Source organism: Pseudomonas sp. HP_01 (assembly GCF_055284355.1).
This window is the reverse complement of the sequence record NZ_JBTOPV010000089.1, coordinates 1-203,449: the sequence shown is the minus strand read 5'-3', so window position 1 is coordinate 203,449 and position 203,449 is coordinate 1. Positions and strand designations below refer to the sequence as shown.

At 59.9% G+C, this 203,449-nt stretch carries 193 protein-coding genes, 2 tRNA genes, 1 other RNA gene and 2 pseudogenes; 102 read left to right on the top strand and 96 right to left on the bottom strand.

The window, feature by feature from the left end:
• The first annotated feature begins 98 nt into the window (after positions 1–98).
• The 4 genes from alr (at position 99) to ACYAR8_RS25720 (ending at position 4,219) form a co-directional block, all read left to right on the top strand.
• Complete coding sequence (alr, locus tag ACYAR8_RS25735) at positions 99–1,172, top strand: alanine racemase (RefSeq protein WP_463581438.1); 1,074 nt, start codon at positions 99–101, stop codon at positions 1,170–1,172.
• A 159-nt stretch (positions 1,173–1,331) separates the two neighbouring features.
• A complete protein-coding gene (locus tag ACYAR8_RS25730) occupies positions 1,332–1,880 on the top strand; it encodes a cupin domain-containing protein (protein WP_074893135.1) in 549 nt (182 codons plus the stop codon).
• Positions 1,881–1,888: 8 nt separating this feature from the next.
• Positions 1,889–2,191, top strand: coding sequence for a DUF2845 domain-containing protein (locus ACYAR8_RS25725; RefSeq protein WP_463581437.1), 303 nt, complete (start codon positions 1,889–1,891; stop codon positions 2,189–2,191).
• A gap of 105 nt (positions 2,192–2,296) precedes the next feature.
• Positions 2,297–4,219 carry an acetyl-CoA hydrolase/transferase C-terminal domain-containing protein gene (locus ACYAR8_RS25720; RefSeq protein ID WP_463581436.1) on the top strand — a complete coding sequence of 641 codons (1,923 nt, stop codon included), beginning with the start codon at positions 2,297–2,299 and terminating at the stop codon, positions 4,217–4,219.
• Between the two features lie 570 nt (positions 4,220–4,789).
• On the opposite strand, the gene ACYAR8_RS25715 is transcribed toward ACYAR8_RS25720, so the two are convergent.
• The 4 genes from ACYAR8_RS25715 to rep all read right to left on the bottom strand — a co-directional run bounded on the left by ACYAR8_RS25715 (position 4,790) and on the right by rep (position 9,318).
• Positions 4,790–5,605, bottom strand: coding sequence for a sulfite exporter TauE/SafE family protein (locus tag ACYAR8_RS25715; protein WP_463581435.1), 816 nt, complete (start codon positions 5,603–5,605; stop codon positions 4,790–4,792).
• Between the two features lie 78 nt (positions 5,606–5,683).
• Positions 5,684–6,568 carry an MBL fold metallo-hydrolase gene (locus ACYAR8_RS25710; RefSeq protein WP_463581434.1) on the bottom strand — a complete coding sequence of 295 codons (885 nt, stop codon included), beginning with the start codon at positions 6,566–6,568 and terminating at the stop codon, positions 5,684–5,686.
• 131 nt (positions 6,569–6,699) lie between these two features.
• Complete coding sequence (locus ACYAR8_RS25705; protein ID WP_074892657.1) at positions 6,700–7,269, bottom strand: xanthine phosphoribosyltransferase; 570 nt, start codon at positions 7,267–7,269, stop codon at positions 6,700–6,702.
• A 39-nt stretch (positions 7,270–7,308) separates the two neighbouring features.
• Positions 7,309–9,318 carry a DNA helicase Rep gene (gene rep / locus ACYAR8_RS25700; protein ID WP_074892658.1) on the bottom strand — a complete coding sequence of 670 codons (2,010 nt, stop codon included), beginning with the start codon at positions 9,316–9,318 and terminating at the stop codon, positions 7,309–7,311.
• 201 nt (positions 9,319–9,519) lie between these two features.
• Between rep and ACYAR8_RS25695 the strand changes: the two genes are divergently transcribed.
• On the top strand, positions 9,520–11,190 hold the full coding sequence (locus tag ACYAR8_RS25695; protein ID WP_074892659.1) for a putative bifunctional diguanylate cyclase/phosphodiesterase: 1,671 nt from the start codon (positions 9,520–9,522) through the stop codon (positions 11,188–11,190).
• Between the two features lie 192 nt (positions 11,191–11,382).
• Here ACYAR8_RS25695 and ACYAR8_RS25690 read toward each other — a convergent pair whose 3' ends face one another.
• Positions 11,383–12,765: a NorM family multidrug efflux MATE transporter gene (locus ACYAR8_RS25690; RefSeq protein ID WP_074892692.1), complete on the bottom strand. Its 1,383-nt coding sequence runs from the start codon at positions 12,763–12,765 to the stop codon at positions 11,383–11,385.
• A gap of 165 nt (positions 12,766–12,930) precedes the next feature.
• Between ACYAR8_RS25690 and ACYAR8_RS25685 the strand changes: the two genes are divergently transcribed.
• Both ACYAR8_RS25685 and ACYAR8_RS25680 read left to right on the top strand, forming a co-directional pair.
• Positions 12,931–13,851 (top strand): LysR substrate-binding domain-containing protein, encoded by a 921-nt coding sequence (locus ACYAR8_RS25685; protein ID WP_074892660.1) that lies wholly within the window; start codon positions 12,931–12,933, stop codon positions 13,849–13,851.
• Between the two features lie 217 nt (positions 13,852–14,068).
• On the top strand, positions 14,069–16,045 hold the full coding sequence (locus ACYAR8_RS25680) for a methyl-accepting chemotaxis protein (protein ID WP_463581433.1): 1,977 nt from the start codon (positions 14,069–14,071) through the stop codon (positions 16,043–16,045).
• Positions 16,046–16,095: 50 nt separating this feature from the next.
• Here the strand turns inward: ACYAR8_RS25680 and ACYAR8_RS25675 are convergent, their stop codons facing one another.
• The 3 genes from ACYAR8_RS25675 to ACYAR8_RS25665 all read right to left on the bottom strand — a co-directional run bounded on the left by ACYAR8_RS25675 (position 16,096) and on the right by ACYAR8_RS25665 (position 18,221).
• The gene (locus ACYAR8_RS25675; protein ID WP_463581432.1) at positions 16,096–16,380 is read right to left on the bottom strand and encodes a type II toxin-antitoxin system RelE/ParE family toxin; all 285 of its coding nucleotides are present in this window, start codon (positions 16,378–16,380) and stop codon (positions 16,096–16,098) included.
• A complete protein-coding gene (locus ACYAR8_RS25670; protein WP_463581431.1) occupies positions 16,367–16,666 on the bottom strand; it encodes a type II toxin-antitoxin system RelB/DinJ family antitoxin in 300 nt (99 codons plus the stop codon). The genes ACYAR8_RS25675 and ACYAR8_RS25670 overlap by 14 nt, the downstream gene beginning before the upstream one ends.
• A 61-nt stretch (positions 16,667–16,727) precedes the next feature.
• Positions 16,728–18,221, bottom strand: a complete 1,494-nt coding sequence (locus tag ACYAR8_RS25665) for a YifB family Mg chelatase-like AAA ATPase (RefSeq protein WP_463581430.1) — start codon at positions 18,219–18,221, stop codon at positions 16,728–16,730.
• 116 nt (positions 18,222–18,337) lie between these two features.
• On the opposite strand from ACYAR8_RS25665, the gene ACYAR8_RS25660 reads away from it, so the two are divergent.
• Positions 18,338–18,871 carry a GNAT family N-acetyltransferase gene (locus ACYAR8_RS25660; protein WP_463581429.1) on the top strand — a complete coding sequence of 178 codons (534 nt, stop codon included), beginning with the start codon at positions 18,338–18,340 and terminating at the stop codon, positions 18,869–18,871.
• Positions 18,872–19,061: 190 nt separating this feature from the next.
• On the opposite strand, the gene ACYAR8_RS25655 is transcribed toward ACYAR8_RS25660, so the two are convergent.
• Positions 19,062–19,346: an accessory factor UbiK family protein gene (locus tag ACYAR8_RS25655; RefSeq protein ID WP_074892665.1), complete on the bottom strand. Its 285-nt coding sequence runs from the start codon at positions 19,344–19,346 to the stop codon at positions 19,062–19,064.
• 415 nt (positions 19,347–19,761) lie between these two features.
• Here ACYAR8_RS25655 and glnK point away from each other — a divergent pair, with 415 nt between their 5' ends.
• From glnK to sutA, 4 genes are all read left to right on the top strand, one after another.
• Positions 19,762–20,100, top strand: coding sequence for a P-II family nitrogen regulator (gene glnK, locus ACYAR8_RS25650; protein ID WP_002555808.1), 339 nt, complete (start codon positions 19,762–19,764; stop codon positions 20,098–20,100).
• Positions 20,101–20,134: 34 nt separating this feature from the next.
• Complete coding sequence (locus ACYAR8_RS25645) at positions 20,135–21,472, top strand: ammonium transporter (RefSeq protein ID WP_065987505.1); 1,338 nt, start codon at positions 20,135–20,137, stop codon at positions 21,470–21,472.
• 249 nt (positions 21,473–21,721) lie between these two features.
• The gene (locus tag ACYAR8_RS25640; RefSeq protein ID WP_463581428.1) at positions 21,722–22,165 is read left to right on the top strand and encodes a secondary thiamine-phosphate synthase enzyme YjbQ; all 444 of its coding nucleotides are present in this window, start codon (positions 21,722–21,724) and stop codon (positions 22,163–22,165) included.
• An 80-nt stretch (positions 22,166–22,245) separates the two neighbouring features.
• Complete coding sequence (sutA, locus tag ACYAR8_RS25635; RefSeq protein ID WP_074892667.1) at positions 22,246–22,575, top strand: transcriptional regulator SutA; 330 nt, start codon at positions 22,246–22,248, stop codon at positions 22,573–22,575.
• Positions 22,576–22,799: 224 nt separating this feature from the next.
• On the opposite strand, the gene ACYAR8_RS25630 is transcribed toward sutA, so the two are convergent.
• The 6 genes from ACYAR8_RS25630 to lptM are packed head-to-tail and all read right to left on the bottom strand — an operon-like array spanning position 22,800 to position 27,400.
• Complete coding sequence (locus ACYAR8_RS25630; protein ID WP_074892668.1) at positions 22,800–23,495, bottom strand: HAD family hydrolase; 696 nt, start codon at positions 23,493–23,495, stop codon at positions 22,800–22,802.
• Positions 23,485–24,390 carry a tyrosine recombinase XerC gene (gene xerC / locus ACYAR8_RS25625; protein ID WP_463581427.1) on the bottom strand — a complete coding sequence of 302 codons (906 nt, stop codon included), beginning with the start codon at positions 24,388–24,390 and terminating at the stop codon, positions 23,485–23,487. Before xerC ends, ACYAR8_RS25630 begins: the two co-directional genes overlap by 11 nt.
• A 2-nt stretch (positions 24,391–24,392) precedes the next feature.
• The gene (locus tag ACYAR8_RS25620) at positions 24,393–25,130 is read right to left on the bottom strand and encodes a DUF484 family protein (protein WP_463581426.1); all 738 of its coding nucleotides are present in this window, start codon (positions 25,128–25,130) and stop codon (positions 24,393–24,395) included.
• Positions 25,131–25,143: 13 nt separating this feature from the next.
• Positions 25,144–25,974: a diaminopimelate epimerase gene (dapF, locus tag ACYAR8_RS25615; protein ID WP_074892671.1), complete on the bottom strand. Its 831-nt coding sequence runs from the start codon at positions 25,972–25,974 to the stop codon at positions 25,144–25,146.
• A gap of 4 nt (positions 25,975–25,978) precedes the next feature.
• The gene (lysA, locus tag ACYAR8_RS25610; protein WP_108121184.1) at positions 25,979–27,226 is read right to left on the bottom strand and encodes a diaminopimelate decarboxylase; all 1,248 of its coding nucleotides are present in this window, start codon (positions 27,224–27,226) and stop codon (positions 25,979–25,981) included.
• Between the two features lie 9 nt (positions 27,227–27,235).
• On the bottom strand, positions 27,236–27,400 hold the full coding sequence (gene lptM, locus ACYAR8_RS25605) for an LPS translocon maturation chaperone LptM (protein ID WP_192171403.1): 165 nt from the start codon (positions 27,398–27,400) through the stop codon (positions 27,236–27,238).
• A gap of 287 nt (positions 27,401–27,687) precedes the next feature.
• Here lptM and cyaY point away from each other — a divergent pair, with 287 nt between their 5' ends.
• A complete protein-coding gene (gene cyaY, locus ACYAR8_RS25600) occupies positions 27,688–28,044 on the top strand; it encodes an iron donor protein CyaY (RefSeq protein ID WP_463581425.1) in 357 nt (118 codons plus the stop codon).
• Positions 28,041–28,274 (top strand): DUF1289 domain-containing protein, encoded by a 234-nt coding sequence (locus tag ACYAR8_RS25595; RefSeq protein WP_074892675.1) that lies wholly within the window; start codon positions 28,041–28,043, stop codon positions 28,272–28,274. Before cyaY ends, ACYAR8_RS25595 begins: the two co-directional genes overlap by 4 nt.
• An 82-nt stretch (positions 28,275–28,356) precedes the next feature.
• Here the strand turns inward: ACYAR8_RS25595 and ACYAR8_RS25590 are convergent, their stop codons facing one another.
• From ACYAR8_RS25590 to argH, 4 genes are all read right to left on the bottom strand, one after another.
• Positions 28,357–31,206 (bottom strand): class I adenylate cyclase, encoded by a 2,850-nt coding sequence (locus ACYAR8_RS25590; protein ID WP_463581424.1) that lies wholly within the window; start codon positions 31,204–31,206, stop codon positions 28,357–28,359.
• Between the two features lie 199 nt (positions 31,207–31,405).
• Positions 31,406–31,657: a TIGR02647 family protein gene (locus ACYAR8_RS25585; RefSeq protein ID WP_074892677.1), complete on the bottom strand. Its 252-nt coding sequence runs from the start codon at positions 31,655–31,657 to the stop codon at positions 31,406–31,408.
• A 170-nt stretch (positions 31,658–31,827) separates the two neighbouring features.
• Positions 31,828–32,121, bottom strand: a complete 294-nt coding sequence (locus ACYAR8_RS25580) for a hypothetical protein (RefSeq protein WP_074892678.1) — start codon at positions 32,119–32,121, stop codon at positions 31,828–31,830.
• Between the two features lie 63 nt (positions 32,122–32,184).
• The gene (argH, locus tag ACYAR8_RS25575) at positions 32,185–33,579 is read right to left on the bottom strand and encodes an argininosuccinate lyase (protein ID WP_463581423.1); all 1,395 of its coding nucleotides are present in this window, start codon (positions 33,577–33,579) and stop codon (positions 32,185–32,187) included.
• 146 nt (positions 33,580–33,725) lie between these two features.
• Here argH and ACYAR8_RS25570 point away from each other — a divergent pair, with 146 nt between their 5' ends.
• From ACYAR8_RS25570 to rsd, 8 genes are all read left to right on the top strand, one after another.
• Positions 33,726–34,808 (top strand): sensor histidine kinase, encoded by a 1,083-nt coding sequence (locus ACYAR8_RS25570; RefSeq protein WP_463581422.1) that lies wholly within the window; start codon positions 33,726–33,728, stop codon positions 34,806–34,808.
• On the top strand, positions 34,805–35,551 hold the full coding sequence (locus ACYAR8_RS25565; RefSeq protein WP_074892681.1) for a LytR/AlgR family response regulator transcription factor: 747 nt from the start codon (positions 34,805–34,807) through the stop codon (positions 35,549–35,551). The genes ACYAR8_RS25570 and ACYAR8_RS25565 overlap by 4 nt, the downstream gene beginning before the upstream one ends.
• Positions 35,552–35,711: 160 nt before the next feature.
• Positions 35,712–36,653, top strand: a complete 942-nt coding sequence (hemC, locus tag ACYAR8_RS25560) for a hydroxymethylbilane synthase (RefSeq protein WP_074892682.1) — start codon at positions 35,712–35,714, stop codon at positions 36,651–36,653.
• Entirely contained in the window at positions 36,650–37,423 is a 774-nt protein-coding gene (locus ACYAR8_RS25555; protein ID WP_463581421.1) for a uroporphyrinogen-III synthase, read from the top strand. The genes hemC and ACYAR8_RS25555 overlap by 4 nt, the downstream gene beginning before the upstream one ends.
• Positions 37,424–37,472: 49 nt before the next feature.
• Positions 37,473–38,615 carry a uroporphyrinogen-III C-methyltransferase gene (locus ACYAR8_RS25550; protein WP_463581420.1) on the top strand — a complete coding sequence of 381 codons (1,143 nt, stop codon included), beginning with the start codon at positions 37,473–37,475 and terminating at the stop codon, positions 38,613–38,615.
• Positions 38,612–39,859, top strand: a complete 1,248-nt coding sequence (locus ACYAR8_RS25545; RefSeq protein ID WP_463581419.1) for a heme biosynthesis HemY N-terminal domain-containing protein — start codon at positions 38,612–38,614, stop codon at positions 39,857–39,859. Before ACYAR8_RS25550 ends, ACYAR8_RS25545 begins: the two co-directional genes overlap by 4 nt.
• Positions 39,860–40,110: 251 nt before the next feature.
• Entirely contained in the window at positions 40,111–40,638 is a 528-nt protein-coding gene (locus ACYAR8_RS25540; protein ID WP_463581418.1) for a disulfide bond formation protein B, read from the top strand.
• Positions 40,639–40,820: 182 nt separating this feature from the next.
• Entirely contained in the window at positions 40,821–41,279 is a 459-nt protein-coding gene (gene rsd / locus ACYAR8_RS25535) for a sigma D regulator (RefSeq protein WP_463581417.1), read from the top strand.
• 94 nt (positions 41,280–41,373) lie between these two features.
• On the opposite strand, the gene ACYAR8_RS25530 is transcribed toward rsd, so the two are convergent.
• A complete protein-coding gene (locus ACYAR8_RS25530; RefSeq protein ID WP_463581416.1) occupies positions 41,374–42,051 on the bottom strand; it encodes an FKBP-type peptidyl-prolyl cis-trans isomerase in 678 nt (225 codons plus the stop codon).
• Between the two features lie 179 nt (positions 42,052–42,230).
• Between ACYAR8_RS25530 and ACYAR8_RS25525 the strand changes: the two genes are divergently transcribed.
• A complete protein-coding gene (locus ACYAR8_RS25525; protein ID WP_463581415.1) occupies positions 42,231–43,217 on the top strand; it encodes an AlgP family protein in 987 nt (328 codons plus the stop codon).
• Here ACYAR8_RS25525 and ACYAR8_RS25520 read toward each other — a convergent pair.
• Positions 43,214–43,681 carry a TIGR02444 family protein gene (locus tag ACYAR8_RS25520; protein ID WP_074892689.1) on the bottom strand — a complete coding sequence of 156 codons (468 nt, stop codon included), beginning with the start codon at positions 43,679–43,681 and terminating at the stop codon, positions 43,214–43,216. The two genes, ACYAR8_RS25525 and ACYAR8_RS25520, sit on opposite strands and share 4 nt — an antisense overlap.
• A 46-nt stretch (positions 43,682–43,727) precedes the next feature.
• Here ACYAR8_RS25520 and ACYAR8_RS25515 point away from each other — a divergent pair, with 46 nt between their 5' ends.
• From ACYAR8_RS25515 to ACYAR8_RS25500, 4 genes are all read left to right on the top strand, one after another.
• Positions 43,728–45,638, top strand: a complete 1,911-nt coding sequence (locus tag ACYAR8_RS25515; protein WP_108121176.1) for an ATP-binding cassette domain-containing protein — start codon at positions 43,728–43,730, stop codon at positions 45,636–45,638.
• A 139-nt stretch (positions 45,639–45,777) separates the two neighbouring features.
• On the top strand, positions 45,778–46,404 hold the full coding sequence (locus ACYAR8_RS25510) for a LysE family transporter (RefSeq protein ID WP_074892691.1): 627 nt from the start codon (positions 45,778–45,780) through the stop codon (positions 46,402–46,404).
• A gap of 644 nt (positions 46,405–47,048) precedes the next feature.
• A complete protein-coding gene (locus tag ACYAR8_RS25505; protein ID WP_463581414.1) occupies positions 47,049–48,941 on the top strand; it encodes an FTR1 family protein in 1,893 nt (630 codons plus the stop codon).
• Positions 48,942–48,969: 28 nt separating this feature from the next.
• Positions 48,970–49,452: a YaiI/YqxD family protein gene (locus ACYAR8_RS25500; RefSeq protein WP_074892563.1), complete on the top strand. Its 483-nt coding sequence runs from the start codon at positions 48,970–48,972 to the stop codon at positions 49,450–49,452.
• A 50-nt stretch (positions 49,453–49,502) separates the two neighbouring features.
• Here ACYAR8_RS25500 and elbB read toward each other — a convergent pair whose 3' ends face one another.
• Positions 49,503–50,183, bottom strand: a complete 681-nt coding sequence (elbB, locus tag ACYAR8_RS25495) for an isoprenoid biosynthesis glyoxalase ElbB (RefSeq protein WP_463581413.1) — start codon at positions 50,181–50,183, stop codon at positions 49,503–49,505.
• Positions 50,184–50,318: 135 nt separating this feature from the next.
• Positions 50,319–50,948, bottom strand: coding sequence for a DedA family protein (locus tag ACYAR8_RS25490; RefSeq protein WP_463581412.1), 630 nt, complete (start codon positions 50,946–50,948; stop codon positions 50,319–50,321).
• A gap of 518 nt (positions 50,949–51,466) precedes the next feature.
• Here ACYAR8_RS25490 and ppk1 point away from each other — a divergent pair.
• Positions 51,467–53,689, top strand: coding sequence for a polyphosphate kinase 1 (gene ppk1 / locus ACYAR8_RS25485; protein WP_463581411.1), 2,223 nt, complete (start codon positions 51,467–51,469; stop codon positions 53,687–53,689).
• Here the strand turns inward: ppk1 and ppx are convergent.
• The 5 genes from ppx to ACYAR8_RS25460 all read right to left on the bottom strand — a co-directional run bounded on the left by ppx (position 53,676) and on the right by ACYAR8_RS25460 (position 58,184).
• Positions 53,676–55,178 (bottom strand): exopolyphosphatase, encoded by a 1,503-nt coding sequence (gene ppx, locus ACYAR8_RS25480; protein ID WP_463581410.1) that lies wholly within the window; start codon positions 55,176–55,178, stop codon positions 53,676–53,678. The two genes, ppk1 and ppx, sit on opposite strands and share 14 nt — an antisense overlap.
• A gap of 163 nt (positions 55,179–55,341) precedes the next feature.
• On the bottom strand, positions 55,342–56,076 hold the full coding sequence (locus ACYAR8_RS25475) for an amino acid ABC transporter ATP-binding protein (protein ID WP_074892568.1): 735 nt from the start codon (positions 56,074–56,076) through the stop codon (positions 55,342–55,344).
• On the bottom strand, positions 56,063–56,713 hold the full coding sequence (locus tag ACYAR8_RS25470) for an amino acid ABC transporter permease (RefSeq protein ID WP_074892598.1): 651 nt from the start codon (positions 56,711–56,713) through the stop codon (positions 56,063–56,065). The genes ACYAR8_RS25475 and ACYAR8_RS25470 overlap by 14 nt, the downstream gene beginning before the upstream one ends.
• Positions 56,710–57,375, bottom strand: a complete 666-nt coding sequence (locus ACYAR8_RS25465; protein ID WP_074892569.1) for an amino acid ABC transporter permease — start codon at positions 57,373–57,375, stop codon at positions 56,710–56,712. Before ACYAR8_RS25465 ends, ACYAR8_RS25470 begins: the two co-directional genes overlap by 4 nt.
• A 23-nt stretch (positions 57,376–57,398) precedes the next feature.
• Positions 57,399–58,184 (bottom strand): transporter substrate-binding domain-containing protein, encoded by a 786-nt coding sequence (locus tag ACYAR8_RS25460; RefSeq protein WP_463581409.1) that lies wholly within the window; start codon positions 58,182–58,184, stop codon positions 57,399–57,401.
• A gap of 266 nt (positions 58,185–58,450) precedes the next feature.
• On the opposite strand from ACYAR8_RS25460, the gene ACYAR8_RS25455 reads away from it, so the two are divergent.
• From ACYAR8_RS25455 to ACYAR8_RS25425, 7 genes are all read left to right on the top strand, one after another.
• Positions 58,451–59,155, top strand: coding sequence for a FadR/GntR family transcriptional regulator (locus ACYAR8_RS25455; protein ID WP_463581408.1), 705 nt, complete (start codon positions 58,451–58,453; stop codon positions 59,153–59,155).
• Positions 59,156–59,277: 122 nt separating this feature from the next.
• Complete coding sequence (trxA, locus tag ACYAR8_RS25450; RefSeq protein WP_074892572.1) at positions 59,278–59,607, top strand: thioredoxin TrxA; 330 nt, start codon at positions 59,278–59,280, stop codon at positions 59,605–59,607.
• 228 nt (positions 59,608–59,835) lie between these two features.
• Positions 59,836–61,095 (top strand): transcription termination factor Rho, encoded by a 1,260-nt coding sequence (gene rho, locus ACYAR8_RS25445; protein ID WP_037016529.1) that lies wholly within the window; start codon positions 59,836–59,838, stop codon positions 61,093–61,095.
• A 94-nt stretch (positions 61,096–61,189) separates the two neighbouring features.
• A complete protein-coding gene (locus ACYAR8_RS25440) occupies positions 61,190–63,148 on the top strand; it encodes an acyltransferase family protein (RefSeq protein ID WP_463581407.1) in 1,959 nt (652 codons plus the stop codon).
• Positions 63,149–63,218: 70 nt separating this feature from the next.
• A complete protein-coding gene (ubiD, locus tag ACYAR8_RS25435; RefSeq protein WP_463581406.1) occupies positions 63,219–64,685 on the top strand; it encodes a 4-hydroxy-3-polyprenylbenzoate decarboxylase in 1,467 nt (488 codons plus the stop codon).
• Positions 64,685–65,653 (top strand): CDP-6-deoxy-delta-3,4-glucoseen reductase, encoded by a 969-nt coding sequence (locus ACYAR8_RS25430; protein WP_108121169.1) that lies wholly within the window; start codon positions 64,685–64,687, stop codon positions 65,651–65,653. Before ubiD ends, ACYAR8_RS25430 begins: the two co-directional genes overlap by 1 nt.
• Positions 65,654–65,865: 212 nt before the next feature.
• A complete protein-coding gene (locus ACYAR8_RS25425) occupies positions 65,866–66,540 on the top strand; it encodes a gamma-glutamylcyclotransferase (protein ID WP_074892576.1) in 675 nt (224 codons plus the stop codon).
• A gap of 162 nt (positions 66,541–66,702) precedes the next feature.
• Here the strand turns inward: ACYAR8_RS25425 and glpT are convergent, their stop codons facing one another.
• Entirely contained in the window at positions 66,703–68,052 is a 1,350-nt protein-coding gene (gene glpT / locus ACYAR8_RS25420) for a glycerol-3-phosphate transporter (protein WP_463581405.1), read from the bottom strand.
• Between the two features lie 296 nt (positions 68,053–68,348).
• Complete coding sequence (locus tag ACYAR8_RS25415) at positions 68,349–69,491, bottom strand: acyltransferase family protein (RefSeq protein WP_463581404.1); 1,143 nt, start codon at positions 69,489–69,491, stop codon at positions 68,349–68,351.
• Between the two features lie 253 nt (positions 69,492–69,744).
• Between ACYAR8_RS25415 and ACYAR8_RS25410 the strand changes: the two genes are divergently transcribed.
• Positions 69,745–70,380, top strand: a complete 636-nt coding sequence (locus ACYAR8_RS25410) for an energy transducer TonB (RefSeq protein WP_463581403.1) — start codon at positions 69,745–69,747, stop codon at positions 70,378–70,380.
• A gap of 65 nt (positions 70,381–70,445) precedes the next feature.
• On the opposite strand, the gene ACYAR8_RS25405 is transcribed toward ACYAR8_RS25410, so the two are convergent.
• Complete coding sequence (locus ACYAR8_RS25405; protein WP_463581402.1) at positions 70,446–71,423, bottom strand: NADPH:quinone oxidoreductase family protein; 978 nt, start codon at positions 71,421–71,423, stop codon at positions 70,446–70,448.
• Between the two features lie 135 nt (positions 71,424–71,558).
• Here ACYAR8_RS25405 and ACYAR8_RS25400 point away from each other — a divergent pair, with 135 nt between their 5' ends.
• A complete protein-coding gene (locus ACYAR8_RS25400; protein ID WP_205485272.1) occupies positions 71,559–71,969 on the top strand; it encodes a flagellar basal body-associated protein FliL in 411 nt (136 codons plus the stop codon).
• A gap of 17 nt (positions 71,970–71,986) precedes the next feature.
• Here ACYAR8_RS25400 and ACYAR8_RS25395 read toward each other — a convergent pair whose 3' ends face one another.
• Positions 71,987–72,436: an EVE domain-containing protein gene (locus tag ACYAR8_RS25395; RefSeq protein ID WP_463581401.1), complete on the bottom strand. Its 450-nt coding sequence runs from the start codon at positions 72,434–72,436 to the stop codon at positions 71,987–71,989.
• A gap of 194 nt (positions 72,437–72,630) precedes the next feature.
• Between ACYAR8_RS25395 and ACYAR8_RS25390 the strand changes: the two genes are divergently transcribed.
• Positions 72,631–72,780, top strand: coding sequence for a hypothetical protein (locus ACYAR8_RS25390; protein WP_108121165.1), 150 nt, complete (start codon positions 72,631–72,633; stop codon positions 72,778–72,780).
• A 51-nt stretch (positions 72,781–72,831) separates the two neighbouring features.
• On the opposite strand, the gene ACYAR8_RS25385 is transcribed toward ACYAR8_RS25390, so the two are convergent.
• The 4 genes from ACYAR8_RS25385 to ACYAR8_RS25370 form a co-directional block, all read right to left on the bottom strand.
• Positions 72,832–73,461: a 5-formyltetrahydrofolate cyclo-ligase gene (locus ACYAR8_RS25385; protein ID WP_463581400.1), complete on the bottom strand. Its 630-nt coding sequence runs from the start codon at positions 73,459–73,461 to the stop codon at positions 72,832–72,834.
• Positions 73,462–73,562: 101 nt separating this feature from the next.
• Positions 73,563–73,741: non-coding RNA, 6S RNA (gene ssrS / locus ACYAR8_RS25380), on the bottom strand.
• Positions 73,742–73,772: 31 nt separating this feature from the next.
• Positions 73,773–74,096, bottom strand: a complete 324-nt coding sequence (locus ACYAR8_RS25375; RefSeq protein WP_065987460.1) for a cell division protein ZapA — start codon at positions 74,094–74,096, stop codon at positions 73,773–73,775.
• Complete coding sequence (locus tag ACYAR8_RS25370) at positions 74,093–74,302, bottom strand: TIGR02449 family protein (protein ID WP_037016503.1); 210 nt, start codon at positions 74,300–74,302, stop codon at positions 74,093–74,095. The genes ACYAR8_RS25375 and ACYAR8_RS25370 overlap by 4 nt, the downstream gene beginning before the upstream one ends.
• Before the next feature lie 149 nt (positions 74,303–74,451).
• Between ACYAR8_RS25370 and ACYAR8_RS25365 the strand changes: the two genes are divergently transcribed.
• From ACYAR8_RS25365 to gcvH, 8 genes are all read left to right on the top strand, one after another.
• Entirely contained in the window at positions 74,452–75,009 is a 558-nt protein-coding gene (locus tag ACYAR8_RS25365; protein WP_074892585.1) for a YecA/YgfB family protein, read from the top strand.
• A gap of 81 nt (positions 75,010–75,090) precedes the next feature.
• Complete coding sequence (gene pepP, locus ACYAR8_RS25360) at positions 75,091–76,425, top strand: Xaa-Pro aminopeptidase (protein WP_074892586.1); 1,335 nt, start codon at positions 75,091–75,093, stop codon at positions 76,423–76,425.
• Complete coding sequence (gene ubiH, locus ACYAR8_RS25355; protein ID WP_074892587.1) at positions 76,422–77,609, top strand: 2-octaprenyl-6-methoxyphenyl hydroxylase; 1,188 nt, start codon at positions 76,422–76,424, stop codon at positions 77,607–77,609. The genes pepP and ubiH overlap by 4 nt, the downstream gene beginning before the upstream one ends.
• Before the next feature lie 49 nt (positions 77,610–77,658).
• Positions 77,659–78,879, top strand: coding sequence for a 2-octaprenyl-3-methyl-6-methoxy-1,4-benzoquinol hydroxylase (locus ACYAR8_RS25350; RefSeq protein WP_463581399.1), 1,221 nt, complete (start codon positions 77,659–77,661; stop codon positions 78,877–78,879).
• A gap of 274 nt (positions 78,880–79,153) precedes the next feature.
• Complete coding sequence (locus tag ACYAR8_RS25345; protein WP_108121160.1) at positions 79,154–80,155, top strand: extracellular solute-binding protein; 1,002 nt, start codon at positions 79,154–79,156, stop codon at positions 80,153–80,155.
• Positions 80,156–80,292: 137 nt separating this feature from the next.
• Positions 80,293–81,909 (top strand): ABC transporter permease, encoded by a 1,617-nt coding sequence (locus ACYAR8_RS25340; protein WP_108121159.1) that lies wholly within the window; start codon positions 80,293–80,295, stop codon positions 81,907–81,909.
• Positions 81,910–82,063: 154 nt separating this feature from the next.
• A complete protein-coding gene (gene gcvT / locus ACYAR8_RS25335; protein ID WP_074892591.1) occupies positions 82,064–83,146 on the top strand; it encodes a glycine cleavage system aminomethyltransferase GcvT in 1,083 nt (360 codons plus the stop codon).
• A 66-nt stretch (positions 83,147–83,212) separates the two neighbouring features.
• Entirely contained in the window at positions 83,213–83,596 is a 384-nt protein-coding gene (gene gcvH, locus ACYAR8_RS25330; protein WP_074892592.1) for a glycine cleavage system protein GcvH, read from the top strand.
• A 93-nt stretch (positions 83,597–83,689) separates the two neighbouring features.
• Here the strand turns inward: gcvH and ACYAR8_RS25325 are convergent, their stop codons facing one another.
• The gene (locus ACYAR8_RS25325) at positions 83,690–84,007 is read right to left on the bottom strand and encodes a DUF2388 domain-containing protein (protein WP_074892593.1); all 318 of its coding nucleotides are present in this window, start codon (positions 84,005–84,007) and stop codon (positions 83,690–83,692) included.
• Between the two features lie 275 nt (positions 84,008–84,282).
• Between ACYAR8_RS25325 and ACYAR8_RS25320 the strand changes: the two genes are divergently transcribed.
• Positions 84,283–85,053 carry a glucose 1-dehydrogenase gene (locus ACYAR8_RS25320; protein WP_463581398.1) on the top strand — a complete coding sequence of 257 codons (771 nt, stop codon included), beginning with the start codon at positions 84,283–84,285 and terminating at the stop codon, positions 85,051–85,053.
• 14 nt (positions 85,054–85,067) lie between these two features.
• Complete coding sequence (locus ACYAR8_RS25315; RefSeq protein WP_463581397.1) at positions 85,068–86,117, top strand: L-idonate 5-dehydrogenase; 1,050 nt, start codon at positions 85,068–85,070, stop codon at positions 86,115–86,117.
• A gap of 284 nt (positions 86,118–86,401) precedes the next feature.
• On the opposite strand, the gene tfpB is transcribed toward ACYAR8_RS25315, so the two are convergent.
• Both tfpB and ACYAR8_RS25305 read right to left on the bottom strand, forming a co-directional pair.
• Positions 86,402–88,186 carry a type IV pilus assembly ATPase TfpB gene (gene tfpB / locus ACYAR8_RS25310; RefSeq protein WP_074892596.1) on the bottom strand — a complete coding sequence of 595 codons (1,785 nt, stop codon included), beginning with the start codon at positions 88,184–88,186 and terminating at the stop codon, positions 86,402–86,404.
• 112 nt (positions 88,187–88,298) lie between these two features.
• Positions 88,299–88,646 (bottom strand): hypothetical protein, encoded by a 348-nt coding sequence (locus ACYAR8_RS25305; protein ID WP_463581396.1) that lies wholly within the window; start codon positions 88,644–88,646, stop codon positions 88,299–88,301.
• A 146-nt stretch (positions 88,647–88,792) separates the two neighbouring features.
• Here ACYAR8_RS25305 and ACYAR8_RS25300 point away from each other — a divergent pair, with 146 nt between their 5' ends.
• On the top strand, positions 88,793–89,263 hold the full coding sequence (locus ACYAR8_RS25300) for an Lrp/AsnC family transcriptional regulator (protein ID WP_065987447.1): 471 nt from the start codon (positions 88,793–88,795) through the stop codon (positions 89,261–89,263).
• A gap of 291 nt (positions 89,264–89,554) precedes the next feature.
• Here ACYAR8_RS25300 and ACYAR8_RS25295 read toward each other — a convergent pair whose 3' ends face one another.
• Complete coding sequence (locus ACYAR8_RS25295) at positions 89,555–90,922, bottom strand: CYTH domain-containing protein (protein ID WP_108122650.1); 1,368 nt, start codon at positions 90,920–90,922, stop codon at positions 89,555–89,557.
• 165 nt (positions 90,923–91,087) lie between these two features.
• On the opposite strand from ACYAR8_RS25295, the gene argE reads away from it, so the two are divergent.
• Entirely contained in the window at positions 91,088–92,236 is a 1,149-nt protein-coding gene (gene argE, locus ACYAR8_RS25290) for an acetylornithine deacetylase (protein WP_463581395.1), read from the top strand.
• A gap of 149 nt (positions 92,237–92,385) precedes the next feature.
• Positions 92,386–93,684: an amino-acid N-acetyltransferase gene (argA, locus tag ACYAR8_RS25285; RefSeq protein ID WP_074889985.1), complete on the top strand. Its 1,299-nt coding sequence runs from the start codon at positions 92,386–92,388 to the stop codon at positions 93,682–93,684.
• Between the two features lie 310 nt (positions 93,685–93,994).
• On the opposite strand, the gene gshA is transcribed toward argA, so the two are convergent.
• The 3 genes from gshA to ACYAR8_RS25270 all read right to left on the bottom strand — a co-directional run bounded on the left by gshA (position 93,995) and on the right by ACYAR8_RS25270 (position 98,486).
• Positions 93,995–95,581 (bottom strand): glutamate--cysteine ligase, encoded by a 1,587-nt coding sequence (gene gshA, locus ACYAR8_RS25280; RefSeq protein WP_463581394.1) that lies wholly within the window; start codon positions 95,579–95,581, stop codon positions 93,995–93,997.
• A 197-nt stretch (positions 95,582–95,778) separates the two neighbouring features.
• Positions 95,779–96,162 carry a PaaI family thioesterase gene (locus ACYAR8_RS25275; protein ID WP_074889979.1) on the bottom strand — a complete coding sequence of 128 codons (384 nt, stop codon included), beginning with the start codon at positions 96,160–96,162 and terminating at the stop codon, positions 95,779–95,781.
• On the bottom strand, positions 96,162–98,486 hold the full coding sequence (locus ACYAR8_RS25270) for a Tex family protein (RefSeq protein ID WP_463581393.1): 2,325 nt from the start codon (positions 98,484–98,486) through the stop codon (positions 96,162–96,164). Before ACYAR8_RS25270 ends, ACYAR8_RS25275 begins: the two co-directional genes overlap by 1 nt.
• Before the next feature lie 280 nt (positions 98,487–98,766).
• Here ACYAR8_RS25270 and ompR point away from each other — a divergent pair, with 280 nt between their 5' ends.
• Together ompR and ACYAR8_RS25260 are read left to right on the top strand one after the other, a co-directional pair.
• On the top strand, positions 98,767–99,507 hold the full coding sequence (gene ompR / locus ACYAR8_RS25265; RefSeq protein WP_065987440.1) for an osmolarity response regulator transcription factor OmpR: 741 nt from the start codon (positions 98,767–98,769) through the stop codon (positions 99,505–99,507).
• Between the two features lie 166 nt (positions 99,508–99,673).
• Entirely contained in the window at positions 99,674–100,987 is a 1,314-nt protein-coding gene (locus ACYAR8_RS25260) for an ATP-binding protein (RefSeq protein WP_065987439.1), read from the top strand.
• 81 nt (positions 100,988–101,068) lie between these two features.
• Here the strand turns inward: ACYAR8_RS25260 and rimK are convergent, their stop codons facing one another.
• The 3 genes from rimK to rimA are packed head-to-tail and all read right to left on the bottom strand — an operon-like array spanning position 101,069 to position 103,242.
• A complete protein-coding gene (gene rimK, locus ACYAR8_RS25255; RefSeq protein ID WP_065987438.1) occupies positions 101,069–101,974 on the bottom strand; it encodes a 30S ribosomal protein S6--L-glutamate ligase in 906 nt (301 codons plus the stop codon).
• Positions 101,971–102,453: a retropepsin-like aspartic endopeptidase RimB gene (gene rimB, locus ACYAR8_RS25250; RefSeq protein ID WP_065987437.1), complete on the bottom strand. Its 483-nt coding sequence runs from the start codon at positions 102,451–102,453 to the stop codon at positions 101,971–101,973. Before rimB ends, rimK begins: the two co-directional genes overlap by 4 nt.
• Before the next feature lie 15 nt (positions 102,454–102,468).
• The gene (gene rimA, locus ACYAR8_RS25245; protein WP_074889973.1) at positions 102,469–103,242 is read right to left on the bottom strand and encodes a S6 modification regulatory phosphodiesterase RimA; all 774 of its coding nucleotides are present in this window, start codon (positions 103,240–103,242) and stop codon (positions 102,469–102,471) included.
• A 118-nt stretch (positions 103,243–103,360) separates the two neighbouring features.
• Between rimA and ACYAR8_RS25240 the strand changes: the two genes are divergently transcribed.
• The gene (locus ACYAR8_RS25240) at positions 103,361–103,762 is read left to right on the top strand and encodes an RNA-binding S4 domain-containing protein (RefSeq protein WP_463581392.1); all 402 of its coding nucleotides are present in this window, start codon (positions 103,361–103,363) and stop codon (positions 103,760–103,762) included.
• A 65-nt stretch (positions 103,763–103,827) separates the two neighbouring features.
• On the opposite strand, the gene ACYAR8_RS25235 is transcribed toward ACYAR8_RS25240, so the two are convergent.
• Positions 103,828–104,637, bottom strand: a complete 810-nt coding sequence (locus tag ACYAR8_RS25235) for a phosphatase PAP2 family protein (protein ID WP_463581391.1) — start codon at positions 104,635–104,637, stop codon at positions 103,828–103,830.
• 98 nt (positions 104,638–104,735) lie between these two features.
• Here ACYAR8_RS25235 and hslO point away from each other — a divergent pair, with 98 nt between their 5' ends.
• Both hslO and ACYAR8_RS25225 read left to right on the top strand, forming a co-directional pair.
• A complete protein-coding gene (gene hslO / locus ACYAR8_RS25230; RefSeq protein WP_463581390.1) occupies positions 104,736–105,638 on the top strand; it encodes an Hsp33 family molecular chaperone HslO in 903 nt (300 codons plus the stop codon).
• 191 nt (positions 105,639–105,829) lie between these two features.
• Entirely contained in the window at positions 105,830–107,371 is a 1,542-nt protein-coding gene (locus tag ACYAR8_RS25225) for a phosphoenolpyruvate carboxykinase (RefSeq protein WP_463581389.1), read from the top strand.
• A 61-nt stretch (positions 107,372–107,432) separates the two neighbouring features.
• Here the strand turns inward: ACYAR8_RS25225 and ACYAR8_RS25220 are convergent, their stop codons facing one another.
• Positions 107,433–108,152 (bottom strand): hypothetical protein, encoded by a 720-nt coding sequence (locus ACYAR8_RS25220; protein WP_463581388.1) that lies wholly within the window; start codon positions 108,150–108,152, stop codon positions 107,433–107,435.
• A gap of 171 nt (positions 108,153–108,323) precedes the next feature.
• Positions 108,324–109,130 (bottom strand): hypothetical protein, encoded by an 807-nt coding sequence (locus tag ACYAR8_RS25215; protein WP_463581387.1) that lies wholly within the window; start codon positions 109,128–109,130, stop codon positions 108,324–108,326.
• A 244-nt stretch (positions 109,131–109,374) separates the two neighbouring features.
• Between ACYAR8_RS25215 and ACYAR8_RS25210 the strand changes: the two genes are divergently transcribed.
• Entirely contained in the window at positions 109,375–111,306 is a 1,932-nt protein-coding gene (locus tag ACYAR8_RS25210; RefSeq protein ID WP_463581386.1) for a RecQ family ATP-dependent DNA helicase, read from the top strand.
• Between the two features lie 52 nt (positions 111,307–111,358).
• Positions 111,359–111,787 (top strand): acyl-CoA thioesterase, encoded by a 429-nt coding sequence (locus ACYAR8_RS25205; protein ID WP_074889950.1) that lies wholly within the window; start codon positions 111,359–111,361, stop codon positions 111,785–111,787.
• A 70-nt stretch (positions 111,788–111,857) separates the two neighbouring features.
• Here ACYAR8_RS25205 and ACYAR8_RS25200 read toward each other — a convergent pair whose 3' ends face one another.
• The 4 genes from ACYAR8_RS25200 to ACYAR8_RS25185 form a co-directional block, all read right to left on the bottom strand.
• A complete protein-coding gene (locus tag ACYAR8_RS25200) occupies positions 111,858–112,319 on the bottom strand; it encodes a glycine zipper domain-containing protein (protein ID WP_463581385.1) in 462 nt (153 codons plus the stop codon).
• Between the two features lie 304 nt (positions 112,320–112,623).
• Complete coding sequence (locus ACYAR8_RS25195; RefSeq protein ID WP_175514167.1) at positions 112,624–114,954, bottom strand: FdhF/YdeP family oxidoreductase; 2,331 nt, start codon at positions 114,952–114,954, stop codon at positions 112,624–112,626.
• A 2-nt stretch (positions 114,955–114,956) separates the two neighbouring features.
• Positions 114,957–115,796, bottom strand: a complete 840-nt coding sequence (gene fdhD / locus ACYAR8_RS25190; RefSeq protein ID WP_074889944.1) for a formate dehydrogenase accessory sulfurtransferase FdhD — start codon at positions 115,794–115,796, stop codon at positions 114,957–114,959.
• 94 nt (positions 115,797–115,890) lie between these two features.
• Positions 115,891–116,778 (bottom strand): LysR family transcriptional regulator, encoded by an 888-nt coding sequence (locus tag ACYAR8_RS25185; RefSeq protein ID WP_108122668.1) that lies wholly within the window; start codon positions 116,776–116,778, stop codon positions 115,891–115,893.
• A 171-nt stretch (positions 116,779–116,949) separates the two neighbouring features.
• Between ACYAR8_RS25185 and lysM the strand changes: the two genes are divergently transcribed.
• A complete protein-coding gene (lysM, locus tag ACYAR8_RS25180; RefSeq protein WP_074889939.1) occupies positions 116,950–117,396 on the top strand; it encodes a peptidoglycan-binding protein LysM in 447 nt (148 codons plus the stop codon).
• Between the two features lie 161 nt (positions 117,397–117,557).
• Here lysM and yrfG read toward each other — a convergent pair whose 3' ends face one another.
• Positions 117,558–118,220 carry a GMP/IMP nucleotidase gene (gene yrfG / locus ACYAR8_RS25175; protein WP_463581384.1) on the bottom strand — a complete coding sequence of 221 codons (663 nt, stop codon included), beginning with the start codon at positions 118,218–118,220 and terminating at the stop codon, positions 117,558–117,560.
• 96 nt (positions 118,221–118,316) lie between these two features.
• On the opposite strand from yrfG, the gene nudE reads away from it, so the two are divergent.
• Together nudE and cysQ are read left to right on the top strand one after the other, a co-directional pair.
• Positions 118,317–118,883 (top strand): ADP compounds hydrolase NudE, encoded by a 567-nt coding sequence (gene nudE / locus ACYAR8_RS25170; protein WP_074889934.1) that lies wholly within the window; start codon positions 118,317–118,319, stop codon positions 118,881–118,883.
• Positions 118,880–119,728: a 3'(2'),5'-bisphosphate nucleotidase CysQ gene (gene cysQ, locus ACYAR8_RS25165; protein WP_463581383.1), complete on the top strand. Its 849-nt coding sequence runs from the start codon at positions 118,880–118,882 to the stop codon at positions 119,726–119,728. Before nudE ends, cysQ begins: the two co-directional genes overlap by 4 nt.
• 321 nt (positions 119,729–120,049) lie before the next feature.
• Here cysQ and ACYAR8_RS25160 read toward each other — a convergent pair whose 3' ends face one another.
• The 7 genes from ACYAR8_RS25160 to rfbB all read right to left on the bottom strand — a co-directional run bounded on the left by ACYAR8_RS25160 (position 120,050) and on the right by rfbB (position 127,157).
• Complete coding sequence (locus tag ACYAR8_RS25160; RefSeq protein ID WP_074889928.1) at positions 120,050–120,517, bottom strand: YiiD C-terminal domain-containing protein; 468 nt, start codon at positions 120,515–120,517, stop codon at positions 120,050–120,052.
• Positions 120,510–121,886 (bottom strand): sigma-54-dependent transcriptional regulator, encoded by a 1,377-nt coding sequence (locus ACYAR8_RS25155; protein ID WP_108122680.1) that lies wholly within the window; start codon positions 121,884–121,886, stop codon positions 120,510–120,512. Before ACYAR8_RS25155 ends, ACYAR8_RS25160 begins: the two co-directional genes overlap by 8 nt.
• Positions 121,883–123,697 (bottom strand): sensor histidine kinase, encoded by a 1,815-nt coding sequence (locus tag ACYAR8_RS25150; RefSeq protein ID WP_463581382.1) that lies wholly within the window; start codon positions 123,695–123,697, stop codon positions 121,883–121,885. The genes ACYAR8_RS25155 and ACYAR8_RS25150 overlap by 4 nt, the downstream gene beginning before the upstream one ends.
• 88 nt (positions 123,698–123,785) lie before the next feature.
• On the bottom strand, positions 123,786–124,667 hold the full coding sequence (gene rfbD / locus ACYAR8_RS25145) for a dTDP-4-dehydrorhamnose reductase (RefSeq protein WP_463581381.1): 882 nt from the start codon (positions 124,665–124,667) through the stop codon (positions 123,786–123,788).
• The gene (rfbC, locus tag ACYAR8_RS25140) at positions 124,664–125,209 is read right to left on the bottom strand and encodes a dTDP-4-dehydrorhamnose 3,5-epimerase (RefSeq protein WP_074889919.1); all 546 of its coding nucleotides are present in this window, start codon (positions 125,207–125,209) and stop codon (positions 124,664–124,666) included. The genes rfbD and rfbC overlap by 4 nt, the downstream gene beginning before the upstream one ends.
• Positions 125,206–126,081 (bottom strand): glucose-1-phosphate thymidylyltransferase RfbA, encoded by an 876-nt coding sequence (gene rfbA / locus ACYAR8_RS25135; RefSeq protein WP_074889916.1) that lies wholly within the window; start codon positions 126,079–126,081, stop codon positions 125,206–125,208. The genes rfbC and rfbA overlap by 4 nt, the downstream gene beginning before the upstream one ends.
• Complete coding sequence (gene rfbB, locus ACYAR8_RS25130; protein ID WP_463581380.1) at positions 126,078–127,157, bottom strand: dTDP-glucose 4,6-dehydratase; 1,080 nt, start codon at positions 127,155–127,157, stop codon at positions 126,078–126,080. The genes rfbA and rfbB overlap by 4 nt, the downstream gene beginning before the upstream one ends.
• Before the next feature lie 573 nt (positions 127,158–127,730).
• Here rfbB and aguA point away from each other — a divergent pair.
• The 6 genes from aguA to ACYAR8_RS25100 all read left to right on the top strand — a co-directional run bounded on the left by aguA (position 127,731) and on the right by ACYAR8_RS25100 (position 133,196).
• Positions 127,731–128,837 (top strand): agmatine deiminase, encoded by a 1,107-nt coding sequence (aguA, locus tag ACYAR8_RS25125; protein WP_296313843.1) that lies wholly within the window; start codon positions 127,731–127,733, stop codon positions 128,835–128,837.
• Positions 128,838–129,124: 287 nt separating this feature from the next.
• Positions 129,125–129,247 carry a hypothetical protein gene (locus tag ACYAR8_RS25120; RefSeq protein WP_281248173.1) on the top strand — a complete coding sequence of 41 codons (123 nt, stop codon included), beginning with the start codon at positions 129,125–129,127 and terminating at the stop codon, positions 129,245–129,247.
• A 242-nt stretch (positions 129,248–129,489) separates the two neighbouring features.
• Positions 129,490–130,758, top strand: a complete 1,269-nt coding sequence (locus ACYAR8_RS25115) for an OprD family porin (protein WP_463581379.1) — start codon at positions 129,490–129,492, stop codon at positions 130,756–130,758.
• 357 nt (positions 130,759–131,115) lie between these two features.
• Positions 131,116–131,892 carry an AraC family transcriptional regulator gene (locus tag ACYAR8_RS25110; protein ID WP_463581378.1) on the top strand — a complete coding sequence of 259 codons (777 nt, stop codon included), beginning with the start codon at positions 131,116–131,118 and terminating at the stop codon, positions 131,890–131,892.
• Positions 131,893–132,024: 132 nt separating this feature from the next.
• Positions 132,025–132,198 (top strand): DUF1427 family protein, encoded by a 174-nt coding sequence (locus ACYAR8_RS25105; protein WP_074889899.1) that lies wholly within the window; start codon positions 132,025–132,027, stop codon positions 132,196–132,198.
• Positions 132,199–132,236: 38 nt separating this feature from the next.
• Positions 132,237–133,196 carry a quinone oxidoreductase family protein gene (locus tag ACYAR8_RS25100; protein WP_463581377.1) on the top strand — a complete coding sequence of 320 codons (960 nt, stop codon included), beginning with the start codon at positions 132,237–132,239 and terminating at the stop codon, positions 133,194–133,196.
• A 32-nt stretch (positions 133,197–133,228) separates the two neighbouring features.
• Here the strand turns inward: ACYAR8_RS25100 and ACYAR8_RS25095 are convergent, their stop codons facing one another.
• From ACYAR8_RS25095 to ACYAR8_RS25080, 4 genes are all read right to left on the bottom strand, one after another.
• Complete coding sequence (locus tag ACYAR8_RS25095; protein WP_463581376.1) at positions 133,229–133,978, bottom strand: substrate-binding periplasmic protein; 750 nt, start codon at positions 133,976–133,978, stop codon at positions 133,229–133,231.
• Positions 133,979–134,117: 139 nt separating this feature from the next.
• Positions 134,118–134,438, bottom strand: coding sequence for a hypothetical protein (locus tag ACYAR8_RS25090; RefSeq protein ID WP_037016364.1), 321 nt, complete (start codon positions 134,436–134,438; stop codon positions 134,118–134,120).
• A 172-nt stretch (positions 134,439–134,610) separates the two neighbouring features.
• Complete coding sequence (locus ACYAR8_RS25085) at positions 134,611–135,102, bottom strand: P-loop nucleotide/nucleoside kinase family protein (RefSeq protein WP_463581375.1); 492 nt, start codon at positions 135,100–135,102, stop codon at positions 134,611–134,613.
• Positions 135,103–135,246: 144 nt separating this feature from the next.
• Positions 135,247–135,426, bottom strand: coding sequence for a hypothetical protein (locus ACYAR8_RS25080; protein WP_463581374.1), 180 nt, complete (start codon positions 135,424–135,426; stop codon positions 135,247–135,249).
• Positions 135,427–135,581: 155 nt separating this feature from the next.
• On the opposite strand from ACYAR8_RS25080, the gene ACYAR8_RS25075 reads away from it, so the two are divergent.
• Positions 135,582–137,387 (top strand): hypothetical protein, encoded by a 1,806-nt coding sequence (locus tag ACYAR8_RS25075; protein ID WP_463581373.1) that lies wholly within the window; start codon positions 135,582–135,584, stop codon positions 137,385–137,387.
• 199 nt (positions 137,388–137,586) lie between these two features.
• On the opposite strand, the gene ACYAR8_RS25070 is transcribed toward ACYAR8_RS25075, so the two are convergent.
• The 11 genes and pseudogenes from ACYAR8_RS25070 to ACYAR8_RS25020 form a co-directional block, all read right to left on the bottom strand.
• Entirely contained in the window at positions 137,587–138,456 is an 870-nt protein-coding gene (locus tag ACYAR8_RS25070; RefSeq protein WP_463581372.1) for a hypothetical protein, read from the bottom strand.
• A complete protein-coding gene (locus ACYAR8_RS25065; RefSeq protein ID WP_463581371.1) occupies positions 138,453–139,010 on the bottom strand; it encodes a hypothetical protein in 558 nt (185 codons plus the stop codon). The genes ACYAR8_RS25070 and ACYAR8_RS25065 overlap by 4 nt, the downstream gene beginning before the upstream one ends.
• Before the next feature lie 484 nt (positions 139,011–139,494).
• Positions 139,495–140,475 (bottom strand): annotated as a pseudogene (locus tag ACYAR8_RS25060) (integrase domain-containing protein).
• Positions 140,476–141,404: 929 nt separating this feature from the next.
• Positions 141,405–142,723, bottom strand: a pseudogene (locus ACYAR8_RS25055) (tyrosine-type recombinase/integrase).
• Positions 142,724–142,883: 160 nt separating this feature from the next.
• Positions 142,884–142,959, bottom strand: a tRNA-Thr gene (locus ACYAR8_RS25050).
• A gap of 295 nt (positions 142,960–143,254) precedes the next feature.
• Complete coding sequence (locus ACYAR8_RS25045) at positions 143,255–144,460, bottom strand: methyltransferase (protein WP_463581370.1); 1,206 nt, start codon at positions 144,458–144,460, stop codon at positions 143,255–143,257.
• Positions 144,461–144,727: 267 nt separating this feature from the next.
• Positions 144,728–145,417, bottom strand: coding sequence for an ABC transporter permease (locus tag ACYAR8_RS25040; RefSeq protein ID WP_463581369.1), 690 nt, complete (start codon positions 145,415–145,417; stop codon positions 144,728–144,730).
• Positions 145,414–146,109 (bottom strand): ABC transporter permease, encoded by a 696-nt coding sequence (locus tag ACYAR8_RS25035; protein ID WP_065987400.1) that lies wholly within the window; start codon positions 146,107–146,109, stop codon positions 145,414–145,416. The genes ACYAR8_RS25040 and ACYAR8_RS25035 overlap by 4 nt, the downstream gene beginning before the upstream one ends.
• A 67-nt stretch (positions 146,110–146,176) precedes the next feature.
• Positions 146,177–146,941 carry an ABC transporter substrate-binding protein gene (locus ACYAR8_RS25030; RefSeq protein WP_074889860.1) on the bottom strand — a complete coding sequence of 255 codons (765 nt, stop codon included), beginning with the start codon at positions 146,939–146,941 and terminating at the stop codon, positions 146,177–146,179.
• 13 nt (positions 146,942–146,954) lie between these two features.
• The gene (locus ACYAR8_RS25025) at positions 146,955–147,728 is read right to left on the bottom strand and encodes an ABC transporter ATP-binding protein (protein ID WP_463581368.1); all 774 of its coding nucleotides are present in this window, start codon (positions 147,726–147,728) and stop codon (positions 146,955–146,957) included.
• Positions 147,729–147,730: 2 nt separating this feature from the next.
• Complete coding sequence (locus ACYAR8_RS25020; RefSeq protein WP_146175888.1) at positions 147,731–148,225, bottom strand: hypothetical protein; 495 nt, start codon at positions 148,223–148,225, stop codon at positions 147,731–147,733.
• On the opposite strand from ACYAR8_RS25020, the gene gabP reads away from it, so the two are divergent.
• The gene (gene gabP / locus ACYAR8_RS25015) at positions 148,224–149,615 is read left to right on the top strand and encodes a GABA permease (RefSeq protein WP_074889854.1); all 1,392 of its coding nucleotides are present in this window, start codon (positions 148,224–148,226) and stop codon (positions 149,613–149,615) included. The genes ACYAR8_RS25020 and gabP overlap by 2 nt on opposite strands.
• A 174-nt stretch (positions 149,616–149,789) precedes the next feature.
• On the opposite strand, the gene ACYAR8_RS25010 is transcribed toward gabP, so the two are convergent.
• The 5 genes from ACYAR8_RS25010 to ACYAR8_RS24990 form a co-directional block, all read right to left on the bottom strand.
• Positions 149,790–150,413, bottom strand: a complete 624-nt coding sequence (locus ACYAR8_RS25010) for a cytochrome b (protein ID WP_463581367.1) — start codon at positions 150,411–150,413, stop codon at positions 149,790–149,792.
• A gap of 18 nt (positions 150,414–150,431) precedes the next feature.
• A complete protein-coding gene (locus ACYAR8_RS25005; protein WP_074889851.1) occupies positions 150,432–150,926 on the bottom strand; it encodes a hypothetical protein in 495 nt (164 codons plus the stop codon).
• Between the two features lie 64 nt (positions 150,927–150,990).
• Positions 150,991–151,650 carry a hypothetical protein gene (locus ACYAR8_RS25000; protein WP_463581366.1) on the bottom strand — a complete coding sequence of 220 codons (660 nt, stop codon included), beginning with the start codon at positions 151,648–151,650 and terminating at the stop codon, positions 150,991–150,993.
• Between the two features lie 140 nt (positions 151,651–151,790).
• On the bottom strand, positions 151,791–152,198 hold the full coding sequence (locus ACYAR8_RS24995) for a PIN-like domain-containing protein (RefSeq protein WP_463581365.1): 408 nt from the start codon (positions 152,196–152,198) through the stop codon (positions 151,791–151,793).
• Positions 152,195–152,782: a DUF433 domain-containing protein gene (locus ACYAR8_RS24990; protein WP_175514166.1), complete on the bottom strand. Its 588-nt coding sequence runs from the start codon at positions 152,780–152,782 to the stop codon at positions 152,195–152,197. Before ACYAR8_RS24990 ends, ACYAR8_RS24995 begins: the two co-directional genes overlap by 4 nt.
• Positions 152,783–153,445: 663 nt before the next feature.
• On the opposite strand from ACYAR8_RS24990, the gene ACYAR8_RS24985 reads away from it, so the two are divergent.
• Positions 153,446–153,865: a glycine zipper domain-containing protein gene (locus ACYAR8_RS24985; RefSeq protein WP_074889838.1), complete on the top strand. Its 420-nt coding sequence runs from the start codon at positions 153,446–153,448 to the stop codon at positions 153,863–153,865.
• A gap of 242 nt (positions 153,866–154,107) precedes the next feature.
• Here ACYAR8_RS24985 and ACYAR8_RS24980 read toward each other — a convergent pair.
• The 4 genes from ACYAR8_RS24980 to ACYAR8_RS24965 all read right to left on the bottom strand — a co-directional run bounded on the left by ACYAR8_RS24980 (position 154,108) and on the right by ACYAR8_RS24965 (position 158,010).
• Positions 154,108–154,183 (bottom strand) — tRNA-Phe (locus tag ACYAR8_RS24980).
• A gap of 102 nt (positions 154,184–154,285) precedes the next feature.
• Positions 154,286–154,558 (bottom strand): oxidative damage protection protein, encoded by a 273-nt coding sequence (locus ACYAR8_RS24975; RefSeq protein WP_074889835.1) that lies wholly within the window; start codon positions 154,556–154,558, stop codon positions 154,286–154,288.
• Positions 154,555–155,622, bottom strand: a complete 1,068-nt coding sequence (mutY, locus tag ACYAR8_RS24970; protein WP_463581364.1) for an A/G-specific adenine glycosylase — start codon at positions 155,620–155,622, stop codon at positions 154,555–154,557. The genes ACYAR8_RS24975 and mutY overlap by 4 nt, the downstream gene beginning before the upstream one ends.
• A 159-nt stretch (positions 155,623–155,781) precedes the next feature.
• Positions 155,782–158,010, bottom strand: a complete 2,229-nt coding sequence (locus ACYAR8_RS24965; protein ID WP_463581363.1) for an AsmA family protein — start codon at positions 158,008–158,010, stop codon at positions 155,782–155,784.
• 332 nt (positions 158,011–158,342) lie between these two features.
• On the opposite strand from ACYAR8_RS24965, the gene ACYAR8_RS24960 reads away from it, so the two are divergent.
• From ACYAR8_RS24960 to ACYAR8_RS24930, 7 genes are all read left to right on the top strand, one after another.
• Positions 158,343–160,004 (top strand): OFA family MFS transporter, encoded by a 1,662-nt coding sequence (locus ACYAR8_RS24960; protein ID WP_074889829.1) that lies wholly within the window; start codon positions 158,343–158,345, stop codon positions 160,002–160,004.
• Between the two features lie 283 nt (positions 160,005–160,287).
• On the top strand, positions 160,288–160,881 hold the full coding sequence (gene hisB, locus ACYAR8_RS24955) for an imidazoleglycerol-phosphate dehydratase HisB (protein WP_065987388.1): 594 nt from the start codon (positions 160,288–160,290) through the stop codon (positions 160,879–160,881).
• Positions 160,881–161,519, top strand: coding sequence for an imidazole glycerol phosphate synthase subunit HisH (gene hisH / locus ACYAR8_RS24950; RefSeq protein WP_074889826.1), 639 nt, complete (start codon positions 160,881–160,883; stop codon positions 161,517–161,519). The genes hisB and hisH overlap by 1 nt, the downstream gene beginning before the upstream one ends.
• Positions 161,519–161,779, top strand: coding sequence for a DUF2164 domain-containing protein (locus ACYAR8_RS24945; RefSeq protein WP_108122736.1), 261 nt, complete (start codon positions 161,519–161,521; stop codon positions 161,777–161,779). Before hisH ends, ACYAR8_RS24945 begins: the two co-directional genes overlap by 1 nt.
• 92 nt (positions 161,780–161,871) lie before the next feature.
• Positions 161,872–162,609, top strand: coding sequence for a 1-(5-phosphoribosyl)-5-[(5-phosphoribosylamino)methylideneamino]imidazole-4-carboxamide isomerase (gene hisA, locus ACYAR8_RS24940; protein ID WP_427683128.1), 738 nt, complete (start codon positions 161,872–161,874; stop codon positions 162,607–162,609).
• Between the two features lie 170 nt (positions 162,610–162,779).
• A complete protein-coding gene (hisF, locus tag ACYAR8_RS24935; protein ID WP_074889818.1) occupies positions 162,780–163,550 on the top strand; it encodes an imidazole glycerol phosphate synthase subunit HisF in 771 nt (256 codons plus the stop codon).
• 125 nt (positions 163,551–163,675) lie between these two features.
• Positions 163,676–164,431, top strand: coding sequence for a substrate-binding periplasmic protein (locus tag ACYAR8_RS24930; RefSeq protein WP_463581362.1), 756 nt, complete (start codon positions 163,676–163,678; stop codon positions 164,429–164,431).
• Positions 164,432–164,465: 34 nt separating this feature from the next.
• Here ACYAR8_RS24930 and ACYAR8_RS24925 read toward each other — a convergent pair whose 3' ends face one another.
• The 4 genes from ACYAR8_RS24925 to gpmI form a co-directional block, all read right to left on the bottom strand.
• Entirely contained in the window at positions 164,466–165,266 is an 801-nt protein-coding gene (locus tag ACYAR8_RS24925) for a divergent polysaccharide deacetylase family protein (RefSeq protein ID WP_463581361.1), read from the bottom strand.
• 1 nt (position 165,267) lies between these two features.
• Positions 165,268–166,599, bottom strand: coding sequence for a S41 family peptidase (locus tag ACYAR8_RS24920; RefSeq protein ID WP_074889810.1), 1,332 nt, complete (start codon positions 166,597–166,599; stop codon positions 165,268–165,270).
• 30 nt (positions 166,600–166,629) lie between these two features.
• Positions 166,630–167,952, bottom strand: coding sequence for a murein hydrolase activator EnvC family protein (locus ACYAR8_RS24915; RefSeq protein ID WP_463581360.1), 1,323 nt, complete (start codon positions 167,950–167,952; stop codon positions 166,630–166,632).
• 138 nt (positions 167,953–168,090) lie between these two features.
• The gene (gpmI, locus tag ACYAR8_RS24910; protein WP_463581359.1) at positions 168,091–169,626 is read right to left on the bottom strand and encodes a 2,3-bisphosphoglycerate-independent phosphoglycerate mutase; all 1,536 of its coding nucleotides are present in this window, start codon (positions 169,624–169,626) and stop codon (positions 168,091–168,093) included.
• 161 nt (positions 169,627–169,787) lie between these two features.
• On the opposite strand from gpmI, the gene ACYAR8_RS24905 reads away from it, so the two are divergent.
• From ACYAR8_RS24905 to secB, 3 genes are all read left to right on the top strand, one after another.
• Entirely contained in the window at positions 169,788–170,201 is a 414-nt protein-coding gene (locus tag ACYAR8_RS24905; RefSeq protein ID WP_065987378.1) for a rhodanese-like domain-containing protein, read from the top strand.
• 1 nt (position 170,202) lies between these two features.
• Positions 170,203–170,457, top strand: coding sequence for a glutaredoxin 3 (grxC, locus tag ACYAR8_RS24900; protein ID WP_074889802.1), 255 nt, complete (start codon positions 170,203–170,205; stop codon positions 170,455–170,457).
• Between the two features lie 76 nt (positions 170,458–170,533).
• A complete protein-coding gene (gene secB, locus ACYAR8_RS24895) occupies positions 170,534–171,028 on the top strand; it encodes a protein-export chaperone SecB (protein WP_074889799.1) in 495 nt (164 codons plus the stop codon).
• A 76-nt stretch (positions 171,029–171,104) separates the two neighbouring features.
• Here secB and ACYAR8_RS24890 read toward each other — a convergent pair whose 3' ends face one another.
• Entirely contained in the window at positions 171,105–171,560 is a 456-nt protein-coding gene (locus tag ACYAR8_RS24890; protein ID WP_037016260.1) for a tRNA (cytidine(34)-2'-O)-methyltransferase, read from the bottom strand.
• Between ACYAR8_RS24890 and ACYAR8_RS24885 the strand changes: the two genes are divergently transcribed.
• The 7 genes from ACYAR8_RS24885 to ACYAR8_RS24855 all read left to right on the top strand — a co-directional run bounded on the left by ACYAR8_RS24885 (position 171,559) and on the right by ACYAR8_RS24855 (position 178,419).
• Positions 171,559–171,999 carry a hypothetical protein gene (locus ACYAR8_RS24885; protein ID WP_463581358.1) on the top strand — a complete coding sequence of 147 codons (441 nt, stop codon included), beginning with the start codon at positions 171,559–171,561 and terminating at the stop codon, positions 171,997–171,999. The genes ACYAR8_RS24890 and ACYAR8_RS24885 overlap by 2 nt on opposite strands.
• A 1,018-nt stretch (positions 172,000–173,017) precedes the next feature.
• A complete protein-coding gene (locus ACYAR8_RS24880; protein ID WP_463581357.1) occupies positions 173,018–174,385 on the top strand; it encodes an OprD family porin in 1,368 nt (455 codons plus the stop codon).
• Between the two features lie 142 nt (positions 174,386–174,527).
• Positions 174,528–175,166, top strand: coding sequence for a peroxiredoxin (locus ACYAR8_RS24875; RefSeq protein ID WP_463581356.1), 639 nt, complete (start codon positions 174,528–174,530; stop codon positions 175,164–175,166).
• A 399-nt stretch (positions 175,167–175,565) separates the two neighbouring features.
• On the top strand, positions 175,566–176,531 hold the full coding sequence (locus ACYAR8_RS24870; protein ID WP_463581355.1) for a sulfonate ABC transporter substrate-binding protein: 966 nt from the start codon (positions 175,566–175,568) through the stop codon (positions 176,529–176,531).
• A 26-nt stretch (positions 176,532–176,557) separates the two neighbouring features.
• Positions 176,558–177,346 (top strand): aliphatic sulfonate ABC transporter permease SsuC, encoded by a 789-nt coding sequence (gene ssuC, locus ACYAR8_RS24865; protein ID WP_108122760.1) that lies wholly within the window; start codon positions 176,558–176,560, stop codon positions 177,344–177,346.
• On the top strand, positions 177,343–178,152 hold the full coding sequence (ssuB, locus tag ACYAR8_RS24860) for an aliphatic sulfonates ABC transporter ATP-binding protein (RefSeq protein WP_463581354.1): 810 nt from the start codon (positions 177,343–177,345) through the stop codon (positions 178,150–178,152). Before ssuC ends, ssuB begins: the two co-directional genes overlap by 4 nt.
• Before the next feature lie 51 nt (positions 178,153–178,203).
• A complete protein-coding gene (locus ACYAR8_RS24855; protein WP_037016233.1) occupies positions 178,204–178,419 on the top strand; it encodes a TOBE domain-containing protein in 216 nt (71 codons plus the stop codon).
• Positions 178,420–178,766: 347 nt separating this feature from the next.
• Here ACYAR8_RS24855 and ACYAR8_RS24850 read toward each other — a convergent pair whose 3' ends face one another.
• Both ACYAR8_RS24850 and ACYAR8_RS24845 read right to left on the bottom strand, forming a co-directional pair.
• Positions 178,767–179,405 carry a TetR/AcrR family transcriptional regulator gene (locus ACYAR8_RS24850; RefSeq protein WP_463581353.1) on the bottom strand — a complete coding sequence of 213 codons (639 nt, stop codon included), beginning with the start codon at positions 179,403–179,405 and terminating at the stop codon, positions 178,767–178,769.
• Positions 179,406–179,562: 157 nt separating this feature from the next.
• On the bottom strand, positions 179,563–180,939 hold the full coding sequence (locus ACYAR8_RS24845; protein ID WP_065987362.1) for a glutamine synthetase family protein: 1,377 nt from the start codon (positions 180,937–180,939) through the stop codon (positions 179,563–179,565).
• Positions 180,940–181,630: 691 nt separating this feature from the next.
• Here ACYAR8_RS24845 and ACYAR8_RS24840 point away from each other — a divergent pair.
• The 7 genes from ACYAR8_RS24840 (at position 181,631) to ACYAR8_RS24810 (ending at position 189,981) form a co-directional block, all read left to right on the top strand.
• The gene (locus ACYAR8_RS24840; protein WP_037016227.1) at positions 181,631–182,989 is read left to right on the top strand and encodes a glutamine synthetase family protein; all 1,359 of its coding nucleotides are present in this window, start codon (positions 181,631–181,633) and stop codon (positions 182,987–182,989) included.
• 81 nt (positions 182,990–183,070) lie between these two features.
• Complete coding sequence (locus ACYAR8_RS24835) at positions 183,071–184,435, top strand: aspartate aminotransferase family protein (protein ID WP_463581352.1); 1,365 nt, start codon at positions 183,071–183,073, stop codon at positions 184,433–184,435.
• A gap of 72 nt (positions 184,436–184,507) precedes the next feature.
• The gene (locus ACYAR8_RS24830; protein WP_108122768.1) at positions 184,508–185,605 is read left to right on the top strand and encodes a polyamine ABC transporter substrate-binding protein; all 1,098 of its coding nucleotides are present in this window, start codon (positions 184,508–184,510) and stop codon (positions 185,603–185,605) included.
• Positions 185,606–185,883: 278 nt separating this feature from the next.
• Positions 185,884–186,978, top strand: a complete 1,095-nt coding sequence (locus ACYAR8_RS24825) for a polyamine ABC transporter substrate-binding protein (protein ID WP_463581351.1) — start codon at positions 185,884–185,886, stop codon at positions 186,976–186,978.
• A 56-nt stretch (positions 186,979–187,034) separates the two neighbouring features.
• Complete coding sequence (gene potA / locus ACYAR8_RS24820) at positions 187,035–188,177, top strand: polyamine ABC transporter ATP-binding protein (protein ID WP_074889771.1); 1,143 nt, start codon at positions 187,035–187,037, stop codon at positions 188,175–188,177.
• Entirely contained in the window at positions 188,174–189,094 is a 921-nt protein-coding gene (locus tag ACYAR8_RS24815; protein WP_074889768.1) for an ABC transporter permease subunit, read from the top strand. The genes potA and ACYAR8_RS24815 overlap by 4 nt, the downstream gene beginning before the upstream one ends.
• Positions 189,091–189,981, top strand: a complete 891-nt coding sequence (locus tag ACYAR8_RS24810; RefSeq protein ID WP_074889765.1) for an ABC transporter permease subunit — start codon at positions 189,091–189,093, stop codon at positions 189,979–189,981. Before ACYAR8_RS24815 ends, ACYAR8_RS24810 begins: the two co-directional genes overlap by 4 nt.
• Before the next feature lie 863 nt (positions 189,982–190,844).
• Here the strand turns inward: ACYAR8_RS24810 and ACYAR8_RS24805 are convergent.
• Positions 190,845–193,262, bottom strand: a complete 2,418-nt coding sequence (locus tag ACYAR8_RS24805; protein ID WP_463581350.1) for a penicillin acylase family protein — start codon at positions 193,260–193,262, stop codon at positions 190,845–190,847.
• A gap of 164 nt (positions 193,263–193,426) precedes the next feature.
• Here ACYAR8_RS24805 and bipL point away from each other — a divergent pair, with 164 nt between their 5' ends.
• Positions 193,427–194,368: a phospholipase BipL gene (gene bipL, locus ACYAR8_RS24800; protein ID WP_463581349.1), complete on the top strand. Its 942-nt coding sequence runs from the start codon at positions 193,427–193,429 to the stop codon at positions 194,366–194,368.
• A 135-nt stretch (positions 194,369–194,503) separates the two neighbouring features.
• On the opposite strand, the gene ACYAR8_RS24795 is transcribed toward bipL, so the two are convergent.
• Positions 194,504–195,244 carry a DUF2059 domain-containing protein gene (locus ACYAR8_RS24795; RefSeq protein ID WP_108122776.1) on the bottom strand — a complete coding sequence of 247 codons (741 nt, stop codon included), beginning with the start codon at positions 195,242–195,244 and terminating at the stop codon, positions 194,504–194,506.
• A gap of 195 nt (positions 195,245–195,439) precedes the next feature.
• Here ACYAR8_RS24795 and ACYAR8_RS24790 point away from each other — a divergent pair, with 195 nt between their 5' ends.
• Together ACYAR8_RS24790 and ACYAR8_RS24785 are read left to right on the top strand one after the other, a co-directional pair.
• Positions 195,440–196,078, top strand: coding sequence for a 2OG-Fe(II) oxygenase (locus ACYAR8_RS24790; RefSeq protein ID WP_074889754.1), 639 nt, complete (start codon positions 195,440–195,442; stop codon positions 196,076–196,078).
• Positions 196,079–196,239: 161 nt separating this feature from the next.
• Entirely contained in the window at positions 196,240–196,677 is a 438-nt protein-coding gene (locus ACYAR8_RS24785) for a DUF4399 domain-containing protein (RefSeq protein WP_463581348.1), read from the top strand.
• A 216-nt stretch (positions 196,678–196,893) separates the two neighbouring features.
• On the opposite strand, the gene serA is transcribed toward ACYAR8_RS24785, so the two are convergent.
• Positions 196,894–198,123, bottom strand: coding sequence for a phosphoglycerate dehydrogenase (gene serA, locus ACYAR8_RS24780; protein ID WP_074889749.1), 1,230 nt, complete (start codon positions 198,121–198,123; stop codon positions 196,894–196,896).
• A gap of 170 nt (positions 198,124–198,293) precedes the next feature.
• Between serA and ACYAR8_RS24775 the strand changes: the two genes are divergently transcribed.
• The 4 genes from ACYAR8_RS24775 (at position 198,294) to ACYAR8_RS24760 (ending at position 202,341) form a co-directional block, all read left to right on the top strand.
• Positions 198,294–199,688, top strand: a complete 1,395-nt coding sequence (locus ACYAR8_RS24775) for an FAD-binding oxidoreductase (protein ID WP_178086290.1) — start codon at positions 198,294–198,296, stop codon at positions 199,686–199,688.
• 38 nt (positions 199,689–199,726) lie between these two features.
• The gene (locus ACYAR8_RS24770) at positions 199,727–200,395 is read left to right on the top strand and encodes a fumarylacetoacetate hydrolase family protein (RefSeq protein WP_463581347.1); all 669 of its coding nucleotides are present in this window, start codon (positions 199,727–199,729) and stop codon (positions 200,393–200,395) included.
• Complete coding sequence (locus tag ACYAR8_RS24765) at positions 200,392–201,291, top strand: SdiA-regulated domain-containing protein (RefSeq protein WP_463581346.1); 900 nt, start codon at positions 200,392–200,394, stop codon at positions 201,289–201,291. Before ACYAR8_RS24770 ends, ACYAR8_RS24765 begins: the two co-directional genes overlap by 4 nt.
• A gap of 138 nt (positions 201,292–201,429) precedes the next feature.
• Positions 201,430–202,341, top strand: a complete 912-nt coding sequence (locus ACYAR8_RS24760; RefSeq protein WP_463581345.1) for an SdiA-regulated domain-containing protein — start codon at positions 201,430–201,432, stop codon at positions 202,339–202,341.
• Between the two features lie 42 nt (positions 202,342–202,383).
• Here ACYAR8_RS24760 and rpiA read toward each other — a convergent pair whose 3' ends face one another.
• On the bottom strand, positions 202,384–203,055 hold the full coding sequence (rpiA, locus tag ACYAR8_RS24755; RefSeq protein WP_463581344.1) for a ribose-5-phosphate isomerase RpiA: 672 nt from the start codon (positions 203,053–203,055) through the stop codon (positions 202,384–202,386).
• 250 nt (positions 203,056–203,305) lie between these two features.
• Between rpiA and ACYAR8_RS24750 the strand changes: the two genes are divergently transcribed.
• Positions 203,306–203,449: hypothetical protein (locus tag ACYAR8_RS24750; protein ID WP_463581439.1), on the top strand; the 144-nt coding region annotated here is incomplete at its 3' end.

Genomic DNA, 203,449 nt, shown 5'->3' with positions numbered 1-203,449 from the left:
CGAAAAATGGGTTAGCTGCATCCACCTCGCCTGACACACCGCCATCGCGGGCAAGCGCGCTCCTACAGATTCCGAAACCCTGACCAAGAAGCCCCAGCATGCGTCCAGCCCGCGCCCTTATTGATCTTCAAGCCTTGCGCCACAACTACCAACTGGCGCGCGAAACCGCTGGCGCCAAAGCGCTTGCCGTCATCAAGGCGGACGCCTACGGCCACGGCGCGGTGCAGGTTGCGCAGGCGCTTGAATCCCAGGCCGACGGCTTTGCCGTGGCGTGCATCGAAGAAGCGCTGGAGCTGCGTCAGGCCGGGATCAACGCCCCGATTCTGCTGCTGGAAGGTTTTTTCGAGGCCGACGAACTGGCGCTGATCGTCGAGCATGATTTCTGGTGCGTGGTGCATTCCCTCTGGCAACTCGACGTCATCGAGCAAACCGCCTTCGGCAAGCCGCTGAACGTATGGCTGAAGATGGATTCGGGCATGCACCGCGTTGGCATTCATCCCGCGGATTTTCAGGCGGCGCATCAGCGGCTGCTGAACAGCGGCAAGGCCGCGAAGATCGTCCTGATGACCCACTTCGCCCGCGCTGACGAACTCGACAGCGTGCGCACTGAAGAGCAAGTGGCGATTTTTCAATCGGCACGTAACGGCTTGGCCGCTGAAGTCAGCCTGCGCAATTCCCCCGGCGTCATGGGCTGGCCCAGCGTGCCGAGTGACTGGGTGCGTCCCGGCATCATGCTCTATGGCGCGACGCCGTTCGAGAAGCCGCAAACGATCGCCGATCGTTTGCAGCCGGTCATGACCCTCGAGTCCCGGGTGATCTGCGTGCGCGACCTGCCCGTCGGCGAGCCGGTGGGCTACGGCGGTACATTCGTTGCCGAGCGCAACATGCGTATCGGTGTGGTCGCGATGGGATATGCCGACGGCTATCCACGCCAGGCGCCCACCGGCACTCCCGTGATGGTCGACGGTCATCGCAGCCAGTTGCTCGGGCGTGTGTCGATGGACATGCTCTGCGTCGACCTCACAGACGTGCCGGGGGCAGGGCTGGGCAGCCGCGTCGAACTGTGGGGCAAGAACATCCTCATCAGTGACGTTGCGTCGAACGCCGGCATGATCCCCTACCAGATTCTCTGCAATCTCAAGCGCGTGCCGAGGCTCTATAACGGGGCCTGATCTCCGCTCGCCAACCCTTGCAAACCATCCCTTCGCGGCCAGTCACGGCCGCCAGTCCCTTTGCTGATCTGGCCATGGGCTCAAGTGTTGTAAATACTGAACGCTGTTGCCATGATGGCGGCCACTTGACCCAACTTGATCATCAGGAGGACTCCCGCATTGGACGTCGGTGAACGACTGCAATCCATTCGTAAACTCAAAGGTCTGTCCCAGCGTGAACTCGCTAAACGAGCGGGCGTGACCAACAGCACCATCTCCATGATCGAGAAGAACAGCGTCAGCCCCTCGATCAGCTCGTTGCGCAAGGTGCTGGGCGGCATACCGATGTCCATGGTGGAGTTCTTTTCCGAAGAGCTCGAACCCGAAAACCCGACCCAAGTGGTCTACAAAGCCAGTGAACTGATCGATATCTCGGACGGTGCGGTGACCATGAAACTGGTCGGCAAATCCCATCCGAGCCGCTCCATTGCGTTTCTTTCCGAGGTCTACCCGCCGGGTGCTGACACAGGCATCGAGATGCTCGTGCACGAGGGCGAGGAGACCGGGATTCTGGTCGAGGGCCGTCTTGAGCTGGTGGTCGGTCTTGATACCTACGTGCTCGAAGAGGGCGACAGTTACTATTTCGAGAGCTCCCGACCGCATCGCTTTCGCAACCCGTTCGATGTTCCTGCGCGACTCATAAGCGCTGCCACGCCGGCGAATTTCTGATCAGCGACATGATTAACCGACAACTGATCTTCCTCGGGCTGGCCGTTTTGCTCTTCGCCGATGCTGCAAGCGCGACGATGCGCTGCGGCACGGCGCTTATCAGTCTGGGGGACACCGCCGACGTGGTCCGCCAGAAGTGCGGGGCGCCTGACAGCAGCGTTGATCAGATGCCTGCGCTCAGAAGCAACGGGGTTCCGAAGCTCGGCACAGCGAAGGTTAGTTTGTGGGTGTACGGCCCCCGCAACGGTGCAAAACAACACTTACGGTTTATCGAGGACAAGCTGGTAGAGATCGAGACGAAGCGGGATTGAGTCGCCGAGTGGCAGTCGTGTTTATGGGCGCAAGCGGCGCAATGCAGCAAATCCTCTGAAGGCCCGGTCCAACCGCTATCAAATAACAAAATCAGGAGAGGCCGGATGCCGCATTCCTGCTCGATCGAGCAAGCTGTCGATCACGTGCTGGCCGAGTTGCCGGCTCATATTCATATGGGTATGCCGCTGGGGTTGGGCAAGCCCAATCGCTTTGCCAACGCGTTGTACGCCCGAATCAAATCGCTGCCCGATCGGCATCTCACCATCTACACCGCGCTGTGCCTCGGGCGACCGGATGGCGGCGACGGTTTGCAGGGACGTTTTCTCGAGCCCTTTCTGGAGCGCGTCTTCGACGATTACCCGGAGCTGGATTTCCTCACCGATCTGCGACGGGACGACCTCCCGCCCAACATTCACGTTCAGCAGTTCTTCATGCAGCCCGGTAGCCTGCTGGGCAGCGTCGAAGCGCAGCAGGACTATGTCAGCAGCAACTACAGCCACGCCGCGCGGGACATCAACGCCAACGGCCTGAATCTGATTGCGCAACTGATCGCCTGCGACCCGCAACGGCCCGGTCACCTCAGCCTGAGCTGCAACCCCGACATCACCCTCGACCTGCTGCCCATGGTGGAAAAACGCCGCGCGGCGGGCGAGCGCATTCTGATGCTTGGCCATGTCCACTCGGATCTGCCGTATATGCAGGGAGGCGCCGAGGTTGGCGTCGACACCTTCGACCTGCTGATCGAGCACGAAGAGCGCAGCACGCTGTTCTCGACGCCAAACATGCCGGTCGGTGTCCAGGATCACTTCATTGGCTTGTATGCGAGCACGCTGGTGCGCGACGGCGGCACGTTGCAGATCGGCATTGGTTCGATGGGCGACGCCCTCACCGCCGCCTTGCTTGCGCGCCAGGCCGATAACGAAACCTACCGCGCGTGCCTGGCCGAGCTGGACGGTATCTCTACCTGGAAGCCGTTGATTGAGGCGCAAGGCGGGGTAATGCCATTCGCCACGGGGCTTTATGGCTGCAGCGAAATGTTGGTCAACGGCCTGCTGGTGCTGCTGGACGCCGGGATCATCCGCCGCAAGGTGTACGCCGACATCGAGCTGCAGCAGATGGCTAACGACGGAGTGCTCGACGAGTCGGTTTATGGTGACGGCGTATTGATTCACGGCGGTTTCTTTCTCGGGCCGCGCAGCTTCTACGAGCGGCTGCGGGAATTCACGCCGGCGCAGATCGCGCAGATCAACATGACCGCGATCAGCTACATCAACGAGCTTTACGGCAACGAGACGCTCAAGCGCCTTCAACGGCGGGATGCGCGATTCATCAACAGCTGTTTCACTGTCACCTTGCTGGGCGCAGCGGTTTCAGATCAGTTGGCCGATGGCCGGGTGGTCAGCGGTGTCGGTGGGCAGTACAACTTCGTCGCTCAGGGCCACGCGCTGGAGGGCGCTCGTTCAGTGCTGATCCTGCGCAGCTGGCGTGAATCGGGCGGGGAGGTCAGTTCCAACATTGTTTGGGACTATGCGCACGCGACGATACCGAGGCATTTGCGTGACATCGTCGTCACCGAATACGGCATTGCCGACCTGCGCGGCAAGACCGACTCTGCGGTGATCGAGGCGCTGCTCAACATCAGCGATTCACGCTTCCAGCCGGGCCTGATCGATCAGGCGCAAAAGGCCGGCAAGCTGCCGAAGGATTTCCGCCTCGATCCGCTGTTCAGCCAGAACACGCCCGAGCGGCTGAAGGACATTCGCGACCAGTTCCCGTCGCTATTCGTCGAGTACCCGCTGGGCAGCGATTTCACGGCTGAAGAGCGCGATTTGCTGCGCGCGCTGAACTGGCTAAAGAGCAAGTTCAAGCTCACGGAAATCATCGAGCTGGGCAAGGCCACGCTGGAAGCCCCTGACGCGAGCGCGTATCCGGAGCACTTGCAGCGCATGGGCCTGGATCATCCACAGGGACTGCGAGAAGAGCTGTATCAGCGGCTGGTGTTGGCGGGGTTGCAGGCAACTGCCTAGGTCCGATCCTTCTTGGGAATGTAGGAGTGACCGGGGTGGCGCTCCACCTTGCCCGCGATTGCGGTATGTCAGCCGACATCGATGTCACAGACCCACCGCCTTCGCGACCGTCGTAACCTCCGATTGCTCCTACAGTGGATTTGCGTCCGATGCAGATGTTGGGTGTGGGGCAAAACTGTAGGAGTGACCGGGGTGGCGCTCCACCTTGCCCGCGATTGGGGTGTGTCAGCCGACATCGATGTCACAGACCCACCGCCTTCGCAACCGTCGTAACCTCCGATTGCTCCTACAGTGGATTTGCGTCAGACGCAGATGTTGGGTGTGGGGCAAAACTGTAGGAGTGACCGGGGTGGCGCTCCACCTTGCCCGCGATTGCGGTGTGTCAGGCAACATTCATGTCACAGACCCGCCGCCTTCGCGACCGTCGTAACCTCCGATTGCTCCTACAGTGGATTTGCGTCCGACGCAGATATGGGCAACGCCACAAACTGTAGGAGCGCGCTTGCCCGCGAATGCATTGGGTCAGGCAACACTGATGCGACAGACCCACCGCCTTCGTGCTGCACCCGCTCAGCCGAGGGTTTTGATCACCAGCAGCGCGGCGGCAAAAAAACCGCTGACGGCAAACAATTGCTGCAATCTCGGGCCGGCGAGGTAGCGGCTTACCTGTCTGCCAGCCATCAGTCCGGCGACGGCCCCGACGGCGAACGGCAGCCCCACTGACCAGTGCATCGCGCCGCTGACGCTGGCCGTGATCACACTGCCCGTCGAAACCAGTGCGATCACCGCCAGCGACGTGGCGACAATGCTCTTCATTTCAAGGTCCGTGTAACGGGTCAATGCCGGCACGATGACAAAACCACCGCCCACACCGAGCAAACCCGATAGCAGCCCGGCCAGTGCACCGGTTGCCGCCAGTGAGCGGGCGCACGGCAGGGTCCATCGGAGGCGACCCACCAACGGATTGACCACGCAAGGTCTGAATGCCCCTCGATCCGGCGGCTTACCGTGACGCAGCTCGTGAGCGGCTTTGCGGTAGATCCGCCCGCACACATAAAAAAGAATCAGCGCAAACCCCAACGCCAGCGGCGCATTGGGCAGTTGATGCGCGAGCCACAGGCCTACCGGCGACAATGCGATGCCAATGATCGCAATGAAAATGGCGGCGCGGTAACGGACGATGCCCTGGCGCAGCCCCAGCGCTGCACCGACCGCCGAAGCCAACCCGACTGCCAGAAGGCCCACCGGCGCAGCTTCAATCATCGTCAGGCCCAGCCCGAAAACCAGCAGCGGCACAGCAAGAATGCCGCCACCCGCGCCTGTCAGTCCCAACACCGCGCCGATGATCGTACCGAGGCCGGCTCCGATCAGTTCGTGTTCATTCATGTTAAGTGAGCAAGTCCCGTGGGTCTTTCCGGATGGGTTCTGGGTGCGAGCGCGCTGGATCGGCGCGCCTGGCAGAATTTACAGCGCGTTGATCGGAACCTTCAGGTAGCGCACGCCGTTGTCTTCCGCCTCCGGCAGATTGCCGCCACGCATGTTGATCTGCACTGAAGGCAGGATCAGCATGGGCATGTCGAGGGTGGCATCACGCTTCTCGCGCATCTCGACGAAAGCGTCTTCGTCGATGCCTTCGCGCACGTGGATATTGCTGGCGCGTTGCTCGGCGACGGTGGTCATGAACATCAGCTCACGGCCGTTCGGCAGGTAGTCATGGCACATGAACAGACGCGTCTGCGGCGGCAGGCTGAGGATTCGGCCAACCGAGCGATACAGCGTGCGCGCATCGGCACCGGGGAAGTCGCAACGGGCGGTGCCGTAGTCGGGCATGAACAGCGTATCGCCGACAAACGCGACGGCCTCGTCACCCGCTTCAATCACGTATGTCATGCACGCCGGTGTATGGCCGGGGGTGTGCATGGCACTGGCCTGCAGCGTGCCAATCTGAAAGTGCGTGTCATCTTCCAGCAGCCGGTCGAACTGGCTGCCGTCACGGGCGAAGTCGCCTTTGGCGTTGAACAGCGTGCCGAAGACTTTCTGCACGCGGGTGATGTGGCTGCCAATGGCGACGGTGCCGCCGAGTTGTTCTTTCAGGTAGGCCGCTGCCGAAACGTGATCGGCGTGGACGTGGGTTTCCAGAATCCACTGCACCGAAACGCCCAGCTCGCGGACCCTGCCGATCAGCTTGTCTGCGGACTGCGTGCTGGTGCGCCCGGATTTCGGGTCGTAATCCAGCACGCTGTCGATCAGCGCGGCTTGAAGCGTAGAGCGGTCAATGACCAGGTAACTGATGGTCGAGGTCTGCGGATCGAAGAACGCCTCTACGCTCAGTTTTTCGCCAATGATCATGGTGCTCTCCTTTGTTGCCGATGCAGGAATGCTGCGGTGTGTCTGTGATGCGGAGGTCGACGGTTACGGCGTCTTCGCGGGAAAGCGCGCTCCTACAGGACGTGCGGCGTGTCAAATGCAGGCCTTGGGTATCAAACGAACGTCACAACGCCATCTTTCAACGACTGCACGCGCGCCAGTGACTCTACACGATAGCCCTGACCGTCCAGCTCGGCGCGGCCGCCTTGGAACGACTTCTCGATCACGATACCCAGGCCGGCGACGGTTGCGCCCGCTTGCTTGATGATCGAGATCAGCGCCTGGGACGCCTTACCGTTGGCCAGGAAATCGTCGATGATCAGCACCCGATCACTGCTGTTCAGGTGACGGGTCGAAATGGCGATGGTGCTTTCGGTCTGCTTGGTGAACGAGTAAACCGATGCGGAAAACATGTTTTCAGTGAGGGTCAGCGACTGATGCTTGCGCGCGAAGATCACCGGAACGCCCATCTTCAAACCGGTCATGACCGCAGGGGCGATACCCGACGCCTCAATGGTGACGATTTTTGTGATGCCCGAGTCGGCAAACAGCGTGGCGAATTCGTCGCCGATCTGCTGCATCAACACCGGGTCGATCTGATGGTTGAGAAACGCGTCGACCTTCAATACCTGATCGGAAAGCACGATGCCTTCGTCGCGAATTTTCTTGTGCAGTGCTTCCACGTGTGTGGTCCTCAGAGCGCGATGTGCGCGAAATGAACGTTATCTTTTCAGCATGGCGCGTATGTCCGCCAAGGCTGTGTTGCCGCGTACGGCTTTGACTTCAACGGGCGTGTCATCGTTGCCTTCCCAGGCGAGATCGTCCGGTGGCAGTTCGTCGAGGAACCGGCTCGGCAGGCAATCGATGATTTCGCCGTACTGCTTGCGTTTGGCGGCGAAGGTGAACGCCAGCGTCTGCCGCGCGCGGGTGATGCCCACGTAGGCCAGGCGGCGTTCTTCTTCGATGGTATCGGCCTCGATGCTGGAGCGGTGCGGGAGGATTTCCTCTTCCATGCCCATGATGAACACGTACGGAAACTCCAGGCCCTTGGAGGCGTGCAGCGTCATCATCTGCACGCCTTCGGCGCCGTCTTCCTCTTCCTGCTGACGTTCGAGCATGTCGCGCAGGACCAGTTTGCCGATGGCTTCCTCGATCGTCATGCCGCCTTCTTCGTCCTTCTCCAGCGTGTTTTTCAGCGCCTCGATCAGGAACCACACGTTGCCCATGCGGTAGTCGGCGGCTTTGTCGCTGGAACTGTTCTGACGAATCCAGTTTTCGTAATCGATGTCCATGACCATGCTGCGCAAAGCGGCAATCGGGTCTTGCGTCGCGCATTGCTGGCGCACGCCGTCCATCCAGTGCTTGAAGCGTCTGAGGCGGTCGGTGAAGCGGGCGTCCAGATGTTCACCCAGGCCAATCTCGTCGGTGGCGGCGTACATCGACACCTTGCGCTCGGTCGAGTAGTTGCCCAGCTTTTCAAGGGTGGTGGAGCCGATTTCCCGGCGCGGGACGTTGATCACGCGCAAGAAGGCGTTGTCGTCGTCGGGGTTCACCAGCAGGCGGAAGTAAGCCATCAGGTCTTTCACTTCCTGGCGTCCGAAGAAGCTGTTGCCCCCGGACAGCCGATACGGAATCTGGTGGTGCTGCAGCTTCAGCTCGATCAGCTTGGCCTGATAGTTACCGCGATAGAGGATCGCGAAATCGCTGTACGGCCGGTCGGTGCGCAGGTGCAGGCTGAGGATTTCGATGGCCACGCGCTCGGCTTCGGCGTCTTCGTTCTTGCAGCGAATCACACGGATTTCATCGCCGTGACCCATCTCGCTCCACAGCTGCTTCTCGAACGCATGAGGGTTGTTGGCGATCAGCACGTTGGCGCAGCGCAAAATCCGGCTGGTGGAGCGATAGTTCTGCTCCAGCATCACCACTTTCAACGACGGGTAATCGTCCTTGAGCAGCATCAGGTTTTCCGGCCGTGCGCCGCGCCAGGCGTAGATCGACTGATCGTCGTCACCCACAACGGTGAACTGGCAGCGCGTGCCGATGAGCATCTTCACCAGCAGATACTGGCTGGCGTTGGTGTCCTGATACTCGTCGACGAGCAGGTAGCGCACCTTGTGCTGCCACTTTTCCAGAATGTCGGCGTGCTCTTCGAACAGCTTCACCGGCAGCAGAATCAGGTCGTCGAAATCCACCGCGTTGTATGCCTTCAGCGTGCGCTGATAATGGCTGTAGACGATGGCGGCGGTCTGCTCCTTTGGGTTGCGCGAATTGGCGAGGGCCTCGGGCGGCAGAATCAGTTCGTTTTTCCAGGCGCCGATCATGTTCTTGATCTCGTCGACGCCGTCGTCGCCCGAGTATTCCTTCTGCATGATGTCCGTCATCAGCGCCTTGACGTCGGTTTCGTCGAAGATCGAGAACCCGGGCTTGTAGCCCAGACGGGCGTGTTCCTTGCGGATGATGTTCAAGCCCAGGTTGTGGAACGTCGAAACCGTCAGGCCGCGCCCCTCGCCGCTGCGCAGAAGGGTCCCCACGCGCTCTTTCATCTCCCGCGCTGCCTTGTTGGTAAAGGTCATGGCGACGATGTACTGGGCTCGGATGCCGCAGTTCTGGATGAGGTGGGCAATCTTGCGTGTGATCACGCTGGTCTTGCCGGAGCCAGCGCCGGCGAGCACCAAAAGAGGGCCGCCGACGTAGTTCACGGCTTCCTGTTGCCGGGGATTGAGTCGGGACATGGGGAAAAATGGGGTCGCTTTGAAAAGGGCGGGCATTTTAACAGGGTCAGCGGATTGTGCAGCCACCGTCCGACACTGTGATGCGCCGCGCTATCTATATTTCGCCGTTTTGTTACATTTGCGTATTGCGGATGATTCTCGCGTTTGACGACCCTCATTCGGGGGTGCGCCAAGGTCTTTACGTTTGTGTGGGGAGTTAGCTTGTCTACGCCTGTCGAACCCTTGCGCTTGCTGATTCTGGCGGACTCGCCCGAATGGCCGGCATCGTTGCGCGAGTGCCTGGCACCGATCGGAGACGCCGCCGTCCTTGACTGCGCGCCCAGCTGGGCTGCCGCTGGCGATCAAACAGACCTCGCCGTCCCCGGAATCCTTTTCACCACTGAAGCCCTTCAGCCCGCCGCCGGCCAATGCCGCTGGCCCACCGTATTGCTTTTCGAGACAGAACCGGACGAAGAGCCTGTCGGCGTCAGTGATTGGCTGGTGCGAGACGTCCTTACCCCGCAGGCCTTGCGCCGTTGTCTGCGTCATGTGCGCGAACGGGGCGTGCTGGAAACCACGCTCAATCGCCTCGCCGAGCAGGATCCTCTCACCGGCATCGCCAATCGACAGGGCTTTCAGACGCTGTTGGCCGCCCGGCTGGCCGAGTTCGATGGTCGTGGCCTGGCGCTTGGGCATCTGGATCTGGACAACTTCCGGCGCGCCAACGACGCGCTGGGTCATCAGGCGGGCGATCGACTGATTCTGCAAGTGGTCGCCCGGCTGAAAGGTCAACTGGAGGCGTGCGATCAACTAGCGCGATTGGGCAGCGACGAATTCGCCCTCCTGATCGACACTCGACGGGCACCTGAGCGCGCGGAGTCCATTGCCGAGCGCATCACCGAAGCCTTGTCCGAACCGTATTGGATCGATGGCGAAAGCCTGTTGATCGGTTGCAGCCTGGGCATCGCATATGCCCGTCTCAACGGCGGCGCCGATCCACTGATGTGGCATGCGCACATCGCCATGCAGCAGGCCAAGGGCACGCAGGGCTGTACCTTTCACGTCTTCAACGAACGCATCAACCGCAATGCCCGCAGTCTCGCCGACCTGGAAAGTGAGCTACGCCGGGCCTTGCGTCGCGACGAGCTGGAGCTGCATTACCAGCCGCGCCTATGCCTGAACACCGGGCACATTCTGGGGCTGGAGGCATTGGTGCGCTGGCGCCACGCTGAGCGCGGCTTGCTACCGCCGAGCGAGTTTGTGCCGCTGGCCGAGCAAAGCGGGCTGATTGTCCCGCTGGGATACTGGGTCATCGCCCGTGCGCTGCGCGACATGCAGGCCCTGCGCGAGAAGGGCGTGCCGCCGCTGCACATGGCAATCAACCTTTCATTCCGTCAATTCCAGGATAACCAGTTGCTGGCGACGCTCAGCCGCTTGATCGCCGATCGCGGTATTGACGCGCAATGGCTGGAATTCGAACTCACTGAAACAGCCGTCATGCGCCGCAGTGACCTGGTCAAGCAGACCATGGACGCGCTGGGCCGGCTGGGTGTGCGTTTCTCGCTGGACGATTTCGGCACGGGCTTTTCATCCTTCGTGCACCTCAACAGCCTGCCGATCACGCTGTTGAAGATCGACAAGAGCTTTGTCGGTGAAATGGAGCAGCGCGAGGAAAACCGCAAGCTGGTCCACGCCATGATCAACCTGGCCCACAACCTCAGCCTCGAAGTGGTGGCCGAAGGCGTCGAAACCCCTGAGCAACTGGCATTGCTGCGCAGTTTCAACTGCGATCAGGCTCAAGGGTTTCTCATCAGCCACCCGCTGGCATTGCCGGAGCTGATGAATTATCTCGCGATGGATCAGAGCAAAGGGACTGCGCTGCAGAGCCAGTGAGGGGCGGCGCAATTTTTCGACACGCCTCGGACAGATTCTGTAGGAGCGCGCTTGCCCGCGAACGCGGTGGGTCAGGCAACACGGATGTTCCAGACCCATCGCCTTCGCGACCGTCGTAACCTCCGATTGCTCCTACAGTGGATCTGCGTCCGCCCTGAATTGTGAGTACGCCCTCCTACAGATTGCAGAGGCCTATCCCATCACAACAACGCCCGTCGCTTCTTTGCGCAGCAGCCGCGCGGTCTTGCGCTCGAATGCCCACGTCAGTGCAACCGCTGAGCAGAGCAGGCCGATCGCCAATCCCCACCACACGCCGACTGCGCCCTGGTTCGCGAGAAACCCCAGGCCCCATGCCAACGGCGCGCCGACGACCCAATAGCTCGCGAGTCCGATCAGGAATGTGGTCTTGGCGTCCTTGAATCCCCGAATGGCGCCCATGGCGATGGTCTGCGTGCCGTCGAGAATCTCGAACCAGGCTGCGATCGCCAGCAGCTTCACCGCCAGCTCGACCACACCCTGGTATTTCGCATCGTTGACGTCCACGAACAAACCGATCACGGCGTGGGGCGCGACCCAGAACAGAATGCCGAACGACAGCATCAGCAGCCCGCCGAAGCCAATCCCCATGCGTCCGGCAGTCCGCGCCAGCAGCAGGTTTCCGGCGCCGTAATGCAAGCCGATGCGCATGGTCACCGCGTAGGAAATCCCGACAGGAACCATGAACGCCATCGACACCGACTGCAGGGCGATCTGGTGCGCGGCCATCTGGGTGCTGCCCATGGCGCCCATGCAGAACGCCGCGAAGGTGAACAGCCCGACCTCAACCGCGTAGGTGCCGCCAATCGGCAGGCCCAGACGCCACAGCTCTTTCAGGCAGCTGCGCGAGAGTTTCAGCAGTTCTTTGTGAAGGGGATACGCCGCATAGGCGCTGTGATAACGAATGTGCAGGGCGAGGGCCAGGGCCATGGCGTTGGTGACAATGGCCGTGACCAAGCCAATGCCCATCAGGCCCCAGTGCGGCAGGCCGAACAGCCCGTTGATAAACGCGTAGTTGAGCCCGAAGTTCAGTGCCACCCCGACCAGGCTAATCACCATCACGGGTGTAGCACGCCCCAGCGCGCTGGTGAATCCGCGCAACGCCATGAAACTCAGCAGGCCGGGCAGCGCCAATGGCAGCGTGATCAGAAACTCACTGGCCATGTGAACGTTGGCTTCATCTTGACCAAACTGCAGCAGGATCGGCTCGAGGTTCCACAGAATCAGCGCGGCAATCAGCGCCATGCCCCACGCCAGCCACAAACCAGCCTGGGTCAGGCGAGTCACACCGGCATGATCATTCGCGCCTTTGCGGATCGCCACCAATGTACCGACCGCTGCCATGACACCCACGCAAAAGAACGACACGAAGTTGTAGCTCGCGGCGCCCAGCCCGCCCCCGGCGAGGGATTCCGGGCCCAGCTTGCCCATCATCACGGTGTCGGTGAACACCATCAGCATGTGCGCCATCTGCGAAGCAATCAGCGGCCCGGCAAGACGCAGGATGATCCACAGTTCTTTGAAGGCGTGCTGGTGCATGGTCTTTGCGCTCGGGTTTGCGGGTGTTGGCAGGCTGGCCATTGTGGGGATTCAGGCAGGGATGCACAAAGGGATAAATCCGATAACTCGCATGAGTAAAACTCATCCTGGTATTTCTGCAGTAGAGTGACCGGAGTCGCCTGACTGCCTGAGGAATCTACGCCGATGTCTCGCACCCTCCCGCCTCTGTATGCTCTGCGCGCGTTTGAAGCCGCTGCGCGACACAGCTCGTTCACTCGCGCCGCCGAAGAACTATCGATCACCCAGAGTGCCGTGAGTCGGCATATCCGCACCCTGGAAGAGCACTTCGCCTGCCGTCTGTTCCGCCGCAACGGTCGCAATCTGCAGCTCACCGAAGCCGCCCGCGAATTGCTGCCGGGCGTGCGGGAAGGCTTTTCAGCCCTGGAACGAGCGTGCAGCGCGTTGATGGCGGAGGAGGGCATCTTGCGCATGAAGGCTCCATCGACCCTGACCATGCGCTGGCTGCTGGCGCGGCTGAGTCGTTTTCGCCATCTGCAGGTGGGCAACGAGGTGCAACTCACCAGCGCGTGGATGGACATCGACAGCGTCGACTTCACCCAGGAGCCGTTCGATTGCGCGGTGTTGCTCAGCCATGGGCATTTCCCGCCGGAGTGGGAGGCGACTTACCTGTTCCCGGAATGGCTGATTCCCGTGGGCGCCCCGACGCTGCTGGATGACGCGCCGTGGGACGCGGAACGGCTGGCCGGCGCCGAACTGCTGCACCCCACACCCGATCGACGCGACTGGCGCCGATGGCTCGAGCGCATGGACTTGTCTGACCGGGTCTCGCTCAAGGGCGGCCAAGTATTCGACACGCTTGAGTTGGGCATGATTGCGGCGGCCCGGGGTTATGGCGTTTCGATGGGCGATCTGTTGATGGTGGCGGAGGACGTCGCCCAGGGCCGACTCAGCCTGCCGTGGCGCACGGCAGTGGTCAGCGGTGAAAACTACTACCTCGTCTGGCCCAAGACTCGTCCGGGCGGCGAGCGGATGCGGCGACTGAGTGACTTTTTGCAGGGCGAAGTGCAGGCAATGGCATTACCGGACGTCACTATTCTGGAGTAAGTCTTGGAGTGCTCCCCGGCCGAAAGCGGCCTCATGACCGCCAAAAAGGGAATTAATTCCGTCCTCAAACGGTGTAGGACTCAAGTATTTCGTTTGTCAGCCGAAGCTGTAATTGCGAGCCGGTTCTCCTCAATCGGTTCATCAATCCTCTCTATTAGATTCGTCCGAATGGTGTTCCTGAGATCAGGACGGCCCAGTCGTTCGGCAAGGAGCTCCAATGTCTCAGCCTCGCGCCCGAATTGCTTCGCAACTCGGCATCGCCCTGGCCGTTATTCTGGCCGTCGTCATCAGTGGCAGCACGCTGTTCGCCCTGCGCTCACTGGACTCGGCAAACCTGGTTATTCGCGAAGAGCACATGGGCAGCGAAGCCCGATTGCTCGCCGACCAGTTGAACACGTTCCACAGCACCCTGCGTGACAGCACCCAGCGTTTGAGCGGCCTGTTCGAGAAGCGTTTCTCGGGCGGCCTGAGCGTGCAGGCTGATCAGCAGGTTGCGGTCGCGGGCGTGCAGACCCCTTCGTTACTGCTCAACGGCAATGCGCTGAACAACGACTTCACCGAAGTCGACGACTTCAAGAAAATGACGGCCGGCGTGGCGACGGTCTTCGTTCGCAGCGGCGACGACTTTGTGCGCGTCAGCACTTCCCTGAGCAAACAGGACGGCTCACGCGCCCTCGGCACCTCGCTGGATCACAAGCATCCGGCCTACGACAAGCTGCTAGCCGGCCAGGGATACGTCGGTCGCGCGCTGTTGTTCGATCGTCTGTACATGACGCAGTACAGCCCGGTGCGTGACGCCAGCGGCAAGGTCATTGCCGTGCTGTTCGTCGGTTTCGACTACACCGACGCGCAGAAGGCGCAGTTCGACAACCTGAAAAACTTCCGCATCGGTTCCACCGGCTCGCTGGCCCTGCTCGATGAACAGAACAAATGGCTGGTGCCGCCTGCGGGCGTGAAGGACCTGGATCAGGCCGCCACCACGCTGGCCGAGTTCGGCAAGACGCCGAGCGTCGGGCGTTTCTGGCAGGACGCCGGTGAAGATTTCTATACCGTCGGCGAGAAGTTTGCCGGCGGCCCTTGGACGGTTCTGGCGACGATGCCCAAGGATGAAATCAGCGCAGTGACCTGGAGCGTCGGCACGCAATTGGCCATCGGCAGTCTGCTGGCGATGTTGATCGCTGTCGGTGCCGCGATCTGGCTGTTGCGCAGCAAGCTGCGGCCGCTGTCGGCGTTGGTCAGTCAGGCGGAAGCGTTGGGCGCTGGTGATCTGAGCGCACGTCTGAACATTTCCAGCCATGACGAAATTGGTCAGTTGGCAGGCAGCTTCAACAAGATGGGCCAGGCGCTGGAAACCATGGTGTCCCACATCCGCACGGCCGCGCTGGAAGTGAGCAGTCGTGCCAACGCATTGTCCGGCCTGTCGGGCGGCGCTTATGAAGGGATGGAGCAGCAATCCGGCGAAATCACCAGCATGGCCGGTGCAGTGGAGGAGTTCAGCGCCACGGCCCTGACCATCGCCGACAACATGGGCACCACCGAACGCATGGCGCAGGGCAATGCTCAGCAGACCCGCATCGGTCGCACGTCCATGGAAGAGGCGTCGGCCTCGCTGGAGCAAATCGCAGGCTCGCTGAGCAGCACCGCGACAGTGATCGATACCTTGGGCCAGCGCTCGCAAGAGATCGGCGGGATCGTCAGCGTCATCACCTCGATCGCCGAGCAGACCAACCTCCTGGCCCTCAACGCTGCGATTGAAGCAGCACGCGCCGGTGAGCAAGGCCGTGGTTTCGCGGTGGTAGCGGATGAAGTCCGCAGCCTGGCATCACGTACGCGTCAGGCCACCGATGAAATCTCCGGCATGATCAGCAGCATTCAGCTGGAGACCAGCAACGCAATCAGCACCATGCAGCAAGGCAACGCACTGATGCAGGAAGGCCTGTCGCGCAACGCCAAAGTCGCCGCAGCCCTGGCCCAGATCGACGAACAAAGCCGCTCGGCCGGTGAGCAATTTACGTCCATCACCACGGCTACCCAGGAGCAGAGCAACACCGCAACGCTGCTCAGCGCCAACCTGCAAAGCATCGCCCTGGCGAACAGCGAGCAACGCGAAGTCGTGTCCAACCTGGCGATCACGGCTCAAGAGCTGAACGCGGTCGCGTCTGACTTGCAGAAGGAAGTGGATCGGTTTCGGTGAGGCGGGAGAGTTGGTGGTACTTGAGTGCGTACCGGGACCGGCACCAAATCTCAGGCTTTTGGCGGCCACTGTTGTGCAGCATGTAAAACGCGAAGTATGAGCAGGGTTGTGGGGGTTTCGGCGTACACCACCAAATAGTTCGGAGCCACTACGATCTCCCTGGTTCCTGCTTCCCGACCGGCTTTATAAAGCGTTGGATGGCGAGGGAGGTGGCCGATACGAACATCGATCTCCTCCTTCAAGCGCCACGCTGCTTTGGCGTCATGGCCGGCGATGTATTCAAGGATCGCCAGCAAATCGTCCTTGGCATACTTGCTCCATTCAATTGTCAGCACCGCGCTTCCTTTCAAGTAATTCGGTAGCGGCAGCCATGACATCCTCGTGCGAGTGCGTCGGCCCCGAGTCGTCCATGGCTTCACGCACCTTGCCCCTGAACCACTGATCGTAAGCGTCCGGGTGTGCGCCGAGGCCAGCGGGTAGACCGCCTTCGCGGACTACCCGAGTGAGCAAAATACGCACTGCATCGGAAATGGTGAGGCCAAAGTTGGCCAAGGTCTCCGATGCCTGGTTTTTAAGTGCCTGATCAATCCTCACATGCAGCATTGAAGTCTGGGTTGTCATGAGGGCTACTCCTGAAAAAGATCACTATGTATCTCATTTGAGATACGCACAACGAAGATCTTTAGTTCGACGAAGGCCGATACTGCAAAGCCTCAGCAATGTGGCATCGGGCGATTGCGTCCACCTTCTCCAGATCGGCCAGCGTGCGCGCCACTTTCAGCAATCGGTGTGCAGCGCGCAGAGAGAGGTTCAGACGTTCACAAGCATTCTCGAGCCAGGCTTCGTCTTCCGGCAACAGCGCGCAGTGCTGACGCAGTGCGGGCAGATCAAGGAATGCATTGGCGCAGCCCTGGCGTCGTTGTTGGCGCTGTCGGGCTTCGGATACCACCTCCGCTGCGCTGGCGCTTTCGCCCTTGCAATCGGGCGTTGCCGCTAAAGACGTGGTTTCGCGGGCGACCGTCAGATGCAGGTCAATCCGGTCGAGCAGCGGCCCGGACAGCTTGTTGCGGTAACGCTGAATCTGATCAGTTGAGCAGCGACAGCGCCCGGTCGGCTCGCCGTGATAACCGCACGGGCAGGGGTTCATCGCCGCCACCAGCTGAAAGCGCGCCGGAAAGCGCACCCGATCCCGCGCGCGGGAAATCACGATGTGGCCCGATTCGAGCGGTTCGCGAAGCACCTCCAGCACGCGCCGGTCAAATTCCGGAAGCTCGTCCAGAAACAACACGCCGTGGTGCGCGAGGGTGATTTCGCCGGGTTGCGGGCGACTGCCGCCACCGACCAAGGCAGGGCCCGATGCCGAATGATGGGGTTGCCGAAAAGGGCGCTGGGGCCAGCTGGTCAGCGGAGCGTGACTGGCAACCGACTGAATCGCCGCCACCTCCAGCGCTTCGAGCTCATCCAGCGGCGGCAATAGCCCGGGCAAACGGCTCGCGAGCAGCGTTTTACCGGTGCCGGGAGGGCCGCTGAAAAGCAGGTTATGGGCACCAGCGGCGGCTACCAATAGAGCGCGTTTGGCGGCAGTCTGGCCTTGCACCTCACTCAAGTCGGGATAAGGCTGGGTCTGCAGAATCAGGCCATTGGATTTATAGGGCGGGATGACCGTATGGCCGTTCAGGTGCGACACCAGCTCCAGCAGATGACTGACCGCGATTACCTTCAGGCCTGACGCCAGACACGCTTCCTCGGCATTCACCGCCGGCACGATCAGCGTGTGTCCCGCTTCCCGCGCAGCGAGCGCCGCCGGGAGCACGCCCTGCACAGGCCGAATCGCACCGGACAACGCCAGCTCCCCCAGGCACTCAATGCCCTCCAGCGCAAGCGTCGGCACCTGCGCGCTGGCGGCGAGCAAGCCAAGCGCGATGGCAAGATCGAAGCGTCCGCCGTCCTTGGGCAAATCGGCAGGCGCCAGATTCAAGGTGATGCGCCGCGCAGGGAATTCCAGCCGACAGTTGAGGATCGCACTGCGCACCCGATCCTTGCTTTCCTTCACCGCACCTTCCGGCAGACCCACCAGCGTCAGGCTCGGCAGCCCATTGGCGAGATGGGTTTCGACGGTCACGGCAGGCGCTTCAACGCCAACTTGGGCACGGCTCAGAACAATGGCGAGGGACATGTCTTTCCTTGTAGGCAGCACCGCTTCCTGCGGCGAGCTTAAGGATAGTCATTGCTCCGGCGCGTGGCCCCGTGCATGTTCTACGGCATGTGTATGAATGGAAGGAAGGAGGAGTGATGACCCGTAATGGAGAGGGGCCCGTGCATCCAGGGGAAATTCCAAGCGAGGAGTTTCTCGAACCGTTGGCCGCTACGGTCACCTTCGCCGGGGCGCGAGCCTGTGACTTCGAAGCGCTTGTTGCCATCCGGCTCGACGCCATGCGTGAGAGCCTTGAGCGGATTGGACGCTTCGATCCCGTGCGCGCCCGAGAGCGTTTTCGCGAAGGCTTTTCCCCCGAATTTACCCGCCACGTTTTGGTTGCCGGAAAGCGGGTGGGTTTTGTCGTGGTCAAACCGCGCGTTGACGGTTTGTTGCTCGATCACCTCTACATCAAGCCAGACGCGCAAGGATCAGGAATAGGTTCGATTGTTCTTCGTCAGATCTTTACGGAAACAGATGCGGCGGCACTGACGTTATACGTTGGGGCTCTGAAGGAAAGCGCTTCAAATCGGTTCTACACTCGTCATGGTTTTCAGTTCGTCGAAGCTGGCGAATTTGATAATTATTATGCTCGGCACGTCGCTCAAGGCTGCCCGCCAGTGGCTGGCTGAACAAAGCCTTCATATACAGTGCCGACATGGCGCTACGGCTGGCAGCGTGCTTCGAGACCACCCCGGAGTTCTGACTGAACTTGCAACTCACCTACGACCTGCCCAAAGCAGGGATCGAGCCAGGTGAGGCGATCAAAGCCCAGGTTCAGCGCATTGCGCACTGCGCCTGAGCACATTCAGGTTCTGAAGCTCAACGCTGCGGCTCATCCCCTGACGCTTTCGGCTGCGGCGCCAACTGCGCTTCCATCTCCGCCATTTTCACTTCCAGTGCCTCAAGTCGGGCGCGGGTGCGGGCGAGGACGATCATCTGGCTGTCGAATTCTTCCCGGCTGACCAGGTCCAGCTTGCTGAAGCCGCTCTGCAGCAGCGCCTTGAACTGGGTTTCGAATTCGCTGCGTGGAACCGGGGTTTCGCCGTTGAACAGGCGGGAAGCGTGGCCGCTCAGGGCGTCGAGAAAGGCTTTGGGGGCGAGCATGATGAAACTCCAGAATCAGAGGGCGCGAGTGTAGCACGCAGCTTTCGACCCTCCGCTGCACGCAACGCTCTGCACGGTTTTCGCGCATGGCCTCGGGCGCGGGCGCACCGTTGTTGTGCGGTGATGACAATCGATGACTACGCTAAGGCGTGAATTAACGGTCGAACTGCCGAAATTCATGCATCTCGATGAGATGGCAAGCTTTCTGCTTAGTGGCTTGTAACCCATGCACTGATGCAGTCGCTGTGACGAATGCAGTGCGGCAGGCGGAGCGGGGAATGTTTCGTCAGAAGCGGTTTTCTGGAGCTGGTCAGGTCTCTTGCGGACACGACGCGTTACAAAGCCAGACACTGCGCTTAGACTTGAGTCGGGTTTGTTTTCCTGGGGCAAGTCCACCAATTCGGGAGAAAGTTTCATGAAGCTAGTCACTGCCATCATCAAGCCGTTCAAGCTGGACGACGTACGCGAGTCGCTGTCCGAAATCGGCGTGCAGGGCATCACAGTCACTGAAGTCAAAGGTTTCGGACGTCAGAAAGGCCACACCGAGCTCTATCGCGGTGCGGAGTATGTAGTCGACTTCCTCCCCAAGGTGAAGATCGATGTTGCGATCGACGACAAGGATCTGGACCGCGTTATCGAAGCGATAACCAAAGCGGCCAACACCGGCAAGATCGGTGACGGAAAGATCTTCGTGGTCAATCTGGAACAGGCCATCCGCATCCGTACCGGCGAAACCGATACCGACGCAATCTAAGCCGCCAAACCCCAACGCCCCAGGAGAAAACAATATGACTCTGCGTCAATTCGCAGGGCTAGGAGCCCTGTTGTCCCTCGTAACCCCTGGCTTGGCCATGGCGGCAGACGAAGTGGCAGCCCCTGTACTCAATTCCGGCGATACCGCCTGGATGCTGACCTCCACCGCGCTGGTGCTGTTCATGACCATCCCCGGTCTGGCGCTGTTCTACGGCGGCATGGTCCGCTCGAAAAACATTCTTTCCGTGATGATGCAGTGCTTCGCCATTACCGGCCTGATTAGCATCCTGTGGGTCGTTTACGGCTACAGCATGGCGTTCGACACCACTGGTATGGAAGCCAACGTCGTCAACTTCAACTCCTTCGTCGGCGGTCTGTCTAAGGCATTCCTGGCAGGCATTACCCCAGCGAGTATTACCGGTCCTGCGGCACTGTTCCCGGAAGCGGTCTTCGTGACCTTCCAGATGACCTTCGCCATCATCACCCCGGCGCTGATTGTCGGCGCTTTCGCAGAACGCATGAAGTTCTCCGCGATGCTGATCTTCATGGCGATCTGGTTCACTCTGGTTTATGCGCCAATTGCGCACATGGTCTGGAGCGGCGTCGGTGGTCTGTTGTGGGACTGGGGCGTTCTCGACTTCGCGGGCGGCACCGTCGTTCACATCAACGCCGGTGTGGCTGGCCTGGTAGCGTGCCTGGTGCTCGGCAAGCGTAAAGGTTTCCCGACCACCCCAATGGCTCCGCACAATCTGGGTTACACCCTGATAGGCGCGGCCATGCTCTGGGTCGGCTGGTTCGGCTTCAACGCAGGTTCCGCGGCTGCGGCCAACGGCACCGCCGGTATGGCCATGCTGGTCACCCAGATCGCTACCGCTGCTGCAGCGCTGGGCTGGATGTTCGCCGAATGGCTGACCCACGGTAAGCCAAGCGCTCTGGGCATCGCCTCGGGTGTGGTTGCCGGTCTGGTTGCTGTGACTCCAGCTGCCGGCACGGTCGGCCCGATGGGCGGCCTGATCATCGGTCTGGCGGCAGGCGTGGTCTGCTTCTTCTGCGCCACCAGCCTCAAACGCAAGCTGGGCTACGACGACTCCCTGGATGCCTTCGGCGTTCACGGTATCGGCGGTATCCTCGGCGCGATCCTGACCGGTGTGTTCGCAGCGCCTTCGCTGGGCGGCTTCGGCACCGTGACCGACATCGCGGCACAAGTCTGGATTCAGTGCAAAGGCGTTGGCTTCACGGTCATCTACACCGCGATCGTGACCTTCATCATTCTCAAGGTGCTCGACATGGTCATGGGCCTGCGTGTCACCGAAGAAGAAGAAGCGGTCGGCCTGGATCTGGCGCAACACAACGAACGTGGTTACAACCTGTAATCCACCCATGAAAAAATGCCCGGGTCTCCGGGCATTTTTTTGTCTGGCGTTTGTCGATAGGGATGTCCGCACAGGGGGCAGGCGTTCCAGCCAGGAACATCCGCTGCAATGTTCGGCCAAACCTGACGATTCTGTACGCTTGAGAGGGCATAAACGCCCTTGTTCAGCGCTCCTGAAAATCGTCGCTCATTACGCACTTTGTTTTTTTTTCCAGCGCGTTAGAATGCGCGCCGAAGGGCGGAGAACGGTATGTGGCAACAGACCTTGATCACGTTGCGGGCAAGGCCTCGCGGTTTCCATCTGGTGACTGACGAGATCGTCGCGGGGATAAGCGATTTACGCGAATGCCGCATCGGCCTGTTGCATGTCTGGTTGCAACACACTTCGGCCTCGTTGACCGTCAACGAGAACGCTGACCCGGCGGTACGTCGCGATTTCGAGCGTTTCTTCAACCGTCTGGTGCCTCAGGGGCGCGACGGCTACGAGCATGACGACGAAGGGCCCGATGATCTGCCTGCGCACTTCAAAGCCAGTCTGCTTGGCTGCCAGCTTACATTGCCGGTTACAAATGGACGGCTGGCGTTGGGCACATGGCAAGGTATTTATCTGGGCGAGCACCGCGATGCAGGCGGTGCCCGTAATGTGCTCGTCACGCTTCAGGGTGAGGGCACGACCGCTAAAATTACGCGGTAGTTGAATTTTTTCCGGCTGTCCAAGAAATCAAGCCCGGCTGGGCTATAACTAATCTGCTTTCGCAAGTCATGAGGTAGAACATGAGCGACGACGACATCGAAGAAGGTCTGGAAGACGATCTGGAAGAAGGGGAGGACGGTGAGGGGCTTGCAGCGGCTTCCGATGAAGATGCAGTGGAGGTCGATGACAGCGCTGAAGTCTCTGCGACTCCGGCCAAAGGCAAGGCCAAGGCCGCCGTGTCGGTTGACGAATTGCCCAGCGTGGAAGCCAAGAACAAAGAGCGTGATGCTCTGGCTCGCGCGATGGAAGAGTTCCTCGCACGCGGTGGAAAGGTCGTGGAAGTGGAGGCCAACGTGGTCGCCGATCCGCCCAAGAAGCCCGACAACAAGTACGGCAGCCGCCCTATCTAAGGGACTGGCTCTGCGCTTGATGAAAAACCCGCTGTCGCTGCGGGTTTTTTATTGCCTGCGATTCGGGTGGTTTAGTTGCCAGGTACTGGCATCGGGCAATGTTGTAGGAGCGCGCTTGCCCGCGAACCGCGATGTGCCTGATATAAATGTGTAGCTGACCTACCGCAGTTCGCGGGCAAGCGCGCTCCTACAAAGAGCGGCGTGCACGAAGCGGGACTTAGTGATCAGGCCCAGCGCGCCAGCACCTCTGGCAACTGCGTCAGGCTGCTGATCTCGCCATCCGGCGCTTTTTCAGCTTCCCAGACTTTGCCGCCGGGGTTGTACCAGATCGCCCGCATGCCGGCCTGCTGAGCACCGGCGATGTCGTCACCGGGGTGGTCGCCGACATGCACGGCCTGACTGGCATCGGCATTGCCGCGTTTCAGCGCTTCAACGAAGGGAGCAGGGTCTGGTTTGCCGATACCCAGGTCCTCGGCGCACAGCGCGAAGGCGAAATAATCGGCCAGGCCCAGGCGGCGGACGTCGGCATTGCCGTTGGTCACCACACCCAGCGTGTAAGACTTGGTCAGGATCTCCAGCGTCGGCACCACTTCAGGGAAGATGTCCAACTGGTGCCGCCCGTGAAGGAACACTTCAAAGCTCTGGTCCGCCAGCTCATGGGCTTCGGCATGACCATACCCGGCGTCCTCAAGGGCGTGAAACAGCACCGTGCGGCGTAACGCACTGATCCGGTGCTTGAACGTCGGGTCTTCTCCGATGAGTCGCGAGCGGATTTCCCACAGATGCTCCACCGTAACCACACCGAGCTTTGGCGCGTTGGCAGCCAGCCATTCGCGCAGCTTGGCTTCGGCACTGACAATCGCAGGTGCGGTTTCCCACAGCGTGTCGTCCAGATCGAAGGTGATCAGCTTAATGCTCATTATCGGCGTTACCTTTGCGCTTGGCCCGTGGATGGGCGCTGTCATACACCGTGGCCAGATGCTGGAAATCCAGATGGGTGTAGATCTGAGTGGTGGCGATGTCTGCGTGGCCCAGCAACTCTTGCACGGCGCGCAGGTCCTGGGACGACTCCAGCAAATGACTGGCGAATGAATGGCGAAGCATGTGCGGGTGCAGGTTCTGGCCCAGCTCGCGCTCGCCGGCAGCCTTGACCCGCAGTTGGATCGAGCGCGGCCCCAGGCGGTGGCCTTGCTGTCCGACGAACACCGCATCGTCCTGCGGATTGGCGAGCGCCCGCTGCTTGAGCCATTCCTCCAGCGCTTCCCGGGCTTTTCTGCCGACGGGTAAAACGCGGGTCTTGCTGCCTTTCCCGAGTACCTGCACAAGGCCGTCCGCCAGATCCAGGTCTGCACAGTTCAGCCCGGTCAGCTCGGACAGGCGCAGGCCTGACGAATAGAACAGCTCCAGGATGGCCTGATCGCGCCGGGCCAGAAAATCGTCTTCGACCCCGCCTTCAAGCAGTTGCAGGGCGCGGTCGGCATCAAGGGTTTTCGGCAAGCGACGCTCGCCCTTGGGCGGTGACAGGCCATTGGCCGGATCGTGATCGCAAAGGCCTTCGCGGTTGAGATAGTGATAAAAGCCGCGAACCGCTGACAGCAATCTGGCCAGGCTGCGCGACGACTGACCTTGCTGGTGAAGGCGAGCGACCAGGCTGCGCATGGCCTGAATATCCAGCGCTTTCCAGCTGTCGATGTGCTGCTTTTCGCAGAACCCCAGGACCTTGTTCAGGTCACGGCGATAGGCTTCAAGCGTATGGCTCGACACTTGGCGCTCACTGCGCAGGTGCGTGCAGTAAGCCTCCAGTTGCCGCTCCATGACTAGCGAACCGACCGCAGCGAATTGGTAAAGCGTGGCAGCAAGCGGCTGAGCACGTCTGCGATGTAACTGAGAAACAGCGTGCCGACCGAGCTTTTGTAATGCTGGGGATCACGGCTGCCGATCGCCAGAACACCGTGCAGGCCTTGGTGGTTGAGGGCAGCCAGGGCGGTTGAGCCCACTTCCCTGCTTTGCTCGCTGCCGAACAGAAACTCGAGTTCATGCTCCCGCAGTGCGCCACACAGGGTCTTGCCGCCGGACATCAGCCCGCCAATGGCTTTCTGCGCGTCGGCGGCGCTTACCCAGCGGCCGACGGTCATCGGGTTGTCGCTGAACAGGATAAGGCTGACGAAGGGCACCTGAAATTCCTGGCGCAGGCTGTCTTCCACGCAGATGACAATGTCTTCCAGGCTGGTCGCGTCCATCAGATCGAGAATCAGCCGGCGGGTTTTTTCAAACAGCCGGTCGTTGTCTCGGGCCACGTCCATCAGTTGCGAAAGCCGGTGACGCATCTCGATGTTGCGCTCGCGCAGCAGTTTGAGCTGGCGCTCGACCAGCGAGACGGTGTCGCCCCGTTGGTGCGGGACGCGCATCATCGCCAGCAGTTCGTCGTGCTCGGCGAAAAAGTCAGGGTGCTGTTGCAGCCAGGCCGAAACCGCCTCGGCTTCAAGGGCAGGCACTGCGTTCTCGGCAGGGGACTGGCCGGGCGTGTCGTTTGAAGTCTGAGGCTGGTCGGTCATCGGATACACTCGCTCATAGACGTACTTGGCCTTCGTAAACCCGGACAGCCGGGCCAGTCATCATCACCGGATGGCCGGGGCCTGCCCACTCGATGGACAAACGTCCGCCCGGCAAGTCGATCAGCATCGGCGAATCCATCCAGCCCTGAGTAATGGCCGCGACGGCTGCCGCGCACGCACCGGTGCCGCAGGCCTGGGTTTCCCCGGCGCCACGTTCCCACACCCGCAGTTGCGCACGCTGGCGATCGACGACGTGGAGAAAGCCCACGTTCACCCGGGCCGGAAAGCGCGGATGGTTCTCGATCTTCGGTCCCAATACATGCACAGGTGCGTTGTTGATGTCGTAGACGCGCAGCACGGCGTGGGGGTTGCCCATGGACACGGCCGCAAGCTCGACGGACTCGCCATCGACATCAAGGGAATAACTGGCGGCCTGCTCTGGCGCATCGAACGGTATGTCCGCCGGAACGAGACGCGGCGCGCCCATATCCACGCTGATCTGGCCGTCGTTGCGGATGTCCAGCTCGATGATGCCGCTCTTGGTCTCGACGCGGATCTGCTTCTTGGCGGTCAGCCGCTTGTCCAGCACGAAACGGGCGAAGCAGCGCGCACCGTTGCCGCATTGCTCAACTTCGGAGCCGTCGGAATTGAAAATCCGATAGCGGAAGTCCACGTCCGGATTGTTCGGCGCCTCGACCAGCAGCAACTGATCGAAACCGATACCGGTATGGCGATCGCCCCATTGCTTGGCGTGCTTGGGCAAAATGTGCGCGTGTTGGCTCACAAGGTCCAGCACCATGAAATCATTGCCCAGGCCATGCATCTTGGTAAAACGCAGCAGCATGGGATTACTCCGGCAGCAGGCTTTCGCCGGCAAACAACTCAGTCACGGTTTCACGGCGACGCACTTCGAAGGCTTGCTCACCATCCACAAGCACCTCGGCCGTACGTCCGCGGGTGTTGTAGTTGGAGCTCATCACGAAGCCATAGGCGCCGGCCGAATGCACTGCCAGCAGATCGCCTTCAGCCAGTGCGAGTTCGCGCTCCTTGGCCAGGAAATCACCGGTTTCGCAAATCGGGCCGACAACGTCGTAAGTGCGTTTCACGTCGTCACGCGGTTGAACCGCTGTTACGTCCATCCACGCCTGGTACAGCGCCGGACGAATGAGGTCGTTCATGGCGGCATCGACGATGGCGAAGTCTTTGTGCTCGGTATGCTTGAGGTACTCGACGCGGGTCAGCAGCACGCCAGCATTCGCGACGATGAAACGGCCCGGCTCGAACATCAGCGCCAGGTCGCGGCCATCAAGGCGTTCACGCACGGCTTCAATGTATTCGCCTGCGAGTGGCGGCTCTTCGTCGCGATAACGCACACCCAGACCGCCGCCCAGATCGATATGCTTCAGCAGAATGCCGCAGTCGCCCAGCCGGTCGACCAGATCAAGCAAGCGATCCAGGGCATCCACGAAAGGCGAGAGCGTGGTCAGCTGGGAGCCGATGTGGCAGTCGACGCCGATAACGTCGAGGTTCGGCAGCTGCGCGGCGCGAATGTAAACGTCTTCGGCGTCCGCGATGGCGATGCCGAATTTGTTTTCCTTGAGGCCGGTGGAGATGTAGGGGTGGGTGCCGGCATCGACGTCCGGGTTGACGCGCAACGACACCGGAGCGCGCACGCCCATTTCGGCGGCGACGACTTGCAGGCGTTCGAGTTCGTCGGTGGACTCGACGTTGAAGCAATGCACGCCGACTTCGAGCGCACGACGCATGTCATCGCGGGTCTTGCCGACGCCGGAGAAGACGATCTTGTCAGCCTGTCCGCCCGCTGCCAGTACGCGCTCGAGTTCGCCACGGGAAACGATGTCGAAACCGGCGCCCAGGCGCGCCAGGACATTGAGAACGCCCAGGTTGGAGTTCGCTTTGACCGCAAAGCAGACCAGATGCGGCATGCCGCTCAGGGCATCAGCGTAGGCGCGATACTGCGCCTCGATGTGCGCGCGGGAATAGACGTATGTCGGCGTGCCGAAACGTTCGGCGATGGCAGACAACGCCACTCCTTCCGCGAACAGCTCACCGTCGCGGTAGTTGAAGGCGTCCATGACTGATTCCTAGTAGGTCGAAGTCTGATGCTTGTGCGAGTGCGACTTGGTCTGGCTGGTGCCGTCGGCGGACGAGTCGTCGTCGGGCAGATACAGTGGACCTTTCTGACCGCAGGCAGAGACCAGACACGCAACTGCAAGCAGCGCGGCCAGGGAGGAAATCAGGCGCTTCATGGCGAAATCCTTTGTATAAGCATTAATTGCGCCCGAGTATACCGACCACCCGACAGATTGCCTATGCGCTGGGGTTCCCGTCCGGCGGGGGTTTGACGCCGCCGCGCAATTAGACAGTGCAGCGCATGCGGATTTCTGACGCAGCCTGCGGTGGAGCCGGACGTTACTGCCTTCCCGGCCGAAGCCACTCCCACATCTGCACTTGGGCGGGTAGGCTTTGCATTTGCCGGGGAGCGACCGTATCGTGCGTCGCTGCGCCATCCGCTGACACTTTTGAGGTTCATGCAATGAGTTTGACCGAAGCCCGTTTTCACGATCTGGTCGATGCCACCCAGGAAAAGCTCCAGGACATCTTCGACGAGAGCGGTCTGGATCTGGACCTTGAGAGTTCGGCCGGTGTGCTGACCGTCAAGTTCGAAAACAGCTCGCAGTTCATCTTCAGTCGCCAAGAGCCACTGCGTCAGCTATGGCTGGCGGCTGCGTCAGGTGGTTTCCACTTTGATTACGACGAAGAAGCGAAGCACTGGATCTGCGACAAGAGCGAAGAGCTGTTGAGCGAGATGCTCCACCGTCTGGCTAAACAGCAGGCCGGGGAAGACATCGACTTCGACGCCCTCGACGGCAGCGACGGCAACCGCCAGTGACTGCTAGCGCAACGCCGGTCAGACCGCCGAAACCGCTGTTCAGCAACGTCAGCACGGCTGTGCCATCGCCGTGCATCAGCATCTGCCGGCTCGACGAAGACAAAGTCTGCACGGGGTGTCATCGCCACGTTGAAGACATCCGCGAGTGGCGGGCGGCGACCGATGAGCGCCGGCGCGAGATCGTGCGGCAGGCGGATCAGCGTCGCAGTGCAAATTCCGATCACATGTAGGTCACGGCCCTCTTGGAAAAGTTGAATCTGTGGGAGCCGGTCCTGTCGCGATGCCGGGCCTGATGTCTGGCCGCAACTGGCATCAAGCCTCATCCATCGCGGCATTCAGTGACTTTTCCAGTTTGGCCTTGTAGCGCAGGAACAGGATCGTTTGCCCGCGCGTGTCCCCCAGTATCCCGGACAGGTCCAGATCAGTGATGTAGCAGCGGTAACGTTGTGGCTCGCGACGTTGCTCGAGAATCCGTCGCGCCACGACGCTGAACAGCTGATCGCCATACTCCAACTCGGAAAACTCCATCCCGTCGCAATACAGCGTCACGCTGACCTGTCCGGGCGACGCCTCCTCGATGATCGCCTGCACATCAAAAAACGATGGGTCGTTGAGCACTGTTGGTGTCGGGCGATGCTCAACGCGGCGGGCCCGGCCTGATCCATCGGGGTTTATGCGGTAATACAAAGCCTCCAGCGACGTTGATTCCAGCGGGTTGTCCAGCGGCAGCAGCGTCACGCGCCGATACATCAACGATTGAAAAAAGCGCTGCAGCGGCACCAGCAGGCTGGATTCACTGTGATAAGGCACCTGCTGATGCCACAACGCATTGCGCTCATCGAGCACGTACAGGTCGGCGTTCGGTTCGTTGATCCGGTAAAACACCTGAATGCACTCGGGCTGGCCGTGCGGGATAAACAGCGACAAGTCCGAGTCGTCCAGTGCCTGGGGGTCCAGATGAAGCGGGCTGTAGGCGGAAAGCTCTGCGCCCAGATAGTCAAAGAGCGCCGGCAGGTTTTCGAGCGTGACATGACTGACCTGGCCGGGGATCATTTTCAGCACGTGATACCGCTGTTCGACCTGGATGAGATAGCGATGATTCAGGCGCCGGTCCAGCAACAGTTGCGCCGTGCCGATGAGTTCCTCCACGCGCTGGGCGATGGCCTGCGCGCGGTTGTGGCAAAAGCAGCGCACGCGGATGACAGGCCTCGCGGCGTTCTCCGGCGGGCCGTTGAGCAAGTCTGTCAGGCAGTCCATCAGCGCAGAGGGGCCGTCGAAGCGACTGACCAGCACTTCGTTCCAGCTGTTAAGAGTGATCTGATCGAAGGTCAGCACCAGATTTTCGCGTACCCCGGCATAGCTCAGCGAGTCCGTTCGTTCGGTGGTCATCAGAATGTTCAGGTCCTTATGGTGCCTGAGCGGATCGACGCCGACATTGACCAGCAGCAGAATCTCACGGGGCACGCTTGGGCTGAGCAGCACCTCTTCCTCGACCATGCCGGCCGGCAGCGCAATGCTCTGCTGTAATGCGCCTTGCACATTGAACAGTTCGAACTCGGTCAGATCGCTGATGCCAGGATGTAGCGCCAGGCGCGTACTGCTGTCGATGATGTTGTTGCGATGGCACCACGTGAGCAGTTCCAGCAACTCGCGACTGCGCTTGATCGGCGCAAACGTTTCCAGCTCGTGGGCACTCAGGCTGCCGTTGTAGAGACACCACTGATACCTGCCGGGCTCGCGCTTGTTCGGCAGTTGCGCGAGCGTCAGCGTGTCTTCCGCCAGATCCGGCGTGATGCCCGGATTGAGAAACTCCACTTTGCCGGCTTTGCGTTCAAAGGCTGCATACAAACGCCGGCCGAGCACATTCAAGTCGCGTTTGTTGATCGAATTGACTGCCTTTTGCGCACGGGCGAATTGGGTCAGGAAGCGATAACTGAAGTTGAGCTCGCCGACCAGTGCGCGGCGCTCGCTGGCGACCTGACGCACTTTCCACTGGCTGCGGCTGTCGAGCAGCGCCAACTGGCGCTCGTCCCAGTTCCACTCATTGACCAGCCGCTCCAGCAGCAGGCGCTGCCAACCGTTGCTGCGGTGGCGAGTGGCGCCCGTGAGTTTCTTGTTCACCTTCAGGTACAAACTGCGGCGTACCAGTTCCAGCCGCTCGGGCTCGCCCCTCGCGAGCAAGTATTCCTCGATGCGCCGGTAGACCATCACGTAGGGGTCCAGCTCGTCGAGGTCGGCACGGTTGGCAAACACCGCTTTCTTGAAGCGCATGCTCAGGCACTGCACCTGCGGGTGTTCGCTGGCATAGACCTCAGTCAGCAGCAGCTTGAGCACCGATTTGTAGGGCGATTCGATACCTTTGAACAGTTGCCACAGCCCTGCGCCGATGAACTCGCCCGGCGGGATGTGCGACATATTGCCGAGGTCCAGCACCTCGTCAGCGCGAATAAAGCGTTTCGACAGCAGGGTATGGGTGTATTCGGCGTAGCGCGTTTCCTCGTAGACCGGCACCAGCCACCACATCGGGGTGCGCCCGGCCAGCCAGATGGCGGTGCGATAAAACTCGTCGAGCAGCAAATAGTGCTGCGTCGTGCCGCAGTCTTCGCCACTCAGCTGTGCATCCCGCTCGCCGACGACAAAGCGCTCCGGATCAACGAGAAAGAAGTGCGCCTCGGCGCCCATGCTTGCTGCCCAGCTTTCAAGCGACTGGCATTTCTTGCGCAGTTCCTGGATTTCGTCTGCCGACAGTAGCGGGTCGTGGCAGATCCACACGTCCATGTCGCTCTGGTCGGCCTGGGCGAGGGTGCCAAGGCTGCCCATCAGGAAGATGCCGTGAATCGGCTGCGGTGGATTCACCCGGCGTGGTTTGTAGGAGAACGATCGCGTCAGGCGTTGCGCTTCAGCAAGGGCCTGGGCATCAGGCTCGTAATGGGAAACGCCAGCAGGGGTCGACCCCGACACATAGCCCGGCAACAGAGGATGATTGACGTGGAAAAACAGTGGCAGAAGGGAAAGCACGCTTTGCTGACGTGTCGACAGGCCTTCATACGCGCGCGCCAGTCGACTCTCGCTCAGGGCCAGGAAGCGGCTGCGTAACTGGGCGAGGACCTTGCGATCAATGCCCTCATCCAGATCCGGGCGAATTTCGAAACTACGCGTCATCGCGACTCGAAGCCGTCGGGCGGCACTGCATGAAGTGAGGGTATAGCGATAATCAAGACAGCTTGGCGTCAGGCCGGTAAGGCTCGGCTGCGCGTCTTTTTTATGGCGCCATTATTTTATCGGCGCAGCATCGTCGAAATGGAGGATTCGCGAAACCTTTATTTGATGCGTCCAGGCAAAGGTTTCGCGAGGGACGAAGTCAGGCAGCTTCCTGGCTTGTGGCAAGAATGATCAACAGTGATTGAGCGTGGTCGGCGGCATCCAGCCCCAGGCTGGTCAAGTAGCCTCCGTCGTGTTGCGTGGTGAGGCCTTTGTCGAAGAGTCGTTGGGCGGCAGCGATGGCTGTGGGAGCCGCAGAATGGTGGTGGACCTTCAGTCCCTCTTTGGTGTTGCTCAGATTGAACAGCGACAGGATTTCCAGCTCGGCAACCAATTCAGGGGTAAACGACATAGGTGCTCCAGACTTTTTCCAGTGGATACACCGCGATCAGAATCGCAGGCGTGACGGCCCCGTCGCCATGCAGCAGCGAGGCTGTTGGAGTGTAGTCAGGTCTGGGAATTTTGCAGGAAGTATCTGGCCGGTCGTCTGGTCGGGTCAGCGACCGGCATTTTTCGCGGGTTTTACTCGTCTTCAGCCAGCTTTACACCGGGTGGCATGTCGGGCAACGCCCGCAGCGCCGCTTCATACCAGACGGTATTGAACGGACGGTCATCTTCCAGGATCCCGTCAATCTCTACCGCAAGCACATGGGCCATCATCACCAGAATCTCTTCTCGCTCGTAGCCCACCAGCGTCAGCTTGTTGAACGTGGCCTTGGCCGCTGGCGGGTTATCGCTTTCGATCTGATTTTCAATGGCCTGAATCAGCGTCGTTTCAGCGAATTCTTCTTCGTCGTTTTCGATGTTGTCGCTCATGTCGTTCTCGATGTCTTGCCAATTAGATGGAACCGCCCCCACGGGGCGACCCCTTTGATGCGCTCAGCGGCTGGCGAGCAAGTGCTGGCCACGCACGACCGCTGCCTTGACCTGCTCAGGCGCCGTGCCGCCGATGTGGTTGCGGGCATTGACCGAACCTTCGAGCGTCAGCACCGCGAACACATCCTGTTCGATCTGGTCGCTGAACTGACGCAGCTCGTCCAGCGTCATCTCGGCCAGGTCTTTGCCGGTCTCAACGCCGTGCTTCACCGCGTGGCCGACGATCTCGTGGCAGTCGCGGAACGGAAGGCCGCGGCGGACCAGATAGTCGGCGAGGTCGGTGGCGGTGGAGAATCCACGCAGCGCGGCCTCGCGCATCATGGCGTGCTTCGGCTTGATCGCCGGGATCATGTCGGCGAAGGCACGCAGCGAATCGCGCAAGGTGTCGGCGGCGTCGAACAGTGGCTCCTTGTCTTCCTGATTGTCCTTGTTGTAGGCCAGCGGCTGGCCCTTCATCAAGGTCAACAGGCCCATCAACGCGCCAAACACACGTCCGCTCTTGCCACGGACCAGCTCGGGCACATCAGGGTTTTTCTTTTGCGGCATGATCGAGCTGCCGGTGCAGAAGCGATCAGGCAGGTCGATGAACTGAAATTGCGCGCTCGTCCAGAGCACCAGCTCTTCGGAGAAGCGCGACAAATGCATCATCGCGATGCTCGCGGCGGAGCAGAATTCGATGGCGAAGTCGCGATCGGAGACGCTGTCCAGCGAGTTGCCGCCTACTGCTTCGAAACCCAGCAGCTGGCAGGTCAGTTCGCGGTCGATCGGGTACGTGGTGCCGGCCAGCGCGGCGCTGCCCAGTGGCATGCGGTTGGTGCGTTTGCGGCAATCGACCAGGCGCTCGTAATCGCGGCTGAGCATTTCGAACCACGCGAGCATGTGGTGGCCGAATGTCACCGGTTGCGCGGTCTGCAGGTGAGTGAAGCCCGGCATGATGGTCTCGGCTTCGCGCTCGGCCAGCCCTAGCAGACCTGCTTGCAGGCGAGTGATCTCAGCCAGAATAAGGTCGATTTCGTCACGCAGCCACAGGCGGATGTCGGTGGCGACCTGATCGTTGCGGCTGCGCCCGGTGTGCAATTTTTTACCGGTGACGCCGATGCGGTCGGTCAGACGCGCTTCGATGTTCATGTGTACGTCTTCGAGGTCCACGCGCCAGTCGAACGTGCCGGCTTCGATCTCGCCCTGAATGCTCTTCAGTCCGTCGATGATGGTGTCGCGCTCGGCGTCGGTGAGCACACCGACCTTGGCCAGCATCGTGGCGTGGGCAACGGAGCCCATGATGTCGTGGCGATAAAGACGTTGATCGAAGGTAACGGAGGCGGTGAAGCGTGCGACGAAGGCGTCGACGGGTTCACTGAAGCGGCCGCCCCAGGACTGGTTGGTCTTGTCGGTGCTCATGATTCGCTCGCTGCTGTGCTGGTGGCTGAAACTGATGAAAAACCGGCGCCGGCCGATTCTAAAGACGCGGGCGATGATAACAGCATTGCCGTTTATTTATCCCCGGCGGCTTGCCCGCAACGGTATCAGCGAAGAGACTGTCAGCCATGCAGAACGAGCGCAAACATCCGGGCCAGAGCAGTGCGCCCGGTAAAGAGTTTTTCCTCCCGGAACTGTGTCTGCCCCAGGCGTTGCTGATGCTGGTAGTGCTGGCGGAGTTGCTGGTCTTCGTGCTTGTGCTCATAGAGCCCATGCGGCCGGATTTCGACTGGGTGCGGCTGGCGCTGATTTCTCTTTTCGTGCAGTGGATCGTGCTGCTGTCCGCCGCGCTACTGTGCGGCTTGCGCCCCTGGCTGGCGCGCCTGCGTGCTGGCGTGGCCGGCTGCATAGGTTGTCTGCTGGTGGTGGCAGTGACACTGATGTGCACTGCCGTGACTGACTATTACCAGGTGAATCCCCCGACCTCGTTCGCTGGGGTTGTCGAGCGGTACCTGCGCTACGCGCTGATCGCCTTGATCATGTCCGCGCTGATGCTGCGCTACTTCTACCTTCAGAGTCAGTGGCGCAAGCAACAGCAGGCCGAGCTCCAGGCCAGGATCGAGTCGCTGCAAGCGCGTATCCGTCCGCACTTTCTGTTTAATACACTCAACAGCATCGCCAGCCTGGTGACCAGCGACCCGGTCAAAGCGGAGCAGGCGGTGCTTGATCTGTCCGACCTGTTCAGGGCCAGTCTGGGCAAGCCCGGCAGCCTGACAACATGGCGCGAAGAGCTCGAATTGGCGAAACGCTATTTATCGATTGAGCAATATCGACTTGGCGAGCGTCTACAGTTGGACTGGGCAGTAAGTGCAATTCCCGACGACTTGCCAATTCCCCAGCTAACCTTGCAGCCATTACTGGAAAACGCGTTGATTTACGGTATCGCGCCCCGTGTTGAAGGCGGCGTGGTCAGAGTTGAGGCGGACTACGAACGGGGAGTATTCATATTGCGCGTCAGTAATCCTTACGATGAGGTCGTCTTACGGCAAAACCCAAGCGGCACTCAGCAGGCCTTGGCAAACATCGGCGCTCGAATCACGGCACTTTTCGGCCCCCTCGCCAGTCTGAGCGTGGAGCGCCGAGACGGTCGTCACTTCACCTGTCTACGCTATCCTTGTGCGAGACTCACGCAGGAAGCCAGAGCTATATGAATGTCCTGATCGTTGATGACGAACCCCTAGCCCGAGACCGCCTGAGCCGTATGGTAAGTGAGCTCGAGGGTTACAAGGTTCTGGAACCCAGCGCCACAAATGGCGAAGAAGCATTGCAGCTGATTGAAAATTTGAAGCCTGACGTGGTGTTGCTGGATATCCGCATGCCCGGCCTGGATGGACTTCAGGTTGCGGCAAAACTGTGCGAGCGCGACACCCCGCCAGCCGTCGTATTCTGCACGGCCCACGATGAATTCGCGCTTGAGGCCTTCCAGGTCAGTGCCGTGGGTTATCTGGTCAAACCGGTTCGTCCCGAGCACTTGCTTGAGGCGTTGCGCAAGGCCGAGCGGCCGAATCGTGTGCAACTGGCGGCGATGACCCGGCCTGCTGCTGAAAGTGGTACCGGCCCGCGCAGCCACATTAGCGCGCGTACCCGAAAGGGCATTGAGCTGATTCCGCTGGCCGAGGTGATCTACTTCATCGCGGATCACAAGTACGTGACCCTGCGCCACGAAGGTGGCGAAGTGCTGCTGGATGAACCGCTTAAAGCCCTTGAAGACGAGTTCGGCGACCGGTTCGTACGCATCCACCGAAACGCGCTGGTCGCCCGGGAGCGCATCGAGCGCCTGCAGCGCACGCCATTGGGCCACTTCCAGTTGTTCCTGAAGGGGCTCAACGGCGATGCGTTGATCGTCAGCCGCCGGCACGTTGCCGGTGTGCGCAAGATGATGCAGCAGTTGTAAGGGAGTGCCGCGAGGAGCATGCCGTCATGCTGGCGACACGCCGTCGCATGGCGTACGCAGGTTGATTGAGATCATGATGCGCGCAGATTGAATACAGCCATTCGGCCCGATCCGGCCGAGCTGTTATTATTCGCCGCATTCACTCAGCACGGACCGGTTCATGTCTTCTCGCGAAATCCGCATCGCCACCCGCAAAAGCGCTCTGGCCCTCTGGCAAGCCGAATACGTCAAGGCGCGTCTGGAGCAGGCTCATCCCGGTCTGATCGTGACGCTGGTGCCGATGGTCAGTCGCGGCGACAAGCTGCTGGACTCGCCGCTGTCGAAAATCGGTGGCAAAGGCCTGTTCGTCAAGGAGCTGGAAACAGCCCTGATGGAGCACAACGCCGATATCGCCGTTCACTCGATGAAAGACGTCCCGATGGACTTTCCTCAGGGCCTCGGCCTGTTCTGTATCTGCGAACGCGAAGACCCCCGCGACGCCTTCGTTTCCAATACCTACGCCAGTCTCGATGACCTGCCCGCCGGCGCTGTGGTGGGCACGTCGAGCCTGCGTCGGCAGGCTCAGTTGCTGGCGCGTCGGCCAGACCTGCAAATCCGGTTTCTGCGCGGCAACGTCAATACGCGTCTCGCCAAGCTGGATGCAGGCGAGTATGACGCGATCATCCTTGCCGCTGCCGGCCTGATCCGCCTGGGTTTCGAAGAGCGCATTACCGCGCCCATCAGCATCGACCACAGCTTGCCGGCTGGCGGGCAGGGCGCGGTGGGCATCGAATGCCGCAGCGTCGATATCGAAGTGCATGCCTTGCTGGCCCCATTGCACCATGACGACACCGCCGTGAGGGTTACCGCTGAGCGTGCGCTCAACAAGCACCTCAACGGCGGATGCCAAGTGCCGATCGCCTGTTATGCCGTGCTGGAAGGCGAACAACTCTGGTTGCGCGGTCTGGTGGGCGATCCCTCCGGCACGGTGCTGCTGCATGCCGAAGCGCGTGCGCCACAAGTGGACGCTCAAGCGTTGGGCGTACAAGTGGCAGAAGCGCTGCTGGCTCAAGGTGCCGCGAAGATTCTCAAAGCGGTCTACGGCGAGGCAGGCGACGAGTGACGACCTGGCGTTTGCTGCTCACGCGTCCTGCTGAAGAATCGCGGGCCCTGGCGCAGACGCTGGCTGAGGTCGGCGTGCACAGCGCCAGCCTGCCGTTGCTGGAGATTGAGCCGCTGCCGGTTTCAGAAGCCAGCCGTTCGATCATTTACGACCTCGCGGCGTACTGCGCCGTCATCGTTGTCAGCAAACCGGCCGCGCGCCTTGGGCTCGCAATGCTTGACGAAGTCTGGCCGCAGCCGCCGATGCAGAAGTGGTTCACCGTCGGCGCTGCAACCGCGCAAATCCTCGATGACTATGGCCTGCACGTGTTCTTCCCCGAGCAGGGTGACGACAGCGAAGCGTTGCTCGACCTGCCGCAGTTCCAGCAAGCCGTCTCGGGATACGACCCCAAAGTGCTGATCATGCGCGGCGAAGAAGGACGCGAGCTGCTGGCCGAGCGGTTGCGTGAGCGTGGTGTGGTGGTCGATTACCTGCCGCTGTATCGTCGCCACCTGCCGCAATACCCGGCTTTCGTGCTGCCCGACACGGTTAAAGCGGAACGCTTGAATGGGCTGGTGGTCAGCAGTGGACAGGGTTTCGAGCATCTGCGCGAGTTGGCGGGTGATGCCTGGCCTGCGCTTGCACAAATGCCTTTGTTTGTACCGAGCCCCCGGGTCGCCGAAATGGCGCGTGCCGCCGGGGCTCTTATCGTAGTGGACTGCCGTGGCGCCAGCGCCCCGGCCTTGCTGGCAGCATTGCGCGAACACACCGCGCCTGCCTCACAGGCGTAATGGTCGATCAGTCGGATTACGCAACGCCCAAAATGCAAAGGATGGACACGTGAGCGAAACAGTCTTGCCAAAAGATGACGTTGAACCGGTACTGGCCAAACCTGAGCCGCTGCCGGATCCAGCGTACAAAGAACCGTCGAATCGCCGAAGCAGCAACGGGCTCGCCATACTGGCGCTGTTGCTGGGCGCAGCGGGCGTTGCCGTTGGCGGCTGGAGCGTCTGGCAACTGCGCGCCATGCAGGCCGGCCATCAGGAGCAGTCGGGGCAGTTACAGGACATCGGCTCTCAGACTCAAGCCCTCAAGCAGAGCGAGCAGCAAATCGCTGCACGGCTGGCGCAATTGCCACCCGCTCAAGAGCTGGAAGATCGCCGTCGCCTCGTCACGCAGTTACAGGGTGATCAGCAGCGCCTGAGCCAGCGTGTAGAGACCGTGCTCGGTGCCAGTCGCAAGGATTGGCGTCTCGCCGAGGCCGAGCATCTGTTGCGCCTGGCGAGCCTGAGGCTGTCAGCGCTGCAAGATATCAACAGCGCTGCAGCGCTGGTGCAGGGCGCTGACGAGATTCTGCGCGAGCAGGACGATCCCGGTGCGTTCGCGGCCCGCGAGCAATTGGCAAAAAGCCTGACCGCGCTGCGCAGCGTCGATCAACCGGATCGCACTGGTTTGTTCCTGCAACTGGCGGCAGTCCGTGAGCAAGTCGCGCAGTTGAATGAGCTGGCGCCTGAATACGTGGACAAGGGCGATTCGCTGTTCGGTTTGACCGATGGCAGCGAGGACAGCTATTGGGCCAAGTGGTGGGACAAGATCTCCCAGTTCGTGCGTATTGATTTTCACGCTGACAAAAATATCCGACCGTTGCTGGCAGGCCAGAGCCTGACCCAGGTTCGTCTGGCATTGAGTCTGGCGATCGAGCAGGCGCAATGGGCGGCGCTCAACGGCCAGGCCCCGGTTTACGAGAAGGCCATGGCTGAAGCTAAGAGCGTTCTGGAGAGCAACTTCAATCGTGATAGCCAGCAGAGCAAAGCGCTCGGTCAGCGTCTGGAGGAGCTCGGCAAACAGCCGGTTTCCGTGGCGACCCCTGACCTGACACAAAGCCTGGCGTCGGTTCAGGCCTACCTCGAACAGCGTCATACGCCTGTTGGCGGTGCGCTGGAGAAACGCACTGACGAGGCGCAGCCTGGGAAACAGCCATGAAGCGCGCTTACGTCATCCTCTTCGTGCTGGTCGTTGCTGCGGCGCTGATAGGCGTCGCGATCTCCCGCCATGCGGGTTACGTGCTTATTTCCTACGACACCTTCCGCTACGAATCGAGTATCTGGGCAGCGCTAGCGTTGCTCGCCGCCGTTCTGTTCATGCTGTGGCTGGTGCGGGTGGTTATCGCGTTGCTGACGACGTCCGGTGGGGTCGTCAATCCGTGGTCTCGTCGCAACCGCAGCCGTCGCGTGCAGAACGCGATAGAGCAAGGGCAGATGGACCTCGCCGAAGGGCGCTGGGCCAGCGCTGAACGCAACTTGCATCGCGCCGCCGAGGCGGAGCGTCAGCCATTGCTCTATTACCTCGGCGCCGCCCGGGCAGCGAATGAGCAGGGCCGTTACGAGGAAAGCGACAATCTGCTTGAGCGCGCGCTTGAGCGTCAGCCGCACGCGGAGCTCGCCATTGCGTTGAGCCACGCCCAGTTGCAGGTGGACCGCGGTGATCTCGACGGTGCGCTGGTTACCTTGCAGGCCATGCAGGAGCGCCATCCGCATAACCCGCAGGTATTGCGTCAATTGCAACGCCTGTATCGCGAACGCGGTGAGTGGGCGGAGTTGGTTCGTCTGATGCCGGAGTTGCGAAAAGACAAGGTGCTTCCGGCGCAAGAGCTGGCTGAACTGGAGAGACGTGCCTGGGGCGAAAATCTCTCGCTGGCGGCCCACCGTGAATCCGGCAGCGATACCGTAGCCACGGGCCTGCCGTCGCTGGAAAGCGCTTGGCAACAACTGACTTCGGCTCAGCGCCAGGAGCCCGCGCTGGTGTTGGCGTACGCCGAACAACTGCGTCGGCTGGGCGCCGATGTGCAGGCCGAGGAAGTCCTGCGCACGGCCATGAAGCGCGACTACAACACCCACCTTGCGCGGTTGTATGGACTGGTGCGCGGCGCCGATCCTGCCAAACAACTGCAGACTGCTGAGGGCTGGCTGAAAAGTCATACCGATGACCCAGGCTTGCTGTTGACGCTGGGTCGTCTGTGCCTGCAAAGCAGCTTGTGGGGTAAAGCGCGTGATTACCTCGAGTCGAGCTTGAGGTTGCAGCGCAACCCGGAAGCGTGTGCCGAACTGGCTCGTCTGCTTGCGCAGCTGGGCGAGACTGATCGCAGCAATCAGCTGTTTCAGGAAGGTCTGGGTTTGCTGGATGAGCGTTTGCTCGCCCGTCCGTTGCCAGCACTGACACGCGTCTAGCCGGGCGTCAGACTTGAACGTGAAGAGGCCCGATTGCGGGCCTCTTCAGTGTCTGAGTCTTTTATTTGTGTAGGGCATTTCCGTGCTTCGTGTGGCTTGTTGAGAGGATCTTTGGGCTACCGGTATAACGTCTTAAACACGGCGTCGGGAATTACCTACATCAACAAAGAAATATCCTCCGTTGAGCGCCTTGAAAGCGACTCGCGCTTTCCTCTACCGTAGCCGCCTTCGTCTTTTGTTACGGATTTTCCATGCAGCTGGCTCGTACGCGCTCCTTGTTCTCTCTGGCGTTTCTGGCCTGCGCATCGATTGTGGGAGCGACGGTTTATCTCGGCCCTGTAGTTGATGCAGCGCCATGCCCGATGTGTCTGCTTCAGCGTGTGCTCATGGCGGTATCTGCGGGTGTGTGTTTGCTCGCCGCGCTGCACGCGCCGGGCAAAGCTGGCTGGCGTATTTACGCGGGCTTTCTTTTACTGTTTTCCGCTTTGGGAGCGAGCGTCGCGGCACGTCAGGTCTGGTTGCAGGCTTCGCCGCCCGAGAACATGGCGGCGTGCATTGAAAACCTTCACTACCTGATGGAAACGCAAACCTACTTAAAAGTCATGGTGATGGTGCTGGCGGGAAGTGCAGGGTGCTCCGAGATCAACTGGTCGCTGTTCGGCATCAGCTTGCCGGAGTGGAGCCTGCTGGCATTTTCCGGCTTGTGCCTGTTCGCGCTGTACTACCTTTTTATCGAGTTCCGCCGCTTCAGATCAATGGATGTGGGGACTCCGGATTAAACACTTGTATGAACTTTCTGTCCTGCGTACCTTGATGGGCTAGTCATGCGGGCATAATCTGGGCCGCACGCATCATCGGATCAATGCTGCTGTCGACGCTTCTCCTGGCTGGTACCGACAAGTCTCGGGCCGAATCGAAAAGCGCCTGAAGCAGCATGCCCCTGAAGGGAAGAGAGAACATCATGCTGGAAAGTTGTCAGAACGCTCAGGAACGCTGGGGTGGGGTTCACAAGCTGATTGACCGCTGGTTGCTGGCGCGCAACGAGTTGATCACAGCTTATTATGCCTTGAGTGCAGAGCCGGGAGCGCTTTCCGAAAAAAGCGCGCCGTTGCAGGAATTCTGCGGCTCGCTGGTCGATTACGTGTCGGCTGGTCATTTCGAAATTTACGAGCAGCTCACCAACGAGGCCAAGGCGTTCAAGAATCAGCGGGGCCTTGACCTGGCTGACACGATCTATCCTCGGATCGACGTCATCACCGAGAAGCTGCTGGCGTTCAACGATCTCTGTGACGAAGGCAAATGCGTCGCCGAGAAATTCAAGGAATTGGGCGGCTTGCTGCACGAGCGCTTTGAACTGGAAGACTGCCTGATCGAAGTGCTGCACAACGCGCACAAGGAACAGGTCGAGGAAGAGGTCTGAGAAGGCCGCTGATGTAAAAAGCTGATGTAAAAAAGGGTGCCCTGGGCACCCTTTTTTTATGCTCTGTCGCCGCCAGCCTCGGCCACTGTCGGCGTTACTGTGACACTCCGAGCAGCTCAATTTCGAATACCAGTGGCGTGTACGGATCGATCAGATCGCCCGCGCCTTCTGCGCCATACGCTTGAGCCGAAGGGATCACCAGCCGCCATTTGGCACCCACCGGCATGTCGGCGAGGGCGGTGGTCCACCCGGCGATGACGCTGTCCAGGCGGAACCATTGTGGCTGCTGGCTTTGATCGAAGATCGTGCCGTCAGGCAGCCGGCCCACGTACTTCACTTGTACACGGCCATTGATGTCGGGTTTGGCGCCATTGCCCGGCGTCAGCTCGGTCATCAGGATGCCGTCCGCGAGCTGGCGAACGCCCGGTTTGGCCTTCTCGGCCTCCATGAACTTGCGCTCATCCTTCAGCGCCGCTTCGGTCTGCGGTTCGGTCTGACCGGAGTTTTCAGCCTGGGCGAGGGCGGCATCGTGGTCGCTGAGAATCTGCTCCATGCGATCCTGCTTGATCGCCAGCGGCTTGCCTTGATAAGCCGACTGCAGGCCTTCGAGCAGCGCGGGCAACTGCAGATCGGGTGCTTCCTGGCGCAGGCGCTCACCCAGGCTTGCGCCGAGGCTATAGGAAAGGTCGTGGGTATTATCGGACGCCGGAGCATCGGTCGCGTGAGCAAGGGGTACCAAGAGGAACAACGACATAAACAGGTAGCGCGACATGAATGCTCTCCGGCCTGGGAAGTGAGCGATTATGCCAGCGCTGAGGCCCGAGCGTGACGGGTATTGCCGGGTTTTTCGGCGTCCTGCAACAGAGCGGGGATTGTAGTGTCAAGATGCCCTAGCGGCGGTGCTGGCGGAGGTCTAGTATGGCCGCACTCAAATCAGCCAGGAGGTAAGTCATGTCGGCCACCAAGAAGCCAGTAAACACTCCGTTGCATTTGCTTCAACAGCTGTCGGGCAGCCTGCTCGAGCATCTCGAAAATGCCTGCTCTCAAGCATTGGCTGACGCTGAAAAACTGCTCGCCAAACTCGAGAAGCAACGTGGCAAGGCGCAGGAAAAACTGCACAAGTCGCGTACCAAGTTGCAGGACGCTGCCGCCGCCGGTAAAGCCAAGGCGCAAGGCAAGGCCAAGGACAGCGTGGCCGAACTCGAGTCGTTGCTCGACGCTTTGAAAGATCGTCAGACCGAAACCCGCAGCTACATCCTCAACCTTAAGCGTGATGCCCAGGAAAGCCTGAAGCTGGCCCAAGGCATTGGCCGCGTGAAGGAAGCCGTTGGCAAAGCGCTGAACGATCGCGCTGCAAAAGACCCGGCTCGACCTGCCGCCAAGCCTGTCGCGGCGAAGCCGCCTGTGAAAATGCCTCCAAAACCGGCAAAACCTGCACCCAAGGCGGGTCCAGCAAAGCCTGCTGCTAAAACCGCAGTCAAAGCCGTCGCAGAAAAAACCGTCGCCAAAGTGACTGCGAAAACCGTGGCCGCCAAGCCAGCTGCGAGCAAGGCACCTGTTGCCAAACCAGCTGCCAGTGCTGCGAGCAAGCCAGCCGCTAAAACGGCTGTTGCCGCGAAATCGGCCGCCAAGCCCGCTGCCAAGACCACCGCTGCCAAACCGGCTGCCGCGAAGGCCGCTGTCAAACCTGCCACGGCTAAAGCCCCTGCTGCAAAACCAGCCACCAGTGCCGCCGCCAAGCCTGCTGTGAGCAAAGTCGCAGCCAAGCCCGCAGCATCCAAGCCTGCTGCTGCCAAGCCAGTCGCAGCGAAGACTGCAGCAAAACCGGCCACCAAGCCCGCTGTCTCGGCAACAGCCAAGCCAGCGGCCGCAGCGCCTGCTGGTCCGGTAGCGTCACCTGCGCCAGTTGCTGATTCGACGCCCAACAGCGCGTCCTAAGCGATATCGGTCCCGGCGCGAAGCAGAATCTGCAACGCGTCGGGACTGCCTTGAGCAGCACCACCCGCCAGCGCTTCCAGCCACACTCCTGTAGGTTCAGCCTTTCGCTCAGGCCACTCGCTGGTCAGCCGTTGCAGCCGCACCAGCAGCTCACGCTCGGCATCCAGCTCAAGGGTTTTCAGCCTGTCGCGTAATGCCTTCAGTTCTTCGTCATCTATCGCGTCGGCCTTCCAGCGTGTCCGAACATCCCTCAATGGCCCCACCACCGTCTCGTGCCACGGGTCGGCCAATTGTCCGATTTGTCGCGCCCGCTCCGGGTCGAACTGCACACCACGCCGGTCCATCCAGACGCCGCACAGCAACGCGCAGACATTGGCGCCATCGGCTTGCAGCTTCAGGCACGCCTGCTCGACGCCTGGGCGAGCATAAAAATCTAGGGTGAAACTCCATAGGTCCGAGAGCATCGTCATCTACCTGTTTTGGGCGAAGCTGGTAGACTCCGCCGCCATTATGATCAGACTTCAAAGCCTTACCTTACAGCGTGGTCCGCAACGTCTGCTAGAAGACGCCGAGCTGACTCTGCACGCCGGCCAGAAAGCCGGCCTGATCGGCGCGAACGGCGCCGGTAAATCCAGCCTGTTCGCGCTGCTTCGGGGTGAGTTGACCCCCGACAATGGCGATTGCCTGCTGCCCGCCGATTGGCGCATCGCCCACATGCGTCAGGAGGTCGACACCCTCGATCGTCTGGCGGTGGACTACGTCCTCGACGGCGATCTGCGCCTGCGTCAGGTGCAGCATGATCTCGCCGCTGCCGAGGCCGCCCAGGACGGCGCCGCGCAGGCGCGTCTGCATTCGGAGCTCGACAGCGCCGATGGCTATACCGCCGATGCGCGGGCGCGCAAGCTGCTCGCGGGTTTGGGCTTTACCAACGAGCAGATGGAGCGCCAGGTCAGCGACTTCTCTGGCGGCTGGCGGATGCGGCTCAACCTGGCGCAGGCTTTGATGTGTCCTTCGGACCTGCTGCTGCTCGATGAGCCGACCAACCACTTGGATCTCGACGCCATTCTCTGGCTTGAAGACTGGCTCAAGAGCTATCAGGGCACGCTGCTGCTGATCTCCCACGACCGCGATTTTCTGGATGCGGTGGTTGATCACGTCGCCCATGTCGAGCAGAAAAAGATCACGCTTTATCGCGGCGGCTACAGCGCTTTCGAACGCGCCCGTGCCGAACGCCTGGCCCAGCAACAGCAGGCCTACGACAAGCAACAGGCCCAGCGCGCACACATGGAGAAATTCATTACGCGCTTCAAGGCCCAGGCCACCAAGGCCAAACAGGCCCAGAGCCGGATCAAGGCGCTTGAGCGAATGGAAGAACTGTCGGCGGCCCACGTCGATTCTCCGTTCGACTTCACCTTCCGCGAATCGACCAAGATCTCCAGCCCACTGATGGATCTGTCTGACGCGCGGCTGGGCTATGGCGACAAAGCCATCCTGCAAAAAGTGAAGCTGCAACTGACGCCGGGCGCACGCATCGGCCTGCTGGGCCCGAACGGCGCCGGTAAATCCACGCTGATCAAAAACCTTGCGGGCGAGCTCGAGCCGTTGAGCGGACGCATGGTGCGTGGCGAAAACACGGTGGTCGGCTACTTCGCCCAGCATCAGCTCGACTCCCTGGACGCCAAGGCCAGTCCGCTGCTGCACCTTCAGCGTATCGCGCCCACCGAGCGCGAACAGGCCTTGCGGGATTTCCTGGGCGGTTTTGACTTCCGCGGTGCGCGCCTCGACGAGCCGGTGCTGAATTTCTCCGGTGGCGAGAAGGCGCGACTGGCGTTGGCCCTGATTGCATGGGACAAACCCAACCTGCTGCTGCTCGACGAACCGACCAACCACCTGGATCTGGAAATGCGCCTGGCCTTGACCATGGCGCTTCAGGAGTTCAGTGGCGCGGTGCTGGTGGTCTCCCACGATCGGCATTTGCTCAAGAGCACGACTGACAACTTCCTCCTTGTTGCCGATGGCCTGGTTCAGGAGTTCGATGGCGATCTGGACGACTATGCGCGTTGGCTGGTGGACTACCGCCTGCGCAATGCACCGGCCAGCAATACGCCGGTCAATGTCGACAAGACCGACAAGAAAGCCCAGCGTCAGCAGGCCGCCGCGTTGCGCCAGCAACTCGCGCCGCATAAGCGCGAAGCCGACAAGCTTGAAAAAGAGCTCGGCACGTTGCACGAGAAACTGGCGAAGATCGAAGTGGCTCTGGGCGACAGCGGCATCTACGAGGCGGCCAACAAAGATAAATTGCGCGACCTGCTGGCCGATCAGGCCAAGCTCAAATCCCGTGAATCCGAGCTTGAAGAAGCGTGGATGGAGGCGCTGGAATTGCTGGAGTCGATGCAGGCCGAGCTGGAAGCGTTGTCCTGATGGCGTCACCTGCGTTAGCCGTATGACGCAGCCGACCGGAACAGCTGTCTGACAAGTCACCGCAACAGTCAGAAATGACTGGCCTCTAAAGGCCGGTAAACACTAGGTTAGGCGAAGATTTCGTTACCTGAGGTGCGTGATGTCGCTCGAAACATGGTTGGCGTTTTTCGCCGCTTGCTGGGTTATCAGTCTGTCTCCGGGTGCGGGCGCCATTGCCTCGATGTCCAGCGGTCTGCAATACGGGTTCTGGCGCGGCTATTGGAATGCCCTTGGCCTGCAGGTCGCCCTCGTCGTGCAGATCGCCGTGGTCGCCGCCGGGCTTGGCGCGGTGCTGGCCACTTCGGCGCTGGCGTTCAGTCTGATCAAATGGTTTGGCGTTGCCTATCTGGTCTATCTGGGTATCAAGCAATGGCGCGCGCTGCCTGGCGATCTGGCAGATGAGTCAGCTGTTCGCCCGGTGGGCAAGCCGCTTGTGCTAATGGCTCGCGGTTTTCTGGTGAACATCAGCAACCCCAAGGCGATGGTATTCATTCTGGCGATCCTGCCGCAGTTCATCGACACGCACCTGCCGCTCCTGCCGCAATACCTGATCATCGCCGCGACCATGGTCTGCGTGGATCTGATCGTCATGGCGGGCTACACCGGCCTGGCCTCGAAAGTGCTCCGCGCCCTCAAAACCCCCAAACAGCAACGCCGGATGAACCGCACCTTTGCCGGACTGTTCGTCAGCGCCGCGGCGTTCCTCGCCACCTTGCATCGCGCCTGATCGCCAAAAGCCCGCTCCACAGTTGAGTAACAGCCGATCTAATTGGATGCGTGCGGTGTTTTGTAGGACCGGCTTCAGCCGGGAAGAGGCCGGTATCGACACCCTCACCTTTGCGGTGTGACGGCTGAAGTCTTCCCGGCTAAAGCCGGTCCCACTAAAAGCATCGCGCTCGTCCAGTGGAAATGGCAGTGCTTGCTCGGGAATGCATTGTGTCAGTCACCGTCATGTCACAGACGCCATCGCGTTCGCGACCGTCGTAACCTCCGATTGCTCCTACAGGGGATTTGCGTGCAACGCGGATGTCTGGCGCGCACACGAAATTGTAGGAGTGAGCTTGCTCGCGAAGGCGGTGTGTCAGCCACCGTCGATGTCACAGGCCTACCGCCTTCGCGACCGTCGTAACCTCCGATTGCTCCTACAGGAGATTTGCGTCCAACGCGGATGTCGGGCGCGCACACGAAATTGCAGGAGTGAGCTAGCTCGCGAACGCGGTGTGTTGGACAACATGGTTAAGAGGGGGAGCAACGTCTTACCACCAAAGCCGGTCGTACAATTGAGTCATAGCCATCAACGCGGCGCTTGAGTCCCCAGCGGCGAACATGAACAATGGCAACCCTTCGCATTCCTATTTGAGATCCACCCCCATGTTCCGCTCCCGCTTATTGCCCTGCCTGAGCCTCTTGCTGTTGAGCCTGTTCAGCTACGGTGCCTGCGCAGCGCCTGCCGAGGACGCGGCTCAGGCTTTGCATTTACTCGATTACATCGGGGCGGACTACCCGGCGACGGTCGCGAACGGCAAGGTCGTGGATGACGCCGAATACCGCGAGCAGGTGGAATTTCTCGCGTCGCTGCAGGGCACGATCGCCGCGTTGCCGGCAAAGCCAGAGCGCGCAGAGCTGGAGCAGGGCATCTCAGCGCTGTTGAATGCGGTCAACCAGAAGCAGGACGGGGCGCAGGTGGCTCGTCAGGCGCGTCAGTTGGGCGCGAAACTGGCAGTCGCGTACGAGGTCAGCCAGGCGCCGGTGATTACCCCGGATCCCGCACGTGGTGCGCCCTTGTATGCGCAGTATTGTTCGGTGTGCCACGGTGATGCGGGCGCGGGGGACGGTCCGGCCGGTATCGGTCTTTCGCCGCCTCCCGCCAATTTGCGCGACGCAGCGCGGCTCGACCGCCTGAGTCTCTACGACATCTACAACACCCTCGGGCTGGGCATTGAAGGCACTGAAATGCCAGCGTTCGCGGACCAGCTGGATGACCGTCAACGTTGGGACGTCGCCACTTACATCGCAGGCTTCAGCGCGGACTCCGCTGCGAAGCAGGACAAACCCTACAACCTCGCTGATCTCGCGCGGCAGACGCCCGCTGAGATAGGTGCCAGCGAAGGGCCGCAAGCCGCAGCAAGTTTCCGTGCCCAGCGCGCGCAGCCGCCTCAGGTTCAACGCGGCCCGGCGCAGCTGCTCGATTACACCAGCGCAACCCTCGACAAAAGTCTGGCCGCGTACCAGTCAGGTGATCGCGAACAGGCGTACGACCTGTCCGTCGCGGCGTACCTGGAGGGTTTCGAGCTGGTCGAAAGCTCACTCGACAACGTCGATGCGGCCGTGCGCAAGGACACCGAAAAAGCGCTCATGGCCTATCGGCAGTCGCTTCAGGATGGCCTGCCGGCAGCCCAGGCGGCGCAGAAGCTCGCTGACGCCAAGGTCAAGCTCAAGGAATCGGCCGACCTGCTCGGCAGCGATGGCCTGAGCACCTCATTGAGCTTCATCTCCGGTCTGCTGATCCTGCTTCGCGAAGGCCTGGAGGCGATTCTCGTGCTCGCGGCCATTCTCGCGTTCCTGCGCAACACCGGTCAGCAATCGGCGGTGCGCAGCGTCAACGTCGGTTGGGGACTGGCGTTGCTGGCGGGCCTGGGCACGTGGGCGCTGGCAGCCTACGTCATCGATGTCAGTGGCTCGCAGCGCGAGCTGCTGGAAGGCGCGACGGCGCTGTTCGCCAGCGTCATGGTGCTGTGGCTGGGTGTGTGGATGCACGACCGACGTCATGCCGCCGCCTGGCAGGATTACATCAAGAGCAGCCTGGTCGGCGGCGGTGGGCGTTTCGGTTTCGCGGTGTTGGCGTTCTTCTCGGTCTACCGCGAGCTGTTCGAAGTCATTCTGTTCTACGAAACCCTGTGGCTGCAGGCAGGGCCCGCTGGCCACAATGCCGTTTTGGCTGGGGGCGCTACAGCGCTGGTGCTGCTGGTCGGCTTGGCGTGGGTGATCCTGCGGGGTTCGGCGAAGCTGCCGCTGACGCTGTTCTTCGGCATCAATGCCGCGCTGCTGTGCGCGCTGTCGGTGGTGTTCGCCGGCCATGGCGTGAAGGCGCTGCAGGAGGCCGGGATTTTTGGGACGCGTCCGGTGCCATTCTTCGAATTCGACTGGCTTGGCATTCACGCCGACGCCTATTCCCTCGGCGCGCAAGCCATAGCGCTGTTGGCGATTGTGGTGCTGTATGGCCGCAGTTGGCTAGCGGAGAAGCGCCGCGTGGCCATTGTCTAAAATTCACTTTCTGAAATCGGAGTCGCGTATGCGCGTCTGGATCGATGCCGACGCCTGCCCCAAGGCCGCAAAAGACCTCGTCATCAAGTTTGCCCTCAAGCGCAAGTTCGAGGTCGTGCTGGTGGCGGGGCAGAGCCAGATCAAGCCGAGCCTGACCTTGGTAAAGTTGATTGTCGTGCCCAGCGGGCCGGATGCGGCTGATGATTATCTGGTCGAGCACGCCGTGCCGGGCGAACTGGTGATCTGCAGCGATGTGCCATTGGCGGATCGGCTGGTGAAGAAGGGTGTTGCGGCGCTCGACCCACGGGGCAAGGAGTTCGATGCGCAGAACATGGGGCAACGCCTGGCGATGCGCAACCTCTTCACCGATCTGCGGGAGCAAGGGCAGGCCAGTGGCGGGCAGGGCGCCTATGGCGAGCGGGAGAAACAGGCATTTGCCAACTGCCTGGACCGGATCCTGACCCGGCTGGCGCGAGAATATCCCGCGCCGCCAGCAAGCGAGAACCCTTAAAGCTGCACGTCGGTGAGCGGCAGATGCGTCACCACCCGATCTTCAAAAGATCAGTCGTCAAGGCGGTCTTCGTTTTCCTGTACCAGCTCCAGCACCCGATCCACCAGCTTGTTGATCCCGGATGCCGCCTCACCAATAGACTTGGCGACCATGTAAGCGGGTGTGCTCACCAGTTTGCGGTCCTTGTCCTCGACGATCTCCGTCACCTCACAGTCCTGATGGGTCCCGCCCATGCGGGTAATCGCTGCGGCAGTGTCGGCGTCGTTGCCGATCGTGCAGGTGACGCCAGGTCCATAAATTTTGGCGGCCAGCGCGGGCGATACACAGATCAGCCCGATGGGCTTGCCGGCTGCTGCGAACGCTTCGGCCATCGCCAGCACTTCAGCCTGGACCTTGCAGCCAGCGCCCTGGGTCGAGAAGTTCGACAGGTTTTTTGCGGCACCGAAGCCACCGGGGATGATCAATGCATCGAATTCAGTGACGTCGGCTTCGCGGATGTCTTCGACGGCGCCACGGGCGATGCGGGCAGATTCGACCAGCACGTTGCGCGACTCGGGCATCTCTTCGCCGGACAGATGATTGATGACGTGGTGCTGAGGGATATTGGGTGCAAAGCACTTCACTGCGGCGCCGCGCTGATCAAGGCGCAGCAACGTCAGCACGCTTTCGTGAATTTCCGCGCCGTCGTAAACGCCACAGCCAGAAAGAATAACGGCCACTTTTTTGGTCATTCGCGTGTTCCTCTCTCGGGCGCTCCGGCCCATAGCCGGTTACGCAGGTCAGCATTGCGCTGATTGTCGCAAGCCATGAGCCTAGGACAACGCCGTCAGCGAATGTCTCCAGCTCCGTAGGCATGCGCCGAGGATTTACTCGTCAGGGGTGTTCTTGGCGTCCACATGGACTTGGGCGTTGGCTGCGACGGCCAGCTTTTCTTCGCGAGCGATGCGTGCGTTTTTAATGCGCCGGCGAACCCACAGCAGCACACCGATCACCAGCAATGCGCCCAACACCCACAGTTCGTACTTCTTGACGTTGCCCAGCAGGCCTTCGAGCACGGAGCCGAACTTGTACGCCGCCGCGCCCAGCGCCGCTGCCCATACCGCTGCGCCGATGCCGTTGAGCAACAGGTAGCGCCCCGGTGGATAACCGGACAGCCCGATAGCGACCGGCATGACCGTACGCAAGCCATACACAAAGCGGAAGCTCAGCACCCAGATGTCGGGGTGGCGCCGGATATGCTCCAGCGCGCGATCGCCCATCAACTGCCAGCGAGGCTTGCGCGCCAGAAGCTTGCGGCCATGCTTGCGTCCCATGAAATACCAGAGCTGGTCGCCTGCGTAGCTGCCGAAGAAGGCAACCACCACGACCAGATTGATATCCATGTATCCGCGGAACGCAAGAAAGCCGGCAAGCACCAGAATGGTCTCGCCTTCAAAAAAGGTCCCGAGGAAAAGGGCGAAGTAGCCAAATTCTTGTAAAAAATGCTGGAGCATCATTTGGGTGCTGGCGAAATGAACGCGCAGCCTAACGCGCCCAAGGCATTCAGGAAAGTATGCAAATGTGTCACCGCGTTAAAGTTTCCTACGTTCGGGAGCGATTGTTCGCGCGAAGAGCGGGTTTGTGTCGTACACGTTACGTCGCAATTACGCCTGTCACGTGAGTGTCATAATCGCCGCTTATAAATGTCACGCTTGCCCGCCTGGATGGGCGCGGATCCCTTCCTTGCACGTTGCCCTCTATCTGGCGCCACGCGAATGTTTGCAGTTCAGGGCTTGCACCGTACGGAGAAATCCGTAGCGTGGAGAGTCAAACCGCTCACAGCATTGAGCCTGACGCCGGTCGCCACGCCCCGCGATATCGACCCAGGCTGCAACTATCGTCAGAACCGCTGCCCCCTGGGCGTGACCGTTGTTCCACGCTGTACGTCACCACTGTTGTGGCGCAAGCGGCATTCCGACATCGGCCGTATGCGCGGCCCAACTGTTACAAGGCCAATTGCCTTACAGGATTATTCATGAGCACCGAAGGATCTACCGAAGCCGCAGTCGGGCTTGACCCTCAGCCCGTCAATCAGGAAGTCACTCCTTTGGTCGAGCCGACCATTGAAGTGGTCCCCGCGCTGGAACCGCCTCATCCGGCCCCGCATGCCATCGCTGTGCCCAATCTGGATGACAGCAGTCTTTATATCCATCGCGAGCTGTCGCAGCTGCAATTCAATATTCGCGTGTTGGAACAAGCGCTGGACGAGTCCTACCCGTTGCTTGAGCGGCTCAAGTTCTTGCTGATTTTCTCCAGCAACCTCGACGAATTCTTCGAAATTCGCGTTGCCGGGCTCAAGAAGCAGATCACCTTCGCCCGCGAACAGGCCGGTGCTGACGGTCTGCAGCCTCATCAGGCGCTGGCGCGCATCAGCGAACTGGTGCACGGCCACGTGGATCGCCAATACGCCATTCTCAACGACATCCTGCTGCCGGAGCTGGAAAAGCATCAGGTGCGCTTCATTCGCCGTCGCAACTGGAACGCCAAGATCAAGGCCTGGGTGCGCCGTTATTTCCGGGACGAGATCGCGCCGATCATCACGCCGATCGGTCTGGACCCGACGCACCCGTTCCCGCTGCTGGTGAACAAGTCGCTGAACTTCATTGTTGAGCTTGAAGGCATCGACGCCTTCGGCCGCGACTCGGGTCTGGCGATCATCCCGGCACCGCGCCTGTTGCCGCGCATCATCAAAGTGCCGGAAGACGTGGGCGGCCCGGGGGACAACTATGTCTTCCTGTCGTCGATGATCCATGCCCACGCCGATGACCTTTTCCAGGGCATGAAGGTCAAGGGTTGCTATCAGTTCCGTCTGACCCGAAACGCCGACCTGGCCCTCGACTCCGAGGACGTAGAAGACCTTGCCCGCGCGCTGCGTGGCGAGCTGTTCTCCCGTCGTTACGGCGATGCGGTGCGTCTGGAAGTGGCGGACACTTGCCCGAAACTGCTGTCGGACTACCTGCTCAAGCAGTTCAATCTGAGCGAGACCGAGCTGTATCAGGTCAACGGCCCGGTGAACCTGACGCGGCTGTTCAGCATCACTGGCCTGGACAGTCACCCCGAGCTGCAGTACATGCCGTTCACCCCGGCGATTCCGAAGCTGCTGCAGAACAGCGAAAACATTTTCAACGTGATCAGCAAGCAGGACATTCTGCTGCTGCACCCGTTCGAGTCCTTCACACCGGTCGTCGATCTGCTGCGCCAGGCGGCGAAAGACCCTCACGTGCTGGCCGTGCGGCAGACGCTGTACCGCAGTGGTGCCAACTCGGAAATCGTCGATGCACTGGTCGACGCCGCGCGTAACGGCAAGGAAGTCACCGCCGTCATTGAGCTGCGTGCCCGTTTTGACGAAGAGTCGAACCTGCAACTGGCAAGCCGCCTGCAAGCGGCCGGTGCCGTGGTGATCTACGGCGTGGTCGGTTACAAGACCCACGCCAAGATGATGCTGATCCTGCGCCGTGAAGCCGGTGAGATCGTGCGCTATGCCCATTTGGGTACGGGCAACTATCACGCCGGCAATGCGCGTCTCTATACCGACTACAGCTTGCTGACCTCGGACGATGCGTTGTGCGAAGACGTCGGCAAGCTGTTCAGTCAGTTGATCGGCATGGGTAAGACGCTGCGCATGAAGAAGCTGCTGCACGCGCCGTTCACCCTGAAGAAAGGCATGCTGGACATGATTGCCCGGGAGACGCAGTTCGCGTCCGAGGGCAAGCCTGCGCACATCATCGCCAAGTTCAACTCGCTGACCGACCCGAAGATCATTCGCGCTCTGTACAAGGCCAGTCAGACCGGGGTCAAGATCGACCTCGTCGTGCGCGGCATGTGCTGCCTGCGGCCTGGCGTGCCGGGCGTGTCCCACAATATTCAGGTGCGCTCGATCATCGGTCGCTTCCTTGAGCACACGCGGGTGTTCTACTTCCTGAATGGCGGTGACGAGCAGATGTTCCTGTCCAGTGCTGACTGGATGGAGCGCAACCTCGACAAGCGCGTCGAGACCTGCTTCCCGGTGGAAGGCAAGAAGCTGATCCTGCGTGTGAAGAAAGAGCTGGAAGGGTACCTGACCGACAACACCCATAGCTGGCTGCTGCAGCCGGACGGGCGCTACATTCGCAGCACCCCGACCGGCAACCAGAACGCCCGCAACGTGCAGGCGAGTCTGTTGGAAAAACTCAGCAACCCGGTCCTCAGCGTACGTTGAGGATGATGCCGACTCGGGTCAGCCACTCCGCTTCGAGCGCGAAGTCGGCCTGAGTCAGCTGGTTGTTTTCCAGCCAGCCATCCGGGAACACGATGTCCAGGTGGTTATCGTTGGCAGTCAGCACAGGCTGCGGCATCTCTTGGGTGCCGCGAATGTGGTGGAACAGAATTGCGAAGCGCAGCAGCACGCACAGTCGGATCAGCTTCACGCCTTCATTGCCGAACTCGGCAAACTTATCCTTGGGAATATTGCGACGATGACCGCGCACCAGCAGCGCGAGCATTTGCTGGTCTTCGCGTGAGAAACCGGCGAGATCGGAGTGCTCGATCAGGTACGCGCCATGCTTGTGGTATTGATAGTGGGCGATGTCCAGCCCCACTTCATGGACCTTGGCGGCCCAGCTCAGTAACTCGCGATACGCATTGTCCTCAAGCTCCCACGCCTTTGCCACTTGCTCCAGCGCCGACAGGGCCTTGCGCTCGACACGGGCGGCTTGTTCCAGATCAACGTGGTAGCGCTCCATCAGCGAGCTGAGGGTGCGTTCGCGCACGTCTTCGTGGTGATGGCGGCCGAGCAGGTCGTAGAGCACGCCTTCACGCAGCGCGCCTTCGCAGTGGTCCATGCGCTTGAGGTCGAGGGCGTCGAAGATCGCTTCGAGGATCGCCAGCCCGGCCGGGAAGATCGCCCGACGATCAGGCTTGAGGCCTTCGAAATCGATTTTGTCCACTTCGCCCAGCTTCATCAGCTTGCGCTTGAGCCAGGCCAGGCCTTCGGCGTTGACCTCGCCATTGCCGTGGCCGCCTGCCTTCAGCGCCATGCCGATGGCGCGAATGGTGCCGGAAGAACCGATGGCCTCATCCCACGTCAGGCGATGCAGAGCGTGCTCGATGCTCATGATTTCCAGCCGCGCTGCAGTGTAAGCCTGGGCGTAGCGGGCCGGTGTGATCTTGCCGTCCTTGAAATAACGCTGAGTGAAGCTGACACAGCCCATCTGCAGGCTTTCGCGCAACAGTGGCTCGAAGCGCTGGCCGATGATGAACTCGGTGCTGCCGCCGCCAATGTCGGCGACCAGGCGTTTGCCGGGCGTGTCGGCCAGGGTATGGGAAACGCCCAGGTAGATCAGTCGCGCTTCTTCACGGCCGGAGATGACTTCCACCGGATGGCCGAGGATTTCTTCGGCGCGATGGATGAATTCGTTGCGATTGCGGGCTTCGCGCAGGGCGTTGGTGCCGACGATGCGCACGGCGCCGGGCGGCATACCGTTGATCAGTTGGGAGAAGCGCTTGAGGCAGTCGAGCCCGCGCTGCATGGATTCTTCGCTGAGGCGGCGGTCGTCATCGATCCCCGCGGCCAGCTGCACTTTCTCACCGAGCCGCTCAAGGATGCGAATTTCGCCCTGATTGGCTTTGGCGACAACCATATGGAAGCTGTTGGAGCCCAGGTCGATCGCGGCGATCAGCGAGAGGTTTTTGGCTGTGGATAGCGGCATGGTCAAAAGGTCTCGGTCGATAACTCCGACATCGTGCCACGATCCATCACTGTCGCCAAACCGGCAACGTATTTGCGCGGTATTAGTAGGACTGGCTTCAGCCGGGAAGGGGCCGGGGTGTGCGCCATCGGTTTTGGATTTGTTGCAATCGCGCCGCTACGACTTACCCCTGCTCTACGGAGCCAATGAAATTCGCCAGCTCGGGCGTCTTGGGATTGGCCATCAATTCTTTTGGGTCACCGACTTCATGCACCTTGCCCTGATGCATGAACACCAGTTTGTCGCCCACCTCCCGGGCGAAGCGCATTTCGTGGGTGACCATGATCAGCGTCATCCCGTCTTTGGCCAGCTCGCGAACGACCGCGAGGACTTCGTTGACCAGTTCAGGGTCGAGCGCCGAGGTGATTTCATCGCACAGCAGCACTTTGGGCGACATCGCCAGCGCACGCGCAATCGCCACGCGCTGCTGCTGACCACCGGACAGTCGGTCAGGGAAGGCGTCGAATTTCTCGCCCAGGCCCACCCGGTCGAGCATCTCTTTCGCCAGCTTTTTCGCTTCGGCTTTGGAAACCTTCTTCACCACCTGCGGTGCGAGCATTACGTTCTCGCCCACCGTCAGGTGCGGAAACAGGTTGAATTGCTGGAAGACCATGCCGACTTTCTGTCTCAGGCTGCGCAGGTCAGCCCGCGCGGCATCGAGGTATTCGCCGTCGACCTCAATCACGCCGTCATTGATCGACTCCAGCCCGTTCAGGGTGCGCAGCAACGTGCTTTTGCCCGAACCGCTGCGCCCGATGATCGCCACGACCTGACCTTCCTCGACGCTGAGGTCGATGCCCTTGAGCACGTGGTGGTCGCCGTAATACTTGTGCAGGGCGGAAATTCTAAGCAGAGGCATGAAGTCTCCTTTCCAGATAGCGCGCGCTGAGCGACAACGGATAGCAAAGCAGGAAGTAGCCCAAGGCAACGAAGCCGTAGACCATGAAGGGCTGGAACGTAGCGTTGGCGAGCATGCCGCCGGTTTTGGTCAGCTCGGTGAAGCCGATGATCGACGTGACCGCCGTGCCTTTGACCACCTGCACCGAGAACCCCACCGTCGGCGCCACGGCAATGCGCAACGCCTGGGGCAGAATTACATAGCGCAGTTGCTCGAACGGCGTCAGCGCCAGACTCGCGGAAGCTTCCCACTGGCCGTTGGAAATCGACTCCACGCAGCCCCGCCATATCTCAGCCAGGTACGCACTGGTGAACAACGTCAGCGCCAGCGCCGCGGCGAACCAGGGCGAAATGTCGATGCCCATCAGCGCCACGCCGAAGAACACCAGAAAAAGCTGCATCAACAACGGTGTGCCTTGAAACAGCTCGATGTAACAGCGCGCAAGCCTGCGCGGGACTGGCTTCTCGGAGATGCGCAGGGTCATCACCAGCAACCCGATCACGCCGCCGCCGATGAACGCCACCAGCGACAGCGCCAGTGTCCATTGCAGGCCGGTCAACAAGTTGCGCACGATGTCCCAAAGGGTGAAATCCATCAGCGGCTCCTCGCGATGTAGCGTCGACCGATCCATGCCAGTAACTGACGCACCAGCAGCGCCATGCACAGGTAGATCAGCGTGGTAATGATGTACGTCTCAAACGAGCGGAAATTGCGCGATTGAATGAAGTTCGCGGCGAAGCTCAGTTCCTCGGTGGCGATCTGCGAGCAGACCGCCGAGCCGAGCATGACGATGATGATCTGGCTGCTCAGCGCCGGCCAGACCTTGCCCAGTGCCGGGACCAGTACCACGTGGCGGAAGGTCTCGAAGCGGGTCATCGCCAGCGCGGCAGACGCCTCGATCTGACCGCGCGGAATCGCCTGCACGCCCGCACGGATGATTTCCGTGGAATAGGCGCCGAGGTTGATGACCATCGCCAGCACGGCGGCCTGCCACTCCGATATCTGCAGGCCCAGCGACGGCAATCCGAAGAAGATGAAAAACAACTGCACCAGAAACGGCGTGTTGCGGATCAGCTCGACATAGACACCGAAAATGGCCGAGAACGGCTGGATTTTCCACGCCCTGACAATCGCCCCGACGATGCCAAGACTGACGCCGAGCAGGGTGCCGATCGCGGTCAGTTCCAGCGTGAACAGTGCGCCGCGCAGGAGCAGGTCAGTGTTTTGCAGGACCGGAATAAAGTCGAACTGGTAAGCCATTTAAGCGCCTCGGCAGTCGATGATCAGAGGTCGGCAGGCAATGGCTGCTTGAGCCAGGTCTGCGCGTTCTTCTCCAGCGCGCCGTCTTTCTTCGCCGCTTCGAGGATCTCGTTCACTTTGGCGAGCAACTCGGGCTGACCTTTGTTCACGCCCACATAGACTGGCGAGTCCTTGAGCTTCACTTTCAGCTCAGGAATGCGCTTGGGGTTCTTCTCGCTGATGGCGACCATCACCACGTTGCCGCTGGCGATCAGGTCGGTCTGCTTGGCCAGGTAGGCCGCTATGGTCGAGTTGTTGTCTTCGAAGCGTTTGATCGTTGCTTCCTTCGGTGCGACGGCGGTCAGCTCGATGTCCTCGATGGCACCACGGGTCACGCTGATTGTCTTGCCCTTCAGGTCGTCCACGGTTTTGATCGCGTCTTCAGGCGGACCGAAAACCGCGAGGTAGAACGGCGCGTAGGCGCGGGAGAAGTCGATGACCTTTTCGCGGTCCGGGTTTTTGCCGAGGCTTGAGATGACCAGATCAACCTTGCCGGTGGTCAGGTACGGGATGCGGTTGGTGCTGTTGACCGGGGTCAGCTCAAGTTTGACCTTCAACTGGTTGGCGATGAGCTGTGCGGTGTCGATATCCAGGCCGCGCGGCTTCATGTCGGGGCCGACTGAGCCGAAGGGCGGGAAGTCTTGCGGGACAGCGACTTTCAACGTGCCACGAGCGGTCACATCCTCCAGACCATTAGCGTGGGCAGGGGCCTGGCCGAGCATGAGGCTGGCAAACAGTGCGGCGAGCAGGGCGCTGTAACGCTGGGTCATGTGGTGTCTCCGAATCGATCAATGTGCAGGCGAAGCCCGGGTGATGGCCAAGCACTAGTGCACAGCCCATGCCAGACGCTGGTTTGCGACCGTGGAATGCGGGCCGCAGGCGTGATCCGGTCTAACTGGTCTGAACAGTGAATAGGCGAGCCGCCCCGCTTTGGCGCGCCCGAAAGGCCCGGCGCCCCTCCCTTGGGCGTCACTTGCCGGATGTCTCCGATGGGGATACAAGGGATTTTTCCTACGGTTTACGCACCTTAATTGCCATGCATCCGAGCCCTGTCGCTGTGCCTGAAGCCGCCTTCCAGGCGATCCGCAAATTGATCGCCGAGCAGGGCTATGTGCCTGGCGACAGCCTGCCATCTCAGCGGGATCTAGCGATTCGTCTGGGCGTAAGTCGCGCTTCGTTGCGTGAGGCGTTGTCGTCATTGAGCGCCCTGGGGCTGGTCAGTGTGCAGCCCGGCAAAGGCGTCTTCGTACAGGCGGTTTCTGAACCACAACGGAGCACGGACGGATTTTCCTGGCCCTATGCGGCGCACGCATCACCTGCTGAGACTTTTCAGTTGCGCTATGCGCTGGAGGGTTTCGCCGCCGGGCTCGCAGCGGTCACGCTGACGGCCGACGAGCGCGATGTACTGGAAGATAACGTCGAAGCCATGCGCCTTGAGCTCAAGGCAGGGGATTTTGAATGCGCGGCCCGGCTGGACTTTGATTTCCACCGGCGCATCCTCGTCGCCAGTGGCAATCAGGCGATTCTGGGGATCATCACCACCAGCGCCGACATTTTTCTGGAGAGCCAGAAGCTGCCTTTTATTCGGGCGGGCAGGGCCATGGAAACCTGGCAGGAGCATCGCAAGATCCTGCGGGCGTTGGCGCGGAACGCGTCTGGCCCGGCGCAGAAAGCCATGCAGGAGCATATCCGTGGCGCGGCGTTACGCACCGGCATCGTGTTCGTCGCGCCCTCGGGTTGAGACCGTTGATTGACGCAACCATACCGAGTCATAGCTAGAGACAATTAACCCCGGCTTCCTGTCACCGCGTGACACAGTTATGATGGCCCACGTTTTTTTGCCTATGACCTCGGAGAAATCTCATGAGTAACGACCTGATCAAACACGTCAGCGACGCGAGCTTCGACGCCGATGTCCTGAAGGCTACCGGCCCTGTACTGGTGGATTACTGGGCTGAATGGTGTGGGCCATGCAAGATGATTGCACCGGTTCTGGATGACCTCGCCACCCATTACGAAGGCAAGCTGACCATTGCCAAGCTGAACATCGACGACAATCAGGAAACCCCGGCCAAGCATGGCGTTCGTGGTATCCCGACCCTGATGCTGTTCAAGGACGGCGAAGTGGCGGCGACCAAGGTCGGCGCACTGTCCAAGTCGCAGTTGCAAGCGTTCCTAGACGCCAACATCTGATGACGATATAGCCCCGCAAATCGCGGGGTTTATTTCTGGCGTCGTACTAGACGCTTAGAAAATCAAGTGGTACATTCGGCCCCGTAACGGCTTCTCCGTTGCCCCCTGCTAGCCGTCGCCGACGCTCTCCTTTCGATTTGTACGCGATCCTGTCGCCTTCTCTGCGGCGCGGCCTCATTAAGCCAAAAGCTTAATTTCCCCCTCCATACATGATTACGTCATTCCTATATGAACCTGACTGAACTCAAGCAAAAGCCTATTACCGATCTGCTCGAAATGGCCGAACAGATGGGCATAGAAAATATGGCCCGTTCGCGCAAGCAGGACGTGATTTTCTCCCTGCTGAAGAAGCACGCGAAAAGCGGCGAGGAAATCTCGGGTGACGGCGTGCTGGAGATCCTCCAGGATGGCTTCGGCTTCCTCCGTTCTGCAGACGCCTCCTACCTTGCCGGCCCAGACGACATTTACGTCTCGCCCAGCCAGATCCGCCGTTTCAACCTGCGCACGGGCGACACCATTGTCGGCAAGATCCGTCCGCCGAAGGAAGGCGAGCGTTACTTCGCACTGCTCAAGGTCGACACCATCAACTTCGACCGTCCAGAAAACGCGAAGAACAAGATTCTGTTCGAAAACCTGACGCCGCTGTTCCCGACCATTCGCATGAAGATGGAAGCCGGTAACGGTTCCACCGAAGACCTCACCGGTCGCGTCATCGATCTGTGTGCCCCGATCGGTAAAGGTCAGCGCGGTCTGATCGTTGCTCCGCCAAAAGCGGGCAAGACCATCATGCTGCAGAACATCGCGTCGAACATCACGCGCAACAATCCTGAAGTCCATCTGATCGTTCTGCTGATCGATGAGCGTCCGGAAGAAGTCACCGAAATGCAGCGCACCGTGCGCGGCGAAGTGGTTGCTTCCACCTTTGACGAGCCACCTACCCGTCACGTGCAGGTCGCCGAAATGGTGATCGAAAAGGCCAAGCGCCTCGTTGAGCACAAGAAAGACGTGGTCATCCTGCTGGACTCCATCACCCGTCTGGCTCGCGCCTACAACACCGTCATTCCGAGCTCCGGCAAGGTCCTGACCGGTGGTGTCGATGCACACGCCCTCGAGAAGCCAAAGCGTTTCTTCGGTGCGGCACGTAACATCGAAGAAGGCGGCTCGCTGACCATCATCGCCACGGCACTGGTTGAAACCGGCTCGAAGATGGACGAAGTGATCTACGAAGAATTCAAAGGCACCGGCAACATGGAGCTGCCTCTGGATCGCAAGATCGCAGAGAAGCGCGTCTTTCCGGCCATCAACATCAACCGTTCCGGCACACGCCGCGAAGAGTTGCTGACGGCCGACGACGAGTTGCAGCGCATGTGGATCCTGCGCAAGCTGCTGCATCCTATGGATGAAGTCGCAGCCATCGAGTTCTTGATCGACAAGCTGAAACAGACCAAGACCAACGATGAGTTCTTCCTGTCGATGAAGCGCAAGTAACACCGCGCTGAACCGACCGTAGAAAAATGGTGTCCTTCTGGACGCCATTTTTTTTGACCTTTTCTGTAGATATCTCCCGTAGACAAGGAGCGTCATGCACACGTTTGGCAATCGTCGCGATATCGATGGACTTCGCGCCCTGGCCGTGGTCCCGGTGCTGTTGTTTCATTTCGGTCTGGGCCTGAGCGGCGGCTTCGTCGGTGTTGATGTGTTCTTCGTCATCTCCGGCTACCTGATCACGTCCATCATCTTCCGCGAGATCAGTGCAGGGCGATTCAGCTTTGTCGATTTCTGGGCCCGTCGCGCGCGACGCATAGTCCCTGCCGTGACCGTTGTCGTACTGGCCACGTTGGCGTTTGGCTGGATCTTGCTGACGCCCAAGCACTACGCCGAGTTGGGCCGGGAAGTGCGCTATCAGTCGATGTTCATGTCCAACCTGCTGTTCATGCGGCAGGACGGCTACTTCGATTCCACCTCAGACTTCAAACCGCTTCTTCACACCTGGTCACTGGCGGTGGAAGAGCAGTACTACATTTTCTTCCCGCTGCTGATGGTTTTGGCGACGCGGTACGTGCGGCACTGGCGCTGGTTGCTGCTCGGCTTGCTGGTGCTGTCGTTCGGGCTGAACATCTGGGCGATCAAGCACAAACCCGAAGCTGCATTCTTTCTGCTGCCGATGCGTGCATGGGAACTGCTGTGCGGAGCGATGCTGGCCATCGCGCCTGCGCCTAAACGTCCGCTGCCGAGCTGGGTGTACCAGACGGTCAGCCTGAGCGGCTTTGCGGCGGTCGTGCTGGCGATGCTGAGTTTTGACAAAACCACGCAATTCCCCGGCTGGGCGGCGCTGCTGCCGGTTCTTGGCACCACGGCGATGATCTGGGCCAACGGTCATCCCGCGTCATGGGTTGGGCGTTTGCTGAGCATCAAACCACTGGTGGCAATTGGTCTCATCTCCTACTCGCTGTACCTGTGGCATTGGCCGATCCATGTCTACGCCAACGCGATCTCCGTCGACGGTATTTCCGACCTGGAAGCGATCGGCTGGATCCTTCTGGCGGGCGCGCTCGCTTGGCTGAGCTGGCGCTTCGTTGAGCTGCCATTCCGTGAGCGCCGCGTGCTGGCTGGCCGCAAGCCGGTGCTGATTGGCGGCTTGATTACCTTGGCCGTTTTAGCGCTGGTAGGGCAGGCGGTACGCTCCAGCGATGGTGTGCCGCAACGCATTTCGGGTCAGGCCCTTGCGTATGCGCAGTCGCAGGAATGGAACGCCGGGCAGATGGACTGTTTCTTGCTGGGATCAAAGAAGAGCCAGGGGCTGGACAAACTCTGTCGGGCAGGTGGGAAGGAGGACGCGCCGCCATCTCATCTCATCTGGGGCGACAGTCATGCGGCCGCCCTTTGGCCAGGCGTGAAAAACGCAGCCGAGCGGGCGCATGTGCCTGTCTGGCTCGCGAGCTTGAGCGGCTGTCCGCCCCTTGTCAGCACCGCAACAAGCAAGCGCTGCCAGGACTTCAACGCGTTGAACGTCGAGCGCGTTCGGGCACAGAAAATCTCTGACGTGACGCTGGCCGCGCGCTGGAGTTTGTACATCTACGGCCTGGAAGACGGCAACAAGAGCAACGTGCTGCTGAAAAACGAATCCATTGCTCAAAACCAAGCGTATTTTGCCGACGCCTTAAAAGCCCAAATCGCCGAATTGCGGGCGGCCGGGGCGCAGGTCTGGTTGTTCAAGGAAGTGCCGCAGCAACGCAAGGGCGCTATTGAAAGACTGAGCAGCCTTGCGAGAGTCGGCCGCTCGGCTGCGCAGGTTGGACGGCCGCTGGCAGAACTCGATGCTCGGCAGGCATTCATCAATCAGCTGTTCGCCAGCCTGAGTGAGGCGGATGCAGGCATTCACCTGATCGATCCTAAACCACTGCTGTGCGAAGGCGGCCTGTGCCGTGCCGAAGTTGACGGGCGTTCGCTGTACAAGGACGAAGATCACCTTTCGGATCTGGGCGGCGAGAAGATGGAGCCGCTGTTCACGCCGATATTCCGCGAAACACCGCGTATTTGAGTTGGACACAAGCTGCCCTCTGCGGTCATAGCAGGTAGGATGTGCATCTATTTGGTGAGTGGCCGGGTTAATGAAATTCAAGGATCTACGGGATTTCGTGCAGCAGCTTGAGCAGCGCGGAGAGTTGAAACGCATTCAGGTACCCATTTCCCCTGTACTGGAAATGACCGAAATCTGCGACCGGACCTTGCGCAACAAGGGGCCGGCGTTGCTCTTCGAAAAGCCAACGGGCTTTGACATCCCTGTGCTCGGCAATCTGTTCGGCACGCCCGAGCGGGTTGCCATGGGCATGGGCGCCGAGTCGGTGTCCGAGCTGCGGGAAATCGGCAAGCTTCTGGCCTTCCTCAAAGAGCCCGAGCCGCCCAAGGGCTTGAAAGACGCCTGGTCCAAGTTGCCTATCTTCAGAAAAGTCATCGCCATGGCGCCGAAAGTCGTCAAGGATGCCCCATGTCAGGAGATCGTGATCGAGGGTGACGACGTCGACCTCGGCATGCTGCCCGTGCAGACCTGCTGGCCCGGCGATGTAGGCCCGCTGATCACGTGGGGCCTGACGGTCACTCGCGGGCCCAATAAGGAGCGGCAAAATCTTGGCATCTACCGCCAGCAGGTGATCGGCCGCAACAAGGTGATCATGCGCTGGCTCAGCCACCGCGGCGGCGCGCTGGATTTCAGAGATTGGTGCAACAAACACCCGGGTCAGCCATTCCCGGTGTCCGTGGCGTTGGGCGCTGACCCCGCCACCATTCTTGGCGCCGTGACGCCAGTGCCCGACAGCCTGTCCGAATACGCATTCGCCGGCCTGCTGCGTGGCAACCGTACCGAACTGATCAAATGCCGTGGCAATGATCTTCAAGTGCCGGCCAGCGCGGAAATCGTCCTTGAAGGCGTGATTCATCCCGGCGAAGTGGCAGATGAGGGTCCGTATGGCGACCACACCGGCTATTACAACGAGGTCGACAGCTTCCCGGTCTTCACGGTCGAGCGCATCACCCACCGCATCAAGCCGATTTACCACAGCACCTACACGGGCCGGCCACCTGATGAGCCCGCCATTTTGGGCGTGGCGCTCAATGAAGTGTTCGTGCCGATCCTGCAGAAGCAGTTCCCCGAGATCGTCGACTTCTACCTGCCGCCCGAGGGTTGCTCGTACCGCATGGCGGTCGTGACGATCAAGAAGCAGTATCCCGGCCATGCCAAGCGCGTGATGCTGGGCGTCTGGTCGTTTTTGCGACAGTTCATGTACACCAAGTTCGTTATCGTCACCGACGACGACATCAATGCCCGTGACTGGAATGACGTCATCTGGGCAATCACCACGCGCATGGACCCCAAGCGCGACACGGTGATGATCGACAACACGCCAATCGACTACCTCGATTTCGCCTCGCCGGTCTCCGGTCTGGGTTCGAAAATGGGGCTCGATGCCACCCATAAATGGCCGGGCGAAACCACCCGTGAATGGGGTCGCGCTATCGTCAAGGACGAAGCGGTGACCCGCCGGATCGATGAAATCTGGACTCAGCTGGGAATTGATTGATGCGTGTAACCTTGCAGCCATCGGGCGCAGTCATCGAGACATTGCCGGGCGAGCGGATCCTCGACGCTGCCCAGCGGCTGGGCTACGAATGCCCTCAGAGCTGTCGCAACGGCAATTGCCACATCTGTTCCGCGCTGCTGGTTGAAGGCAGCGTTGAACAGGCGGGAGAAATCCGCAACCACGGCGAAATTTACACCTGCCTGGCGGTGCCGCAGCAAGACTGCGTCGTACTGTGGGACAGCGTGCTGCCCCTTGGGGAGCTGCCGGTGGGTACGTTCGCCTGCCAGGTCAGTGAGTGTGTGGAAGTCGGCGGCGATGTATGGCGCGTGATGCTCCGCGCGCCTGCGGGCAAACCGCCGCGTTATCACGCCGGTCAGTACCTGATGATCCATCGGGACGACGGGGAGAAATCTGCATTTTCCATGGCCTCAGCGCCGGAGAGCGGGCGAGATCTGGAATTTCACGTGCTCGCCCGCGAGGCGAGTGCGCAAAATCTGATCAAGCAGTTGCAGCGCGATGGCATGGCGCGAGTTGACCTGCCCTTCGGTGATACTCACTTGGGTGAATTGCCCGATGGCCCGCTGGTATTGATCGCGGCAGGCACCGGTATGGGGCAGATGCACAGCCTGATCGAGCATTGCCGCTCAAAAGGCTTTCCGTATCCGGTGCATGTGTATTGGGGAATGCGCCGTCCGGAAGATTTCTATCAGCTCAAGCATTGGGATGAATGGCAGACGCTGCCCAACCTGTTCCTGCACAAGGTCGTCAGTGATCTGTGCGGTTGGGAAGGGCGCTGCGGCATGCTGCACGAGGCGGTCTGCGAGGACTTCAGCGATCTGAAGTCGCTTTATGTATACGCCAGCGGTTCACCGGCGATGGTCTATTCGACCCTTGATGCGCTGGTGCTGGCCGGCATGGATGCGCATCAGATGCGTGCCGATGTTTTCGCGTACGCCCCGAGGCCCTGAAGCGCAGTCACTCGTCGACACAGGATGTGGACAGCGTATTGCATGACTGTTTGTCAGATAACGGTTTTTCCGGCGTGACCCATGCGCCGGTGGCCGAGTCACAACGTCAAACTGCCTGCGATGCCGTCTGATTGTTCATTCGTTGTTGCCAGACCCGTTTCATGAGTGTTCAGCGTTGCACCGGCGTCAGCCTTGCCGGTGGGGGGAACCAGATGGGGAATCAAATCAATATCCTGGCGGAAGCCGTCCATGACGGCCTGGGGCTGTCCTACCCGCCGGTCATCGATCTCGGGCCGAAACTGAGCCGCGAACAGCTGCTTGCCTCCATCCACGCCACGATGAGCCGCCATCAGGGCGGTCCGATCTGGTTGTTCGCGTACGGATCATTGATCTGGCGGCCCGAGTGCAGCGCCGTCGAGCGTCAGCGCGGTCGGGTCCACGGCTATCACCGCGGTCTCTATCTTTGGTCCCACGAACACCGCGGCACCCCCGAACAGCCAGGGCTGGTGTTCGGTCTGGATCGCGGCGGCTCCTGCAGCGGATTCGCCTACCGATTGCCTGAAGACAATATCGACGAATCCTTGCTGGCGTTGTGGCAAAGGGAAATGCCTTTCCCGTCCTACCGCCCGCACTGGCTCAACTGCCGACTGGAAGACGGCACCAAGGTGCAGGCGCTGGGATTTGTACTGGAGCGGCATCTGCCCAGTTACGCCGGCAACCTGCCCGACAGTGTGCTCACCCAAGTGCTGGCCAACGCCAGCGGGCGATTCGGGACCACCTGGGAATACGTCGAACAAACCATCCGCGCACTGCGCACCCACGCCATGCCGGACTTGAGCCTGGAAGCGCGGTTCAAGCGGTGCAGGCCGGTGTTGTTGGCGATATAGCCGCCTGACTCGCTCACGTTGGCTCTGCCTGATGGGCACGCCTCAGCGCTTTACCTGTAGGAGCGCGCTTGCTCGCGAATGCTTTGTGTCAGTCAGCTAATCCATCTCAGACAGATCGCAATCGCGGGCAAGCGCGCTCCTACATTCTCGCTAAGAAAGATGCTAAGCCATTTCCTCTCGCGACTGGCTCGCCACCCGCGTATGCCGCAGCGTTGGTATCAGGAACGCTATTGCGAGGATGCAAGCGGACACCAGCAGCACGAAGCCGCCGTCCCAGCCAAAGTGGTCGACTGTGTAGCCCATCAGCGCGCTGGCGGCGACCGAGCCACCGAGGTACCCGAACAGACCTGTGAATCCTGCTGCCGTACCGGCTGCTTTCTTCGGTGCCAGTTCAAGGGCCTGCAAGCCGACCAGCATGACCGGGCCGTAGATCAGGAAGCCGATCGAGACCAGAGCAATCATGTCGACAGTGGGGTTGCCTGGTGGGTTGAGCCAGTAGACCAGTGTCGCAACGGTCACCATCGCCATGAACACAATCCCGGTCAGGCCACGGTTGCCACGGAATATCTTGTCGGACATCCAGCCGCACAGCAGCGTGCCCGGAATGCCTGCCCACTCATAGAAGAAGTAGGCCCAGGACGTCTTGTCGACGTCGAAGTGCTTGGCTTCTTTCAAGTACGTTGGCGCCCAATCCAGCACGCCGTAGCGCAGCAGGTAGACGAACACGTTGGCCAGCGCGATGTACCAGAGCATTTTGTTGCGCAGGACGTATTTGACGAAGATCTCTTTGGCGGTGAATTCCTCTTCGTGGCTCGCGTCGTAGCCTTCCGGGTAGTCGTTCTTGTAGTCCTCGACCGGCGGCAAGCCCACGGACTGCGGAGTATCACGCATGGTGACAAAGGCAAACAGAGCGACAAACAGGGCAACCGCCGCAGGCACATAAAATGCGGCGTGCCAGTCGTTGGTCCAGCCGAGTCCGAGCAGGAACAGCGGGCCGATCAAGCCGCCGCCGACGTTGTGCGCCACGTTCCAGACCGACACTACGCCGCCACGTTCCTTCTGCGACCACCAGTGCACCATCGTGCGTCCACTCGGCGGCCAGCCCATACCTTGGGCCCAGCCGTTGATGAACAGCAGAATGAACATGATCGTCACGCTGGACGTCGCCCAGGGTGCGAATCCGAACACGAACATCACCAGCGCAGAGATCACCAGCCCGAATGGCAGGAAGTAACGCGGATTGGAGCGATCTGACACCAGCCCCATGAGGAATTTTGACAGGCCGTACGCAATGGCAATCGCCGAGATCGCGAGGCCCAGTTGGCCACGGGTATATCCCTCATCGATCAGGTAGGGCATGGCCAGCGAGAAATTCTTGCGCAGCAAATAGTAGCCGGCGTAACCGAAGAAGATGCCGGCGAAAATCTGCCAGCGAAGGCGGCGGTAGGTAGAGTCGATACGCTCTTCAGGCAGCGGAGCCTGATGTGCGGCAGGACGGAAAAAGGCAAACATCGGGACACTCCATTTATTTTATTGTTATGCGAATCCGAATATTACATTTTCGTTACAGAAAATAGGAAGGCTTCTCATCGGATAAAAAGCCGTAAACGTTGGTGAAAGGTAATTCCTTTGCGAACATCGCATCCGGGATGTCGGGAGGCAGTCAGTGATTGACGTTTGCGCAGAAGCGTTCATTAGCGGGATGTTCGCCCGAAGAAGTTGCTCACCGGTGCAGCATGGCCAGCTGGGCGAACGAGGTGTTCAGTTCACCCCCCTGCTAGCACGCATCGGTTACCCGTTCTTGAACCTCAAGCGTTCGGCAGGGTTGCTTTGGCGCTCGGCGATACTTTGCGCAGGAACGGATGCTCGATGCACCAGTACGTCGCGACGCTGATACTGCTGGTCAGCAGGATGATCAGCGGTAAGTACAGTGCGTAGCTGAGCGGATCCGGTGTGGTGAAGTCGTACACGCCCAGCAGGCTGAACATGCTGTATATGACGATGCCGTGCAGCAGGTAGATGCTGAAGCTGGCCTCGCCCAGAATCTTCAACCCTCGAATCTCCAGTACCCCGTGCAAGCTGTTGCCGAGCACAAACAGCGCAAACGGAATGCCGAGGATCAGCATCTGCAGCGTCGAGTAGGATTTGAGCTTCATGCAGATCAGCAGTATCGCAACTGCAACCAACGTGCAGCGCACGCCCGTGAAGTCGATTTTCCACTGGCGCATCCGGTCTTCAAAAACCGCCACCGCGATGCCGACAGCGAACAGTTTGATGAATCGGTTGTGAAAGTGATGGTGGTACTCGCCCCACAGGCACGCTAGCGCAATCAGCCCGACCAGGACGGCCATGCCGGGGAGCTTGCGCCGAAGCAGGCAATACAGCACCGGCAGCGACAGGTAGAAGACCGCTTCATAGAGCAGCGTCCACTGCACCGAGGCGTTGATACGCACGGTATCCGGAAAACCGTTGATGGGGCTGCCGATTAAAATCAGCCATCGACCGAGCGACTTGATGGTGTCCATGATCGGTGCGCTGATGTCAGCGGATTGATACAGCGCGATGGCCGTAATCAGCGCGACGCTGAAGAGGTACATCGGGAAGATCCGCCGTAACCGTGACGACAGGATCAGCCGCCATTTCGGCTCGCTTCGGTAGATCTTCGCGGTAAACAGGTAACCCGTGATCATGAAAAACAGCGACACCGGTACCGTGCCCATGTTGTTCAGCACGCGGCTGTCCGTGGTTTCCCAGACCCCGTTGACGTGCCAGTAATAACTGACGATGAAGTGATGAACGATGACTGCGGTGGCGAGCACGCCGCGCAGTCCGTCCAGCGACGAAATGCGGTGGAGGGCGTCTTGGGAGAGGATCGGCAGGCGCCGGGTGGCAAGGCAAAATATCGCGATCGACAACGCGTACAGCGTAATCAAAATCAGAGTGACGGTCATCAATACTGGGTCCGCAGTTCGTATGGGAGTCGATACCGAATGACTCGTGTTCGGTATGTATCGGCCGTGAAATATACGGAACACATCAAGTGCCGTCGCGGGTTGTTTAGCGACGTGTTGATTTTGGGAGCGGTCCTACGCAGCTCTGGGAAGTCATGAGCTATTGCCGCCGCGGGCCAGTGCACAAAATGCGCGCCAGCTTTCTGCACCCACGCAGGAGGCACATGGGAAAAGTGTGCAGGTGACAGCAGTGATGAGCAGATGGGTTTTATGCGTGATGTGTGCGATTTGTATCGAGGCAAGCGCGGAAGAGAGCGATGTGGAGTATGACTATCGCAGGGCGCCCGCCTGGCCGTATTCGCTGCTGAAATCGGGCGTATCCGGCTGGGTCGTCTACGACCTGAAGGCGCACCAGGACGGAAGGGTTTCCGCGCCTGAGGTGCTGGACAGCTCGCATGCTCTGTTTTCCCTCTCCGTCGTAAACGTGGTGCCGACGTGGCGCGTTAAACCCTGGGTCGTCAGTGAGCAGCGTCCGGCAGTCATTTCGCTGCGTCAGGAGCATTACTTCGTCCACCCGCGTGAAGGAAATGCTCACGTGCCTTGGCTGCATCGGAGTCTGCGCCACCTGTCCTGCGCGAAATTCAACAATCGCTTCGACGACTTCCAGCAGAACTCGTCTGATCTTGAACAGGTGGAGATGAGCGTGTTCCGGCACACCTACAGCGTACTCGCGAGGGTGGCGACTTACAGAAGGCTGCCCGACGAGCAAAGGTTCGCGCTGGGGGATGCGCTGGCAGATGCAGTTCCGGAGGTGATTCAGCGATGCCGGGCGAATCCGGAACTGCGTTACAAGGACGTGTTGCCTGATCAAGTCAGGATGATGCTGTAAGTGCGTGCAGAGAACTCCGCGAAGTGAGCTGCGTTTCTTCAGAGCGGGGTCGGTCGCGATGCACGTTACCTGACGCTCACCACGACTTTGCCAACCGCTTTTCTCTGCGCCAACGATTCAATGGCTTCCCCCGCCTGCTCCAGCGGGTAAACCTTCGACACCAACGGCTTCAGCTTGCCCTCGCTGAACCAGGCGAACAGTTGCTGGAAATTCGCCGCGTTGTCTTGGGGCTGGCGTTGGGCAAATGAGCCCCAGAACACACCTACAACCGAGGCACCTTTCAACAGTGCGAGATTGACTGGCAGTTCGGGGATACGACCACTGGCGAAGCCGACCACCAGCAGTCGACCGTTCCAGGCGAGGCCGCGAACAGCCTGATCAAAAAGGTCGCCGCCCACCGGGTCATAGATCACATCGACGCCGTTACCGTTAGTGAGGCGTTTGATTTCATCCTTCAGATTGCTTTCGCTGTAGTTGATCAACTCGTCGGCGCCTGCGGTTTTGGCGACCTCCAGCTTTTCTGCGCTGCTGGCGGCGGCAATCACGCGAGCGCCCATGGCTTTACCGATCTCAACGGCGGCGAGGCCCACGCCCCCGGAGGCGCCGAGGACGAGAAGGGTTTCGCCGGCCTGCAGATTGGCCCGCTGTTTGAGGGCGTGCATGGACGTGCCGTAGGTCATGCTGAAGGCGGCGGCAGTGGTAAAGTCCATTGCCTCCGGAATGGGCAGGACGTTGTAACCGGCCACGGCAATCTGTTCAGCGAAGCTGCCCCAGCCGGTCAGCGCCATTACCCGGTCACCGACTCGAACATGGCTGACCTTTTCGCCGACAGCCGTCACAACGCCCGACGCTTCACCTCCGGGCGAGAACGGAAAAGGCGGCTTGAACTGGTATTTGCCTTCGATGATCAGCGTGTCCGGGAAGTTGACCCCGGCAGCGTGCACGTTCAGAAGAATCTCGTTCTTCTTCGGCTCCGGGCTGGGGATGTCCTCCAGCACCAGATCTGCAGCGGGACCGAAGGCTTTACAAAGCACGGCTTTCATCGAGGGCTATTCCTTTTTCGGGGATGGCCGATAAGTACAGGTAGCGAGGTTGTGGGGTCAATGAGCATGGCCCGGCCTGATAGGTATGCATAAGCTGAAGTAAGCTATGCGGCGAAGCGGATTGAGGAGCGGACTGTGAAAGCGTGGATTGTTATGTTGATGGCATTGTCGATGCCTGTTGCGGCGCTGGCCGAAGAGGGCGGCGAGAAAGAAGATCCAAACAAGGTTTCCTACGTGGCGTTGACGCCACCCTTCGTAGGCAACTACTCACTGGATGGCAGCCCGAAACTGCACGTCTATAAAGCCGACGTCGCCTTGCGCGTGACTGGCGCCGAAGCGCAGAAACTGGTGAAGCAGAACGAGCCGCTGATTCGCAATCAGCTGGTGGCGCTGTTCACTCAGCAAACGGTCGACAGCATGGGCAACGTCGATGCCAAGGAAAAACTGCGTCAGGAAGCACTGAAGCAGACCCAGCAAGTGCTGACCCAGGAAACCGGCAAGCCCGTGGTTGATGATCTGCTGTTCAACAACTTTATCGCCCAGTAACACGCGGCATTCTGAACTCAGCGCAAGCCCAGTACGGCAGCCCATTGTTCGTCCGTCACCAGCATCACAGACAAGCGGCTGCCTTTCTGCACCAGAGGCATCTGCTCCAGCGCGGCTTGTTGCTTCAGATAACCCAGCCCGAGCACGTTTGAAAACGCTTCGACGAATGCCACATCAAGAGCGCTCCAGGGGTTTTTCTCCTCGGTGGCTTTGGCGTCGAAATAGTGGCTTTTTTCGTCCAGCGCGGTGGGATCCGGATACGCGGCCTTGACGATTTCTCCGATGCCGGCGATTCCCGGCTCCGGGCAGCTGGAATGGTAGAAAAAGAACTGATCGCCCACGGCCATCGCTCGCAGAAAGTTGCGGGCCTGGTAGTTACGGACACCGTCCCAGCGTGTCTGCCCGAGCTTTTCAAGCCCGCTGATCGAGAGCTCGTCGGGCTCGGATTTCATCAGCCAATAAGCCATTTCTAAGGTTCCTGAACAGGTCTTGGGAAAGTTGTCCTACGCTTTGATTACAAACCGACAGTCGGCTGGCGTCAGTATTTGCGTGTTGCGTCACGTTGCCGCAGAATGCCGGCATTTTAAGGGCTGCACTATCTGGCAGCCTTGTTTAAACGCTATCGATTTCAGATTCTGATTCGTTACAAAGGGGACGATCAATGCGACGCAAGCCGGATGTACTGTGGGTTTTGGCAATTTTGTTCGGCTTGGGCATCGTCACCACCGGTTACGCGCAAAGTTTGTGGGCCGCCAAGGCAGATGCGCCGGTCGAAATCACTCAGCAACAACAGCCACAGCTCCGCCGCTAAACCGCGTTTTCGCAGCGCGCTTTTCTTGCAGAAGCGCGCATCGCTGACGATTCATTCCGCCATATACCAACGCTTATCCGTCACCGTTCCTGCCAACGGAACATCCCAACTGGCGACCGCCAGCTTCCCTACCTTCTGACACTCGTGGGCCAGTCCCAGCAGCACCGGCTTGCGCCAGGTTTTACGACGCGCGAGATAAGCCAGGCTGCGGTCGTAAAAGCCGCCACCCATGCCAAGACGTCCGCCTTCCGGATCGAATCCCACCAGAGGCATCAGCACCAGGTCCAGCGTCCAGATCTTGCGCTGTCGCCTGGCATTGATACGTGGCTCCGGGATACGGAACCGGTTCGGCTTGAAGTTCTCCCCGGGGCGCACACGCTGAAACACCATTTTCGTTCGCGGCCAGGCACTGAGCACCGGCAGGTAGGTGGTCTTGCCGCGTTTTTGAGCGGCACGAAGCAGCAGGCGCGGGTCGATTTCACCGTCCATCGGAAGGTAGAGAGAAACGTGCCGGGCGCGGCGAAAGAGTGGGTTTTGCGCAAGTTGACGGTACAAGCCCTGTGCCGCCTGTCGCTGTTCTGCCGGGCTGAGCGCGCGACGATTATGGCGAAGCAGTCGACGTAACTGAGGCCGGGAGAGACTTGAAGAATCTGGGAGGGGAGCGGCGCCGGATGAGGTCATGCTGGCGGGTCCGTGAGGCTTTGAGAAGTGATGTCGTGGAATCAGGCAGATTCACGATGCCCACCGCCAGACGGGGCGCCTGGCGATGGGTAGAAGGTTCGAGACTCCCCGACGAACCGCTGTCGGTGTAGCCCTTGAACCCGAAAGTTCAAGGTGGAGATTGCAGGAGGTTTTAAGGCTTTCCGTCGAGCGGACATGCACACCAACCCCAACGTGCAACCCCCGTGGTTGTGCGTATCGGCTCAGGGACATGACCGACTGGCAAGCACTCCAGGGAGCGGTCGCAAGTATACCGAATCATGTCCGAACAATCAGCCTTGTGCTTTATCCGAATCCGTGGCAAGGACCAAGTCTACGCGGTCCAGTAAATCGCGAACCTGCTCACTGTTGGCACCATTGGCCTGAGCCTTTGCCGGTGGCAGTTCCTGTTTGTGCAGAAGGTCATGGGTAATATTCAGTGCGGCCATCACCGCAATACGGTCGGCGCCGATGACTTTGCCGCTGCTGCGGATCTCGCGCATTTTGCCGTCTAGATAACGCGCGGCGCTGACCAGATTGGTGCGCTCCTCTTGCGGGCAGATGATCGAATATTCTTTGTCGAGGATTTGCACGGTGATGCTGTTGCCATTACTCATGAGTCTTGCTCCAGGGCCTTGAGGCGCGAAATCATGGACTCGACCTTTTGCCGGGCGATTTCGTTTTTTTCAATGAGTTGAGCGCGTTCCTCGCGCCAGGATTTTTCCTGAGCTAATAGGAGTCCGTTTTGACTTTTTAGTTGCTCGACACGATTGATCAATAACTCCAGTCGGGCCATCAGCGCTTGCAGGTCGTTGTCTTCCATTGTTTTCCACTGATTACTTTCAGATGAGTGGTGCAGGCGCTGGCGTCTGGATTCGCCCCGGACATCGCCTGATAGCTTGGGCGCGTCTGCCGGTGCTACGATACAAGGCCTTCATTCTAGACATTGCGCCGCTTGGCGCCTAGTTGCCCATGCCTATTCAGAATTCCCCGTACAACGGCTTCGCCACCCTGCTCACCAGCAGTGGTCATCATGTATCTCCTGCCGAATTGCACGGCCTCTTGCTTGGCCGCAGTTGCGCCGGCGCAGGCTTCGATGCGGAAGAGTGGCTGGCCGACGCTCACCTGCTGCTGGAAACAGAGCCTGACGACAAAGTGCGCCAGGCCCTGATCGGCCTGCAGGCAATGGTCAAAAGCGAACTGACCGGCGACGACATGACCGTCGTGTTGCTTTTGCCCGGCGATGATGAGCCTCTCGCTGCCCGCACCGCCGCCATGGCCCAGTGGTGCCAGGGTTTCCTCAGCGGCTTCGCCCGCGTTGGTGGTCAGTCACTGAGTGATGATGCCAGAGACGTGCTGCAAGACTTGGCCGCCATCGCTCAGGTTCATGATGCGCTGGACGAGTCCGAAGACGGCGAGAGCGACTACATGGAAGTCATGGAGTACCTGCGTGTTGCGCCGTTGCTGCTGTTCACCGAGTTCAACCAGAAAACCGACGCTGAAGACGAAGCCAAACCGTCTTTGCACTGACCGCGCCTCATTGCTGCTTCGGCTACGCCGCCTTTGCGCGGCGGTGGCCGAAGCGCACCTCCCGGAGAACCGCACTTGCCGATGATTCATATCCCGAAAGCCGAATATGCCCGCCGCCGCAAAGCGTTGATGGAGCAGATGGAGCCCAACAGTATCGCCATTCTGCCCGCGGCGGCTGTGGCGATTCGAAATCGGGACGTTGAGCATGTGTACCGCCAGGACAGCGACTTTCAATACCTGAGCGGTTTCCCCGAACCTGAAGCGGTGATCGTGCTGATCCCCGGCCGCGAGTACGGTGAGTACGTCCTGTTCTGTCGCGAGCGCAACCCCGAGCGCGAGCTGTGGGACGGCCTGCGCGCAGGTCAGGACGGCGCGATGCGCGAGTACGGCGCCGACGATGCCTTCCCGATCACCGACATCGACGACATCCTGCCCGGCCTCATCGAGGGGCGCGATCGGGTGTATTCGTCCATGGGCAGCAATCCCGAATTCGACCGCCATGTGATGGAGTGGATCAACGTCATCCGCTCCAAGGCGCATCTGGGTGCGCAGCCGCCGAAAGAGTTCGTGGCCCTGGATCACCTGCTGCACGACATGCGCCTGTATAAATCCGCGGCTGAAGTGAAGGTCATGCGCGAGGCTGCGCAGATATCGGCCCGTGCCCACGTGCGGGCGATGCAGGCCAGTCGCGCGGGGCTGTACGAGTTCAGCCTTGAGGCGGAGCTGGATTACGAATTCCGCAAAGGCGGCGCGAAGATGCCGGCCTATGGTTCCATCGTTGCGTCGGGGCGCAATGCCTGCATCCTGCATTACCAGGAAAACGACGCGCCGCTCAAAGACGGCGACCTGGTTCTGATCGATGCCGGTTGCGAGATCGACTGTTACGCCAGTGACATCACACGTACCTTCCCGGTAAGCGGCAAATTCTCCGCTGAACAAAAAGCGATTTACGAGGTGGTGCTCAAATCCCAGGAAGCGGCGTTTGCGGCGATCAAACCCGGCAATCACTGGAATCAGGCCCACGAGGCGACGGTTCGGGTCATCACCGAAGGCCTGGTTGAACTTGGGCTGCTGCGAGGCGCGGTGGATGAACTGATTGCCGCTGAAGCGTACAAAGCTTTTTACATGCACCGCGCCGGGCACTGGCTGGGCATGGACGTGCACGACGTCGGCGAATACAAGGTCGGCGGCGAATGGCGCGTGCTGGAGGCCGGGATGGCGCTGACGGTCGAGCCCGGTATTTATGTGTCCCCTGACAATCAGACCGTCGCCAAAAAATGGCGCGGGATTGGCGTTCGAATCGAGGATGACGTCGTGGTGACCAAAAAAGGCTGTGAAATCCTGACGGGCGATGTGCCAAAGACCGTTGCCGATATCGAGGCCTTGATGGCCGCCGCACGAACCCAAGCCGCATGAGCCGCTTTAATCTGGCCATCGTCGGTGGCGGACTGGTCGGCGCAAGCCTGGCGCTCGCCTTGCAAGCCGGTGCGAAAGCGCGCGGCTGGAAAATTGTGCTGATTGAGCCGTTTGCACCCGGTGACACCTACCAGCCCAGCTACGACGCTCGCTCATCAGCGCTGTCGTTCGGCGCGCGGCAGATTTACGAACGCCTGGGCCTGTGGCAGCAGATCAGCCGCCGCGCCGAGCCGATTCTCAAGATTCACGTTTCCGACAAAGGCCGGTTTGGCGCAGCGCACCTGTCTTCGATGGAGGAAGGCGTTCCGGCCCTGGGCTATGTGGTTGAAAATGCCTGGCTGGGCCAATGCCTGTGGCAGGCGCTGGACAAGGACGTGATCAGTTGGCGGGTGCCGGCCGAGGTCACGCACATGCAGGCGCTGCCCGACGGCTACCAACTGACCCTCAATGACGAAACTCAGCTCACCTGCGACCTGGCGGTACTGGCCGATGGTGGCCGTTCCAGCCTGCGCGAGCAGTTGGGCATTGCCGTGCGACACACGCCGTATGATCAGAGCGCGCTGATCGCCAACATCACGCCGGGAGACGCACACGGGGGTGAGGCCTTCGAGCGGTTTACCGAAAATGGCCCGATGGCGTTGCTGCCACTTCCGGATAACCGTTGCGCATTGGTGTGGACGCGCACCGGCGATGACGTTCAACGGCTGATGGCGCTGGACGACCGAAGCTTCCTGGAAGAACTGCAGGGCGTCTTCGGCTACCGGCTGGGCGCGTTGAAGCAAGTGGGTGCGCGCCATAGCTATCCGCTGGCGCTGATCGAAGCCGAAGAGCAGATCCGCTCTCATCTGGTGGTGCTCGGGAATGCCGCCCACAGTCTGCATCCCATTGCGGGACAGGGCTTCAACCTGTCCCTGCGTGATGCTGCCTCCCTGGCCGAGGCGCTGCTGGCCAGTGATGCATCGCTCGGCGAGCTGTCGACGTTGCAGGCCTATCGCGAGCGCCAGCGGGTTGATCAAAAACTGACCGTCGGCTTTTCCGATCAAGTCACCCGGCTGTTCAGCAGTCAGCAGTCACTTGTAACTGCGGGCCGTAATCTAGGGCTCCTGGGCCTGGATCTGTTGCCTTCGGCCAAGAACTGGTTCGCCCGTCAGGCCATGGGCCTGGGAACACGAAGCGATGTCTGAACACTCCATTCATTCGTGGCCTTTGCCACAACCGAGAACGATTTAAAGCATGGAAACGCGCGCAGATCTGCTGATTGTCGGGGCCGGGATGGTGGGGAGTGCGCTCGCGCTGGCGCTGCGAGACAGTGGGCTGAACATCCTTGTGGTGGATGGCGGTCCCCTGACGGTCAAACCGTTCGTGGCCGACGCGCCATTCGAGGCTCGGGTCAGTGCGCTGTCCATCGCGAGTCAGCGCATTCTCGAGCGGCTTGGCGTTTGGGAGGGCATCGTTGCGCGGCGCGTCAGCCCCTACAGCGACATGCACGTGTGGGACGGCAGCGGCACGGGCAAGGTGCATTTTTCAGCTTCCAGTGTTCACGCCGAAGTGCTTGGGCACATCGTTGAAAACCGCGTGGTGCAGGATGCATTGGTCGAACGTCTGCATGACAGCGGCATTGGCTTGTTGGCAGACGTGCGTCTGGAGCAGATGCGTCACTCCGGCGATGACTGGCTTCTGACGCTCTCCGACGGCCGTACGTTGCGCGCGCCGCTGGTGGTCGCGGCCGATGGCGCCAACTCGACCGTGCGGCGCATGACGGGCACCGCGACGCGGGAGTGGGACTACCTGCATCACGCTATCGTGACGAGCGTGCGTACGGCGGACTCCCATCGCAAAACTGCATGGCAGCGTTTCACTGACGACGGCCCGCTGGCTTTTTTGCCCCTCGACCGAGAGGGTGAGCATTGGTGTTCCATCGTCTGGTCGGTGACGCCGGAGCATTCCGAGCGCTTGATGAAGCTTGACGACGAACCCTTCTGCCGCGAGCTGGAGAACGCGTTCGAAGGCTGCCTCGGGCAGGTGATTTCTGCCGATTCGCGGCTTTGCGTACCGCTGCGTCAACGCCATGCCAAGCGCTATGTGGCGCCCGGCCTCGCGCTGATCGGCGATGCCGCGCACACCATCCATCCGTTGGCGGGGCAGGGCGTCAACCTGGGCTTTCTGGACGCAGCGGTGCTGGCCGAAGTGCTGCGTAGTGCGTTCGAGCGCGGCGAACGTCTGGCCGATGAGCGTGTGTTGAGCCGTTACGAGCGTCGGCGCATGCCGCATAACCTGACGTTGATGGCGGCGATGGAAGGTTTCGAACGACTGTTCCAGTCCGACGCGCTGCCGGTTCGCCTGTTGCGTAACGCCGGGCTGAAGATGGTCGATCATTCGGCAGAAGCCAAAGCGTTGTTCGTACGCCAGGCCTTGGGCCTGACCGGGGATTTGCCAGCCCTTGCAAAGCTCTGACGGCACAGCACTTGCCCGCGCTTTACCGTGGGACCGGCTTTAGCCGGGAAAGCGCCTTTCGTTACGCCGGAAATCTGATGGCGTTCATGCTGGCCTCTTCCCGGCTGAAGCCGGTCCCACTGAAATGCGCGCGTATCCAGTGAGTCTGGGTGTGGCACCGCTGGTACTCCGCAACATCCGGTAACGGCTCAATCCTGACTTCGGTTGAGATGGCAGATGCGATTCACTACCATTTCGCCTCGTTTTTCCCCTCTCTCGAATCAGGAGAACCTGCATGCAGGCGAGCAAGCGTCTTTTGGCTGCCCTGGCATTAACCGTGCTCGGCAGCACCGCCCAGGCCGCAGATGAAGTGGTGGTGTATTCCTCCCGAATCGATGAGCTGATCAAACCGGTGTTCGATGCCTATACCGCCAAAACCGGCGTGAAGGTCAAGTTCATCACCGACAAGGAAGCGCCGCTGATGCAGCGCATCAAGGCCGAGGGCCAGAACGCAACGGCTGACCTGCTGCTCACCGTCGACGCAGGCAACCTTTGGCAAGCTGAGCAGATGGGCATCCTGCAGCCGTTCACTTCGCCGGTCATCGACGCAAACATTCCGTCGCAATACCGTTCTTCCACCCACAGCTGGACAGGTCTGAGCCTGCGCGCGCGGACCATTGCCTACTCCACCGATCGCGTCAAACCTGAAGAACTCACCACCTACGAAGCGCTGGCTGACAAACAGTGGGAAGGGCGTCTGTGCCTGCGTACCGCCAAGAAGGTCTACAACCAGTCGCTGACCGCCACGCTGATCGAAACCCACGGCGCCGACGCATCGGAGAAGATCCTCAAGGGCTGGGTGAACAACCTGTCGACCGACGTGTTTTCCGATGACATCGCAGTGCTGGAAGCCATCAATGCCGGCCAATGCGACGTCGGCATCGTCAACACCTACTACTACGGTCGTTTGCACAAGGATAATCCGGACCTTGCTGTGCGCCTGTTCTGGCCCAATCAGTCGGATCGTGGCGTGCACGTCAACCTTTCCGGGATTGGTCTGACCCAGTACGCGCCCCACCCAGACGCCGCCAAAGCACTGGTGGAATGGATGACGGGCCCCGAAGCCCAGGCGATATTCGCCGGCACCAACCAGGAATTCCCGGCCAACCCGAAAGTCGCACCGTCTGAAGAAGTGGCGAGCTGGGGTGCGTTCAAGGCCGACACGATCCCGGTTGAAGTGGCGGGTCGGCGGCAGGCCGAGGCGATTCGCATGATGGACCGTGCGGGCTGGAACTGACCGCATCCAGGCAGCACCCGTCTGTAGGAGCGCGCTTGCCCGCGAAGGGTATGTGTCTGTGACCTGAAAGGTGTCCGACACAATGTCATCGCGGGGCACGCGCCTACAGCCGATCTCTCACTCTATGAGTATTCTCCTTGGCCCACTCCCCCCAGCATCGCTGGTACCCCCTGGTGTTCAGCATTGCCGCGCTGGTGTTGCTGCCGTTAAGCGTGCTGCTTTTCTCCTGGCAGACCATTGATCAGCAGATCTGGTCGCACCTTTGGGAAACCCAGATGCCACGGTTGCTGGGCAACACCCTCACCCTGGTGATTGGCGTAGGGCTGGGCGTTACGCTGCTGGGCGTGAGTCTGGCGTGGCTGACGGCGCTGTGTGAGTTTCCGGGGCGGCGTTGGCTGGACTGGGCGCTGATGCTGCCGTTCGCCATCCCGGCGTATGTGCTCGCGTTCGTGTTTGTGGGTTTGCTGGATTTTGCCGGGCCGGTGCAGACGCTGTTGCGCGAGTGGTTCGGTTCCGGCCTGCGTCTGCCTCGGGTGCGTTCGACCGGCGGCGTCATCATCGTCTTGGTGCTGGTGTTTTATCCCTACGTGTACCTGTTGGCGCGTACGGCATTTCTGGCCCAGGGCAAAGGGCTGATGGAGGCCGCCCGCATTTTGGGGCAGTCGCCGTGGCAAGCGTTCTGGCGCGTGGCACTGCCCATGGCGAGGCCGGCGATCGGTGCCGGTGTCGCCTTGGCGTTGATGGAAACCCTGGCGGATTTCGGCGCGGTGTCGGTGTTCAACTTCGACACCTTCACCACCGCAATTTACAAAACCTGGTACGGCTTCTTCAGCTTGTCGAGCGCCGCGCAACTGGCGAGCCTGCTCCTGCTGGCCGTCATGGTCCTGCTGTACGGCGAGCATCGCGCGCGGGGGGCGAGCCGGCCAAGCAACGAGCGCCCGAGGGTCAAGGCGCTGTATCACCTGCACGGATTAAAAGCTGCCGCCGCCAGCACGTGGTGTGGACTGGTGTTCGCCTGCGCGTTTGTGGTGCCGCTGTTGCAGTTGATTGTCTGGGTCTGGCAACGCGGGCGCTTCGACCTCGACGAGCGCTACGCCGGGTTGATTCTGCACACGCTTTATCTGGGCGGCATCGCTGCGCTGGTCACGGTGTGCGTCGCGATGATCCTCGTGTTTGCCCGGCGTCTCGCCCCCACACGCGCCATTCGCTCAGGCGTCAGCTTGGCCAATATTGGCTATGCGCTGCCCGGCTCCGTGCTGGCGGTGTCGATCATGTTGGCGTTCAGTTATCTGGACCGGGAGCTGGTCGTGCCGTTATCCAGCTGGCTGGGCGGCGCTGGCAGGCCTTTGCTGCTGGGCAGCCTGGGGGCGCTCGTGCTTGCGTACCTGGTGCGCTTCATCGCGGTCGCTTACGGGCCGCTCGAGAACAGCCTGTCGCGCATTCGCCCTTCATTGCCTGAAGCCGCCCGCAGTCTGGGGGTCAGTGGACCACGATTGTTTTTCAGGATTTATCTGCCGCTGCTCATACCCGGTACATTGAGCGCTGCGTTGCTGGTCTTCGTCGATGTGCTCAAGGAAATGCCCGCCACGCTGCTCATGCGCCCGTTTGGCTGGGACACGCTGGCCGTGCGCATCTTCGAAATGACCAGCGAAGGTGAGTGGGCGCGTGCGGCTTTGCCTGCGCTGACGTTGGTGCTGGTGGGGCTGCTTCCGGTCATCGGTTTGATCAGACGTTCGGCCAAGCCGATTGGTTAGGTGCGGGGTCCTAACCTTGCGGCTACAATGCGCCGCAATCGACTCGGTCTGTCAGACAATTCCACAAATTAGCAAAGGTTTCAGACCCCAATTCACGGGGGATTTGCGGGATTGCCAGTGACTGTGTCTTCGCCACGCCCGGAAGGAGAAACCCATGGGACAGCGTACGCCCCTCTTTGACCTGCACCTCGCGCTTGGCGCGAAGCTGGTCGATTTTGGTGGTTGGGACATGCCCTTGCACTACGGCTCCCAGGTCGAGGAGCACCATCAGGTGCGCCGGGACTGCGGAATTTTCGACGTGTCGCACATGCATGTGCTCGACGTATCCGGCAGTCAGGCCAAGCCCTGGCTGCAGCATCTGCTGGCCAACGACGTCGGTAGGTTGCAACAGACCGGGCAGGCGCTTTACAGCGCGATGCTCGACACCCATGGCGGCATCGTCGACGACATGATCGTTTACCAGACCGACGAAGGTTATCGACTGGTGGTCAACGCAGCGACCGGCGACAAGGACCTTGCCTGGATGAACGCCAACCTGGCCGGCTACGACGTGCGCATCAAGCACCGCTCGGAGCTGGCCATGCTCGCCATTCAGGGCCCTAACGCCCGGCAGAAGATCGGCGAGCTGGTCAATCAGGAACGCACCGCGCTTATCCACACCCTCAGACCCTTCGAAGGTCAGCAAGAGGGCGAGTGGTTCATTGCCCGCACGGGCTATACCGGTGAAGACGGCCTGGAAATCATCTTGCCAGCCACCGAGGCCTGTGCCTTTTTTAATGACATGGTAGGCGCCGGCATTTCACCAATTGGATTGGGCGCCCGCGATACGCTGCGCCTGGAAGCGGGCATGAATCTGTACGGTCAGGAAATCGACGAGCAGGTTTCTCCGCTGACCTCCAATATGGCCTGGACGGTCGCGTGGATGCCTGAAGACCGCACGTTCATCGGCCGCGCTGCACTCGAAGCAGAGCGCGTGCGAGGGATTACCTCGAAGCTTGTAGGGCTGGTCCTTGAAGAGCGTGGCGTTTTGCGCGCCCATCAGGTCGTTCGAATAGCGGAAGTTGGCGAAGGAGAGATCACCAGTGGTAGTTTCTCTCCTACGCTAAGCAAGTCGATCGCGCTGGCGCGAGTGCCGATGGCCACCGCGGACCGTGCCGAGGTGGAAATCCGGGGCAAGTGGTACCCGGTCCGAGTGGTTCGACCCGCATTCGTGCGTCACGGCAAGGCCCTGATATAACCCTGATTTGAAAGCCATCCCTGGCGGGTTTTTCCGCTGACCTGATGAAGTAGAGAGGATAAGAACATGAGCACTATTCCCGCCGAACTGCGTTTTGCCGAGAGCCACGAATGGGCCAGGCAAGAGGGTGATCTGATCGTTGTCGGTATTTCCGATCATGCGCAGGAAGCGCTGGGTGACGTGGTGTTCGTCGAGCTGCCTGAGGTGGGTAAAGTGTTCGCGGCCGCAGGTGATCAGGCAGGTGTCGTTGAGTCGGTGAAAGCTGCGTCTGACATCTACTCGCCAGTGGCGGGCGAAGTCGTCGAAGTCAACGAGGCGCTGGCCGATGGGCCAGAGGCATTGAACGAGGCGCCATACGACTCATGGATCTTCAAGGTCAAGCCGGCCAATGCCGCAGACCTGGGCAAGCTGCTCGACGCAGCCGGCTACAAAGCGCTGATCGGCGAATAAGCCCGTCGGCCACAAAAAAGCCGCTCAAGTGAGCGGCTTTTTATTGGGAGCGAGATTGGCGTTATGCCGCCCACCCATTTCGACGGTTCTGACTTATTGCTCGGCAACCAGATTCTTCGCCAGGATGGCGTTTGCCAGGTCCATGTCCGATGCCTTGATGGCCGGATTGTCTTTGCGCACCTGATCCATGGCTGCTTCCAGGTATGGGCCACGGATTTCGCCGTTGCTGGCGACGAAGCTGCCAGCGTCGTCTTGTGCAGCAACGATCAGCTTGTGGTGACGAAAGGTGAGATAGGTGGAACCGGTTGTGGCGCCAGACGAAAGCACATCCCGCAGAAAACCGTCGGCCATTGCTGAACCGACCGGCAGGGAAAGCAAGGCTAACGTGGCTACAGCAAGTTTGAGACGCATGAGAGGTACTCCGATGTTTGTTTGTTCTGAAACGATTTGATACGCCATCCCCCGCTCTAGTTCCCCACTCGCAGTGCGTCATGGCGTTCCGCCTTACAAAATCTCCCGGTTCGGGAGTTCATCAACGTTCATGGCGTCACCATTGATGACGGTGGGAAGTCGATCGGGCAGAGTAAGGTGACTGCAATCTGCGCGGCGAACCTTTTGTATTGGCGGGAAGAACAGCTGACGCAGCCAACCAAGGCTCAAGCCGCAAAAAACAATAGGAGGGCGTCATGGCTGTTCTGGAAAGTTTTCGTCTCGACGGCAGGGTGGCGCTGATCACCGGATCCAGCGCAGGCATTGGCCTGGCAATCGCCCGGGGCTTGGCCGAAGCGGGCGCGACGGTCGTGCTCAACGGCCGTAATGCCGATACGCTGCAATCGGCTGCCCAGGCCCTTGCGGCCGAGGGGCATGCGGTTCACACACAGCGTTTCGACGTGACGGACAGCACGGCGGTCGCCGCTGCGGTTCAGGACATCGAAGAGCGCGTCGGACCGCTGGAAATCCTGGTCAACAACGCGGGCATACAACGCCGTGGTCCGCTGGCGGAGTTCGCCGAGGCGGACTGGCACGAGCTGATGCGCACTAACCTGGACAGCGCGTTCTTCGTCGGCCAGGCGGTCGCGCGTTGCATGATCCCGCGTGGACGTGGGCGCATCATCAACATCTGTTCGGTGCAGAGCGAGCTGGGCCGCCCGGGTATCGCGCCGTATACGGCAAGCAAGGGCGCGCTGAAGATGTTGACCAAGGGCATGGCGATCGACTGGGGCCCGTTCGGCCTCAACGTCAACGGCATCGGCCCGGGCTACTTCAAAACCGAGCTGAACGCTGCGCTGGTGGCCAACGCCGAATTCAGCGACTGGCTTGTGCAGCGCACGCCGAGCCGTCGCTGGGGCGAAGTGTCTGAGCTGGCGGGCGCGGCGGTGTTTCTGGCCTCGGACGCGGCCAGCTTCGTCAACGGCCACATCCTCTACGTCGACGGTGCTATCACGGCATCGCTCTAATCCGGAGAACGATCATGCAAGCGATTGTCTGCCATGCCGCGAAAGACCTGCGTGTCGAGCCCGGCAACGAAGCGTTGCCGCTGTCCGCCGGCCAGTTGCGCGTACGCGTTGCTCGCGGCGGTATCTGCGGCTCGGATCTGCACTACTACCAGCACGGCGGCTTCGGTGCCGTTCGGCTGAAAGAGCCAATGGTTCTCGGCCATGAAATCTCGGCGGTCATCGAGGAAGTCGGCGACGCGCAGAGCGTTTTCAGCGTCGGGCAAAGGATTTCCGTATCGCCGTCACGGCCGTGCGGAGACTGCAAATACTGTCACGAAGGCATGCCCAACCATTGCCTGAACATGCGTTTTTACGGCAGCGCGATGCCGTTTCCGCACATTCAGGGTGCGTTCCGCGAGCATCTGGTGATCGAGTCTGGCCAGGCGCATCTGTTGGCCCCGACCACTAGCCTGGCTGAAGGCGCACTGGCCGAGCCCTTGTCGGTTGGCCTTCATGCAATCCAGCGTGCCGGCGGCGTGTTCGGCAAGCGAGTGCTGGTGACCGGCTGCGGCCCGATTGGCAACCTGTTGATCGGCAGCCTGCGTGCGGCGGGTGCGTTGCAGATTGTTGCCGCAGACCTGAGCGACAGCGCCTTGGCGTGCGCGCGCCGCATGGGCGCCAGCGAAACCCACAATCTGCGCGACGAGCCCGAAGCACTGGCGCGCTATACCGCCGACAAGGGTTATTTCGACGTGATGTTCGAGGCTTCCGGCAGCGCCCACGCCTTGCGCGATGGCCTGACGTGCATGCGCCCGCGCGGGATTGTGGTGACGGTCGGGCTCGGCGGCGATGTGGCGATTCCGCTGAATCTGGTAGTGGGCAAGGAAATCGACCTGCGCGGGACCTTTCGCTTCCACCCCGAATTCGCCCAGGCGGTGGACTTGCTCAATCGCAAGGTGATCGACGTGACGCCGGCGATCTCCCACACCATTCCATTTCAGGAAGCGGTCCAGGCGTTCGAACTGGCGGGGGACAAGCAGCAGGCGATGAAAGTGGTGCTGGATTTCGGGGTGCCAGACCAGTGAAAGTAGGGCGTTTATGAAGGTCTGACCGTGGATTGCCGGCGCGTAAACCTGTAGGAGCGCGCTTGCCCGCGAAGGCGTCAGATCCTCCAACACACAGGTAAGTTGACCCCCCCGAAACCCGGAGCCGGCTTGCTGGCGAAGGCGTTACGTCAGCTACGAATGCATCGACTGACACGCCTCATTCGCCAGCAAGCCGGCTCCTGCAGCGATTGCGGTGTGCCCGTTAACTCGGTGATGAGTCATCTGATGCTTTCGCGGGCAAGCGCGCTCTACAGTCGGCGGGGCTAGCGCTGCTCGCTCTGGGGTGTCACGCGCAGCACTTCTTCAACCGTCGTCAGGCCCGCCGCGACCTTTTGCGCGCCGGACAAGCGCAGGCTGCGCATGCCGTCCTTGAAGCCTTGGCGACGCAACGCCGTCAGGTCCAGGTCCGCAGTAATCAGCGACTTCACGGCGTCCGACATCAGCATGATCTCGTACACCCCCGCACGCCCGCGATAACCCGTGTCGCGGCACTCCGCGCAACCCACCGCCCGGTGCGCGCCGCTTGGCACGGGTGCCTGCCATGGCCGCGTCAGGGTCTGCCAGTCAACCTCATCCATTTCGATCGGCGCCTTGCAGTGCGGGCACAGCGTACGCACCAGACGCTGGGCCATCACGCCGAGGATCGTCGCCTTGAGCAGGTAATGCGGGACGCCCAACTCCAGCAGACGGCTGATGGCGCTGGGCGCGTCGTTGGTGTGCAGCGTCGACAGCACCAGGTGACCGGTCAACGCCGCCTGAATCGCCATTTCTGCGGTTTCCAGGTCGCGAATCTCGCCGATCATGATGATGTCCGGGTCTTGCCGCATCAGCGCGCGTACGCCGCTGGCAAAGGTCAGGTCGATGTTGTGCTGCACCTGCATCTGGTTGAACGCCGGCTCAACCATCTCGATCGGGTCCTCGATGGTGCAGAGGTTCACCTCCGAAGTCGCCAGCATCTTCAGCGTCGTGTACAGCGTGGTGGTCTTGCCGGACCCGGTCGGGCCGGTCACCAGAATGATGCCGTTGGGCTGTCGGGTCATACCCTCCCAGCGGCGCAGGTCATCGCCAGAGAACCCAAGCTGGTCGAAGTCCTTGAGCAGCACTTCCGGGTCGAAGATACGCATCACCATCTTCTCGCCGAAGGCCGTGGGCAGCGTCGATAACCGCAGCTCCACTTCGCCACCGTCCGGCGTCTTGGTCTTCACCCGGCCGTCCTGGGGCTTGCGCTTCTCGGCCACGTTCATGCGGCCAAGGCTTTTCAAGCGGCTGGTGACGGCCATCGCGACCTGCGGCGGGAATTGATAAACGTTGTGCAGCACGCCATCGATGCGGAAGCGGACGGTACCGGCCTCACGGCGGGGCTCGATGTGAATATCGCTCGCCCGCTGCTGGTAGGCGTACTGGAACAGCCAGTCGACGATATTGACGATATGCGCGTCGTTGGCGTCCGGCTCCTGATCGCTGGCACCGAGCTTGAGCAACTGTTCAAAGTTGCCCATGTTGCTGACTTTCTGGTCGCTGGCACTCGCGCCGCTGACTGATTTCGCCAGCCGGTAAAACTCGACGGCCAGTTTCTGCACGTCGACGGGATTGGCGACGACGCGCTTGATCGGCATCTTCAGCACGTGGGTCAGGTCGGCTTCCCACGCATTCACGTACGGTTGCGCGCTGGCGATGGTTACTGCGTCGCGATCGACGTCCACCGCAAGAATCTTGTGGCGCTGGGCGAAGGCGTAGGACATCAAGGGCGTTACGGCGGCGACGTTAATCTTCAGCGGGTCGATGCGCAGGTACGGCTGGCCGGATTGCTCAGCCAGCCAGGCGGTCAGGGTTTCGAGGTCGAGTTTCTTGCCGGGCCGCTTGTGGTTATCGAACTGCTGGGTGGCGATGAGTTCGAGCGGGTGGGCGTGGAGATTCTGCGCGGCTCGGCGCAGCGTGAGCGCATATTCGGCGTTGTCCTGATCGAGGTATCCCTGCGCGACGAGGTCACGTAATACTTCGTTCAGATCCAGCCAGCGGTCCTGAGATGATGAGGCGAGGACGGACATGCGGGCTCCTTCGGACGAGACGGCTTACTTCGGTGATGAGCAAGAGTAGTCCCAAGCGTGCCAGTTGTTGCGCCCTGTCGGTAGCGAAGCGTTGCCAATATTTTCGGAGCACTCAACTGGCGGCGAGTGAGACGGCCTCGGTTACGACGTGGAAATCGCCCATGGGTTCAAGTTCGACCGAGCAAACGCTGACAAGGTTGCGCATTTTTTCGCCAATGACCTGAGCGCGGTGCCACGTCAAGCCGCCCACCTCTACATTCACCATTAGCATGCCGTCCTGCTGCAGCACGCCGACCTGTTGGGGGATCAGGTACTGCATCGCGAACAGGTTGAGCAGTCGGCAGAGTATGTCAGCTTCTGCCTCGGCAAGGATTTGATAGCGCGACAGGCAATGAGCGTTGCCGACGGACCAGGCATCATGGCGAAGAGGTGCAGGGCTGGCGGGTTCGAAATGCGGCATGGAGTCTCTCCTGGGGCTCGTCGTTGGAATGACGTTTGATGGGAGAAATTTTTACACGCTGAAAAAGAAATTTCTGATCGAAGATGCGCTGTATTAGGCTGTATGAGACTTGTTTATGTGCAGCGGCCACCTTTCAGGAATTGATTATGCAGATAGAGCTGGATGCCTACGATCGGAAGATTCTGGCGCTCCTGCAGGAGGATGCGTCGCTGTCCAGCGCGCAGATCGCCGAGCAGGTCGGCCTGTCGCAATCACCTTGTTGGCGGCGGATCCAGAGGCTCAAGGAGGAGGGCGTGATCCGGCGACAGGTGACACTGCTGGATCGCAAGAAGATTGGCTTGAATACGCAGATTTTTGCTGAGGTAAAACTTAACGCCCACGGTCGGTCCAACTTCACTGAGTTCACCGAAGCGATCCGCGGCTTTCCCGAAGTGCTGGAGTGTTACGTGCTGATGGGGTCGGTGGATTTTTTGCTCCGCATCGTCACGCCGGACATCGAAGCGTACGAGCGATTCTTCTTCGAAAAGCTCTCGCTGGTGCCGGGGATTCAGGAAGTGAATTCAACGGTCGCGCTGTCGGAGATCAAATCGACGACGAGCTTGCCGATTGGCAGATAGGGAGCCAATTCCGGGCTGAAGCCGGTCCCACTGACACACCGTGTGCATTTAGTGGGACCGGCTTCAGCCGGGAAAGCGTCGGTAGGCACACTGCAAAATTGAGGGTGCTGTCACTGGCCCATTCCCGGCTAAAGCCGGTCCCACTGACACACCGCGTGCCTTTCGTAGGACCGGCTTTAGCCGGGAAGGCGTCGGTAGGCACACTGCGAAATTGAGGGTGCTCAGGCTGGCCTCTTCCCGGCTAAAGCCGGTCCTACCAAAACAGCGTCAGCCGGTTCTACTGACAGCGCCTTACAACTTCAATAATGTCTTCCACGCCCGGCTTTGCAGCACGGTGATGGTTTGCTGCATACGGGCATCGAGGAGCTCATCGGTGATGTCCAGGTGCGCCAGTTGCTCAAGCTTGTTCAACTCGCCGTACAAGCGATCCAGCTCAGGCAGGTCGAGGGCCTGGCGGGCATAATGCAACCAGACCTGAATGCGTTCGATGCGCGGCAGTTGCTCGGCAAGGTCTTCCGGCTGCTGCTGGTAGCGCGGCAGGTTCAGCGCGGTGGCTTCATCGCCCAGGAAGCGCGGCACCCAGCTGCTGAGCATCGCGTGGCCCTGACGATTGCCACGGTTGTTGCGCTCGACCGTCCAGCTGCGCGCCATCAACCAGCGCGAGGTGGTCAGCGAGAACAGGCCCCAGCGGGTGTCCTGCAGCTCTTCGATGAACTGCTCATGGGCAGCGGCGCGTACGTCGCCATCTTCCTGGCCCGCGAGTACCAGCGTGCGCCAGTCTTCCAGTAAAGCGTCCAGCGCAGCGCGCAGGTCATGGGTCGTGGCGCGCGGAGCGGCCTGACCGAGGCTGCCAGCCAGGGCGCGCAGCTCAGCGAGCACTTCGACCCATTCCTGCAACAGACTCCAGTGACCGTTGAAACGGTATTGCTCGGCCAGACGCTGGCTGCTGCCAAGCAGAAACCAGGCGATGGCGCTAAACGCGTCGTCTACCGAGAGCTCGCCATGCAGCTCAGGCGTCGGCAGTTTGATCGAATAGCTGCTGGCGTTGAACAGACGATAGCCACGTTCAGCCTTGCTGATATCGCAGGGCATCAGCGGCAGCTTCTCGGCCAGCTCTGCGGCCAGCTCCAGCAGCGCGGCAGGGTCGCCTTCGCGCAGCTCAAGCTCCAGCTCACAAATTTCTTCCTGCTGCTTGCCCGCAACAACCTTGCCCAGGTCCAGCGCCGCTTCGATCACCACCTTGGTCTTGCCACGACCCCAGGCGATTTCCGCTTTCTCGCGGACGAAATCAGTGGTGAACACCGGCTTGATGGTTTTCTTGTCCAGATCCGCCAGTTGCTCCGGCCAGCATTCGCCGTCGAGCTTCTTCAGGTCCAGCTTGGCCTTGGGCACGTCCCAGTTGTATTCGTTACGCTCGGACAGGCCCGCCACGCTCTGGCCGCGGGTCTTGAGGGTCTGAATGATTGCGTCGCCGTCGCGGCGCAGGCGCAGCGCGACCTTGGCGTGGGCCAGCTCGCGCTCGGGGGTGTCGAAGTACTGATTGAACAGCTCCAACCTCTCCCAGCCGCTCTTGTTGCGCTTCTTCAGCAACGGGTGCTCGCGCAGGGCTATGAGGGTTTCGCGGCTGACGCGGAGTTTGATTTCGGTTTCTTTCTGCATGGCCGGAGAATCCAAACGCTCTATCGCTGATAACGGGGTCGCAGCCGGAATCGACACAGCTGCGTGGGCCGTGCAGTGTACAGGACATCAACCGTGACAGTTTATTGATGCGGGCCAATCAACCTATGATGGCTCGCGTGTCGCACCCCATCACCGGAGTCGCCTATGCCGTTGCCGTCCATGAAAGACCAGTTCGCCGCCCTTATCGCCGCGCCATCTGTGAGCTGTACGCAGCCGGCGCTCGACCAGTCCAATCGCGCCGTCATTGATCTGCTGGCAGGCTGGCTGGGCGATCTGGGTTTCGCCTGCGACATCAAGCAGGTGAGCCCGGGCAAGTTCAATCTGCTGGCAACCTATGGCACCGGCCCCGGCGGGCTGGTGCTGGCGGGGCACAGCGACACGGTTCCGTACGATGACGCGCTGTGGAAGACCGATCCGCTGAAGCTGACCGAAGTCGATGGCAATTGGGTAGGACTCGGCAGCTGCGACATGAAAGGCTTCTTCGCCTTGGCCATCGAAGCGCTGCGGCCCCTGCTCGATCAACCGTTCAAGCAGCCGCTGATCATCCTCGCGACCTGCGATGAAGAAAGCTCCATGGCTGGTGCCAAGGCATTGGCTACGGCGGGCGGTGTGCTCGGCCGCGCGGCGGTTATTGGCGAGCCGACTCGCCTCAAGCCGGTCCGCCTGCACAAAGGCGTGATGATGGAGCGCATAGAGATTCTCGGCCGCAGCGGTCACTCCTCGGACCCGAGCCTGGGGCGTAGCGCCCTTGAAGCCATGTACGACGCCATTGGTGAACTCAAAGGCCTGCGCCGAGAGTGGCAGGAGCAATACCGCAATCCGCAGTTCAGTGTGCCGCAACCGACCCTGAACTTCGGCTGCATCCATGGCGGCGACAACCCGAACCGGATCTGCGGGCAATGCTCGCTGGAGTTCGACCTGCGCCCGCTGCCGGGCATGGACCCTGAAGTGCTGCGCGCGGCGATTCGGCAGAAGCTGCAACCCCTCGCCGAACTCCATCAGGTGCAGATCGATTACGCACCGCTGTTTTCGGAAGTGTCCCCGTTTGAAGAAAGCGCCGATGCGGAACTGGTGCGAATCGCAGAGCGTCTGACCGGTCATACGGCCGAAGCAGTGGCATTTGGCACCGAAGCGCCTTATCTTCAGCGCCTTGGTTGCGAAACCATCGTGATGGGGCCTGGTGATATCGCCTGTGCGCACCAGCCCGGTGAGTATCTTGAAATGTCACGTTTGCAGCCTACAGTGCGTCTGTTACGTCAATTGATCGAACATTACTGCCTGGCTACCCCTTGAGCGCGCCCACGTGCTGCTTGAGTCAGGGCCTGTTTCAGAATTAACCGAAAAGGAGAGTACGCGTGTTGCGATGCCTGTTCCGACGATAAAGCTCATGCCGTCTTGAGTGTTTCCACCCTTCGTCCATCCACTACAGGCTCCTTTCGGATATGCCCGATTACGTCAATTGGCTCCGCCACGCGTCTCCCTACATCAATGCCCACCGGGATTGCACCTTCGTCGTCATGCTTCCAGGCGACGGCGTCGCGCACCCGAACTTCGGCAACATCGTCCACGACCTCGTGCTGCTGCACAGCCTCGGCGTGCGCCTGGTGCTGGTTTACGGCTCCCGCCCCCAAATCGAAAGCCGCTTGCAGGCCCGTGGCCTGACGCCGCATTTCCATCACGACATGCGCGTGACTGATTTCGCCACGCTTGAATGCGTGATCGACGCCGTCGGCGCCCTGCGAATTGCCATCGAGGCGCGTTTGTCGATGGACATGGCCGCCTCGCCGATGCAGGGCTCGCGGCTACGCGTCACGGGTGGCAACTTCGTCACGGCGCGGCCGATCGGCGTCCTTGAAGGCGTCGATTTCCAGCACACCGGTGAAGTGCGCCGCATCGACCGCAAGGGCATCAGTCGGCTGCTCGACGAACGCTCCATTGTGCTGCTGTCACCGCTGGGGTATTCGCCCACCGGCGAAATCTTCAACCTGGCCTGCGAAGACGTTGCTACGCGCGCGGCGATTGATCTGGGCGCGGAAAAGCTGCTGTTGTTTGGCGCCGAGTCAGGCTTGCTGGACGAGCAGGGCCGATTGGTCCGTGAGCTGCGTCCACAACAGGTCCCTGCGCACCTTCAGCGCCTGGGCAGCAACTACCAGGCGGAACTGCTGGATGCCGCGGCCCAGGCCTGTCGCGGGGGTGTGGCGCGCAGTCATATCGTCAGCTATGCCGAAGACGGCGCGCTGCTCTCCGAGCTGTTCACCCGCGCGGGCGGCGGCACACTGGTGGCCCAGGAGCAATTCGAGCTGGTGCGCGAAGCGTCGATCGGCGATGTCGGTGGGCTCATCGACCTCATCACGCCGCTGGAAGAGCAGGGCATCCTGGTACGTCGGTCGCGGGAAGTGCTGGAGCGGGAAATCGAGCAGTTCAGCGTGGTCGAGCGCGAAGGCCTGATCATCGCTTGCGCCGCGCTGTATCCGATTGCCGACTCCGAAACGGGTGAGTTGGCGTGTCTGGCGGTGAATCCCGAGTACCGCCACGGCGGGCGAGGTGACGAACTGCTTGAGCGCATCGAAGAACGCGCACGGGCCTTGGGTCTGAAAACCCTGTTCGTCCTCACCACGCGTACGGCGCACTGGTTTCAGGAGCGCGGTTTTGAGGCCAGCAGCGTCGATCGCCTGCCGAGCGCACGTGCGTCGCTGTACAACTATCAGCGTAACTCGAAGATTTTCGAAAAGGCGATCTAAGGCGTCATGCCGGATTTCAACACCGGCATCGACTCGACCCCCTGTAGGAGCGCGCTTGCCCGCGAACGCATTTCGGCTGCGACGGATCGGTTGATTGACACTCCGCCTTCGCGGGCAAGCGCTCCCACAGCGGGTCGTAGTGCACCTGTGATCAGCGTTGGATGCAAAACCTGTAGGAGTGAGCTTGCTCGCGAAGACGGTGGGTCAGCTGCTCAGGTGCTGAACGACCGAAATCCAGTGTAGGAAGGGCGTGGTACTCACTCCCACAGGGTTGATCGGGTCGTGTCAGTGATGACACGACCCACTCTGATCAGTTGCTGATCGCCAGAATGCTCGCCTGATAGGCGCCCACAAACGTGTCGAAATCCACTTTTTCTTCGGTCTGTTCCAGCTCCGCTTGCTGAGCCAGGGACTCGCGCGCCTTGCTTTCGAACTGGGTCTGGTCTTCGGCACTCAGCGGATTGCTGCGGAAATGCTCAGCGTGAACCTGTGACTGGCGCAGCGAGAAGGCGGTGAAACCTTCCTTGTTCTCAGTCATCGCGGCCAGCACTTGTGCCGAAGGCGTCAGAGAGGCGTCCGCCACTTTCGCCCGCTGAACGTCCAGCGATTTGACGTGCTGATCCGTGCCCTGACTGGCATCGAGCAGTTCACAGATCGGCTTGATCGTGTCCAGCATCTCGTTGGCCCAGACTTTCAGGTCGATAGTCGTGTCGTTGCGGTTCAGTTGCAGGCCGGGACGGCGACCTTCCTTGACCACGGTCAGGAAGTTCGTGCTGGCGTTGCCACACTCATTGTTCGCCAGCTGCGGGCTGTCGTGCAGCGCGCAATACAGAATGAATGCATCAATGAAACGCGACTGCTGAAGGTCGATTCCGACCGGCAGGAACGGATTGATGTCCAGGCAGCGTACTTCCACGTACTGCACGCCGCGTGCGACCAGCGCCTGAATCGGACGTTCGCCGGAATAGGTGACGCGTTTCGGGCGGATCGTCGAGTAGTACTCGTTCTCGATCTGCAGCACGTTGGTGTTGAGCTGAATCCACTCGCCATCCTTGTGCGTGCCGATTTCGACGTAAGGCGCATAGGGCGTTGCCACCGCACGACGCAGGCTGTCGGTGTACGTCAGCAGGTCGTTGTAGCAAGGCGTCAGGTCCGCCTGGGCATTGCTCTGGTAACCCAGATCGCTCATGCGCAGGCTGGTGGCGTAAGGCAGATACAGCGTTTCGGCGTCGAACTGCTCAAGCTGATGCGAGCGGCCGCGCAGGAAACTGGCGTCCAGCGCCGGCGATGCGCCGAACAGGTACATCAGCAGCCAGCTGTAACGACGGAAGTTGCGAATCAGGCCAATGTAGCTCTCGGACTGGAAATCGCGGTCATCGCCTTCGAATTTCGCGTCTTGCTTGAGCACGGGCCAGATGGCTTCGGGCAACGAGAAGTTGTAATGAATCCCGGCGATGCACTGCATGGTTTTGCCGTAACGCAAGGCAAGGCCTTGACGGTAAACATACTTGAGCTTGCCGATGTTGGAGGTGCCGTAATAGGCGATCGGAATATCCGCTTCGGCCGGCAGCGGGCACGGCATCGAAGGGCTCCAGATGTATTCGCTGCCCAGTTTGCTGTACGCGAAGCGGTGGATCTTATCCAGGCTTTCCAGCGTATCCGCAGGGTTGGCGAGGGCAGGAGTGATGAACTCCAGCAGCGACTCGGAGTAATCAGTGGTGATTTGCTCGTTGGTCAGTGCCGCGCCGAGGGCTTCCGGGTGCGGGGTTTGCGCCAGACGGCCTTCGCCCGTAACGCGCAGGCATTCACGCTCGATGCCGTGCAAGCACTTCTCCAGAAGGGAGAGGTTAGAGTGCTCGCCAAGCAGAGTCAGGCGGCGGTTGAGAAGTTCGCTCAAGTTGGAATCCTTCACGCGTCAGTCGGCCCTATATGGGGGCGATATGGCGGTCTACAAGGGTGAAGAAAGGAACTGGCGTTTTCGCCTCGTCGATGGCCCTAACGCCGATGCCCGTCGCTGATCGTTCCTGCAAGGAAATCAGAAAATTTCGACACTGCTTAACAGTGCCGAAATTAACTCATAACGCTATCGGACAGCTAGACGATCGCAAACGTGCCCTGCGCTTTGGCAACCAGCTTGTCGTTCTGGCGAACGTCGGCTTCGACAACCAGCGTTCGGCGTCCAGCATGCAGTACCGTGCTGGTGCAGATGACTTCGCCTTCGGCCACGGCGCGCATGTAATTGATTTTGCATTCCACCGTGACGCTTTGCTTGTCGAAGCCGTGGGCGCTGGAGCAGGCCAACCCCATCGTGATGTCGACCAGACTGAACAGCGCGCCGCCATGCATCACATTGCCGCGATTGCGCAGGTGCGGCTCCAGCGGCAAGGCCACGATGGCGACACCTTCGTTCAGTTGCACCACTCTGCATCCGAGGGTCTTGAAGTAAGCGCTCTGAGTCAGTTCGTCAGGGATATCCATCAGCGCTTCTTCAATTGCTTGGCGTTGGCGAACAGCGACGCCATCGGATTGTTGCTTGGCGCCGGGGCGGTAGCTTCCTTGCGAGGGGCATTGCCTTGCTGCTGTCGCGGCGCGGCGCCAGGACGGGCACCGCGAGCGCCGTCGACTTTCTCGCCCGGCGTGTCGCTCATGCGCATCGACAGGCCGACGCGCTTACGAGGGATGTCCACTTCCATTACCTTGACCTTCACCACATCGCCGGCTTTGACCGCTTCGCGAGGGTCCTTGATGAACTTCTCCGAAAGCGCAGAGATATGCACCAAACCGTCCTGATGCACGCCGATGTCAACGAACGCACCAAAGTTGGTGACGTTGGTGACCACGCCTTCGAGGATCATGCCCGGCTGAAGATCCTTCAAGTCTTCGACGCCGTCCTGGAATTCAGCGGTCTTGAAGCCCGGACGGGGATCGCGGCCCGGCTTTTCCAGTTCTTGAAGGATGTCGGTGACGGTAGGCAGGCCGAAGGTTTCGTCGGTGAATTTCTTCGGGTCCAGACGCTTCAGGAAGCCTGCGTCGCCGATCAGCGAACGAATATCACGATCGGTCTGGGCGGCAATGCGCTGCACCAGCGGATACGCCTCAGGGTGAACGGCTGACGAATCCAGCGGGTTGTCACCGTTCATGACACGCAGAAAGCCTGCGGCCTGTTCGAAGGTTTTCTCGCCCAGACGCGGGACTTTCTTCAGCGCCGCACGGGTCTTGAACGCGCCGTTCTGGTCGCGGTGGGAAACAATGTTCTGCGCCAACGTGGTGTTCAGGCCGGAAATCCGCGCCAGCAGGGCCACGGAGGCGGTGTTCACATCCACACCCACGGCGTTCACGCAGTCTTCCACGACGGCGTCGAGGCCGCGGGCCAGCTTGAGCTGCGAGACGTCGTGCTGGTACTGGCCAACGCCGATGGATTTCGGGTCGATTTTTACCAGTTCGGCGAGGGGGTCCTGCAAGCGGCGGGCAATGGACACGGCGCCACGGATCGAAACGTCGAGGTCCGGGAATTCCTTGGCGGCGAGTTCCGACGCCGAGTACACCGAGGCGCCGGCTTCAGAGACCATGACTTTGGTCATCTTCAGGCCTGGATACTTTTTGATCAGATCGCCGGCCAGCTTGTCAGTCTCGCGACTGGCAGTGCCGTTACCGATCGCGATCAGGTCAACGGAATGCTTGGCGCAAAGGGCTGCCAGCACGGCGATGGTCTGATCCCACTGGTTTTTCGGCACATGGGGGTAAACCGTGGCGTAGTCCAGCAGTTTGCCAGTGCTGTCGACTACGGCGACCTTGCAGCCCGTGCGCAGGCCCGGGTCAAGACCCAGCGTGGCGCGTGGCCCCGCCGGTGCGGCCAGCAACAGGTCGTGCAGGTTGTGAGCGAATACGTTGATTGCTTCGGTTTCAGCACCTTCGCGCAGCTCGCCGAGCAGGTCGGTCTCGAGGCTGGAGTACAGCTTGACCTTCCAGGTCCAGCGCACGACTTCGGCCAGCCACTTGTCTGCAGGGCGGTTCTGGTTCTGCAGGCCGAAGCGCTCGCTGATCATCATTTCGCAGGGGTGCAGGGTGCCGGGTAATTCTTCCCCGACTTTCAGTGCCGAGCTCAAAACGCCCTCGTTGCGACCCCGAAAGATCGCCAGCGCGCGGTGGGACGGCATGCTCTTGAGCGGCTCGTCGTGTTCGAAGTAATCGCGGAACTTGGCGCCTTCTTCCTCTTTGCCCGGCACTACACGGGCACTGATCACGGCCTCGTGCTTGAGGAAGCTGCGCAGCTTCTCCAGCAGCGTCGCGTCTTCGGCAAAGCGCTCCATCAAAATGTATTTGGCGCCCTCGAGCACGGCCTTGACGTCGGCGAAGCCTTTTTCGGCATCGACGAATCGCGCGGCTTCGGCTTCGGGGGTAAGCGTGGGGTCGTTGAAGATCCCGTCCGCCAGCTCACCCAGACCGGCTTCCAGTGCGATCTGGCCTTTGGTGCGGCGCTTCTGCTTATACGGCAGGTACAAGTCTTCAAGGCGGGTCTTGGTGTCGGCGAGCTTGATGTCGCGCGCCAGTTCAGGGGTCAGCTTGCCTTGCTCTTCGATGCTGGCAAGGATGCTGATGCGGCGCTCGTCGAGTTCGCGCAGGTAGCGCAGGCGCTCTTCCAGATGACGCAGTTGCGTGTCATCGAGGCTGCCAGTGACTTCCTTGCGGTAGCGAGCGATGAAAGGCACCGTTGAGCCTTCATCCAGTAGCGCGACGGCCGCTTCGACCTGTTGCGGGCGGACGCCGAGTTCCTCGGCGATGCGGCTGTTGATACTGTCCATAAAACCACCTGGCAAATGTGTGTGCATTAAATCAGCGGCTGGCGAACCGCCTTGAACGAGCGTTGCCTGACCTTGAAGGCGGCGCATTATACCCAGTGAGCCCTGAATAGGGGATTGCCCGGTCGATACGCTACTTTCAGCCCGCGCAGATGCTGTGAATTGCCCTCAGGTGAGTCGACGAGAGCACCCATGTGGATTCAGGAAAAATCTGCTAACAATGCACACGGTGCGCATAACTGCAGCTACGCCATAATGCGCGCCGAGATCAAAGGAGCTTCCAATGAGCAGCACTGCACAAACGGCTGAAGGCGAGAAAATCCTCATCGTTGACGATGACCCGGGCTTGAGCAGCCTGCTAGAACGCTTTTTCAACAGCAAGGGCTACCGCGCCCGGGCTGTGCCCAACGTGGAGCAAATGGATCGGCTGCTGGCGCGCGAAGTGTTTCACCTCGTGGTGCTTGACCTGATGCTGCCGGGCGAAGACGGCCTGTCCGCCTGCCGCCGCCTGCGCGCCGCGAACAATCAAGTCCCCATCATCATGCTCACCGCCAAGGGCGACGAGCTCAGCCGCATCAAGGGCCTCGAGCTCGGTGCTGATGACTACCTCGCAAAACCTTTCAACCCTGACGAATTGATGGCCCGCGTTCGCGCCGTGCTGCGTCGTCAATCCGCACCCGTACCTGGCGCGCCGGCCACGGAAGACGAAACCGTCACCTTTGGCGATTACGCGCTGTCGCTCGCCACCCGCGAGCTCAAGCGTGGCGATGAAGTGCATATGCTCACTACCGGTGAATTCGCCGTGTTGAAAGCGCTGGTCATGCACGCCCGTGAGCCGCTGACGCGGGACAAACTGATGAACCTTGCCCGTGGCCGTGAGTGGGACGCGCTGGAGCGCTCCATCGACGTCCAGATCTCCCGTCTGCGTCGTCTGATTGAAGTGGACGCTGCCAAGCCGCGTTACATTCAGACGGTCTGGGGAGTGGGTTATGTTTTCGTGCCAGACGGTGCCAACAAGCAGTAACAGCAAGTTCGACGGTAATCTGCCGGGCCTGTCTCACGCCCGCCTACGTTAGCCAGTCACCTCGATGTTCGCGAAAGCGGCCATTGGCGTGACTGGTTTTTGCTGTGTCATGTGTTCCGCAAATTCGCGAGCCCGGCTCGCTTCCGCAAAGTGTGTAGCTGCTGTTATGAAGACACCGCTCTGGTTCCCGCAAAGTTTTTTCTCCCGCACCCTGTGGCTGGTGCTCATTGTCGTGCTGTTTTCGAAGGCGCTGACCCTCGTCTACCTGCTGATGAACGAGGATGTTCTGGTCGATCGCCAATACAGCCACGGCGTTGCACTCACTTTGCGGGCTTACTGGGCGGCCGATGAGAGTGACCGGCAGACCATCGCTGACGCCGCCGGACTGATCCGCGTGGTGGGCGGCGGCGTACCGGAAGGCGAGCAGCACTGGCCGTACTCCGAAATCTACCAACGGCAGATGCAGGATGAGCTGGGCGCCGACACCGAAGTGCGACTGCGTGTTCACGCGCCCCCCGCGCTGTGGGTGAGGGCGCCGAGTCTCGGTGATGGCTGGCTGAAAGTGCCGCTGTACCCGCATCCGTTGCGAGGGCAGAAAATCTGGAGCGTGTTGGGCTGGTTCCTGGCAATCGGATTGCTCTCTACGGCGTCGGCATGGATCTTCGTCAGCCAGCTCAATCAGCCGCTGAAACGGCTGGTTTTTGCCGCCCGCCAGTTAGGCCAGGGCCGCAGCGTGCGGTTGCCGGTGGGCGATACGCCCAGCGAGATAACCGAGGTCTACCGCGCGTTCAACCAGATGGCCGAAGACGTGGAGCAGGCCGGGCAGGAGCGCGAACTGATGCTGGCCGGGGTGTCTCACGATTTGCGGACGCCTCTGACCCGGCTGCGTTTGTCCCTTGAACTGATGCCAACCAACAACGAGTTCATGGAGGGCATGGTTCGCGACATCGAAGACATGGATGCCATCCTCGATCAATTCCTGGCATTCATCCGGGACGGGCGTGATGAAGAAGTCGAAGAAGTCGATCTGGTTGAGCTGGTCCACGAAGTTGTCGCGCCTTACAACAATCCGGTAGAGCAGGTCCGCCTGTGCCTGGAGTCCATTCCGCCTTTCCCGCTGCGGCGGGTTTCCATGAAACGGCTGCTCAATAATCTCATCGGCAATGCGATGCACCATGCCGGCGACGGGGTTGAGGTGGCAGCCTACGTTTCCGGCGACAGCGGTGCGCCCTACGTGGTGCTGAGCGTGCTGGATCGGGGTATGGGGATCGACCCGTCGGAGCTGGAGGGCATTTTCAACCCCTTCATCCGTGGCGACCGCGCCAGAAGCGGCAAGGGGACAGGGCTTGGTTTGGCGATCGTCAAGCGGATCGCCGCGATGCACGGTGGCAATGTCGAGTTGCGTAATCGTTCGGGAGGCGGGCTGGAGGCCAGAGTTCGGCTGCCATTGGGGTTATTGCTGCCGCGGGATGCCGATTGATCCGTTTGTGATTCTGCCTGGAGGCCATGGGCGTGTAGCGCGCTCGCAGCCAAAGCCTCCGTGCAAAAACAGGCTTGGGCGTTAGCCCTTGCCCTTGGTGCGGGTCATGTGCGGCCCGCCGTTTTTCTCGATGTACTCGATGATTATCCCCGCGACATCCTTGCCGGTTGTGGTTTCAATGCCTTCAAGGCCTGGCGACGAGTTCACTTCCATCACCAGCGGCCCGTGGTTGGAGCGCAGAATATCAACGCCCGCGACACTCAGGCCCATGACCTTGGCCGCGCGAATGGCCGTCATACGCTCTTCGGGGGTGATCTTGATCAGGCTGGCGGTGCCGCCGCGATGCAGGTTGGAGCGGAACTCCCCGGGCTTCGCCTGACGCTTCATCGACGCAATGACCTTGTCACCCACCACGAAGCAGCGGATATCGGCGCCACCGGCCTCCTTGATGTACTCCTGCACCATGATGTCCTGCTTCAGCCCCATGAAGGCCTCGATCACCGACTCGGCCGCGGTCGCGGTTTCGCACAGCACCACGCCGATACCTTGCGTCCCTTCGAGCACCTTGATCACCAGGGGTGCGCCGTTGACCATCTGAATCAGGTCAGGGATGTCGTCCGGTGAGTGGGCGAAGCCGGTGACGGGCAAGCCAATGCCTCGACGTGACAACAACTGCAGCGAGCGCAGCTTGTCGCGGGAGCGCGCGATGGCAACGGATTCGTTGAGCGGGAACACGCCCATCATTTCAAACTGACGCAGCACGGCACAGCCGTAGAAGGTCACGGAGGCACCGATGCGGGGTATTACCGCATCAAAACCTTCCAGGGGTTTTCCTCGGTAGTGGATCTGCGGCTTATGACTGGCAATGTTCATATAGGCGCGCAGGGTATCGACCACCACGACCTCGTGGCCGCGCTGGATTCCAGCTTCGACCAGACGACGAGTTGAATACAGACGCGGGTTTCGCGAAAGCACAGCGATCTTCATGCAGCACCTGTGGCAGAGAGATTTGAAGCCGGGAACACCGGCTTGTCCTGAATATATGTAACACCCGGATTGACCACCAATTGGCCGTCAATCAGGGCTTTGGAACCCAGCAGCAAGCGGTAGCGCATCGCCTTGCGGCAGGCCAGCGTGAACTCCACCGGCCAGACCCGATCCCCCAGCGCCAGCGTCGTACGAATGACGTAGCGAACCTGAGCGTGGCCGTTGGAGCTTTTGATGGTTTTCATCGCCACCAGTTGAGCCTCGCAGCGACGATGACGCAGCTGCACCACCGTCCCCAGGTGCGCGTTGAAGCGCACCCATTTCTCGCCGTCCCGTTCGAACGGTTCTATTTCTGTTGCGTGCAGGCTGGAAGTGCTGGCACCCGTGTCGATTTTAGCGCGCAGCCCGGCCACGCCCAGATGGGGCAAAGCCACCCATTCACGGAGGCCGATGACTGTCAGATGGTCAAATGTTTTCAAAGCGGTTCCGTTCGTTTACACGTTCTGCCAGGCGTCGGCATTGATGTGCGCCAGCGCCTGGAATGCAGGCTTGGCGAACCAAAAGCCTTGCATGAGGTAAATGCCGCATTCGGCGAGGAAGTCTCGTTCGGCTGCGTCTTCGATGCCTTCGGCGATCACTGTAACGTTCAGGTCCGTACACATTGTGACAATGGCGCGCACGATGGCTTGTCGAGCGGGATCCAGATGGACGTTGCGCACCAGCGCCATGTCGAGCTTGATCAAGTCAGGCTGAAAGTCAGCCAGCAGGGTTAGTCCCGAGTGCCCGGCGCCGAAGTCGTCGATTGCGGTTTTGAAACCAAACTGGCGGTATTCGCGAAGAATGTTGGTCAGGTGGCTGTTGCTGCACACGTGCTCGGTTTCAACGGTCTCGAAGATCAGCCGGTCCAGCGGAAAGTTGTGGGTTCGAGCCGCTTCAAGGGTGCTGCGAATGCACAATTCTGGGCGATACACCGCGTTGGGCAGGAAGTTGATCGACAGGCATTCATCCATTCCCAGCCGGGCGGCAGTTGAAATCGCACGGGTTCGGCACAATTGATCAAAACGGTAACGGTTGGTGTCGTCAACCCGGTTCAGTACAGAGGGGGCACCCTCGCCGTTGACGCCACGCACCAACGCCTCGTGAGCGAATACCGAACGGTCGCGGACGTCCACGATAGGCTGATAGGCGAATTCAAATTCGAAATCCAGCGCGGAGCTTTCTCTGCAGCCCTGGCACCCACCAGTCAATGACGTTGGGAAGTCTGTCACGTCGTTCTCCTGAAGCCGGCGCTTTAGTCTTGGTGGGCAGTGTAAACGAGGGTGGCGGTTACTGCGTCCCCGGCGTGACGTAGTACGATTCTGACCATTGCACGATTGAGGAATTCAGATGACACAGAAGGCAGACGAGGACGACAAAGTCCGTCTGGACAAATGGCTTTGGGCGGCGCGCTTCTTCAAGACGCGTGCGCTGGCAAAAGCCGCCATTGAAAGCGGCAAGGTTCATTGCCGGGGCGAGCGTTGTAAGCCGGGAAAAGAGCCGCGCGTGGGGGATGAGTTCCAGATCAGAGCGGGCTTCGATGAGCGGACTGTGGTGGTCCAAGCGTTGTCGATCATCCGCCGAGGCGCCCCCGAGGCTCAGTTGCTGTACAGCGAAACCCCGGAGAGCCTCGCCAAACGTGAGCAAGCCGCCGAGATGCGCAAGGCCGGAAGCCTGGGCGTGACGACTGACGGCAGGCCGACCAAGAAGCAGCGCCGGCAATTGTTTCATTTTCGTTCGGGTGACGACTGACGGTCTCGCAGCATTCCGGGATCGCGAATTCATCGACCCCGGATGGCTCGGTAGCGACAGGCAGCTTACAAATGAGAGCCCTGCCTGTTGATGCTCAGGCATTTGAGCAGCGGCAGGCGGCCCATCAAGTTGAAGACCGGTGCAGTCAGGCGAAACACAAACCCGGTAGCGATGGCCACAAACGGGGTGTAGCAGCTCCAGCCCAGCGCGAGCAATGCGATCATCACGCCGCCAATGTAATCGTCCTGACCCCAATGGGCGCCGGCGACCAGGCGCGGCATCATGAACAGGAGCGCCAGCACCCAGATGACCACGCGCTGGCCGACCGTGCGGCTGTAGACGCTCATGAACATCGCCCAGATCAGCAGCACCGAGGCATGGTCACCCGGGAAACTCTGGCTGGAACGGTCCTTGAGCTGCCACTTGTCTTCAAGCTCCGGGAATATTTCGCTGAGCTTGATGGCATCAGGAATAATCTCCGACGCGCTGTCATGTTGCAGCGCGCTGTGGTCGATGATCTTGGAAAACACCGTGCGGATGATCAGCAGCAGGATCAGCGTCAGCACAAAGCCGATCAGTGCGGCACGGGTTTGCAAGGATTTGAACACCCACTCGCCCTTTATAAGCAGCGTGAGCAGAATCAGGCCAACGACGATATCGAAGGGTCGCATGCTGGCGACTGTCCAGGTCCACAGCCACGCTTTGTTTTGCTCAAGCGGGCGGTTCAGCAGGTGGAACAGGCCTTCGTCGAAGTGAGTGAAAGCCGCGTGTCCCGTGGGCCAGACCCACAGCAGTAGCAGTGCCAGCGCCACCAGATTACACAGCAGGAATTTTTTGGCGTTCCAGTTGGGTTGGAACAATGCGGGATAGTCCATAAAATGCCCCCATCGGCATGACAGTGCACCAAGCGGTGCGAAACCGCGCTTTATAGGCGCTTGTCATCATTTTGTCATCCATTCAGATACCTTCTCTTATGTCAGATTTTGCGGATACCGATTACACCCAGCGCTTCATTTTCGACGAGAGCGACGTGCGCGGCGAGCTCGTCGCCCTTGAGCGCAGCTACGCCGAGGTCCTTGCCAAGCACCCGTATCCCGAGCCCGTCGCCCAGTTGCTCGGCGAAATGCTCGCCGCCGCTGCGCTGCTGGTGGGCACGCTGAAGTTCGACGGTCTCCTGGTTTTGCAGGCCCGTTCGCTTGGTCCGGTGTCGCTGCTGATGGTCGAGTGCTCCAGCGAGCGTGAACTGCGCGGCATTGCGCGCTACGACGAAACTCTGGTCAAGCCTGATGCCACGCTGCTCGACCTGATGCCCAATGGCGACCTGACCATGACCATCGACCCGCGTCAGGGCAAACGCTATCAGGGCATCGTGGGCCTGGACGGTGTCGACCTGTCGGCGTGCCTGTCTGAATATTTTGTGATGTCGGAGCAACTGCCAACACGCTTCTGGATCAAGGCTGACGGCAAGCGGGCACGTGGGCTGCTGCTGCAACAGCTGCCGGCTGAGAAGCTGAAAGATCAGGATGAGCGTGAGGCCAGCTGGCAGCATGTCAATGTGCTGGTTGACACCCTGACCGCCGAAGAATTGCTCAGCCTGACCAACGAAACCGTGTTGAAACGGCTGTTCCACGAGGACGTCGTACGCATGTTCGACGTCCAGCCTCTGGTGTTCCGTTGCAGCTGCTCGCGCGAACGTTCTGGCAATGCGTTGGTCAGTCTTGGTCTGGAAGATGCACAGCAGTTGGTGATCGAGCATCACGGTGCGGTGGAGATCGACTGTCAGTTCTGCAATCAGCGCTATCTGTTCGATGCAACGGATGTAGCGCAGCTGTTTGCAGGGGGTGGGGTGGATACCCCCTCCGATACCCGCCATTAATGTAGTGCGGGTCCTGCGCTGAAAGCTTTCCGCCCGGCCCGCTTGACTCTTCTTCATGTAGTTCTGACAGGAGGGCCCTACCTTTTTTGGGCTTTTCTGGCATAATCCGGCCACTTTTTAGCTGTAGTAGTGTTGGTTTTTCTACTACAAAACGTTTGGAGCACTCGGCCATCGAGCCGACGGGGAATCTCATGACGCAAGCCAATAACGCCGTTCACACCGATCTCAGTGTCGACGATCTGGTTAAAGAAGCCCTCAAACGCGAAGAAGGCGTGCTGTCCGATACTGGCGCACTCGTCGTGGAAACAGGCCACCGTACAGGCCGCTCGCCTGTCGACCGCTTCATCGTAGACGAACCCTCCACCCAGGCCGCGATCGCCTGGGGTCCGATCAACCGCAAGTTCCCGGCGGACAAGTTCGACGCCCTGTGGGCGCGTGTCGAGGCGTTCAACAACGCTCAGGAACACTTCGTTTCCCACGTGCACGTAGGCGCAGCCGAAGATCACTACCTTGCGGTCAAGATGACCACGCAGACTGCCTGGCAGAACCTGTTCGGTCGCTGCCTGTTCATCAATCCGGCCCAGTACAACCCGGCCGGTCGTGAAGAGTGGCAAGTGCTCAACGTCGCTAACTTCGAGTGCGTGCCTGAGCGTGACGGCACCAACTCCGACGGTTGCGTCATCATCAACTTCGCCCAGAAGAAGGTCCTCATTGCCGGTATGCGTTACGCCGGTGAAATGAAGAAAGCCATGTTCTCGGTGCAGAACTTCCTGCTGCCGGCTTCCGATGTGCTGCCAATGCACTGCGCGGCCAACATCGGTGAAGACGGCGACGTAACGCTGTTCTTCGGTCTGTCCGGTACCGGCAAAACCACGCTGTCCGCCGACGAGACCCGTTACCTGATCGGTGACGACGAGCACGGCTGGGGCGAAGGCGTTGTCTTCAACATTGAGGGCGGTTGCTATGCCAAGTGCATCGACCTCTCCGAGAAGAACGAGCCTGTCATCTGGAAGGCCATCAAGCACGGCTCCGTGCTGGAAAACGTGGTGCTGGACGCAGCCGGTCATGCCGACTACGCCGACAGCAGCCTGACCCAGAACAGCCGCGCCGCTTACCCGCTCGAACACGTTGAAAAGCGTTCCGAGAAGAATCTGGGCGGCGAGCCTAACGCAGTCATCTTCCTGACCTGCGACCTGACCGGCGTGCTGCCACCGGTGTCGATCCTCAGCGAAGAACAAGCGGCCTACCACTTCCTGTCGGGTTACACCGCACTGGTTGGCTCCACTGAAATGGGTTCTGGCGCCGGCATCAAGTCGACGTTCTCTACCTGCTTCGGCGCACCGTTCTTCCCGCGTCCGGCGGGCGAATACGCAGAGCTGCTGATCAAGCGCATCCGCGGTTTCGGCTCCAAGGTCTACCTGGTCAACACCGGCTGGACCGGCGGCGGCTACGGTGTCGGCAAACGCTTCAACATTCCGACCACCCGCGGCGTTATCGCGGCCATTCAGAGCGGCGCGTTGATCGGTGCAGCAACCGAGCACCTCGACACCGTCAACCTGGACGTCCCGACCTCAGTGCCGGGCGTCGAAACCGGCCTGCTCAACCCGCGCAACACCTGGGCTGATAAAGCCGCGTACGACGAAGCAGCCAAGGCACTGGCCGGCCTGTTCATCGAGAACTTCAAGAAGTTCGAAGTGAGCGACGCGATCAAGGCAGCGGGTCCGAAGCTGTAAGATCGGAACCAGCCAAAAAGAAACCGCCCTTCGGGGCGGTTTTTTTATACCTGCGCGATAGCTAGCCGTCAGCCTTCGTCGTCACCGGAAAGTCCTGGGTGATGTCGAAGCTGCCCTTCGCCACAACGCTCTTCGCATTACACAGCTTCGCGTCGAACCCCGGATGGCGTTCGCCGTGCTCGGCCGCGTAGGCAGCGGCTTCCCGTGTGCATTCGTCGGTGGGTTGCTCAGGGGACAGCGCTGCGTTGAACTGAAACGTACCAATCAACCGATAGCGGTCGAGCAGTTTGTTGGGAGAGGTGAGTTTCTCGATTTTGCTGAAGACGAGCTGGACGTTGCTGTTGTTGCCGCCCTTGTCCGCATCGAAATACTGATAGTACGAACCGGTGTCGTATGAAGCGCTGTTTTCATCGTGGGCCACTTCGACGCGGCCACCCTGAAACATGATCGCTTTTTTCTCTTGATCAGGGTTGTCGAAAGAGAACCCGAGGATCGGCCCGATGCTCACCTCATTACGGTCGCCTTCGGCTTCCTGGTCCGCGCTCAGCGTCAGCCAGTTGGAGCCGGGCAGTTTCCCGGGCAAGAAGCCAAGGCCGACCTGATCCCCCGTCGCCTGATAGTGCAGATTGAGCGCGCCGCTCACGTCCACCGTCATTGACTTCGACAAGCCACGCGCGTCGGCAGTGGCCGGAGCGGGTTTGTCGGCGTCGTTGTCGCCGCACCCCGCAAGGGTGGCAATCGTGGCAGCGAGCAAGAACGGGAGGTAACGGGTGTGAATCATGGGGTCTTCCTGAAGTGATCGGCGTGAAAGCCTCTGCTTGGCGAAAGGTATGACCATGAATTCGGAGGGAGGATCGCAACGTCGCGTAAAAAGTTGCTAGCCCATCGGGTTGAAGCCGCTCGCTGCGCTGCAATAGCGCTGATGAGAGGCGTCAAAGCCGAAGACATGAAATCAAGGCTGATACGTCCGAGCGGCTTCGCAGTATTGCTCTTGGGCCAGTTTGTTCTTGTCAGTCTTGTCTTTGGCGACGCGTTTGCTCCAGTCGCTGCACATGTCTTTGAAGTACGGCGCAGCGGCGCGGCGGCATTCGCGGTGTTCCACGCTGTCGGCGAGGAAGTTCATGCACACGCTGCTGACCTCGACGTGATTGTTGTAGATGCGATAGCGGGCTTCGTAGCGATTGCGGCCGTCAATTTCACGGATGAACACGCCTGCCACTTCATAGCGTCGCGCGGTCTCGGGTTTGGGCTTGGCGGCTACGGTCTTGTAGTTGGCGAGGTAGCGGTCTGAAACCATGCCTTGGGGGCGAGCGGTATGGCCGTCGTTGGCCTGTGCCTCGCCGAAGCGGCAGTTGATGACCTCCCGGTCAATGACGTTGCCGTCTTTCAGGCAGGTGTCGAGCGGCCGCGGTGTGGCGGGCTGCGAGACATCAGCCTTGGGGGCGATATAAACGACTTGTTCGACGTTACGCACTTGGGCAGCGGGTTGTATCGGATCGGGCTCGCTGACGACTTCCGCGATGGGCGGGGCGGGGATGACCTTCGCTACCGGCTTGGGTGTGCGAAACATCTGGGCGATCAGAAAGATAATTGCGATCAGCAGCGCGAGGCAGATCAGAACGCTACTCAACGGCCAGTTGCCATTGCCGGATCCAGCAGTGCGCCGGGCGGGGTGGGAGCCGAGGACAACGTCGAACTGACCGGGCGCCAGCCGTTGCATGGTGAGCCCGTCATCCTCGGGCTGTGGCGTGGATTGCATTGCCTCTCCTTGGCGAATCTTGTGTTGTCGACCGGTTTGCCGTCGACCGGGGCGTCTGACGTGCAGCGCTTGAATAGACGTCGCGCGAGATTAATCCTCGGCATGACGTTTTGCCAGCATTGCGCGCGGTGTTCGTGTCCGGGATGTATCCTGTCCGATATTTCTGTAATGGTTTAGGTGTATTGCGCCCGGACCCACCGCGCTATGGTTCATGCCCTTGCGACGGTCAAAGGAGTGGCAGCACATGCATCAAACCCTCGAGCAGGTTTTCGGTTATCGGCAGTTTCGCGCCGGGCAAGAGGCCGCCATCAGTGCGGTGTTGGCGGGTCGCTCCGCCGCAGCGATATTTCCCACAGGTTCCGGTAAATCCCTCTGCTATCAGCTACCGGCACTGCTGCTGCCGCATCTGACGCTGGTGGTGTCACCATTGTTGGCGCTAATTCAGGACCAGCTGGCTTTCCTTCAGCGTCATGGCATTGCGGCGGCGAGCATCGACTCGGCGCAGAGCCGCGATGACGTCGCCGATGTCATGGCCAGGGCGCGCTCAGGTGAGCTGAAAATCCTGATGATTTCCGTCGAGCGCCTGAAGAACGAGCGCTTCCGGCACTTCATCACGCAGGTGCCGATTTCCCTGCTGGTCGTCGACGAGGCGCACTGCATCTCCGAGTGGGGCCACAACTTCCGCCCCGATTACCTCAAGCTCCCTGACTATCAGCGCGAGTTCAATATCCCCCAGGCGCTGCTGCTGACGGCGACCGCGACGCCTCAAGTCATCGATGACATGCAGAGCAAGTTCGGCATCGCGCCGGACGATGTGGTGACGACCGGCTTCTACCGACCCAACCTCACGCTGCGAGTTGAGCCCGTTGCAGGCCGTGACAAGCGCAGGCGTCTGGTGGAGTGGCTCGGGGAGCGGGCCGGGCAGCCGAGCATTGTCTACGTCACGCTGCAGAAGACCGCCGAGTTCGTGGCGGCTCATTTGTCTCAAAACGGCATCCCGGCGTACGCCTACCATGCGGGCCTGCTTCACGATAAGCGCGAGTCGATCCAGCGCCAGTTCATGGACGGGCGTCTGAACTGCATCGTCGCCACGATCGCTTTCGGGATGGGCATCGACAAGAGCGACATCCGCAACGTCGTGCATTTCGATTTGCCCAAATCCATCGAGAACTACAGCCAGGAGATCGGGCGTGCGGGCCGGGACGGGGCGACGTCTGATTGTCTGGTGCTGGCCAATCGCGACAGCCTGAACGTCCTGGAGAACTTCGTGTACGGCGACACACCGGAGCAGGAAGGCATCCGGTTGGTGCTGGAAGATCTGCAAGGCGCGCGTAATGACAGTCAGTGGGAGTTTCTGCTGGCGCCCTTGTCGGACCTCAGCAACATCCGCCAACTGCCGCTCAAGACGCTGCTCGTGCAGCTGGAACTGCGCGGGATCATTGCGCCGCGTTATTCGTATTTCGCGGAATACCGGTTCAAATACCTGATCGAGCCGCAAGTGCTGGTGCAGCGCTTTCAGGGCGAACGACGGGAATTCGTGCAGGCGCTGACCGAGACCTCAAGCCGGGCGCGCACTTGGGCAACCGTCAACTTCGACGCGATGTATCAGCAGTATCAGGCCGAGCGCGGGCGCGTTGTGACGGCGCTGGATTTCTTTCAGGAAAAGGGCTGGATTGAACTTGAAAGCAAGCAGATGACGGAGGTCTACAGCCTGATCGCCGCCGACTTCGACGCACAGGTGCTGAGCGAAGAGCTGCATGATTACTTCGTCCACCACGAAAAGACTGAAGTCGCGCGCATCCACGCGATGCTGGAGCTGTTCGCCAGCGAGCAGTGCCTCAGTCATCGTCTGGCCCAGTACTTTGGCGACGAGCGTGCGCCCGAGCATTGTGGCCATTGCTCGGTGTGCGAGGGGCATGTGGCGGTGCTCCCCGAGCCGCCAGCCCTGACACCGTTGAGCGAGCAGGACTTCGCGGACCTGTGCAGCGAGTTCGTCGGCAAGCACCTTGAGGTTCGAGGGCATGAGCCGGGCGCTGAGTGCCTGACGCGGTTTCTCTGCGGGATCAGCGTGCCAATGTTTACCCGGCTCAAGGCCCGCAACATCGGCGGGTTTGCGGCGCTGGAGGCGTATCCGTACGCCCAGGTGCGTGAATGGATTCAGGGCCAGATTCAATAGCAGTCACGGATTTCGTGAGCGGAAAAAACGACAGACAACCGGAGGGAGCCACATGAACGACACCCCGCAGCGCGCCGACTATCGCCACTTCCAGCCGATCGTGACGCGCTGGCACGACAACGATGTGTACGGCCATATCAACAATGTCACCTACTACAGCTTCTTCGACAGCGCCGTGAATACCTACCTGATCGAACAGGGCGGGCTGGATATCCATGACGGTGAGGTGGTGGGCTTTGTGGTGAGTTCGTCGTGCGATTATTTTGCGTCGATTGCTTATCCGGAGCGGGTCGAGGTCGGGCTGCGGGTCGGCAAGCTGGGCAATAGCTCGGTGCAATATGAGCTGGCGGTGTTCAAGGCGGGGGAAGACGAGGCGCGGGCGGCAGGTCGCTTCGTGCATGTGTTCGTGGATCGGGCGTCCAATCAGCCGGTGCCGATCCCGCCGGGATTGCGGCAGGCCCTTGAGCGTTTGGTGGTCTGAAAATGAAACCGGCCGCTTCATGGGCGGCCGGTGTTCACAGGGTCAGGTGCGCGAGTCGGACTCGACGGTATCAGTCACGATGGTGCTTGCGGTGACCGTATGCGTGACCGCGACCGTGTTTGTAGTCGCGGCGATCGCCACGGTAGCCACGGCCTCGATCGTCGTCACGGCGGCTTTCGTCGCCCATGTAGTTGCCGAGAGCGCCGCCCGCGCCGCCGCCTGCTGCTGCGCCGATCAGACTGCCGGTGCTGCCACCGACGCTACGGCCGACTACGTTACCGCCAGCGGCGCCCAGGCCGCCGCCGATGGCGGCTTCGGTACGGTTCCGGCGGTTGGCGCCCACTGCGCCACCGGCCGCGCCGCCAAGGCCGGCACCGATTGCCGAACCTGTGCTGCCGCCGACCTGCTGGCCAACGACGGAGCCGAGTACCCCACCCAATGCGCCGCCCACGCCGGCCGTCACGTTATCGCCTGCTGAGGCAAAACCGCTGACCAGTGAGAACGACAACAACAGAATCGAGGAATACTTCATGTATGTATGCTCATAGGGATGACGCCGCGATCCTGCGATCATGAAGAAAATGTCACAATCTAAATCCGACGAATAGCACGACCTGTATACAAAACGCTAACTTATTGTTTTGGCTCGGGAACCTAAGCCAGGGTAATGAGTCATACGCTACTTGATAAAGGCCCGAATCTCGCGATTCGGGCCTTTTTTTGTAGCTGCGAGGAGGGTGAGCTTTCTTGCGATGAGGGTCGGCACATCCGCTGACTATCCAGCGGTTGATAGATCCCCTTCACGAGCAAGCTCACTCCTATAGGACATGCGCAGATCAAATGATCCGCGCGGTCTCCGCATGCCTTTCCAGCTTGATCGCGACGAACTTGGACGTTGGCGTGCTGCTGCCGTCGCCCACGCTTTCCAGCGGTACCAGCGGGTTCACTTCCGGGTAGTACGCCGCAGCCTGGCCGGCCGGGATGTCGAACGGCAGCAGCGTGAAGCCCTTCACGCGGCGCTCGATGGCATCGCCCCAGATCGACACGATGTCTACTTTCTGACCGGGTACGAAGCCCAGACGGATGATGTCGGCCTCGTTTACGAACATCACGTCACGCTGACCTTTCACGCCGCGATAACGGTCGTCCAGGCCATAGATGGTGGTGTTGTACTGATCGTGAGAACGCATCGACTGCATGATCAGGTCCGGCACGATGCCTGTCCCGCGGATGCTTTCGTGCACCAGGTCGCTTGGCAGTATGTTCGCCTTGAAGTTGGCGCGCGCACTTGGCGTATTCCAGCGACGGGAGCCTGCGGCGTTGCCCAGATAGAAGCCACCCGGGTTCTTGATCTTCTCGTTGAAGTTCTGGAACGACGGAATGGTGTCGGCGATCAGGTCGCGGATGCGGCTGTAGTCCGCCACGAGCCACAGCCAGTCCACCGGCTGCTTGCCCAGCGTTGCGTTGGCGATACCCGCCAGGATCGAAGGCTCGGAACGCATCTGCGGCGAAAGCGGTTTGAGCTGACCGTTGGACGCGTGAACCATGCTGAACGAGTCTTCAACCGTTACCGCTTGTGGGCCTTCGGCCTGGATGTCGATGTCGGTACGGCCGAAGCACGGTAGAATCAGCGCTTCCTTGCCGTGGGCCAAATGGCTGCGGTTGAGCTTGGTGCTGATCTGCACGGTCAGGTCGCAGTTGCTCAGGGCTTCGAAAGTGCGCGGGCTGTCCGGGGTGGCTTGGGCGAAGTTGCCGCCCAGACCGATAAAGACTTTCGCGCGGCCTTCGAGCATCGCGTGAATCGCTTCGACGACGTTGTGGCCGTTTTCACGCGGCACTTTGAACTGGAAACGTTTCTCCAGCGCATCAAGGAAGAACGCCGGTGGACGCTCGTTGATGCCCATCGTGCGGTCGCCCTGCACGTTGCTGTGACCGCGCACGGGGCACAGACCGGCACCCGGCCGACCGATGTTGCCGCGCAGCAGCATCAGGTTGGAGACTTCCTGGATGGTCGGCACCGAATGGCGATGCTGAGTAATGCCCATCGCCCAGCACATGATCACGTTCTTGCCTTTGGCGTACATCCGCGCGGCGAGTTCGATGTCGCTCAGTGGCAGCCCGGATTGCTCGACGATGAATTCCCACGAGGTGTCGTCGATGGCGGCCAGGTATTCCAGCACGCCATTGGTGTGTTCGTTGAGGAAGGTATGGTCAAACACCGACGCTTCGTTGTTCGCCTGGGCTTCACGTTCCCATTGCAGCAGGAACTTGGCCATGCCGCGCAGCAGGGCCATGTCGCCGCCCAGTGCCGGACGGAAATACGCCGTGTTGGTCGGCTCGGAGCCGTTGCTGAGCATTTCCAGCGGGTGCTGAGGGTGCTGGAAACGTTCCAGACCACGCTCTTTCAACGGATTGACGCACACCACTTGGGCGCCACGTTTGACCGCTTCACGCAGCGGTTCCAGCATGCGCGGGTGGTTGGTGCCCGGGTTCTGGCCGAGGACGAAAATCGCGTCCGCGTGCTCGAAGTCCTCGAAGGTCACCGTGCCTTTGCCGACGCCCACGCTTTGCGACAAAGCAACGCCGCTGGCCTCGTGGCACATGTTCGAGCAGTCAGGGAAGTTGTTGGTGCCGAAGGCACGGACGAACAGCTGATACAGATACGCCGCTTCGTTACTGGCACGGCCTGAGGTATAGAACTCGGCCATGTTGGGGCTTGGCAGGTTGTTCAGGTGCTTGGCGATCAGCGCGAAGGCGTCATCCCAGGCGATCGGCTTGTAACGGTCGCTCTGGGCGTCGTAGACCATTGGCTCGGTCAGACGGCCCTGGTATTCCAGCCAGTAATCACTTTGTTCGAGCAGCGAGCTGACGCTGTAACGAGCGAAGAAGGACGCGTCGACGCGGCGCTTGGTAGCTTCCCAGTTCACCGCCTTGGCGCCGTTCTCGCAGAACTTGACCATGCCGCTTTCCGGCGAATCGCCCCATGCGCAGCCCGGGCAGTCGAAGCCGCCGTTCTGGTTGGTCTTGAGCATCGTGCGGATGTTCTTCAGGGCGTTATCGCTGGTCAGCCAGAAGTGGGCGACGCTGATCAATGCGCCCCATCCGCCGGCCGGCCCTTTGTAGGGCTTGTAGCGAGGGGTCGATACTTTGTCGGCTTCTTTATGCATGCTCACGCTTGATTCTCCAACGCAGGACTGTAAACCCGCGGCGCACTGTGTTTAGGCAGATGAATGAGGTTGAGGTTGTGGCGTCGGGCCCATTGCAGCGCCAGGCCGGTGGGCGATGACAGGCTGACAAGGGTCTGAATGCCGGCACGTAATACCTTTTGAATGAGTTCCAGACTGCAGCGGCTGGTGACGATTGCCAGACCGCCCGTGGTCGGGATGTCCTGGCGAATCAGTGCGCCGATCAGCTTGTCTAGAGCGTTATGTCGGCCGATGTCTTCACGACCTAAGAGAATTTCGCCGCGAGCGTCCATGAACATCGCTGCATGGACGGCGCCGCAGTGTTCACCCAGTGGCTGAAACTCACCCATGCGCCCGCGCAGGCCTTTCAACCACTCGGCGGGGGGAAGAGGCGCGCCGGGCAGCACGTTGAGCTCGGGCAATGCCTGCTCGACGGCTTCAACACCACACAGGCCGCAACCGCTGGTGCCAGCCAGTTGCCGACGCTGGGTCTTCAGGTTCCAGAAGGCGCGGCTGGCGATTTCGACTTCCGCAGTCTGCGCAGAGCCGCAGCCACCGAGCTTGATGTCGTAGATCTCGTCGGGTGATTCGATGAGGCCGCTACCAATGCTGAAGCCGACGATAAAGTCTTCGAGGTCAGTGGGCGTGACCAGCATGACGGCCTGACTGATGCCGTTATAGGCAATCGCCAACGCGACTTCCTCGGCAAGCACATTGGGCTCGCTGACGTCGTGTTCGAGGTTTGAATAGCTGTAGGACTGGCTTGCGGCGGGCGCGGGCAGTTGTTGTGCGGGCGCCGTGATATCCATGTGCTTGGCGTGCATCGGGAGTGACCGGCAGATTAATTAGGCTTAAGCCTAGGCCTCCGGTCGGATTACGTCTAATCGCTAGTACTGATGCACCGATAGATGACGTCGATCAAGATCCTTCCATCATGGTGTGGTACAGCGCCAGGCAGGCTTCAGCCAGGGCCGAACGCGGTGCCGAGCGACGCATGATCAAGCCGAGCCGGGCCAGGGTCTGCGCTTCTTCAATAGGCTGCAGCCGCAGGTGCTCGGTGAGGGATTCAAGGCCACCGTCCAACGGCATGATCGCGCAGCAGAAACCGCCGTGAACCGCCTGCAGCAGTTGATGCACCGCGTCCGTCTGGATGATTGGCTGCGGATGAAGGCCGCGACTGTGAAAGTTGTGATCGATGGATTGCCGAAAGTGCATGCCGCTGGTGAGCAGGCCCAAGGGCAGTTCGGTCAGGCTTTCCCAGCTTGAAGTAGCTTCGGCAAAACTGAAGTAACGCTTGTCGTACATCACGCCCATGCGGGTTTCGGCCAGCTGCAATGAGTCAAAACGCTCGGAGTCCAGTCGGTCCAGGTACGAAACCCCGAGGTCCAGGCGGTTGCTGGCGAGCTGATCGAGAATCTGCTCGGAGCTTAGCGATGAAAGCTCGAAGCGCATGTTCGGGTGCAGGGAATGCAGGCGTTGCAGTAAGGGCAGCGGATCGAAGTTGGACAGCGGCACCACGCCCAGCCGTAATGTGCCGACCAGATTCCCTCGACAGGCGGCCGCTTCAGCCTGCAAACCGTCGTAGGCCGCCAGCACCGTGCGCGCCCATGCCAGGACGCGTTCGCCTGGTGCGGTGAATCCCTCGAAGCGTTGGCCGCGATTGACCAGCGGCAGATCCAGCTCTTCTTCCAGGCTGCGCAGCCGCATCGACAGTGTCGGCTGCGTGATATGGCAGCGCGCAGCCGCCTGCCCGAAGTGGCGGGTTTCGTCGAGGGCGATCAGAAATTTCAGCTGTTTAATGTCCATCTTCATTCCTTGAGGCACAGGCTGGCCCGGCGAAGTCTATCGTGACCGAACGTCGAATGGCTTGAAACCTTGAGACGGGGCATCGGGTCGGAGCTTTGTCGGGCAATGTCAGCGGAATAGATGTTGCGCGGGAAACCACAACGACACTACGACGACACCAAGGAGTAACCCATGAGTCTGTTCAGTTTTGTGAAGGAAGCCGGCGAGAAGCTTATCGACCTGCTCACCCCAGGAAACGCCAACGCCAGCGATGAGCTTAAAAAGCACATCGAGTCTGTCGGGTTGGGCAATCCCAACGTTCATGCGACGGTCGACGGCGACAAGATCACCTTGACGGGCGAAGTCTCCAGTCAGGAAGAGAAAGAGAAGGTCGTACTGGCTGCCGGCAACATTTCCGGCGTTGGTAGCGTCGATGATCAGCTGACTGTTGCCGCTGGCGCACCTGCCGTTGCCGCTGCGAAGTTCGTCACCGTTGAGAGCGGTGACACGCTTAGCGCGATCTCCAAGCGTGTATATGGTGATGCCAACAAGTATCAGAAAATCTTCGACGCCAACAAGCCGATGCTGAAAGACGTTAACAAGATCTACCCAGGTCAGGTTCTGCGTATTCCTGAGTAATCCTGTTGTATTGACCGTACGGCGTTCGGTAATTGTATTGGCCGTACGGCGATTGATTGTAGGAGCGCGCTTGCCCGCGAAAAATCGTACATCCTGCTGATCTGCATCGGGTGTACGAATCTTTCACGGGCAAGCGCGCTCCTACAGTTGTTTTGCAGTGCTCATAAACCTTGTATCAACGTCCGATAGTCTTCAACTGCTTCGAATTCTTCGGTGTCCTTCGGGCCTTTGCGGCTGTCCGGCTCACGCACTGCCAGCAAATGACCGATCCCGTATCGTCCTGCGCTGCGCAAGATCGGCAAGGTGTCGTCGATGAACAGACTGCGCGCCGGATCGAACTTGATGTCGTTTTGCAGCGCGTCCCAAAACTGCGGGTTTTCCTTGGGGTAGCCATAGTCGTGGGAGCTGATCAAGCGCTCGAAGTAAGGCGCCAGTTCCAGTCTTTCCATCTTCAGCGACAGCGAGTCGCGGTGAGCGTTGGTGATCATGATTACCCGCTTTCCGGCCTGTTTGATGGCGGCCAGAAACGTCTCGGCGTCGGGGCGCAAGGCGATGAGGTGGGCGATTTCTACCTTCAGGTCTTTCACCGGGAGGTTCAGCTCCGAACTCCAGAAATCGGTGCAGTACCAGTTGAGGGTGCCTGCATTTTTTTCGAAGAGCGGCATCAGCTCCATGTGCGCCATCGCCACGCTGACACCGTGTACCTCGGCATAGCGCCTGGGCAGATGCTCCAGCCAGAAGTGATTGTCGAAATGCAGGTCGAGCAGCGTGCCGTCCATATCCAGCAGAACGGTGTCGATATCGCGCCAGGGCAAAGAAGGCATACAGGTCTCTCGGCGTTGGATGAGTCGCGTGGGTTTGCGGCGAAGACATCCGCAAAAGCCACGGTATAGTACCCCGTCTACGCCAAGGAGCTCGTCATGCAGCAGAAACCTACCGTCCTCTCTCGCGAAATCGTCGCGAGCAGCCGTCTGTTCCGCGTTGAAGAAGTGCAATTGCGCTTCTCCAACGGCGTCGAGCGTACCTACGAGCGGCTGGTCGGCAGCGGCAGTGGCTACGGCGCGGTGATGATCGTGGCCATGCTCGATGCGGATCACGCCGTGCTGATCGAGGAATACTGCGGCGGCACTGACCAGTACGAGCTTTCGCTGCCCAAGGGCTTGATCGAACCAGGCGAAGACGTGCTGGCCGCCGCCAATCGCGAGCTCAAGGAAGAAGCCGGTTATGGCGCGCGTACCTTGGTGCACCTGACCGAGCTGTCGCTTTCGCCCGGCTACATGAGCCAGAAAATTCAGGTCGTGCTGGCCACTGATTTGTATGAAGAAACGCTGCCCGGCGACGAGCCTGAGCCGATGCGTGTTGACAAGGTCAATCTGCGCGAGCTTTCCGCTCTGGTTCAGAACCCGCAGTTCACTGAGGGGCGCGCGCTGGCTGCGTTATACCTTGCCCGCGACCTGCTGGCCGAGCGTGGGGATTTCCTGCCATGAACCCGACATTTTCCCAATTGCCACACCCGCTGCTTGCCCCCGTGATCGAGCTTTGCCGCCAGGCAGGGGAAGTCATTCTGCCGTTCTGGCGCTCCGGCGTGGAGGTCGCGGTCAAGTCGGACGACTCACCTGTCACGGCCGCTGACCTGGCCGCCCATGAGCTGTTGGTGGCGGGACTCAAGGCGCTGGATCCGACCATTCACATCCTCTCCGAAGAGGATGCGAACATCCCGTTGAGCGAACGCAGTCAGTGGCAACGCTGGTGGTTGGTGGACCCTCTGGATGGCACCAAGGAATTCATTGCCGGCAGTGAAGAGTTCACCGTCAACGTGGCGCTGATCGAGAACGGTCGCGTGGTGTTTGGCGTGGTATCGATGCCGACCAACAACCGTTGCTATTTCGGTGGCGCCGGCCTGGGTGCGTGGCGCAGTGATGATTCGCAGCATCTGGCGCCGATCAGCGTGCGCAATGAGCCGGGCGTTGGGGAAGCATTCACGGTGGTCGCCAGCCGTCGTCACTCCAGCCCCGAGCAACAGAAGTTGCTGGCCGGTTTGTCGGAAGTGGTGGGTGAATTGGAACTGACCAGTATTGGCAGCTCACTGAAGTTTTGCCTGCTGGCCGAAGGGGCCGCTGACTGCTATCCGCGTCTGGCACTGACGTCTCAGTGGGACACCGCTGCTGCCCAGGGTGTGGTGGAAGGCGCGGGCGGCGTGGTGTTGAACCTGGACGGCACCACGTTTGATTATCCGGCGCGTGAGACGCTGCTGAATTCGTATTTTCTGGCGTTGCCGGGGGAAGCCACGTGGCGCGACGCGTTGCTGGCCTTGGCGAAGCGTCTTGGCTGAATGTCTACTCTGGCCGGACATCAATCTGTAGGAGCCGGCTTGCTGGCGAATGCAGCGTGTCAGGCGACGTAAATGGCGCTGAGAGATTGGGTTCGCCAGCAAGCCGGCTCCTACAGGTTTTTTGCGTACGACCGCGATCCACCGTCCGCCGCAGATCCCGTGTAGGAGCGCGCTTGCCCGCGAAAGCGCCCTGTCAGGCGACTTTATTCCCACTGACCCGCCGCAACCTCGTGGGGTGTGCCAGATTATTATTTGTGGGTAGGAAATTCTTTCGCGGGCAAGCGCGCTCCTACAGGGGAGTGGCGCCAGAGCGGTGTCAGATCAGCGATGCAGCACGAACTGCCCGACGAATTCCACTGCCGTCTCTTCTGATCCTTCAGCCACGATCCGGGTGTGCAGCGCCAGTCGTGCGCGGCCTCGGCGTTGGTAGAGCTTGAGGAATTTGTCCCAGCTCGCTTCATCCGGTGCGTCGCAAATAGCGACGCCATCACGGGTCACTGGCAGGGGATAGCTGATCTGGCCGTCCTGAATCACGATGTGCCCGTCTTCGATCCCGGCTTCCTTGAGCCGCAAATACAGCCAGCCCCAGCCCGCCAGTACCGCGCCGCAATACAGGCTGCCGCCGAACAGGGTGTTCTTGTGATTGACGTTCGGGGCCAATGGCAGATGCAGACGAAGCTGGTGGTCTCGCCAGCCCAGCACCTTGATGCCCATCTCCCGGGTGAGCGGAATGTCCCGGTGCAGCACCGCTTCCAGGTCTTCAGCGGACAAGCGTTGCAGGTCAGTCATTGTCGTCTGACCCCGCGCCGTTGAAGGTCAGTCCGTGCTTGCGCAGCTTGTCGTGCAAGGTTTTGCGTGGCAGGCCCAACGCCTCGGCGAGGCTACGGACCGAGCTGTGCGGACGGGTCAGTTCGGCGGCGATCAACGCCCGCTCGAACGCTTCGACCTGTTCGCTCAGCCCGCCGTTGGATGCCACCAGATCCGGCTGCGCGGCGCCTTCCAGTTCCAGCTCAAGGCCCAAGGCGAAACGCTCGGCGGCATTCTGCAGTTCACGCACGTTGCCCGGCCAGGTGTGGCGCAGCAGCAGAGCCCGATGCCCCGGCTGCAGTTCATGGCGTGGCAGGCCGTGGCGCAAACTGGCGGTGTCAGCGAAATGCTGGAACAGCACCAGCGCATCTTCGCCACGCTCGCGCAGCGGCGGAATGCGCAACGGCGCGACGTTGAGGCGGTAATACAAGTCGGGCCGGAAACGCCCTTGATCCGCCGCCTGACGCAGGTCCTCCTTGGTGGCCGCGATCACCCGGATGTCCAGCGGGATCTGCTGATTGCCGCCCAGGCGCTCGACCACGCGCTCTTGCAGCAAGCGCAGCAGCTTGACCTGAACGTCCATGCTCATGCTTTCGATTTCATCCAGAAACAGCGTGCCGCCATTGGCGAATTCGAACTTGCCGATGCGACGCTTTTGCGCGCCGGTAAAAGCCCCCGATTCGTGGCCGAACAGCTCGCTTTCCACCACCGACTCGGCCAGCGCCCCTGCGTTGATGGCCACAAACGGACCGTTTCTGCGATTGGACAAATCGTGAAGGGCGCGGGCGACCACTTCCTTGCCCGCACCGGTTTCGCCAAGAATCAGCACGTCGGCTTTGGTGGCGGCCAGCGCGCCGATCTGATCGCGCAGGCGCTGAATGGGGGCGGATAACCCCACCAGTCGCGTACTCAGTTGCTGACGATCGCTGAGCTCAAGGCGCAGGCTGCGGTTGTCCAGCACCAGCCGGCGCAGCGCCAATGCGCGCCGCACGCTGTCGAGCAGTGCGTCGCTGGCGAAGGGTTTTTCCAGAAAATCGTAGGCGCCCGCCCGCATGGCCTGCACCGCCAGCGGCACGTCGCCGTGGCCGGTGATCAACAGCACCGGCAGCTCAGGATCCTGAGCGTGCAGCTGATTGAGCAATTCGAGACCATCGATGCCCGGCATGCGAATGTCACTGACGATGACGCCCGGCCAGTCCCGTTCGATGCGCGCTTGCAGGCCTTTGGCATCGCTCAGCGGCAGGATTTTCAGGCCGGCAAGATCCAGCGTCTGGCTCAGCGCCTGGCGCAGGTGCGGATCGTCGTCGATCAGCACCACCTGAATCTGGCTGTCGATGGCGTCGGTGCTCATGCAGATAAGTCCTCAGACGGTTGAAGGTTGACGCCCGAGGCGCCGGTGCGCATCCGCAACGTGAGCAGCGCGCCGCCTTCCGGGTGATTGGCGAACAGCAGCTCGCCGCCGAGTGCGCGCATCAGCGTATCGCAGATCGCCAGGCCCAGGCCTAGGCCTTGGGTTCGCGTCTTGGTGGTGAAAAACGGCTCACGGGCGTGCTCCAGCGCCTCTTTGGAAAACCCCGGGCCGTTGTCGCGGATGAACAGATCGACTCCCTCGGCGTTGTACTCGGCACTGATCCACAATTTGCGCGGCGGGCCCTTCTCGGTCAGCGCATCCAGCGCATTCGCCAGCAGATTGCCCAGCACCTGACGCAGGCGCGTCTCGCCGGCCTGGACCCACAAGGTCGCGGCGGGCAGGTCGCGAATCAGCTCCACCTCCATCGCGCGCCGACGTTTGGCGAGCAGGGCCAGCGCATCGTCCAGCGCCGGCTGCAACGCCACGCTTTCAGGTGCATGGCGGTCGCGCCGGGCGAAGGCGCGCAGGTGCGCAATGATCGACGCCATGCGTCCGGTGAGTTCGCTGATCAGCTTGAGGTTGCCGCGCGCGTCTTCGGTGCGCTGGTGATCGAGCAGCACCTCGGCGTTTTCGGCGTAGCTGCGGATGGCCGCCAGCGGTTGGTTGAGTTCATGGCTGATGCTCGCCGACATCGTGCCCAGCGCCGACAGCTTGCCGGCCTGAACCAGTTCGTCCTGGGCGCGAAACAGTTCTTGCTGCGCCTGCTCGCGCTCGAGGACTTCCTGGCGCAGCCGCTGATTGACGCCCTCAAGGTCACAGGTCCGCTCGGCGACTCGCACTTCCAGTTCACGGCGCGCCTTGGCCTCGAAGTTGATGCGATCCAGATAATGCCTGCGCCTCTGCATCATTAGCCCCAGCAGCAACATCAACACCAGCAACGCCGCGCCGCCAATCGCTACCACCGTTCGCACCGGCCTCGAGAGGAGCACCTTGGGTGCAAGGATGCTGACGCTCCAGCCGGTTTCGTCGATCTGCTGGGTTTGCGTCAGCCAACCGTTTTCATCCAGCTGCAGCGGGCGCGGGTCGCGGGTCGGGTAGGGCTGGATGGCGACGATGGCCTGTTTTTCTTCCTCGCTGAGCGGCCGCGTGGCGCGGAAACGCCAGTTGGGGTTGGAGGTCAGGATCACCACGCCGTTGTGGTCGGTGACGAGCAACTGCTCCGGCGTTTTGCCCCACAGCGTTTCGGTAAGGTCCAGGTCGACTTTGACCACCAGCACACCGATCACCGCGTCGCCGTCGCGCACGGCGGCAGCGAAGAAGTAGCCGCGTTTGGCCGACGTCGTGCCCAAGCCGAAAAAGCGGCCGAGGTTGCCGGCCATGGCGTTGCTGAAATACGGGCGGAAGGCGAAGTTGCGACCTATGAAACTGTCGCGTTTGTCCCAGTTCGACGCAGCGAGGGTGTCGCCATTGGGCGCCATCAGGTAAATCACCTCGGCGCCGGTCTGCCTGGCGGTGTTCATCAGCAGCACGTTCGCCTGGGCCTGGGCGTGTTTGTCCTGCGGGTTCGCCAGCATGGCGCGCAGGCCGGGCAGGTCCCCAAGAATCTGCGGCAGCACTTCATAGCGGTGCAACGTACCCAGCAGGTTGGCGACGTACAGGTCGAGGGTCTGGCGATTCTGGCTCAGCAGCTCATTGCGGTAGTAGTGCTCGGCCAGGCGTTCGAGCGGCCACAACAGTGGGGCGAGGATCAGCGCCAGCAGGGCAAGGCTGCGCCAGCGGGGACGGCGGGGAAGGGCGTTAGTGCTGATCATGGGATCGCCGGTGGGTTCGTTGCGATGCGGGGCGGCTGCGGATGAATCAGTATTGCGCAGCCGCTCAACATCGAGTCGCCCATTATGCCTACCGCTGCTGCGCTAAGCACTCCAGCAACGCATCGTGCCAGTCGGGCTGGCTGACGCCCCACTCGCACTGCAACCGGCTGCAATCCAGACGCGAATTGAGCGGGCGTGCGGCCGGCGTCGGGTAAGCACTGGAAGCAATCGGCTCCAGCACTGCGCAGGGCTTGCCGCTGTTGATCAATTGCTGACCAATCGCTTCCGCGAAACCGAACCACGATGTTTCTCCGCGGGCGGTCAGGTGATAAACACCCCAGGCGCCCGCAGCCCCGTCACGCCAGCGTTCAATCAGCGCGCCGGTGCTGGCGGCGATAGTGCCTGCCCAAGTGGGTGCGCCGATCTGATCCGCCACGATCGACAGCTTCTCGCGCTCTTGCAACAAGCGCTGCATGGTCAGCAAAAAGTTGCGCCCGGTCAGGGAATAAACCCAGCTGGTGCGCAAAATCAGGTGCTGGCCGCCCGCTGCGGCGATGGCTCGCTCGCCTGCCAGCTTGCTGCTGCCGTAGACGCCCAGCGGATTCGGCGCGTCGGACTCAATCCAGGCGCCAGCCTTGCTGCCGTCGAACACGTAATCCGTGGAGTAATGAATCAGCGGAATGCCCAGTGCGGCAGCTTCTTCAGCGAACACCCCGGGGGACGTCGCGTTGATGGCGAAGGCCAGCTCCGGCTCGCTTTCGGCCTGATCCACTGCCGTATGCGCGGCGGCGTTGACGATCAGGTCCGGCTTGATGTCGCGAACCACTGGACGGATGGATTCCGGCTGACTCAAGTCCAGCTGATCGCGGCCCAGCACGATCAGCTCGCCCATGTTCTGCAAGTGTTGCTGCAGCGCCTGGGACACTTGGCCCTGTTGCCCGCTGATCAGAATCCGCAGCGGCGCATTCACGGGAACAGATCCGCTTCTTTCAAGAGCTTGCCGACCTGATCCTTGGCCGACAGCTGAGGTGCTTCGCTCAAGCCCCAGTCGATGGCCAGCTCAGGATCGTCCCAGCGAATGCAACGCTCGGCCGATGGCGTGTAGTAGTCGGTGGTTTTGTAGAGGAATTCTGCGTAGTCACTCAGCACCACGAAGCCGTGGGCGAAACCTTTGGGAATCCACAGCTGACGAGCGTTGTCGGCAGACAGCTCCACACCGAACCACTGGCCGAACTGAGGCGAGCTGCGACGTATGTCGACGGCGATGTCCAGCACGCGGCCAGCGGTCACGCGGACCAGTTTGCCCTGCGGGTTTTCGATCTGGTAATGCAGCCCGCGCAAGACGCCTTTTTGCGAGCGCGAGTGATTGTCCTGCACGAACTGATCGGCTACGCCGGTGGCCTCGGCAAAGGCCCGGGCGTTGAAACTTTCGTAGAAGAAGCCACGCTCATCGCCGAACACCTTGGGTTCGATGATGAGGACTTCAGGCAACTTGCTGGCAACCACTTTCACTGACTTTCCCCTGCGATCTTGAACAGGTACTGACCGTAGCCGGTCTTGCCGAAATAGTCAGCCCGATTCAACAGGTGGGCGCGGTCGATCCAGCCGTTCTGGTAAGCGATTTCTTCCAGGCACGCGACTTTCAGGCCCTGACGGTGCTCTATGGTTTGCACGTATTGCGACGCGTCCAGCAGGCTGTCATGGGTACCCGTGTCGAGCCAGGCGAAGCCGCGGCCAAAGCGCTCGACGCGCAGGTCGCCGCGCTTGAGGTAGGCGTTGTTGACGTCGGTGATCTCCAGCTCGCCGCGTGGTGACGGCTTGACGTCCTTGGCGATCTGAATGACTTCGTTGTCGTAGAAATACAGGCCGGTCACGGCGTAGCTGGACTTCGGCGCCTTGGGCTTCTCTTCGATGGACAGCGCGTGGCCGTGCTCATCGAAATCGATTACGCCGAAACGCTCTGGATCTTTCACCCAATAGCCGAACACGGTCGCGCCGGAGGTGTTGTCAGCCGCACGCTTGAGCTGTTCGCTGAAGTGCTGACCGTGGAAGATGTTGTCGCCGAGAATCAGGCACACCGAGTCATCGCCGATGAACTCCTCGCCAATCAGGAATGCCTGGGCGAGGCCGTCCGGCTTGGGCTGCTCCTCGTAATGGAAGTGCACGCCGAACTGACTGCCGTCACCCAGCAGCGCCTTGTATTGCGGCAGATCCAGCGGCGTCGAGATGACCAGGATGTCTTTGATCCCGGCCAGCATCAGCACCGAGATCGGGTAATAGATCATCGGCTTGTCGTAGATCGGCAGCAGCTGTTTGGAGACCCCGAGGGTGATCGGGTGCAGGCGCGTGCCAGAGCCGCCGGCCAGTACAATTCCTTTAGTCATGCGATCAGTTCCTTCACGTTGGTGCCCAGGCGTTCGCCCTGATAACTGCCGTCCTGCACGTTGCGGCACCATTCAAGGTTGTCGAGATACCACTGCACGGTTTTGCGCAGGCCGGATTCGAATGTCTCTTCCGGCGTCCAGCCCAGTTCGCGTTCGATCTTGCTGGCGTCGATGGCGTAGCGCATGTCATGGCCCGGGCGGTCGGTCACGTAGGTGATCAGGTCCGCGTAGTGGGCCACGCCTTTGCGCTGTTCCGGCGCCAGCTCTTCGAGCAGCGCGCAGATGCCGCGCACGACGTCGATGTTCTTTTGTTCGTTGTGGCCGCCGATGTTGTAGGTCTCGCCGACCTTGCCCTCGGTCACCACTTTGAGCAGGGCGCGGGCGTGATCTTCGACGAACAGCCAGTCACGCACCTGCAAGCCATTGCCGTACACCGGCAGCGGCTTCCCGGCCAGGGCGTTGAGAATCACCAGCGGGATGAGCTTCTCAGGGAAGTGGAACGGGCCGTAGTTGTTCGAGCAGTTGGTGACGACCACCGGCAGTCCATAGGTGCGCTGCCAGGCACGAACCAGATGGTCCGATGCCGCTTTGCTGGCCGAATATGGCGAGCTTGGCGCGTAGGGCGTGGTTTCGGTGAACAGGTCGTCCACGCCGTGCAGGTCGCCATACACTTCATCAGTGGAGATGTGGTGAAAGCGGAAGGCGGCGCGCTCGGCTTCAGGCAAGGTCAGCCAGTAGCTGCGGGTCGCTTCCAGCAGGCTGTACGTGCCGACGATGTTGGTCTGAATAAACTCCGACGGGCCGTCAATCGAACGGTCAACGTGGGATTCAGCCGCCAGGTGCATGATCGCGTCAGGCTTGAAGCGCGTGAGGACTTTACTCACGGCGGCCTGGTCAACGATGTCCTCTTGAACGAACTCATACCGAGTGTTCGTGGCGATGCCCCGCAGCGATTCAAGATTACCGGCGTAGGTCAGCTTGTCGAAGTTGAGGACGTCGTGATCGGTGTTGTTGATCAGATGACGGATCAGCGCGGAGCCGATGAAGCCGGCGCCACCGGTAACAAGTATTCGCATGGATAAACCTTCTTCCCTGGAAAGACGTAAGACGATGGAGCATAGCTTGTGGGGCCTTGCTGACTGGCGCAAGGCGCAATCCACCGACGAGCGATGATATTAATTGATGGCCCATCGCGATTAGCGCCATTAAACCGCCGCAGCTGTTGCACCGGCTTAACGCCTGACCTATCTGTCCGTCTTTTAACGCATTTCTCTATCGGCAAATTGTGCCAGCTGGAGCTGGCAGCCGAGGAGACGACCACTTGTGCGATCGTCTCCGTGAACATGGGGATTTTTAATTCAACCTACACGGGATCATCTGAATATCTTCAAGATCAAACCGCCGATGGTGACCAGCCGCCGGAGCGTGGACTTCCGTGCCGACAGCGTGTCGAAGGAGGTGAGTGACCTGGAGAACGGAGCTATTTCTTATCGCTCAGGACTGGGCTCTATTCCGATATATATCGGCATTGGACGTCTGGATATCCCCCGAATACCTGATTAATGTTTTTAAATCCGATTTTTATCGTTTATAACGTCTGTCTTATTTTGCCGCAGACGCCCTCGTCGCCTCATGGAGCTCTGATTACTGTGACCACTCTCAACAGCACCCCCCGCGCCGATGGCTTCTACATGCCTGCCGAGTGGGCGCCGCAGACGCAAACCTGGATGATCTGGCCCGAGCGCCCTGACAACTGGCGTCTGGGCGGCAAGCCGGTGCAGAACGATCACGTTGCTGTGGCCAAAGCCATTGCCCGTTTCGAGCCTGTCACCGTCGGCGTCTCCGCTGCACAGTACGACAATGCCCGCGCACGACTGAATGTGCCCAACATTCGAGTTGTTGAGATCAGCAGCAACGACGCCTGGGTCCGTGATAGCGGGCCGACGTTCGTCATCAACGACGCGGGCGAGGTTCGTGGTGTGAATTGGGGCTTCAATGCCTGGGGCGGTTTCGACGGTGGGCTTTACGCGCCGTGGAACCTGGATGAACAGGTTGCCAGCAAAGTATTGGAAATCGAGCGCTGCCCGCGCTACGTCACCGAAGGGTTTGTGCTGGAAGGCGGTTCGATTCACGTCGACGGCGAGGGCACGCTGATCACCACGGAAGAATGCCTGCTCAATCGCAACCGCAACCCGCACCTGTCCCGCGAAGACATCGAGGCCGTGCTGCGTGATCACCTGTCGGTCGAGAAGATCATCTGGCTGCCGGACGGCCTGTACAACGACGAGACCGACGGGCATGTGGATAACTTCTGCTGCTACGTGCGTCCAGGTGAAGTGTTACTCGCCTGGACAGATGATCCGAAAGACCCCAATTTTCCCCGTTGTCAGGCGGCCATGGCGGTGCTGGAAAATGCCCGGGACGCCAAGGGACGTCCGTTCGTCGTGCACAAGATGCCGATTCCGGGTCCGCTGTTTGCCACCGAAGAAGAATGCGCCGGTGTGGATCAGGTGCACGGCAGTCAGGAGCGCAACCCATCGGTGCGTCTGGCCGGTTCGTACGTGAACTTTCTGATCGTCAACGGCGGCATCATCGCTCCGTGTTTCGACGATCCGATGGATGACACGGCCCGCCAGATTCTCCAGCAGCTGTTCCCGGAACACGAGGTGGTCATGGTCCCGGGCCGCGAAATGTTGCTGGGTGGAGGCAACATCCACTGCCTCACGCAGCAGCAACCGGCCCCCCACCGCAGCTGAGTTGGTTCGCTTCTTGCTGTTATCAAGCCCATCAGACGATGGGCTTTTTTATGGGCGGACTGTTCCAGTCGGTCGTAGGAAGATGGGATCCCGGCGGCGCGGAAATGCCTTGGCGGGGTCGTCCGTCTGTAACAAAAGCTCCGTAGATTCCGCAGTCCACGACATAAGAGGTTGTCCTTATGAACGCAGGTCATGAGTTGCGAGTGGCTCGAGGTTTTTCTGCGAGCAGTGAAGCACGGCAGATGATGGCTGACTGGTTACGGACGACCCGGATCCCGATAGTGCGCATGCAAGAAGTACAGGCGCTGAAACAACGCGGTGATTTTCGCAAGATGCTGTCGAAGCGGTATCCCAGCGGGCTGATCAACGACGCCGAAATCGAAGCGCTGCTGGTCGTGCTCCACAGCTGACGAAGGTGCTGCAACAGGCATTGCAGAGCCTCCGTATGACTCCCATCAAATTGACACTCTCGTCAGACGGGGGATAGCATTCGCGCCTCCACCGCCTGTGGCTTGGCGTCATGTACGTGCATCAGTCGTCCACTGCGATGATTTCGTGCGGGCTTACGGGACTTTTTTAGTGCCGGAAGACGCAATTGCCCACCCGGGCATTTGCCACAGCGCGCGATTAATCCGCTCACAAGGACAACAAGATGAAACAGCGTATCGGCCTGCTCGCTCTGGGCATTCTCGCCGCCACCCACGCCATGGCGGACGGTCAGGCAGATTCCAAAGGATTTGTTGAAGACAGCAGTTTGAAGATCAACCTGCGTAACGCCTACATCAATCGCGACTATAAAAACGGACCGCAGGACCGCTCGGAATGGGGTCAGGCGTTCATGGCCGGCTACACATCCGGTTTCACCCAAGGCGTGGTGGGCGTGGGCGTTGACGCTTTCGGTCTGTACGCGGCGCGTCTGGACGGTGGCAAGGGCAAGAGCGGCGCAGGCGGTATCGACTTCTTCAAGCAGGGCGACAGCGGCAATGCGGCGGACGACCTGTCGCGCTTTGGCGGCGCGGTCAAATTCCGGATTTCCAATACCGAGCTGAAATACGGCGACATGATGCCGGAGCTGCCAGTGCTGACGTACGACGGCTCGCGCCTGCTGCCTGAGTCCTACACCGGCACCATGATCACCTCCAAAGAGATCAAGGGCCTCACGCTGGTGGCCGGCCGCTTCACCGCCGAAGCCCGCAAGAGCGCCGAGGGCCGTGACAGTGGCGATCTGAAGAGCATCAACGTGTACGGCGGCAGCTACAAATTCACCGATGCCCTCAGCGCCGCGTTTTACGCCTCCGACGACGAAGACGTGCTGAAGAAGCAGTACGTGAACCTGAACTACGTCTGGGCGATGCCGAAAGATCAGTCGCTGACCTTCGACTTCAACGGCTATAAGACCAAGCTGGACAAGGACTTCGCCGTCGACGACGCCCGCGACAACAAGATCTGGAGCCTGGCGGCGACCTGGGCGGTGGGCATCCACTCATTCACCCTCGCGCATCAGCGCAGCACCGGCGAAACCGGCTACACCTACGGGGGCTATCGCAACGCAGGCGGCACCGGCGATGGCGGCAACACCATCTACCTGGCCAACTCCTACTGGTCCGACTTCAACGGTAAGGACGAGCGCTCGTGGCAGGTGGGCTACGGCGTGAACCTGGGCACCGTCGTGACCCCGGGCCTTAGCTACCGCGTGGCCTACGTGCGTGGCGACAACATCGACGATGGCAGTGATCGTGGTCGTGGCGAAGAGCGCGAACTGTTCAGCCAGTTGACCTACGTGGTCCAGAGCGGCCCGGTCAAAGACCTCTCGGTGCGCCTGCGTAACTCGTTCCTGCGCGTCTCCAACGATGTGGATCAGTACAACGTTGGCGGCAACGAAACGCGGATCTTCGTCGATTACCCGATCAACGTGTTTTGATGCGTTTGACGTCTTCTAGCTGACATTAGGCAAGGAGCCGGCTTGCTGGCGAACCGTGCACGTCATTCACCTCTACGGTGGCTGAACAAATGCGTTCGCCAGCAAGCCGGCTCCTACGGATTTGCACACAACCCAGACGTCGGGTTTGACGCCGACCCACTGTAGGAGCGCGCTTGCCCGCGAACGCGTCGGCTCAGACAACGTGGCTGTCGCTGACCCACTGCGTTCGCTAGCAAGCTGGCTTCTACGGACCTCGCAAGTCTCACCATCGACAGAAGCAGCCGATGATCCAACGCACTGGCGATTCGGCCCGCTCTGCCGCTACCATCGCCGCATCCCACTCCAGCCGGTTTCAACATGGCAATCGCCGCGCCCCCCGACCTCTCCAATACCGCCGTCCCCGTACAGCCTCTGTCACGGACGTATTCGCGCGGCTTGTACATCGAGCCCCACGAGCATGAATGGGGGCAGGTGCTGTATGCGATGTCGGGCGTGATGTGGGTCGAGACACCCAGCGAAGCGCTGGTCGTGCCTCCGCAGCGCGCGGTCTGGTTGCCGCCCGGCGTGCCCCATGGCATTCGCGTGGTGTCGGATCTGGAAATGCGCAACATCTACCTGCGCCCGGCGCTCGCCCGAACCCTCGACGCCACGGTTCAGGTGCTGGAAGTCGGCCGCCTGTTGCGCGAACTGATCGTCGGGCTGGTGGCCGAGCCGGACAAGGAGTCGGACTACTACGACGCGGTGGTGACGCTGGCCTTGCTCGAACTCAAGCGCGCCCGGCGTTCACTGCTGAAAGTGCCGATGCCCGATGACAGCGACCGCAGGCTGATGAGCGTCTGCCAGGCGGTGATGATCGAGCCGTCCATTGACGTGTCATTCGAGCAGCATGCGGAAAACGCCGGCGCCAGTGTGCGAACGTTGTCCCGGCTGTTTCAGTCGGTGCTCGGGATGGGCTTCGCCGAATGGCGGCGGCAGGTGCAACTGGCGACCTCGGTGGCGGAGATTATTCAAGGCGTGCCGGTGAACGCCATCGCCCGTTCAATGGGGTATTCGCCCAGCAGCTTCACCGACATGTTCCGCCGCGAACTGGGCATGGCGCCCTCTCAGTACCCGGTGGTTGATCCTGCCAGCTAACGCGTGCGCCGACTCTGTCCGAAATTCAGAAGCTCTTGGCCGGTAGCCCTTGCCGTCTCTCCTTACACTCTGGTCATCGCTTAACGCAGCCGCGCCGCCATTGAGCCGCGCGTCCCACGCACCGGAGTTGTCATGAGCTACGTCATTTCCCTCGCCATCGGTATCGCCGTCGGTTTGCTGTACGGCCTGCTGGATTTCCGTTCACCCGCACCGCCTCTGGTCGCACTGGTTGGCCTGCTCGGCATGCAAGCCGGTGAATGGCTGTGGCCGGTGGGCAAGCAGTTCTTGTCCAATCTGGCCTCCTGAATCGACGACTTCCCTTTCCCCACTCTGGATGAATCCATATGAAAGCTCTGCAATTCTCCCGCACCGGCGACCTGGCTGCGCTGGAAGTCGTCGATCTGCCCACGCCGGTCCCGGCGGCCGGCGAAGTTCTGGTGCAGATAAAAGCCGCAGGCCTGAACCCCAGCGACGTCAAAAACGTCCTGGGCCGCTTCCCTTACACCACGATGCCGCGCATTCCGGGTCGTGACTTTGCGGGCGTGGTCGTCGAAGGCCCGCAGGAACTGATCGGCAAGGAAGTGTGGGGCACCGGCAAGGAAATCGGCTTCGTCCGCGACGGCTCCCACGCCGGCTACATCACGCTTTCGGCCAAGGGGGTGGCGATCAAGCCTGCATCGCTGAGTTTCGCCCAAGCCGCCAGTCTGGGCGTCCCGTACACCACGGCGTGGGACGCGCTCGAGCGCAGCCTCGTGCAGGCTGGCACTCGGTTGCTGGTCATCGGCGCCAACGGCGCAGTCGGAAGCGCCGCCATTGCGCTGGCCAAAGTGCGGGGCGCCGAGGTGCTGGCAGCGGTGCGTAAACCGGACCAGCTGAAAGCGCTGCAAGAGCAAGGCTTCAACGCGATCCAGCTCGGCACGCCAGAAGACCTCGGTGCTCAAGTGAACGCTGTTTTTCCAGGTGGCGCCGACGTGATCTTCGACACCACCGGCTTTTGGCTGCCGGCTTCTGTGGCAGCATTGGCCCAGTTAGGACGCATCGCAATCATTGCCGCGCCGGTGGACGGCCACGTGCAGCTGCCCGCGCTGGCGCTGTATCGCAAAGGCGGGTCGGTGGTGGGGATCAACTCGCTGCTGTACGGCGTGGAAGCCTGCGCGCGGATGCTGGAGCAGTTCGGCAAACAGTTCGACGACGGCACCTTGCCGCTGCCAACCGGGCTGATTGAATCCCCCCTGGAAGAAGGGCTGGCGCGTTACGCCGAAGTGAATCAGGGCGGCGCCGACAAGGTGATTCTGCTGCCGTGACCGGCAAGCACGAGCCTTGGAGCAGGGCTGCCCTACTGGACGGGTAGCCCTTTCAGGTAGTCGTGCTGGGCGCGTTTGATTGCGCCGTTTGACTGCAGCGTATCGATCGCGGTCTTCAGCTTTTCGACCATCTGAGGGTCGCAGTCCTTCGAGCAGGCCAGATAAAGGTCAGCAGTCATCAATGCCCCGCTCATTAACAACGGGCGGTCGCTGATCTGCTTCCAGATATAAAGGGTTTCCGGCACGCCGTTGAACCACGCATCCACCCGGCCCTTGAGCAACATCAGCGCCGGGTTCTCGCCAATCTTCAGCGGATAAATCTGGGCGGCGGAAAAACCTTCCTCACGTAGACGCGTTTCCTGCGCCGAGCCACTGCCGACGGCGATCATCTTGAAGGTCCTGCGCGCCTCTTCAAAACTCTCGACGTGACGATCGAGGCTGAAAAACGCCCGGTCCATCGTCATCAGCGGAGCGATCCAGGTGAAGTTGTTTTCCCGGCTTTGAGTGCGAGTCAGCGGCGCGATGAGCTTGTTCGACCCAAGCGCCACATCGCGTTGCGCGCGTGGCCAGGGAGGCGAGAGCAGGTTGGGGGAATATCCGGCCATCGCCATGGCCTGAAGGCTGATGTCGCCCGCGATCCCGTGCCGGTCACCTTGACTGACCATGGTCAGCGGCGGCGCTTCGGCGAAGAACACGTCAACGACAGGGAGCGCATACGCCATCGACGAGCAGGCGAGAAGCGCGCCTGCCGCGCAGCGGATACAACAGGAAATCCATTTCATGACAGCAATGCTCTAAGGAAATAGGGCGCCAAGACGGTCCTTGTGCCAGGTGTTATTCAGTCTGGCACTGGTTTGTCATCTCTGCCGGGCGCAGTGCGCATCCTGCGCCAATTCCCGAGGAAATCCTGGTGGCGGAGAATCAGGTCTTGTTGTGCTCATTGGTGTAGCGCCCGCTCAGCACCCAGCCACACTCCAGCAATGTCTCGATCCAGTCCTCGTACGAGTCATCCACATCCAGCAAGTTCATGAATTGATCTTCGATATGGCAGCGAAAGGTCTGCTCCTCGACATTCCACTCGACATCCCGAATTCGCCAGACACGCTGCATCGGCAGCTGAATGTTCAAGCCATGGAAAGGGACGAACGGCAGCTCCACCTCGTAGAGCAGCTTGGACCATTCAGACGAAATCTCCGGGGTCTGGTGGGTCCAGACGTACTTGATCAATCGGACTTTGTGCACGGTTGGGCCTTCTATCGTGATTCTGATGGCGGGTCGCTGTCCTGACGCAGACGCGAGGGCCCGTTGGATGGGTATACGTTACTCGATGGGGGCGGGATGGGGGAGGGGGGCGCTTTGAATCTAAGGGCGCCGTTTGAACCTGATGGCACGGTTCTCTCTGGGAGGCAGCCGTTTAGGCGTGATCCTGGTGAATGACTACGTTGAGCCCTTCTTCCTTATCTGGGGCCACAAAGTAGCTGGTGATCAAATCGAACTCAGCGTCAGTCGCTGCGAAGTCATGCTCGCCACGCTTGTTTCTGAGGTGCAGCCGGGCGCGGCAAGTTTCATCGTCGACGTCGAGGAAGTGAAGGCTGTGAGAGGCCTGGGCGGTATCTGCCAGACTGCGCAACCAGTGGCGGTCTGCGGGAGTGTTGGCGGGGAAATCAAGAACCACATTGATCCTGGCCTTTAGCATGTCGATGACCAAGGGGCCTACGACATCTCGGAGTCTTTTTGAGAGTTTTACGTAGTCTGCGACGGAGTGGATCTGGTCTGGGTAGAGCCTTGAGAGCCAGTGGTCTTCAGTCAGCAGGATTGCTGCTTGTTCGGCTTTTAGGGAATTCGCGAGCGTGGATTTCCCGGATGCGATCTTGCCGCACAGGAGGTGGAGGGTGGGGTTGGTCATAGTGACGTGTCCTTATGTCGAACCGCGATCATGCCCGTGGATTGAGGCCGGGACAATGAGGGCTGTGTTGAGATGGCTGAGCCTTTTCAGTTGGTCAATGCCTCACGCACCCTCCCGCTCTCAGACAGCCCAAACAAAAAAGGCTCACCTTTCGGTAAGCTTTTTTGCTAAAGGCTGGTGCGGCATCAGGAGTCGAAAATAATCATAATTATATGATTTGAAATGGTTTTTAATTTTGAGCTGCTGGCGTATATCTCTAAAAGTATCCTTTGCACCTGCACCTGCACCTGCACCTGCACCTGCACTGGAGTAGGCAATGATCATTGAACCTAGCGAATAAACACACCTCCAGAGTGAGTTTTGCTTCTAGCCTCCAGATTGCTAGGGAATGCCGCGCGTTAGGCCATATATTGGCATTGATTTTTTTGTATGTCAGAAGGCACAATGCTATCACTGATACTTGGCAGTGGAATTTAAAAATGGACTTATATAATCTAAATCTTTCAAAAAGTGCTCAGTTTTATAAAATAAAGAAAAAAATTAGTAAGACAAAAATTAATGAAATATTTAAGGAGCTATCAGAGGGTCGTGTTGGAAATCCTTTGTTTAGAATTACTAAAAAAGAGTTAGGTACGGCAACCGAACAGGTTACTTGTTCGGCCATAGCCTTTAAAGAGCTATCTGAGCCACCTTTTTTAGTTGGAACTACCATTGAAGAGGAAAAGTACTGCTTTGTACTGATGGTCGAATACAATGACTGTGTGGCTATTACTAAAAGAAATGTTCCTTATGTGGAAAAAGCTTTAGATGGATACTTAGAAGAATTTGACTATGAGCGATTCACCAATTTCCAAGGAAGGAATTCGCCTGAATACGAAAAAGTAACCATGAACAATATGGCGATATCTAACGCTGTAATCAGGAGTCGGTCATATGAAGCCTTCAAGTTAAATGGTTTGCTAGCCTCGAACTCGTCAAGTCGATCAATTCCTCAGAACTTCAGGATTCGTGTTCAGGGCGATACTATAACCTTAACCCCAAATTCATCTCGGGTAACATTCAGAGATAAAAAAACTGGAGTAGAAGAATTTTCCAACTGGATTATTTCTACGATTGAAGAGATTAACAATCTCACAAATGCAAGTAAGTTTATTAGCGAATTCGCAGCGCCTATTACTCTAGGTGATATTCAAAAAAAGAAAATCGAGCCTACTGCAATATTCATAAATCTGGACGAGTTAGATGAGATCATTAGAGGCGGTGATGGAACCTCTAAGCTGCGGATAAACGATGGATCGACAGAGCGGGACTGTACGTCGGAAGAGATATCCAGACTTTTCAACATATTCAAGCATTCTATTAGTATAAACAGCTCCAAAAAATTACGCCTCAAAGGTGCTGAACTGCCTGCCAAAATAACCTTAAATAAAAAGCAGGTAACGTTTTATTCTGGAATCTGTGAAAAGATTTCTGTTGAGATTAAAGGCGAACCACCGATCTCTCTCAGTAAGTACATAAATAATACTAAGCCAATATCGATAATGTTCAACTCTCCAGAGTACGCCTACTTCGGGCGATCTTGTTTCCAAGATAAACGTCTAATCCCTAGCCTTACCTCCATACTTTCAATTTTTGATGAAAAATATGACTTCACAGGGGTCAATAGCGAGAAAGAAAAGCAGCATAAGAAAGGAGTAAAGCCGTTCCCAGATCACATTTCAGAATTTCCCGTCGCGTCATTATTCAGAAAGATAGAAGATAACTATTGTAAAGCCCCGGGGATTACTATCTGTGATGATATGAATGACGAATGGGCAGATCATATTTACCTGGAACCTGACTCCAGCCCCCCTGCGATCACGTTTATTCACGCGAAATTCACTAAAAAGGACAGTCATGGGGCGAGTAGTTTTCATGAGGTTGTGGCACAGGGGCTTAAGAATATAGGCAGGGTATTTTCTACGCTGGAAGATTTTAAGGAAAAGCATGACAGGGACTGGAATAAAAATTACGAAAATACCAAAATCAGCCGAGTCAGGGGCGGGAAAGTTTGGAGTGACTTACACAGTGCGCTCACAAAAATTTTCGATAATCAGAATTCTACAAGGAAAATTGTTCTTGCAACACCCTTTATAAGCAAGAGCCAGCTTGAAATAATATTTTCAGACCTGTCTCTTAATGGTACATGCAAGCCACATCACACCCAGCTTATCTGGCTTATTAATACTTTTATAAGTGCTTGTAAAGATTTAGGTGTTCAGCCTCATATCTTGTGTAAACCTTAAGGGATAGTTTGATTGTTGAGAATAAACTTTGAGGGAGAAGGGGGGGGCTTATTTGATGGCACTTCAACCAGCGCTGAACAATAAATCTGTCCCTTTTCTGATTTGGGTTAGTTGGTTCTATTTCATGTAGTATCATTGATTTGGTCTCAGGCCTGTGTACCTGTATCGCGTATATGCTGAGCTGACAAGTGACCATAGGCTAAAGTAGAAGCTCATTCTCTGGGAAATTACCTTCCGGCTGAACGTAAAAAACTATTTGCAAATGGGGAACGACTAACTCTGAACGACCAATACAACATTCAGAAAACTCAGCCCCCGAAAGGCAGGGGCAAGGATGGTCTGAAGGGAGGTGCGCTACCTCAGAGGCCGCTATTTTTCTGGTGGTTTGCTCTGAGTGCCAACCATGGAACGGGGATGATACTCGATCAGATACAAATTTTACATTTGAGTAGTTGTAATGGTCCTTTTGTGTTCCATCTGGGTTGGCCAGAAAGGCTACGGAGTATCGTTGGACAGGATTTTCAACCGCAGAAATACTCAAAAATTCCATTTCTGTAACAATGTGATGGCATAGGTCTCCATGATAAATTTTGCCTTTCTTATGACCGCAAGGTGATCTTGGTAGTACAGGGGCTCTGCACACACTGCATTCGATTTTCTTTTTAAGTATTTCGGGACTAAAGAAAACTTTATAAGGGTATAGGCTCTGCCACCTTGCAATCATATTATCGATGTATGCTAAGCGATGAGGGTCGTCATCTGAAATAATATGGTGTTTTTTCAGGCTGTTTAGAGTGATTTCGCATTGCTCCAGATGGCACCAAGCAGAATAGAAATTCTGTTTCTTCAGTTGGGAGAAAGCGGTTATGAATTTTGTTTGAACTTCTGCGATTGTTTCCGCTTTCCAGACAAGTGTTGCTTCTTCCTCGTCATATCTGGAGAGTGCGGCTGTTTTAAGTTCCGCTAAAATTTTATGATGAGCCGATGCTTTTAGTATTAAAGGGTCATCTTCCGGGTAGCGCAGTGCGTCAATCCACGCCTCTGCATTGGTGAGGTTAGAAACCGTCATTTTGGGGATTTTACCTTGTTTGCTGTATGGCTTTTTTTCTGGCAGTCTCGAGACATTTGTCCCACTTTATCAACAAGCTGGCCAAAGTTTTGCGCCTCACCCTTAAAATCAAAGTTGAACGATTTGCAGTCGTGGTCTTCCATGGTCATGGTGAATTCTATATGATCCGTAGGTTTTGCTTTTAGTTCATCGTAGATGTAATTTGTGAGTAGCCCTATAACCAATGGAGCGACTATATAGTTTACAAGTATTTTCCCTATCCTAAAGTGAGCAGAATGTAGAGCTATTTCTAGATATTCATCGTCGTTTGCGCAGATTTCTACTGAGGTATGCGAGGACAAGTTTTCTGATAAATATTTAAGAAGTGCTGGAGTGTCTTGATGGAAAAGAAATGGAAATCCTTCTCGGAAATTTTTTTCCGGAACCAGAATTACGTCAGCACTTTCTAATTGAGCTTCGTGTCCTTTGCCAAGTCCTTGGGATAGCCAGTATAGTTTGGACTCTGTTGTTTCGCTTATTGTTATGAGGCATGGGTTTGAAGAGTTTGTGAACATTGGTGCTCCTATATTTTGTTTAGAGTGTTCGGTGGTTTTGGGTGGGATTGTTCGCAGTGTGAGCCCTTGCGGATAAATATTTATTGCATTGTAAGTCTTGTTGTCTACTGTAAGGTAATCATTGCCTAATATTTTCGTGTTTTCCAGAGTTATTTTGCGATTTTTTAAATTTTCTTTGCTCGAATGCTGTTTCGACGGATACTAATTTCATCTGGCAATTTGAACTGCTAGGGCTTGCCTAAGCGAAGAGTGAGCAACTGTACGGTTAGCAGATAGTAATAGCGCGAAGATTCTGCACGCCGGCTCACGTGTTGGCTTAGAAACCATGTGAGATGTTTCTCCTGCCAGATCCACGGGTTGTCACAGTGCCAGCGATCATAGATCGCTGCTTGAATAGCTTTTGCTTGGCGTATGCGACGCGCGTGCGTCGAATGCGACCCTTTTAGGACTGCTGCTAGGAAAAGCTCAATATTGTATGGCTCGCTCATGCTCGACCGCCGATGTATGCCGATACCACGTCGATACGTCCATGCCCGAGTTCATAGCTGATTTGTTAGCGAGCCTTCTGGTCGAGGTTTTGGTCGAGCTGATAGCAAGTGCCGCCGTTGATGGGGGCGGGTTGATGGGTGATTTGCTTACAGCGTTCGCACGCATAAGCTGCCCGCAATTCGTGGAAAACTTTGAGGTTGTGCTTACCTAGGATTTCCCGTGCAGGGCGGACAATTCTCATTTGGAAATTGAGGTAGCTTTCGGTCTGTGCAAGCAGGTTGCGACTACCATCGGGCGAGACATGCTCTGCAAATCTCAGCGCGTCTCGAATATGATCATCTAAGATGATCCAGCGAGGCGCCGACGCGCCGGCGCGGCCGCCTTGGGTGCCATCTTGAATGTTAATCCTGCCTAGGTCGTTAGCCTCACGAGTTAACCGGGGCAGGTCAGCCAAGATGGCCTCACGCAAGCGCATGCCGATGGCTCGCGTCAACAGAACGATTGCAGCGGCCCGTTGCTGATGATTGCGGCAAAGCGCATTGACGATCTCATTAACCTGATCGCGGTCTTGGCCCTGCGGCACTGAGTGGCGAATCCCGGTGCGCTGCATACCCAACGCCTTGCTCGGACTGGGCAATGCCACGTACTGATCACCGCGAAGCGCTGCCATAGTCCTGTTAACGCTGGAAAGGCGGTTTTGTGCGGTGCTGACAGCAAGGTCACCGCGCTTAACCACTTCGCGCAGATACGCCGCATAGTCCGCCAATACCTTCCGATCAATCTGCCGCGCATCATTGATACCCGGCCCCTGTTCTGAGCGGCACCACCTCACGAATGCCTGCCACCGATCAAAGTGTGCCTTCACCGTGCCGTAGTGGCCGCCGCCAAACATTTCTTTCAGCGCCTGCGGTCCTGCGTAGCTCAATTGCCTGCCATAGCCGAAATTACGACCATCGCGTCTACCCACCAAAGCCATATCGGTCACCTCATCTTCCGTTCTCCGATCCTCGCCCCACGTCATCTCGCCAAGAATGCTGAGTGTTATCAGGGATCAAGGCCCCTGCGACCTGTGGGGAATGTCCTCTACGCGGGACTTGCGGCTCCTTACAACCGGGAGCAAGGGCATCTCATGATCTGGCCTCCTGAGCATCGTTGCCGGTGGGCGGGTGGAGGCTGCATTGGCTGACGAGACCAGTGCCGCGAGATCCTGAGCCGGGTGAACGCAGCAATGCGATGACAGGGGCATGCCTGACTGTCAGTCAGGTGCAGTCCATTCCCTGGTCTGCGGCATCATCATCTACAGCGCTGTTGCTGGGGACATCGGCGTTTGTCACGCCGATTGTCACGAGGGGGAGTGCCGCAAAGCCATATGCGATCAGGGCTGCAGCAGTGTTAGAAGTGCCCGCCTCTTTCCGGATAAAGAGACGGGCACAGGTTGGCGCACACGAAATGGCCAAGCGGATAGGTTGCTGCTGGGCAGGAGGGTAGGGTAGCTGCCGCAGGGGCAATGATATTTAGTTGGCATCCATCACATGGGTAGTGACCGTACGAGCTACGGGACGCGAATCATACTTGGGGGTTGAACCACCGCGGTAGCGGCGTGACCTTTCAGGTTTCAGGCCACATTCGGCTGCCTCGGCAGCGATTGCATCTACCGGCCTACGCTTGTGGGCAATGTTCGTCAAGTAGAGCGATTTCATGTGGTTAGCGCCTGTGGATAAAAACTATCCCCCGATGGACATCAGTGGTTTTCCACAGATGACAACTGTGCCAGTGGTTTTTAATAAGGTTAGGTCCATTGAAACGGGGCGGCTTTGCCGCCTCGTTTCAATGGACCCGCGCGGAGGAGCTTGATGCGGAGCTGTGGGTAACTTCACAGCGAGTTTGAGGTGGTGGTGCGGCGGGCTACTCGGTCCTCTTGGCACTGCCAAGGCGCGTGACGTTATCGCCCGTCTGCTTGGCAAACTCATGCGGCGTCACATTATCCTCGCGGTTCGCCTCCAGAAACCGGCTCCACCAGGTCATGATCATCCGGCGTTCTTCGAGGAACTCGGCCTTGTGGGTATAAGCGGCCCGCACGTTGTTGCGTTCCTTGTGGCTCATCTGCCGCTCGATAGCCGTCTCTGACCACAGCCCGGACTCGACCAGCGCACTGCACGCCATGGCTCGGAAGCCATGACCGCAGATATCCACCTTGGTGTCGTAGCCCATCGTCCTGAGCGCTGCATTCACCGTGTTCTCGGACATCGGTTTCCACGGTTTGGCATCTCCCGCGAACACCAGCTCGAACTTGCCGGTGATCGCGTGGATCTGCTCAAGCAAGGCCACTGCTTGCGGCGATAAGGGGACAACGTGGATGTCACCGGCCATCTTTGTACCCCTTGTGGAAAAGGGCACACCATCTAGCGCTGGGCGGGTATCGGGGATTTCCCAGATGCCGCGCTTGAGGTCAAACTCGTTCCAACGGGCGATGCGCAGTTCACTGGAGCGTACGAACACGTGCAGCGATAGCATCACCGTGAGGCGCGTGAGCGGGCGACCTTTGTAGCCGTCGATACGCGCCTGTAGCTCAGGCAACCGCGATAAGGGTAGTGCGGGTCGATGTGAAACCCGTGGCATTTTGATCGAGCCATCGAGATCGTGAGCTGGGTTCGCCGTGATCAATCGCAGCCGTTTGGCTTCGCGCATGATGCTTTGCAGGTAGTTCTTGATCCTGAGCGCCACGTCGATGGTGCCGCGCTTCGTCACGGCTTCCAGTGGCTACATGAGGTCGTGGGTGTCGAGTTCAACGATTGCCCTGGCACCAAGCAAAGGGAATACGTGAGTCTTCAACCGGCTGAGTACAGTCTTGGCATGACCTGGCGCCCACTTCGGCACCATCCCGGCATACCAATCGGGCGCAACGCTTTCGAAGGTGCGGCCATTGATCACGGCTTGCACCTTGGCCTGCTGCTTGGACTGTATAGGGTCAATGCCGTTGGCGAGCTGCTGTTTGAGCTCGAAGCGCTTGCGGCGAGCGTCAGCCAGCCCGACCACTGGATAATTGCCGAGTGAAGTCAGGCCCTCGCGGCCATCGGGCTTTACGTACCTGAGCCGCCAGCCTTTGCGACCGTTGGGCTTCACGAGCAGGTAAAGGCCATCGCCGTCAAAAAGCTTGTACTCACGTTCGCGAGCCTTTGCAGTGCGGCAGGCGTTGTCGGTAAGGGGAGCCTTGTGCGAGCCATAAGGGTACTTTCCAATCGAATTGGTAGGTATCCTTAAAAGTACCCTTATTAGCGCTGGCTACCCTTGGAATCCGACGAAACCCCAAAACGAAAAAACCCGCCAGAAGGCGGGTTTTTCGGAAGTTTCAGAGATTTTAGAAGCCTTCTCTGAAACCTTGTATGGTGCCGGCACCAGGAGTCGAACCCGGGACCTACTGATTACAAGTCAGTTGCTCTACCAACTGAGCTATACCGGCGTTGTGGGCGCTGATTATAGGGATTTGATCTGGCGAGTAAAGCCCTAATTTCAGTTTTTTCGCGGCCCTTATGCCGGAAGGTGATTACCGTTATTCACAATCCGCACAAACCGAAGGCGACGATCGGTCAGATTCAGGAACCATTCTCAATCGTTCGCAAGCTACTGTTTTAGCGCCAATTTTACGCTGGCCAAAAAATGAACAAATGGTTACGTCCCCTTCAAAGCAGGATTTCCGGGCGTTCGATGGAATTTCATCAACAGACTTATCCACAGGCGCGCGCGTCAAAAAATGCTCACGGTCGCTCTGCATGAATCAGCAGATTGCGCGGGGTGACTTGGCTGTCGCAGAAGGTGCCAATGTGCACCTCGTACCCGCACTCAGTCAGATAAAGCGCGTGGTCGAGGATGAGCCACATTTCCAGCGGCCGGCGGAAGAGGTTGCGCAGCAATTCGAGATTGCGCACTTCGGCCAGACGCGCCCATCCCGCTGCTTCAAGGGCCGTCCAGTCCTGAATGCCGGGGGAGGGCAGTTGCTTGAGCTCGGCGAGGTCGCGGCAGTAGTCGGTGAAGGGTTTGTCGAGCCAGGCACTGGGCAGCGATGGCGTTGGCAGATAGTCGTCGACGCCGCGCAGCTCTCGCTGTAGCAGGTCGAAGCCGAGGCGTCGGGCCATGGAGGTGTCGCGCTGGCGGCGCACGCGGGCGCCAGCGGTGACGGTTTCGCTGAGGGGCAGGCCGAGGTCGTCGATGGAGAGCATGAGCGTGGACGCTTTGCCCTGCCGGGATATCGGGCGGTAGTGCTCGCCGGTGATGCGGTTGTAGCAGCAGGGCGCGATGGCTAGTTGTTGGCAGCGGGCGTCGCTGGCGAGGTGCATGAGGCGCACATGAAGGTCGCCGCAGGCGTGGAGGGCGACTGGCGTGTGATGCGCTTCGAGGCGCGCGCCGGCATCGGCGGCCATGACGTCTTGATGCAGATGGTCCGCGGTGATGCCCAGTTTGTCGCTGAGCTGCCGTCCTGCTTCAACCAGTTGTGGGTCGTATTCCAGGCAGGTCAGTGCTTGACCCCTATGAGCGAGGCGCCGACCGAGGTGGCCTTTGCCAGAGCACCAGTCCAGCCAGTGGGTTGGCTGTCGCTGAAAACTCAAGCGGCTGGCGAAGGCTTCGATCTGCTGCCACTTGCGGCCGGGTACGTCGACGCTCATGCGCGCTGACACGGTCTCCAGGCTGACGGGCGGCAGCGGTTCGATCTCGCTTAATGCCTTCGACTGTAAAGCCAGATGCGTAAACGGCTGTGGCGCATCGAGCTGTTCGGGGTGGTTGTGCGCAGTTTCTGCCTCTTCAAGCGAACGTTGTCGCAGCCAGCGTGACAGCTCCGGGTGCTGCGATTCCCACGGCAGATGGCGATAGGTGAAGGGTCGCGGGCGCCACAGGGCCTGATGCTCAAGCAGGAAGGCATCGAGCGCTGCGAATCGGGATTGGAATTGCGCGGGTGTGAGTGGCATTTGATTCGGGCCGTCGGGATATGCGTTGCAGCATACGGTGAATCAGGTGCCGGGCGTGATCATCAGGCAGGGCGATCTTTGGCGGCTGAGATGCCGCCTTCGCGAGCAAGCTCACTCCTACAGGTACGGGGTTTGCTGTGCGACGGCGGATGTCCCACATGAGCGGTGTTTGCTGTGCGACGGCGGATGTCCCACATGAGCGGTGTTTGCTGCGCCGCCCCTGGCGTATGGACGAAAGAGGTGGCGCCCGTTAGAGCGCGCAGAAGCTCACCGCCCTTGGCTGGCGTCCACCCTCAAATAGCGCTCAAGCAGTTTGAAGCCTTGCACCAGCACGAACGACATCACCAGGTAGATCAACCCGGCGATGAGGAAAGTCTGCTCCGGCATGTAGGTTCGCGCGTTGATGGTGCGGGCCATGCCGGTGATGTCGAGCAGGGTCACGGTGCTCGCCAGCGCGCTGGCCTTGAGCATCAGAATGACTTCGTTGCTGTATGCCGGCAGGCCGATGCGTGCGGCACGGGGCAGGATGATGTACAGCAGCGCTTTGCCTCTGGACATGCCCAGTGCGCGAGCCGCTTCGATTTCGCCTGGCGGCACGGCCTGAATGGCGCCGCGCAGGATCTCCGCGATGTAGGCGGTGGTGTGCAGCGTCATGGTCAGCGCGGCGCAGAAAAACGGGTCGCGCAGGTAAGGCCACAGCGGCCCTCTGGTGACGGCGTCGAACTGCGCCAGGCCGTAATAGACCAGAAACAGCTGCACCAGCAGCGGTGTGCCACGAAAGAAGAAGATGTAGGCGTAAGGCAGCGCCCGAACATAGGCGTTACGCGACGCGCGGGCGATGCCCAGCGGTATGGCGAGAATGAGGCCCGCAATCACCGCGACGGCGACCAGCTCCAGAGTGACGGTAGCGCCGTGCAGCAGTTTCGGCAGCCATTTGAGGACGAATTCCCAACTCATGACGCACTCCTCGCAAAACCCACCGACGCGCGTTTCTCCAGCCATGCCAGGCCGATCATCGACAGCGCGGTCATGCACAGGTACATCAGCGCCGCGACCATATAGAAGGTGAAAGGCTGCTTGGTGGACGTGACGGCGATCTGCGCGTGACGCATGACCTCTTCAAGGCCGATGACCGAGACTAGCGCGGTGTCCTTCATCAGGATCATGAACAGATTGCCGAGCCCCGGCAGCGCAATGCGCCACATCTGCGGCATCACCAGTTTGAAGAAGATCCGCGAGCGCGACATCCCCAGCGCCAAGCCGGCCTCGCGATGACCTTTCGGGATCGACAGCATGGCGCCGCGAAACACCTCGGTCGCGTAAGCGCCGAAGCACAGGCCCAGGGCAATGACGCCAGCCGCGAAAGCACTCAGCGACAGGTTCGGAATGTCGAACAGCTTGCCGATCGCCCGCATCGAGCTGACCGTGCCGAAGTAGATCAGCAACACCCACAGCAATTCGGGGATGCCGCGCACCAGTGTGGAATAGGTGCCGCCCAGCCACTGCAAGGCACGATTCGGCGAAGTCTTCGCCAGCGCCCCGAGCAGGCCGAGGACCAGCCCCAGGCACAGGGCCGACAGCGCAAGTTGGAGGGTCATCAGCATGCCGGCGGCCAGGGCCGGGCCGAATCCATAGAGATCGAAGTTCATGGCGTTGTTTGTCTAGAGGGCAGACGCCGCCGTCTGCGCGGGCAAACGGCGGCGATGGTCAGGCAGGTCAGAGGATGCTGAACGGGAAGTACTTGTCGTTGATCTTCTTGTAGGTGCCGTCGGCGATGATTTCTTTCAGGGCTTCGCTCAGCTTGTCGCGCAGCGGGTCGTCTTTGCGCACCGCGATGCCGATCTTGTCGTCAACCGGAAGCGGGTCACCTTTGAACTCGAAGCTCTGGCCTTCCTTGCCTTTGAGCCACTCGTAGCTCGCGTATTTGTCGCCAAGCAGCGCGTCGAGGCGGCCCGACGCCAGGTCGAGAAAGGCGTTTTCCTGGGAGTCGTAAAGCTTGACTGTCACGTCATCGCCCCAGTTGTCTTCCAGCCACGTGCCGGACAGGGTCGCGCGTTGGGCGCCGATGGTCTTGCCCTTCAACGTTTCCTTGATGGCGGCCAGGTCGCCGCTCAGATTCGTGGTTTTTGGCGCGACGAACTGCAGCTTGTTGGAGTAGTACGGAATGGTGAAATCCACGGCCTGCATGCGTTCTTCGGTGATCGACATCGACGAAATCAGGAAATCGAACTTCTGCGCGTTCAGCGCCGGAATGATGCCGTCCCAGTCGGACGTGACGGTTTCGCAGGTCACTTTCATCTTGGCGCACAGTGCGTTGCCAATCTCCACGTCAAAGCCCACCACCTGACCGCTGGCGTCCTTGTTGTTGAACGGCGGGTAGGCGCCCTCGATGCCCATTTTCAGGGTGTCGGCAGCAAAGGCGCTGGAGGCCATGGCCAGGGTGGCGGCAGCGGCCAACAGAATGTTTCTCAGGGTCTGCATCGATGTTGCTCCGTTAGCGATTGCTGGACATGAATTGTTTGCAGCGCGCCGACCGTGGGTCATCGAAGACCTGGTCTGGCGATCCTTGTTCTTCTATCTGCCCTTGGTGCAGGAAGATTACTTCGCTGGACACCTGGCGGGCGAAATTCATTTCGTGGGTCACCATCAGCATGGTCCGGCCTTCTTCGGCCAGGCCACGAATAACACTAAGGACTTCCTGCACCATCTCGGGATCGAGGGCAGATGTAGGCTCATCGAACAGAATGACCTTGGGCTGCATCGCCAGCGTGCGCGCAATGGCGGCACGTTGCTGCTGACCGCCCGACAACTGTGCAGGATAGGCATGACGCTTGTCGGCGATTCCCACTTTGGCCAGCAACGCTTCGGCGACTTCGGTGGCTTCAGCCTTGCTCTGCCCCAGCACTCGGCGCGGCGCCTCGGTGATGTTATCGAGGACGGTCATGTGCGGCCAGAGATTGAAATTCTGAAAGACAAAGCCGATCTCGCTGCGCAGGCGGTTGATCTGACGGTTGTCGGCGGCGATCAGTTCACCTTTGCGGGTGGCTTTGAGCTTCAGCTCTTCACCTGCCACGAGAATCTGCCCCTGATGGGGGTTCTCCAGCAGATTAATGCAGCGCAGCAGCGTCGACTTGCCTGAACCAGACGAACCCAGAATCGAGATCACGTCGCCATCGCGCGCACTCAGCGAGATGCCCTTGAGCACGTCGAGTTCGCCGTAGCGCTTGTGCAGATTGCGGATTTCCAGGGCGGGCGTGGCCTCGGCCATGTTCAGTCCTCGTATGTATGCGGTGGGCTCATCCGGTTGGCCAGTTGGACGCCGCCTGGGGGGCGCAACAGGCGCAGCGCGCGAAGGCTTATAAAGATGAGCTTGATGGGCGCCGGCTCAGTGCCGTTGCGCAAAAAGGGCGCGATGGTGCCAGCTTTAACCGCCGTGGGGAAGGGTGTTTCGGCCACGGGAGGGATCGCCGGCCATTCTAGTGCGCTTATTTGGTGCCATTTCGTCTTAAGTGTGTATTTTCGGTGCGGCCAATCGTCTCCCTCCTGTTGCGCTCGGTAACGTTTCCTACGCGGCTGGCGAATTGCTATTGCATTCATGGACTTGCGGAAATCGTCTGGAGCCGCCGTATCCCGCCGCGACGTCGTATCTGAAACATTCTGGCGCAATTCTTGCGTAAAAAATAAATAACAGACTGTTGTGTTCTCTTTACGAAGAGCCGACACGCGTCCTGATCCGTACAAAAATCCTTCTAAGGTTGGTTCCATGAGCAGTACACCCAACGCTTCAAACCTTGAACAAGGGCTCAAACCGCGGCACATCACGATGCTCTCTATCGCTGGCGTTATTGGCGCCGGCCTCTTCGTTGGCTCCGGCCACGCGATCGCCGAAGCCGGGCCGGCCGTGCTTCTGGCTTACGGCGCCGCAGGTACGCTGGTGGTGCTGGTGATGCGCATGCTGGCGGAAATGGCCGTCGCTTCGCCAGACACCGGTTCTTTTTCGACCTACGCCGACCGCGCGATCGGGCACTGGGCCGGCTTCACCATCGGCTGGTTGTACTGGTGGTTCTGGGTGCTGGTCATTCCGCTGGAAGCCAACGCCGCCGCGACCATCCTGCACGCGTGGTTCCCGAACGTTGCGATCTGGGCATTCACGCTGGTGATCACCCTGCTGCTCACCGCGACCAACCTGTTCAGCGTGAAGAACTACGGAGAGTTCGAGTTCTGGTTCGCTCTGATCAAGGTCATCGCGATCATTGGCTTTGTGCTGCTGGGCATTGCGGCGGTGTTGGGTCTGTTGCCGAACAGCCAGGTCAGCGGCGTGGGGCACCTGTACGACACGCAAGGTTTCCTGCCTAACGGCATGGGCGCGGTACTGGCGGCGATGCTGACGACCATGTTCTCGTTCATGGGCACGGAGATTGTCACCATCGCGGCGGCGGAATCGAAGAATCCTGGCGAGCAAATCACCAAGGCCACCAACTCGGTGATCTGGCGGATCTGCCTGTTCTATCTGCTTTCGATCTTCCTCGTCGTCTCGCTGGTGCCGTGGAACGACAGCCGTCTGGCTGAAGTAGGTTCGTACCAGACCGTGCTCGATCTGATGGGCATTCCGAATGCCAAGTTGATCGTCGACATTGTCGTGCTGGTCGCAGTAACCAGCTGCCTGAACTCGGCGCTGTACACGGCCTCACGCATGCTGTTTTCCCTCGGCAAACGTGGCGACGCTCCTGCTGTTTCCCAGCGCACCACCAAAGCCGGCACGCCTTACTGGGCGGTCCTGCTGTCGACCGGCGCTGCGTTTGCCGCCGTGTTCGCCAACTACGTCGCACCTGCGGCGGTGTTTGACTTCCTGCTGGCTAGCTCGGGCGCCATCGCGCTGCTGGTGTATCTGGTCATCGCCGTGTCCCAACTGCGTATGCGCCGCAAGCGTGAAGCAGCAGGCCAGGCCATCGACTTCCGCATGTGGCTGTTCCCCGGCCTGACGTGGGTGGTCATCGTATTCATCGTCGCCGTGCTGACCATCATGCTGTTCCAGGAAGGCCACCGCATGGAAATCATTGCCACCGGGCTGCTGAGCATCCTGGTCGTGGCGGCCGGTTTGATCGTGTCGAACCGTCGCAAGGCGGGGAAGGCAGGCAAGGTTGTGATGAATTGATGGGGGAGTAAGTCGGTTGTGACCGACCGCTGTTGAGAAGCCGCTATCAGGGATGATGGCGGCTTTTTTTGTGCTGATGATTGGGTCCTGAGGAGCGCGGGGATTGCTCGCGATAGTGGCCTCGCAGGCCCATCTCTATTGAATTTTGATAAGTCATCGCGGGCAAGCGCGCTCCTACACTGTTCCGCGCATTCTCCCTAACACCGACTTGCCCCGCACCTGATGCAGCACCACCGCCGCCAGATGCAGCGCCACCAACCCTGCCAACACCGCGCACAGGACGTGATGCACCTGATGCAGCTCCATCAGCGCGATCTTTGAATGGATGAGCTGTGGCAGCGGCACCAGCGCCAGCAGCATGACCGGGTGGCTCATCATCAGCACGCCGGTAATCAACACGCCGGCCACCGCCCCATAGATCGCCTTGTGCGCAGCGCTCGCCAGTCGCGCCTGAGCGTTTTTAGCGGTGGAAAATGAGGGCGCCTTGATCGCCAGCCACAACCGCCAGACAAAGAACGGAATGAAGAGGCTGGTCAGCTGCGGGTTGAACCACTCGACCCATTGCCGAATAGGGTCGCTCTGATCGAGCAAAGCCACGCCGAATCCACTGAACGTCGCCCACAGGATGACGGTGGCAGACAGCCAATGCAGGAAAATTCGGGTTCGGGAGTAAGCGCTCGTTTCGCCTGAAGACTGTTCAGGCGAAGCGGTGTTTGGAGGTGTCAAAACGGCAGCCTTTAGTTGAGAAGGAGTTGCATTCTCGTAATGGCGCAAAGCTACCGTTTTGACCGGGGTCATGTAAATCAAAAAACGCTTTTAAGAACGCCCGCCTGCACCTTTCGCATTCTTTTTCTGCAGGATCACGGACGCTTCGTTGTAGGCAGTCTGGAAGGCGTCGCTACCAATCCATTCAACGGCCGAGTCTTCATCTTCCTCATGGAAGAGCCCGCGGTAGGTAATCAGCAGGCCCATCATGAAGTCGGTCGCCGGCTCTTCGTCTTCTTCGGCGATCACCAACTCCAGCACCGGGTACTGCAGGAAGACCACGCACAGCGCCAGTAAGCTTATGGATTCGGCCTGCTTCATTGCTTCGAACAGGTCGTCGAAATCAGCAGGGTCGAAACCGTTTTCTTCGATGTCTTTGAAATCGAACGTGCTCAGGTCGATCTCTACGTCATCGAAGGGCTCGTTGACGAACGCATGGTTGAGCACCGGGTGAATGACGCTCGGCCGGGCCTTGCCGGAACGGTTCTGCTTGGCCTTGGCCTTTGCACGCTGGGCGCGTTTTTGCTGTTTGTCGGGGGAGGCCATGACGGCGGTTCCTTGTGCGGTGCAGCCATTCGCATGGCCCAGGATCATCGGGCGCGTATTGTATTCAGTCTTGAGCCGGTTCGTCGTGCTTGTTGCGGTCGACCCCCAGCATCTCCAGTGTGGATTCCATCTCGATCTCGTCGAGAACCGCGCGGAAGGCCTCGTAGAAATCATCGTCGTGGATGCGCGCACGAACGGCCGCCTCGTCCAGTCCGTGGGCCCACATCCAGTACGCGCCAAGCGTGTTCACCAGGATGTCGAGGTAGTCGTCGAAGTTGATGTCGTAGAAAGCGTGGGCAGCTATGGGACCTCTGGCAAAGGCGTCAAGCAGGTCCAGGGGCCCTTGCTGCTCGGCAAGCTTGAGCACTTCGTAATGGGCGAGTCGCTGCTCTTGAGACGGCAGTGGGGCAGGGGACTGGTAAACCTCCATCAGCAGCATTTCGTCTTCAGTGAGCGACATCTCGATGTCCTCGCCCCTGATCACCGCCGCCATCGCCTCCCGCGCTTCTTCGTCCATGGTTTCGAGGATGTCGGGCTCTACGAAATTCTTTAGCAGGGTATCGTCGTCCAACAGCGCCGCTTCGTCGTCCGACAAGAAGTCAGGCATGAAGTAATCCGGCACGATCGGGTTGACGGTCTGCGGATGCTGGCGGGCGACACGCTGCGCCTTGGCTTTGGTCTTGGCGCGCTTCGCGCGTTTCTGTTGCTTGCTGACAGATGCCATAACGGGCTCCTTGGTCGGCTCGGGTCAACGATGTTAATAAATCGCGCCCAATAAAAAACCCCTGAATCTTTCGATGCAGGGGTTTTTCGGTATTTATGGTGCCCAGAGACGGAATCGCAAGGGGCAAGTCTGATGCGAGGCTACATTTTCAATTGCTCAAACTTCCCGGGTGCTGAAAATCTCCAGGCAACCTTGAATGCCGCACCGCCCGATATCAGTTCCGCCTGCCGAACAATGGCAGGCCACCAGCGGACAAGATTTTCAGCCTTACTCCAGTAGGTTGTCTGGCCCCATTGCTTGGCAAGACAGAAAACCGGCAGGCCGCATTCTCTGAAGGCTTGCCGCTCGACGTTTCCTTTGGAGAGCTTGTCTTGTGACACCACAGCCCAACCGCGTTCGGCAGTGAGCTCGGTAATCCAGTGAATGTCACTTGTGTCGGCGGGGAATCTGTCCCTGAGCGGGATTACGACATGGCCTTCGCCTCTGCACAGCTCGTGCAAGGCTCTGGCAATGGACGGTGGAAGATTGTTATCGATCAGAAAATTCAAGCAGCAATCCTGTGCTCATAGGTCACCGCAGCGTCCACTGCCGCGGTCGGAATTTCGAAAATCACAGACACACGTTTTGCGTCCTGGCCTTCCGCCAGATAAGCCTGATAAATCGAAGCCGTATCGACACCAGCGGAGGAGAGCACCGGTTTTCCAAAGTTACGCTTCGGGTCGAGCACAATTGCCTTGCTGCGCTTGACCGGATACCAACGCTGCGCCTTTCCCTCGCCCGTGTAGTCAATGCCCTCATACAGCGAAGGCGCGATGACCTGCCTGAATGCGTACTGACGTTTCGCCAGATCCAGGATCGCCTCGTCGCCAGTCTCGTCAAACACGGTGGCGAATATGCTCCTGCCGTCAGTCTGGAATCTTCTGCAGGTGAACGGATAGTGCTGGTTAAAAATTTCCTTGGCTTGTCTTGATGCCGCGCGAATAGCTTGAAGGCTTACTCCGTGCTTTCGAAAGGCATGGACAAATCTGATCTCAAGCAGATCGTGGAAGCCAAGCAGCTTCTCGTCCCCGACACCCACTTCAGGTAGCCACAGACCGGAGTGCTCCACACCATCCGCCTTATAGCCGAACAGCCATCTGCGAATGTCCTTGGCGGGTATGCCTGTGTAGAGGGCTGCTTCTGAGGGCGTGTACACGCCGACCCCAATGAGGCGGCTCGACGTTTCGACAGTCTTCATGCACACCTCCCGTGTCCGCGGTTGCTTAAAAAAATGCATTCTGAGGTTGAACAGAGTCTCGTTCAACTGATCTTGGGCGACTGCTCAGTGGAAAATTGTAAAAAGGTGAGGGCGTGGAGGGGGGGAGTCTGATCATCGCGTTCTGCGTGCAGGGCTGCGACGCTGCCCAGGCGCTGTAGTTAATGGATTTGGCACCCAGTGAATCTTTGGGGGAGCGCTGCAATACCGGGCCTACGACGCCGAGCGTGTAAATATGGCTATCAGCGAGATTGCGGTGGCGGTAGGTGCGCTGCAGGTGTGATGGGTGAGGGAAGGTTGCCATAAAGCCTCCGATAGCTCGGTAGCGAATAGGAATACCTTGTGCCTGTCCATCCCGGCGCTGGCCACCCGCCAGGAGGTCTACCCTATCAAGCTTTATCCACGGCAGCCGATGTGTGGGTATGAGCATACCGTTGGACATACTCTGAGTTGAATCTCCCTAGCCCCGTCCAGCACCGCCGTTTTAGTCCTGCTCGATGTTCCTCCGAGGGACTACTTCACCCACTTGAGATTGAATCCATGCGAATAACTATACCGGTACTGCTTTTAGGAATGCTTGGCGCTCAATGCGCGCTGGCGGCTGGGGATGGAACGTCTGCAGTGGGCGGAGGCATAGGCGGCGCGCTCGGGAATGTCATTGGACAGCAAATGGGTGGAAGCACCGGCGCGGCGGTGGGTGCTGGTGTAGGTGGAGCCGCTGGCGGAGCTTTAGGCGCCAAAAGGGGAAGCAAGACCCAAGCGGCTATCGGCGGGGGGCTTGGATCAGCGGGTGGGTCTGTCATTGGTAACCAGTTGGGTGGCTCAACAGGGTCAACCATAGGTGCCGGCTTGGGCGGCGCTGCCGGAGGCGCAGTGGGTAGCAACTTGGCAGATGACGGCGGCAACAGCCGATCTCACGGCAAGCGACATGGGCACAAGAAAAACAAACATGATCGATAGCCCGGCGATCTGCTCCCATATCTCCAATCGAGCGATTTGAGCGACGACACAGGTGCGTTTGTCGGAGACGCCGGCCAGCACCTGGGCGTCTTCACGCATACCCGGCGCTGAGCTCAAGAATCCATTCACATCTATCCGGGCTAACAGGGGAGCGGTGGGGAGCCATTGAAAGCAAAAAGCCCGCACGAGGCGGGCTTCTTGTGTGTTTTCAGATGTGCTTGGCATCACCTGAAAACGGAAGGTGGTGCCCAGAGACGGAATCGAACCGCCGACACGGGGATTTTCAATCCCCTGCTCTACCGACTGAGCTATCTGGGCAACGGGGCGCATTAAACGTGTTTTTCAGGAGGTCGTCAAGCATGGTGTCGAAAAAAATCTGAATTATTTCCTCCGCTTACGACGAACACTGTCTGCGAAGGGTTATTCGGCAGGGGGAACGTAGCCGTCGGCCTTGGCGTATTCCTCGCCGGACAGGTATTTGTCCATCTCGGTCTGCAGGAATTTGCGATCTTCGGCGTTCATCATGTTCAGGCGACGCTCGTTGATCAGCAGGGTCTGGTGTTTCTGCCAGTCGGCCCAGGCTTTCTGCGAGACATGGTTGAAGATGTCTTCACCTTTGGCGCCCGGATACGGCGGACGGTCCAGGCCAGGCAATTCTTCTTTGTATTTGCGGCACATCACGGTGCGGGTCATGAGGACTCTCCTGCATTCAATACGTCGGCTGCGTTTTTCAGCAGTTTCTTCACCGGGGCGGCAAGGCCCAGGCGCGGCGGGGTGGCGAGGTTATACCAGAGCCAGTCGTCCTCGGCCACGTGGTGGGCGGACTCACGGACCCGGACCAGCCAGGGTTCGATGCTCAGCTGAAAGTGGCTGAATGTGTGGATCAGGCCCGGCAAGGCTTGATGTTCGCCCAGTTCAAGGGCGTGCTGATCGGCCAGATGCTGCATGTCGTCGAAGTCGTCCAGCTCCGGCAGGCTCCACAGCCCGCCCCACAGCCCGGTGGAAGGGCGGCGATACAGCAGAATCGCGCCTTCGTCGTTGGCGAAGATCGGCATCAAGGTGCGCTTTTGCGGCACGACCTTGCGCGGTTTAGGGATGGGATAGCGGGTTTCCTGCCCGAGCATGTGCGCTTCGCAGCCACGCTCAAGGGGGCAGAGCAGGCAACTGGGTTTGGTCCGAGTGCAGAGCGTGGCGCCCAGGTCCATCATCGCCTGGGTGTAGTGATTGACCCGGCAGTGCGGCGTGTAGCGCTCAGCCGTGGCCCACATCTGCTTCGCCACTTTGGGCTCGCCGGGATAGCCTTCCTGGGCGGTGAAGCGGGCGAGCACGCGCTTGACGTTGCCATCGAGGATCGGCGCGCGCAGGCCCATGCTGATGCTGGCAATCGCGCCTGCCGTAGAAAGGCCGATACCGGGCAGCTCTACGAGCTTTTCCACGTCGCGGGGGAATTCACCGCCGTGCTCGGCCACCACGATTTTCGCGGCCTTCTGCAGGTTGCGCGCGCGGGTGTAGTACCCCAGACCGGTCCACAGATGCAGGACCTCATCTTCCGGCGCTTCGGCCAAAGCCTGCACGGTGGGCAGCGCTTCCATGAATTTATCGAAATAGCCCAGCACCGTGCTGACCTGGGTTTGCTGCAGCATGATTTCCGACACCCACACGCGGTACGGGGTGATGTCGTGTTGCCAGGGGAGATCGTGACGGCCGTGACGGTCGTACCAGTCGATAACGGCGGATGAGAACTGCTCGGGTTGCATCAAGGGTTCCGGTGATCAAGAAAGTGGGGTTGCATCGCTCACTTCAAAGGGCGCTTGCCAGCAAATGGGTTGGGGCAGCGACACAAATGGTCTCTGACCTGAAGCCTTCGCGGGCAAGCGCGCTCCTACAGTTCGTTCTGCAGCGCCTGTTGAATGGGCTTAACGCTTGAACAATCCCTTGATCGCGTCCTTGAGCTCGGGACTGACCTTGTCCCCCAGCTTTTCATCGATCTTGTCGCCAATCCGGTCGCCTGCCAGTTTCGCAGCGACCTTGCCCAGACCGTCGTTATCCAGACGACAGGCCTTGGCGCCCATCTCCAGCGGGCCACGGCAGAGCACCGGCCATTCGATGCCGACAAAGCGCGGGTTCACTTCGCAGGCCGGGTCCGGCATGTCGCTCTTGTCACCTTCGATGATCACGCCGACGCGGTAGTTCATCCCCATGACGCGCAGGTCGATGTCGCCATCGCCGTTGACGGTCAGGCCCGGGGTGCGGACTTTCAGATCCGGGTTGCTGGCCACGCCGTTGCGGAACAGCAGATTCCCGTTGAGCTGCTGGAAGGGCGTGTCCTTGCCGCGCGGTTCGCCGCTCAAGGTCTTGCGGTTAAGCGTCGATATGCCACGGCAGAGCTGCTGCTCAAGGTTCGCGTTAACCAGCACGCCGTCGTTCAGTGCAAAACTGGCGGTACCGTTGAGACTCTCGACCAGCGCCTTCTCGCTGTTGCCCTTGGCGGTCACGTCGCTGGTGAGGTTGAGCAGGCCGCGCAGAGGCGGCGTGGTGCCCTGGCTCTGAATGAAGTGCTCCACCGGCACCTTGGCGATGCGGGTCTGAACGCTCGCCAGCGGCACCTCGGGACGCGCGTCGAGATTGCCTTTGACCTCGAAGTTACCGTTGTACAGATCGCCGCGCAGGCTGTTGACCGTGATCACGCCGTCGAGCGCCGAGGTTTTCAGCGCCGCATTCTGGATCGGCAGTTTCTCCAGAGTCAGCTTGCCGAAGCTCAGATCAGCATCGACGTCCAGTTTGCGCAGGCGCTCGATCGGCAGCAGCTTCGCGTCACTCCAGGCGCCTTGGGTTGGCTGACTCGGCAAAGGGGAGGTGCCCGATGCAACCATGGCTTCGGCCTCGGCGCCCTGAACTTCGGCTTTGCGAGCGGCGCCTGCGCCCTTGGATTGTTCACTCTCGGGCATGCGATAGCGGTCGGCGTTGAACGTGTCGGCCTTGAGTTGAAGACGAAGGGACTGCTTGGCGAAATCCTCCACGGCGATGTGACCGCTGATGGTGCTGTCGTCGAGTTTCACCGTGAGGTCATCCAGCGCCACGCTGTTGGGCGTTGCCGCGATGCGGGTGACCAGTTCCAGTTTGTTCAGGCTGCCGTCGCCAAGGGTTGGCGCAGGCTGACCGATGTTGTCGAGGAAGTCGCGCAGGTTGAACTGGGCAATCGAAATGCCCCCGGTGAGCTGCGGGGTCTTGTCCAGATCACGCACATGCAACTCGCCGAGGGCGCGCAGCTGGTTGGCGGACAGCTTCAGGTTGGTCCATTCCGCGACGTTGGCGGACATGTCTGCCAGCAACTGGCCCTGGGCAGAGAACGTCAGGGTCTTGCCCTGCAGCGGATCGCCCGTCACATCGCCGGAGAAGCGCATGTCGTCGAGCTGGTAACGCTTGAGCGCGCGATCGAAGCGCAGCTTGCCGGTCAGTTCGGTTTTGGTGCGCACGACGGGTTGATTGGTGCTGAGGAAGGCGGTCAGTTTCAGCGGGATATCGGTCGCGTTGTGAATCGGGCCGGTGCTCAGCTGAATGCTCTCGGCGGTGAACTGCCGGGCCTTGGGAATATCGTTGAAGTCGATCCGCGCGTTGTTCACGGTCAGGCTGTCGATGTCCAGCTTGAGCGGCTGCCATGGCTTGTCAGGCTTGGCCGACGCGGTATCGGCCGGCGCATCAGGCGCGGCCGGCGGCTGGGCAGGATTGGCCACAGTGGCGGGGACCTTGCCGATGTCTTCCCAGTTGCCGTGGCCGTTTTCATCGCGGGTCAGCGTCAGATTCAGGCCCTCGACGCGCACGTCGCTCATCTGCACTTCCTTGCGCAGCAGCGGAAGCACGCGCACGGACAGCCCGAGCATCTGCAGGTCGGCGAAGGGCTTGGACGGCTCGCTCAAGGTGGCGACGCTGGCGTCGTGCAGCTCCAGGCCAAGCCACGGAAACAGACTCCAGCCGATATCGCCATTGAGCGTCAGCTCGACATGGGCGCGATCGCGAACCAGTTTTCGAATCTCGTCTTTGTAGTCGTTGGGATCAAAAAAGTGGGTCAGGGCAAAGCCGAGAGCCACGATGATCAGCAACAGCCCGAGAAGAGTGAGCCCCAGGATTTTGCCGAACGCTTTCATGGGCGAGTCCTTGTGTCGAGTCGTTCAAAATTTAGCCCGCGAGTATAGCGTCCTCACGCAGGCATCGGGTTCTGGATCGCCACAGACGCCGCCCATCGAGTTGTCAGGCGACCTGCACAGTGACAGACGGCGCTAAAAAGGTAATAGCAGAATGCTTTCTTTTAGGCCGCAAATGGTAATCTCGCGCCATTCGCCAGCTTTGCTGCGTCGAATTGTCACGTAAAGAGATGTGCTGCCGATAAACCACCAAGGCCTGTGTGCTTTAAGAGTGGTGGCGGAGCTATATCGCTGTTCTTACGGGATAAAACTATAAATTGGGGGCAACAAATAAGATGACTACGAGCACTGCTCTGGGCGGCACTGCCGCTCAGCCTGCGTTCTTGTCCAAAGAGCGCATTATCGCCAAGCGCGGTTTCAACCGTTGGCTGGTTCCGCCGGCTGCATTGGCAATCCACCTGTGTATCGGCATGGCCTACGGCTTCTCGGTGTTCTGGCTGCCGCTGTCCAAGGCAATCGGCATCAAGACCGCTGTCGCCTGCCCGGCTGACATGGGTTTCTTCGAGCAAGTCATTTCGTCCAGTTGTGATTGGCCGATCTCCATGCTCGGCTGGATCTACACCCTGTTCTTCATTTTCCTGGGTTGCTCCGCAGCCATCTGGGGCGGCTGGCTGGAACACGCAGGCCCGCGCAAGGCCGGTGTCGTATCGGCACTGTGCTGGTGTGGTGGTCTGCTGATCTCGGCGCTGGGCGTTTATACGCACCAGATCTGGCTGATGTGGATCGGCTCGGGTGTGATCGGCGGTATCGGTCTGGGCCTGGGTTATATCTCGCCGGTCTCGACGCTGATCAAGTGGTTCCCGGACAAGCGCGGCATGGCGACCGGCATGGCGATCATGGGTTTCGGCGGTGGCGCGATGGTTGGCGCTCCGCTGGCAACCGCTTTGATGAGCCACTTCGCCACGCCTGACAGCGTCGGTGTCTGGCAGAGCTTCGCGGTGATGGCGGTGATTTACTTCATCTTCATGATCGGCGGCGCACTGTCGTACCGCGTTCCGCCTACCGGCTGGAAACCTGAAGGCTGGACCGCTCCGGCGAAGAAAGCCAACAGCGCGATGATCACCAATCGCCACGTGCACGTCAGCGTTGCGTGGAAAACCCCGCAATTCCGTCTGGTCTGGCTGGTGCTGTGCCTGAACGTTTCGGCGGGTATCGGCATCCTCGGCATGGCTTCGCCACTGCTGCAGGAAGTGTTCGGCGGCAAGCTGCTGGGCACCGATCAGCCGTTCGGGCAGCTGGATGCTTCGCAACTGGCGGCCATCGCGGCCATCGCGGCGGGCTTCACCGGTCTGCTGAGCCTGTTCAACATCGGCGGTCGTTTCTTCTGGGCATCCTTCTCGGACTACATCGGCCGTAAAGCCACCTACTTCGTGTTCTTCGCGCTGGGCTTTTTGCTCTATGCGTCGGTGCCGACACTGGGTCACCTGGGCAGCGTTGCGCTGTTCGTGGCGGCGTTCTGCGTCGTGCTGTCGATGTACGGCGGCGGTTTTGCGACCGTTCCGGCTTACCTGGCTGACCTGTTCGGTACGCAAATGGTGGGTGCGATCCACGGTCGTCTGTTGACCGCATGGGCTGCGGCCGGCGTGCTCGGCCCTGTATTGGTGAACTACCTGCGTGAGTATCAGTTGAGCCACGGCGTTGCACGTGCCGACGCTTACGACATCACCCTGTACATCCTCGCGGGGCTGCTGGTGCTGGGCTTCATCTGCAACCTGCTGGTGCGTCCGGTGGCCGACAAGTACTTCATGACTGACGAGCAATTGAAGGCTGAGCAAGCTTTCGGTCACGATGTCGGCGCCGATCACAGCACTTCGCTGGAATGGAAAGCCGATCCAAGCACCAAGCCACTGGCGATTCTGGCCTGGCTGGCAGTGGGCATTCCGTTGGCGTGGGGCGTGTGGATCACTCTGCAGAAGACTGCGGTGTTGTTTCACTAAAACCTTCGCGGTGTCGGCCTGACCATCGTCGGGCCGACACCCTATAGGAGCGCGCTTGCCCGCGATGACGGTGTGTCAGGCACTACATGCGTGACAGACGAATCGCAATCGCGGGCAAGCGCGCTCCTACAGTTGGCGGCGGCTTGTGCTGGCTTGTACGCACATGTCTAGCGCTTGGGGCCCCGCATTCCCCCGGTCCGGCATTGCTCGCTTCATGTTTCTGTTTCCCCGCCACACGCCTATAATGGCCGCCTTTTCGCCCAATGATTTTGCGGAGTTGGTGATGGCCGAACGTATGGTGTTCGTCGAGCGCGACACCCTGGAAACCCAGATCAAAGCCTCGATCAACCTGGATGGCACCGGAAAGTCCCGATTCGATATCGGCGTTCCTTTCCTTGAGCACATGCTCGACCAGATCGCCCGTCACGGGCTTATCGATCTGGACATCGAATGCAAAGGCGACCTGCATATCGACGATCACCACACTGTGGAAGATGTCGGCATCACGCTGGGTCAAGCGTTCAGCAAAGCCATTGGCGACAAAAAAGGCATCCGTCGCTACGGCCACGCCTACGTCCCGCTGGATGAAGCGCTGTCGCGCGTGGTCATCGACTTCTCCGGTCGGCCCGGCCTGCAGATGCACGTCCCTTACACCCGCGCTACCGTCGGCGGCTTCGATGTTGACCTGTTCCAGGAATTCTTCCAGGGCTTCGTCAACCACGCCAACGTCACGCTGCACATCGACAACCTGCGCGGCCACAACACCCACCACCAGATCGAAACTGTCTTCAAGGCGTTCGGCCGTGCGTTGCGCATGGCGGTAGAGCTCGACGACCGCATGGCTGGCCAGATGCCGTCGACCAAAGGCGTGCTGTAATGCAGACCGTTGCCGTTATCGACTATGGCATGGGCAATCTGCACTCGGTTGCCAAGGCGCTGGAGCACGTCGGCGCCGGTCGCGTGCTGATCACCAGCGATGCCGACGTGATCCGTGAAGCTGACCGCATCGTGTTTCCCGGTGTCGGCGCGATTCGTGACTGCATGGCGGAAATTCGTCGCTTGGGCTTCGATGCCCTGGTGCGTGAAGTCAGTCAGGACCGTCCGTTTCTTGGCATCTGCGTGGGCATGCAGGCGCTGATGGAGCGCAGTGAAGAGAGTGGCGGCGTCGATTGCATCGGCGTTTTGCCCGGCCAGGTGCGCTTCTTTGGCAAGGATCTTCACGAAGACGGCGAGCACCTGAAAGTCCCGCACATGGGCTGGAACGAAGTGGCGCAGGCCGTCGACCACCCGCTGTGGGCCAACATTCCGGACATGGCGCGGTTCTACTTCGTACACAGCTACTACATCGAATCGCCGAACGCGCAGCAGATCGTCGGTCGTGGCCATTACGGTCATGACTTCGCCGCTGCATTGGCCGATGGCTCACGCTTCGCCGTGCAATTCCACCCCGAGAAGAGCCACACCCATGGCCTGCAGTTGCTGCAGAACTTCGCGGCGTGGGACGGCCGCAGGTAATGAGCAAGAAGAGCAAACCGCCGATTCTGACCCTCACTCCCGAGCAGGAGAGCGAGGCGTGCCACACGATCAAGCGGTTCATGGAAGACCGTTTCGAGCTGGACCTGGGTTCGTTCGAAGCGGCTGAAATTCTGGAATTGTTCACCCGCGAGATCGCGCCGCATTACTACAACCGGGCGATCTTCGATGTTCAGACGCACCTCAAGGAGCGTTTCGAAAGCATCGAAAGCGACCTGTGGGCGTTGGAGAAGAGCAGCTAGAAACGCCAGGTTTCGAGCTGCAAGAATTGATAGATGCGCAGTCTTGCAGCGTAAAGCGCGCGGCTCGCAGCTCTTTTGACGAAGGAAAAAGAATGCTCATTATTCCCGCGATCGACCTAAAAGACGGTGCCTGTGTACGACTGCGCCAGGGTCGGATGGAAGATTCCACGGTGTTCTCCGATGATCCGGTGAGCATGGCTGCCAAATGGGTAGAGGGCGGTTGCCGTCGCTTGCACCTGGTCGACCTGAACGGTGCGTTCGAAGGCCAGCCGGTCAATGGCGACGTCGTGACGGCGATTGCGCGTCGTTACCCGAACCTGCCGATCCAGATCGGCGGCGGGATTCGTTCGCTGGAAACCATCGAGCACTACGTCAAAGCCGGCGTGAGTTACGTGATCATCGGCACCAAAGCGGTCAAGGACCCTGACTTCGTCGCCGAAGCCTGCCGGGCGTTCCCGGGCAAAGTGATCGTGGGCCTGGATGCCAAAGACGGCTTCGTCGCCACCGACGGCTGGGCTGAAGTCAGCACCGTGCAGGTGATCGATCTGGCCAAGCGTTTCGAAGCCGACGGCGTCTCGGCCATCGTTTATACCGATATCGCCAAAGACGGCATGATGCAGGGCTGCAACGTCCCGTTCACCGCCGCGCTGGCCGCCGCGACCCGCATTCCGGTAATCGCCTCGGGCGGCATTCATAACCTGGGCGACATCAAGGCCCTGCTCGACGCCAAGGCACCGGGCATCATCGGCGCAATCACCGGCCGTGCGATCTATGAAGGCACGCTGGATGTGGCTGAGGCCCAGGCGTTTTGTGATTCGTACAAAGGCTGACTGGCACGCTCCCCTGTAGGAGTGAGCTTGCTCGCGATGCCCCGTGTCAGTCAGCAAACACATGTCTGACAGACCGCTATCGCGAGCAAGCTCACTCCTACAGGAGCGGGCTTCAAATCAGAATGTTGTGATGTTGGGCAGATTCCCAACCGTTTTCGGAGAACTGGCCCATGGCCCTCGCCAAACGCATCATCCCTTGCCTCGACGTCGACAACGGCCGTGTGGTCAAGGGCGTGAAGTTCGAGAACATCCGCGACGCCGGTGATCCGGTCGAGATTGCCCGGCGTTATGACGAGCAGGGTGCCGACGAAATTACCTTCCTCGACATCACCGCCAGCGTCGATGGCCGCGATACCACGCTGCACACCGTCGAGCGCATGGCCAGTCAGGTGTTCATCCCGCTGACCGTGGGCGGCGGCGTGCGCACCGTGCAGGACATTCGAAACCTGTTGAACGCCGGTGCGGACAAGGTTTCGATCAACACCGCGGCGGTGTTCAATCCCGAGTTCGTCGGTGAAGCCGCTGCCCGCTTCGGCTCTCAGTGCATCGTGGTAGCCATCGATGCCAAGAAGGTCTCGCTTCCCGGCGAAACCCCGCGCTGGGAAATCTTCACCCACGGCGGTCGCAAGCCGACCGGCCTGGACGCGGTGATGTGGGCGAAGAAGATGGAAGATCTGGGCGCCGGCGAAATCCTGCTCACCAGCATGGACCAGGACGGCATGAAGAACGGCTTCGACCTGGGTGTGACCCGTGCCATCAGCGATGCGCTGGGCATCCCGGTCATTGCTTCCGGCGGCGTCGGCAATCTGCAGCATCTGGCAGATGGCGTGCTGGAAGGTCATGCCAGCGCGGTGCTGGCGGCGAGTATCTTTCACTTCGGCGAATACACCGTGCCGGAAGCCAAGGCGTTCATGGCGGCGCAAGGGATCGTGGTTCGCTGACTGGCTGCGTGGTTCAGAGCGACGAGGCACGTTCGCTCTGAAACCAACCACGCCCGCCGCCGAACTGGACTTTGCAGGCCGTTAGCGGCACTCTTTTGCCGTCGTCAGGATCAGGTGCCAGGGATATGTTCAAAGGTGTTTTTCTCGCACTGATCAGCGTCGCGACGTTGCTGTCAGGAGCCGTCCGGGCCGACGATACGCCTGCCTATTCAATGGTCCTGCTGACCGAAAACTTCCCTCCTTACAACATGGCCACCGACGGCAAGAATTTCGCCCAGGAAGCCAACATCAAGGGCATCGCCGTCGAGGTGGTGCGCGAAACTTTCAAGCGCGCCGGCATCGGCTACAACCTGACCCTGCGCTTTCCCTGGGATCGCATCTACAAACTGGCGATGGAAAATCCCGGTTACGGCGTGTTCGTGACCGCGCGATTGCCCGAGCGCGAAAAGCTCTTCAAGTGGGTCGGACCGATCGGCCCTGACGACTGGATTCTGCTGGCGCGCGCTGACAGCCCGATCCAGCTGAGCACGCTTGAGGCAGCGCGGCCTTACCGAATCGGCGCCTATAAAGGCGACGCCATTGCGATGGAGCTTGCGCGTCAGGGCATGAAGCCGATCACGGTGCTCAGCGACAAAGACAACGCCAGAAAACTGGTCGACGGTCAGCTCGACTTATGGGCCACCGGCGATCCGGCGGGGCGATACCTGGCGCGGCAAGAAGGCATCACGGGATTGAAAACCGTGCTGCGTTTCAACAGTGCTGAACTGTTTCTGGCCCTGAACAAAGAAACCCCGGATGCAGTGGTCCAGCGGCTGCAACGTGCGCTGGATCAGCTGCGCAAGGAAGGCGTGGTCGATTCGATTTTCGCCAAGTACCTCTAATGACTTCCAGCACCTCTGGCGAAACGCCTTCGGCCTAGCGATAACGCCCGTTCTTGCCATGGCCGGCCATCGCCTCATTTCCGCGCTCAGTGACCATGTGGCGGATCTCGATCAGCTCTATCCCTTGGGATTTAAGCGTGGGCAGCTCGCGCTCAAGCACATCCAGTGTTACCGGATAGGGATGGCCGATCATCACCGCCGAGCCTTGCTTATGCGCCAGTTTAATTGCCGTCTGAAGCTGGCCGCTAATGGCCTCTGCGGTGCGCTCGTCGTCCAGGAAGACGTCGCGGGACACGCTCGCCAGACCGATTTTCTGCGCCTCGGCGGCGGCAACGGTTTTGGCGCTGGTGCGGCTATCCACCAGAAACAGGTGGCGGCGCTGCAACTCGCCCACCAGCCAGCCCATGGCCACCGGCTCCGCCGTCATACGGCTGCCCATGTGGTTGTTGATGCCTGCGGCGTAGGGGACTTTCAACAGCGCGGCGTTCAGACGCGATTCGAGTTCTGGCAGCGGCAGTTCGGGATGCCAGGCGTATGGCCCGGTGGCCGGGTCCATGGGCATGTGCAGCATGACCGTCTTGCCAGCCTTGTGCGCCTGACGGGCAAATTCGGTGGCATGGGGCGTGTCGGGCATGATCGCCAGCGTGACGGGGCCGGGAAGGGCCAGCGCGCGGCTGTCTCGTTCAGAGTTTTGTCCGAGATCGTCGATGATCAAGCTGAGATAAGCGACCTTCGGCGCTTTGCCGCCGGTCGCTGAGGATTCGGCGGGCGCTGCGTGTGCAGCACCCGTCGTCACGGCAAGGGCGCAGATGAGCCCGGTTAACCAGACGCGCACCTCAATTGCCGCGCGTGACACTCAAGCCCTTGAGCAAGCTGAGCGCCTGGTTCATCTGGTAGTCATCGTCCTGCGGACGCGCCTTGCCAGCCTTGGCTTTGGTGGTCGGCTTGTCCGCGCCGCCGTTGCCGTTGCCCAGGTGGCCGAGCAGATCGGCCTCTTTGTAGTTGTCGCTATCGGCTTCGGCGGTGAGCTTCGCGCGTTTGACCTCGATGTCCGGGTTGATGCCCTGGGCCTGAATCGAGCGACCGTTAGGCGTGTAGTACAACGCCGTGGTGATCTTCAGTGCGCGGTCGTTGGCCAGCGGCAGAACGGTTTGCACCGAGCCTTTGCCGAATGTATCGGTGCCCATCAGGATGCCGCGTTTCTGGTCTTGCAGGGCGCCGGCGACGATTTCCGACGCCGAGGCGCTGCCACCGTTGATCAGCACGACGAGAGGTACGCCTTCGCTGGCGTCGGCGGGATCTGCCGAGAAGCGCAGTTCCGAGTTGGCGATGCGGCCTTTGGTGTAAACGATCAGGCCCTTGGTCAGGAAGTGGTCAGCCACTTCAACCGCCGCCTGCAAGACACCGCCCGGGTTGTTACGCAGGTCGAGGATCAGGCCGCTCATCTTCTTGCCGTTGTCCTTGCGCAGCTTGGCCAGTGCCTTGCCGACTTCTTCACCGGTCTTGACCTGGAACTGGGTGATGCGGATGTAGCCGTAACCCGGCTCCAGCATTTGCGCCTTCACGCTTTTGACCTGAATGGTCGCGCGCGCCAGCGTCACATCGAACGGGGTGCCGCCGTCACGCACCAGCGTCAGGGTAATCTTCTCGCCGAGCTTGCCGCGCATCTTGTCCACGGCTTCCTGCATCGTCTGGCCCTGGGTCGGCGTGCCGTTGATCTTCACGATCAAGTCACCTGCCTCAATGCCGGCCTTGGACGCAGGGGTGTCATCAATAGGGGAGACCACTTTGACGAAGCCGTCTTCGACGCCCACTTCGATACCCAACCCGCCGAACTCGCCGCTGGTGCTTTCCTGCAACTCCTGGAAATCTTCCGGGCCCAGATAAGCGGAGTGAGGGTCGAGGTTGCTGAGCATGCCCTTGATGGCATTTTCCAGCAGGGTCTTGTCATCCACGGGTTCGACGTACGCCGCTTTGATCCGGTCCATGACCTCGGCGAAGGTGCGCAGCTCGTCGAGCGGCAGCGGCGCCTTGATGTTCGCGGCGTTGGCGGGCGCAGTGGCGGCGGGCGCAGGAGCAGGGGCGGCACCGGCAGCCTGGGCCAGAGGAGCGCCGATAACCACGGCGATAGTCAGGGCCAGCGAGGTGAGGCGGGACGAAAACAGCATGTCTTACGAACTCCTGAGTGAGGTGTCGACTTATCCTTGAGTGCGACACCATTGGGCCGGATCACTAGGGCGACCCTGCTGACGAATAGCGAAATACAACGCCGGAGTGTCCTGACCACCACCACTGTTACCGACAGTGGAGATCGCTTCTCCGGCTTTTACGACGTCACCGGCCTCTTTCAACAGGCTCTGGTTGTGACCGTACAGACTCAAATAACCATTACCGTGGTCGAGGATGACCAGAAGCCCGGCGCCACGCAACCAGTCGGCGAAGACCACCCGACCACCGTGCACCGCGCGGACCTGGCTGCCTGCAGCAGCACTGATCATCACGCCATCCCACTTGGTGCGTTCGTCATCGCCACGGCTTTCGCCGAATCGCGCCAACAATCGACCATCGACAGGCCAAGGAAGTTTTCCCTTCGCTTGCTCAAAAGCCCCGCCGTAGGACTGACCGGCACTGGAAACCATCGCGCCGGGCGTCTTGGTGGGACGACGAGGTGCTTCATCGCGGTCGTCCTTCCCGTCGTCTTTAGCCCGGTTTTTCGCCAGCGCTTCCTGCTCGCGCTGGCGTTTTTCGGCTTCCTGTTGCGCAAGCAACGCCTTCTGGCGCGCCTCTTCGGCTTCGCGGGCCTGACGGGCGAGGGTTTCTTCGATGGTTTTGAGGACTTTGGTCAGATCGGTTTGATCCTGCTGTCGCGATTGCAGCTTCTGGTCGCGGGCTTTGTAATCCTGATTCAGCTTGGCCAGCGCGACCTGACGTTCCTGGCGGACGGTGTCGAGCTGGGCCTTCTGGTCATCCAGCGAACTCTTCTGCACCAGAAGCTGCGCTTGCTGCAGGTCGATGTTTTTCTCGACATCGGCCAGCTGGCGCAGGGTTTCGTTGAAGCTGCGCAACTGCTCCAGGCGGGCCTTGCTCAGGTAATCGTAATAGGTGAGGGTGCGGGCGAATTTTTCGGGGTTCTGCTGATTGAGCAGCAGTTTGAGGTATTCCTGGCGGCCGCTCTGATAAGCAGCGCGGGCCTGGATGGCGATCAATCGTTGTTGTTCAACGCGTGCGCTCTGGAGTTTTTTTTTCTCCTGGTCGAGCCGTTGCAGCTCGCTTTCACTCTTTTTTAGTTCCTTTTGCAGGGCCTCCACCTGCTTTTCCAGCTTGCCCATTTCGGTTTCAGTGGAGCGCAGGTCCTTCTGGACACCGGACTTTTCTTCCTGCAACTGGCTCAGCGCTTTCTTCAGTTCGGTGATGTCCTGACGTGTGGCATCCAGCTGTTTCTGCGTTTGTGCGCGATCGTCGTCGGCGAAGGCCGGATTGAGCAGACAAATCAAGGCGAGGGTGATCAGGGCGCGAAGCATGAGGTTGGGCGATACCAGGAGTAAAGACGGGCCTAGTATGCCCGGCGGTGGCTGCAAAAAAAACGCTCGGACGACGTGGCCGTCAGACATTTCATACAAAACCGGCCCGCCAGCGACTGGCGGGCCGGTTTGAGGGGCTTACTTGGCGACCAGAATCGGCGTGCCGGTCATTTCTTGCGGGATTTCCATGCCAAGCAGCATCAGCATGGTCGGCGCCACGTCTGCCAATACACCGCCTTCACGTACCTTCAGGTCACGCTTGCCTACATAAACGAAAGGCACCGGCTCTGTGGTGTGGGCGGTGTGGGGCTGGTGGGTCTCCTCGTTGGTCATCTGTTCGACGTTACCGTGGTCGGCCGTGATCAGCGCTTCGCCGCCGACTTTTTCCAGCGCCTGGGTGATGCGGCCAACGCAGACGTCCAGGCATTCGACGGCCTTGACCGCTGCTTCCATGATCCCGCTGTGGCCGACCATGTCGCCGTTGGCGTAGTTGACGACGATCACGTCGTAACGCTGATGCTCGATCGCGTCGACGATTCTGTCGGTGACTTCAGGCGCGCTCATTTCCGGCTGCAGGTCGTAGGTCGCGACTTTAGGGGACGGGATCAGGATGCGTTCTTCGCCGGGGAACGGTTCTTCACGGCCGCCCGAGAAGAAGAACGTCACGTGGGCGTACTTCTCGGTCTCGGCGATGCGCAGCTGCGTCTTGCCGTTGTTCGAGAGGTATTCACCCAGCACGTTGTGCAGGCCGGCTTTTTCGAACGCCGCAGGCGCGTCGATGTTGGCGGCGTACTTGGTCAGCGTGATGAAACCGGCCAGTCTGGCCTGACGACGACGGGCGAAGTCCGCGAAATCGTCTTCGACGAACACGCGGGTCAGTTCGCGGGCACGGTCGGAGCGGAAGTTCATGAACACCACCGCGTCGCCGTCTTCCACTGTCACCGGCGCACCGATGCTGGTGGCTTTGACAAATTCGTCGTTTTCGCCACGCTCATAAGCGGCGTCCAGCGCGGCCTTGGCGTTGTCGGCGTGGAATTCCGAGGTGCCGTCGACGATCAGGTTGTAGGCGGATTCGACACGGTCCCAGCGATTGTCGCGGTCCATGGCGAAGTAACGGCCGATGATCGTGGCGGTGCGACCTTTGCCCAGGCGCGCGTAGGCGGCTTCCATGGTGGCGAGGTATTGATGCGCGCTGCGCGGTGGCGTGTCGCGGCCATCAAGGAAGGCGTGCAAGTAGATCTTGTCGGCGCCGCGCTGGGCAGCCAGCTCAACCATCGCCACCAAGTGATCTTCATGGCTGTGAACGCCGCCGTCGGACAGCAGGCCGAGGATGTGGACGGCCTTGCCAGCACCAACGGCCTGATCGACGGCTTTGCAGATGGCGGGGTTTTCGAAGAACTCGCCGTCGCGGATTGCTTTGGTCACGCGAGTGAAGTCCTGATACACCACGCGGCCGGCGCCCAGGTTCATGTGGCCGACTTCGGAGTTGCCCATCTGCCCGTCAGGCAGACCGACATCCATGCCGGACCCGGAGATCAAACCGTTCGGCATTGTCTGGTACAGGCGATCAAAGACCGGCATCTTCGCTGCGTAGACCGCATTGCCGTGGTGGCTGTCGCTGTGTCCGAAGCCGTCCAGGATGATCAGAACCAAAGGTTTAGGCGTGGTAGTCATGAATCCCACTCTTGGCTAATAGGTGAAGTAGAAAAAAGATCGACAGTTTAGGGACAAGTTCAAATCAGCGACAAGCTAAACGGCGTCACTGCCGTACGGGCTTTGGCCCACCTTGGGGGCTGTGTATACTGGCCGACATTTTAACGCCCTGGAACCTGATGATGGTTGCTCACCTGATTGAATTTGCCACGAATCACTATTTGCTGACGGGTGCTTTCGTCATCCTGCTGGGCCTGCTGATCGCAACGGAGCTTAGCAAAGGTGGCCGCAGCCTGAGCACCGGCGAATTGACCGCGATGGTCAACCGCGATGAAGCCGTTGTCATCGACGTTCGTGCCAAGAAAGACTTCACTGCCGGCCACATCGTCGGCGCCGTGAATTTCCCCCAGGACAAAATCCTGACCCGCACAGCGGAACTGGAGAAGTTCAAGCCTAAGACCCTGATCATCGTCGACGCCGCTGGCCAGCACGCCGGCCATACCGCTCGTGAACTGTTGAAAGCGGGCTTCAACGCCGCCAAGCTGTCCGGTGGTGTTTCATCATGGCGCGGCGACAATCTGCCGTTGGTGAAGTGACATGACAGACGTCGTCGTCTACTCCAGCGATTACTGCCCTTATTGCTCCCGCGCGAAGTCGCTGCTGGCGGGCAAGGGCGTTGGCTTCCAAGAGATCAAGGTCGACGGCAAGCCACAGGTTCGCGCTGAAATGACCAAGAAAGCCGGGCGTACCTCGGTTCCGCAGATCTGGATCGGCTCGATCCATGTTGGCGGTTGCGATGACCTGTTCGCCCTGGAGCGCGCCGGCAAGCTGGATAAGCTGCTGAGCGCCTGAATTCGAGCCGGGATGTGGAAGCAATGGTTTGTTGCACAGCCCGGAAGCCTACAAGACCTCAATGCAAGGATTTGAGATGACTGATCAACCGAATAACGGCGCCATTTCCAACGAAGAAGAAGCACCGCAGTTTTCCCTGCAACGCATCTATGTTCGCGACTTGTCGTTCGAAGCGCCAAAAAGCCCGGCGATCTTCCGTCAGGAATGGACCCCGAGCGTCAGCCTGGACCTGAACACCCGCCAGAAGCAGCTGGAAAATGACTTCTACGAAGTCGTGCTGACCCTGTCCGTTGAAGTGAAGAACGGCGACGAAATCGCCTTCATCGCTGAAGTCCAGCAAGCCGGTATCTTCCTGATCAAGGGCCTGGATGCCAGCTCGATGAGCCACACCCTCGGCGCGTTCTGCCCGAACATCCTCTTCCCGTACGCTCGCGAAACCATCGACAGCCTGGTTGTCCGTGGTTCGTTCCCTGCGCTGATGCTGGCCCCGGTGAACTTCGACGCCCTGTACGCGCAAGAACTGCAACGCATGCAGGAAAGCGGCGAAATGCCAACGCCTACCGTCCAGTAAGCGTTGTCGCTGCAATAAAAAAGCGCCTGTATGGGCGCTTTTTTGTGGGCGGCGTATGAGGTACGGGCCGGGGCTGCTACTTGAACCCCAACTGCCGCCAGCCTTCATACACGGCAACCGCCACAGTATTCGACAGGTTCAGACTGCGGCAGCCTTCGCGCATCGGCAGGCGCAGGCGTTGGTCGCTCGACAGCGGATCCAGAACCTCCGGCGGCAGGCCCCGGCTTTCCGGGCCGAAGAGGAAGGCATCACCTTCTTCGAATTGCGCATCGTGGAAAACCCGCGAGCCCTTTGTGGTAAAAGCAAACAGCCGCGGGTGGCCAATGCTTTCAAGGCAGCTCGGCAGGTCGGCGTGACGATGCAGCGTGGCGTATTCGTGGTAATCAAGGCCGGCTCGACGCAGGCGCTTGTCATCCAGCTCGAAGCCCAGCGGCTCGATCAAATGCAGGCTGCAGCCGCTGTTGGCGCAGAGTCTGATGATGTTGCCGGTATTCGGCGGAATTTCTGGTTGAAAAAGGATCACGTGAAACATGCACGGCTCCGAACGAAAGGACGGGATGCATTCTACCCCTGAAGAAGACCCCAGGCCGAAGCTGTGGCCCAAGTTTCTGGGGTCGGTGGCGATCGTCGGTGTGATGGTAGGGCTGATGATCGGCCGCGTGACGACCCCGGACCCCATCCAGTTGCAAACCATTGAAGCGCTGCCGAACGGCGTTGCCGTGTGGTTCAACCGCGAACCGCAGCTCCATGGCGAACACATCGACGGCGCGGTGGCGTTGCTGTTTAACGCCCAGGGCCAGTCGCAGAAAGGCGAACTGAAGCTCAACGGCAAAGACGTGCGCTGGAGGGTGCAACGAAGTGATAAGGGGTTGTTGCTGAACCTGCTGGCGGCCCGTCCTCTGCACGGCGACTGGCGCGGTGCAACCCAGGACGGGCGCTGGAGACTGGAGGTCAGTCTCCGAGAGGAATAAAAGAGGGGAATCCCCGGCCTGCCTGTACCAAGGTCCCCAAAACTGGTGATGTATAACCCATTGCAGCGTGCGTGCCAGTTTTGAGAAAACTCTGTAGGAATATTCGTAATGTCCTGCAGGTGTCCGGTTTAGGGCCTTGTAGACTCTGTTTTTTCAGTGCCTGCGTGGAGCTTAGGTTCGAATCGGCTTTCGGAGTTGGACGTTTGGTGAGCGTTTTTGCACGCTATTCGCGCATTTTCCGCACTTAAGTGACCAAAGTGATGCACGCAGGAAGGGTGGCCTCCGTAAGCGCACCTTAAATCATTGACCATGGGTAGTTGACTGGCGTGGTTCGCATACGCAACCGCCCACGCAGTGGCTCCATCGAAAGAGCGTGTTCCCCGCTGGCGTTTCATCGAAACGTCACAATTTGTAAATACGATCGCGACGCCCGCTCAGAGATGATCTTGCCGAATCGTAGGCTGCCCTGCGGGCAGATCTGGAGGGCGGCAGGTGGAAAGCGGCGAATGTGAGGTTCGATTCGAGCGCGGAAGACATTTTTCGGGACGTTTGCAAAAAACAGACGGACTGCAGGGTGACAACTGCAATATTCCCGACTACCCAAGCCGAAAAATCATTGATTTCAGTAGCTTATAACCGTATTTCTCAACCGGTTTCGCACGCAGACCGTGACTTGCCGGTCAAGTTCCAGTTGTACGACGGCTCCAAACGTACCGATCTGACGAACGGCACTGAAATATGATTTGGGAATTACGGATTAGGGCCGATACACTCCGCAACGGACGGCTGAAACGGCTTGTGACATATAACTGCCTGGCATAAAGGCAGGTCTCAAAAGTCGTTTTGGGTTTAAAGGATTTACCTTACCTCGCAGCCAGTTGTAACGCGGTCTAGTCAATTAGTCTTGGGGCCATTGACTCACCGAGTCAGGTCCGGCGCTAATCGCGCATCCTCGGTTTTGAGCCTTAGGCTCGGGCCCGGGAACTACAAAAATTAGATTCATGAGGAGCGATACACAATGAAGAAGTCCACCCTGGCCTTGGCCGTATGCGCAGGTGTCTTGGCTACTCAGGCTGGTGCAGCTGGTTTCCTGGATGACAGCAAAGCGACACTTAGTTCCCGTACTTTGTATTTCGAGCAAGATCCACGTGAGAACCCGGCTACCGGTAAAGCGCAGGATCAGCGTCAGACCACCCAGGGTTTCCTGTTCAACTTCATCTCGGGCTACACCCCGGGCACCGTTGGTTTCGGTCTTGACGTTCAAGGCATGTACGGCATCAACCTGAGCGGTGGTATCGATAACCGCAACCCTAACGGCAGCACTGCGAACACCGTTTCCCCGACATCTACCGACGGTACGCCGGTGGCTGACTGGGCGCGTGCCGGTGCAAACGCTAAGGTCAAACTGTCCAAGACCGAGCTGAAAGTCGGTAACGCGCTGCAGCCTAACCTGCCGATCCTGGTATCGAACGATGGTCGTCTGCTGCCGCAAACCTTCGAGGGTGGCATCGTCACTTCCAAGGAAATCGACGGTCTGACGCTGACCGCTGGTAAATTGACCAAGGCTGCCGGTCGTGCGTCCACCAACTACGATGACCTGTCTCTGGGTGGTGGTACCAAAGGCTCCAATAACTTCCAGTTCGCTGGCGGCGATTACAAGGTCACCAAAGACCTGACTGTTCAGTACTACTACGCCAACCTGGAAGATTATTACAAGCAACAGTTCCTCGGCCTGGTACATGTCCTGCCGATCGCTGAAGATCAGTCGTTCAAGACTGACCTGCGCTACTTCCACAGCACCTCCGATGGCAAGAACGGCCAAACCGCCAACACCGGTTACAAGTTCAACAACAACGGCTACAGCGACAACGGTGAAGTCGACAACAACACCTGGACCGCAATGTTCACCTACACCCTGGGTGGCAACGCATTCCTGTTGGGCTACCAGTCTGTCAGTGACGACGGCGCCATGCCGATCATCAACAACGGTAGCGTCGTTGATAGCCGCGGCCGCAACGAAGGCGAAGGCGGTAACAGCGTTTACCTGTTCACCGACAGCATGATCACCAACTTCACCCGCACCGGTGAGAAGACCAAGTTCGGTCAGTACTCGTACGACTTCGCACGCTTGGGCGTTCCAGGCTTGAAAGCAGCCGTTGCGTACCTGAAAGGCGACCAGATCCGCCTGCAGAACGCTTCGCTGGGACGTGGTTCGGAGTGGGAACGTGACATGCGTATCGACTACGTGTTCCAGGACGGCTTCATGAAAGGCTTTGGGGTGACCCTGCGTCGTGCCAGCCTGCGTTCTGACTCCGATCTGTACGCCAGCCAGCAAGACATTGACCAGACCCGTCTGGTCCTCAACTACACCTACGCCTTCAAATAAGCGTGATGTGTTGAAAAGAGCCCCGCTTAGGCGGGGCTTTTTTATGCCTGAAACCCTGCCATTCAGCACGAATCGTTCCTTTTGTTTTCAGATGCCGGGATGCACAGTGATTGATAACTCATTATCCAAGGAGCACGACTAAATGGGCCTTAAACTCGGCGACATCGCACCCGACTTCGAACAGAACTCCAGCGAAGGACCGATCAGGTTTCACGAGTGGCTGGACGGCAAATGGGCGGTATTGTTTTCGCACCCCGCTGACTTCACCCCCGTCTGCACCACCGAGCTGGGCTTCACCGCAAAACTGAAAGACGAATTCGACAAGCGCAACGTCAAGGCGATTGCCCTGTCCGTTGACTCGGCCGAATCCCACACCAAGTGGATCGGCGACATCAACACAACGCAGAACACCATCGTGAACTTCCCGATCCTGGCGGACGAGGATCGCAAGGTCTCCGAGCTTTACGACCTGATCCACCCCAATGCCAGCGAAACCCTGACGGTGCGTTCGCTGTTCGTGATCGACCCGAACAAGAAGATCCGCCTGACCATCACCTACCCGGCCAGCACCGGGCGCAACTTCCACGAGATACTGCGTGTGATTGATTCGCTGCAGCTGACCGACAACTTCAAAGTCGCCACGCCGGCGAATTGGAAGGACGGCGAAGACGTTGTCATCGTGCCGTCGATCAAGGACGAAGCAGAGATCAAAGAGCGCTTTCCCAAAGGCTATACAGCCGTTACACCTTACCTGCGTCTGACGCCACAGCCGAACCGCTGACACACACGCTTCAACCACGACATTAGGGCCGATTTATCGGCCCTTTTTTATGAGCTCTGTGTTCGATCAACTGCGTTCAAGTTCAAGAAGCCGCGTAATGCTCTCACCTGTAGGAGCGCGCTTGCCCGCGATTGCGGTCTTCCTGTGACATGAGCATCGTCTGAAATGATGCATTCGCGGGCAAGCGCGCTCCCACAGGGTAGGGCGTCGGATAACGGCGGCGTTTATATTCTTTTTGGTGCTAACCAAATGAATAAATATGATTTTAGAGAATAACCATCCCCTGTTATGGTCTTTTCGTCCTGGCGAGATCGCCGGCCATGAATCCCTTTCTGCCTTACTGGTCCGCCATCGGACGAGCAGGTGCCACCTCTTAGCTACACACCAAAGGAGCGTGCCATGGGCACCGTTATTTTGCGTCGAGGCCTGGTCGCTCTGTTTGCTGCGGCGGTTTCTTTCGGCGTCCTTGCTCAGGCGCAGGCCGACACCTTGCGCATCGGTTATCAGAAATACGGCACGCTGGTGCTACTCAAGGCCAAAGGCTCGCTCGAGAAAAAACTCGCCGATCAAGGCGTGCAGGTCCAGTGGACCGAGTTTCCCGGTGGCCCGCAGCTGCTTGAAGGCCTGAACGTGGGCTCGATCGACTTCGGCGTAACCGGCGAAACCCCGCCCGTGTTTGCACAGGCTGCCGGCGCTGATCTGCTGTATGTCGCCGCCGAACCGCCAGCGCCCACCAGCGAAGCGATCCTGGTGCCCAAGGATTCGCCGATCACTTCGGTCAAAGACCTCAAAGGCAAGAAAGTCGTCCTCAACAAAGGCTCCAACGTGCACTACCTGTTGGTGCGCGCCTTGGAAGAAGCCGGCTTGAAGTACACCGATATCCAGACCGTTTTCCTGCCGCCCGCCGATGCCCGTGCAGCCTTCGAACGCGGTAGCGTCGATGCCTGGGTGATCTGGGATCCTTACCAGGCCGCCGCCGAGCAGCAACTTCAGGCCAAGACCCTGCGCGACGGCAAAGGCATTGTCGACAACAACCAGTTCTACCTGGCGACCAAACCCTATGCGCAGCAGCATCCCAAGGTGATCCAGACCCTGGTTGAGGAAGTGCGCGCCGTTGGCGAATGGTCCAAGGCCAACCCAGAGGAGGTCACCAAGCAGGTCGCGCCGCTGCTCGGCCTGCCGGAAGACATCACCCGCACGGCGGTGAAGCGTCAGGGTTACGGTGCCGTGTTCATCACACCCGAGACGGTCGCGGCGCAACAGAAAATCGCCGACACCTTCTACCAGCTCAAGCTGATCCCTAAACCGTTGCGCATTGCTGATGTGATCTGGACGCCACCCGCTGCTGTCGCGAAAGCGCAGTAAGCCCGGCATTGGAAGGAGACAACTCCATGAGCGTGGAAAGAGTCACCCACAGACTGGCGCCTTGGTTGCTACCGGCGCTGTTGCTGGCGATCTGGCAGCTGGCGGTCAGCGCGGGCTGGTTGTCGACCCGCATTCTGCCGGCGCCGAGCGCTGTGATCGAGGCCGGCGTCACGCTGGTGCGCAGCGGCGAAATCTGGACCCATCTGGCGATCAGTGGCTGGCGTGCAGGGATTGGCTTTGCCATCGGCGGCGCGATCGGTCTGGCGCTCGGCTTCATTACCGGGCTGTCGAAATGGGGCGAAAGGCTGCTCGACAGCTCGGTGCAGATGATCCGCAACGTGCCCCACCTAGCGCTGATTCCGCTGGTCATCCTGTGGTTCGGCATCGACGAGACCGCGAAGATATTTCTGGTGGCGCTGGGCACGCTGTTCCCGATTTACCTGAACACGTACCACGGTATTCGCAATATCGACCCGGCGCTGGTGGAGATGTCCCGTAGCTACGGTTTGAGCGGCTTTGGACTGTTCCGCCACGTGATTCTGCCGGGCGCAATGCCTTCGATTTTGGTCGGCGTGCGGTTCGCGCTGGGCTTCATGTGGCTGACCCTGATCGTCGCGGAAACCATCTCGGCCAACTCCGGCATCGGGTATCTGGCGATGAATGCCCGGGAGTTTCTGCAGACCGACGTGGTGGTACTGGCGATCGTCCTCTACGCCGTACTCGGCAAACTGGCAGACCTCGCGGCGCGTGGTCTGGAACGGGTCTGCCTGCGTTGGCACCCGGCGTATCAAGTGGCTAAAGGTGGCGCGCAATGAGCAATCTCCAACAACCGGCGAACCTGTTGCGCGGAATTCCCTTGCAGGTCCGCAAGCTGAAGAAGACCTTCGGCCCGCGGGAAGTCTTGAAAGACATCGATCTGCACATCCCGGCCGGTCAGTTCGTGGCGGTCGTGGGCAGAAGCGGCTGCGGCAAGAGCACCTTGCTGCGCCTGCTGGCGGGGCTTGATCAACCGTCGAGCGGCCAACTGCTCGCCGGTAACGGCTCGCTGGCGGATGCGCGGGAAGACACCCGACTGATGTTCCAGGAGGCGCGCTTGCTGCCCTGGAAAAAGATTATCGACAACGTCGGCCTTGGCCTCAGCGGCGACTGGCGTGGCAAAGCGCTGGAAGCGCTGGAGGCCGTGGGTTTGGCCGAGCGTGCCAACGAATGGCCGGCGGCGTTATCAGGGGGGCAAAAACAACGCGTGGCGCTGGCCCGTGCGCTGATTCACCAGCCGCGCTTGTTGCTGCTCGACGAGCCCCTTGGCGCGCTGGATGCTCTGACCCGAATCGAGATGCAGCAGTTGATCGAAAACCTGTGGAAGAAGCACGGCTTCACCGTCTTGCTGGTCACCCACGACGTCAGCGAAGCCGTCGCCATTGCCGACCGGGTCTTGCTGATCGAAGAGGGCCGCATCGGTCTTGATTTGCAGGTTGATCTGGCCCGTCCGAGGGCGCGCGGCTCCTACTCACTGGCCGCGCTGGAAACCGAAGTGCTCAACCGCGTGTTGTCGCTGCCAGGCAACCCGCCCGACCCCGAACCGACTTCACCGCTGCCCACGCAACTGCGTTGGGCCAACTAACTCCAGAGGCAATCTTGCCCTCGGAACTGATCTCACAAAGGAAGCCTTACCATGACTATCAAAGCCATCAACGTGCGTAACCAGTTCAAAGGCACCATCAAGGAAATCGTCACCGGCGACGTGCTGTCCGAGATCGACGTGCAGACCGCGTCGGGTGTCGTTACCTCTGTCATCACCACCCGCTCGGTGAAAGAGCTGGAGCTGGTAGTCGGCAGCGAAGTGATCGCGTTCGTGAAATCCACCGAGGTGTCGATCGCCAAGTTGTGATCGATGCTGGATCGCAAGCGACGTCCCTGCGTTTAGGAGCGCGCTTGCCCGCGAATGTGGGGTGTCAGTGACTGGATATTTAGCTGACCCACCGCATTCGCGGGCAAGCGCGCTCCTACAGTGGATCTTGGCCACGCACGCAATCGTCGGCGCACACAGGAATTCGTAGGAGCCGGCTTGCTGGCGAACGCGGTGGCTTTGAGACGAAGATGTCGACAGACCCACCGCAATCGCGAGCAAGCTCACTCCTACAGTGGATCTCGGCCACGCACGCAATCGTTGGCGCCTACGGAGCCAGTTAATCCACAGCCGTTGCGTTGTTTAACTAGACTGAAATCTGCCGGGGGCTACGGGTTTTGTGAGCGCTTCGGCAAATACGGTGGCAGGTACAGCCCCAGGTACGCATCAAACACCCGCAGTCCTTCCTCGGCCATGCGCGGGGTGATCGCGTTGTGCAGTTGCACCGAGCGCGCGTACACCCGATCCGCAAGTTCCAGCGCCAGGGCAAACACCTCAACATCATCGGGCAACGTCGGCAGTTGAAAATGCCGGGCGAACAACTCATGCATGAGGTTGCCCAGCTCAATGTCATGCTGACGATCCGCCTGCGTGACTTCGGTCAGGCCGTGCTGTGCGAGGATCAACTGCCGTGCGGCGGCGTCGTCGCTGTAAATCGCGAGCATGCGCGATTCCACCACGTAGGAAAGGTCACGCCACTGGTTCAACTGATCATGATCGATGGGCTGCTGCAGGCTTTCGCGAAACGCTTCGTGGACATCGGCCGTGAGCGCTTCGAGCAGCGCCGGCACGCTGGCGAAGAAGTGATACACGGAAGAGGGCGGGATCTCGGCCCGTTCGGCGACGCTGTAGATGGAAAGGCTCCCCACGCCGTCCGAGGCCAGCAGCGCACGTGCGGCATCAAGGATCGAGTCGATCCGCGCCTGACTGCGTGCACGAGGTTTGCGGGGTGGGGCGAGGCGGGTCATCAGTTCTCTCTCGGTCGGGGCCGCCGGCATTCTACAGTGGCAGCCGGGAGATTGCCTTCCCGGCTGAGGCCGGTCCCACAGGATGTCCGCGCAGCTCATGAATGAAAAACGCCACCGATTCTCTCGAAAAGGTGGCGTTTTCTTGACCGTGCAGCCATCAAACCGTATGCAGATACCAGTTGTACTCAAGGTCGGAGATGGAGTGCTCGAACTCCTCCAGCTCACTTTCCTTGCACGCAACGAAGATATCGATGTACTTCGGATCGATGTACTTGGCCATGACTTCGCTGTCGTCCAGCTCGCGCAGTGCATCACGCAGGTTGTTCGGCAAGCTCTGCTCGTTCTGCTCGTAGGAGTTGCCTTCTACGGGCGGACCGGGCTCGATCTGATTGGTCAGGCCATGGTGAATGCCTGCCAGCACCGAAGCCATCAGCAGATACGGGTTGGCATCCGCACCGGCAACCCGGTGTTCGATGCGTACCGAGTCGGCCGTTCCGGTAGGTACGCGCACGGCCACGGTCCGGTTATCCAGACCCCAGCACGGCGAGTTCGGAACGTAGAACTGGGCACCAAACCTGCGGTATGAATTGACGTTCGGGCACAGGAACGCCATCTGCGCGGGTAGGGTCTCGAGCACACCGCCGATCGCATGACGCAATGCGGCGTTCTGCTCGGGATCCTCGCTGGTGAAGATGTTTTTGCCATCACGATCAAGGATCGAAATGTGCACGTGCAGACCGTTACCCGCCTGGCCTGGATAAGGCTTGGCCATGAAGGTGGTGTCCATCTCATGGTCGTAGGCGATGTTCTTGATCAGGCGCTTGAGCAGTACTGCGTAATCACAGGCTTTCAGCGCGTCGGCGGTATGGTGCAGGTTCACTTCGAACTGCGCCGGAGCACTTTCCTTGACGATTGCGTCGGCCGGAATGCCTTGCTCTTTTGCACCTTCCAGAATGTCCTGGAGGCAGTCGACGTACTCGTCCAGGTCATCGATCAGGTAAACCTGCGTCGAGTGTGGACGTTTGCCGGAGATCGGCGAGCGCGGCGGTTGCGGACGGCCGTTCACGTTTTCCTGATCGATCAGGTAGAACTCAAGCTCGAATGCAGCGCAGATGGTCAGGCCCATCTCGTCGAACTTGCTGACAACCTGGCGCAGCACTTCGCGCGGATCCGCGAAGAAGGGCGTGCCTTCCAGTTCGTGCATGGTCATCAGGAGTTGTGCGGTAGGACGCTTCTGCCAGGGCTCATTGCAGAGAGTGTCGGGGATTGGATAGCAGATTCGGTCAGCGTCACCGATGTCCAGACCCAGACCGGTGCTTTCCACCGTCGAGCCGTTGATATCCAGTGCGAATAGGGAAGCTGGGAGGTTGATGCCTTTCTCGTAAACCTTATGAAGGCTGGTGCGTTCGATGCGCTTGCCGCGCACCACTCCATTCATATCTGCAATCAGAAGGTCAACGTATAGAACCTCAGGATGTTCCTTAAGGAACGCGTTCGCTTCGTTGAGCTGAACGGCACGCGGGGGTACCGACATGATGCAACACCTTTGTTGTTGAAAATATCAATCATCGAGCATTACGGGTTTCAGTCAATCCGAAAGGCCAGACGAAGTCAAGGGAGCCCTGATTTGCCCTAAAAGGGCGCCGGGACGCCACTTTCGCCGCACTTTAGGGCAGGTTTTGTGCGCTGAGCGTCATGGAAACTGCGGGCTTGAGCAGGGCGTTTTTTATTTTTTACGGGTGTGTTGTGGAAAAAAATGAACAACGCTAAGCTCGATTGCAACCCATAACAGCAATAATACCGGGGGTCCCATGCTTCGCCTTCCGCTGATCGGCCTTACCGCCTGCACTCAGCCATTCGGGCGCCTGTTTTTCACATCACACGCTTTCAGTGTAGCGGTCCGGCAGGCTCGCCGGGCATTGCGAATGCGTCTGCGTGGCACCTCGACACCTTACTCTTTATCCACGCACCCATTCCACCGGGCGCGCCTTTTGCTTCGGCTGACTAACCCGGCCCTAGCTCTCTGCGGCATCCGCGGCCGCGCGTTTTGCACAGGCACGACTATCTTTGAGTCTTCCAGGCAGTGGGCGATTGCAGGACCGGCTTCAGCCGGGAAGGGGCCGGTAACTTAGACGATGCCTGCTGAAAACCAGCAGCACCGCCAGCGCTTCAAAGAACGCCTGACCGCCATGACGGCGACCAGGAATTAAAACCCTGAGGTATTTATGAGTACCAACCTCGACCAGCTCACCGATTGGTTGAAAGAACACAGGATTACCGAAGTCGAATGCATGATCGCCGACCTCACCGGTATCACACGGGGCAAGATTTCACCGACCAACAAGTTCATTGCTGAAAAGGGCATGCGCTTGCCGGAAAGCGTACTGCTCCAGACCGTGACGGGCGATTACGTCGAAGACGACATCTACTACGAATTGCTGGACCCTGCAGACATCGACATGTTCTGCCGTCCTGACCAGAGCGCGGTGTTTCTGGTGCCCTGGGCCATAGAGCCGACTGCGCAGGTGATTCACGACACCTACGACAAGCAAGGCAATCCGATCGAGCTGTCCCCGCGCAACGTCCTCAAGAAAGTCCTCAAGCTCTATGCTGACCAGGGCTGGCAGCCCATTGTGGCGCCGGAGATGGAGTTCTACCTGACCAAGCGAAGCGACGACCCCGACTACCCGCTGCAGCCGCCGGTTGGGCGCTCGGGTCGTCCGGAAACGGGTCGTCAGTCGTTCTCCATCGAAGCCGCCAACGAATTCGACCCGCTCTTCGAAGACGTCTACGACTGGTGCGAACTGCAAAACCTCGACCTGGACACGCTGATTCACGAAGACGGCACCGCGCAGATGGAGATTAACTTCCGTCACGGCGACGCATTGTCTCTGGCGGACCAGATTCTGGTGTTCAAGCGCACCATGCGCGAAGCCGCCCTCAAGCACGATGTGGCAGCGACTTTCATGGCCAAGCCCATGACCGGCGAGCCCGGCAGCGCCATGCACCTGCACCAGAGCATCATCGACATCGAGACGGGCAAGAACATCTTCTCCAATGAAGATGGCACGATGAGTCAGCTGTTTCTGCAACACATCGGCGGTCTGCAAAAGCTGATCCCCGAGCTGTTGCCGCTGTTTGCGCCCAACGTCAACTCGTTCCGCCGCTTCCTGCCGGACACCTCCGCGCCGGTGAACGTTGAGTGGGGCGAAGAAAACCGCACCGTTGGCCTGCGCGTTCCCGACGCCGGCCCGCAGAACCGCCGTGTGGAAAACCGTCTGCCCGGTGCCGATGCCAATCCGTATCTGGCCATCGCCGCCAGCCTGTTGTGCGGTTTCATCGGCATGGTCGAGGGCCTGAACCCCAGCGCCCCTGTGGTCGGCCGTGGTTACGAGCGTCGTAACCTGCGCTTGCCGTTGACCATCGAAGACGCGCTGGAGCGCATGGAAAACAGCAAGACGGTCGAAAAGTACCTCGGCAAGAAATTCATCACCGGCTACGTCGCGGTCAAGCGCGCCGAGCACGAAAACTTCAAGCGTGTGATCAGTTCGTGGGAGCGGGAATTCCTGCTCTTTGCCGTCTGACGTCACGGGGCGTCGCTGGATCCGAATGAATCCCGAGCGGATCGACGGCGCCCCACACGCGATACCAAAATGGAGTGATTCATGAGTTCCAACAACCCGCAAACCCGCGAATGGCAAGCCCTCAGCAGTGATCATCACCTGGCGCCGTTCAGCGACTTCAAGCAGCTGAAAGAGAAAGGCCCGCGCATCATCACCAAGGCCAAGGGCGTTTACCTCTGGGACAGCGAAGGCAACAAGATCCTCGACGGCATGGCCGGGCTCTGGTGTGTTGCTATCGGGTACGGTCGCGATGAACTGGCCGATGCCGCCAGCAAGCAGATGCGCGAGCTGCCTTACTACAACCTGTTCTTCCAGACCGCTCACCCGCCGGCACTGCAACTGGCCAAGGCCATTTCCGACATTGCCCCCGAGGGCATGAACCACGTGTTCTTCACCGGTTCAGGCTCCGAAGGCAACGACACGGTGCTGCGCCTGGTTCGCCACTACTGGGCGATCAAGGGCCAGCCAAGCAAGAAAGTCATCATCAGCCGCGTCAACGGTTACCACGGTTCGACCGTCGCCGGCGCGAGCCTGGGCGGCATGACCTACATGCACGAGCAGGGCGACTTGCCGATTCCGGGCATCGTGCACATTCCGCAGCCTTACTGGTTTGGTGAAGGCGGCGACATGACCCCCGACGAGTTCGGCGTCTGGGCGGCCGAACAGCTGGAGAAGAGGATTCTCGAACTGGGCGTGGACAATGTCGGCGCGTTCATCGCCGAGCCGATTCAGGGGGCCGGCGGCGTTATCGTTCCGCCCGACACCTACTGGCCGAAGATCAAAGAGATCCTCGCCAAATACGACATCCTCTTCGTGGCCGATGAAGTGATCTGTGGCTTTGGTCGCACCGGCGAATGGTTCGGCAGTGACTTCTACGACCTCAAACCTGACCTGATGACCATTGCCAAGGGCCTGACCTCCGGCTACATCCCCATGGGTGGCGTCATCGTGCGCGACGAAGTGGTCAAGGTGCTGAACGACGGCGGCGACTTCAACCACGGCTTCACCTACTCGGGTCACCCGGTGGCAGCAGCAGTGGGGCTGGAGAACATTCGCATTCTGAGTGAAGAAAAGATCGTCGAACGGGTCAAGTCTGAAACGGCACCCTATTTGCAAAAGCGTCTGCGCGAGCTGAGCGATCACCCGCTGGTGGGTGAAGTGCGGGGCGTCGGCATGCTGGGCGCCATCGAACTGGTGAAAGACAAGGCCACTCGGCAGCGTTATGCCGGCAAAGGCGCAGGCATGATTTGCCGCACTTTTTGCTTCAACAATGGCCTGATCATGCGGGCCGTGGGCGACACCATGATCATCTCGCCGCCGCTGGTCATTACCTTCGCCGAGATCGATGAGCTGATCGAAAAGGCGCGCAAGTGCCTGGACCTGACGTTTGAGTCATTGCAGGGCTGAATTTTTACCGGGAAATTGCCAGACTATCCGCCGTCTAGACGCCGCTTACATAAAAACACTGGAGCCGTACGAATGAAGAAATTTGGCAAAACCCTCCTGGCCTTGTCCCTAATGGGCGCAGTGGCCGCCGCTGCACACGCCGATGACAAAGTCCTGCACGTCTATAACTGGTCCGATTACATCGCACCGAACACCATCGCCGACTTCGAAAAAGAGTCGGGCATCAAAGTGGTGTACGACGTGTTCGACAGCAACGAGACCCTGGAAGCCAAGCTGCTGGCCGGTAAATCGGGTTACGACATTGTTGTTCCGTCGAACAACTTCCTGGCCAAGCAGATCAAGGCCGGCGTCTATCAGGAGCTGGACAAGTCCAAGCTGCCAAATTACAAAAACCTCGACCCTGCGCTGTTGAAGGCCGTGTCGATCAGCGACCCGGATAACAAGCACGCATTCCCGTACATGTGGGGCTCGATCGGTATCGGCTACAACGCTGAAAAGGTCAAAGCTGCTTTGGGCGCTGATGCACCGGTCAACTCGTGGGACCTGCTGTTCAAGCCTGAGAACGCCGCCAAGCTGAAAGGCTGCGGTATCAGCTTCCTCGACTCGCCAACCGAAATGCTGCCAGTGGCGCTGCATTACCTGGGCCTGCCGACCGACAGCCAGAAGAAGGAAGACATCCAGAAGGCCGAGGATCTGTTCAAGAAGATTCGTCCTTCGATCACTTACTTCCACTCGTCCAAATACATCTCGGACCTGGCCAACGGCAACATCTGCGTAGCCGTGGGGTACTCGGGTGACATCTACCAGGCCAAGGCGCGCGCTGAAGAAGCGGGCGGGAAGGTCAAAGTCAGCTACAACATTCCGAAAGAAGGTGCAGGCAGCTTCTACGACATGGTCGCCATCCCGAAAGATGCCGAAAACGTCGAAGGCGCTTACAAGTTCATGAACTTCATCCTGCAACCGAAGGTGATGGCCGAAATCACCAACTCCGTTCACTTCCCGAACGGCAACAAGGCGGCCACCGAGTTCGTCGACAAGGACATCACGTCTGACCCGGGCGTTTACCCACCAGCCGACGTTCTGGCCAAGTTGTACGCGATCGCCGACTTGCCTGCGGCGACTCAGCGTTTGATGACCCGCAGCTGGACCAACATCAAATCGGGTAAATAAGCCTGACCGGGTGGGGCAAATGCCCCACCCAAACTGTGGGAGTGAGCTTGCTCGCGATGACGGCAGTGCATACGACGTTGATGTCCGCTGACACCCCCTCATCGCGAGCAAGCTCACTCCTACAGGTTTTGCGTCAGCCGTCATGCCACCCGCGTCACAAAAAGTTTTTTTGCGAGAAGGGTTTATCGAAGGTAAGTTGCGCGCCGGATGTGTCACAGGCAGTCGTCACTGTCATCGGTACGGGCAACAGGCCCACCTACTAAAAAAGGACTGCACACGTGTCTATTTCTTTATTTTCAAAAGGCTTGCTACTCGGGGCCGGGCTTACGCTCGCTGCCGGTGCCTACGCGGATTCCACCGTTCGCATTTATAACTGGTCCGATTACATCGGCACCACAACGCTGGAGGACTTCACGTCCGCCACCGGGATCAAAACCAAGTACGACGTTTTCGACTCCAACGAAACCCTGGAAGGCAAGCTGCTGGCCGGCCACACCGGGTATGACGTGGTCGTGCCGTCCAATCACTTCCTCGGCAAACAGATCAAGGCCGGAGCGTTTCAGAAGCTCGACAAATCCCAGCTGCCCAACTACTCCAACCTTGATCCCGAACTGCTCAAGCGCCTGGAAAAGAACGACCCGGGCAACCAGTACGCCGTGCCGTATCTGTGGGGCACCAACGGCATCGGCTACAACGTCGACAAGATCAAGGAAGTGCTGGGCGTCGACACCATCGATTCCTGGGCCACGCTGTTCGAGCCCGAGAACATCAAGAAGCTGCAAAAGTGTGGCGTCGCGTTCCTCGACTCCGCTGACGAGATGCTGCCCGCCGTCCTCAACTACATGGGGCTGAATCCGAACAGCACCGACGAGAAAGACTACAAGGCCGCCGAGGCCAAGCTGCTCAAGGTCCGCCCGTACGTGACCTATTTCAACTCGTCCAAATACATCACTGACCTGGCCAACGGCGACATCTGCATCGCTGCTGGTTTCTCCGGTGACGTCTTCCAGGCCAAGGCCCGTGCCGCAGAGGCGGGCAAGGGCGTCAAGATTGCTTACTCGATTCCGAAAGAGGGCGGCAACCTGTGGTTCGACATGCTCGCCATCCCTTCGGATGCGCCGGACGTGAAGGCCGCTCACGCGTTCATCAACTACATCCTCAAGCCCGACGTGATCGCCAAGGTCAGTGACCAGGTGGGTTACGCCAACCCGAACCCGGCTTCAGGCGCGTTGATGGATCAGGCCATTCGTAACGACGGGGCGGTTTATCCTTCGAAGGAGATACAGGCGCGCCTGTACGTCAACTCCGAGCTGCCGCCCAAGATCCAGCGCGTCATGACGCGCAGCTGGACGAAGATCAAAACCGGTAAATAAAGACCTTGGCGCCCGGCCCCATTGGCCGGGCGCAAAAACAGTTGGGAGTTTCACCCATGGCAGTTGCCTCCGGCGCCTACAAGAAATCCCTTGAGGGTGGTCAGCAACCGAAACAGGTGCTGGTCAAAATCGATCGGGTCACGAAAAAGTTCGATGAGACGATTGCTGTGGACGACGTGTCTCTGCAGATCAACAAGGGTGAAATCTTCGCCCTGCTTGGCGGCTCCGGCTCGGGGAAATCTACCCTGCTGCGCATGCTTGCCGGCTTTGAACGCCCGACCGAAGGCCGCATTTACCTCGACGGCGTCGACATCACCGACATGCCGCCGTACGAACGTCCGATCAACATGATGTTCCAGTCCTACGCGCTGTTTCCGCATATGACCGTGGCGGACAACATCGCCTTCGGCCTCAAGCAGGACAAGCTGCCCAAGGCCGAAGTCGAGGCCCGCGTGGCCGAGATGCTAAAGCTGGTGCAGATGACCCAGTACGCCAAGCGCAAGCCGCATCAGTTGTCCGGCGGCCAGCGTCAGCGCGTGGCACTGGCTCGCTCACTGGCGAAAAAGCCGAAGCTTCTGCTGCTCGACGAGCCAATGGGCGCACTGGACAAAAAACTGCGTTCGCAGATGCAACTGGAATTGGTGGAAATCATCGAGCGCGTCGGCGTGACCTGCGTGATGGTGACCCACGACCAGGAAGAGGCCATGACCATGGCCGAGCGCATCGCGATCATGCACCTGGGCTGGATCGCCCAGATCGGCAGCCCGATCGATATTTATGAAACACCCACCAGTCGCCTGGTGTGCGAGTTCATCGGCAACGTCAACCTGTTCGACGGTGAAGTCATCGAAGACATGGAAGGCCACGCGCTGATCAGCAGTCCTGAACTTGAACGCAAAATCTACGTCGGCCACGGCGTCACCACGTCAGTGGAAGACAAGCGCATTACCTACGCGCTGCGTCCCGAAAAGCTGCTGGTGACCACCGAGCAGCCGTCGTTCGAACACAACTGGTCCCGGGGCAAGGTTCATGACATCGCCTACCTGGGCGGTCACTCGGTGTTCTACGTGAAGCTACCGTCGGGCAAGCTGGTGCAGTCGTTTGTCGCCAACGCCGAGCGTCAGGGCACGCGACCGACCTGGGACGACGAAGTCTTCGTCTGGTGGGAAGACGACAGTGGCGTGGTATTGCGCTCATGAAAATCCGAAAAATAAAACGGGCTTTCAATCGAATAAAACCCACCGGGCGCCAAGCCGTTATCGGCGTGCCGTTCCTGTGGCTGTTCCTGTTTTTCGCGCTGCCGTTTCTGATCGTTATCAAGATCAGTTTCGCCGAAGCCGATGTAGCGATTCCGCCGTACACCGAGATCTTTACCTACGTCGAGCAGAAGCTCGACATCGTGCTCAACTTCGCCAACTACGCGCTGCTGACCAGTGACGACCTGTATATCTCGGCGTACCTGGGTTCGTTGAAGATGGCGTTCATCAGCACCGTGCTGTGTCTGCTTATCGGGTATCCGATGGCGTACGGCATCTCCATCGCCCGCAAAGAAATACAGACGGTGTTGCTGCTGTTGATCATGATGCCGACCTGGACCGCGATCCTGATCCGCGTCTACGCGTGGATGGGCATCCTCAGCAACAATGGTCTGCTCAACGCCTTTCTGATGTGGCTGGGCGTGATCAGCGAGCCGTTGCAGATCCTCAACACCAACCTCGCGGTGTACATCGGCGTGGTCTATTCGTATCTGCCGTTCATGATCCTGCCGCTGTACGCGAATCTGGTGAAGCACGACCAAAGCCTGCTGGAAGCCGCATCGGACCTGGGTTCGAGCACCTTCAACAGCTTCTGGAAAATCACTGTGCCGCTGTCCAAGAACGGCATCATCGCGGGCTGCATGTTGGTGTTCATTCCGGTGGTGGGCGAATTCGTCATCCCTGAATTGCTGGGCGGCCCCGAGACGCTGATGATCGGTAAAGTGCTCTGGCAGGAATTCTTCAACAACCGTGACTGGCCGGTAGCGTCGGCGCTGGCGGTGGTGATGCTGTTGATACTCATCGTGCCGATCATTCTGTTCAACCGCAGTCAGGCCAAAGAACTGGAGGGCAAGGCATGAGAGGCTTCCGATTCTCGAACCTGATGTTGGTACTGGGCCTGATCTTCATCTACGCGCCCATGGTCATTCTGGTGATCTACTCGTTCAACGCCTCCAAGCTGGTGACGGTCTGGGGTGGCTGGTCGGTGAAGTGGTACGTCGGGCTACTCGACAACACCCAACTGATGAGCGCGGTCATGCGCTCGCTGGAAATCGCGCTGTACACCTCCGTTGCGGCGGTGGCGCTGGGCACCATGGCGGCCTTCGTGCTGACACGCATCACCCGCTTCAAGGGCAAGACGTTCTTTGGCGGTCTGGTCACGGCGCCTTTGGTGATGCCCGAAGTGATCACCGGTCTGTCGCTGTTGCTGCTGTTCGTGGCGATGGCGCAGTTGCTCGGCTGGCCCGAGGAGCGCGGCGTTGTCACCATCTGGATCGCTCACACGACGTTCTGTGCGGCGTATGTGGCGGTGGTGGTGTCGGCGCGTCTCCGTGAGCTGGACATGTCCATCGAAGAAGCGGCAATGGACCTTGGCGCACGGCCGTGGAAGGTGTTCTTTTTGATCACCATCCCGATGATCGCGCCATCGCTGGCGGCGGGGGCGATGATGTCCTTCGCCCTGTCGCTGGACGACTTGGTACTGGCGAGCTTCGTCTCCGGCCCGGGCTCGACGACCCTGCCGATGGAAGTGTTCTCGGCGGTGCGCCTGGGCGTAAAGCCGGAGATCAACGCGATTGCCAGTTTGATTCTGCTGGCCGTGTCGATCGCGACCTTCCTGGTCTGGTTCTTTAGCCGACGCGCGGAAAACAACCGCAAACGCGCGATCCAGCAAGCCATCGAAGAAGCTGCGGCAGACGGCTGGAAACAGCCGGACATCCGCCGTGCGAAGGCGGTCGAGTCGGTTTAATCCCGATCACTGCTCCAGTGAGATGTTCCCACTGAATGCACGCGATGCTTTTAGTGGGACTCCAGCCAGTCTCACTGCATGCACGCGATGCTGTTAGTGGGACTCCAGCCAGTCTCACGGGATGCACGCGATGCTTTTAGTGGGACCGGCTTCAGCCGGGAAGAGGCCGGTGAGTACGCTATAGATCTGCGGCGTAACGTCCAACGCCTTCCCGGCTAAAGCCGGTCCCACAAGTTGGCGTTCCAGCCAAATCCCACTGAATGCACGCGATGCTTTTAGTGGGACTCCAGCCAGTCTCACTGCATGCACGCGATGCTGTTAGTGGGACCGGCTTCAGCCGGGAAGAGGCCGGTGAGTACGCTGTAGATGCTGCGGTGTAACGCCTGACGCCTTCCCGGCTAAAGCCGGTCCCACAAGTTGGCGTTCCAGCCAAATCCCACTGCATGCACGCGATGCTGTTAGTGGGACCGGCTTTAGCCGGGAAGGGCCTGTGTGTGCGCTGTAGATCCCCGGCGTAACGCACTACGCCTTCCCGGCTAAAGCCGGTCCCACAAGTTGGCGTTCCAGCCAAATCCCACTGAATGCACGCGATGCTGTTAGTGGGACCGGCTTTAGCCGGGAAGAGGCCGGTGAGTGCGCTGTAGATGCTGCGGTGTACCCCTGACGCCTTCCCGGCTAAAGCCGGTCCCACAGTCGAGTTCACTCTCACTGATTGATCTCACCGGACTGATACCGGCCGCTGATCGTTCCCACGCTCTGCGTGGGAATGCATCTCCTGACGCTCCGCGTCACAGCGATGGACGCGGAGCGTCCCGGGCGGCATCCCCACGCGGAGCGTGGGGACGATCATCACTCACACAGGGTTAACGCCCCGGCACCAGCTTCAACACTTCTTTGCTGTTCCCCGCCACATCCCCTTCACTGAGCCGCTCCGGCACGTACTCGCCGTTAATGTAGCGCTGCGCCTGGTCGGCGTAGTGCTTGTCGAACAGCACGCCGCTTTGGCCCACCGGGTTGATGCCCAACGCATGGGCCGGGTCTGCGAAGTCGATGAGGCGGCGCGTCGATGGCCCGTAAGTAACCGGCCACGGCGCGGGGCCCATGCTCGCTGACAGATTGTTCGGGACCTCATGGGTACCCGGCGCCGCGAACGGTCCGACATTGAACAGCATGTCCAGCGGCGGCTGTTTGCCCAGAGGATGTTCATGGGTCAGCGTGTGCGCCTTCCCCCACGTCCACTCATCCGGATTCTGCCCGTACAGCGATTTCAAATGAGAGACCGCTGCATGCCAGGCGACCTTCACCGTATTGTCGCGACTTTCGGGTTCCCGAGAATGGCGATTGTTCCACCACGGCGAATCAGCGTCGGCCGCCAGTCGCGGCAGGGCCATGTCAATAAGGCGGGTCGACAGCAGCGTGGTGAACAGACCATCGCTCAGCTCGTCATGGAACACCTCATCGGTCAGGTTGAACAGGAACTGATTGAACAGCGTTGCCCCCACCGAATCCACTGAGTAGTCACCGTTCCACGCCGCCAGGCGCTCAAGCAGATCGTGCTCCTCCGGCTCACTGACCACGCGGCGCAGCACTGGAATCAGCGGCGTCAGAATCTGCGCGGCGTAGTCCGTCCTGGTCCCGAGTTGCAGCGCCTTGCTGTTCTCAAGATTCCATTTCACCGTGTCGTCGCTCAGCTGGCGATTCAACTGGCGACCGCGCTCGGCGAGGTTGTAATAGCCCGGAATCTCCATGCCCGTAGGCGACACCGGCTGGAAGTTCGCCGAAACGATATAACCCCGTGTCGGGTTTTCTTCCTGCGGGTTTGCGCTGAAAGGGTAGAAGCCATTCTTGTCGGCCTGTTCAGAGCTGCCATCAAGGATGAACGTTGGATTGACCCCCACAGGCCGCTTGGGCAACTGCGCCGCAGCCCACCAACCGATATCGCCTTGGGCGTTGGCGTAAACGACGTTCAGGCCCGGCGACTGAATCTTCTCGGCGGCGCTGCGCATCTTCTCCAGCGTGTCGGCGCGGTTGGCTTCGTAAAAGCCCTGCAGGATCGGGTTGTCTGACTCCAGAAACGACCACCACATCGCAATCGGGGTATCGCTCGGCTGTTGCGCCCCGTTGGCGCCCAGCGCGTCATTGACGATCGGACCATGGGGTGACTGCCGCAGGGTAAGCGTGACGGGGGATTCACCCTTGACCGCGATCTGCTCGGTGCGGGACGTCATGTCCACCCAGGCGCCGTGGTACCAGATTTGATCGGGATTGTCGGGGTTAGTCTTCTCGGCGATCAGGTCCAGATCATCGTTCTGGAACATCGTCAGGCTCCAGCCGAAATCCAGATTGTGGCCGAGCAGGGCGAAGGGATTGAGGGCCTGAAAATGCCCGTACAACTCAAAGCCCGGCGCGGTCAGCTGCGCTTCGTACCAGACCGCCGGCACCGAGAAACGAATGTGCGGATCGCCCGCCAGCAGCGGTTTGCCACTCTGGGTGCGGCTGCCGGACACTGCCCACGCATTGCTGCCCTCGAACTGCGGCAGGCCGGCTTTCTCCAGCGCCTGCTGGCTGAGCAGTGCCAGGTCATTGAGGCCTTTCCAGTCGTTGCCGGTCAGCGCAGGGGTTTGACTGACCCCTGAAGATTGTCCGAGCGCGCCTTTTGGCTGCCAGCCCGGATCGAAGACTTTCAGGTACTCCGGGCCCAGTTGATCCCGCACATAGGTCATCAGCGGCTCAGTGCGAAACGCCGCCGCGAAGCTGTACGCCAGATACCCGCCGACGCTGAGAGTGTCCTGCGCCGTGAACGGCCGCTCGTGAATGCCCAGCACGTCGAACTCGATCGGTTTGGGATGCGTCGCCTGATATTGATTGATGCCGTCCAGATACGCTTGAAGCGCCTTCCACGCCGGCGTGTTCTTGTCCTGACGCGCGACATAGGCATCGGCGTGCTCGCGGATGCGCAGGCTGCGGAACAGCTTGTCGGTGTTGACCAGCTTGGGGCCAAGAACCTCAGCCAGCTCGCCGCGCGCCAGCCTGCGCAGGATTTCCATCTGAAACAGACGGTCCTGAGCGTGGACGTAGCCCAGGGCGCGGTACAGATCGTCTTGGTTGTCGGCACGTATATGCGGCACGCCGCGCTCGTCGTAAGCCACGGTGACCGGGGCCTGCAGCCCGGCGAGGCTCATTTCGCCATCGCGGAACGGCTGCTTGCCGTGGATGTACCAGGCACCCGCGCCCCCGATGAGCACCAACAGTGCGATGACGACGTAAAGGCTGCGTTTCATGCAGTGGCTCAAATGAGAATCGGAAAGTTTTGCAGGCTACAGATTTGTCTCGCGACTGGGTAGACGGACCGCCCATGGATTTAGGTCGCGTAACTTGCCACGCCGCAGCGGACAGATGACACTTCCGTGCGGCCGCTTCCTACACACTCTCATCTGGAATTCCGATGTCCGACACGTTTGACCCTGACCACCTGCGTGCTGAGCTATTGCCGCTGAGCGCGTCGCAAGCGCCGTCTGAAGAGGCCCGGGCTTATCAGCGTTTCTATGGTTTGAACGCGCTCGGCCCGGATGGCTCGATCAGCAGCCGGATCGGGCGCGTTGAAGTGGGCGGCTACGACATCGTCACGCAGTGGTGGATGCCTGATCAGCCGGTCGGCACGCTGGTACTGATGCACGGCTTTTACGATCACGTCGGGCTGTATCGGCACGTCATCGACTGGGCGCTGGGCCTTGGGCTGGCGGTGATTGCCTGCGACTTGCCGGGCCATGGACTGTCCAGTGGGGCGCGGGCAAGCATTACTGACTTCGCGGAATATCAGGCAGTGCTTGATCGGCTTTTTGTGGAAGCCGAGAGCCTCAACCTGCCGCAGCCGTGGCACCTGTGCGGGCAAAGCACCGGCGGCGCGATTGTCATCGACCACGTGCTGCATCATGGCGATGCCAGCCCGGCGCAGGGCCAGATCATTCTGCTGGCGCCGCTTGTGCGGCCGCGTGGCTGGGCCCTGTCGAAACTCAGCTATCACCTGCTGCGTGGCTTCGTAAAAGCCATTGACCGACGCTTCAGCGAAAACTCAAACGCCCCGACTTTTCTCCCCTTTCTACTGGCGGATCCGTTGCAGCCGCGACGCCTGCCGACGGTATGGGTGGGCGCGCTGGCCAAATGGATCGAGCGTATCGAATGCGCGCCGCGAAGCTGTCGCAGCCCGCTCATCGTGCAGGGCGAGTCGGACATGACCGTGGACTGGAAACACAATCTGCCGGTACTCAAGGACAAGTTCGCCGAGCCGCAGATCTTCATGTTGCACCAAGCGCGTCACCATCTGGTCAACGAGTCACCCGAGTTGCGCGCGCGGTTTTTTGAGTTTCTGACGGAGCGAATGGGGTAGGGCTCGAAGGGCAGGTTTCCCGGCAGACATAGCGAGTGTGGGACCGGCTTTAGCCGGGAAGGCTTCAGTGGTCACACCGAAAGATGGGGGGTGTTTACTCAGTCCTCTTCCCGGCTGAAGCCGGTCCCACTGACGTCATTTGACAGTCTGCCCAACCGCCAATCCCGCGCGAACAGCGGCCAGCGCTGCCTGGTAATAGGCCTTGCCTTCGTTTGACTCGGCGAAGGTGGCGAACTCGTCCAGTTCTCCATCCGACAGGTCGCGGTAAACATAAAGCAGCGTGTTGTTTACGTCCTTGCCGATCTGCCCCATGAGCCGCTGACGCTGACTGTCGAGCATCGCCTGGGTCGTTCCGCCGCCCATCAGGCCTGGAATCATCGAACTCAGGCTGTCGGCGGCGACGCCAGCAATCGCCATGCTGACCTCGGCACCAGCTTCCTTGGCGGGGAGCGCGTTGGCCAAGTGGCCGATGATCAGCAGACGATTGTCGTCCGCCTGAATGTGCGGCAGGCCTTGAGCGTTTTTGGCCAGTTGGTCCGGGCGCGTCGCGGTGAGCTCGGCACTGACGATCTTGCGACCTAGCGGCGACTGGAAAAACTGCAGTGCAGGGTTCGGGTCCTGCAGCGTCTGGCGCAGCATTTGCTCCCCGCGCTGGTCCATCGCCTGCGGGGCAAAACGCTGATTGCTGTTGCTCACCAGAGCGTCGAACACGGCGGGCGGAAGGCTGTTGCGGTAACGCTGTTGGGCGGCTTTCAAGGCATCGACAAAATGAGCGCGTTGTTCCGGCCAGCCGGCGAGCTTGTACAGCTGATCGTGGCCGTCTGCCCAGGCGGGCAAAGTGCAGAACATCAACAGCAGGAAAAACAGACGGCGCATTAGAGACTCCTGTCGGCAGGCCGCCATTCTCGGTGGGGCAGCGGGGATTTGTCGAGTTAACACTTGCCAGACCCCGCTAAAAACCTCGGGTTCGATCAGCGGCAGGACAAAACCGCCGGGCGTATTCAAACCCGCAAAAATATTCCTCATTCGCCGGACTGCAGGCTCTGTCGGATTAATCGGCGTATGGATACTATGCGCGCCATGCGCATATCCCCTGATCACCCGCTTCTGTTGCGAATTGTCGACGACCTGGCCGAGCGTGGCTGGTCGCAGCAGAACATCTTCCTGCCCGACACCCTGACCGGTGAACTGGCGCTTGAATGCCGCACGCGTGCCGTTCAGGGAGAGCTCGCGCCTGCAGCAGTGGGGCGAGGGCCGGCGCAGGAGGTTCGCGAGGGGATTCGCGGCGATCACATTCAGTGGCTGGAGGCGGGGCAGGCCGAGCCCTGCGATCGTTATCTGGATCTGATGGAGAGCCTGCGTCAAGCGCTGAACCGGGGCCTGTTTCTGGGCCTTGAGGATTATGAAAGCCACTTCGCGCTCTATCCGCCCGGCGCCTTCTACCTCAAGCATGTCGACCGCTTTCGCGATGACGACAAACGTATGGTTTCGGCGGTCGTCTACCTCAACGACGGCTGGTTACCAGAGCATGGCGGTCAGTTGCGGATGTACCTCAAGGACGGCGTCGAGTATGACGTGCAGCCCACCGGCGGCTGCCTTGTGGTGTTCCTCTCGGGTGACATGCCCCACGAAGTCATGCCCTCGACCCGCGAGCGGCTGTCGCTGACCGGCTGGTTCAGACGGCGCGGGAACGAACCCTTCGAGCTGTAGCATCGGTCCAACATGAAATCTTCTACATCCCGCCACTCAGCGAAACACTTCGCGGCCAACCGCAGCTAAGGTAAAGGCTGTTCCTGAGCGGTTGTCTGTCGGCAACGAGAAGCTTCAATCCCCGAACCCGCCAGCCGCACATCGATAAAAACGGAGAGATCATGAAGACGTTATTTGCGAGAACTGCCCTGACCGGACTGCTGTTGGGGGCGAGCTTGCTGGCCCAGGCCGAGGACATGCCACGCACGGCATCCCCTGCGGGCGCCGAGGTTTACATCATCTCACCGAAGGATGGCGCGACCGTCAACGGCGCATTCAAGGTGCAGTTCGGCCTCAAGGGCATGGGCGTCGCCCCGGCCGGCGTTGACGTCCTGGACACCGGGCATCATCACCTGCTGATCGACGTCAAGGATCAACCCGACATGAACGCGCCGCTGCCAACCACCGACAACATCCGCCACTTCGGCAAGGGCCAGACCGAAACCGAGCTGAACCTGACGCCGGGCCAGCACACCCTGCAACTGCTGGTCGGCGACAAGAACCACGTGCCACTGAACCCGCCGGTCGAGTCGCAGAAAATCACCATCACGGTTAAATAACGCGTATGGCGTACCCGCAGATGCCATGTATGGCTTGGGGCACGCCGCATAGGCGTGTGTCGCCGCAATCCCGTTGTAGGAGCGCGCTTGCCCGCGAATGCGATCTGTCTGTGGCATCCATGTTGGATGACTCAACGCCTCTGCATAATTCGCCCCCGCGGCGCACAAAAAAAGGAGACCCGAAGGTCTCCTTTTTATCACCCCGAAACCAATGTCTTAGAACAAAACGCGGCTACGGATGGTGCCTTTGATGTGCTGCAGTTTCTCTTGCGCCAGATCGGAATACTCGGCGTCGACGTCGATCACCACGTAACCGACTTTCTCGTTGGTCTGCAGGAACTGACCTGAGATGTTGATACCGTTTTCCGCGAAGACCTTGTTGATCTCCATCAGCACGCCCGGGATGTTCTGGTGGATGTGCAGCAGGCGGTGCTTGCCTGGGTGAGCCGGCAGGGCCACTTCCGGGAAGTTGACCGAGGAGACCGACGTACCGTTGTCGCTGTACTTGACCAGTTTCTCTGCCACTTCCAGACCGATGTTGGCTTGGGCCTCAGCGGTCGAGCCGCCGATGTGCGGTGTCAGGATCACGTTGTCCAGGCCACGCAGAGGGCTTTCGAACACGTCGTCGTTGGAGCGTGGCTCGACCGGAAACACGTCGATGGCCGCGCCGATCAGGTGCTGATCCTTGATCGCGTCAGCCAGGGCGTCGAGCTCGACCACCGTGCCGCGTGCCGCGTTGATCAGGATGGCGCCCTTCTTCATCGTGCGAATTTCTTTCTCGCCGATCATCCACTGGGTTTCGTTGGTTTCCGGAACGTGCAGGGTGACGATGTCGGCCATGCCCAGCAGCTCGTTCAGGCTGGACACCTGAGTGGCGTTGCCCAGCGGCAGCTTGGTCAGGGTGTCGTAGAAGTACACCTGCATGCCCAGGCCTTCAGCCAGGACCGACAGCTGAGTGCCGATCGAGCCGTAGCCGATGATGCCGAGCTTCTTGCCGCGAATCTCGAACGAGTTGGCCGCGCTCTTGATCCAGCCGCCACGGTGGCAGGAAGCGTTCTTCTCCGGGATACCGCGCAGCAGCAGGATGGCCTCGGCCAGCACCAGCTCCGCCACCGAACGGGTGTTGGAGTAGGGGGCGTTGAACACAGCGATGCCGCGTTCGCGGGCTGCGTTCAGGTCAACCTGGTTGGTACCGATGCAGAAGCAGCCGACCGCGACCAGTTTCTTGGCGCTGTCGAACAGTTCTTCAGTCAGTTGGGTGCGGGAACGAATACCGATGAAATGAGCGTCGGCAATCTTTTCCTTCAGTTCGGCTTCCGGCAGAGACTTGGTGTGGTACTCAATGCTGGTGTAACCGGCGGCCTTCAGGACGTCGACCGCGGACTGGTGGACGCCTTCGAGAAGAAGGAACTTGATCTTGCTCTTGTCGAGGGAAGTCTTGCTCATCTGCGTAAACCTGTGTCCCGGAGAGAAATGGCAGTAAGTGAAGCGCGCGCAAATCGGCCGAAAGCTCGATTGGCGGGGGGCGTATGCTAGCATATGCACCCCGCGAAACACCCCATTCCTGGACGTGAGCCGTTCTCAGGATGACCATGAATTGTTCGAGAGTTCTGTTGATGACCCATCCTGCGCTGATAGATGAGCTGAAGACCCTGGTTGAGCCTGGCAAGGTCCTGACCGACGCCGATTCCCTCGAAACCTACGGCAAGGACTGGACCAAACATTTCGCGCCCGCACCCACCGCCATCGTCTTCCCCAAGACCACCGAACAGGTCCAGGCGATCGTCCGCTGGGCCAATGATCGCAAGGTTGCGCTGGTCCCTTCGGGCGGCCGCACCGGGTTGTCCGCCGCCGCCGTTGCCGCCAACGGTGAGGTGGTCGTCAACTTCGATTACATGAATCAGGTGCTCGAACTCAACCTGACAGACCGCACTGCCATCTGCCAGCCAGGCGTGGTCACCAAGCAGCTGCAGAATCTCGCCGAAGAAAACGGCTTGTATTACCCGGTGGACTTCGCGTCGTCGGGCTCCAGCAACATCGGCGGCAACATCGGCACCAACGCCGGCGGGATCAAAGTGATTCGCTACGGCATGACCCGCAACTGGGTCGCGGGCCTCAAAGTGGTCACCGGCAAGGGCGACCTGCTCGAACTGAACAAAGACCTCATCAAAAACGCCACCGGCTACGACATGCGTCAGCTGTTCATTGGCGCTGAAGGCACGCTGGGCTTCGTGGTCGAGGCGACCATGCGTCTGGACCGCGCGCCGAAAAACCTCACCGCGATGGTTCTCGGGACCACCGACTTCAACGCCATCATGCCGGTGCTGCACGCGTTCCAGAGCAAGCTGGACCTCACCGCATTCGAGTTCTTCTCGGACAAGGCGCTGGCCAAGGTCATGGCGCGCGGTGACGTGCCTTCTCCGTTCGAAACCGAATGCCCGTTCTACGCGCTGCTGGAATTCGAAGCGACCACCGAAGAAGTGGCGAACCACGCGCTGGAAACCTTCGAGCACTGCGTCGAGCAGGGCTGGGTGCTGGATGGCGTGATGAGCCAGAGCGAACAGCAACTGCAGAATCTGTGGAAGCTGCGCGAATACATTTCGGAAACCATCTCTCACTTCACGCCTTACAAGAACGACATCTCGGTCACCGTTTCAAAGGTTCCGGCATTCCTCGCTGAAGTGGACGCGATCGTTGGCCAGCATTACCCGGATTTCGAAATCGTGTGGTTTGGCCATATCGGCGACGGTAACCTTCACCTGAACATCCTCAAGCCGGAAAACCTGAGCAAGGACGAGTTCTTTGCCAAGTGCGCGACGGTGAACAAGTGGGTGTTCGAGATCGTGCAAAAGTACAACGGCTCGATCTCCGCCGAGCACGGCGTCGGCATGACCAAGCGCGACTACCTGCACTACAGCCGCTCGCCGGTGGAAATCGAATACATGAAGGCCGTCAAAGCGGTGTTCGACCCGAACGGCATCATGAACCCCGGCAAAATCTTCGCGGTGTAAGCGGTTCCCCCATTACAACAAGCATTTCAGGAGCGCTCATGAGCTATCAGCACAAGTACGTCGACGGCACCAAGGTTCACTTTCCGCTGGGTAAAGTCGTCTGCATCGGCCGCAATTACGCCGAGCACGCCAAGGAGCTGGACAACCCGGTCCCCACCGAGCCGCTGCTGTTCATCAAGCCGGGCAGCTGCGTGGTCGGGATCGAGGGTGGCTTCAGCATTCCTCAGGACCGGGGTTCGGTGCATTACGAAGCCGAGATTGTCGTGCTGATCGGCAAGCCGCTGAGCAAGAACCCGAGCCGCGAAGAAGTCCTCGACGCGATCTCCGGCTTCGCTCCGGGCCTGGACCTGACGCTGCGCGACGTGCAGTCGAAGCTGAAAGAGAAAGGCCTGCCGTGGGAAATCGCCAAGTCGTTCGACGGCGCGGCGGTCATTGCGCCGTTCGTATCCGCTGACGCCTACCCCGATCTGACCGACATCGCCATTCGCCTGACCATCAACGGCGAAGTCCGTCAGGACGGCAACAGCAATCACATGCTCAACCCGATCGTGCCGATGATCCAGCACATGGCGTCGCAGTTCTCACTGCAGGCCGGTGACCTGATCATGACCGGCACGCCCGCAGGCGTAGGACCATTCACTGTTGGCGATGAGATCGTGCTGGAGCTGACAGGCCAGAGCCGTTTCGAAAGCGACGTTCGCGGATGACACAGCGTAAAAGCCGTCTGCGTTTCCGTTGGTGGTGGCTGCTCGTTGCAGCGCTGGTGATCCTGGCTGGTCTGTCGTACGCCTGGCACTGGGACGATCGCGGCATGTTGTGGCTGCGCGAGCGCAACGTCACGCCGGCCGAGCGCGCGGCGGGTATCTGGCTGCCGGATTACAAGGTCGACATCGACGCCAAGCCGCTGGCCGGCATGGAAAAGGACGAGGCCTCGGATCTGTCTTACGACCCGGCGACCAAAACCCTGTACTCGGTGATGGGCAAAAACCCTTTCCTTTCCGAGATCACGCTGACCGGCGATGTGATTCGCAAGATTCCGCTTGAAGGCTGGGGCAACCCTGAAGGTGTTGCCGTTCTGGGCGACGGCCTGATTGCCATCGTCGATGAGCGCCAGCACTTGATGACCATCGTCCACGTCACGCCCGAAACCAAAACGTTGAACATCGCCGACTTCCCCAAGTACGACCTCGGTCGGTCGAAGGATCAGAATAAAGCGTTCGAAGGCGTGGCCTGGGACCCACGGGATCAGCAGTTCCTGTTTGGCGAAGAGCGTCCGCCAGCGCTGTACAGCTGGAAAGCCGATGGCAGCAGCGAAGTGAAAGGCGAGAAGCGCAAGCTGATCAATGACAACCTGATCGTGCGCAATCTGTCGTCCCTGTACGCGGACCAGAATACCGGACATTTGCTGGTGCTGTCCGCCGAGTCACACATGCTGCTGGAGCTGGACGGCAAGGGTAATCAGGTCAGCTTCATGACGCTGCTGCACGGGTTCAACGGTCTGAGCGACACAATCCCGCGCGCGGAAGGCGTGGCGATGGACGAGAACGGCACGATTTACATGGTCAGCGAGCCCAACCTGTTTTACAGCTTCAAGCGGCAGTGACGCCGGGCCGGTTTCGGCTTGAGCGTCTTCGCGTTCCCGCTTGAACCTGAAAAGGTCGAACGAGATGTCACATCGCTTTCAGTTTGGCTTCAGAATACGGTGCTATTAAATTCGCCCCACTGAAGTCGAGCCCCCTGCATGCGTCGTGTCACCCCGTTCCAGAGCGTCGCGCTCACGTTACTTGTCCTGTTGATACTGACCGCGTCGTTTTTCGTGGCGCGCGAATACCGGCTCGTCGAGCGGCTCTGGTTCAACTGGTACGTGCTCTGGCAATCCAGTGACGCTCAAGCGCTGGGCCTCGACGCCTATGAGGTCGAGATTGAGGCGCGGGCCATCGACGGTTTGGAGGCGAACGTCTCGGCCCTCAGCTTTGATCCGCAGCGCAAGACCCTCTTTACCGTCACCAACAAAAACCCCGAGTTGGTCGAGCTGAGCCTGGAAGGGCGGATTCTCAGACGAATTCCCCTGACCGGGTTCGGGGACGCCGAAGCGGTCGAGTACATCAGCCCCGGAATCTACGTTATCAGCGACGAGCACAGTCAGCGGCTGATCAAGGTTCACGTGGATGACGACACGACTTTCCTCGACGCGGCCGATGCCGAGCAACTGACCCTGGGCATTGACGCCGGCGGCAACAACGGCTTTGAAGGCCTGGCCTATGATAATCAGGGCCGCCGCCTGTTCGTCGCCAAAGAGCGGCGGCCGGTGCAGATCATCGAAGTGCGCGGCTTTCCCGACGCGGGAACCCACTCCCCGAATATCCTGGAAGTAACGTCCAGCAAGCAGCGGGATGCGGGCCTGTTCGTTCGTGACCTTTCCAGTCTGCAGTTCGATGAACGCAGTGGGCATTTGCTGGCGCTGTCGGATGAGTCGCGGCAGATTCTCGAGCTGGACACCGAGGGTAAGCCGGTCGCCAACGTGTCACTGACCAAGGGCAGCATGGGCCTGAGCAAAAGCGTGCCCCAAGCGGAGGGCATCGCCATGGGGGACGACGGCACGTTGTACGTCGTGAGCGAACCGAACCTGTTTTATGTGTTCAAGAAGCGCTGAGGGCAAGGCATCCCCGCTTGGATTCGCCTTGCCCCGCGACAATCAGCGCTTGAGGGTTTTCACGCCTTCTTGAGTGCCCAGCAGCAGCAGATCCGCCGGGCGCGCTGCGAACAGGCCGTTGGTGACGACGCCGACGATGTTGTTGATCTGCGCTTCCACTTCCGACGGGTTGGTGATGTTCATGTTGTGCACATCGAGGATGATGTTGCCGTTGTCCGTCAGCACGCCCTCGCGGTAAACCGGATCGCCGCCCAGCTTCACCAGTTCGCGGGCCACGTGGCTGCGAGCCATCGGGATCACTTCGACCGGCAGGGGAAACGCGCCCAACACCGGCACCAGCTTGCTGGCGTCAGCGATACAGATGAAGGTTTTCGCCACGGCGGCCACGATCTTCTCGCGGGTCAGGGCTGCGCCGCCGCCTTTGATAAGGTTCAGGTGCTCGTCGCTTTCATCGGCGCCGTCGACGTAAAACTCCAGGTCGCTGACCGTGTTCAGTTCATACACCGGAATGCCGTGGGCCTTGAGGCGTGCGGCCGTTGCGTCGGAGCTCGCGACTGCGCCGTCGAACGCGCCTTTGTGCAGGGCCAGTGCGTCGATGAAGCAATTGGCGGTAGAGCCGGTGCCCACGCCCACGATGCTTTTGTCGTCGAGTTTCGGAAGGATGAAATCGACGGCGGCCTGGGCAACGGCCTGTTTGAGTTGATCCTGGGTCATGCGAGGTGGGCTCCGGTTGAGAATGACGACCTGTAAGCGCGCTTGCCCACGAAGGCGGTGTGTCAGCGACGAATCGGTGACAGCGGGAATGCCATCGCGGTCTAGCGTGCTGTTACAGGGAATAGCGATAGGTCCGAGGGCCGGCAGTATAACGACATGCCGTGGTCAAAGCCTGAGTCTTGATGTGGTCGTGCGCCGGGGCGAGGGGTAGACTTCCGGGTCTTGCCCCTTCGCCAGCGATTCTTCCCCGATGCTCGAGCACTACGTCAAAAAGATCCTCAACTCCCGCGTCTATGACGTTGCCGTGGAAACCCCGCTGCACGCCGCACGCCAGCTTTCCGCGCGCCTGGGCAACAACGTGCTGCTCAAGCGCGAAGACCTGCAGCCGGTGTAT

Bases quoted from the DNA above. Each gene is read 5' to 3' on its own strand.
- alr (WP_463581438.1), top strand. From the start codon at position 99: ATGCGTCCAGCCCGCGCCCTTATTGATCTTCAAGCCTTGCGCCACAAC.
- ACYAR8_RS25725 (WP_463581437.1), top strand. From the start codon at position 1,889: ATGATTAACCGACAACTGATCTTCCTCGGGCTGGCCGTTTTGCTCTTC.
- ACYAR8_RS25720 (WP_463581436.1), top strand. From the start codon at position 2,297: ATGCCGCATTCCTGCTCGATCGAGCAAGCTGTCGATCACGTGCTGGCC.
- ACYAR8_RS25715 (WP_463581435.1), bottom strand. From the start codon at position 5,605: ATGAATGAACACGAACTGATCGGAGCCGGCCTCGGTACGATCATCGGC.
- ACYAR8_RS25710 (WP_463581434.1), bottom strand. From the start codon at position 6,568: ATGATCATTGGCGAAAAACTGAGCGTAGAGGCGTTCTTCGATCCGCAG.
- rep (WP_074892658.1), bottom strand. From the start codon at position 9,318: ATGTCCCGACTCAATCCCCGGCAACAGGAAGCCGTGAACTACGTCGGC.
- ACYAR8_RS25690 (WP_074892692.1), bottom strand. From the start codon at position 12,765: ATGCACCAGCACGCCTTCAAAGAACTGTGGATCATCCTGCGTCTTGCC.
- ACYAR8_RS25685 (WP_074892660.1), top strand. From the start codon at position 12,931: ATGTCTCGCACCCTCCCGCCTCTGTATGCTCTGCGCGCGTTTGAAGCC.
- ACYAR8_RS25680 (WP_463581433.1), top strand. From the start codon at position 14,069: ATGTCTCAGCCTCGCGCCCGAATTGCTTCGCAACTCGGCATCGCCCTG.
- ACYAR8_RS25670 (WP_463581431.1), bottom strand. From the start codon at position 16,666: ATGACAACCCAGACTTCAATGCTGCATGTGAGGATTGATCAGGCACTT.
- ACYAR8_RS25665 (WP_463581430.1), bottom strand. From the start codon at position 18,221: ATGTCCCTCGCCATTGTTCTGAGCCGTGCCCAAGTTGGCGTTGAAGCG.
- ACYAR8_RS25660 (WP_463581429.1), top strand. From the start codon at position 18,338: ATGACCCGTAATGGAGAGGGGCCCGTGCATCCAGGGGAAATTCCAAGC.
- ACYAR8_RS25655 (WP_074892665.1), bottom strand. From the start codon at position 19,346: ATGCTCGCCCCCAAAGCCTTTCTCGACGCCCTGAGCGGCCACGCTTCC.
- glnK (WP_002555808.1), top strand. From the start codon at position 19,762: ATGAAGCTAGTCACTGCCATCATCAAGCCGTTCAAGCTGGACGACGTA.
- ACYAR8_RS25645 (WP_065987505.1), top strand. From the start codon at position 20,135: ATGACTCTGCGTCAATTCGCAGGGCTAGGAGCCCTGTTGTCCCTCGTA.
- ACYAR8_RS25640 (WP_463581428.1), top strand. From the start codon at position 21,722: ATGTGGCAACAGACCTTGATCACGTTGCGGGCAAGGCCTCGCGGTTTC.
- sutA (WP_074892667.1), top strand. From the start codon at position 22,246: ATGAGCGACGACGACATCGAAGAAGGTCTGGAAGACGATCTGGAAGAA.
- ACYAR8_RS25630 (WP_074892668.1), bottom strand. From the start codon at position 23,495: ATGAGCATTAAGCTGATCACCTTCGATCTGGACGACACGCTGTGGGAA.
- xerC (WP_463581427.1), bottom strand. From the start codon at position 24,390: ATGGAGCGGCAACTGGAGGCTTACTGCACGCACCTGCGCAGTGAGCGC.
- ACYAR8_RS25620 (WP_463581426.1), bottom strand. From the start codon at position 25,130: ATGACCGACCAGCCTCAGACTTCAAACGACACGCCCGGCCAGTCCCCT.
- dapF (WP_074892671.1), bottom strand. From the start codon at position 25,974: ATGCTGCTGCGTTTTACCAAGATGCATGGCCTGGGCAATGATTTCATG.
- lysA (WP_108121184.1), bottom strand. From the start codon at position 27,226: ATGGACGCCTTCAACTACCGCGACGGTGAGCTGTTCGCGGAAGGAGTG.
- lptM (WP_192171403.1), bottom strand. From the start codon at position 27,400: ATGAAGCGCCTGATTTCCTCCCTGGCCGCGCTGCTTGCAGTTGCGTGT.
- cyaY (WP_463581425.1), top strand. From the start codon at position 27,688: ATGAGTTTGACCGAAGCCCGTTTTCACGATCTGGTCGATGCCACCCAG.
- ACYAR8_RS25590 (WP_463581424.1), bottom strand. From the start codon at position 31,206: ATGACGCGTAGTTTCGAAATTCGCCCGGATCTGGATGAGGGCATTGAT.
- ACYAR8_RS25585 (WP_074892677.1), bottom strand. From the start codon at position 31,657: ATGTCGTTTACCCCTGAATTGGTTGCCGAGCTGGAAATCCTGTCGCTG.
- ACYAR8_RS25580 (WP_074892678.1), bottom strand. From the start codon at position 32,121: ATGAGCGACAACATCGAAAACGACGAAGAAGAATTCGCTGAAACGACG.
- argH (WP_463581423.1), bottom strand. From the start codon at position 33,579: ATGAGCACCGACAAGACCAACCAGTCCTGGGGCGGCCGCTTCAGTGAA.
- ACYAR8_RS25570 (WP_463581422.1), top strand. From the start codon at position 33,726: ATGCAGAACGAGCGCAAACATCCGGGCCAGAGCAGTGCGCCCGGTAAA.
- ACYAR8_RS25565 (WP_074892681.1), top strand. From the start codon at position 34,805: ATGAATGTCCTGATCGTTGATGACGAACCCCTAGCCCGAGACCGCCTG.
- hemC (WP_074892682.1), top strand. From the start codon at position 35,712: ATGTCTTCTCGCGAAATCCGCATCGCCACCCGCAAAAGCGCTCTGGCC.
- ACYAR8_RS25545 (WP_463581419.1), top strand. From the start codon at position 38,612: ATGAAGCGCGCTTACGTCATCCTCTTCGTGCTGGTCGTTGCTGCGGCG.
- ACYAR8_RS25540 (WP_463581418.1), top strand. From the start codon at position 40,111: ATGCAGCTGGCTCGTACGCGCTCCTTGTTCTCTCTGGCGTTTCTGGCC.
- rsd (WP_463581417.1), top strand. From the start codon at position 40,821: ATGCTGGAAAGTTGTCAGAACGCTCAGGAACGCTGGGGTGGGGTTCAC.
- ACYAR8_RS25530 (WP_463581416.1), bottom strand. From the start codon at position 42,051: ATGTCGCGCTACCTGTTTATGTCGTTGTTCCTCTTGGTACCCCTTGCT.
- ACYAR8_RS25525 (WP_463581415.1), top strand. From the start codon at position 42,231: ATGTCGGCCACCAAGAAGCCAGTAAACACTCCGTTGCATTTGCTTCAA.
- ACYAR8_RS25520 (WP_074892689.1), bottom strand. From the start codon at position 43,681: ATGCTCTCGGACCTATGGAGTTTCACCCTAGATTTTTATGCTCGCCCA.
- ACYAR8_RS25515 (WP_108121176.1), top strand. From the start codon at position 43,728: ATGATCAGACTTCAAAGCCTTACCTTACAGCGTGGTCCGCAACGTCTG.
- ACYAR8_RS25510 (WP_074892691.1), top strand. From the start codon at position 45,778: ATGTCGCTCGAAACATGGTTGGCGTTTTTCGCCGCTTGCTGGGTTATC.
- ACYAR8_RS25505 (WP_463581414.1), top strand. From the start codon at position 47,049: ATGTTCCGCTCCCGCTTATTGCCCTGCCTGAGCCTCTTGCTGTTGAGC.
- ACYAR8_RS25500 (WP_074892563.1), top strand. From the start codon at position 48,970: ATGCGCGTCTGGATCGATGCCGACGCCTGCCCCAAGGCCGCAAAAGAC.
- elbB (WP_463581413.1), bottom strand. From the start codon at position 50,183: ATGACCAAAAAAGTGGCCGTTATTCTTTCTGGCTGTGGCGTTTACGAC.
- ACYAR8_RS25490 (WP_463581412.1), bottom strand. From the start codon at position 50,948: ATGATGCTCCAGCATTTTTTACAAGAATTTGGCTACTTCGCCCTTTTC.
- ppk1 (WP_463581411.1), top strand. From the start codon at position 51,467: ATGAGCACCGAAGGATCTACCGAAGCCGCAGTCGGGCTTGACCCTCAG.
- ppx (WP_463581410.1), bottom strand. From the start codon at position 55,178: ATGCCGCTATCCACAGCCAAAAACCTCTCGCTGATCGCCGCGATCGAC.
- ACYAR8_RS25475 (WP_074892568.1), bottom strand. From the start codon at position 56,076: ATGCCTCTGCTTAGAATTTCCGCCCTGCACAAGTATTACGGCGACCAC.
- ACYAR8_RS25465 (WP_074892569.1), bottom strand. From the start codon at position 57,375: ATGGCTTACCAGTTCGACTTTATTCCGGTCCTGCAAAACACTGACCTG.
- ACYAR8_RS25460 (WP_463581409.1), bottom strand. From the start codon at position 58,184: ATGACCCAGCGTTACAGCGCCCTGCTCGCCGCACTGTTTGCCAGCCTC.
- ACYAR8_RS25455 (WP_463581408.1), top strand. From the start codon at position 58,451: ATGCATCCGAGCCCTGTCGCTGTGCCTGAAGCCGCCTTCCAGGCGATC.
- trxA (WP_074892572.1), top strand. From the start codon at position 59,278: ATGAGTAACGACCTGATCAAACACGTCAGCGACGCGAGCTTCGACGCC.
- rho (WP_037016529.1), top strand. From the start codon at position 59,836: ATGAACCTGACTGAACTCAAGCAAAAGCCTATTACCGATCTGCTCGAA.
- ACYAR8_RS25440 (WP_463581407.1), top strand. From the start codon at position 61,190: ATGCACACGTTTGGCAATCGTCGCGATATCGATGGACTTCGCGCCCTG.
- ubiD (WP_463581406.1), top strand. From the start codon at position 63,219: ATGAAATTCAAGGATCTACGGGATTTCGTGCAGCAGCTTGAGCAGCGC.
- ACYAR8_RS25430 (WP_108121169.1), top strand. From the start codon at position 64,685: ATGCGTGTAACCTTGCAGCCATCGGGCGCAGTCATCGAGACATTGCCG.
- ACYAR8_RS25425 (WP_074892576.1), top strand. From the start codon at position 65,866: ATGGGGAATCAAATCAATATCCTGGCGGAAGCCGTCCATGACGGCCTG.
- glpT (WP_463581405.1), bottom strand. From the start codon at position 68,052: ATGTTTGCCTTTTTCCGTCCTGCCGCACATCAGGCTCCGCTGCCTGAA.
- ACYAR8_RS25415 (WP_463581404.1), bottom strand. From the start codon at position 69,491: ATGACCGTCACTCTGATTTTGATTACGCTGTACGCGTTGTCGATCGCG.
- ACYAR8_RS25410 (WP_463581403.1), top strand. From the start codon at position 69,745: ATGAGCAGATGGGTTTTATGCGTGATGTGTGCGATTTGTATCGAGGCA.
- ACYAR8_RS25405 (WP_463581402.1), bottom strand. From the start codon at position 71,423: ATGAAAGCCGTGCTTTGTAAAGCCTTCGGTCCCGCTGCAGATCTGGTG.
- ACYAR8_RS25395 (WP_463581401.1), bottom strand. From the start codon at position 72,436: ATGGCTTATTGGCTGATGAAATCCGAGCCCGACGAGCTCTCGATCAGC.
- ACYAR8_RS25390 (WP_108121165.1), top strand. From the start codon at position 72,631: ATGCGACGCAAGCCGGATGTACTGTGGGTTTTGGCAATTTTGTTCGGC.
- ACYAR8_RS25385 (WP_463581400.1), bottom strand. From the start codon at position 73,461: ATGACCTCATCCGGCGCCGCTCCCCTCCCAGATTCTTCAAGTCTCTCC.
- ACYAR8_RS25375 (WP_065987460.1), bottom strand. From the start codon at position 74,096: ATGAGTAATGGCAACAGCATCACCGTGCAAATCCTCGACAAAGAATAT.
- ACYAR8_RS25370 (WP_037016503.1), bottom strand. From the start codon at position 74,302: ATGGAAGACAACGACCTGCAAGCGCTGATGGCCCGACTGGAGTTATTG.
- ACYAR8_RS25365 (WP_074892585.1), top strand. From the start codon at position 74,452: ATGCCTATTCAGAATTCCCCGTACAACGGCTTCGCCACCCTGCTCACC.
- pepP (WP_074892586.1), top strand. From the start codon at position 75,091: ATGATTCATATCCCGAAAGCCGAATATGCCCGCCGCCGCAAAGCGTTG.
- ubiH (WP_074892587.1), top strand. From the start codon at position 76,422: ATGAGCCGCTTTAATCTGGCCATCGTCGGTGGCGGACTGGTCGGCGCA.
- ACYAR8_RS25350 (WP_463581399.1), top strand. From the start codon at position 77,659: ATGGAAACGCGCGCAGATCTGCTGATTGTCGGGGCCGGGATGGTGGGG.
- ACYAR8_RS25345 (WP_108121160.1), top strand. From the start codon at position 79,154: ATGCAGGCGAGCAAGCGTCTTTTGGCTGCCCTGGCATTAACCGTGCTC.
- gcvT (WP_074892591.1), top strand. From the start codon at position 82,064: ATGGGACAGCGTACGCCCCTCTTTGACCTGCACCTCGCGCTTGGCGCG.
- gcvH (WP_074892592.1), top strand. From the start codon at position 83,213: ATGAGCACTATTCCCGCCGAACTGCGTTTTGCCGAGAGCCACGAATGG.
- ACYAR8_RS25325 (WP_074892593.1), bottom strand. From the start codon at position 84,007: ATGCGTCTCAAACTTGCTGTAGCCACGTTAGCCTTGCTTTCCCTGCCG.
- ACYAR8_RS25320 (WP_463581398.1), top strand. From the start codon at position 84,283: ATGGCTGTTCTGGAAAGTTTTCGTCTCGACGGCAGGGTGGCGCTGATC.
- ACYAR8_RS25315 (WP_463581397.1), top strand. From the start codon at position 85,068: ATGCAAGCGATTGTCTGCCATGCCGCGAAAGACCTGCGTGTCGAGCCC.
- tfpB (WP_074892596.1), bottom strand. From the start codon at position 88,186: ATGTCCGTCCTCGCCTCATCATCTCAGGACCGCTGGCTGGATCTGAAC.
- ACYAR8_RS25305 (WP_463581396.1), bottom strand. From the start codon at position 88,646: ATGCCGCATTTCGAACCCGCCAGCCCTGCACCTCTTCGCCATGATGCC.
- ACYAR8_RS25300 (WP_065987447.1), top strand. From the start codon at position 88,793: ATGCAGATAGAGCTGGATGCCTACGATCGGAAGATTCTGGCGCTCCTG.
- ACYAR8_RS25295 (WP_108122650.1), bottom strand. From the start codon at position 90,922: ATGCAGAAAGAAACCGAAATCAAACTCCGCGTCAGCCGCGAAACCCTC.
- argE (WP_463581395.1), top strand. From the start codon at position 91,088: ATGCCGTTGCCGTCCATGAAAGACCAGTTCGCCGCCCTTATCGCCGCG.
- argA (WP_074889985.1), top strand. From the start codon at position 92,386: ATGCCCGATTACGTCAATTGGCTCCGCCACGCGTCTCCCTACATCAAT.
- ACYAR8_RS25275 (WP_074889979.1), bottom strand. From the start codon at position 96,162: ATGGATATCCCTGACGAACTGACTCAGAGCGCTTACTTCAAGACCCTC.
- ACYAR8_RS25270 (WP_463581393.1), bottom strand. From the start codon at position 98,486: ATGGACAGTATCAACAGCCGCATCGCCGAGGAACTCGGCGTCCGCCCG.
- ompR (WP_065987440.1), top strand. From the start codon at position 98,767: ATGAGCAGCACTGCACAAACGGCTGAAGGCGAGAAAATCCTCATCGTT.
- ACYAR8_RS25260 (WP_065987439.1), top strand. From the start codon at position 99,674: ATGAAGACACCGCTCTGGTTCCCGCAAAGTTTTTTCTCCCGCACCCTG.
- rimK (WP_065987438.1), bottom strand. From the start codon at position 101,974: ATGAAGATCGCTGTGCTTTCGCGAAACCCGCGTCTGTATTCAACTCGT.
- ACYAR8_RS25240 (WP_463581392.1), top strand. From the start codon at position 103,361: ATGACACAGAAGGCAGACGAGGACGACAAAGTCCGTCTGGACAAATGG.
- ACYAR8_RS25235 (WP_463581391.1), bottom strand. From the start codon at position 104,637: ATGGACTATCCCGCATTGTTCCAACCCAACTGGAACGCCAAAAAATTC.
- hslO (WP_463581390.1), top strand. From the start codon at position 104,736: ATGTCAGATTTTGCGGATACCGATTACACCCAGCGCTTCATTTTCGAC.
- ACYAR8_RS25225 (WP_463581389.1), top strand. From the start codon at position 105,830: ATGACGCAAGCCAATAACGCCGTTCACACCGATCTCAGTGTCGACGAT.
- ACYAR8_RS25220 (WP_463581388.1), bottom strand. From the start codon at position 108,152: ATGATTCACACCCGTTACCTCCCGTTCTTGCTCGCTGCCACGATTGCC.
- ACYAR8_RS25215 (WP_463581387.1), bottom strand. From the start codon at position 109,130: ATGCAATCCACGCCACAGCCCGAGGATGACGGGCTCACCATGCAACGG.
- ACYAR8_RS25210 (WP_463581386.1), top strand. From the start codon at position 109,375: ATGCATCAAACCCTCGAGCAGGTTTTCGGTTATCGGCAGTTTCGCGCC.
- ACYAR8_RS25205 (WP_074889950.1), top strand. From the start codon at position 111,359: ATGAACGACACCCCGCAGCGCGCCGACTATCGCCACTTCCAGCCGATC.
- ACYAR8_RS25200 (WP_463581385.1), bottom strand. From the start codon at position 112,319: ATGAAGTATTCCTCGATTCTGTTGTTGTCGTTCTCACTGGTCAGCGGT.
- ACYAR8_RS25195 (WP_175514167.1), bottom strand. From the start codon at position 114,954: ATGCATAAAGAAGCCGACAAAGTATCGACCCCTCGCTACAAGCCCTAC.
- fdhD (WP_074889944.1), bottom strand. From the start codon at position 115,796: ATGCACGCCAAGCACATGGATATCACGGCGCCCGCACAACAACTGCCC.
- ACYAR8_RS25185 (WP_108122668.1), bottom strand. From the start codon at position 116,778: ATGGACATTAAACAGCTGAAATTTCTGATCGCCCTCGACGAAACCCGC.
- lysM (WP_074889939.1), top strand. From the start codon at position 116,950: ATGAGTCTGTTCAGTTTTGTGAAGGAAGCCGGCGAGAAGCTTATCGAC.
- yrfG (WP_463581384.1), bottom strand. From the start codon at position 118,220: ATGCCTTCTTTGCCCTGGCGCGATATCGACACCGTTCTGCTGGATATG.
- nudE (WP_074889934.1), top strand. From the start codon at position 118,317: ATGCAGCAGAAACCTACCGTCCTCTCTCGCGAAATCGTCGCGAGCAGC.
- cysQ (WP_463581383.1), top strand. From the start codon at position 118,880: ATGAACCCGACATTTTCCCAATTGCCACACCCGCTGCTTGCCCCCGTG.
- ACYAR8_RS25160 (WP_074889928.1), bottom strand. From the start codon at position 120,517: ATGACTGACCTGCAACGCTTGTCCGCTGAAGACCTGGAAGCGGTGCTG.
- ACYAR8_RS25155 (WP_108122680.1), bottom strand. From the start codon at position 121,886: ATGAGCACCGACGCCATCGACAGCCAGATTCAGGTGGTGCTGATCGAC.
- ACYAR8_RS25150 (WP_463581382.1), bottom strand. From the start codon at position 123,697: ATGATCAGCACTAACGCCCTTCCCCGCCGTCCCCGCTGGCGCAGCCTT.
- rfbA (WP_074889916.1), bottom strand. From the start codon at position 126,081: ATGACTAAAGGAATTGTACTGGCCGGCGGCTCTGGCACGCGCCTGCAC.
- rfbB (WP_463581380.1), bottom strand. From the start codon at position 127,157: ATGCGAATACTTGTTACCGGTGGCGCCGGCTTCATCGGCTCCGCGCTG.
- ACYAR8_RS25120 (WP_281248173.1), top strand. From the start codon at position 129,125: ATGCAAGAAGTACAGGCGCTGAAACAACGCGGTGATTTTCGCAAGATG.
- ACYAR8_RS25115 (WP_463581379.1), top strand. From the start codon at position 129,490: ATGAAACAGCGTATCGGCCTGCTCGCTCTGGGCATTCTCGCCGCCACC.
- ACYAR8_RS25110 (WP_463581378.1), top strand. From the start codon at position 131,116: ATGGCAATCGCCGCGCCCCCCGACCTCTCCAATACCGCCGTCCCCGTA.
- ACYAR8_RS25105 (WP_074889899.1), top strand. From the start codon at position 132,025: ATGAGCTACGTCATTTCCCTCGCCATCGGTATCGCCGTCGGTTTGCTG.
- ACYAR8_RS25100 (WP_463581377.1), top strand. From the start codon at position 132,237: ATGAAAGCTCTGCAATTCTCCCGCACCGGCGACCTGGCTGCGCTGGAA.
- ACYAR8_RS25095 (WP_463581376.1), bottom strand. From the start codon at position 133,978: ATGAAATGGATTTCCTGTTGTATCCGCTGCGCGGCAGGCGCGCTTCTC.
- ACYAR8_RS25085 (WP_463581375.1), bottom strand. From the start codon at position 135,102: ATGACCAACCCCACCCTCCACCTCCTGTGCGGCAAGATCGCATCCGGG.
- ACYAR8_RS25080 (WP_463581374.1), bottom strand. From the start codon at position 135,426: ATGATCATTGCCTACTCCAGTGCAGGTGCAGGTGCAGGTGCAGGTGCA.
- ACYAR8_RS25075 (WP_463581373.1), top strand. From the start codon at position 135,582: ATGGACTTATATAATCTAAATCTTTCAAAAAGTGCTCAGTTTTATAAA.
- ACYAR8_RS25070 (WP_463581372.1), bottom strand. From the start codon at position 138,456: ATGACGGTTTCTAACCTCACCAATGCAGAGGCGTGGATTGACGCACTG.
- ACYAR8_RS25065 (WP_463581371.1), bottom strand. From the start codon at position 139,010: ATGTTCACAAACTCTTCAAACCCATGCCTCATAACAATAAGCGAAACA.
- ACYAR8_RS25045 (WP_463581370.1), bottom strand. From the start codon at position 144,460: ATGCCACTCACACCCGCGCAATTCCAATCCCGATTCGCAGCGCTCGAT.
- ACYAR8_RS25040 (WP_463581369.1), bottom strand. From the start codon at position 145,417: ATGAGTTGGGAATTCGTCCTCAAATGGCTGCCGAAACTGCTGCACGGC.
- ACYAR8_RS25035 (WP_065987400.1), bottom strand. From the start codon at position 146,109: ATGAACTTCGATCTCTATGGATTCGGCCCGGCCCTGGCCGCCGGCATG.
- ACYAR8_RS25030 (WP_074889860.1), bottom strand. From the start codon at position 146,941: ATGCAGACCCTGAGAAACATTCTGTTGGCCGCTGCCGCCACCCTGGCC.
- ACYAR8_RS25025 (WP_463581368.1), bottom strand. From the start codon at position 147,728: ATGGCCGAGGCCACGCCCGCCCTGGAAATCCGCAATCTGCACAAGCGC.
- gabP (WP_074889854.1), top strand. From the start codon at position 148,224: ATGAGCAGTACACCCAACGCTTCAAACCTTGAACAAGGGCTCAAACCG.
- ACYAR8_RS25020 (WP_146175888.1), bottom strand. From the start codon at position 148,225: ATGGAACCAACCTTAGAAGGATTTTTGTACGGATCAGGACGCGTGTCG.
- ACYAR8_RS25010 (WP_463581367.1), bottom strand. From the start codon at position 150,413: ATGACCCCGGTCAAAACGGTAGCTTTGCGCCATTACGAGAATGCAACT.
- ACYAR8_RS25005 (WP_074889851.1), bottom strand. From the start codon at position 150,926: ATGGCCTCCCCCGACAAACAGCAAAAACGCGCCCAGCGTGCAAAGGCC.
- ACYAR8_RS25000 (WP_463581366.1), bottom strand. From the start codon at position 151,650: ATGGCATCTGTCAGCAAGCAACAGAAACGCGCGAAGCGCGCCAAGACC.
- ACYAR8_RS24985 (WP_074889838.1), top strand. From the start codon at position 153,446: ATGCGAATAACTATACCGGTACTGCTTTTAGGAATGCTTGGCGCTCAA.
- ACYAR8_RS24975 (WP_074889835.1), bottom strand. From the start codon at position 154,558: ATGACCCGCACCGTGATGTGCCGCAAATACAAAGAAGAATTGCCTGGC.
- mutY (WP_463581364.1), bottom strand. From the start codon at position 155,622: ATGCAACCCGAGCAGTTCTCATCCGCCGTTATCGACTGGTACGACCGT.
- ACYAR8_RS24965 (WP_463581363.1), bottom strand. From the start codon at position 158,010: ATGAAAGCGTTCGGCAAAATCCTGGGGCTCACTCTTCTCGGGCTGTTG.
- ACYAR8_RS24960 (WP_074889829.1), top strand. From the start codon at position 158,343: ATGACTACGAGCACTGCTCTGGGCGGCACTGCCGCTCAGCCTGCGTTC.
- hisB (WP_065987388.1), top strand. From the start codon at position 160,288: ATGGCCGAACGTATGGTGTTCGTCGAGCGCGACACCCTGGAAACCCAG.
- hisH (WP_074889826.1), top strand. From the start codon at position 160,881: ATGCAGACCGTTGCCGTTATCGACTATGGCATGGGCAATCTGCACTCG.
- ACYAR8_RS24945 (WP_108122736.1), top strand. From the start codon at position 161,519: ATGAGCAAGAAGAGCAAACCGCCGATTCTGACCCTCACTCCCGAGCAG.
- hisA (WP_427683128.1), top strand. From the start codon at position 161,872: ATGCTCATTATTCCCGCGATCGACCTAAAAGACGGTGCCTGTGTACGA.
- hisF (WP_074889818.1), top strand. From the start codon at position 162,780: ATGGCCCTCGCCAAACGCATCATCCCTTGCCTCGACGTCGACAACGGC.
- ACYAR8_RS24930 (WP_463581362.1), top strand. From the start codon at position 163,676: ATGTTCAAAGGTGTTTTTCTCGCACTGATCAGCGTCGCGACGTTGCTG.
- ACYAR8_RS24920 (WP_074889810.1), bottom strand. From the start codon at position 166,599: ATGCTGTTTTCGTCCCGCCTCACCTCGCTGGCCCTGACTATCGCCGTG.
- ACYAR8_RS24915 (WP_463581360.1), bottom strand. From the start codon at position 167,952: ATGCTTCGCGCCCTGATCACCCTCGCCTTGATTTGTCTGCTCAATCCG.
- gpmI (WP_463581359.1), bottom strand. From the start codon at position 169,626: ATGACTACCACGCCTAAACCTTTGGTTCTGATCATCCTGGACGGCTTC.
- ACYAR8_RS24905 (WP_065987378.1), top strand. From the start codon at position 169,788: ATGGTTGCTCACCTGATTGAATTTGCCACGAATCACTATTTGCTGACG.
- grxC (WP_074889802.1), top strand. From the start codon at position 170,203: ATGACAGACGTCGTCGTCTACTCCAGCGATTACTGCCCTTATTGCTCC.
- secB (WP_074889799.1), top strand. From the start codon at position 170,534: ATGACTGATCAACCGAATAACGGCGCCATTTCCAACGAAGAAGAAGCA.
- ACYAR8_RS24885 (WP_463581358.1), top strand. From the start codon at position 171,559: ATGCACGGCTCCGAACGAAAGGACGGGATGCATTCTACCCCTGAAGAA.
- ACYAR8_RS24890 (WP_037016260.1), bottom strand. From the start codon at position 171,560: ATGTTTCACGTGATCCTTTTTCAACCAGAAATTCCGCCGAATACCGGC.
- ACYAR8_RS24880 (WP_463581357.1), top strand. From the start codon at position 173,018: ATGAAGAAGTCCACCCTGGCCTTGGCCGTATGCGCAGGTGTCTTGGCT.
- ACYAR8_RS24875 (WP_463581356.1), top strand. From the start codon at position 174,528: ATGGGCCTTAAACTCGGCGACATCGCACCCGACTTCGAACAGAACTCC.
- ACYAR8_RS24870 (WP_463581355.1), top strand. From the start codon at position 175,566: ATGGGCACCGTTATTTTGCGTCGAGGCCTGGTCGCTCTGTTTGCTGCG.
- ssuC (WP_108122760.1), top strand. From the start codon at position 176,558: ATGAGCGTGGAAAGAGTCACCCACAGACTGGCGCCTTGGTTGCTACCG.
- ssuB (WP_463581354.1), top strand. From the start codon at position 177,343: ATGAGCAATCTCCAACAACCGGCGAACCTGTTGCGCGGAATTCCCTTG.
- ACYAR8_RS24855 (WP_037016233.1), top strand. From the start codon at position 178,204: ATGACTATCAAAGCCATCAACGTGCGTAACCAGTTCAAAGGCACCATC.
- ACYAR8_RS24850 (WP_463581353.1), bottom strand. From the start codon at position 179,405: ATGACCCGCCTCGCCCCACCCCGCAAACCTCGTGCACGCAGTCAGGCG.
- ACYAR8_RS24845 (WP_065987362.1), bottom strand. From the start codon at position 180,939: ATGTCGGTACCCCCGCGTGCCGTTCAGCTCAACGAAGCGAACGCGTTC.
- ACYAR8_RS24840 (WP_037016227.1), top strand. From the start codon at position 181,631: ATGAGTACCAACCTCGACCAGCTCACCGATTGGTTGAAAGAACACAGG.
- ACYAR8_RS24835 (WP_463581352.1), top strand. From the start codon at position 183,071: ATGAGTTCCAACAACCCGCAAACCCGCGAATGGCAAGCCCTCAGCAGT.
- ACYAR8_RS24830 (WP_108122768.1), top strand. From the start codon at position 184,508: ATGAAGAAATTTGGCAAAACCCTCCTGGCCTTGTCCCTAATGGGCGCA.
- potA (WP_074889771.1), top strand. From the start codon at position 187,035: ATGGCAGTTGCCTCCGGCGCCTACAAGAAATCCCTTGAGGGTGGTCAG.
- ACYAR8_RS24815 (WP_074889768.1), top strand. From the start codon at position 188,174: ATGAAAATCCGAAAAATAAAACGGGCTTTCAATCGAATAAAACCCACC.
- ACYAR8_RS24810 (WP_074889765.1), top strand. From the start codon at position 189,091: ATGAGAGGCTTCCGATTCTCGAACCTGATGTTGGTACTGGGCCTGATC.
- ACYAR8_RS24805 (WP_463581350.1), bottom strand. From the start codon at position 193,262: ATGAAACGCAGCCTTTACGTCGTCATCGCACTGTTGGTGCTCATCGGG.
- bipL (WP_463581349.1), top strand. From the start codon at position 193,427: ATGTCCGACACGTTTGACCCTGACCACCTGCGTGCTGAGCTATTGCCG.
- ACYAR8_RS24795 (WP_108122776.1), bottom strand. From the start codon at position 195,244: ATGCGCCGTCTGTTTTTCCTGCTGTTGATGTTCTGCACTTTGCCCGCC.
- ACYAR8_RS24790 (WP_074889754.1), top strand. From the start codon at position 195,440: ATGCGCGCCATGCGCATATCCCCTGATCACCCGCTTCTGTTGCGAATT.
- ACYAR8_RS24785 (WP_463581348.1), top strand. From the start codon at position 196,240: ATGAAGACGTTATTTGCGAGAACTGCCCTGACCGGACTGCTGTTGGGG.
- serA (WP_074889749.1), bottom strand. From the start codon at position 198,123: ATGAGCAAGACTTCCCTCGACAAGAGCAAGATCAAGTTCCTTCTTCTC.
- ACYAR8_RS24775 (WP_178086290.1), top strand. From the start codon at position 198,294: ATGACCCATCCTGCGCTGATAGATGAGCTGAAGACCCTGGTTGAGCCT.
- ACYAR8_RS24770 (WP_463581347.1), top strand. From the start codon at position 199,727: ATGAGCTATCAGCACAAGTACGTCGACGGCACCAAGGTTCACTTTCCG.
- ACYAR8_RS24765 (WP_463581346.1), top strand. From the start codon at position 200,392: ATGACACAGCGTAAAAGCCGTCTGCGTTTCCGTTGGTGGTGGCTGCTC.
- ACYAR8_RS24760 (WP_463581345.1), top strand. From the start codon at position 201,430: ATGCGTCGTGTCACCCCGTTCCAGAGCGTCGCGCTCACGTTACTTGTC.
- rpiA (WP_463581344.1), bottom strand. From the start codon at position 203,055: ATGACCCAGGATCAACTCAAACAGGCCGTTGCCCAGGCCGCCGTCGAT.